This window comes from Streptomyces sp. NPDC058697 (assembly GCF_042715345.1).
Lineage (GTDB): Bacteria > Actinomycetota > Actinomycetes > Streptomycetales > Streptomycetaceae > Streptomyces > Streptomyces liliifuscus.
In genome coordinates this window covers 143,469-374,154 of sequence record NZ_JBHXSU010000006.1, presented here as the reverse complement: position 1 = coordinate 374,154, position 230,686 = coordinate 143,469, and the positions used below count along the sequence as shown (strand labels likewise).

The following is a 230,686-nucleotide window of genomic DNA, read 5'->3' as shown; positions in this document are numbered from 1 at the left end:
GAGTTCGGCGTCCGTGACACCGGTGGTGTGCCGCGCCACGGTCTCCAGGACGCGCAGGGCGTCCTGGGCCGAGTGGTACGGCACGGTCGGCTCGTGCTTCAGCGCCATGGACTGGGTCCCCCCTGCGCTTTTCGGCCCGGCTTGTATGTCGGCGCGTTCGCATCAACGCGTCGACATCAACACAGCCCGGACGGCCGGGCCCCCTCCACGATAACTGCCAAGAGGCTTACGAGGAGGGGGTGTTGGCGAGATTGGTGGCTCGTTCCAGTCCCCTCAACAGCGGGGCATCCTTCTGGCATATGCCAAAGTCATGCCCCATCGGCTCGGCCTCGGAACCCCGCCGTCTCCACTTCTTGAAGACCGGCCGGTGACGCTTCCGAAGGATTACAGCACCGCGCCGAGGAACTCCCGCGTCCGCTCGTGCTCCGGGTCGCCGAAGATTTTCTCCGGCGGACCGGACTCCAGGACGCGCCCCGAGTCGAACATCAGCACCTGGTCGGAGATGTCCCGGGCGAAGTTCATCTCGTGGGTCACGCAGAGCATCGTGATGTCCGTGGTGCGGGCGATGTCCCTGAGCACGTCGAGGACACCCGCGACCAGCTCGGGGTCGAGCGCGGAGGTCACCTCGTCCAGGAGCAGGACCTGCGGCCGCATCGCCAGGGCCCGCGCGATCGCGACCCGCTGCTGCTGGCCGCCGGAGAGCTGGCTCGGGTACTTGTCGACGTGCTCGGTCAGCCCGACCAGTTCGAGCAGCTCCCGGGCCCGCTCCTCGGCCGCGTCCTTGGACATGCCGAGCACGGTGACCGGCGCCTCCGTGATGTTGCGCAGCACCTTCATGTTGGGGAAGAGGTTGAACTGCTGGAAGACCATCCCGATGTTCTTGCGGACCTCGCGGATGTGCTTCTCGCCGGCCGGGACCAGCTTGCCGTTCTTCTCCTCGTGGGTCAGGTAGTCACCGTTGACCTTGATCGTGCCCTCGTCGGGCTTGGCCAGGGTCATCAGCAGCCGCAGGATCGTCGTCTTGCCGGAACCGGACGGGCCGATCAGCGTGACGTGCTTGCCGGAGGCGACCGAGAAGTCCAGCCCGTCGAGGACGACGTTGTCCCCGAAGCGCTTGGTGACGTTGTCGAAGCGGATCAGCTCGCTGCCGTCCGCCGCCGGGTTGGCGTCGGAGGTGGCGTCGGGCTCTTTCATCAAAGGGGTGTCAGCGGACAAGACGTCGCTCCAGGGCTCGCATGAGGAGGGAAGCGGGATAGGAAATGAGGATGAAGGCCACGCCGATGACCGTCAGAGGCTCGGTGAACTGGAAGTTCTGCTGCGCGAACAGCCGCGCCTCGCCGAGCATGTCGAGGACGGTGATCGCCATCAGCATCGGCGTGTCCTTGAGCATCGAGATGACGTAGTTGCCCAGCGCGGGCACCACCCGGCGGATCGCCTGCGGCAGGATCACCGCGGTCCACGTCCGGGTCATGGGCAGGTTCAGTGCCGTGGCCGCTTCCCACTGGCCGGCCGGCACGCCCTCGATACCGGCCCGGTAGACCTGCATCGTGTACGTCGAGTAGTGCAGCCCGATGGCGACGACACCGGTGGTCATCGCGGAGAACGTGATGTTCCACTCGGGCAGCACGTAGAAGAGGAAGAACAGCTGCACCAGCAGCGGGGTGTTCCGGATGAACTCCGTGACGACCCCGACCGGCCAGCGCACCCAGCGGCTCGGCGCGCGCATCAGCAGCGCCCACACCAGCCCGAGGGCGAAGGAGATCAGCGAGCCGAGCACCAGGGCCTGCAGGGTGATCAGCAGTCCGTCCCAGAAGTGCGGCATGAAGTCGCCGACGGCACTCCAGTCCCATTTCATCAGCGACCCCCTGCCGCTTCGGCACCGACGGCCGTGGTCTCCGGGCGGGGCGCGGGAACCTTCCCGCCGCCCTCGGGCACCCTGCCGAGCCCGGCCTTCAGCTTCTTCTCCAGACCGCGCATGACCCGCGTGAGCAGGAAGGCGATCACGAAGTAGATCAGCAGGATGTACGTGTAGATCTCCGCGCTCTCCTGCAGCGCGAGCCGCACCAGGTTGCCGCTGAACGCCAGGTCGCCCATGCCCATCACGGACACCAGGGCCGTGCCCTTGAGCAGCTCGATCAGCAGGTTGGAGAAGGGCGGGATCATCTCCGGCACCGCCTGCGGAAGCAGGATCAGCCGCAGCCGCTGCCAGGGCGTGAAGCTCAGCGCGATGCCGCCCTCACGCTGTGCCGGGTCGACGGAGTTCAGGGCGCCGCGCACGATCTCGGAGCCGTACGCCCCGTAGGTGAGACCCAGGGCGAGGGTGCCCGCCCACATGGGGACCAGCTGCCAGCCGAAGGCCGGCGGCAGCACGAAGAACACCCAGAAGATCATGATCAGCGCGGAGGTACCGCGGAACACCTCGGTGTAGAAGCCCGCGAGGAAGCGGACTATCCACAGCCGGTGGGTGCGCGCGATGCCCACCACGAAGGAGACGGCCGCGGCCAGCAGCGCGCTGAACACCAGCAGCTGGACCGTGACCCAGATCCCCTTCAGCACGAGTTCCCAGAGTCCCGATGTCATCCGCCGCACAACTCCTTCGCGGTCATATCGGTCATCTCGTTCTTGGTGAAACCGAAGGGCTGGAGGATCCGGAACAGCTCACCGCTCTCCTTCAGCTTCCTGAGCTCCACGTTGAAGGCGTCCCGCAGCCCGGTCTCCGTCGGGCGGAACGCGAAGCCACCGCCGTCTACGTGCGGCTTGCCGTCCACGAGTGGCGCGAACGGCTTGGTCGACTCCGTCTTTCGGGACTTCTTGACGACCTCGCGGGTGGTCAGAGCCGTCCCCGCGAAGACGTCGACACGGCCCGCCTCGACGGCGTTCAGACCCGCGACCTGGTCCGGGACGATCAGGATGTCGCTCTCCTTGTACCCGGCGTCGACCGCGTACTGGATCTCCGCGTAGCCGGTTCCGGTCGCGAACTTCGCCTTCGACTCCACGACGTCCTTGTAGTCGTGCAGGTTCTTCGGATTGCCCTTGCGCACGATGAAGGAGTCGAGCATCTGGTAGTCGGGGTCGGAGAAGATCACCTGCTCGCAGCGTTCGGCGTTGATGTACATGCCGGCGGCGACCACGTCGAACTGCTGGGAGTTCAGACCGGGGATGAGTGAGCCGAACTCCGTGGGCACGGGCTGGACACTGTCCACCCCCAGCCGTTTGAAGATGACCCGCGCGAGCTCCGGTGCCTCGCCGGTGAGCTTGCCGTTCTTGTCGATGTAGCCGAATGGGATCTCGCCGGCGATGCCGAGGCGTACGACGCCCTGGGCCTTCAGCCGGTCCAGGAGATCACCGCCGTCCTTGCCGGACGCCGTGGCCACACGGCTGCATCCGGCCGCGCCGAGCGCGCCGAACGCCGCGACGCCGGCCAGCAGTGACCGGCGGCTCGCGCCGCGTTTCTTCTCTTCCGCGGAAGCTTCTTTCGCGTCGTTCCCAAATGGTGGAGCCATGGGCGCGCGGCTACCCGGGACGATGCGAGTTATGCGGATCTGTTTGCGCCCCGTTTGCGGAGGGCCCTCTTGACCCGGGGTGGACCATGGAAATCATGACCGACCGCTACATCGACGTGTCCCTGTCCAAGCGCGGAGTCCACTGCACTGCGAAGCTCCTCGACGACCGTGCGCCGATCACCTGCGAGGCGGTGTGGAACGCGCTGCCGCTGAGCAGTGACGTGTATCACGCGAAGTACGCCCGCAACGAGATCTACGCCCTGTTCCCGGCGTTCGCCCCGGCCGAGCCGCCGCTGGAGAACCCGACCGTCACGCCCATTCCGGGCGACCTCTGCTATTTCTCCTTCTCCGGTACGCAGCTGGGTACGCAGGCGTACGGATACGGCTCGGGCGCCGGTGTCCAGGCCGGCGCTCCGGTGATCGACCTTGCCCTGTTCTACGAGCGCAACAATCTCCTGCTCAACGGGGATGTGGGGTGGGTGCCGGGGATTGTGTGGGGGCAGGTGGTGGAGGGCTTGGACGCGATGGCCGAGGCGTGCAACGACCTCTGGCGCGCGGGCGCGCTGGGGGAGACGCTGAGCTTCTCCCGGGTGTAGGGGCGGTGGGGCTGAGGGTGGTGCGTCGGCTGCGGGCCGGTGGGGGCTGATCGCGCAGTTCCCCGCGCCCCTGGGGGGTGGGTGGTTGACGTGTTTTGTTCACCGCGGGCCGGTGGGGGTTGATCGCGCAGTTCCCCGCGCCCCTAAAGACTGCGCCGTTCCCCGCGCCCCCAAAGGTAAAAGCCAGGGGCGCAGCCCCGCTTTTTAGGGGCGCGGGGAACTGCGCGACCAGCCACGACGGGCCCGCAGTCGAATCACCGGCCTTCCAACGGCACGCTCAGTTCAGGGGCGGCGGGGCAACCCCGCCCACCCCCGCCTCGTACAACGCATGAGCCGTCCGCAGGACCAGCGCGTCCTGATGGCGGGCGGCCACGATCTGGAGCCCCACCGGGAGACCGGAGCCGTCCACGCCCACCGGGACCGTCGCCGCCGGCTGCTGCGTCATGTTGAAGGGGTAGGTGAAGGGGGTCCACCCAGTCCACCGGCGGTGGCCCGAGCTGCGAGGAACCTCCATGCCCGCCTCGAACGCGGTGATCGGGATCGTCGGCGTGACCAGGACGTCGTAGGTCTCGTGGAAGAGGCCCATCCGGCGGCCGAGTTCCATGCGTACGTCCACCGCCGCGAGGTAATCGAGCGCGCTGGACCGGGCCCCCGCCTCACAGATCTCCCGCAGCCCCGGATCCAGCAGTTTCCGCTGGTCGGGGCCGAGCCGCTGGGTGACCCGGGCGGCCCCGCCGAACCACAGGGTGTGGAACGCCTCGACGGGATCCGTGAAGTCGGGGTCGGCCTCCTCGACGTACGCCCCGAGGGACGCGAGCCCCTCCACCCCGCGCCGCACCGCCGCCGCGACCCCGGGCTGGACAGCCACCTGCCCGCCGAGGGAGGGCGAGTACGCGACGCGCAACCCCCGCACCCCGCCGGCCAGCCCGTCCACGAAGGAGCCGTTCACCGGGCCGAGCTGCGACCAGTCGCGTGGGTCGGGGCCGCTGATGACGTCCATCATCAGGGCCGCGTCCGCCGCGTCCCGTGTCATCGGCCCGACGTGCGCCAGCGTCCCGAACGCGCTCGCGGGATACAGCGGCACCCTCCCGTACGTCGCCTTCAGCGCGAAGATCCCGCAGAAGGCGCCGGGGATACGGACGCTGCCGCCCCCGTCCGTACCGAGGGACAGCGGGCCCGCGCCCAGCGCCACGGCCGCCGCGCTGCCGCCGCTGGACCCGCCCGAGGTGCGCGAGAGGTCGTACGGGTTCCGGGTCACGCCCGCCTGGGGCGAGTCCGTGACGCCCTTCCAGCCGAACTCGGGTGTCGTCGTCCGGCCGACGAACACGGCCCCGTGCTCGCGCAGCCGGGCCACGGAGGGCGCGTCCTCGTCCCAACGGCCCTCGGGGGAGATCGTCTTGGAGCCCTTGAGCGTCGGCCCGCCGCGCATCAGCAGGATGTCCTTCACCGAGACCGGCACCCCGTCGACCAGCCCGGCCGGCTCGCCGCGGCGCCACCGCTCGGCCGACTCCCGGGCCTGCGCGAGGGCCGTGTCCGCCTCGACGCGTACGAACGCGTTCACCGCGGTCTGGACCTCCTCGGCCCTGCGCAGCGCGGCCCGCACCGCGTCCACGGGGCTGAATTCGCCCTTGCGGTATCCCTCGACGAGTCGTACAGCGGTCAGCTCGGTGAGCTCGGTCATCCGCCCCTCCAACGTGCCTCAGTGGACGTGCTTCAGTGGACGTGTCTCAGTGGCCAGGTACGTATCCACGCTGTTTGTCGACGACGTTCGGCAGCGGCTCTCCCGCCTCCCAGAGCTCGTACAACTCCACGAACTGCGCACCGAGTTCGTCCCGCCAGCCCACCGTGTCCCCGCTCATGTGCGGCGACACGATGAGGTCCGGGGCCGCCCACAACGGGCTGTCGGGGCCCAGCGGTTCGTGCTCGAAGACGTCGAGCGCCGCCCCCGCGATCCAGCGGCTCGCGAGAGCCTCGGCCAGCGCTTCCTCGATCACAAGCTGCCCGCGACCGACGTTCACGAAGCGTGCCGACGGCTGCATCAGTCCAAAACGCCGCGCGTCGAACATCCCGTACGTGTCCTCGGTGAGCGGCGCCGCGGACACCACCCAGTCGGCGCGGGCCATCAGCCGGTCGAGGTCCTCCGGGCCGTGCACCCCCGCGCGCGGGGTGCGCCCCACGAGCGCCGTCGTGATGCCGAGGGCCTTCAACGTCCCCTCGATCGCGCGCCCGATCGGTCCGGAACCGACCACGCACGCGCGCGTGCCGGCGATCCGCTGCGACTCGCGGTGCCGCCACTCCCGGGCCCGCTGCAGGTCCCAGGTGCGCGGCAGATCCTTGGCCATGGCGAGGACGAGCGCGGCCACGTACTCCGCGATCGGCTGGTCGAAGACACCGCGCGCGTTCGTCACCAGCGTGTCGGACGCGGCGAGTTCGGGGCACATCAGATGGTCCACGCCCGCGCTCGCCGTGTGCACCCAGCGCGGTCGCGGGCCCTCGCCCGGCCAGGCCCGGCGCACGGCGTGCGAGGCGAAGTCCCAGACCAGCAGGACGTCCGCGGTGGGCAGGAGCGCGGCCAGCGACGACTCGTCGGCGTGCTCGACCCGCACCCGGCCGGTGAGCCGGCCGAGCCGGGGAGGCGGATCGGCGTCGAGCACCAGAAGGGTTGTCTTTTCGGCCAGGTTCGGGGGCGTGGCAGAGGTCATCGGGGGGAAACCATTTCGCAACGAGGGTCCGCTTCTCTGGTATCTGGACGCTGGACGCCGGGCTCTGAGTGCTTGCCGGACATCGGCCGAGCCGTCTGGGACCGGCCGTCGGGCCGGGGGCGCACAGCCGTCTCAGATGCGCGGATTGACCACGCTCGCACCGGAACCTACCTTCGTCAACAAGGGCTAGTTTCCGTGGGAATCCCGGAGTCCCGTCCGTTCCCCTGTCCCGACGTCCCGGCATGCGCCGGCTTGTGTCCCCCCGGCCCTCCCGGCCGGTCACCACCGCTTGTTCGACCTGAGTTTGGGGCTGCTCATGGACGTCTCCTTCCTTGGTGGACCACACCCTCAAAGGGGTGTCGGCGTCGTCGCTCCCTTCGATTTCGCTCTCGACCGTGAACTGTGGCGCTGGGTCCCCGACGAGGTCTCACTCCACCTCACCCGTACGCCGTTCGTGCCCGTGGAGGTCAGCCTCGACCTGGCCCGGCTGGTCAGCGAGCACGAGACGCTCGGCGACGCGGTGCGCGCGCTGAACGCCGTCGGGCCGGAGATCGTCGCGTACGCCTGCACGTCCGGCAGCTTCGTCGGCGGCATCCCGGGCGAGCGCGCGATGTGCGAGGCCATGACCCGGGCCGGCGAGATCCCGTCCGTGACCACGTCCGGCGCCCTCCTGGCGGCACTGGAGGAGCTGGGCGCCCGGCGGATCGCGCTCGTCACGCCGTACACCGTCTCCGTGACCCAGTCCCTGGAGGAGTACCTCGCCGAGGCGGGCATCACGGTCACCGGCCGCGCCTACATGGGCCTGACCAGGCACATCTGGAAGGTCCCGTACCGCAATGTGGTCGATATGGCGCGTGACGCCGTACGCGGCCATGCGGACGCCCTCTTCATCAGCTGTACGAATCTCCCCACCTACGACGTCATCCCGCAGCTGGAGGCCGAGCTGCGCATCCCGGTGATCTCGGCCAACCAGGTGACGATGTGGGCTGCCCTGCGCCACCTGGGTACCCGGGCAGTAGGGCCGTATCAGGCGCTGATCGACGAGTCGGCGCGAGCGCGGCCCGTACCGCCCGCACTGCCGGAAGAACAGGAAGGTTGGGCATGACGGCTCTCGGATTCCTCTACCCGGGCCACTCGGCCGAGGACGACTACCCGCGCATCGAGCAGCTCCTTGGCAGCGACATCCGCCTCCAGCTCGTCCACACGGACATCGGTGAGGACGCCCATCGCGTGGACGCGCTGCTGGAGATGGGCTCGGCGGCACGCCTCGCCGCCGGGATCGAGGAGCTGCGCCTGTCCGGTGCCGAGGCGGTGGTCTGGGCCTGCACGAGCGGCAGTTTCGTCTACGGCTGGGAGGGCGCCCACGACCAGGTCCGCACGCTCGCCACGACGGCGGGGCTGCCGGCCTCCTCGACGTCCTTCGCGTTCGTCCATGCCGTACGGGAGCTGGGCGTGAAGCGGGTCGCGATCGCCGCGACGTACCCCGACGACGTGGCTGTTCTCTTCGGGAACTTCCTGGGGGACGCGGGTCTGGACGTCCTCGGTGTGCGCAGTTCCGGGATCATCACGGCGGCCGAGGTGGGTACGTGGGGTGAGGCCGAGGTGCTGGCCCTGGCCCGGGCGGGCGACCACCCTGAGGCGGAGGTCGTCCTCCTGCCCGACACCGCCCTCCACACGGCGTCCCACATCCCGGCCCTGGAAAAGGAACTCGGCAAGGCGGTCCTGACCGCCAACCAGGTCACGGTCTGGGAGGCCCTCCGCCTCACAGACCGCCGCGTGAACGCCCCCGAGCTCGGCACCCTCTTCACCAGGGAACCGATCGTCCAGGTGTGACGGGCCCGGCGGGGGCGGAGGCAGGGCTTTTCCGCCCCCGCCGCCCCTACCCGTCCCATCCTTCTGGGGCTCCGCCCCAGGCCCCGGTGGTGCGATTTCGGGTGCGGGTGCGCTGTGGCTGGTCGCGCAGTTCCCCGCGCCCCTGGAAAGCGGGGGCTGCGCCCCCTGCTTTCCAGCCCGCTCGGCGTTTGAGGACGATCCCCACCCACCTCGGTCAACCCACCCACCCACGTCCGCCCTCTACCTACGTCCGCCTCCCACCTACGTCCGCCACCCACCTCGATCAACCCACCCACCCACGTCCGCCCTCTACCTACGTCCGCCTCCCACCTACGTCCGCCACCCACCCCGGTCAACCCACCCACCGACGTCCGCCCCCCCCACCCACCTCCGCCACCCACCCCGGTCAACCCACCCACCCACGTCCGCCCCCCACCCACCTAGCCCCTCCGGCGTTTGAGGAGCGGGGGTTCGGGGGCTGGTCCCCGAAAAGGGACGGGAATGGGTAGGGGTGGCGGGGGCGAGGGAATAAAGCGGAGCCAACCTCCTGTTACGGCACGGCGGACAACGCGTCGTAGCAAACAGGAGGACCCCCGTGGCGGCACCGGACCACACCACCAGCGAACCCGACGAGATCAGGGCGGAGGCGAAGGGGACCGCGCAGGTACCCCTCTCCGTCCTCGACCTGGTCACGGTAGGCGCCGGCCGCACCGCGACGGACGCCCTGCGCACCAGCGTCAAGCTCTCCCGCCTGGCGGAGGACAGGGGCTTCCACCGCTACTGGGTGGCCGAACACCACTCCATGCCGGGCGTGGCCTCCACCTCCCCGGCCGTGATCCTCGCCCACCTGGCCGCCCACACGACCCGCATCCGCCTAGGCTCGGGCGGCGTCATGCTCCCGAACCACGCCCCGCTGGTCATCGCGGAGCAGTTCGGCACCCTGGAGGCGATGGCCCCGGGCCGCATCGACCTGGGCCTCGGCCGAGCCCCCGGCACGGACGGCGCCACAGCCGCGGCCCTCCGCCGCACGGACCGCCTCAACGAGGGCGCGGACGACTTCCCCGAGCAGCTCGCGGAGCTCACCCGCTTCCTGGACGACGACTTCCCGCCCGGCCACCCCTACGCCCGCATCCACGCGGTTCCGGGCCCCGTCCAGGCGACCTCCCCCGGCGGAGTCCAGTCCCCGCACCGCCCGCCGATCTGGCTGCTCGGCTCCTCCGGCTTCAGCGCCCGCCTCGCGGGCACCCTGGGTCTGCCCTTCGCCTTCGCGCACCACTTCTCGGCGCAGAACACGATCCCGGCGCTCGACCTCTACCGCGAGTCCTTCCGCCCGTCGGCCGTACTCGACTCGCCCTACGCCCTGATCGGCGTCTCCGCCCTCGCGACGGACGACGAGAAGGAGGCCAGCCGCCAGATCATGGCGGCCGCGCTGAACATGGTCCGCCTGCGCACCGGCCGCCCCGGCCTGGTCCCCACCCCGGAGGAGGCGGAGGCGTACGAGTTCAGCCCGATGGAACGGGAGTTCGTCGACTCCTGGAACGCGAACGTCATCCACGGCACCGCCGACGAGGTCCGCTCCGGCCTCGACGACCTCCAGAAGCGCACCGGCGCCGACGAGTTGATGCTCACCGCCGTCGCCCACAACGGCGACCTGCGCCTGCGCTCCTACGAACTGATCGCGGACGCCTACGGGTTGCCCACGGCCGGCAGGCCCGGGGCCGGGGAGCCTCAAGCCTGAGAACAGGCCGCCGCCGTCAACAGCGCGGAGATACGATCCGCCGCCACCGGCCGGGAGTAGAGCCACCCCTGGCCGGTGTCGCAGCCGATACGCCGCAGCCGTGACGCCTGCCCCGCGGTCTCCACGCACTCCGCGGTGACCGTCAGACCGAGCCGGTGCGCGAGCTGGATCATCGCCTCGACGACCACCTCGTCGGCCGGGTTGGGCGGGGCCGCCGAGCCGTCGCCGCTCTCGTACTGGAAGCCGCGCACGAACGACCCGTCGAGCTTCAGCACCGAGACCGGCAGCCGGCTGAGGTAGGCGAGGTTCGAGTAGCCCGTGCCGAAGTCGTCGATGGCGATGCGTACGCCCATGTTGCTCAGGGCCTGGAGGGCCTGGAGCGGGCGGCCCGCGGAGCCCATCACCGCGGACTCGGTCAGCTCCAGCTGGAGCAGATGCGGGGCGAGTCCGGTCTCCGCGAGCGTGGCCGCCACGTCCGCCACCAGGTCGGAGTCCCAGACCTGACGCACGGCCACGTTCACACTGACGAAGATCGGTTCCGCGTCCGGGTGATCCAGCTGCCAGCGGCGCGCCTGCCGGCAGGCGGTGGCCAGCACCCAGCGGCCCAGCTGCACGATCGAACCGTCCTCCTCGGCAAGTCCGATGAACCGATTCGGCGTCAGTGTGCCGAACTGAGGATGGTTCCATCGCACCAGCGCCTCGACCCCGCGCACCCCGCCGTCCTCCATGCATACGAGCGGCTGGTACTCCAGCGCGAACTCGCCCTTCTCGATGGCCGGGCGGAGCGTGGAGGAGAGGGCCTGGCGGGTCATCCGGTGGGCGTTGCGCTCCGGGTCGAACAGCGTCCAGCGGGACTTTCCGTCGGCCTTCGCCCAGTACAGCGTCGTGTCGGCGGCCTGCATCAGACCCGTCGCGGTGGTGCCGGCCGCGTGCCGCTCGACGACACCGATCGAGGCCGAGACCGAGAGCCGCTGCCCGGACAGGTCGAACGGCACCTGCAGGGACTTCAGTACGGAGTCGGCGAGGTCCGCGAGCTGCTCCGTACCCGTGGAGTCCTCGACCAGCAGCGCAAACTCGTCGCCGCCGAGCCGGGCGACCAGGGGAGTGGCCGGCCGCGCGTACCCCGCCTCGTTCGCGCAGCGCGTCAGGCGCTCGGCGACGGCCGCGAGCAGCCGGTCGCCGACGCGGTGGCCGAGTGTGTCGTTGACCGCCTTGAATCCGTCGAGGTCCAGATAGCAGAGCCCGATCCGGCCGGTGCCGGACTCCTCGTACGCCTCCGCCTCCAGGGCGGCCGCGAGCCGCTCGAAGAACAGGGTGCGGTTGGGCAGCCGGGTCACCGGGTCGTGCATCTGCAAGTGGCGCAGCCGGGCCTGGAGTTCGCGGCGGGCGCTGATGTCGGAGACCGAGAGCAGCACCGCGCGCTCCTCCTCGGGCAGCGGACTGACCGTCACCTGGGCCCAGAGGGAGTGGCCGTCGGGGTGTTTGAGACGTCGGGTGCAGCGGAGCCTGGCCTGCCGGCCGCGGAGCACCTCGCGGTACGCGTGCCACGTACGGGCGTCCGAGGCGAGGTCCACCAGGTCGGCGGCGATCCGGCCGGTGAGCCCTTCGGGGCCCGCGCCGAGGAGCGCGGCCAGGGTGTCGTTGGCCGTGACGACCAGGCCTTCCCGGTCCACGACGGCCATCGCGAGGGGCGCGGCGGCGAAAGTGGCGCGGAATGTACGTGTGGCGGCCTCGGTGTCGGTTCCGGGACGGGCTCCGTCGCCGGTACTGGGGTGGGGGTGGGGGTAGGCGTCGGCACGCGGATCGGTGCCGGTGTGGGGGTGGCCGTCGGCCTCGAAGTCGATCCCCGGGTGCGGCGGGAGGCCGGCGGGCGGACCGGCCGAGAGCCGCGCCGGAAGTCCCGCCGACAGACCCGACGGGAATCCGGCGAGGAAGTCGGCCGGAAGCCCGGCCGGTAGCTCGGCGGGGAGTCCCGCCGAGAGGTCCAGAGGGGGTGCGACCAGGGACTCGACGCGTGGGACCCGTTCCTCGTGAGGAGGGGTCCCGACGCGACGAGAGGCCGCGATGTGACTCTCTGTGACGGCCGGCCGGACGAGGTCTACCGCGGGCGCCGGCCCATCGGACGTTCCGCTCACCGTTCGCTCCCGCTGTGCACTCGTTCGTCGTACAGGTCTCGTCGGGGGGTCGGCCGGTGGTGGACGGCCGCTCTAGCCGTGTCCGCGCAGGAAAGTGTGCCGATCATAGAGGTTGGCCGTAGGGCCTTCCAGCTACTGTCCAGTGTCCCGGATGAACCCCTCTCTCTGACAGATCGTTTCTGCCCGCAGCTGGACGGGTTCCTTCACCGGCCGATCACTTGTGACGTTCCGTGAGTGCTCGGGGTGTCGGCGTGTCCTGGCGCCCCCCTGGTGCTCCCCGATGTTCTCGGTCGGATGTCGGCCCTCTCACTCCTTTGGTTCAGATAAACAGGGCGTAAACGATCAAACCGGCACAGGCTGGGTGCGGTATCCCGAATTCCGCATCCGGAGGTCGACGTGCCGCGTCTGCTCCCCCTCAAGGGGCTCACCCGTGGCGGGGTTCGGCCCCGTCGGCGAGGCCTCCGCCGGCCCTTTCCGCGCCGGCCCGGGCCGGTCCGGCGTGTACCGGCATGGTGGGGGCAGACCTGGCGCGAACGGTGGTGGCACGCGCCGGCGGCCGTGTTCACCTCCATGACGGCCCTCGCCGCCACCTCCCTGGTGACGGGCCCCTCGGTCGCCGTCCCGCTCTCCATGCCGTGCGCCCTCAAGCGCACCGAGGCGCACCACTCGGAGGGCCTGGACACCTGGAACGCCGCCTACCCGCGCCCCACCAGCCGCCTCGACGCCGTCATGGTCTTCCTCTCCTTCCCGGACGCCGACCCGCTGACCACGCCCGACGAACTGACGGCCGACTACTTCCCCGCCACCAGCCGCTTCTTCGAACGGGCCTCGTACGGCAGGTTCCAGCTCCGCCCGCACCCGCTCACCGAGTGGATCCGGATGCCGCGCGCCTCCACCTCGTACGCCATACAGCGCGACTGGAACGCGGCGGCGCGCTCGGCGTATCTGCGCGACGCCCTCGCCGCGGCGGACGACCGGGTCGACTTCTCCCGCTACGACATCGTCTACTTCGTCGCCGACCCGGACGCGCCCGGCGTGGACTCGGACGCGACGAAGGTGGTGAACATGGACACGCCGCTGCGGGCCGACGGGAAGGACATCCGCCGGGTCGTCACGGTCTTCGAGAAGCATCCGCCGGACCGGCTGGTCCTGGCCCACGAGACCGGACACGTCTTCGACCTCCCCGACCTCTACCACCGCCCCTCCGACGGCAAGGGCGACTGGGACACGTACGTCGGCGACTGGGACCTCATGGGCAGCCAGTTCGGCCTGGCGCCCGACCTGTTCGGCTGGCACAAGTGGAAACTCGGGTGGCTGGAAACACGCCAGGTGGCGTGTGTGCGGGGTGCGGGCGGCCGGGGTACGCGGCTGACGCTGGAGTCTCTGGGGGCGGGGCCCGGGGTGGCCGCGGCGGGTTCGGAGGCCTTCGTGAGGGCGGGTGTTCCCGGTGCCGGGCCGGAGTCGCACGGCATGGGATTCGGGTCCGGGAATGGGACGAAACTGGCGGTGGTGCGGACCGGGCCGGACACTGCGGTCGCCTTCGAGGCGCGCGGGCCGATCGGCAACGACGCGGCGGTCTGCTCACAGGGAGTGCTCGTCTACCGCGTGCGCGGCGGGACCCAGTCCGGCGGCGGCCCGATCGAGGTCGTCGACGCGCACCCCTCGTCCGCGGCCTGCTGGGACGACTCGGTCTATCCGCCGCTCGCCGACGCGCCGGTCGGCCTCGGGGAGACCTTCACGGTGCCGGGCGAGAACCTGCGCGTCGAGGTGGAGGGCCGGACGGCTTCGGGGGCGTGGACGGTGACGATCTCGACCGCCGGCTGACCTCCTGGGCGGGGTCCGCACCGTCGGCAGCCGGGGGTGTGGGTGGCGAAGCCCCCACAACGCGCGGCGAAGCCGCGCAGGAACGACGATGGCGAGGTGGTTCGCGCTTTCCGCGAACACGCCTCGCCATCACCATCGTGCGCCGCCAGGGACTCGAACCCCGGACCCGCTGATTAAGAGTCAGCTGCTCTAACCAACTGAGCTAGCGGCGCTTGCTGACGTCGTAGACCTTAGCATCCTGATCGGCGCGAGGAAAAATCGATATCGGGGCCTCGGGGGAGGGCTCGGGGACGCGTCGGCGGGCCGCTGACCGGGCAGCTCGTATCGCCGCCCAGAGCAGGATCGCCGGGGTCGGCAGCCACGGGTGGCGGGTGTCGGGGGCGACCAGCCAGCGGGATTCCGCGGCGGGACGGGAGCCGGTGCGGGGAGCCGCCCGGACGGCCGGGGCGGGGGGCGGGACCGTCACCGCGTCACCGGTGCCGTGGCAGAGGAGCGGCGGGACGGTCCGGGCGCGCTCCGAGGCGCCGCCCGAGCCCCACTCCTCCCACTCCAGGAGTGCGGGCAGCCGCTGTGCGGTGCCGGGCGCGGCGAACAGGAGCATCCGGCCCCGGTAGGTGGCGACAGGGCCCGAGCCCGGGCCCTCGTCCCACAGCCGGTCCAGCATGCGGCGGCCGAAGACCGCGGGCGCGTTGACGACGTCGAAGGCGGAGCCGCAGGACAGGACCACCGGGGCGGCGGGCCGGTCCTCCCAGAAGCCGAGCGTGCCGCGCGGGTACGTTCCTGTCGAGGCGAGCCAGGCGGCGCCCTCGGAGGTGACCCCCGAGACGTCGAACCGGTCGGGGAGCGGTTCGACGGTGCCGGTGCCGGTGCCGGTGCCGGTGCTGTGGCTCGTGCCGTGGCCGTGGCCCGGGCCGGGGCTGTCGGGGGCGATGCTTGCCGGGTTCCGATCGCTGCTCATGTCGTATAGAGCTACCGGGGGTGAACGGCTTGTCCCCGAGGGTTGCGGGAATGGGGGACGGCGGGGTGCGGGGTGGGGTATCTTGCCCACCTGGCATATGCCAGCGGTTGTTTTCGGCTGGGGTTGGCTTGGATACGCGGTTGACGCACGGTTGTCCGGGGGCCCGGTTGCCCGTACGACTTGCGGCCGGGGCGCTCGCTGTAGGTGTCGCTTCCGTCGGCGCTTCCGTCGTCGCCGGCTCCGGCTCCGGCGCTCAGACCGGGTCCGCGTAACCCTCGGCGTCCGCGCCGCGCAGGAGTTCGCGGCCGAACTCCACCATCTTCTTCGCGTAGTCCTCGGTCCACTCGGCCCGTTCGGCGATCGCCGCGGGCGTCAGCCGGTCGAACCGGCGGGGATCGGCGAGCTGCGCGGCGGCCATCGCCTGGAACTCGACCGCCCGGTCGGTGGCCGCGCGGAACGCGAGGGTCAGCTCCGTGGCCCGGTCCAGCAGCGCCTGGGGATCCTCTATCGATTCCAGGTCGAAAAAGTGCTCGGGATCGGCAGCAGCCTCCGCGGGCTCGAAGAGCAGCGGCGCGGGGCGAAGCCGCGGCTCGTTCCGACGCGGCGTGGGCTCCGCCATGACTTCTCCTCCTCGTACGGTGGTCGGCCCGTCCTTGTTGGTGGGCCACCGTCCATTGTCCCTTGACTGCGCAAGAGCGCCTCAGGGCGCGGCTGACCGGCCCTGATGCGCGCTCTCTCCTACCCTCCGCACTCCCTCACGACTCCCACGCGACCCGGTGCGCCGCTCACGGCTGCCAGGCCACCCGGTGTTCCGCCAGATGGGAGAGCACCGCGTGGTTCGCTTCCCAGCCGTCCGGGAACTTCACCGTGACGCCGAGCTGGACCGGTTCCGTGGACGGGTGGTCGTCGAGGAGGTCGGTGACGCCGGCTCGGCAGACGACGATGCAGGCGTGGCGGTGGCGGGAGGCCAGGACGCACAGGCGGCCCGTTTCGAGGTGGAAGGCCGTTGCGTCGGGGCGGCCCGACAGGGGGTGCAGGACGACCGTCACGTCGTACTCGCGGCCCTGGAGGCGGTTCGCCGTGTCGACGGTCACGTCCGTGACGCCCAGCTCCGCCAGGGCCGAGCGGACGGCCGCCGCCTGGTCGCGGTGTGCGGTGCCGACGGCGATGCGGTCGGCCGTCAGCGGGGCGGGGTCCGGGGAGCGCTCCGATGTCGCTGCGCCGCCGCGGTCCAGTAGGCGGCGTACGACCTGGGCGAGCGCCCGGATTGCCTCCGGGTCCGTGCGCGGGGTGTTCCGGGCGGGCAGTTCCAGCAGGCCCCAGCCCGCCTCCGCCGCCTCGTCGATGACCCGGTCGGGGCCCGAACCGTCCGACGGGACGGCGAAGGCGAGCCGGCGGTCGCCGTGGCCCGTACCGCTGCGGAACGGCGTGAAGGGGTAGAACGCGTCCGAGACCAGCGGCGCCGCCGACGCCGGAAGCCGCCAGGAGACGGGGAGGCGGTGCTGCGGCAGCTCCGGGTTGTGGGCGAGGAGCGTCGTGACGGCGGAGGCCGAGGGGTCGTACGACAGCCCCGCCCACTGCTCGCTGCCGACGATCGCGAACGGGTCCAGCTGGCCCGGGTCGCCCACGAAGAGCGCCCGCTCGAACAGCCCGGCCACGGCCAGCAGCGCATCCGACCGCATCTGGTACGCCTCGTCGACGATCGCGTGCCGCCACGGCTCGACGCCCTTGACGTGAGCCCACTTCGCGGCCGTCGAGATCACCACGTCGAGCCCGGCCAGGTCCCCGGCCTTCGCTGACTTGCGGACGTTCGGGAGGTCGTCGAGCGCCTTGTCGTACGGGTCCGCGTCGCTGCTGTGCAGCCGGCCGACGGGCAGCTCGGGGTTCTTCTCGGCGAGCCGCAGCACCAGGTCGTCGACCTGCGCGTTCGTCTGCGCGATGACCATCAACGGGCGCCCCGCGTCGGCCAGTTCGAGCGCGGCCCGGACCACGAGCGTGGACTTGCCGGCGCCGGGCGGGGAGTCGACCACGACACCGCGGTGCGTCCCGTGCAGGGTGTCGCGCAGGATCGCGTCGGTGGCGTGGGCGGCCTCGGCGCCCGGATCGAACACGGTGGTCACAGGACGTCCTCTTCGGTCACGGCGTCGGGCTGCACCTCGAGTTGCGGGGCGGCGGCATCGGTCTCGCCGGGCGGCCCGCCGTGCGTCCACGGCGTGTCCTCCGGGTCGGGAAGCTTCGCACCGCCCCGCTGTTCGTGCTCGAAGAGCGTGAAGCAGACGAGGTCGCCCTTCTCCGGTACGGATCCGGTCTCGGGCTCCTTGCCGCGGCCCATCTTGTCGACCACGCGCAGCACGACCAGGGAGCCGAGGGCGTCGGTGGGGTCGTCGCCCTCGGCCCCCTGGTCGTACCGGACGTACTCGACGAATTCGGCCGCCTGCGCCTTGCCGCCGAGCGAGCGGTAGACCTTGGCGCGTTCGCCGAAGTGCGGCCGGTCGTCCGTGCGGACGGTCACGAGGGGGCGCGGGCTGGGCCGCTTGCCCTCGCTGTACGTCATCACGACATCCGTGACCTCGCCCGCGAAGGCCTCGCCCGCGAGCCGCCGGCCGGCCATGACGAGCGGGTCGTCGAGGGCCTCCTGGGCGTCCAGACGGGCCTGTTCGCGCTCGCGCGTGGCGAGTTTGTTCGCCGCCGTCACCGCGTCGTCGCGGCGCGGCTGCGGGGGCTCGCCGGCCAGGACCCGGTCCCGGTGACCGGTGAACGACCAGCGGTCCCGGGTCCACCGGTCGGCCGCGTGGGCGCCCTCGGGCAGGGCGCGCAGCAGGTCGAGGCCGCGCCACACCGCGTCCCAGGTGGGGCGGGTGCGGCTCTCCACCAGGTCGCGGATATGCCGCTCGGCGGCGGTGAGGTCGCCGAGCCGGTCGTCCGCCTCGATGCCGTCCTCGGCGGCCGCGAGTGCCGTACGCGCGCGGTCGTAGCGCTCGATGGCGGGGGCGAGCAGTTTGTTGTCGAACGCCGGGTCGGTGGCGGGCCCGGCCGGCGGGCAGAGGAGCTGTCCCTTGCCGTCGCGCCGCAGCTCGGCCCGGAGCGCGGCATCGGCGCCGGACTCGCCCTGCGGCGGGTCGATCCAGGCGAGCAGCGCCCCCAGGTGCTGGTCCTCCAGGCTGGACTGTCCGGTCGCCCAGTGCCGGGACAGCACGTCGGTGAGCGCGAGGAGGAGCGAGGAGCCGGGTACGCGGGAACGCTCGCCGTAGTGCGTGAGCCACCGGCCTAGCAGGGGCACGCGCGGAGGCGCCGGGTGCGGTGTCTCCGGGTCCTGCTCGGCGGTGCGGCGGAAGCGCATGGAGCGGCCGAGCAGCCGTACGAAGTCGATGCCCGAGCGGCTCGGGACGATCAACTGCGGTGCGTCCGCGCACAGTTCGACCTCGACCTTGATCCGCTTGCCGGTCTCCGGGTCGGTCTCGTTGCGCTCGGCCGGCTCGACGTCGGCGGCGTACGCGTCGATGTACGGCAGGACGATGTCCGCCAGTTCGGCGAGGAACGCGAAGCGGAGGTCGCGGTCGCGGGGCTGGGGGACGACGAGGAGGCGGGGGGTTTCGCGGTCCGTGCCGACGAGTGCCCCCAGCGGGGCCCCGGCTTCTCCTGCGGTGGTGAGCGGTACGAGGACGAGGGGGCTCGGGGAGAGGTGGCGGTGGCGGGTGGTGGCCAGGGGCTGGGCTCGGCCGGTGTCCACGGCTTCCAGGCGGGCGAGGGTGGTGATCAGGGACATGGGGCTGCCTCCTGGGAGGGGCTCGCCGAGTGGTGCGGTTCGGTGTGCGGGGGTTGTGTTTTGGCTGCGGGGCGGTGGGGGTTGCTCGCGCAGTTCCCCGCGCCCCTTGCAGGGCCGGGGCGGACGGGGCTCAGCACGTCGTGTGTCCCCGTGCCTCGGACGGCAGTTTCTGCTCGCTGATCAGTACTCCCGTCCGCAACCCCTGTCCGTCGCCCAGTGCCTCGGCTCGGAGTTGGGCCGCTCTGCGCAGGGCCGCGACCGCCGGGTCGGTCGGGTCGCCGGATCTGCCGTGGGCCGCCGAGAGGACGTCGTCGACTGTCGTCAGGCCGCCCAGTTCGGCTCGGAGGGAGCGGCCGAGTGAGGTCACCGCACCCTCCGCTCGGGAGCGGTCGCGGCAGTGGAAGGCGAGTTCGCACGCGGAGAGGCACTCGGGGGCGTAGGTCGCCGGGACCGATTCCACCGCGGCCGTCAGGTCGGCGGCGGGGAGGTCGGGGGAGAAGCAGGTGCCCTCCGGGAGCAGGTCGGTGATGTCCTCGATACGCGTGAGGCGGTCCAGCTGACGGCGGGTGACCGAGCGCTGCTTGCGGACGTCGACGGCGGACGCGGTGGGCAGGTTGGAGAAGTCCTTCGGGCAGACCAGCAGCACCGTGTGCCGCACCTCGGGCGGGCGGGTGCGGACGCCGTCCTGAGCGCTTCGCGCCCCGGGTGTCTCTGCCGGCGTCGCGGCGGCGGCCGTGGGGAGGTCCGAAGGGGTGAGCTGGGTTGCCCTCGCGTCTCCCGTGTCCCCCGTCTCTCCCGTGGCTCCCGCCTGTTCTTCCGGTGCCGCGGGCAGCCGGGACGCGACCCGTTCCAGTGCCAGGACGTACACCGCGGCCTGGCGGGCGGCCGCGCCCACCTTTGCCGCGTCCGCCGAACCGTCCAGCATCGGGAAGGACTTGATCTCCACGACGGTCCAGCTGCCGTCGGGATGGACGACCACCGCGTCCGGCTCCAGGAAGGCGGGGGAGCCCGCGACGTCCAGGGCGAGCAGGGGGTGGTCGAGCAGTGTCCAGACGCCCGCGTCGGTGGCCTCGCGCAGCGCAAGGGCCGTACGCGCCGTGCGTCCCTCGGGGCCCACGGCGGACAGGTCGGGGACGGTGCCGGCGGTGGGCGCCGCGGCCTCCGGGTCCAGCTTCTCGTGCACGAGCCGCAGCAGCTCCGCGCCGCCGTCGGCCTTGACCCGCGCCTCGAAGGCGTTGCCCCGCATGAACGCGAACTGCGACTGACCGAAGGCGGACGGCGAGCCGAGCGCGCTCGCCAGTGCGGCCTTGTTCACCCCCGCCCCGTCGAGGATCGCGCGCCGATTGCACCCCGGGTTCGCGGCGAGTGCCGCGAGGGCGCGCGCGTCGAGCGGCTGCGGGGGGACCGCGGGGCCGCGCAGCTCAGCGAGCCGCTGCCGGAGCCCCGTCGCCCGCGCCGGGGGGACTCGCTCCCGGTTCGGCTCCTGCCGGGGCTCCCGGCTCGGCGGTACCCGGGACGGCTGGGGCCTTGCGCTGTCGGGGAATTCGCTCACCCGGCGAAGTCTGGCACCCCGCACTGACAATTGAGGAACCTGCGCTGTGCGGGGCGCCTGTGGAAACCCCGGCGACCGGTGCGAAGGGCCGGATCCCGAGCCGCGCCCGGAGCGTGTCCGCGAGCCGCAGCACCGGCCGGGTCAGCAGGAAGCCGATCCCCATCACGACGAAGCCCGCGACCGCGTCGAGGAAGTAGTGGTTGGCGGTGCCCATCACCACGATCGTGGTGATCAGTGGGTACAGGACCCCCGCGACCTTGGTGAGCCGCGTGCCACCGTACATCCAGAGCATCACACCGCACCACAGCGCCCAGCCGCAGTGCAGACTCGGCATCGCCGCGTACTGGTTCGTCATGCCGCCGAGCCCGCGCGGCGCGCTCGCCTCGCCGCCCCACCAGCCGTAGTCGCTGTACTGGGCCATCGTGTCGACGAACCCGTGGCTCGCGGACAGCAGCCGCGGCGGACAGGTCGGCAGCAGCGTGAAACCGATCAGACCGATGAACGTGGACGTCATCAGCCAGGTCCTGGCCGCTCTGTAGCGCACGGCACGGGACCGGAAGAGCCAGACCAGGATGGCCGGCGTGACCATGTAGTGCAGCGACGCGTACCAGAAGTCGGCCGGTATGCCGATCCAGGGCTCGCGCGTGAAGAGACGGTTCAGCGGGTGCTCGGCGTTCAGGAAGAAGAACTTCTCGACGCGCAGGATCGCCAGACCGTGGTCGACGGCGCTGGTCACGTCCCCGCGCGCGAGGAGCCGGCCCGCCGAGTACGCCCCGTACACCAGCAGGATCAGTGGCAGCTCGGTCCACCAGCGGAGGCGGGAACGTGGTGCCGCCTCGGTGCTCGGTGCATCGGTCCGCAACATCCGATCCCTCCCCCTCCTGCTTTCCCGGCCGCAATGACCTGGCCCAATTTACGTTCTGCGCGCGTCCCCCGTGGCCGCGCCCCCGGTGGTCTTAGACGCAGAGATCGCCCAGCGGGTTGCTCAAACTGTGAGTGAGCGATGATGGAGTGATCCACCCCTCGTTCGCCTGCGGTTCACCGCTCGATCTTCCCCGAAAGGCCCCTTCCATGGCACCGCGTTTCCTGCTGGCCCGGCACGGACAGACGGAATGGTCGCTGTCCGGCAAGCACACCGGCAGGACGGACATCCCCCTCCTGGAGGAGGGCAGGCGCGGCGCCAAGCTGCTCGGAGAGCGCCTGCACAGGGCCCCGCTGAAGGGCCTGCCCGGGGTGGAGATCCGTACGAGTCCGCTGGCACGCGCGAGTGAGACCTGCGAACTCGCCGGGTTCGGCGACCGGGCGACCCCCTGGGACACGCTCATGGAGTGGGACTACGGCGCGTACGAGGGCATGACCCCCGACGAGATCCGGGCCGGCCGTCCCGACTGGCTGATCTGGCGGGACGGGGTGCCCAGGGGCGAGACCCTCGCCGAGGTCTCCGCGCGCGCGGACGAGATCGTCGAGTGGGCCCGCTCCGCCGACCGTGACGTACTGGTCTTCGCCCACGGACACATCCTGCGCTCCATCGGCGCCCGCTGGCTCGGCCTGGACATCGATTTCGCGTCCCGTATCCGCCTCAACCCGACCTCCCTCTCGATCCTGGGCTGGGCCTACGGAGAGCCCGCGATCGAGACGTGGAACGACTGCGCCCATCTGACGGCGTAGTCCGGCTGAGGCACCCCGGGCTTTCAAGGGGCGCGGGGAACTGCGCGATCAACCCCCACCGGCCCGCAGGCAGATCACAACGCCCCCCGGCGCAGCGCAACGGCTCAGGCAGGCCGCGGCAGCGCCCCGTGTCGCTCCAGGAAGTCCGACACCCCCGACGCGCGGCGGTGCGGCAGCAGTACCCGGGCCGTCCCCGCCAGCATCGTCTGCACGCGGGACGACTGGACCTCGTCCAGCAGGTCCAGGACGCGCAGTCCGGCCGCCGCCGCCTCGTCGGGGTGCCCGGCGCGGGCCAGGTCGTCGGCCAGCTCGGCCGTGTAGAGCGCGAGGTTGCGGGTGAAGTGCGGGTCCTGGAGCCGCGTCGCGCGCCGTGCCTGATGGGCCGCGCGCGACCAGTCGCCCAGCGTGGACCAGCACTGGGCCTCAAGACCGGCCAACTCGGCGTCTCCGTAGAAGCTCATCCACTCCGGATCGGCGTCGCACGGGCCGCGCCCGTACAGCGCCTGCGCGCGGGTCAGCGCCTGCTCGCAGCCCCTGCGGTCGGCGAGCCCCGCCCAGCCGCCCGCCTCGCGCAGCGAGAGGAGCGACAGGAGCCGCGCCGAGCCCAGCGGGCGCGCCGCGAACTGGGCCGCCTGGGCAGCCCGTACCGCCTCGCGCGGCCGCCCCGCGTCCCGCGCGAGGAAGGACGTGTTGCAGAAGGCATGCGCTTCCAGGGCCGGGTCCACGGCCACACGGGCGGTCGCGAGCGCCTCCGCGTAGTGCGAACGCGCGTCCTCGAAACGCCCCGAGTCGTGTGCCAGCCACCCCACGGAGATGGCCAGTTCACCGGCCCCCGTGTGCAGCCGCTCGGCGGTCGCCTGCCGTGCGGCGCCCGCGTCCAGCAGGGCGTACGCGGCCCGCAGCGGAGCCGACGCTCTGCGGTACAGCCCGTCGGCGCCGTGCCGGTCGTCCAGCAGCCGGATCTTGCGTACGGCCTCTTCCAGCGCACCGGCCTCGGCCTCGCCTGCCCGGCGCACGGAACGGTCCGCGGCCGCGGCGGCGCCGCTGAACGCGAGTCCTATGGGGCCCAGTGAGGCGGCCGCCACCGTGGCGGTACCGCCGCTCATGAATGCGCGACGTTGCACGTCGCTCTCCTCGTGGTTCTGGTCGTCGATCTCGTGCGGGTCATACCGGTCGTTCGGTTCGTGCGTGCCGTACGTGGTGTCATACGGCTCGTACGCCCCTTCCGTCTCATGCGGGGCGTACATCGGGCTCGTGGTGCGAGGGTCGGGCGCCTCCTCGAAGGTGCGCGCCCCCCGGCCGCGTACCGCCGAACGGGGCACGAACCCCAGGTCCGTCAGCGTCCGGCCGGGGAACATGTGCAGGAACACCCGCTCGTACGCGTAGTTGGGACACCGGATCTCCCCCGCCTCGACCCGCCCGATGTAGCGCGCGTCGCAGCTGACCTGCTCGTCGATCTCCCGGGCGGCCCGTCGCACCGCCGCGGCGAACTCGCCGGGCGAGCGCTGACCGCGCAGCCGCCGGAAGACGAGATTCGGCCGCGCCGGCCGGGGTGACTGGGACGACGAGGTCATCGGTGACGACGCCATGGCCGGGCCCTCTCTCACGAACCGTCGAACCATGCCGGAAGCAGGGCGAGTTGATCATGTTGTCGACCTGGCCGCACCTGTGTTTCCAGCGGGCACGAACGTACCCGCTGTGACGAGTCCACCACGCGGGGTTTGGCTACAAAACGGATATCTCATCCCTGATCTGCCATGAACTGCCATCCTTTGCGGCCGAGTTTCGCCGTAGCCGTTGACGCCGCACGGCGTTGAACCATGCGGTGTGCCCGATCGAGGAGGGGTTCCGTGGTGGAGGCCAGGATGGAGAGCAGGCAGAGCGTCGATCCTTGTGATCTCGTGACCGTCCCCGCTCGGCAGGGGCTGGAGGCGGTCGACATCCTGCGGCGCGGTGCGTCGGCGGAGGCCGTGGGCCCCGTTCTGCATGACGACAGCTGCGACACGCTCGGATTTCTCGTGCCGCCGGGGACGGCTTCTGCCTGGGACGTCCCGGGCAGTACGTGTACGCGGACCGACGGGCGGGGGCTTCGGCTGGCGCCTGAGCCGCCGGTGGAGGGGTCGGACTGGCTGTTGCCTCCTGGGGAGGCGGACCTGGCGACGGATCCTGCGGTTCTGCGGGCCGCGTTGGGGGAGGCGGCCCGCTTGATCGAGGCGGCGGACAACTGCCGTTGATTTTGGGCGGGGGGTTCGTCTGGCTTGCGGTTCTTGTTGTCTGCGGGCTGTCCGTGGCTGGTCGCGCAGTTCCCCGCGCCCCTAAAAGCAGCAGTTCCCGCACCCCTAAAAGTGAGGGTCTGCTGTCGTTGAGCCGGACTGTCCGGGGCCGTCGATAATGGGTGGATGGCGCGGGCAAAGAACAAGCGGGTGGATGATCGGCGGGGCGGTGACAGACGTGTTGCTGCTTCTGCCGTCGTCGAGAGTGTGGACGGGGGGCTTGCGGAGCTGATGCCCGACCGGGACCGGGGGCGCGCCTGGACGCTGCTCATCGACGGGGCCCCGCAGTCGCATGTCGACCTCGACGACCCCTCGTACCTGAGCTTCGAGTACCAGCGCCGGCTCGGTCACGTCATCGATCTCGTCGCCCCGCCCGGCAAGCCCGTACAGGTCGTGCACCTCGGCGGGGGCGCCTTCACCCTCGCCCGGTACGTGGCCGCCACCCGGCCCCGCTCCACCCAGCAGGTCGTCGAGCGGGACGCGGCGCTCGTCCAACTGGTCCGCCGTGAACTGCCGTTGGACCCGAACGCCCGGATCCGCGTACGGTCCGTCGACGCGCGCGAAGGGCTCGCCAAGGTACCGGACGGCTGGGCGGACCTGGTCATCGCGGACGTGTTCAGCGGGGCACGGACGCCCGCGCATCTGACCTCGGGCGAGTTCCTCACCGACGTACGCCGGGTCGTCAACGCCGGTGGCCTGTACGCCGCCAACCTCGCCGACGGTCCGCCCCTCGCGCACCTGCGCGGCCAGATCGCCACCGCAGCCGGTGTCTTCCCCGAACTCGCCCTCATCGCCGACCCGACGGTCCTCCGCGGCAAACGCTTCGGCAACGCCGTCCTGATCGCCTCGGCCCTCCCCCTCCCCGTACTCGAACTGACCCGCCGAGCCGCCTCCGACCCCCACCCGGCAAGAGTCGAACACGGCAAGGCGCTACGGGACTTCACAGGAGGGGCGACCCCGGTGACGGACGCGGCAGCGGTAGCGTCCCCGGCACCCCCGCCGTCGGTGTTCCGGTAGGAATGGCCCGCTGACTGTTTTGGCTCGGGGCGGCGGAAGCGCCCGCCTTTGCCTTTGTCTTTTAGGGGCGCGGGGAACTGCGCGAGCAACCCAATCGGACCCGCAGACGAACAACGAGCTCCGCAGATCACTCAGTAATCGTTGATGGAAACCCGCGGCGCGGAGTCATGCCACGTACAGAACACCGAAACCCGATCCGCCCCCGCCGAGAACTCCACCCGAATCCACGTCTCCGTCTTCCACACCTGCATCGACCACCCGGACGCGGGCGTCGCCGACACCAGCGACGCATACGACTTGCCGAGGTCGAACACGACCCGGCCCCCCTCGGTGTCGTAACTCTTCACCTCACCCGAGGCACCCGCACCCGTACCAGCAGCGCCACCGGCCGACTTCGAGGGCGAGGAGGAGGGGGAGGGCGACGGCGAGGACGAAGCCGGGGCGGAGGGCGAACGCCCCGCACTCGGCGCGCGGCTCTTCGACGGCCCGGACTCGGTTCCAGGCCCGGACTCGGGCCGACTCGTCGAGGAGGCAAGCGGCTTCGCGCCCTGCGCGGTCGTCCCGTCCCCCGTGATCGGCAGCGCGCGCGGCGGATCGTACGCCGTCCCCGCCATCACCGTGTGGACACCCCACCACGACAGCGTGACCGCCGCGCCCGTGGCGAGCGACCAAGCCAAGCCGTGTACGAGTCCTCTGCGCATCGCGGGCCATACTGCCCCACGCGCCCCACACATGTCCCCTGCCGGTGCTGCCCGGACGGTTATCCACAGGCCCCGGACCGGCCCAACCCTTATGGCGTAGGTTGCGGGCCATGGCAAGTGTGCTCGTGGTCGAGGACGACCAGTTCGTACGCTCGGCCCTCATCCGGCATCTGACCGAGGCCGCGCACACCGTGCGCAGTGTCGGTACGGCACTTGAGGCGCTGCGCGAGGTCGCCCATTTCCGTTTCGACGTCGTGATCCTGGATCTCGGCCTGCCCGACCTGGACGGGTCGGAGGCGCTGAAGATGCTGCGCGGCATCACCGACGTGCCCGTGATCGTCGCGACCGCGCGGGACGACGAGACGGAGATCGTGCGGCTGTTGAACGACGGCGCGGACGACTACCTGACCAAACCGTTCTCGGTCGAGCACCTGGCGGCACGCATGGCGGCGGTGCTGCGCCGCGCCCGGTCCTCGGCCGGGGAGGCCCCGCCGTCGCCGGAGATCCGCGTCGGCGGTCTGGCCATCGACCCGCTGCGCCGCCAGGCCGAGCTGGACGGCGTACGACTCGATCTGACCCGGCGCGAGTTCGACCTGCTGGCCTTCCTCGCAGGACGGCCCGGGGTCGTCGTGGCCCGCAAGGAACTGCTCGCCGAGGTGTGGCAGCAGTCGTACGGGGACGACCAGACCATCGACGTCCATCTGTCCTGGCTGCGAAGGAAGCTGGGCGAGACGGCGGCCCGACCGCGCTATCTGCACACCCTGCGCGGAGTGGGTGTGAAGCTGGAGCCGCCCAGGCCGTCGGAAGCGGAGCCGCCGCGATGAGATGGGCACTGGTCAAGGTCTGTGTGGCGGTGACCACCATGGTCGTGGTGGCCTTCGCGGTGCCGCTCGGGCTCGTCATCAGGGAGATGGCAAGGGACCGCGCGTTCTCGAACGCCGAGCGGGAGGCCGCGGCCATCGCCCCCGCCCTCTCCATCACCACCGACCGGGACCAGCTGGAGAAGGTCGTCGCCTCGGCGGGCTCGGACGCGGGAATGGCCGTCCACATACCCGCGAGCGACGGCGTGGAGGCGGTCGACCTCGGCCGGCAGCGCGCCCTCGGCAAGGACATCGCCACCACCCGGAAGCTGGGCCGGGCCTCCACCACCGAGGTCCCCGGCGGCTCCACGCTGCTCCAGCCCGTCGCGCTGAGCTCGGGCGAGATCGCCGTCGTCGAGGTGTACGTGCCCGAGTCGGAGGTCACCAACGGCGTGGCCACGGCGTGGGCCGTGCTCGCCGGTGTCGGTATCGCTCTCATCGTCGGCTCGGTCGCGGTGGCGGACCGGCTCGGCGTACGGATGGTGCAGCCCGCGCAGCGACTGGTGGAGAGCGCGCACGAACTGGGGGAGGGGAAGCTGGGCGCCCGGGTGCCCGAGGAGGGGCCGACCGAACTGCGGCTCGCGGCAGTCGCGTTCAACTCCATGGCCGACCAGGTCGTCCAACTCCTGGCGAACGAGCGGGAGTTGGCGGCCGACCTCTCGCACCGGCTGCGTACACCGCTGACGGTGCTGCGGCTGAACGCGGCCTCGCTGGGGGACGGGCCCGCCGCCGAGCAGACCCGGGCCGCCGTCGCGCAGCTGGAGCGCGAGGTCGACACGATCATCAGGACCGCCCGGGACGCCAAGCCGCAGACCGCGGCGATAGGCGTGGGCGCCGGGTGCGACGCGGCCGAGGTCGTCCGGGAGCGGATGGACTTCTGGTCGGCGCTCGCGGAGGACGAGGGGCGCAAGGTGCGGGTGGCCGGGGTCGACCGGCCGGTACGGATACCCGTGGCCCGCGCCGACCTGGTGGCCGCGCTCGACGCGCTGCTCGGGAACGTGTTCCGGCACACCGCCGAGGGCACGGCCTTCGCGGTCGACGTGCACAACGGCGAGGACGCCGTCATCGTGCTCGTGTCGGACGCGGGCCCGGGCATCACCGACCCCGAGGCGGCGATGGCGCGGGGCGGCGGATCGGGCAGCGACGGCTCGACCGGGCTCGGGCTCGACATCGTGAGCCGGCTCGCGGAGTCGACGGGCGGGGACGTACGGATCGGGCGCTCCGTCCTGGGCGGGACCGAGGTACGGATCTGGATCCAGCTGGACGGCCGGGAGCCGGAGCGGCGAGGTCACCGGGGCTCGGTGCGCCGAGGCCGGTCGGCCAAATTGGTCTCGACCTTTAACCGGTCCCGATCCCTTCCTTAAGCGCACCCTAAGATCCCCGACCCCCGTCCGGATCAGGCCGTTTGCCCGTTTCCGGCTCGCTAGCGTGCTGCCGCACCCCACCCCCCTTGAAGGCAGGCACGCGATGAGCACGCACCGGCACACGGTCAGTGGCAGGAACAAGGCGATCGGAGGCGTGGTCGCGGCGGCCGTGGTCGGCGGTGGGGCCCTCGTGTTCTCCGGTACGGCGCAGGCGGCCGGCGTCGGTGCCGCCTACACCAGGACCAGCGACTGGTCGACCGGCTACACCGCGCAGTACGTCGTCACCAACGACAGCGGCGCGGCGAAGCCGGACTGGACGCTGGAGTTCGATCTGCCGTCCGGGGCCGAGTTGAGTTCCCTGTGGAACGGCGAGTCGAGTGTGAGCGGCCGGCACGTCACCGTGAAGCCGCCCGCCTGGGACAAGGACGGGCTGGCCAAGGGTGAGTCGGTGACGGTCGGCTTCGTGGTGAACGGCTCCGGCGCCCCCACCGGCTGTCTCATCGACGACGCCAAGTGCTCGGTGGACGACGGGGCGACACCGGAACCGACCGGCCGCCCGACGGAAACCGCGACACCCACCCCCACCCCCACCCCCACTTCCACGGCAACCCCTTCCGAGCGCCCCACCTCGACCCCCACCGCCTCGCCCTCCGTGCCCTCCGAGACCACCGAAGGCGGCACCGCGGCCACCGCCGGCTTCGCGCCCTACGTCGACACCTCCCTCTATCCCGCCTTCGACCTGGTCGCCTCCGCGACGGCCACCGGTGTGAAGGACTACAACCTCGCCTTCGTCACGGACGGCGGCGGCTGCACCCCCAAGTGGGGCGGCGTGACGGACCTCGGCACCGACGCGGTCGCCGCGCAGATCGGCGCCCTGCGCGCCAAGGGCGGCGACGTCCGCGTCTCCTTCGGTGGCGCGGCCGGCTCGGAACTGGCCCTGAACTGCTCCTCGGCGGACGCCCTCGCGGCTGCGTACGAGAAGGTGGTGGACGCGTACAAGCTGACGAAGGTCGACTTCGATGTCGAGGGCGGCGCGCTCCCCGACACGGCGGCGAACACCCGCCGGGCGAAGGCGATAGCCAAGCTCCAGGCCCAACACCCCGACCTGGACGTCTCGTTCACCCTCCCCGTCATGCCGGAGGGGCTCACCCAGGACGGCGTGAACCTGCTCGCCGACGCCAAGTCGAACGGCGTCGGCATCGACACGGTCAACATCATGGCGATGGACTACGGCCCGGCGTACAGCGGCGACATGGGCACCTACGCCGAACAGGCCGCGACGGCTACGCAGGCGCAGATCAAGGGAGTTCTGGGCCTGCCCGAGTCCGCGGCCTGGAAGGCCCTCGCCGTCACCCCGATGATCGGTGTCAACGACGTGGTGACGGAGATCTTCAAGGTCGACGACGCCACCCAGCTCGTGGACTTCGCCAGGTCGAAGGGGATCGGCTGGCTCTCCATGTGGTCCGCCACCCGCGACAAGCAGTGCCCCGGCGGTACCAAGCCCTCCGCCGACGCGACCTGCAGCTCGATCCTCCAGGACCCGCACGCCTTCTCGAAGGCCTTCGCCGCCTACAAGTAGCCCGACGAACAGCCCCGCAGGAAGCTCAACCAAAGCCCGAGCAGCCATCTCCGCACGGGGGTCATGCGCCCCGGCCGGCCTTCCCCCCACCCGGCCGGGGTTCACGGAGGGGCGCGGCACTCCCCTCACAGTGCCGCGCCCCGTTCCCCGTTCCGCCCGTGTCCCCCCTGGGGGAGGGGTTATTCGGTCGGGTTCACCGGAGGCAGCGCACCGGTCCGGGCCGCCTCGCCGTACCAGAGGGCGCTCGACTTCGGTGTGCGGGCCTGGGTCGCGTAGTCCACGTACACCGCGCCGAAGCGCTTGTCGTAGCCGTACGCCCACTCGAAGTTGTCCATGAGGGACCACAGGTAGTAGCCGCGGACGTCCGCGCCGTCGGTGATCGCCCGGCGTACGGCCGACAGATGGCCGTGGAGGTAGGCGATGCGCTCCGGATCGTGGACGCGGCCGTCGGGGTCCGGCTTGTCGTCGTACGCGGCGCCGTTCTCGGTGATGTAGAGGGGGAGCCCGGGGGCCTCCGTCGTGTAGCGCATGATCAGCTCGTGCAGGCCCGTCGGGTCGATGGTCCAGCCCATCTCCGTACGCTCGCCCGGGGTCTGATGGAACATCACGTCGTCCGCGCCCGGCCACGGCGAGTGGTCGCTCGCCCCGTGGCCGTCGGCGCGCGGGCCGTCCGGGGCGGTCTCGGCGGCGCCGACCAGCGTCGGCGTGTAGTAGTTGAGGCCGAGCGCGTCCAACGGCTGGTTGATCAGCGCGAGATCACCGTCCAGGACGTACGACCAGTCCGTGATCGACGACGTGTCGGCCAGCAGGGTCGCCGGGTACGCGCCGTGCAGCATCGGGCCGTGGAAGATGCCGTTGGCCAGGTCGTCGATGCGCCGGACCGCCACCAGGTCCGCCGGGTCCTGCGAACGCGGCCTGACCACCGAGGAGTTGAGACTCACCGCGATGCTGTTGCGGGCCGGCATCGCCGTGCGCAGCGCCGAAGTCCCGAGCCCGTGCGCCAGGTTGAGGTGGTGCGCGGCACGCAGGGACGCCTCCGGATCCGTACGGCCAGGAGCGTGCACCCCTGATCCGTAGCCCAGGAACGCGCTGCACCAGGGCTCGTTGAGCGTGATCCACTGCTCGACACGGTCGCCCAGCGCCTCGCCCACGATCTGCGCGTACTCGGCGAACCGCAGCGCAGTGTCGCGCTCGGGCCAGCCGCCCGCGTCCTCCAGCTCCTGGGGGAGGTCCCAGTGGTAGAGGGTGATCGCGGGCTTGATGTTGTGGGAGAGCAGCTCGTCGACCAGACGGCGGTAGAAGTCCAGGCCGCGCTGGACGGCGGGACCGCGGCCCGTCGGCTGCACCCGGGACCAGGACACCGAGAAGCGGTACGCGGTCAGGCCCAGCTCCGCCATGAGCGCCACGTCGTCGCGGTACAGGTGGTAGTGGTCGTTGGCGATGTCGCCGTTCTCGCCGCCGGCCGTCTTGCCGGGCGTGTGGCTGAAGGTGTCCCAGATCGAGGGCGTACGGCCGTCCTCCCGCACCGCCCCCTCGATCTGGTACGCGGAGGTGGCCGCGCCCCAGAGAAAGGCGGGCGGGAAGGTCACGGGCGTTGCGGGCTCAGACATGGAAGCGCTCCCATGGGAGGAATGGTCGTAGGAGACCAGGGATATGGGGTCGGAGGGGGGAGGAGCAGGGGCCGAGGCAGCGGCGGCTCGGCCCCTTCGTCCGGGGCGCGGCGGGTCAGCCCTTGATCGCGCCCTGCATGATCCCGCCCACGATCTGCCTGCCGAACAGCAGGAAGGCGATGAGCAGCGGCAGGGTGCCGAGGAGCGCGCCCGCCATGATCACCGCCTGGTCGGGTACGTAGCCGGTGCCGAGCGAGTTGAGGGCGACCTGCACGGTGGGGTTCTGCTGGTTGAGCGCGATGATCGGCCACAGGAAGTCGTTCCAGGCCATCACGAACGTCAGCAGCCCGAGCACGGCCATCGCCGGCCGCGCCGCCGGGAAGACCACGTGCCACACGACGCGCAGACTGCTCGCGCCGTCCACCCGCGCCGCCTCGATCAGCTCACTGGGCAGCGCCTGTACCAGGTACTGCCGCATGAAGAACGTACCGAACGCACTGACCAGGGTGGGCAGGACGACCGTCTGCAGCTGGTTGGACCAGCCCAGCTCGCTCATCCACAAGTACAGCGGTACGACCGCCAGTTGCGGCGGGATCATCATCGTGCCGATGGTCAGCAGCAGCAGGACGTTGGAGAACTTGAACCGCAGCTTGGCGAAGGCGAACCCGGCGAGCGTGGAGAACAGGACCGTACCGACGGTGATGGTCGAGGCGACGATCGTGCTGTTGAGCATCGCGGTGCCGAGGCCCGCCTCCTCCCACGCGGTCTCCAGGTTCTTGAACAGGTTCCCGCCGACCCACAGCGGCGGTGGAGTCTCGGAGAGCCGCTGGTTGGTGCGCGAGGCCGCGACCACCGTCCACAGCAGCGGCGCCAGCGAGACGAGGGCGAAGACGGCCAGGACGATGTATGTGAGGGGCCCCGCGTGCAGTTGCTTGCCCGCGCCGAGCAGCCGGCGGCGCCCGGTGCCGTCCGGGCCGCTCTTCCCCGCCGCGTCGACCTTTGCCTGAGGAGGCGTCAGTTCTGAAGTGGTCATTGGGACTTCCTCAGCCGTCGGGTGATCAGCAGGTTGATCGCGGCCACGATCAGCAGGATCAGGAACATCGTCCAGGCGATCGCGGACGCCTTGCCGAGGTTGCCGATGATCCAGCCCTGGTCGTACATGTACAGGCCGAGCGTCTGGTACTGGTGCTCGGAGCCGCCCTTGGAGCCGCTGGCCCCGCCGAACAGGAGCGGTTCACCGAACAGCTGCGTCGCGCCGATCGTGGAGACGACCACCGTGAACAGGATCGTCGGCCGCAGCATCGGGATCGTCACATGGCGGAACTGCTGCCAGCGGCCGGCGCCGTCCAGGGCCGCGGACTCGTACAGGTCGGAGGGGATCGCCTGCATCGCCGCGAGGTAGATCAGGGCGTTGTAGCCGGTCCACCGCCAGATCACGATCGAGGAGACGGCGAACTGCGAACCCCACGTCGACTCACGCCAGTTGACCGGGTCGACCCCGACGAAGCCCAGCAGCCAGTTGATCATGCCGCCGTCCCAGGAGTACAGCAGCACGAACACCAGGGTCGCCGCCGCCACCGAGGTGGCGTACGGGGTGAGCATCACGACCCGCCACACGGTGGAGCCGCGCAGCTTGTAGTTGAGCAGGTGCGCGATGCCGATCGCCATGATCAGCTGCGGCACGGTCGAGATGACACCGATGGTGAAGGTGTTCTTCAGTGCGGTCCAGAAGAAGTCCGAGGAGATCAGGTTCTGGTAGTTGTCCAGGCCCGCCCAGGTCTGCTGGTCCAGGTTGGACAGCTGCACGTTGTGCAGCGAGTACCAGGCCGTGTACAGCAGCGGGATGAGCCCGAAGGCGCCGAAGAAGATGAAGAAGGGGGCGATGAACGCGTACGGCGACGCCTTCATGTCCCAGCGGTACAGCCGGCTGCGCCAGGAGTCGGGCCCCGGGGGCGGTGTACCGCGACCGTGAGCACGGCGCGCCGCGCCCGGCTGGGAGCCGGGCGCGGCGTCGGCGCTCGACGCGGACTGCGCGAGAGCCTGCTTGGAGCTGGTCACTGGCCGAGCACGTCCTTGATCTCCTTGGTGGCCGCGTCCCAGCCCTGGTCAGGGGTCTTGCCCTTCTGCTCGACCTGCAGGATGCCGATGTCCGTGATGGCGGTGCCGATCGGCTGGTCCTTGACGCCGAAGACCTGCGTCGGGATGGTCTTCGCCGAGTCGGAGAAGATCTGCGTGATCGGCGCGTCCGAGAAGAACGCCGTCGTGGCGGCCTGCGGCTTCAGACTCGGGTACGCCGCCGGGATCGACGGGAAGCTCGCCTGCTTGGCGAAGACCTTCGCCTGCTGCTCGGGGGCGGTCAGCCACTTCGCCAGCGCGATGGCCTCCTTCTGGTGCTTGCCCGCCGTGGGCACACCGACGAACGCACCACCCCAGTTGGCCGCGGTGGGTGCCGCCGCGATGTCCCACTTGCCCTTGCCGGCCTCACCGGACTTCTCCTGGATGTAGCCGATCATCCAGGCGGGGCACGCCACCGTCGCGAACTTGGCGTTGGCGAAGGCCTGGTCCCACGGCTTGTCGAACTGCTTCAGCTTCGCCGACATGTCACTGGTCGCCACCTCCATCGAGGCTTCCCAGGCCTTCTTCACGCCCGTGGACTTGTCCCAGATGACGTTGCCGTCCTCGTCGTAGTAGCGCTGTTCCTCGCCACCGAGTGCCGCGTTGTAGACCGAGGAGGCGGAGTCCACGAACTTGGTGCCCTTCGGCGCCTTCTTCATGTACTCCTTCCCGACGTCGACGTACTTGGACCAGTCGCCCTTCCACTGCTCGGCGAGCTTGGTGCGGTCCGTCTCGAGACCCGCCGCCTCGAAGAGGTCCTTTCGGTAGCAGACCGCCATCGGGCCGATGTCGGTGCCGAGCCCGATGGTCTTGCCGTCCTTGGTGGTGGCCTGCGCCGTCTTCCAGTCCAGCCACTGGGACTTGTCGACGTCCTTGCCGAGGTCGACGAACTTGCCGGCCTGCGTCTGGACCGCCTCGGCGATGTTGCCGATCTCGATCGCCTGGATGTCGTCGGTACCGGAACCGGCCTGCAGCCGGGTGAGCGTCTTCGGCCAGTACACGTCGGTACGGGTCGTGACGTTCTCCTTGATGGTGATGTCCGGGTTCTTCTTCATGTACTCGTCGTAGAGACCGGCCTGCTTGTAGCCGAAGACACCGAAGGTGCCGATGGTCAGCGTGGTCTTGCCTCCGCCGCTACCGCCGTCCGAGTTCGACGAGCCGTCGTCCGAGTCCTCGGCGCAGCCGGCAAGCAGCCCCGTCGTCAGCGCGGCGACGGCCGCGAGGGCCATCAGCCTGCGGGACCCGCGGGTACTCGTGCGCATTGCGTCCTCCTGTTGCCTGACGTGCCGACCCCCCGGCCAACTGCATTGTTGGGCCCGTTAGTTCACGCTGCGGCTCGGGCGGGGAACGTGCGGGATGTGTATGTGTCAGGTACTGTGGGAGCGCTCCCACAGGTGATGTGTTGAAGGTTCGTCGCTCGGCGCGGGGGTGTCAAGGGAGAGGGCATAGAGATATGTCTTCAGTTATCGGGCTGTTAGCTAACGGCGGTTGGGGTCCGGAGAGTAGGTCTCCGACGGTTTCGGCACGGCCTCGGGAAGGCTCCGGATCGGCCTCGGAGTGGCTTTGTCGAGGGCGGGTCGCGGGCGGGGCGCGGGTGCGTTCCGGGCGTGGCGGGGAGGTGGCGGGGAGGTGGCGAGGCTTTGGGGCGGCTCCCGGGCGGCTCCGGGGAGGCCTCCGGTGGCCTCCCGGGTGGCCCCCTGGGGAGACGTTCCGGGCGCCGGGCGGGTGGCGCGGCCGAGTGCCGGGGAGGTGCGGTCGGGTGCTGAGCGAGTACGGATGGGGTGCCGGTCGGGGCACCGGGGAGTGCGACCGGGGTGTCGGCCGGGACGTTGGGGAAGTGCGGGGCGGGTGTCGGCCGGGGCGCCGGGGGAGTACGGGCCGGGTGTCGGCTGGGACACCGGGGGAGTACGACCGGGGTGTCGGCCGGGACGTCGGGGGGAGTACGGGCCGGGTGTCGGCCGGGGCACCGGGGAGTACGACCGGGGTGCCGGTCGGGGCGCCGGGGGAGTAAGAGCCGGGTGCCGGGCAGTGCGGCCGGAGGGCGGAGGCCCCGACTCCGGGAGCCCGGTTCCGATCACGACTGTTACATTCCAGGCCAAGCGCGGCGAGAGCCGTGCCGGACGGGAGGCGGACCATGGCAGTCCACGGAGCGCGTAGCCGGAGCGGCGGACGGCCGACCCTCGAAGAGGTCGCCGCACGCGCCGGTGTGGGCCGCGGCACGGTCTCCCGCGTGATCAACGGCTCCCCGCGAGTCAGCGACGCCACCCGCGCGGCCGTAGAGGCGGCGGTCGCCGAGCTGGGGTACGTGCCCAACACGGCGGCCCGTGCCCTCGCCGCCAACCGTACGGACGCGATCGCCCTGGTCGTCCCCGAGCCCGAGACCCGCTTCTTCGCCGAGCCGTACTTCTCCGACATGCTGCGCGGAGTGGGCGCCGCGCTCTCCGACACCGAGCTGCAGCTCCTGCTGATCTTCGCGGGCAGCGACCGGGAGCGGCGCCGGCTGGCCCAGTACCTGGCGGCGCACCGGGTGGACGGGGTCCTGCTGGTCTCGGTCCACGCGGACGACCCGCTGCCCGACCTGCTGGCCCAGCTGGAGATCCCGGCGGTGATCAGCGGCCGCCGCTCGGCCGACGAGACGCTGCCGTCGGTGGACTCGGACAACTTCGGCGGCGGCCGTTTCGCCGTGGAACACCTGATCGCCCAGGGCCGGCAGACCATAGCCCACCTGGCGGGACGCCTCGACGTGTTCGGTGCCCAGCGCCGCGTCGACGGCTACCGCGAGGCACTGCGCGAGGCGGGGCGCGAGGTCGACGACCGCCTCATCGTCCCCGGCGACTTCACGGAGGAGGGCGGCCGCAGGGCGATGAAGGAGCTGCTCTCCGTCTGCCCGACCCTGGACGCGGTCTTCGCCGGCTCCGACGTGATGGCGGCCGGCGCCCGCCAGGTCCTGCGCGAGGCGGGCCGCCGCATACCCGACGACGTGGCCCTCGTCGGCTACGACGACTCGGCCATCGCCCGCCACATGGACCCGCCCCTGACGAGCGTCCGTCAGCCGATCGAGGACATGGGCCGCGCGATGCTCGGCCTCCTGATCGACGAGATCGCGGACCGCCGCCCGGCGGTGTCCCGCGGCCTGGAGAGGCGACAACTGGTTCTGCCTACGGAACTGGTGGAGCGGGCTTCTTCGTAGGGGCGCAGTCTTCGGGTGGTGCCCTACCGGGTGAGGGACCACACCGCCCAGGCGATCAGGCCCGCGCCGACCAGCACCATCGCGGCGGACACCGACCGAGGCAGCGACTCCCGGGACCGACGGCGCAGCTGTGGCCGGGTCTGTGGCGTCAGCTGCGGTTGTCGCTGTGGCGGTTGCTGGGTCGCGCCCGCGCCCGGAGGGCCGGCAGGGGACGGACGTCCGTACGCTCCCGTCTGCGCCGGGGGTGGTTGATAGGGAGCCACTCGCGGGGGCCGGGTGTCCCAACTCCCGCTCCCGTAGCGCTGTTCCAGCATTCCCGTGGCGGACCGCCGCCACCGGACTCCCGCCGAGTCCGTGAACTCCACGACACCGAGGGCGGGTTGGGAGGGATGGGCGGGGCCGGGGCTCGTGTTGTCGCTCGTGGGCAGCAGGGCGCTGACGCTCTCGCCGGCGTGCAGCAGCCCGCCGGTGAGGCTCGTTGGGAGGGGCAGGCCGTCGTAGTGCAGAGCGACGTCCCTGACGGGCTGGTCGCTCCCGTTCGTCGCCTGAAGACTCCAGCCGACCCACTGCGCGGCCAGCGGCGACGGCCGGCTCCTCATCACCACCTGGACCAGGGAGGCCTGGACCACCTCAGCCCGCCGCTCGGCCTCCCTCGCGAGTTCCCGCTCCCGCTCCTCGACCTCCCGGGCCATGGCCGACACCCGCGCCGCCTCCCGCACGGAGTGCCGATGCCCGGCATAGCTCGTGACCACCCCCGCCACCCCGACAACGACCCCGACCACCCCGACGACTGCCTCCAGCATGCCCGTAACTCTGGCGGGGTGCGGGAGGGGCAGTCCAGTACCACCGGGGAATCCGATCAGTCCGGTGGCCGAGTCATGCCGGGTGGCGCCGAGCGGTGCCGAGTGGTGCGGGAAACGCCTGAGGGCCGGTCCGCTTTCGCGGACCGGCCCTCAGGACCTTCAGGGTGAGTGACGGGACTTGAACCCGCGGCATCCTGGACCACAACCAGGTGCTCTACCAGCTGAGCTACACCCACCATGACCGGGTTGGTTCTCCAAGTGGTTCACCGACCGGCCGAGAAAAAGTGTACAGGGTCCGAAGGGGTGCTCGCGCCCGTGTTTCGGTGGGGGCTAGCCCGCAGGCAGGACGTGTTTCGAGGCGATGCTGCGGGCCGTGTCCGAGTCGGGGCCGGGCTGCGGGACGAAGATCGCCTCGCGGTAGTAGCGGAGCTCCGCGATGGATTCGCGGATGTCGGCGAGCGCGCGGTGGTTGCCGTTCTTCTCCGGGCTGTTGAAGTACGCCCGGGGGTACCAGCGGCGGGCCAGCTCCTTGACGGAGGAGACGTCCACGATGCGGTAGTGGAGGTACTCCTCAAGGGTCGCCATGTCACGGAGGAGGAAGCCGCGGTCCGTGCCGACCGAGTTCCCGCACAGCGGGGCCTTGCCCGGTTCCTTGACGTGCTCGCGGATATAGGCGAGGACCTGCGCCTCCGCGTCCGCCAGGGTCGTGCCACCGGCCAGCTCGGAGAGGAGGCCGGAGGACGTGTGCATCTGGCGCACCACGTCCGGCATCGTCTCCAGCGAGGCGTCCGGCGGGCGGATCACGATGTCCACCCCCTCGCCGAGTACGTTCAGCTCAGAGTCGGTCACCAGCGCGGCCACCTCGATGAGCGCGTCGTCCGACAGCGAGAGACCGGTCATCTCGCAGTCGATCCACACCATGCGATCGTTCATGGCCTCACCCTACGGCCCGCTCCCGTGCCCCGGCAGGCCCGGGACCTCGGCAGTCGGCACCGATGTCGGCACCGACGACGGACAAAAACCGCGCCGGCCCCGGACCACAACGGTCCGGGGCCGGCGCGCAACGCTCCGACACGGTCGCGGCTAGGGCGCGCTCCGCTGGCCGGGCAGGCTCGCCCGGCCTCCCGCGTACATCTCGGCGCCGGCCCGTCCCTCGGTGGAGAGGGACGACGTCGCCGGGCCGACCGCGTGCGCGGCCGCCGTACGCCGGGTCTGCAGCGGCACGGGTGCCTCCTGCGGCACAGGTGGCGGTGGTGGCGCGCCGGAACCGTCCGAGTCCGACTGCCTCTCGCCCTGCGGACGACGGGCCCGGTAGGCGGCCCGGTACGCGGCGGGGGACGAGCCGAGCTGCCGGCGGAAATGGCCGCGCAGGGCCACCGGGGAGCGGAAGCCGCAACGGCCCGCCACCTCGTCCACCGAGTAGTCGGACGTCTCCAGGAGCCGCTGCGCCTGGAGCACCCGCTGTGTGATCAGCCACTGCAGGGGAGCGCTCCCGGTGAGCGAGCGGAACCGGCGGTCGAACGTACGCCTGCTCATGTACGCGCGTGCCGCCAGCGTCTCCACGTCGAACTGTTCGTGGAGGTGCTCCAGCGCCCAGGCGACGACCTCCGCGAGGGGGTCGGCGCCGATCTCCTCTGGTAAAGACCGATCGAGGTAGCGCTCCTGGCCGCCCGATCGGCGCGGGGGGACCACCAGACGGCGGGCCAGTGCTCCGGCCGCCTCGTTCCCGTGGTCCGTCCGCACTATGTGCAGGCAGAGATCGATCCCGGCCGCCGTGCCCGCCGACGTGAGTACGTCGCCGTCGTCCACGAACAGCTCGCGGGGATCGACGTGCACCGACGGATAGCGCTTGGCCAGCGTCGGCGCGTACATCCAGTGTGTCGTCGCCGGACGGCCGTCCAGCAGTCCGGCCGCCGCGAGTACGAAGGCGCCGGTGCACAGCCCGACTATGCGGGCACCCTCCTCATGGGCCCGGCGCAGTGCGTCGAGCGCCTCCTCCGGTGGTGGTGAGGTGATCGACCGCCAGGCCGGCACGACGACCGTGCCTGCCCGGGAGATCGCCTCCAGCCCATTGGGCGCGGTGAGTTCCAGGCCTCCTGTGGTCCGCAGTGGGCCTTCCTCGCCTGCGCACACCAGTAGTCGGTAGCGCGGCACGCCGGCGTCCTGGCGGTCAATCCCGAACACCGAAAGCGGTATGGAACTCTCGAAGATGGGGCCGCCGCTGAACAGCAGCACCGCGACGATCTCCTTGCGGCGTCGCCCGGAAAGTTTCCGGGCCGCGGCTTCCGGCGCGGCAGTGGAGTCGTGGCTCATACTGCTAAGCCCCCCTCGGTGGTCGCGGCTCCTCGGTTGTGTCGCTCCTGCACGTTTCCCCTCGGTCCTGCACGAGTCCCCCGCCGTAAGACGTCAAGATCGAATCTACTGTGTCCCGTGGTGCCGAGGTGGCCAGTTCAGCACTCGGCAGATTGTCGACATGGCAACTTGGCGTGAAGCATTCGATCACGAAGCGTTGCACTCGTGGGCCGTACAGGGAAGTGCGCCTGCCCCGCGTGGCCGGTCCCAGTAGGGTGCGGGCACCCTACTGGACCCTTTCAGTGCAGGTCGAACGGGGGTTGGGGGCCTGGTCGGCCAAGGGGTGGGCGGTGTCCAGAAGTTGGCTGAAAAGCAACGGGCTCGTGCGCGGAAACCGGTCAGTCAACCGGCGTATTTCCACCGGCATGCCGACCGCCCCGGTGTGCTCCCGCGCCTACCCTGCCGCGGGGCACATGATGCGGCGCCGGCTCCTCGCCGCGGGACACATGGTGCGCTGCCGGCTCCTCCGTGCGCAGCCGTGCCGCGCCCCGCTCGGACCGGCGCAGCAGCACCCGGCACGCCCCCGTCACCGCGGCCAGGCCGAGGGCCGTGCCGGCCGCGCCCGCCAGAGAGGTCCCGTACCCGACGAGGACGACCGGAACCAGGACGCAGCTGAAGGCCGCCCAGCGGACCACGTCGCTCGCCGTGTCCTGGGTGGTGGCTCGGGCGGCGGGTGTCCTGGAGGGGGGCTGGGGCGCGGTCGAGGGTTGTCCGGACACGGTGGGGCTCCCTGGGGCGGTGGCTTACGGGGGTTCAACGCGTGTTCGAGCCGCCGGTCACGGGGAGTTTCCCGGGGGTGCCGCTGGAAATTCTGGATGCGGTGTCGGGGCTGTGCGTTGTCCGCGGGTGGGTGGGGGCTGGTCGCGCAGTTCCCCGCGCCCCTTACGGGGCGCCACCGTTCCCGCGTGCCTGAAGGGGTGGCCCCGCTTCCCGCGTGCCTGAATGAAGGGCCTGAAGAAGCGGGCCCGGCCGACCTGGCGTCCCCTATACCTGCCCGGGGCCTCCTGCCTGGGTGAACGCTGTGCAAACCGCCTGTACGGGGCAGCAACCATTGCGTTACGGGCGTGCTCTCGTGCATGCTCCGGGGAACCCTCCCGCGGCGAGAGCGGGATCTGGGCAGAGGAGGCGTGCCGCCGTACCCTTGGGGGTATGGGGTTGGGAAGATGATTCCCGGACACAGCTCCGTAGCACCTGTCGTCCCACCCACGAGGATCCGAACGCCGAGACACTCATGGCCGGTCACGAATTCGAACCCGCGGACCGCAAGCGCCCCGTCGCCGATCCCACGGCGGCCGAGCCCTTGGCGGCGGAAGAACCACGTCAGTCCTGCGATCCCGCCTTCAAGCACGGCGTCGTCGTCGGCTTCGACGGATCGACATCGAGCGAGCGCGCCCTCGCGTACGCGATCGGGATGGCCTGCCGCTCCGGCTCGGGCCTGATCATCGTCCATGTCGCCAACCGGCTGCCCACCACGGTGTGGGCGGGCTGCGAGCCCCCGGTCTTCGTCGACGTCCCCGATCACCGCACCGAGGTGCTCGGCCTGGAACTCGCCTGTGCGGAGTATCTGGCCGAGGTCCCCTGGATCCTCGTCGAGCGCGGCGGAGACATCTGCCACGAACTCGAAGAGGTGGGGCGGGAGTACGAGGCGGACGCGATCGTCGTCGGATCGACCCACGGCATCGTCGGACGCATCTTCGGCTCCGTGGCCGGGCGGCTCGCGAAGCGTGCGCAGCGACCGGTGGTCGTCATTCCCTGAACGGCCCCTGGTCGTCTCCTGGTTGCCGTCCCCTGTTCGACCCTTGGCTGCCCCTGATCGAACGCCTTCGTCGTTGTCGTTTCGCAACTCGGCGTTGTCCCAGGTGAGATGAGCCGTGGGTGAGGTCAACTTCCTTTACGTGTCTGGTAAATCTACTCGCGCGTAGATGTGTTTGTGCGCTTGTGAAGGGCATATACCGGTCACCGCACAACAGCACATGCACGAAGGGAGCCCGCCGTGGACAATGACGTCTCCGCGGGAAGCACCACCTGGACCCTGGGCCACCTCGCACTCGGACTCACGCTGCTCGCTTTCGGCCTCGGTCATACCGAAGTGATCGATGGCGTCACGGCAGCCGACTCCGTCTCTCTCGCCACCTATGTCGGTGGCATCGCGCTCTTCGTCGCCGGTCTCATGGCCTTCCGCGACCGCGACGCGTTCACGGGTACGGCGTTCGCCGCGCTCGGGGCGTTCTGGTTCACCTGGGGCGTCGGCGCCGACACGCAGGTCTCCGACAACGCGGCGGGGCTGTTCCTGCTGCTCTTCGCGCTCGTCGCGCTGAGCCTGACGCTCGGGGCGTCCGCCTCGGCGCCGCTCACCAGGGGTGCGTACGGGTTGCTCTTCGTGGCGATGGTGTTGCTCGCCGTCGCGCAGTTCGGTGACTCTGCGGGGCTTGCCAAGGTGGGTGGGTGGTTCGCGGTCGTCGGCGGGCTGGCCGCCTGGTATGCCGCGACTGCGGCGCTGGCTCACTGGCCTACGGCCATGCCGCGTCGTGCTGCCGGCCGGGGCGTGACGGCTCCCGGCTGACTGGCAGCCAGCCGGGGCATTGGGCGACCCCGGCGTGTGGACGGACCCCCCGTGTTTTGGTGGCAACACGTGGGGTCCGTCCTCTTGTTCGGCCTCTGCGGGTGCGTGGGGGCTTGTCGCGCAGTTCCCCGCGCCCCTAAAGGGGCGCGGGGAGCCGCACATGTTGCCGCCCCGCGCCCCTGACGGGGCGCGGCCTTGTACGGGGAGGGCTACTCCACCGTGACCGACTTCGCCAGGTTCCTCGGCTTGTCGATGTCCCTGCCCAGGGCCAAGGCCGTGTGGTAGGCGAGGAGTTGGAGGGGGATGCCCATCAGGATGGGGTCCAGTTCGTTCTCGTTCTTCGGGACGAGGATCGTCTGGTCGGCCTTCTCCTGGTGCTCGTGGGCCACGGCGAGGATCCTGCCGCTGCGGGCCTTGATCTCCTCCAGGGCCGCGCGGTTCTTCTCCAGGAGGTCGTCGTTCGGGACGATCGCCACCGTCGGCAGCGCGGGCTCGATCAGCGCGAGCGGGCCGTGCTTCAACTCCGAGGCGGGGTAGGCCTCGGCGTGGATGTACGAGACCTCCTTCAGCTTCAGCGAGGCCTCGCGCGCCACCGGGTAGCCGCGGACCCGGCCGATGAAGAGCATCGAGCGCGCCTCGGCGTACTGCTCGGCGAGCTTCTTGATCTCGTCCTCCTGGTCGAGGATCTCCGTGATCTGGCCGGGCAGCTTCCGCAGGCCCTCGATGATCCGCTTGCCGTCGGAGACCGACAGGTCACGGGTGCGGCCCAGGTGCAGCGCGAGCAGCGCGAAGGCGACCGTGGTGTTCGTGAAGCACTTGGTGGAGACGACACAGACCTCGGGGCCCGCGTGCACGTACATGCCGCCGTCGGCCTCGCGGGCGATGGCCGAACCGACCACGTTCACGATGCCCAGGACCCGCGCGCCCTTGCGCTTCAGCTCCTGCACGGCGGCCAGGACGTCGTACGTCTCACCGGACTGGGACACCGCCACGTACAGCGTGTCGGGGTCGACGACCGCGTTGCGGTAGCGGAACTCCGAGGCGGGCTCGGCGTCCGCGGGGATACGGGCCAGCTCCTCTATCATCTGCGCGCCGATCATGCCCGCGTGGTACGAGGTGCCGCAGCCGAGGATCTTCACCCGGCGGATCTGGCGCGCCTCGCGGGCGTCCAGGTTCAGGCCGCCCAGGTGCACGGTCGAGAAACGGTCGTCGATCCGCCCGCGCAGCACGCGGTCCACGGCGTCGGCCTGCTCGTGGATCTCCTTGTGCATGTACGTGTCGTGGCCGCCCATGTCGTACGAGGCGGCCTCCCACTCCACGGTGGTCGGCTCGGCCGTCGTACGCGTGCCCTCGGTCGTGTACGTACGGAAGTCGTCGGCCTTCAGGGTCGCCATCTCGCCGTCGTCAAGGGTGACGATCTGACGGGTGTGCGTCACGAGCGCGGCGATGTCCGAGGCGACGAACATCTCCTTCTCGCCGATGCCGAGGACGACCGGGGAGCCGTTGCGGGCCACCACGATGCGGTCCGGGAAGTCGGCGTGCATGACGGCGATGCCGTACGTGCCCTCGACGACCCGGAGGGTCTCGCGGACCTTGTCCTCCAGCTTCTCGGCCTGGGAGCGGGCGATCAGGTGGGTGAGGACCTCGGTGTCGGTCTCGGAGAGGAACTTGACGCCATCGGCCTCCAGCTTCTTCCGCAGGTCGGAGGCGTTGTCGATGATGCCGTTGTGGACGACGGCGACCTTGTTGTCGGCCGACATGTGCGGGTGCGCGTTGTGGTCGGAGGGGGCGCCGTGCGTGGCCCAGCGGGTGTGGGCGATGCCCGTGGTGCCGGCGAAGCGCTTGGGGACGCGGGCCTCCAGGTCACGGACGCGGCCCTTGGCCTTGACCATCTTCAGGCCCGCCGTCTTCGGGGACGTCACGACGATGCCCGCCGAGTCGTAGCCGCGGTACTCGAGGCGCTGCAGGCCTTCGAGGAGGAGCGGTGCCACATCACGCCTGCCGATGTATCCCACGATTCCGCACATACGGTTTCTCTGTCCCCTCAGTCGTTCAGTCGTTCGGTCGTTCAGATCGGCTCTGTCGCTCTGGTTCGTCCGGCGGTCAGCCGTAGACGATGCGGCGCAGTTGTCTGAGTGTGAGTTCGGGCGGTGCGACCGCGCGGTACTTCAGGTCCGCCGCGATCCGTTCGAAGATCGTCGAGTTCACCAGTCCCTGAGCCTGGAGCTCGCGATGGCGGCGACGGACGTAGTCGTCGGTCGCCTCGTCGAAGTAGGCGAGGACGTCCTGGATCACCCGCAGTGCCTCGCCCCGGCTGAGGGGCGAGGAGCGCGTCAGATGATCAACAAGTTCGTCGTGCACCCGTCGATCCTGAGGTAAAGCGCTGGCAATCGCAAGAATCCTGCCCGATTTCGGGCAAGAGGCTGTTGAAACTCTTATGGGAGGCTGTTCGGGGCCTGTTCATCCTGTGGCCCGCGGTGCGATGGTTGCCAGGAGCACCTTTTCGGCCATGGACACTCCACGCATGGGCGTACCGGAGAAGCTCGCCGCGCGCATGAGCATGGCCGAGCAGCACGAATACCTTCGCGCCAGATTCTCGCGGCGCACGATGATCAGGAGCGGCGCCGTCACGCTGGGCGCCGTCGCGGGCGGGGCCTTCGTGCCCGGCGCCGTCGCACAGGCGGCGACGAAGACCTCCGCACCGACGCAGACCGCCGCGCGCACCGAGAGCGTCGACGGCGCGCTCGTCGCCCCCTTCGGCCGCCATCTCGCCTGGGGCAGCGACCCCCGTACGGAGATCACCGTCTCCTGGCAGGTCCCGGTCGCGGTGAAGAAACCTTTCGTCCGCATCGGCGCCCACCCCTGGGACCTCTCCCACAAGATCGACGCCGAGGTCCGCACGCTCTTCACCCCGGCCGGCGTCGGCGCGAGCGGCAACCACACCCAGTACTACGTGCACGCCAAGCTCACCCACCTGCGGCCCGGCCGGACGTACTACTACGGCGTCGGCCACGCGGGCTTCGACCCGGCCGAGGTGCACCTGCTCGGCACGCTCGGCACCTTCACCACCGCCCCCGCGCACAAGGAGCCGTTCACCTTCACGGCCTTCGGCGACGAGGGCGTCAGCTACCACGGCCTCGCCAACAACAGCCTGCTGCTCGGCCAGAACCCGGCCTTCCACCTGCACGCCGGGGACATCGCGTACGCCGACCCTGCCGGTGCGGGCCAGACCGCCGATGCCGGATTCGACTCGCGTGTCTGGGACCAGTTCCTCGCGCAGACCGAGTCGGTCGCCAAGTCCGTCCCGTGGATGCCGGCCTACGGCAACCACGACATGGAGGCCTGGTACTCGCCCAACGGCTACGGCGGCGAGGACGCCCGCTGGAACCTCCCGGACAACGGCCCCGACAAGAAGAACCTGCCGGGCGTCTACTCCTTCGTCTACGGCAACACGGCGGTCATCTCGCTCGACGCCAACGACATCTCCTTCGAGATCCCGGCCAACCTGGGGATCTCCGGCGGTACGCAGACCAAGTGGCTGGAGGCGCAGCTGAAGAAGTACCGCGCCTCCAAGGACGTCGACTTCGTCGTCGTCTTCTTCCACCACTGCGCCTACTGCACCTCCACCGCGCACGCCTCGGAGGGGGGTGTACGCCAGGAGTGGGTGCCGCTGTTCGAGAAGTACACGGTGGATCTCGTCATCAACGGCCACAACCACCAGTACGAGCGTACGGACGTCATCAAGGCGGGCAAGGTCGCCAAGAAGCTGCCGATCGGTGGTACGGCGTATCCCGAGACGGACGGTGTGGTGTACGTGACTGCGGGTGCGGCCGGGCGCAGTCTGTACGCGTTCACCGCGCCGGTGTCGTACGAGGGGCATGAGAACGAGGTGGAGTCCGTTGCCTCCTTCGTCAACACGAAGGGTGGCAAGGTCAATGAGACCGTTGCCTGGTCTCGGGTGCGGTATCTCGACTACTCGTTCTTGCGGGTGGATGTGACGCCGGCGTCTCGGGGGCGGCTTGCCACGTTGAGGGTGCGGGGGATTGCTGAGACGGGGGAGGAGGTTGACCACTTCACTGTGGCGCGGCGGGGTCGGTGAGCTGGTCGTGTGGCGGCGGGTGTGATTGCGGGTAGCTCCGCTGGTCGGGTCGGTTTGGCGGGTGCGGGTGGGTGGGGGCTGGTCGCGCAGTTCCTCGCGCCCCTAAAAGATTGCGCAGTTCCCCGCGCCCCTAAATCGCCCCCCGCGCCCCTGAAAGGTTGCGCAGTTCCCCGCGCCCCTAAAATCGCCCCCGCGCCCCTGAAAGGTTGCGCAGTTCCCCGCGCCCCTTAATGGCCCCCCGCGCGCCCAAAGGAAGGCGCCCGCGCAGCCCCTCGGGGGCGCGGGCGCCTTCCCCTGTAGGGCTCGCTACATGCCCCTCAGTACCGCCTGTTTGGCCAGAGTGAATTCCTCGTCTGTGAGGATGCCGGACTTGTGTAGGTCGCCGAGTTCTCGGAGGCGGCGTAGGAGGGCGTCGTGGTCGGGTTGTGGGGGTGGGTCCGGGGTGGTGGTGAGTTGGCTGGGTGGGGTGTCCGAGGGGGACGGGGCCGACGGGTGGGGGAGGCGGGCCTGTACCGCCGCCGCTACCAGGGCCATCAGGGGGTCCTTCTTGAAGCCCCACAGGTCCACTGAGTTGGGGTCGTACTTCGGCGGGGCCTTCGTGGGCGCGCCCCGGACTGTGAAGCGGAGGAAGCCGTTCTCCAGGCCGACCGCGGGATGCCACTCCACGGACTGGATGTCGGCCAGGGCGAGTGTGCGGGCGCCGGCCGCCGACTTGGCCTCCTCCGTCTTCCAGTTCCACTCCAGGCGGATGTTCTCCCCGTCGAAGCTCGCGGTGCCGTCGCCCGCGGAGACCGACAGGGGCACCGCGGGACCCGGCAGCAGATAGCGGTCGACGGCGGTGGTGGGCACCTCGTCCAGGAGCAGCGCGTTGCGGATCTCGTCCACGAAGTACTCGGCGACGCCGTAGCGGTCCGAGTCGACGGTCATCTGGTAGGGGTCGTGGGGGTCCGTGAGTCTGCCGCCGGTCGCGTGCAGCAGCGGGTCGGCGCCGTCGCGCAGCCGGAGCCTGAGCCGCCCGGACTTCTTGCCCTGTTCGAACGAGATCCCCGCCAACGCGCCCAGTGGGACCGCGAGTTCGCCCAACGTCTTGCGCAGCAGCCCCACGTTCTTGTCACGGCCTGGCACGAGCCGCAGGGCGTCGCCGTCGAAGGTCCACGTGCCGTCCCGTTGGATGATTTCCGCCATGAGGGGGATTGTTTCACCGGCAGTGCGGGAGAGTGGTCTATACCCATTCGAAGGGAGCGCATGTGAGACAGCACAGAACGCCCCGACTCCTCGGTACGCTGCTGCTCGTGGTGGCTGCAGGTATCTCCGTCGCCGGCGCGGCACCGTCCGCCGCCGGCCGAACCGCTACCCCGCTCGGCCAGGTGATCCCGGCCCCCGCCTCTGTCGACGCGGGCGGATCCCCGTACCGGATCACCAGTAGTACGCGCATTCGTGTGGACGACTCGCGGGAGGGGCGCCGCATCGGCTCGTATCTCGCGGACGTCCTGCGGCCCTCGACCGGCTATCGGCTGCCGGTCACGGACGACGGCGGCCGTGACGGCATCCGGCTTCAGCTCAGCCGCAAGGACTCCGCGCTCGGCGCGGAGGGCTACCGGCTGAAGAGCGGCAAGGGCGCTGTCACCATCACGGCCCGGGAGCCCGCCGGGCTGTTCCACGGTGTGCAGACCCTGCGCCAGCTCCTGCCGGCCGCGGTCGAGAAGGACTCCGTACAGCCCGGACCCTGGGCGGTCGCCGGCGGCACCATCACCGACACGCCCCGCTACGGCTACCGCGGCGCGATGCTGGACGTCTCCCGGCACTTCTTCGGCGTCGACCAGGTCAAGCGCTACATCGACCAGTTGGCGCTCTACAAGGTCAACACGCTGCACCTCCACCTCAGCGACGACCAGGGCTGGCGGATCGCGATCGACTCCTGGCCGCGGCTCGCCTCGTACGGCGGGTCCACGCAGGTCGGCGGCGGGCCCGGCGGCTTCTACACGAAGGCCCAGTACAAGGAGATCGTCCGGTACGCCTCCTCGCGCTTCCTCGAAGTCGTGCCCGAGATCGACATGCCCGGCCACACCAACGCAGCGCTCGCCTCGTACGCCGAGCTGAACTGCGACGGGGTCGCGCCGCCGCTCTACACCGGCACCGCGGTCGGCTTCAGCTCGCTGTGCGTCGGCAAGCCGGTGACGTACGACTTCGTGGACGACGTGATCCGTGAGCTGGCCGCGATCACGCCCGGCAGGTACATCCACATCGGCGGTGACGAGGCGCACTCGACGCCCCACGAGGACTTCGTGGAGTTCATGACCAAGGTCCAGCCCGTCGTCGCCAAGTACGGGAAGAAGGTCATGGGCTGGCACCAGTTGACCGGGGCGAGTCCCGCCAAGGGCGCGCTGGCCCAGTACTGGGGTCTGGACGACACGAACGCCGCCGAGAAGGAGCAGGTCGCGGCGGCCGCGCGCAACGGGACCGGGCTGGTCCTGTCGCCCGCCGACCGGGTGTACCTCGACATGAAGTACAACGCGGACACCCCGCTCGGCCTCGACTGGGCCGGCCTGGTGGAGGTCAAGCGGTCCTACGACTGGGATCCCGGCAACTACCTTGCGGGCGTGCCCGGTTCGGCGGTCCGGGGTGTCGAGGCACCGCTGTGGACGGAGACCCTCTCGACCTCGGCGAACCTCGACTACATGGCGTTCCCGCGGCTGCCCGGGGTGGCCGAGCTCGGCTGGTCGCCAGCGGCCACGCACGACTGGGACACGTACAAGGTGCGGCTCGCGGCACAGGCGCCGCGGTGGGACGCGATGGGGACCGGCTACTACCGGTCGTCGCAAGTCCCCTGGCCCGCCGGGTAGTTGAAGCTCGATCGCTGAACACGGCGGCGGGCGCCCCCTGGGACCGTTCTGGGGGACGCCCGCCTGCTTTGTGGGAGCTGTAAGTCGGTGACGATGTCGGTGCTTACAGCCCGGCGATGGGGTTCTTCAGGTTCCCGACGAGCTGGAGGGCTCCGGCGGGATCGGCGAGATCCACCATCTGCTCGTTGTCGCGCAGCTGGAGACGGTTGAGGCAGGACAGCGAGAACTCGGGCGCGAACATGTCGTACTGCTTGAACTTGTCCGCGAGTTCGGGCGTGGCCGCCTGGTAGTCGCGTACGCAGTCGGCGACCGTCCGCCAGAAGTCGTCCTCCTCCAGGACGCCCTCGCTCGCCAGGTTCGCGGCGAGGAAGCGGAAGAAGCAGTCGAAGACGTCCGTGAAGATCGACAGGAGTTTTTTGTCCTCGGGGACGTCGACGCGCAGCCGCTCGACCGTCGGCGGCAGCACCGCGTCCGGGTCCATGACGGCGATCTCCTCGGCGATGTCCTTGTAGATCGCCCGCTCCACGACACCGTCCTTGAGCACGAGGATGACGTTCTCGCCGTGCGGCATGAACACCAGGTCGTACGCGTAGAAGCTGTGCAGCAGCGGGGTGAAGTAGGCCCGGAGGTAGCGGCGGAGCCACTCCACCGGCGTCAGCCCCGAGCGCTCGATCAGCGTGGCCGCGATCGACGCGCCCTCGTGGTCGACGTGCACGAGCGAGGCCATGGTAGCGAGCGACTCGCCGTCCCGGAGGGAGGAGACCGGGCTCTCGCGCCACAGGGCGGCGAGCATTTTCCGGTACGGGGAGTAGCGGTCGGTGGCGGCCTCGTACTCCAGGTGCCGGTAGCCGACGGCCGCCCGCTCGCGGATGATCGACAGGCCCGTCGACCTCAACACCGGGTCGTTGTCGATGAGTTGGGCCAGCCAGTCGTTGATGGCCGGGGTCGCCTCCATGTAGGCGGCGGACAGGCCGCGCATGAAGCCCATGTTGATGACCGACAGGGCGGTCTTCACATAGTGCTTCTCGGGCGCGCTCTTGTTGAAGAACGTCCGGATCGACTGCTGGGCCAGGTACTCGTCGTCGCCCTCGCCCAGGCACACCAGGTGCTTCTGGGCGACCTCGGCGGCGAACGTGACGGTGAGCTTGTTCCACCACTGCCAGGGGTGGACCGGGATGAACAGGAAGTCCGCCGGGTCCAACTCCTGGGCGCGCAGGGTGTCGTTGAACCGCGCGACCGTCTCCTCGCCCAGCTCGTCGCGCAGGAACGACTCGTACTCGATGCCCACGCCGGCCGTGAAGGCGGCCCGCGAGCGGTGCGCGGCCAGCCAGACCAGCCGTACGGGACTGGCGGTCTCCGGCGCGTACGAGAGGTACTCGTGGACGCCGAAGCCCAGCCGCCCGTTGTTGGCGACGAAGCAGGGGTGGCCCTCGGTCATGCCCGTCTCGATCTCCTGGAAGCCGCTTTTCGCGAGCTCGGCGGAGGTTAGCTGGGGCTTGGTGAGCTTGTAGCAGGTGCCGGCGAGGGTGGAGGAGATCTCCTCCAGGTAGACCGGGAGAACCTCGTCGCTCAGGCCGAGCGCGGTCTTCAGCTCGATGAAGAAGTCCAGGGCGTGCAGGGGGAGTTCGCCCCCGTCCCGGTGCCTGGTGATCGACTCGGCGTCGACCTGCCAGTGGTCCAGGGCGCGGCGGGTGGCGGTGAACCGGTAGCGGGTCAGCCCGTCGTCACTGCGGATGGCGTACTCGGCGGGCTTGCCTTCGTTGCCCGCGTTGCCGCCCTCGTCGCCGCCTCCGCCTTCGGTCGGCTCCGGGGTGATCAGCCGTTCGTGGGCGAACTCGGCGAGGGCCTTGCGGATGAGGAGGCGGTTGGCCCGCGCCCAGCGGTGGGGGGACAGATGTGCCACGGCGTCGGACAGGGTCACAGGGAAACTCCTCGGGTGGCCAGGCTGCGCTTGCTCAGGAACTGCTCGCGTGTGCAGAAGGAGAGCAGCGCGCGCTTCTCCGGCTTGTCGATCTCGCGCGCCGGGACGAAGCCGACGGCCTCGTTCAGCGCGTGCACTGCCTTGTTGGTGACATCCGGCTCGACGACGACCCGCCGGGTGCGCGGGTCGGCGAACAGCTCGTCCATCACCGCGGTGATGACGGCCCGCGTGAAGCCGTGCACGGGCCGGTCGGTGGGGGCGACCAGGAAGTGCATACCGACGTCACCGGGCTCGGGCTCGTACAGCCCGACCAGTTCGATGTACCGGGGGTCGTACTTCTCCATCAGGAACGCGGGCCGCCCGTCGTGGAACCCGAGATACGCGTGATGGTGCTCATTGGCCGTGATGGCCATGTACTCCCGCTCCACGTCCTGGAGTTTCGCCTCCTGCATCATCCAGAAGGCGGCCTTGGGATGCGTCACCCAGGAGTGCAGCAGCTCGGCGTCTTTCAGGGGGTCGAGGGGGCGGATGGTGAAGGTGCCGACTTGGAAGGCGGCGCTCATGGGGAACTCCTTGTGCAGATCTCCCCGTCGTGGGGACGGGACAGGAAAACGCGTTGATCGATCGAAAGGGTGGAGTCTCGCGAAAACCACACCCGCTTACGGGAGGGCGGCTAGCTTTTGAGGAATGACGGATCAGCACGTGAAGCGGGCATTCAAGTACCGTTTTTACCCGACGACGGAACAGGCGGAGGAGTTGTTCCGGACGTTCGGGTGTGTGCGTAAGGTCTACAACATGGCGTTGGATGCTCGCAGTCGGGCATGGACGGACGAAAGCCGTCGAATCTCCTACGCGGAAACCTCTGCGATGCTGACAGAGTGGAAGAAGGCCGAAGCGCTGGCCTACCTGACCGAGGTGTCCTCGGTGCCCCTCCAGCAAACCTTGCGTCACTTGCAGGCGGCATTCACGAACTTCTTCTCCAGGCGCGCACAGTACCCGCGTTTCAAGTCGAAGAAGAAAAGCCGGGCGGCCGCCGAGTACACGAAATCGGCGTTCAAGTGGCGCGATGGGCAGCTGACGCTGGCCAAGATGAGAACACCGCTTGACGTTCGCTGGTCGCGTCCCCTGCCCGAGGGTGCGGAGCCGAGTACGGTCACTGTCTCCTGCGACGCGGCGGGACGCTGGTTCCTGTCCCTTTTGGTGGAGGACACCACAGTGCGGCCTCTGCCGGCCGACAACAACGCGGTCGGCATCGACGTGGGAATCAGCAGCCTCGTGACCCTTTCCACGGGGGAGAAGGTCGCCAACCCGAAGTGTGAACGGAGGGACAGCGCTCAGCTGGCGGCCGCCCAGAGGGGCCTTGCCCGTAAGAAGAAGGGATCCAAGAACCAGGCCAAGGCTCGCGTTAAAGTAGCGAAGATCCACGCGAGGATCGCCGATCGGCGCCGAGACTTCCTGCACAAACTGTCCACTCGGCTCGTCCAGGAGAACCAACTGGTCGTGATCGAGGATCTCAGTGTCCATAACCTGATGGGCAATCACGCCCTGGCGCGATCGATCTCCGACGCTTCGTGGGCGGAGTTGCGTTCCATGCTGGAGTACAAGTGCGCCTGGTACGGGCGGGAACTTGTTGCGATCGACCGCTTCTTCCCGTCGAGCAAGACATGCTCGACGTGTGGCTTGATTCGCGACGTACTGCTCCTCGGCGTCCGGGAGTGGACGTGTGAAGGCTGCGGTACCTGGCACGACCGGGACCACAATGCCGCCAAGAATATTCTGGCCGCCGGGCAGGCGGTGTCGGCCTGTGGAGCCGGTGTAAGACCTCAACGGAGTTCCTCCGGGCGGGCAGTCGGCGACGAAGCAGGAAGGTCATGGCGCGAGCCGTGGGAGTCCCCGCCCCGAGGGGCGGGGAGATGTCAAACGGCGAACTCCTGGAACGCGATGGACTTTTCGACCGGGTAGTACTCGGTGCCGAGCAGTTCCCTGATGATGTAGGCGTTGCGGTAGGCGCCCATGCCGAGGTCCGGTGAGGTGATCGAGTGGGTGTGGACGCCGGCGTTCTGCAGGAAGATGCCGCGGCCGGTCGTGTCGATGGCGTAGTTGCGGGCCACGTCGTGGTTGCCCTGCTCGTCGTAGCGGATGCGGTCGCGGACGGGCCTGAGGAACTCGGGCTCCACGTACTTGTAGCCGGTCGCCAGGACCAGGCCCTCGGAGTGCAGCTCGTAGTCCTTGCCCTGCTCCTCCTGGCGCAGGCCCAGGGTGTACGTGCCGTTCTCGTAATTCGCCGTGCTGAGGGCGGAGTTGGTGAGCAGGCGGGTGGGGACCGGGCCGCCGAGGTTCTTCTGGTAGAGCAGGTCGAAGATCGAGTCGATCAGCTCGCCGTCGATGCCCTTGAACAGGCCCTTCTGCTCCGTCTGGAGGCGGTAGCGGGTCCGCTCGGGAAGCGCGTGGAAGTAGTCGATGTACTCCGGGGAGGTCATCTCCAGCGTCAGCTTGGTGTATTCGAGCGGGAAGAAGCGCGGCGAGCGGGTGACCCAGTTCAGCCGGTAGCCGTGGACGTCGATCTCGCTCAGCAGGTCGTAGTAGATCTCGGCCGCGGACTGCCCGCTGCCGACCAGCGTGATCGACTTCTTGGCCTGCAGCTCCCGCTTGTGCTGTTGGTAGCGGGAGTTGTGGATGAAGTCCCCGCCGAGGTTCTGACATGCCTCCGGTATGTACGGGGGAGTTCCGGTGCCCAGGACGAGGTGTCGGGCGCGGAACTCAACGTCGGCGGTCGTCCGTACGACGTACACGTCATCGGCGTACGTCACCTCCGCGACCGTCGTGCTGAAGCGGACGCTGGTGAGTTTCGAGGCGGCCCAGCGGCAGTAGTCGTCGTACTCGACGCGCAGCGGGTAGAAGTTCTCACGGATGTAGAACGAGTACAGACGGCCCGATTCCTTCAGGTAGTTGAGGAAGGAGTACGGGGACGTCGGGTCGGCCAGGGTGACCAGGTCCGACATGAACGGGGTCTGGAGGTGTGCGCCCTCCAGGAACATCCCGGAGTGCCACTCGAAGTCCGGCTTGGACTCCAGGAAGACACCGTCGAGTTCGTCGATCGGCTCGGTGAGACAGGCGAGGCCGAGGTTGAAGGGGCCGAGCCCGATGCCGATGAAGTCGTGCGTCCGCACGGCGGATTCAGCGGATCCAGGAAGCGCGGATTCAGGAAGCGCGGTCAAGGGACTCTCCCAGGTACTGCTCGGCGTGGCCGGCGATCAGGTCGAGCACGGCGGAGATGTCGTCCGTCGTGGTCTCGGGGTTGAGCAGGGTGAACTTGAGGAAGTGGCGGCCGCCGACCTTCGTACCCGCGACCACCGCGTCGCCGGAGGCGAACAGGGCCTTGCGGGCGTACAGGTTGGCGCGGTCGATCTCGGCCGGGTCGGTGACGGCCGCCGGGATGTAGCGGAAGACGAGGGTGGAGAGGGAAGGCGCGACGACGACGTCGTAGCGCGGGTCGGCGGCGAGCAACCGCCAGCCCTCCTCGGCCAGTTCGCAGACCTCGTCGAAGAGCTGGCCGATGCCGTCGGCGCCCATCACGCGCAGCGTCATCCACAGCTTGAGGGCGTCGAAGCGGCGGGTGGTCTGCAGGGACTTGTCGACCTGGTTGGGGATGCGCTCCTGCACCATGCGGCGCGGGTTGAGGTACTCCGCGTGGTAGGTCGCGTGGCCCAGGGTGGCCGCGTCGCGGACCAGCACGGCGGACGAACTCACCGGCTGGAAGAAGGACTTGTGGTAGTCCACGGTCACCGAGTCGGCCCGCTCGATGCCGTCGATGCGGTGCCGGTTCTTCAGGGACGCGAGCAGTCCGCAGCCGTACGCGGCGTCGACGTGCATCCACGCACCGAACTGCTCGCACAGCTCGGCGATCTCGGGCAGCGGGTCGATGGAGCCGAAATCGGTGGTGCCGGCGGTCGCGACGACGGCCATCGGGACCAGGCCGTCGCGCTTGCAGCGCTCCAGCTCACGGGCGAGCGCGACCGTCTGCATGCGCTTGTCGTTGCCCACGGGGATCGAGACCACGGAGTCCTGGCTGAGGCCGAGCAGTTTGGCCGACTTCTTGACGCTGAAGTGGCTCACCTCGGAGGCGAAGATCCGCAGTTTGGCGTGCGAGTCGCTTTTGGCCTCCTCGCGGGCCAGCAGCAGCGCCTGGAGGTTGGACTGCGAGCCGCCGGAGGTGAACACGCCGTCTGCGGCGGGCCCGAACCCGATGCGTTCGTTGGTCCAGTCGACGAGCTTGCGCTCGATGAGGGTGCCGCCGACCGACTGGTCCCAGGTGTCGAGGGAGGAGTTGACGGCGGAGAGGACCGCCTCGCCGAGCACGGCGGGTATGACCACCGGGCAGTTGAGGTGCGCGAGGTAGCGGGGGTGGTGGAAGTAGATCGCGTCCCGGAGGTAGACGTCCTCCAGCTCGTCGAGCACCGCGGTCGTGTCGTGCAGCGGCTTGTCGAGGTCGATCTGCTCGATCCGGGGCGCGAGGGCGTCGACCGTGACGCCTGTGAACGGACGGTCGGTGGTGGCGAGTTTGGCCGCCACCCGCTCTATTCCTTCGGTCACGGAACGGCGGTACCGCTCCGCGGTCGTGTCATTGAGCAGGTGCGAGCGCATGGGGGAGTCCTCCGGGGACAGGAGAGAAACGGGCGCGGGAGTGAGGTGGGGGGCGGCGCTTAACTTAGGTAAGCCTAACCTAACTTCCTGTGGGTGTCCGCCCCACCCGTCACGCTGTGACCTATGCCTCGCTCCCGTCACTCGCCTCGCTCGCGCAGTTGCTCCTCGCTCAGTCCGCGCCGCCAGTAGCCGACGAAGGTGACCCGCCTGCGGTCGATCTCCCGCTCCCGCACGAGGTGGCGCCGCAGCGCCTTCACGCAGCCGGACTCGCCCGCGATCCAGGCGTACGGGGCCTGGGCGGAGGGGAGTTGGGTGGTGCGGATGGCTTCCAGGGCGAGGGGGGAGGTTTCGGCGGGTGTGGCTTCGGGGGTGCGGGCGGGGTCGTTGTCCTGTGCGCCGCCGCGGATGTCGTTGGGTGCGTCGGCGTGCGCTTCGTCGCGTACCAGCCAGGTGATTTCCGCGTCCGCGGAAGTGGTGGGCTCGACGCGATCGCCGGTGTGCGGGACCTCCAGCCAGACGCGGGCCTTCGTGCCTGCGGGCAGGGTCTCCAGGATGGCCGAGGCGGCGGGCAGTGCCGTCTCGTCGGCCCAGATGAGGATCAGGTCGGCGTCGGCGGGCGGGCGGAACCGGATCGCCGTGTTGTCGGCGACGGACGGGCCGAGCAGGACGGCCCGGTCGCCGGCCTCGGTGTCCGCGGCCCAGCGGGAGGCCGGGCCCGCGGGAGTCGCGGCGCCGGGTTCCGTGCCGTGCAGCACGAAGTCGATGTCGATCTCGGTGGTGGCGCCGTTCGCGTCCTGGCGCAGGGCGCGCAGGGTGTACGAGCGCATGACCGCGCGGACGTCTTCGGGGGTGTCGATCCAGGCCTGGCGCCAGCCGTCGCCGTACTCCATCGGCATGACGGGGGTCTGCTGGCCCGGGAGGGGGAGGAAGAGCGAGAGGCTCTGGTCCTGGCCGTCCGAGGCGAAGGCGTGGAGGTCCGGGCCGGTGAAGGTGACGCGGACGAGGGACGGGCTGAGCCGCCTCGTCCGTGTGACCTGAAGGGTGAAGAAACGGAACGGGGCGGCTACTGCCGTTGGCATGGCTTTTGCTCCTGAGTTTGCGTCAGGGGGCGGGGTCGCTCCGCTGGGTGAGGCGGGGCGAGGCGGGGCGTTGCGTGCGGGTCGGTGGGGGCTGGTCGCGCAGTTCCTCGCGCCCCTAAAAGACTGCGCAGTTCCCCGCGCCCCTGACGGGGCGCCCAGGTGTCGGCCCGCCTTCAAGTGGGGGCCGGTCAGGCGACCTTCTTGGCCTTTTCTATTGCTTCGGCGAGGGTGTTGAGCATGGGGGTGCACTTGTCGTAGGAGAGGATCGGCTCCGGGGTGCGGGGGATGACCTGGTCGGCCTTGACCGCGGGGAGCTTCTTCCAGGTGGCCTCGGTGATGTCCGCGGGCTGGATGGTCGCGGTGCGGTCGTCCATCATGATGATGTCCGCCGGGTACTTGTCGACGTTCTCCCAGCTCAGGTTCTCGAACCAGCCGCCGCTGGCCTTCAGGGTGTCGGCCGGGGGCTCGACGATGTTCACGCCGAGGGCCTTGAAGTACTCCAGGTCGATGGAGAGGTTCGAGCCGGAGACGTAGAAGATGTCCTGGCTCGCGGAGCCGATGAGGACCTTGATCTCCGGGCGGGCCTTGGCGGCCTTGCGCAGCCGCTCGGCCGCCGTCTCGAAGTTCTTCTTCGCCTCTACGGTCCTGGCGGCCTTCACATCGGCGCCCAGCGACTCGGCGAGCGCGAGCATGCGCTCCAGCGGCTTGGGCAACTGACGGTCGTAGACGGAGATGCCGACGGTCGGGGCGAGCTTGAGGATCTTGTCCTTGGACTCCTCGGGGACGTACCAGAGGGTGCCGGCGTCGTCGAACATCGTGGAGAGCAGCACGTCGGGAGCGAGCCCCGCGTACTTCTCGATGTTGAACTCGCCCCACGTGTTGCCGAGGACCGTCACCTTGCTGACGTCCATGTCGCCGGCCTGGACATCGGCCTTGCCGTCCTTGGTCTTCGTCGGACCGAAGACACCCTTGACCTCGATGCCGTAGTCGTAGAGGGCGGCGGCGACACCGGTGAAGGCGACGATGTTGGCCGGGATCTTGTCCAGCTTCACCGTCGTACCGCGGTCGTCCTCGAAGCTCCACGGGCCTGACGCGGCGGCGCTTTTCGTCGCGTCCGCCGAGCCACCGCTCTTCGAGTCTTCGTCACCGCAGGCGGCGAGCGCGGCACCGAGGCCGAGGGCGCCGCCGGCGGCGAGGATGCCGCGGCGGGTGAGGTGAGTGGCACGGGCGTTGGACATGGGATGGCTGCTTTCGAACAGGGCGGATGACCCACCGGACAGTGCGGAAGGTAGGTTAGCCTAACCTCATCACTTGTCCAGGAGGCGGGTCTCACCTGCGGGAATGCCGGAGGCGGCCCGCATATGCCCTTGTGAGCGGCCTGTGCGACCCCTGAGCCCGAAGGCTCGGGGGCGCGCTTTTCGGCCATCGGATCGGCCATCGGATCGGCCATCGGATCGGCCATCGGATTGGCCATCGGATCGGCCATCGGATCGGCCACCCGGTTCGGCCGGTGACTCAGTCAGTGGCTCTCAGCCGGTGAGCCGAGTGGGGAGCCGGGCGGTGAGTCAGCCCGCGAGCCCCAACTCCCGTGCGATCAGCATCCGCTGGACCTCGCTCGTGCCCTCGCCGATTTCCAGGATCTTGGAGTCGCGCCACATGCGGGCGACCGGGTACTCGTTCATGAAGCCGTAGCCGCCGTGGATCTGGGTGGCGTCGCGGGCGTTGTCGACGGCGATGGTGGAGGAGTGGAGCTTGGCCAGGGCCGCCTCCTTCTTGAAGGGTTCGCCCGCGACTAGGCGGGAGGCCGCGTCGCGCCAGGCGAGGCGGGCCGTGTGGGCCTTCATCTCCATGTCCGCGATCTTGAACTGGATCGCCTGGTTCGCGCCGATCGGGCGGCCGAAGGCGTGGCGCTCCTTCGCGTACTTCACCGACTCGTCCACACAGCCCTGGGCCAGGCCCGTTGCGAGGGCCGCGATGGCGATGCGGCCCTCGTCCAGGATGCGGAGGAACTGCGCGTAGCCGCGGCCCTCGGAGCCGAGCAGGTTCGCTGCCGGGACGCGGACGTCCGCGAAGGACAGCTCCCGGGTGTCGGAGGCGTTCCAGCCGACCTTCGAGTACGGGGCGGCGACCGTGAAGCCGGGCGTCCCCGACGGCACGATGATCGAGGAGATCAGCGGCTTGCCGTCCGCCGTGCGGCCGGTCACCGCCGTCACCGTGACCAGGCCCGTGATGTCCGTCCCCGAGTTGGTGATGAAGCACTTGGTGCCGTTGATCACCCACTCGTCGGTCGCCTCGTCCAGGCGGGCCGTCGTACGGGTCGCGCCCGCGTCCGAGCCGCCGTCCGGCTCGGTGAGACCGAACGCGCCGAGGATCTCGCCCGAGCAGAGACGCGGCAGCCACTCCGCCTTCTGCTCGTCGGTCCCGAAGAGGTGGATCGGCATCGCGCCGAGCGAGACGCCCGCCTCCAGGGTGATGGCCACCGACGAGTCCACGCGGGCCAGTTCCTCCAGCACGATGCCGAGGGCCAGGTAGTCGCCGCCCATGCCCCCGTACTCCTCCGGGAACGGCAGCCCGAACAGGCCCATGCGGCCCATCTCGCGGACGATCTCGTACGGGAACTCGTGGCGTTCGTAGAAGTCGCCGATCTTCGGTGCCACGACGTCGTGCGCGAAGTCGGCCACCGTACGGCGGAGTTCGTCGAGTTCGGGGGAGAGGCGGTGGTCGAGAGGCATGGGGATCACTCCTGGTGGGAGAGGGCACGGACGGTGCGGGACGGGCTGGGTCGGCCCAGTTGTTCGGCCATCCACACGCTGGTGGCGGTGAGACGGTCGAGGTCGACCCCGGTCTCGATGCCGAGGCCCGTCAGCATCCACACGAGGTCTTCGGTGGCGAGGTTGCCGGTGGCGCTCTTCGCGTACGGGCAGCCGCCGAGGCCGCCCGCGGACGCGTCCACCGTCGTGACGCCGTGCTGGAGCGCGGCCAGCGTGTTGGAGAGCGCCTGGCCGTACGTGTCGTGGAAGTGCACGCCGAGGGAGGGGGTGGGGATGTCCTGTTCGTCGAGCGCCGTGAGGAGCCGGCCCACGTGTCCCGGAGTCGCCACGCCGATCGTGTCGCCCAGGCTCAGCTCGTCGCAGCCCATGTCGAGGAGGGCCCCGCAGACTCGTACGACCTGGGGGACGGGCACCGGCCCCTCCCACGGATCGCCGAAGCACATCGACAGATAGCCGCGGACGTGGGCGTCCTGGTCCTTCGCCCGCCTGACCACCGGCTCGAACATCGCCAGCGTCTCGTCCAGGGTCCGGTTGAGATTGGCCTTGGCGAAGGACTCCGTGGCACTGGCGAAGACCGCGATACGGGTCGCGCCGAGCGCCAGCGCCCGGTCCAGGCCCCGTTCGTTCGGTACGAGGACGGGCAGGGCCGTGCCCGAGAGGTCGCCCAGGTCGCGGACGAGGGGGAACAGCTGCTCCGCGTCGGCCAGTTGGGGCACCCACTCGGGGTGGACGAAGCTCGTGGCCTCGATGGTGGTGAGACCCGCGTCGGCCAGCCGGCGTACGAACTCCGCCTTGGTCTCCGTAGGGACGGTCGCCTTCTCGTTCTGCAGTCCGTCGCGGGGGCCGACCTCGTGGATACGGACGTGGGTCGGGAGTCCCTCGGCGGGTACGGGCATGGGCAGCCCGAGTTCTGGGGTGGTCATGCCTTCTCCTCCTTCTCCCCCTGCGCTTCCTCGCCCGGCGCCACCACGGCCAGGATCTGGTCCATGGCGACCGTCGTGCCCGGGGTGACGTCCAGCTCGGTGACCGTGCCGGCGTGCGGGGCGGAGATGACGTGCTCCATCTTCATCGCCTCCACCACCAACAGGCTCTGCCCGGCGGTCACTTCGTCCCCGACGGCGACCTTCACGACGGTCACCGTGCCGGGCATGGGGGCGGTGAGGGAGTCCGCGCCCGCGTGTGCCGCGCCGGTGAGGGAGGCGGCGACGGGGTCGTGGTCCAGCAGATTCCAGACGTCGCCGTCGCGGCCGAGCCAGGTGCCGGTGTGGTGGAAGGTGTGGGTCCGGCCGGCGAGGTGGAGGGTGACGGTGGGGTGCTGTGACAGGCGGTTCTCTTCCCCGGACCCACCCCTTCCCGAAACTGGGGGCAAGCCCCCAGACCCCCAAGAGATGGCGGCTGCGCCACCAGGCTCGGGGACGGGTTCGGCTGCGCCGTCAACGCCGTCGAGCCGGAACTCCGCTCCCTCCGCGCCCTCCGCCGTGCCCCGCACGCGGACGGTCACGGGATCGTGGCCGGGCATGCGGAGATGGTGCACGGTCCAGGCGTGCTCACCACCGAGTCGCCACCCACTGGGCACGGAGAACGGATCGACCCAGCCCGACTCATTCAGCCCGTCCGGCGTTTGAGGACGAGGCCGTTCAGGCCGGTGAGCGGGGGTCTGGGGGCGCAGCCCCCAGCTTCGGGAAGGGGTGGGGCTGGGGAAGAGCGCCGCCTGTCGCAGCAACCCACCCACCACATACACCTCCGGCGGAACCCCGGTCGAGACCAGCCCCTCGACCTCCCGCTCCACCAACCCTGTGTCCAACTCACCCGCCACAACCGCAGGATGGCCCAGCAACCTCCGGAGGAACCCCGCGTTCGTCTGCACCCCGAGCGTCACCGTCCCCGCCAACGCCCCGCGAAGCCGCCGCAGCGCGGTCGCCCGGTCCGGCCCGTACGCGATCACCTTGGACAGCATCGGGTCGTACAACGACCCGACCTCCGTGCCCTCGGACAGCCCCGAGTCCGTACGGATGCCGTCACCCTGGGGCTCGTGCAGCCGCAGGACCGTACCGCCGGACGGCAGGAACCCCCGAGCCGGATCCTCCGCACAGATCCGGGCCTCGACGGCGTGCCCGGTGAGCGTGATGTCGTCCTGGGCGAACGCGAGCCGCTCGCCCGCCGCCACCCGCAGCTGCCACTCCACGAGATCGATCCCGGTGATCATCTCGGTCACCGGATGCTCGACCTGGAGACGGGTGTTCATCTCCATGAAGAAGTACGAGGAGGGGTCGACGCCCGGCACGATGAACTCGACCGTGCCCGCGCCGGAGTAGCCGCAGGAGCGGGCCGCCTGGACCGCCGCCTCGCCCATCGCGGCGCGGGTCCTCTCGTCGAGGAGCACACTCGGCGCCTCCTCGATGATCTTCTGGTGCCGGCGCTGGAGGGAGCACTCGCGCTCGCCGAGATGTACGACGTTCCCGTGGCCGTCCGCCAGGACCTGGATCTCGATGTGCCGGGGCCGGTCGACCCACCGCTCGACGAGGAGCGTGTCGTCACCGAAGGAGGCCCGGGCCTCGCGCCGGGCGGCGGCGATCTCTTCCCCCAGCACGGAGGCGTCCCGCACGAGCCGCATCCCCTTGCCGCCACCGCCCGCCGACGGCTTCAACAGCACGGGCATCCCGATCTCCCGGGCGGCAGCGGCCAGTTCGGCATCGGACAGCCCACTGCCCGAAGACCCCGGCACCACCGGAACCCCCGCCGCCTTCACCGTCTCCTTGGCGCGGATCTTGTCGCCCATGAGGGAGATCGCGTCGGCGGGAGGCCCGATGAAGACGAGCCCCGCGTCGGCGCACGCCCGCGCGAAGTCGGCGTTCTCCGCGAGGAATCCATATCCGGGGTGCACAGCCTGAGCGCCCGTCCTTGCCGCCGCCTCCAGCAGCCGTTCCGCCGACAGATAGCTCTCGGCGGCCGGTGCCGGACCGATCCGGACCGCCGTGTCCGCCTCGCGCACGTGCCGGGCGTCGGTGTCCGCGTCCGAGAAGACGGCCACCGAGCGGACGCCCAGCGACCGGAGCGTACGGATGACGCGTACGGCGATCTCGCCCCGGTTGGCCACAAGTACCGTGTCGAACATTCCCACCCTCACATCCGGAAGACGCCGAACTGGGGGTCACCCAGCGGGGCGTTGGCGCACGCGGTCAAGGCCAGTCCCAGCACCTGCCGGGTCTCCATCGGGTCGATCACACCGTCGTCCCAGAGCCGGGCGGTGGCGTAGTAGGCGTTGCCCTGGTGCTCGTACTGAGCGCGGATCGGGTCCTTGAAGGCCTCTTCCTCGTCCGCGGGCCAGGACTCGCCACGGCCCTCCAACTGGTCGCGCTTGACGGTCGCGAGGACCGACGCGGCCTGTTCGCCGCCCATGACCGAGATCTTGGCGTTCGGCCACATCCACAGGAAGCGCGGGGAGTACGCCCGGCCGCACATCGAGTAGTTGCCGGCGCCGTACGACCCGCCGACCACCACGGTGAGCTTCGGGACGCGTGTGCAGGCGACGGCCGTGACCATCTTGGCGCCGTGCTTGGCGATGCCCCCGGCCTCGTACTGACGGCCCACCATGAAGCCCGAGATGTTCTGCAGGAAGACCAGCGGGATGCCTCGCTGGTCGCACAGCTCGATGAAGTGGGCGCCCTTCTGGGCGGACTCGGAGAACAGGATGCCGTTGTTGGCGACGATGCCGACGGGGTGGCCGTGGATCCGGGCGAAGCCGGTGACGAGGGTCTGCCCGAACTCCGCCTTGAACTCGGCGAAACGCGAGCCGTCGACCACGCGCGCGATGACCTCGCGCACGTCGTAGGGCGTACGGGAGTCCACCGGCACCGCGCCGTACAGCCCGGCCGGGTCCACCTTCGGCTCGATGCCCTGGGTGACCGACCAGGGGAGGGGGCCGCGGTCGGGGAGCGTGGAGACGATGGTCCGGACGATCCGCAGCGCGTGCGCGTCGTCCTCCGCGAGGTGGTCCGTGACGCCGGAGACCCGGGAGTGGACCTCGCCGCCGCCGAGCTCCTCCGCGGTGACGACCTCGCCGGTCGCGGCCTTCACCAGGGGCGGGCCGCCGAGGAAGATCGTGCCCTGGTTCCGCACGATCACGGCCTCGTCGCTCATCGCCGGGACGTACGCCCCGCCGGCCGTGCAGGAGCCGAGGACGGCCGCGATCTGCGGGATGCCGGCGCCCGACATCCGGGCCTGGTTGTAGAAGATCCGCCCGAAGTGCTCGCGGTCGGGGAAGACCTCGTCCTGCATGGGGAGGAAGGCGCCGCCAGAGTCCACGAGATACACGCACGGCAGCCGGTTCTCCAGGGCCACCTCCTGGGCGCGCAGGTGCTTCTTCACCGTCATCGGGTAGTACGTGCCGCCCTTGACCGTGGCGTCGTTGGCGATCACCACGCACTCGCGGCCGCTCACCCGGCCGATCCCGGCGATGACGCCCGCGGCCGGGGCCTGCCCCTCGTACAGCCCGTCGGCCGCCAGCGGGGCCAGCTCCAGGAAGGGCGAGCCGGGATCGAGGAGCGTGTCCACGCGGTCGCGCGGCAGCAGCTTGCCGCGGGCGGTGTGCCGGGCGCGGGCCCGCTCACCGCCGCCGAGACGGGCCGCGGCCAGCTTGCGCCGCAGCTCGTCGACGAGCGTGCGGTGCGCCTCCTCGTTGGCCCGCCAGGCCTCCGCCGCGGGGTCCCCCGCGGTCGTCAGCTCCGGTGCCTCGTGCATTCTGCGGTCCCCTCACCCGGTGGTAACCGGTCCATGAACCAAGCCGTCGCCGCCCATGAGCCGAGTCGCCGTCGGTCCACGAACCAAGTTAATGAGCGTTAACGCGTTTCCTCCAGGTTAACGAGCGCTAACCTCCCTGTCTAGAATTACCTCCATGGCCACCAGAACCGACGCCCCCACTCGCCGCGAGCAGATCCTCAAGGAGGCCGCGCGGCTCTTCGCCGAGCGCGGCTTCCACGGTGTCGGGGTCGACGAGATAGGGGCGGCGGTCGGCATCAGCGGCCCCGGCCTGTACCGGCACTTCCCCGGCAAGGACGCGATGCTCGCCGAACTGCTGGTGGGGATCAGCGGGCAGCTGCTGACCGGCGGCAAGCGCCGTCTGGCGGAGTCCGACGGGAACCCCGGGGCGCTCCTCGACTCGCTCATCGAGGGGCACATCGACTTCGCGCTCGACGACCGCCCCTTGATCACCCTGCACGACCGCGAGCTGGACCGCCTCCGGGACAGCGACCGCAAGCTGGTGCGGCAGCTGCAGCGGCAGTACGTCGAGCTGTGGGTGGAGGTCGTCCGGGAGGTCTATCCGGAGCTGGCGGAACCGGCGGCCCGCTCGGCGGTGCACTCGGTGTTCGGACTGCTGAACTCCACCCCCCACCTGGGCCGCCCCGGCGCCCTCCCGGGCCGCACGGGCACGGCGGAACTGCTGCACCGGATGGCTCGGGGGGCGTTCGCGGCGGCCGCGGCGGCGTGACGAGCGTTACGGGGGCGGCTCTGGACGGCTCTCCCTACCCGCCGGTACCTTTGGCCTGAGCAAGCGCTTAGATGCAGGATCCAGAGCCAGGTGGAGGTAGGGCTGTGCGCCGTACGGTGTTCAACGAGGATCACGAGGCGTTCCGGGAGACCCTCCGGGCCTTCATCGAGGCCGAGGTCGTTCCGGTCTACGACGAGTGGTTCGCGGCCGGTCAGGCGCCGCGCGACTTCTACTACAAGCTCGCCGAGCTGGGCGTCTTCGGCATCCGCGTGGACGAGGAGTTCGGCGGCGCCGGCATCGACTCGTACAAGTTCGAGGCCGTGATGTACGAGGAGACCGCCCGCGCGGGTGTCTCCTTCGGCGGCTCCGGTGTGCACGTGCTGCTCGGCCTGCCCTACATCAAGGCGCTCGCCACCGACGAGCAGAAGAAGCGCTTCCTGCCGAAGTTCGTCTCCGGCGAGGAGATGTGGGCGCTGGCGATGACCGAGCCGGGTACCGGCTCCGACCTCGCGGGCATGAAGACCACCGCGAAGCTCTCCGAGGACGGCTCGCACTACGTCCTCAACGGTGCCAAGACGTTCATCACCGGTGGCGTGCACGCCGACCGTGTGATCGTCTGCGCCCGTACGTCCGCCCCGACGGCCGAGGACCGCCGCTTCGGCATCTCCCTCTTCGCCGTGGACACCAAGGCCGAGGGCTACTCGGTGGGCCGCAAGCTCGACAAGCTCGGCCTGAAGACCTCCGACACCGCCGAGCTGGCGTTCGTCGACGTGAAGGTGCCCGTCGAGGACCTCCTCGGCGAGGAGAACAAGGGCTTCTACTACCTCGGCGGCAACCTGCCCTCCGAGCGCTGGGGCATCGCCTTCGGCGCGTACGCGCAGGCCGCGGCGGCCGTCCGGTTCGCCAAGGAGTACGTCCTTGAGCGCACCGTCTTCGGCAAGCCGGTCTCGCACTTCCAGAACACCAAGTTCGAACTGGCCGCCTGCCAGGCCGAGGTGGACGCCGCTCAGGCGGTCGCCGACCGCTCTCTGGAGGCCCTGGACGCGGGCGAACTCAGCCCCGCCGAGGCCGCGTCCGCGAAGCTGTTCTGCACCGAGGTCGCGCACCGCGTCATCGACCGCTGCCTCCAGCTGCACGGCGGCTACGGCTTCATGAACGAGTACCCGATCGCCCGCCTGTACGCGGACAACCGCGTCAACCGCATCTACGGCGGGACCAGCGAGATCATGAAGTCGATCATCGCCAAGGACATGGGCCTGTAGGGCCCGGAAACCATCCCAGAAAACACCCGCGAAATCACTGCACGGTACAACTGACACATGAGTCAGGCACTTGAGGTCCTGCTCGATCTGCTCGACCTGGAGCAGATCGAGCAGGACATTTTCCGCGGCCAGTCCCGGTTCGCCGTCGTCCCCCGCGTCTTCGGAGGGCAGGTCGCCGCGCAGGCACTGGTCGCCGCGGGGCGTACGGTCCCCGACGACCGGTTCGCCCACTCCCTGCACGCGTACTTCCTGCGCGCCGGGGACGCGGGCGCGCCGATCGTCTACACCGTCGACCGGATCCGCGACGGCCGGTCCTTCACGACCCGCCGGGTGGTCGCCGTCCAGCACGGACAGCCGATCTTCCACCTCTCCGCGTCCTTCCAGACGTACGAGGAGGGCATGGAGCACCAGGCCGAGATGCCGGCTGCGCCCGACCCGGAGACCCTGCCGACGGCGGCCGAGCTGCTGCCGCGGTACGCCGACCTGTACCGCGAACAGGGTGTCGTGGAGCGGCTGTTGGAGGCGCGCGAGGCCGTCGACCTCCGCTATGCCGACGCGCCGCCGTTCGCCAGCGTCGGGGAGGCCCGCGAGCCCCGCTCCCAGGTGTGGTTCCGCGCCAACGGCAAACTCGCCGACGACCCGCTCCTGCATGTCTGCCTCGCCACGTACGTCTCCGACATGACGCTCCTCGACTCCGTACTCCTCGCCCACGGCCGCGGCGGCTGGGTCACCGGGGACGTCGTCGGCGCCTCCCTGGACCACGCGATGTGGTTCCACCGCCCGTTCCGCGCCGACGAATGGCTCCTGTACGACCAGGAGTCCCCCTCAGCCTCCGGCGGCCGGGGCCTCGGCCAGGCCCGCATCTACACACAGGACGGGCGACTGGCTGTCACGGTGATCCAGGAGGGGGTTGTACGGGTTCCTCGGTGACGGGTCCGGCGAGGCCCTGCCGGGCGCCGGCGGAGGGGGCTCAGTCGGAGTCGGAGTCGGAGTCGGAGTTGGTGTCGGAGTCGGTGTCCGTCAGGCCCGCCGCGTCCAGCAAGTATGCCGTCATCGGGTCGTAGTGGCGGGGGCTGGTGACGTGGTCGTCCATGGGGATGGTCACCTGGACCGTGCCCTCGGACTCCGCGAGGAACAGGGCCGGGTCGTTGCAGTCCGCGTAGCCCATGGAGTCGATGCCCAGCTGGCCCGCGCAGCCCGCCCAGCCGTGGTCGGCGACGACCAGGTCAGGCAGCGGGCGGCCCTCGCCCTCCAAGCCCTTCAGGATCGCGCGCATCGGCTCGCCCGAGTGGGTGTGCCACAGGGTCGCGCCGTGCTCCAGGACCGCGACGTCCGCGAACTGGAAGACGTAACCCTCGTCCGTGGTCAGGCCGTCCGGGATCACGACGATCTCGCAGCCGGCCGAGCGCAGGGCGGCGGCGGTGGCGCGGTGCACGTCGAGCAGGCCACCCGGGTGGCCCGTCGCGAACAGCACCCGCTGCTTGCCCGCGGCCGCCTTGCGCAGCCGGCCCGCCATCCGCTCAAGGGCGTCGACCGTCAGGTCCGGGTCGATGGTGTCCTGGCCATAGCGGTACTCCGGGTCGTCGTTCACGCCGCACCGCTCGGCCATGACCGCCAGAACATCCTGCTCGTCGGTCCAGCGGTCGCCGAGCTCCAGGCCGAGCCAGTAGTTGCGGTCGCCGTTCGCCAGCTTGCGGTAATGGGAGAGGTTGTTCTCGCGGGGGGTGGCTACGTCGCCCGCGATACGCGTCCGTACGAGGTGGTCGACAAGGTCGGCACGGCTGGGGGTCCCGGGTATCGGCATGCCCCCTATTCTGCCGGTGCGCTCCGCCGGGTGGCGCCGGTGTATCGAACCGTGGGACATGGGTCACTCGGGGTTTGGGGCGGGGTGGCGTGGGGTTGTCTGTCGGGTGCGGGTGGGTGGGGGCTTGTCGCGCAGTTCCCCGCGCCCCTGAAAAGCGGGGCTGTGCCCCTGCGTTTCAGCCCGAAGAGCCGCTTACGCCTGCCGCAGCGCGAACCACAGCTCCATGCGTACGTCCGGGTCGTCCAGGTCCGCCGACAGCAGGGTCGCACAGCGGGCGATGCGTTGGCGGACCGTGTTGCGGTGGACGGAGAGGGCTACCGCCGTGCGGTCCCAGCTGCCGTGCAGGGAGAGCCAGGTGCGGAGGGTCTCCGTCAGGGCGGGGTTCGCGGCGATGGGGGCGAGGGCTGTACGGGCGTGGGCTGCGGCCTCGTCCGGCGGGACCAGGTCGGCCAGGCCCGGGTGTTCGCCGTGGCGGACCAGGCGGGCTCGGGTCGCCCTCGCGCGGGACAGGGCACGCGCCGCCTGCGTGTCCGCGGACGCCCACTCCTGCGGGCCCACCGGGGCGCTCACCCCGCACGTCCAGCCCGGCTGGACAGTCGGTTCACGGTGGCCCGCGGGCACGAGGACCCGTACGACGTCACCGTCCACATCCACCAGCGCCGAACCGAGCGCCGCCCCCAGCGCGGACGCGGTCACGGCGTCCGGCGCCGGACCGTCCGGCCGCGCGTGCACCACCACCCAGCGCTCGTCCCCGCCCAGCAGCGGCGCGACCTCCTCCGGAGCGGCGCCGAGGAGCAGGCGTACCAGGGCCGAGGAGCGGGCTGCACCCGTGCTGCTCTGGTGCTCGCCGGTGAGGAGGGAGAGGAGCACCGCGCCCACCGACGCGATCGTGTGGTCGCCGGGATCGCGGCGCGGGGCGGCCACACCCAGCACGAAGCCCTGCCCGGTGCCGAGGGCGTACGCGGCGAGGTGGACGCCGGCGGCCATGTCACTGGCGGAGGAGGGGGAGGGGGAGGAAGAGGGGCTGGTGCCGGCCGTCGGGCTGCCGCCGGAGCCGGGTCTGCCGCCCGAACCGGGTCTGCCTCCGGAACCTGATCCGCCCCCTGCCCCCGAACCGGATCTGCCGCCCGAACCTGATCCGCCCCCCGCCCCCGAACCGCCCTCCGTCGTCGGCCGCACCACCGCCACCAGCCCCGCCAGCGCCCCGCTCACTTCCGCGCCCGCGCCCGCACCCGAGTTCGCGCCCGCGCCCGCTCCCGGGCGCAAGCCCCCACTCCCACCCGCGCCCGACGCCCCCGGCATCCGCCCCGCCGCAGCAACCTCCCCGCCGTCGGGGGCGTACAGGGCGGCCCGGCCTCCCACCCTCTGGGCGAGCTGGCGCAGGACCGACGGGACGGGGTCCGGGCGGGCCGCGGCGGCGGCCAGGCTCTGCTGGGCCTCCGTGACGCGGCGCAGTTCGGTGTGGCGGGCCTGGGCCATGAGCTGCCAGACCGCCCGGGCCACGCCGGAGAAGGTCGTGCGGGGCGGGACCTCCACCAACGGCAGCCCGTAGTCGTCGCAGGCCACGACCAGGGCACGCGGGACCGTGTCGTGCACCGGGGCCACGCCGAAGCCGAGGGCGGCGCCGCCCGCCTCGACGATCCGGGAGACGTAGTCGTCGAAGTACGTGCCCGAGCCCGCCGCCTCCGGCACGTGAACCCCCGCCGTGAGCAGCAGCTCGCCGCCCAGCAGATACGGGTACGGGTCCGCCATCTCCGAGGTGTGCGCCCAGTGGATCACCGTGGCCGAATCCCGCGGCCCCGCGATCTGCCGCAGGCCGAGGTCCTCCCGGGCCAGCAGTGCGGCGAGCGGGACGGGAGGTGTGGGCGGGACGGCAGGGACGGGGCCTGGAACGGCAGAGTCCGGCATGGTGGACGTTTCCTCCATCCGATCCGGGGACTGTGGATGAAACGTACACTTCTTCGTTGCTTTCCGGCCACCTAGGGTCGTCCCCACCGGAGGCCGCGGGTACGGGCGGATGTCCCCGCGCACCGGCCACGCGAACACGCCGTACGGAGTCGCCACGCGAAGCCGCCACGCGCCGACGCGAGCGGTCAGTCACCGGCGAACCCCGTCACGCACGCACCCACCCGCACGACACGCCACCGAACGCGCGAAGAGGAGCCCCCCAATGGCCGTCGACTACACAGTGATCGTCGTCTATCTGGTCGGCATGCTGGCCGTGGGCTGGTGGGGCATGCGCCGCGCCAAGTCCAAGAGCGAGTTCCTGGTCGCCGGGCGGCGGCTCGGCCCGACGATGTACTCCGGCACCATGGCCGCGATCGTCCTCGGCGGCGCGTCCACCATCGGCGGCGTCGGACTCGGCTACCAGTACGGGCTCTCCGGTGCCTGGATGGTCTTCACCATCGGCCTCGGGCTGCTGGCCCTGTCGGTCTTCTTCTCGGCCCGGATCGCCCGCCTGAAGGTCTACACCGTCTCCGAGATGCTCGATCTCCGGTACGGCGGCAGAGCCGGTGTCATCTCCGGCGTCGTCATGTGGGCGTACACCCTCATGCTCGCGGTCACGTCGACCATCGCGTACGCCACGATCTTCGACGTCCTCTTCGACATGAACCGCACGGTCGCGATCATCCTGGGCGGCTCGATCGTCGTCGCGTACTCGACGCTCGGCGGCATGTGGTCGATCACCCTCACCGACATGGTGCAGTTCGTCGTCAAGACCATCGGTGTGCTGCTGCTCCTGCTGCCCATCGCGGTCGTCAAGGCCGGCGGGTTCAGCGAGATGAAGGCGCAGCTGCCCACCGAGTACTTCGACCCGCTGGGCATCGGCGGCGAGACGATCTTCACGTACGTACTGATCTACACGTTCGGCATGCTGATCGGGCAGGACATCTGGCAGCGGGTGTTCACGGCGGGCAGCGACAGGACCGCCAAGTGGGGCGGCACGGTCGCGGGCACGTACTGCCTGGTCTACGCGCTCGCCGGGGCCGTCATCGGCACGGCGGCCAAGGTGCTCTACCCGAAGCTGGGCAGCGCGGACGACGCCTTCGCGACCATCGTGAAGGACGAACTGCCCATGGGTGTACGGGGGTTGGTCCTCGCCGCCGCCCTCGCCGCCGTGATGTCCACGTCCTCCGGAGCCCTCATCGCCTGCGCGACCGTCGCCAACAACGACATCTGGTCGCGACTGCGCGGAGCCGTCACGACCGACTCCGGCGAGGAGCGCGACGAGGTCAGGGGCAACCGCGCCTTCATCCTCATCATGGGTGTCGCGGTGATCTGTACGGCGATCGCGCTCAACAACGTCGTCGAGGCCCTGACCGTCGCCTACAACCTGCTCGTCGGCGGACTCCTCGTGCCCATCCTCGGCGGTCTGCTCTGGAAGCGCGGTACCGCCCAGGGCGCCCTCGCCGCCGTCGCGGTCGGCGGGCTCGCGGTGATCGGCCTGATGGCGTCCTACGGCATCCTCGCCAACGAACCCATCTACTACGGGCTCCTCTCCTCCCTGGCCGTCTACGTGATCGTCTCGCTGGCCACCCCCGCCACCGACCCGGCGGTCCTCGCCGCCTGGCGCGAGCGGCTCGCCGGCCGCGGCTCCGAACCCGTGTCCGAATCGGTTCCGGCTCACCAGTAAAGTCGGAGAAGCAGCGCATACGCGATGAAGCGTGTGAACCGTAGGAAAGAAGGCATTACCTCCATGAGCAGTTACGAGACGCCCCGCGGCCCCGTCGACTCGTCCCGCGTGCCGCGGTTCGCGGGCCCCGCGACCTTCGCCAGGCTGCCCCGGCTCGACGAGGTCGGCACCACCGACGTCGCCGTGGTCGGCGTGCCGTTCGACGCGGGCGTCTCGTACCGGCCGGGGGCCCGCTTCGGCGGCAACGCGATCCGCGAGGCGAGCCGGCTCCTGCGCCCGTACAACCCGGCCCAGGACGCCTCGCCCTTCGCCCTCGCCCAGGTCGCGGACGCCGGTGACATCGCCGCGAACCCGTTCAACATCAACGAGGCCGTCGAGACCATCGAGGGCGCCGCCGACGAACTCCTCGGCACCGGCGCCCGGTTGATGACCCTCGGCGGCGACCACACCATCGCGCTGCCGCTGCTGCGCTCGGTCGCCAAGAAGCACGGTCCGGTCGCGCTGCTCCACTTCGACGCGCACCTCGACACCTGGGACACGTACTTCGGCGCGGAGTACACCCACGGCACGCCGTTCCGCCGGGCCGTCGAGGAGGGGATCCTGGACACGGAGGCCCTCTCCCACGTCGGCACGCGCGGCCCGCTCTACGGCCGGCAGGACCTCACCGACGACGAGAAGCTGGGCTTCGGCATCGTCACCTCCGCCGACATCTACCGGCGCGGCGCCGACGAGGTCGCCGACCAGCTGCGGCAGCGCATCGGCGACCGTCCGCTGTACATCTCCATCGACATCGACTGCCTCGACCCGGCCCACGCGCCCGGCACGGGGACGCCGGAGGCGGGCGGCATGACCTCCCGCGAGCTGCTTGAGATCCTGCGCGGCCTCGCCTCCTGCCACCTGGTCTCCGCCGACGTCGTCGAGGTCGCCCCCGCGTACGATCACGCCGAGATCACCTCCGTCGCCGCGTCCCACACGGCGTACGAACTCACCACCATCATGTCCCGCCAGATCGCGCAGGCCCGCGAGAAGAACGCGCAGGCGCCCGAGGAGACCGACGCCAAGTGACCCACGACCACGACCTGGTGCTCCGCCCGACCGCCGCGCAGACGGAGGCCGCACTCGACCCGCCGCCCGGACGCAACGGCGGAGACCTCGTCGTGGAGACCCTCACCGGTCTCGGCGCGACCACCGTCTTCGGCCTGCCCGGCCAGCACGCGCTCGGCATGTTCGACGCGCTGCGCCGCTCGGACCTCGCCTACATCGGCCTGCGGGTCGAGAACAACGCCGGGTTCGCGGCGGACGCGTACGGCCGCATCACCGGCGAGGCCGCCCCGCTGCTCCTGTCGACCGGACCCGGCGCGCTGACCTCGCTGGCCGCGCTCCAGGAGGCGGCCGCCGCGAGCGCCCCCGTCCTCGCCATCAGCAGCCAGATCCCGAGCGCGGGACTCGGCGGCGGACGGCACGGCTATCTGCACGAACTCCCCGACCAGCAGGCCTCGTTCAGGGGCGTCGTGAAGTCCGTCCACACGGTCCGTACGCAGTCGCAGATCCCGTCCGCGATCGCCGAGGCCTGGGAATCGGCGCTGACCGCCCCGCACGGCCCGGTGTGGGTGGAGATCCCGCAGGACGTGCTCCTCGCCGAGACGTCACTGCCCGTCGTCACGGCCGCGGACGCCGCACCCCACGACCTCCCGCCCCGCCCCGAACTGACCGCCGTGGCAGCCCACTTGCTCTCGACGGCGGCCCGCCCCGCGATCATCGCGGGCGGCGGAGTCGTACGGTCCGACGCGTCCGGCAAGCTGCGTCAGCTCGCCGAGCGCCTCAACGCGCCCGTCGTCACCACCTTCGGCGGCAAGGGCGCCTTCCCCTGGAACCACCCGCTCTCCCTCCAGTCCTGGCTGGAGGACCGGCACACCACGGACTTCCTGGAGGATGCCGACGTCCTGCTCGTCGTCGGCTCGGGGCTCGGCGAACTCTCCTCGAACTACTACACGTTCAAGCCCTGCGGCCGGGTCATCCAGATCGAGGCCGACCTCGGCAAACTGGAGTCCAACCACCCGGCCCTCGGCATCCACGCGGACGCCCGCCTCGCCCTGTCGGCGCTTCTCGAAACCCTGCCCGAACGGACTGTGTCCGAGGGGTCCGAGGGGTCCGAGAGGTCCGAGGGAGAGGACGCGACCGCCGCCGACCGCGTACGGACCGTGCTCGACCTCGTCCGCGAGCGCATCGACTCCCAGGAACTCACCCTGGAACAGCGGGTGTTGGCCGCCGTCCGCGAGGCCCTGCCCGACCGGTCGGCCAGCTTCTGGGACATGACGATCCTCGCCTACTGGGCCTGGTCCGCCTTCGACCCCCGCAGGCCCAACACCATGCACTCCGCCCAGGGCGCGGGCGGCCTCGGCTACGCCTTTCCGGCGGCCATCGGCGGCGCGGTGGCCGACCCGACCCACCCGGTCCTCGCGGTCTCCGGCGACGGCGGCGCGCTGTACTCCATCGCCGAACTGGCCACCGCCAGGCAGCACAACCTCGACGTGACCTGGCTCATCGTCGACGACGGCGGCTACGGCATCCTGCGCGAGTACATGACCGACGCCTTCGGCCAGTCCACGGCGACGGAACTCTCCCGCCCCGACTACGTGGCGCTCGCGGAGTCCTTCGGCGTCCCAGGCGTACGGACCACCCCGGACACCCTCGCCGACGACCTCGCCAAGTCCCTTGCCACGCCCGGCCCTTCGGTGGTCGTACTGCCGGCGCTGCTGCGGATGTTCGCGCCGACGCACCTGGACTGAACCGCTCCTGACCCGGACATCCGGCCCGGACATCCGGCCCGGACATCCGGCCCGGACATCCGGCCCGGACATGACGGTGGGGCGGCACGCGGCCGCCCCACCGTCATGTCCGTGGACAGCTCGCTCAGCGCAGGTACTCGCCGAAGTGCGCCGCCGTGGCGGGCGCGCCGAGATCACCGGCGCCGAACGCGAACGACGAGGTGGCGGTGAGGCCGCTCGCTGTGCCCTTCAGCACCCAGACCGCGCCGTTCTGGGCGTTCTCGGCCGTGGAACCGGCCGCGAGGTCGGAGTGACCGTCGCCGTTGAGGTCCAGGAGAGCTGTGCTCACACCGAACTCGTCGCTGTTCTCGGCGACTCCGGGGATACCGGCGGTGTCCTGATGGAAGGTCTTCGTTCCGGCGCCCGTGGCGCCGGAGGCGCTGCCGGGGACCAGGGCGATCGAGCCGGCGTCGTAGATGTCGCCGATGTCCTCGCCCGGGATGCCGAGCGCGATGTCGGCGTAGCCGTCACCCGTGACGTCCGCGACCGAGACCGACGCGCCGATCTCGTCCTCCTCTTCCTCGACTCCGGGGAACCCGGGGCTGTCCTGGTTGAAGGTCTGGACGCGGTCCGAGGACAGGCCGGTGGCCGAACCGAGAGCGACCTTGACGGTGCCGCTGCCCCAGTCGTTGCCGACCACGACGTCGTCGAAGCCGTCGTTGTTGACGTCCCCGACGCCGGTTCCCGTCTTGTTGCCGGCGGCCTCACCGGGGACCCAGCCGCTCTTGAAGCCCGTGCTGCCGCCACCGAGGAGCAGGCGGTTGCCGTAGACGCCGTCGCCCTTGTACTCCCAGACAACGATGTCGTCCTTGCCGTCACCGTTGACGTCACCGGTCTCGGTGGAGGTGTAGGGGCCGCTGATGGAGTCGGCGTCCTCCTCGCAGCCGCCGTTGGTGGCACAGGAGGCGTCGTCGGCGTCGTAGCCCCACCACAGGGACTTGTCCAGGACGGGCAGGACGGCGGTGGGCGTGCCGGTTCGCGAGATCGGGCCCTTCCACACGGCGGCGGCGCTGCTGGGGGCTTCGTCGCCGAAGGAGGACACCTGCTCGAACAGCGCGAGGTCCGTCTTGCCGTCGCCGTCGAAGTCACCGGCGGTGGGAGACTGCCCGTACCCGGCTATCGCCGTGCCGCCGGTGAGGCCGGAGGCGGAGCCCCACATGATGACGGAGCCGGCCTTGCCGCCCGAGATCACCAGGTCGCTGAAGCCGTCGCCGTCGAGGTCGCCCTTCGTGAAGTTGGTCCCGAAGTACTCGTTGGCGACGGCGGAGCCGGGGACGCCGCTGGTGGAGCGGCTGATGAGTTTCTTGTTGGCGGCGGAGACGCCGTTGGCGGAGCCGTATGTGACGGCCACGTAGCCCGCCTTGGTCTTGCTGGAAATCGTGGCGTCCGGGGCCGACACGACCAGGTCGGCGTATCCGTCGCCGTTGAAGTCGTCCTGCGCGTCCGCGGACCCGGTGGCCGCGTGCGCCGAGGCCCCGGTGAGGGCCATGGCGCCGAATCCTCCGGCGAGCAGCACCGCGGCTGCCAGGGGTGCGGTGAGCGCGGTACGAGTTCGGCGGTGTGCTCGGGACATACGTAAGCCTTTCGAGTCGGTCTGTTCTGCACGCGGAAGGCCGCGTTCAGGGAGTTCGACTCGATCGGAGCGCCCCCAGTTGTACGCCCCAATGTCATGGGTTCGTAACCAAGGGGACAGGTGTGGCGCTGAACTCCCTTTCTGTCACAGGGAGTTCAGCGCGGGTCACCGTCGGTCTACCAGATCGCCTCGACCCACTCGGGGTGGTCGATGAACGGGTTCCGGTTGCCCTGGTAGTTCGAGTAGATGAGCTCGTTGCGGCGCTCCTCGAAGGCGCTGGGCGGGTCCTGTACGTTCCACTGCTTCAGGACCGAGAGGCGGCCGTGGTAGGGCACGCTGCCGTTGGAGACCGAGTCGTTGGGCTCCAGGTCGTCCCAGGCGTCGTCGCCCTCGTAACGGACGGCCATGTAGAGGATCATGCGGGCCACATCGCCCTTGACGGCGCTGCGGGGCTCGAAGGAGTTCGAGTCGGTGAGGCTGCCGCCGCTGTTGGTGAAGCTGCTGCCGCCGTTGTCGAAGTCCTTGTTGCCGCGGATGCTGTTGACCTGGACGTCCTCGGGGCGCAGGTGGTGCAGGTCGGTGCCGGGGCCGGCGGAGGTGCCGAAGTCGCCGTGCGACTGGGCCCACGTGTGCTCGCGGTTCCAGTTGCCGGTCGCGCCGCCGTTGAGCGTCTTGCTCCGCGAGATGCCGGAGTACAGCAGGACCACGTTGCTGCTGTTGTTCGGGTCCTGGTCGGTGACCTTGAGCGCGTTCCAGACCGCGGAGTACGAGATCGCGGTCTGGTCGCTGATGATCGAGTGCAGCGAGCTCTTGAGGGCCGTGCCGGTCTTGCCGATCGCGCCCGCGTAGTACGTGTCGTCGTACGCGGTGGTGGTTGCCGCGGCGGGGGTCGCGGCGACCGTCGGGAGCGTGAGGCCGACGAGGACGGCGGAAACGCCTACCGCCAGCGCCTTCCAACTGCCTTTGTGCGCAACGGACATGGGGGTGCCCTTTCCCGGGAACGGCACGCGCCGGGACGCGGGATCCAGCTCAACGGGCCCGCGTTCTACGCGTGTTGACACTTCGGTCAATCGGGAGCGTGACATGGACATGGGGTCGCTCGTGTAACCGGGAGGAGGCGTTTGTGTGACGTTCTCGCATACGACGCAACCCCTGGCCGTTCCCGGTCCAGGGGCTGCGAAGAGCGAGGGTTCTCCCCAATTGGGGGAGGGATTGCCCTAGTTGACGTCCGAGGCGTCCAGGCGGTAGAGCGCCTGGGTGTTCTGGGACGTCTGGGAGCCCGACTCGGTCTCGGAGTTGGACGAGGTGCCGGAGCCGGAGTCCGCGTCGGAGGAATCGGTGCCGCCGTACTCGCTCGCCTTCACCGCCGTCGCGTGCTCCTGCACCCACGCGGTCACCTCGGAGCCGGCGCTGTCGCCGCCGCCCATGCCACCGCCGCCTCCGCCCATGCCGCCGCCGAGCACGATGTAGTGCAGCTCGCCCTTCTTCACGAGCTCCTTCAGCTTGGCGAGGGTCATCGCCTTGTCGCTGCCGGACCAGCCCCACATGGAGATGACGGGCTGCTTCGTGCTGACGATCAGCTGGGCCGCGCTCTGCGAACTGGACACCGCCACCAGCCACTTGGCGCCGTCGCGGTGCTTCTCCAGATACGTGACCATCGCGCTGTCGGCGCCGCCGCCGGGCCCGCCACCCATGCCACCGCCGCCTCCGCCCATGCCGCCGGGCCGTGAGGTGGCGTTGCCGCCCTGCTCGCCCGTGCCGGAGGTGCCGTTCGGCGGGGTGCCGGTCTGGCCGCCGCCCTGTTCCTGGCCGTTCTGCTGCTGACCGTCCTGTTGCTGGCCGCCGCCGGGCTGCTGGCCGCTGGGGGCGCCACTGGGCGGCGTACCCGTCTGGCCGCCGGCCGGTGCCTCGCCACCGGCCTGCTGGTTGCCCTGCTGGTTGCCTTGCTGCTGGCCGCCCGGTGCCTGGCCGCCACCGCCGCCGGGGAAGCCGCCACGGCCGCCACCGCCACCGCCGCCGGGTCCGCCGCCCATGCCGCCACCCGTGCTGGGGCCGGCCGTCGGGTTCGTACCGCTCATGCCGCCGCCCGAACTCGCGGTCACCGAGGCCGCGTACGCGGTCGGTCCGGCGAGGGAGGCGGCGACGGCTGCGGTCAGGGCGACGGCGAGCAGCCGTACGCGCCGGCCCGACCGGAAGAGGAAGAGCCCGACGATCGCCAGGACCATCACCGCGGCGATCGTCGGCCACAGCCAGGAGTTCCAGCCGGAGGCCCGGCGCAGCAGCACCACGGCCCAGATGCCGGTCGCGGCGAACGCGACGGGCAGGACCCACAGCCACTTCTTGTCGGTCCGGAAGGCGTGCAGGAGCATCAGCCCGCCGCCTCCGCACAGCGCCGCGATACCGGGGGCCAGGGCGGTCGTGTAGTAGGGGTGCATCGTGCCTTCGGCGAGGCTGAAGGTGACGTAGTGCAGGGCGGTCCAGCCGCCCCACATCACCAGCGCGGCCCGCGTCAGGTCCGTACGGGGAGCGCGGCCGCGCAGGACGAGACCGCCGACGAGTGCGATGGCGGAGAAGGGGAGCAGCCAGGAAATCTGGCCGCCGAGCACCTCGTTGAACATCCGGCCGATCCCGGCGGTCCCGGAGAAGCCTCCTCCGCCACCGCCTCCGCCGTTGCCCTCGCCGCCGAAGACGCGGCCCAAGCCGTTGTAGCCCATGATCAGGTTCCAGGCGGTGCCGTCCGTCGAGCCGCCGATGTACGGCCGGTCGGAGGCGGGCACCAGTGACACGGCCGCCGCCCACCAGAAGCTGGAGACGGCGAGGGCGACCGCGGCGATCGCGAGGTTGCGCACCCGGCGCAGCAGGCCGCCCTGAGCGGCGTACAGGTAGACCGCGAAGACGGCGGGCAGGGCGATGTAGCCCTGGAGCATCTTGGTGTTGAAGGTGAGGCCGAAGCAGACGGCCGAGCCGACGAGCGGCAGCAGCCTGCCGTTGTGGACGGCGCGCAGGGCCAGCGCGGCGCCCGCGACCATGAGGAAGACGAGCAGGGTGTCCGGGTTGTTGTCGCGGTTGATGGCGACGGTGATCGGGGTGAGGGCGAGGACGAGCGCGGCGACGGCCGCGGCGCCGTGGCCCCAGACCCGCTTGACCGACGCGTGCAGGATCCAGATCGTGCCGAGGGCGGAGGCGACCAGCGGCAGCATCATCTGCCAGGTGCCGTACCCGAAGATCCGGCAGGACAGCCCCATCACCATCAGGACGAAGGGGGGCTTGTCGACGGTCATGAAGTTCCCGGCGTCCAAGGACCCGAAGAACCACGCCTTCCAGCTCTGCGTACCGCTGAACACGGCGGCGCTGTAGAAGCTGTTCAGGCTGGACGAGGAGAAGTTCCAGGAGTACAGCACCCCGGCCAGAACCATGATCGCGACCAGCGCGGGAAGCGACCAGCGGGGTGGCTTCCCGGGCCGCGCGCCGGTCTCGGCGGGAGGCGGGGAGGAGGCGGCCCGGTCTGCCGCGGGGGCGGCCTGGGCGGCCTCGGGGGCGTGGGGGTACGGATCGGTGGCAGATGTCACGCGTGCATCGTGCGAAAGCGGTGTGGGCGAGGGCTGTGGTGAACCTGGGACTCGGCTGTGAGTGGGGGAAGGGAGGTCCCATGGAAGCGTATGAACACGTAAAGGGCCGGATGGTGACAGCAGGCGCTGATCGGCAACAGGGCCGGACGGTCACAGAGGGCGCCGCCCTGTAACAGTTACCGGCGGTTCATACCGGGTGTGCAACAGGAGTGGCTGCCGATGAACGGGCTTGCCGCGTATGGCGTTTGACGTGTTGAGATCAACAAGTGATGACGCCGAAAGGGCACCCCGACATGTCGCTCAGCCGCACCCGCTCCCGCACGCTCGCCGCCGTCGGTTTCCTGGCCGCCACGGGTCTGTTCCTCACCGCGTGCGGCCCCGAGGACTCCGCCGGCGCGGATTCCCCCTCGCCTGCCGGTGCCTCGGCCTCTCCCGATTCCTCGGCTCCCGCCGCTTCCGGTACTCCCGCGGCTTCCGGTGGCGCCGACGCCTCCGAGCCGCCGGCCGGTTCGGACGGTACGTTCTCCGGCACGTTGACGTTCCTGGCGCCGGGCAAGCTGCTCGTCGGGGAGCGTGCCTTCTGGGTTGCGGAGGACACGGTCATCCAGGGCGCCGGGATCTGCGGTGACCCCGAGACGGCGGGCGCGGAGAACTGCACCGCCGACCAGCTGGACGACACGGCGAAGGCCGGGAACACCAAGGCCGAGGTGTCGATCGAGAAGGGCATAGCGACCAAGGTCTTCGCCGCGGAGGGCGGGGGCGGCGACTCCTCGGAGAAGCCGGCCGGTGCGGACGGTACATTCACCGGCAAGCTGACCTTCCTGGCGCCGGGCAAGCTGCTCGTCGGCGAGCGTGCCTTCTGGGTCGCCGAGGACACGGAGATCACGGGCGGCGACATCTGCGGTGACCCCGAGACCGCAGGGGCGGAGAAGTGCACCGCCGATGACCTGGACGCCGCCGCCGAGGCCGGCAACCTGACGGTGGAGGTGACGATCACGAAGGGGATCGCCGAGCAGGTCACCCAGAAGTAGCCGCGGCTGTCGCACGAACATCGAGGGGAACCGGCAGCCCTTCGCCAGGGCCGCCGGCGCCGACTCGCGTCAGATGCAGGGGTCGAGGTAGTAGATCGGGTCCCAGGGAATGGACACTGAACGGTTGTTCGGCTCGATGAGTGTGTAGGGCGAATGATCCTGGTACATCACGCTGGCCACCGAACCGTATTGGTTGTTGGTGACCGCACCCCTGTCATGGAAGTAGTAGAGGGAGCGTGAGGTGCAGTAGTAGAGGATGAAGACGGTGTGCTGACCGTCGCCCTCACCGGCGGCGACGCACAGGTACCCGCGCGGGCAGTGGTTGAGGTGGTAGTTCCGCGTGTCCGTGCTCACGTCGTGGAACGCGTACTCCCTGGGCCCACCGTTCCTGCCGTCCGGCCAGTACTGACTCAGCTCGGGCCAGCGCCGGCTCTCGGCCGCTCCCGCCGGCGGAGCGCTTATCGAGAGCGCCGAAAGCAGGACCATGAACGCGGCGACGGCGGCCAGAAGTCCCTTTCGTGACACACGTGGTGCGCTTGTCATCTGGGCATTTACCTTCCTGTCTCGTGTACTTGACCGTGCGGACGGCTGGATCAGTGCCTTGGGATTCGGACGTCCCGCACCGGTTCGAGCAGGCATGGTGTGCATGCGTACACCCCCGTACTCCGCCCGTGTTGCCCGTATGGAAGGAGGATGCGCTCCGCACCAGGGTCTGTCGTTACGGAGGCGTGCACAGCTCTTCAGTCAGCGCGCACTGCTGTGCTGTGACGGCGGAACTCGCGTGGCGCGAGGCCGTAGGCGTTACGGAACGTCTGGCTGAAGTGGGCGGGGCTGGTGAAACCCCAGTGGGCGGCGATCGCGTGGATCGGGCGGTCGGCCAGCCGGGGGTCGGCGAGGTCGCGCCGGCACTGCTCCAGGCGTCGTGCGCGGATGTGGCCGGCGACCGCGTCCCCCTCCCGCTGGAACAGTTCGTGCAGGTAGCGCAGGGAGATGTGGTGGGCCGCGGCGATCGCAGCCGGGGTCAGATCCGGGTTGCCGAGGTTGTCCCGGATGAAGGCGTGGATCCGCGCCATGAGCGCACGCTGCCGGGTGGGAGGCGGCACCACCTTCTCGACGTCCAGAGCGTGGGCGAACGCGGCGGTGAGCACGTCGAGGGTGAGGGTGGCCAGCCGCGCGGTGTCGGACGGGCTGAACTCGTGCATCTGCCGGGCCAGTTGCAGCAGGAAGGCCGAGGACAGCGCACCGATGCCCCGGGCGCCCGGGATGCGGACCGCGCACAGATGCCGCAGTTCCCGGGCGGGCAACGGCAGCGACGAACGCGGGAACCGCAGGACCAGCACCTGCCCCGTCGGGCCGCTCGGTACCAGCCGGGTCAGATAGGGATGTGAGCTGTCACGCAGGACCAGATCGCCGGCACGCAGAACCGCACGCCGGTCGTCCTGCTCCCCGACCACACGACCGCGCACGGCGCAGGTCACGAGGAACGATTCCGGATCGGCCTGGCGGACCAGCCTGGGTGTGCGATGGATCGAATGCGGCGTCGCGGTGAGCAGAGTCGCCTGCACGGGACCGATCCCGTTGAAACCGGCCTGCGCGCGGAACGCGCCCTCCCCTTGAGGTTCGCAGCGTATGTCGAGAGGCACCCACATCTTCGAGCTCATCTCGCGCCAGAAGGCGAATCGCTCTGCCACCGGCACCTCGGCCGTGCTGACCACCTCCATGACCTCAGTGTTGCCGTGGCGGGCCCGGAGCAGCACCTCCGAACAAGCCGAACACCACTTGTCACCCCAACTCCCTTCCGGAAACACCCGTACAACCCCCGGCCACTCCGATGAGTCGAGAGAGGCGAGTGCGCCGAGGCGTGCTCGTTCGTACCCAACGGGATGGAAGTACTCGATGACTCACCGGATATCCCGGCGTACCCGTGTGTTCTGTGCGGGCCTCGGTGCCGGGGTCCTAGTGCCGCTCACCGTGGCCGTGACACCCGCGACCGCTGCCGCGACACCGCAGGCGACCTGTACGTCGAACCAGTCGGCCCTGGCGACCAAGCTGCAGAAGGACATCAACACGGCCCTCGCGAACCGCAGCGGCACCGTGGCCGTCGGCCTCCACGACCGGAGCACCAACACCACCTGCACGCTGAGACCGACGCAGGCCTACGACTCGGCCAGCGTCGTCAAGGTGACCGTCCTCGCCGCGCTTCTCTGGGACGCCAAGAAGACCAACCGCTACCTCACCCAGCGGGAGTCCGATCTGGCCACCGCCATGATCACCAAGTCGGACAACGCGGCCACCACCAAGCTCTGGAACCAGCTGGGCATCACGAAGGTAAAGGGCTTCCTCACGGCGGCCGGCATGACCCGGACCAAGCCGGGGGCGAACGGCTACTGGGGCCTCACCCAGATCACGGTCCAGGACGAGCAGAAGCTCCTCGCGCTGCTCACCGCCAGGAACGCGGTGCTGAGCGACAACTCCCGGGCCTACGTACTCAAACTCATGGGCAAGGTCATTTCCTCGCAGCGCTGGGGCACACCGGCGGGAGCCCCCTCCTCCGTCGCCGTGCATGTGAAGAACGGCTGGCTGTCCCGCTCCACGCACGGCTGGCGGGTCCACAGCGTGGGCACCTTCAAGGGCTCAGGACACGACTACACGATCTCGGTCCTGACCCACGGCAACAGCACCATGAACTACGGCGTGACGACGATCCAGGCCGTGGCCAGAGCCATCCACAAGGACCTCGTGCCGACCAGAGCGCAGCGGTACACGCCCACGACCGACCCGCAGGAGGCCTTCCCGGCGGTGCCCGCTTCATGATCATCTGGCTCAACGGCGCCTTCGGCGTCGGCAAGACCACGACCGCCCGGCAACTCACCACCCTCCTCCCGGACTCCAGGCTCCTGGACACCGAGCAGGTGGGCTACATGCTCCGGCACGTCCTGGGGAGGCCGGCCCGCGACTTCCAGGAATTCCCGCCGTGGCGCGGGCTGGTTGTGGAGACCGCGCGTCAGGTGCTCGACCATGTGGGCGGCACGCTGGTCGTCCCGCAGACCGTGCTGGAGAAGCCGTACTGGCGTGAGATCCGAACCGGACTGGTCCAAGCGGGCATCCCCTTACGCCACTTCGTCCTCCACGCCGACCACAACACGCTCGTCGAACGCATCCAGAACGACACGGACCCGGAGAGCATCGGTGCCCGCGGGTGGCGCCTGGACCATCTCCACGACTACGACGAGGCACTGCTCTGGCTGCGCGGGGAGGCCGAGTTGATCGACACCACCGGCATCCCGCCGGCCGCGGTCGCGAAACTCGTCATGACGACGGTCCGGCGTCAGGGTGCCTCCACGATGAGGGAGAACGTTCACCCGGGCTTTCGCGGAAGCTCACCAAGGAGTGCTAGCAACCCCCGCTGACCTGCGGAGTTCGGAGAAAAAGAAGCGATTTCCGGGGGCAACCCTCGCCCCCGGTCCGCTGTCTGAATGGGTGATCGGAAAACAACACCCGCCACACCCGTCACAGACCGCACGGACAGTACGGACCACACAGGCCGCACCGGCCGTCCGATCGCCGATCGCGGCGAGGGCGCCCACGACTTCACCGGCGCCTCGTCGTCGACAACGACTCCGACTCCGACTCCGTTCAGCACACACTCCACGAAGGGTCTCTTTCGCATGCGCGTTTTACGAAGCATCGCAGCCACCTCCACCGCCGTCCTGGCCCTGGGAGGAGCCGTACTCGCCGCGCCCGCCGCCCAGGCGGACACCACGGCCGCGGCGGCCGCGACGACCACGGCAACCGTCGAGCGCTATGACGGCGCGATCTGGTACCGGGCCGCCGCCGGACAGGTGAACGACCTGCGGATCTCCACCAAGGTGATCGACGTCGACCCGAACGAGTTCGGTGGCGACTACCTCGTCACCTTCCGGGACAAGTTCGAGATCACCATCACCACGGACGCGTGCACGTACCCCTCGGCGACCGACCACACCGTCGTCGAGTGCGTGGAGCCCGAGCCCCTGGGGTCCGACGACTCGGACATCTACGACGTCGAGCTCGGTGACGGCAACGACACCGTGACGGTCGGCGACGACGTCTACACGCAGGGCACCCTCTACGGCGGCCCGGGCAACGATGTCATCCTGGGCAAGGGGGCGAACAACCTCAATGGCGGTGACGGCGACGACCGCCTCGAAGGCGTCGACGGTGTCTGGGTCAGGGGTTCCTCCGGTGAAGCCGGCAACGACACCATCCTCACCGGCTGCGCGTACCACTGCAGCGGCGGCGCCGGGAACGACATCCTCACGGTGACCGGCGAGGACGACCTCGGCTACACCACCCTGTACGGCGACGACGGCAACGACATCGTGCGCGGCACCTCCGGCAACGACTACCTCTACGGCGGCAGGGGCAACGACACGCTGTACGGCCTGGCGGGCAACGACACGATCTTCGGCAACACCGGCGACGACATCATCTACGGCGGCCAGGGCAACGACACGCTCTCCGGCGGCGCGGGCAACAACAAGGTCTACCAGGACTGAGTCCCGGTGCCTGGTCGGAGTCGCGTGAGCACCGACACCCACGCGACTCCGACCCTCGCTCCCGAGCCCTCTCCCTTGGCCCCCGGCTCCCGGCCCTGGCCCCCGGTCCCCGGCCTCGGTCCCCGGTCCCCGGCCCTCGGCCCCCACCCTCGGTCCCCGGTCCCCGGCGCTGGCCCTGGCTCCCGGCCCCGGCCTCCGTCACCGGTTCCCGGTTCCCGGGCCCCGGCCCCGGCCCCGATCCCCGGCCTCGGCCTCGGTTCCCGGTTCCCGGTCCCGACCCCCGGCCCTCGACCCTGGCCCCCGGGCCTCGGTCCCGGCTCCCGACCCCCGGCTCCCGATTCCAACCCCCCTCGACCCCGCCCCCTGGAAAGCTCCGACTCCCTGGAATTAACGGCCAGTACCCTCCCCCTCAACCCGCCTCCGCCTACCGTGACGCCATGCGCCTGAGACCACTTCTTGCCACTGTCACGGCTGCCATGGCGGCAGCCGCCTGCCTTACTGCGGCAGCGCCTGCCAATGCCCAGCGCGGCAATGCCTGTTCGCCCTCCGTCTCCATTGAGAGCTTCTCCGACGGGCTCGACAAGACGACGTACGAGGGCACGTTCGTCGGGAACTTCTCCGCGCTCGCGGTGGACCGCGACGGAAGGATCGCCGCGGTCTCCGACCGGTCCGCGCTCTTCACGCTGGACCGCAAGACGCTGCGGCCCGCCTCCGTCGTGCCGCTCGCCGACGAGAGTGGTGCCGCGCTCGACTCCGAGGGCCTGGCCGTGGACCGCGACGGCACCCGGCTGATCTCCTCCGAGACCGAGCCCTCCATACGCCGGTACGCCCGCGACGGCCGCATCCTCGACCGCCTCCCCGTACCGGACGCCCTCAAGGTCGCCCCCGCGGGCCGCGCGACCACGAACCAGACCTTCGAAGGGCTCACCTTCCTCCCCGGCCGCCGCACCCTGCTGGCAGGGATGGAGGGCTCCCTCGCGGGGGACACCACGGGCATCGTCCGGTTCCAGACCTGGGAGCGTCAGCGGGGCCACTTCGCCCTCGACGCCCAGTACGGCTACCGCACCGACACCGGTCTGAACGTCTCCGAGACCACGGCCACCCCCGACGGCCGCCTCCTCGTCCTGGAACGCGGCTTCACCGCGGGCGTCGGCAACACGATCCGGCTCTACCTCGCCGACCTGCGCCGCGCCACGGACACGTCCGGCATCGACACCCTGACCGGCCAGAGCGGCGTACGCCTCGCCCGTAAGACCCTGCTCGCCGACCTCGTGAACTGTCCTTCACTCGGCGCCCAGGCCAAGCAGCCGCAGCCCAACCCGCTCCTCGACAACATCGAGGGCCTCGCCGTCACGGGCGGCGGCCACGGCCGTCTGAACCTGCTCCTGGTCAGCGACGACAACCAGAACCCGGTCCAGATCACCCGCTTCTACTCCCTCCGGGTCCGCCTCTGACCGCTGCCCGAACATGGGCCCGATTGTTGCGGAGGGATGAAATCCCCTTCCGTCCGCGTTGGTGCCTTCCGGACGAACGGATCGACCGGACGGATGGAAGGCACTCGTGGCAACGCAGCGGGGATGGGCACGACGGCTGGCCGGGTACGCCTGGCGGTACCCGAAGGACGTCGTGCTCGCGCTGGGCGCCTCGCTCGTCGGCATGGCCGTCATGGCCCTGGTCCCGCTGGTCACCAAGGTGATCATCGACGACGTCGTCGGGGACCACACCCGGGGCATGGCCCCCTGGGCCGCCATGCTCATCGGCGCCGGAGTCGTCGTCTACGTCCTCACCTACATCCGCCGCTACTACGGCGGCCGCCTCGCGCTCGACGTCCAGCACGACCTGCGCACGGACATGTACGGGACGATCACCCACCTCGACGGCCGGCGCCAGGACGAGCTGTCCACCGGCCAGGTCGTGGGCCGCGCGACCAGCGACCTCCAGCTCATCCAGGGCCTGCTCTTCATGCTCCCGATGACCGTCGGGAACGTACTGCTCTTCCTGATCTCCCTCGTGATCATGGCCTGGCTGTCGCTGCCGCTCACCCTGGTCGCCCTCGCCGTCGCCCCGGCCCTGTGGGTCATCGCCAAGCGCAGCCGCTCCAGGCTCCACCCCGCCACCTGGTACGCCCAGGCACAAGCCGCCGCCGTGGCCGGTGTCGTGGACGGCGCGGTCAGTGGCGTACGCGTGGTCAAGGGCTTCGGCCAGGAGGACCAGGAGACCGGCAAGCTCCGCGAGATCGGCCGCAAGCTCTTCGCGGGCCGGCTGCGCACGATCCGGCTGAACTCCAAGTACACCCCGGCCCTCCAGGCGGTCCCGGCCCTCGGCCAGGTGGCCATGCTGGCCCTGGGCGGCTGGCTGGCGGTCAAGGGCCAGATCACCCTCGGCACCTTCGTGGCGTTCTCCGCCTACCTGGCCCAGCTCGTCGGACCCGTCCGCATGCTCGCGATGGTCCTCACGGTCGGCCAGCAGGCCCGCGCCGGCGCCGAACGCGTCCTGGAGCTGATCGACACCCAGCCGTCGATCAAGGACGGCACGAAACCGCTGCCCGCCTCCGCCCCCGCGACCGTCGAGTTCGACGACGTGTCGTTCGCCTACGAGGACAGCCGCCCGGTCCTGGACGGCCTCTCGTTCGAGATCCACGCGGGCGAGACCCTCGCGGTCGTCGGCTCCTCGGGCTCCGGCAAGTCCACGGTCTCCCTCCTGCTGCCCCGCTTCTACGACGTGACCAGGGGCGCGGTCCTCATCGGCGGCCACGACGTGCGCGAGCTGACCGTCGACTCGCTGCGGGCCGCGATCGGCCTCGTCCCCGAGGACTCCTTCCTCTTCTCCGACACCGTCCGCGCCAACATCGCGTACGGCCGCCCCGAGGCCACCCAGGAGGAGATCGAGCAGGCGGCCCGGGCCGCCCAGGCGGACCGCTTCATCGCCGCCCTGCCCGAGGGCTACGACACCAAGGTCGGCGAGCACGGCCTCACTCTCTCCGGCGGCCAGCGCCAGCGCGTCGCCCTGGCCCGGGCGATCCTCACCGACCCCCGCCTGCTGGTCCTGGACGACGCCACCTCGGCCGTGGACGCCCGCGTGGAGCACGAGATCCACGAGGCCCTCAAACAGGTCATGGAAGGCCGCACCACACTCCTGATCGCCCACCGCCGCTCCACCCTGAACCTCGCCGACCGCATCGCGGTCCTCGACGGCGGCCGCCTCGCCGACATCGGCACCCACAAGGAACTGACCGAGCGCTCACCGCTCTACCGGCGCCTGCTCACCGACCCGGACGAGCTGGGCGGCGTCTCACCGGGTCACGCCCGGCCGGCCTGTCCGCAGGAGGACACCTCCGTACGGGACGAGCTGGACGCCGAGTTCGACGCCGAGCGGGGCGTCACCCCACACCTGTGGACGGGCGACCGCGAGCCCAAGGACACCGCCCTCGACGGATCGCCCGCGACCCCCGAACTCCTCGCCCAGGTCGACGCGTTGCCCCCGGCCACCGACATTCCGGAGATCGACGAGGCACGCGCGGTCACACCGGAGGAGTCGTACGGCCTGAGGCGGCTGCTGCGGGGCTTCGGGCTTCCGCTGCTCGTCAGCCTCGGCCTGGTCGCCGTGGACGCGGGCATGGGCCTGCTCCTGCCGGTCCTGATCCGGCACGGCATCGACCAGGGCGTCTCCGAGGTCGCCCTCGGTGCCGTCTGGGCCGCGTCCGCGCTCGCCCTGGTGTCCGTCGTCGTCCAGTGGGTGGCGCAGACCGGCGAGATCCGCATGACCGGGCGCACCGGCGAACGCGTCCTGTACTCACTGCGCCTGAAGATCTTCGCCCAGCTCCAGCGCCTCGGACTCGACTACTACGAACGCGAGTTGACCGGCCGGATCATGACCCGGATGACGACTGACGTGGACGCGCTGTCCACGTTCCTGCAGACGGGCCTGGTCACCGCGTTCGTCTCGGTCGTCACCTTCTTCGGCATCATGGTCGCCCTGCTGGTGATCGACGTCGGCCTCGCGGTGGTCGTCTTCCTGACCCTGCCGCCGCTGATCATCGGCACGTTCTTCTTCCGCCGCTCCAGCGTGAAGGCGTACGAACTCGCCCGTGAGCGCGTCTCCGTGGTGAACGCGGACCTCCAGGAGTCGGTGTCCGGGCTGCGGATCCTCCAGGCGTTCCGCCGCGAGGGAGTGGGCGGCAAGAGGTTCGCGGAGCGCAGCGACAGCTACCGCCAGGCCCGTATCCGCGGCCAGTGGCTCATCTCGATCTACTTCCCGTTCGTGCAGCTGCTGTCGTCGGTGGCGGCGGCAGCGGTACTGATCGTGGGCGCGGGCCGGGTCGACGCGGGCACCCTCACCACGGGTGCGCTGGTGGCGTACCTCCTCTACATCGACCTGTTCTTCGCCCCCGTGCAGCAGCTCTCGCAGGTCTTCGACGGCTACCAGCAGGCGACCGTCTCGCTCGGCCGGATCCAGGAGCTGCTCCAGGAACCGACATCGACGAAGGCCGCCGACGAGCCGCTCGAAGTCCTGTCCCTGCGGGGCGAGATCGCCTTCGAGGACGTGGACTTCGCGTACGGCGACGACGAGGAGGCCCTGAGCGGGGTCAAGCTCAGCATCCCCGCCGGCCAGACCGTGGCCTTCGTCGGCGAGACCGGCGCGGGCAAGTCGACCCTCGTCAAGCTCGTGGCCCGCTTCTACGACCCGACCGGCGGCCGGGTCACCGTCGACGGCACCGATCTGCGCTCCCTCGACATCACCTCGTACCGCCACCGTCTGGGCGTCGTCCCGCAGGAGGCGTACCTCTTCCTGGGCACGGTCCGGGACGCCATCGCCTACGGGCGTCCGGACGCGACCGATGCCGAGGTGGAGGCGGCGGCCCGTACGGTCGGCGCGCACGACATGATCGCCACGCTGGACGGCGGCTACCTCCACGAGGTCGCCGAGCGCGGCCGCAACCTCTCCGCCGGGCAGCGGCAGCTGATCGCGCTGGCCCGCGCGGAACTCGTCGACCCGGACATCCTGCTCCTCGACGAGGCCACCGCCGCCCTCGACCTGGCCACCGAGGCCCAGGTCAACCAGGCCACCGACCGCATCGCGGGCCGCCGCACCACACTGGTGGTCGCCCACCGGCTGACCACCGCCGCCCGCGCGGACCGGGTCGTGGTGATGGCCGACGGCCGGGTCGCGGAGGACGGCACGCACGACGAACTGCTCGCCCGCGGCGGCCGGTACGCGGAGCTGTGGCGGACGTTCGTGGGGGAGCCCGACCAGGACACGGCCGCGACCGTCGGTACGCCGACCTGACCCGGTAGCCCCTTCCGCGCAACCATTCGCCGTACGTCATGCGTCCGTACATCAGTACGCCGATTGCTGCGGGCCGTGGAAGGGACACCAGTGGACATGGGCGTGATACGCCGCCGTCTGGCGCTGGGCACCGCCCTGGTGACCGCCTCGGGGCTGCTGGCGCTCGCGGGCCCCGGGGTGGGTGAGGCGTCGGCGGCGAGCCCGTGCTCGGGGCGGAAGGTGCGCACGGTGCCCTTCTCCACCGGGTACGTGCAGGTCTACAAGAAGCGCGGCTACGTCTGCGCGGTGACCCGTCCCAACAAGGTGGGCGCCCGCAAGTACATGATGGTGAGCGTGCGGGCGCGGGGGAACCAGGCGGTCCCCAACGAAGGAATGTTCAAGAAGTACGCGGGCCCGGTGAAGGTGCACGCCGGCAACCGCTGCGTGTGGATCAAGGGCGCCGTCGGCTCGGGCTCGGTGAGCACGGGCTGGATCCTCTGCTGACTGGATTCTCTGCTGAACGGACACTCCCGGCCGAGTTGTGCGATCTTCGTGCCATCCTGTCCGTAATGCACCCAACATCCCCTGGTGCGACAGCAGTTGCTCCGCTAGGTTCCGGCGGACATCTGCGTATTCAGGGGAGAACGCATGCGCAAAACGCTCAGATGGCTGTTGTCTCTCGTGGTGCTGATAGGCACCGTGAGCACGGCCGGGGCGGCCACCGCCGCCCAGCCGGACGCCACCGGCACGAATGTCGTCACGGACGACGCGGCGGACATCAAGGACCGGCTCCTCGCGATACCGGGCATGAGCCTGATCGAGGAGAAGCCCTACACCGGCTACCGCTACTTCGTCCTCAACTACACCCAGCCCGTCGACCACCGGAAGCCGTCCAAGGGCACCTTCCAGCAGCGGATCACCGTGCTGCACAAGGACACGGCCCGCCCGACGGTCTTCTTCACCGGCGGCTACAACGTCTCCACGACCCCGCGCCGCAGCGAGCCGGCCCAGATCGTGGACGGCAACCAGATCTCGATGGAGTACCGCTTCTTCACTCCGTCCCGGCCCGCGCCGGCCGACTGGAGCAAGCTGGACATCTGGCAGGCCGCCAGCGACCAGCACCGCATCTTCAAGGCCCTCAAGCCGGTCTACGACAAGAAGTGGATCTCCACCGGCGGCTCGAAGGGCGGCATGACCGCCACCTACTTCGAGCGCTTCTACCCGCGTGACATGGACGGCGTCGTCGCGTACGTCGCCCCCAACGACGTGGTGAACAAGGAGGACTCGGCCTACGACCGGTTCTTCGCGAAGGTCGGCACCAAGGAGTGCCGCACCCGGCTGAACGCGGTGCAGCGCGAGGCACTCGTCCGCCGCACGTCGCTGGAGAAGAAGTACAAGGAGGTGGCCGCCGCCGAGGGCTACACCTTCAACACCATCGGCAGCCTGGACAAGGCGTTCGAGGCCGTCGTCCTCGACTACGTCTGGGGCTTCTGGCAGTACGCGCAGGCGGCCGACTGCACCGAGGACGAGCTGATCCCGCCGAACGCCAAGACCGCGACCGACGACCAGATCTGGAACTCGATCGACACGATCTCCGGCTTCTCGTTCTACACGGACCAGGGCCTGGACCCGTACACGCCGTACTTCTACCAGGCGGGTACGCAGCTCGGCGCGCCGACCATCGTCTTCCCGCACATCGAGAAGAAGTACATCCGCTACGGCTACCTGCCGCCGCGGAACTTCGTGCCGCGCGACATCTCCATGAAGTTCCAGCCCGGCGCCATGCACGACGTCGACGCGTGGGTGAAGCGCAACGCGAACCAGATGCTGTTCGTGTACGGCCAGAACGACCCGTGGGGTGCCGAGCCGTTCCGCGTCGGCAAGGGCGCGCGTGACTCGTACGTCTTCACGGCCCCCGGCATGAACCACGGCGCCAACGTCGCGGGCCTCGTCCCCGACCAGAAGGCGCTCGCCACGGCCCGGATCCTTCAGTGGGCGGGCGTCGCCCCCGCCGCCGTCCAGGCGGACCCGGACAAGGCGAAGCCGCTGGCCAAGTACGACTCGAAGCTCGACAAGCGCACGGTGGAGCGCCAGCTCAGGCCGTAACCGGCCGAAGCGGCAATAGCCTTGCCGCGCCCGTCCGGTGGAGTCCTCGGGGAAATCCCGGGGCTGCACCGGACGGGCCCGGGGCTACACCGGGCGGGCGCAGCCCACCGGCTTCGGCCCGCCCAGCTGGACGTACAACGCCGTCGAGGCAGGGCAGCCGGTGCGCTTCTCCACCGCCGCGGTCACCTTGAACTCCGGCGCCTTCTTGCCCGTGCTGTCGCACGACGTCTCACGGACCTCGCCCGCACCCGCGCTGTAGACACAGTCGCCCACGATGGTGCGGGGACCTCCGCCGCCGCCCGGGTCGCCCGGATGCGGGGCCTCCAGATTGCGCATACAGGCGTAGCCCTGCGGAACCGCGCCGTCGCCGTCCTCGTCGGCCGAGGGCTTCTGCTCGCTGATGTGCAGCACGAAGTCCGTGGTGGCGGGGCAGGACGGCCCCTCGCCGACCTTCCCGTCGTGCCGCGCGACCACCCGTGCCGCCGCCTTCTCACTGGTGCACGGCACCTCGGTGAACGACTCGCGCCCGAACGAACTGCACTCGTCGATCGCGAGGAACACCACCCCGTACCCCGAGGCCCGCGTCGGAGCCGGAGTCGCCTCGTCCAGCCTGCGCTCCTCGGTCCCGGACGACTGCTGGCACCCCGTGAGCACCGCCGCCACCAGCATCAGCAGCGCGCACACCATCCCCGTACGACGTGCTCCCACGCCCCGTCCATCGCGCATGGCACTCCCCCCGATCCCCCCGCCCAGCGTGACCCGTCGTGGCGGGCCCCGCCAGGCGTACGGGGTGCTTTGCGTCAGTTGGGGTCGGTGCGCCGGGTGTGCGGCGTAGGTCCAGTACGTCAGGCCCAGTAGGCAGGCCCTAGTACCTCAGACCGTGCCCGACGGGGTAAAGCACCTCCGTCGGCTTGTCCGCCTTCTGCACCGGCACCGGCAGGTCGCCCACCGGTTCGGCACGCCCCGCGAGCACGCGCACGGCGGCGCGCAGCTCGACGTCCGTCCAGGAGTACGCCGCCAAGTAGGCCTTGACATCGGGCAGTTGGGCTACGTCGTACGGATTGCGGATGGCGAGCGCGACCACCGGACGGCCGGTGGCGAGGAGCTGGTTCACGAGCGTCCGCTGACTGGAGGCGGCGGTGACGTTGTACGTCCCCACGAGCACCGCGTCCACGCCCTGAGCCGCCGCGACGGCTTTCGCAATGGTCGCGTCTGTCGGGGCCGTGCCCGTGGAGAGAACGATCGCCGTGAAGCCCAGCTCGGTCAGCGCGGCGCCGAGCACGGTCGTGGGCGGCCCGGTGGTGCCGGACGGTGAGGCGGGATCGGCCCCGACGACAAGAACGTTCCGATGCGTACGACGCGAAAGCGGCAGCAGCCCCCCGGAGTTGACGAGAAGAGTCGTGGTCCGCTCGGCGATGCGATCGGCGGCCTTGAGATGCGACGAGATCCCCACGACCCGGTCCACGCCGCGCCGAGTGACGTACGGATCCTTGATCAGCCCCAGCTTGGCCTTCAGCCGCAGCACCCGCAGGATCGATTCGTCGAGGCGCGCCTCCGTCAGCTCACCACCACGGACGGCCTGGAGGACGGCGTTCCAGGCGACATCCAGCTTCGGCGGATTGAGAAGCTGATCGACACCGGCCTTGAGCGCGAGCACGGGCACCCGATCGTCCCCGTACTTGGTCCGTACGCCCTGCATGCCCAGCGAGTCCGTCACCACGACCCCGTCGTAGCCGAGCCGATCGCGCAGGATGCCGGTGAGGATGGGCCGGGAGAGGGTCGCCGGGTCGCCGGACGGATCGAGCGCCGGAACCATGATGTGCGCGGTCATGATCGAGTCGATCCCGGCCGCGATGGCGGAGCGGAACGGCGGAGCGTCGAGCTCGGTCCACTGCGCCTCGGTGTGCTCGATGACGGGGAAGCCGTAATGACTGTCGGTCTCGGTGTCCCCGTGCCCCGGGAAGTGCTTGGACGTGGCGGCGACCCCGGCGCTCTGATACCCCTTCACCTGCGCGGCGACCATCCCCGCCACCGCCTGGGGATCGGCGCCGAAGGACCGTACGCCGATGACGGGGTTGGCCGGATTGACGTTCACGTCGGCGACAGGCGCGTAGTCCTGCCGAATACCCATAGCGCGCAGCTCGGCACCACCGATCCGCCCCGCCGTACGGGCGTCCGTGCGCGAGCCGCCGGCCCCGAGGGCCATCGCACCCGGGAAGAGCGTGGCGGGCTTGCCCACCCGGGCGACGATCCCGTGCTCCTGATCGGTGGAGATGAGCACGGGCAGCCCGCGCGGCTGTTCCAGCGCGGCCTTCTGGATGCCGTTGCTCAGGTCCGCGATCTGGTGCGGGTCACGGGTGTTGTGCGCCCACCCGAAGTAGATGATCCCGCCGACCCGGTACTTCGCGATCAGCTCGACGGCGTTGCGTACGCCGATCTCCTTGAGGTTGGCATCGATGTCGGCCTGGTCGGGCGCGGTCGCCGAGTGCCCGTACACCCGCATCACGAAGAGCTGCCCGACCTTCTCTTCGAGCGTCATACGGGAGATCAGGGCCCGGAGCCGCTTGTCGTCGTGCCTGCCGGTGCCGTCGTCCTCGGCCAGCGCCGGACCGCCGACGGCGACAACCGCCGCCGCGCCCGCGGTCGCCGCGAGCAGCGTACGTCTGGAGGTGTGCACGTGCGCTCCTTCCGGAGAGGGCCCGAAGGACCCGTGGAGGGGCGAGTATGAAGGAAACTTCCAAGGAGTCACGGATATCCGGGAAATTTCTGCCAGTCAATAGCACGGACAGCCGACACGGCGGACAGACCCCGTCCGACCCTTTCCGGCGAGGGTGCCCAGGGGCGGTCGCCGTACGCTTGAACGAGCGGCAGACGAAGGGCAGACGAGCGGCAGACGAGGGGGCGGATGCCATGTCCGAAGTGCCACGCACGGAATGCGCCGAGCCGATGAACGCGCTTCGCGAGGAGCTGCAACGGGCGGCGGAGGAGCGGTCGACGGAGGGGTTACCCACGCGCCGGGCGGACGGGGACGGGCCGGTGGGCGACCGTCGGGTGGAGGAACCACCCTCCGCCGACGACGAGGTGTCGGACTTCGAGCGAATCCTGGCCGACCACGAACGCAAGCTGGGCCCGGACCACCCCGACACCCTGCGAGCCCGTAGCAACCTCGGCGGCGCCTGCCAGCAGGCGGGACACCTGGCCCGCGCAGTGCGGCTGTTCGAAGAGACCCTGGCCGACGGGGAACGAGTCCTGGGGCCCGACCACCCCGACACCCTCACCTTCCGGAACAACCTCGCGGGCGGCCACGAGGCGGCGGGCGACCCGGCCCACGCCATCCCGCTCTACGAACAGGCCCTGGCCGGCCGTGAGCGTGTCCTCGGCCCGGACAACCTGCTCACCCTGCAATGCCGGGACAACCTCGCCCGGGCCCACGAACTGACGAATGCCCCGGCCCGTGCCGTCCCCCTCCACGAGCGGACCCTGTCCGACCGCGAACGCACGCTGGGCCCCGGCCACCCGTACACGCTCCTCTCCCGTGGCAACCTCGCCTACACCCACCACAAGGTGGGCAACGGGCAGTTGAGCGCGGAGGGCTTCACGCACACCCTGACCGACAGCGAACGCCACCTCGGGCCCGGCCACCCCGCAACCCAGCACATCCGGCAGCTGCTGACCCACGTACGGCGTGCCTGACACAAGAGGGGCCGCCATCGGCGCTGTTGGAGGGGGGCGCGCCGATGACGGCGTGCTGCCGGCCGCAGGCGGCGGAGAGGGTAAGTCAGCGATCGCAGCCAGCAGCGAGGCCGACACCGCACTGCGGAGACTCATCCGACAGCATGCGAATTGGACGGCGGGTGGCGGGGATGGGTTCCCCGGATTCCGCCGATTCCCGGAAATTGGTACGGGTGAGCATGGGAGTGCACAACGGGGTTGGTGTGGTGCTGTTTTGGGCCGCGTCACCGCACCCGCGGTGGCGCCGACGCCGGTGTCACGCCACGGGGGCGGCGACTCGGCTGTCCCGCGCGCTGAGGTCCCGGTACAGCACGGCGACCACTGAGCACACGAACGGCAGAACCACCAACGGGAGCAGGAGCAGGGCCACCGCCGTCGGGGTGATCAGGACCAGCACTCCCGTGATGTACGCGTTGTCGTCACTCACCCACAACATCCCGAGGCCCAGCACGTGCGCGACGGGAGCCGCCGCGTACCGCAGGACGACGAACGCGAGCACGACCGCGGCCGCGAGCAACAGCCCGATGCCGTACGTCTTCCAGGGTGCCCTTTTCGTCAGCGCCCAGGCACGTCGTACCGCCGCCTTGGACGAGGAGTTCTCGGTCACCAGCGCGGCGGTGGCCACGCAGTGGCGGAAGTACACGAGCAGGGCGAGCACCGCGACGGTGATCGGGAGCACCCCGCCCACCAGCCGGTACTGCCAGGTCGCGGTCTCACCCACCAGCGTCCGCTCGACACCGGGCACTTCCCCCGAGTCCGCGAGGACGGAGATCATGAGCGCCAGAATCCCCACCGCTCCGACGCGCAGCCAGATCCGCCACTGCACCCAGTAGGCGACCCCGACGTGCGGACGCATCCGCCCCCACAACTCCCTGACAGTCAGCGTCCGTTGACCCTCCTCCGACCCGTGCTCGAAGGCCACGGTGTACGCGGTCTGCAACACGGCGACGACGGCCGCCGCGAGGGCCAGCAGCAACACCGTGACACCCGCGCCGACCTGTTGCAGGTTCTCCATCGTCCCGTCGATGTACGCCGCGATGGGGTCCTCGTAGGCGACATCCTGGTCCGCACTCCTCCGCACCTCCTCGAACGTCCCCCACGACAGGAGGAACCCGGCCCCCACGACCGCGCTCCCCACGAGGGTGGCGAGGCCGGTGACGAGCAGCGTGAGCCGGCAGAGGGGCCGCCACGTGAGACGGAGATTGCGGAGGGCTTCGCGGATCAGCATGGGGGGTGGGAGGCGGTCCTTACGTCAGCTATGAAGGTGCCCCAGGCGGCGGGGGAGACGCGGAGGGAGGGGCGTGCGATGTCTTTGGAGTCACGGATGTGGATGGCGGAGGTGGTGGCCACCTCGACGCATTCGCCGCCGCCCGAGTCGCTGTAGCTGCTCTTGCGCCATGTGAAGGCGGTTTCGACGCACTCGCCGCCGGTGTTGTCGCTGTAACTGCTCTTGAACCAGGTCAAGTTGCTCACAGTTCACCCGCCAGCTGCTCGATCAGAATCACGGACTCCTCGGGGTTGAGGGCCTGTGTTCGGATCATCGCATAACGCCGCGCGAGTACTCCCACTTCGTCGGGCTTGGAGACCAAGTGGCTGTTTCCTTGCCCTTCCAAGTACACCAGGGTGACCTCCTCCGGGGTCTCGATGACCGTCATCGGACCGGCCAGGCAGGCATGTCCGGCCCGTCCCATGGGCATCACCTGGAGCGCCAGGTTGGGGCGCGTGGCGCATTCGACGAGGTACTCGTACTGTCGCTGCATCACGCTCGCACCGCCGATGTGCCGCCGCAATGCGGCCTCTTCCAGCACCATGCTGATCATCGCCACAGGCTTGCGGTCGAACAGCGCTTTGCGCTCCATGCGGGCCGCAATGTGATGCTCAATCTCCTCGGGGTCCACCGGCGGAACGGCGTGGTCGTACAGAGCGCAGGCGTATGCCTCGGTTTGCAGCAATCCGTGGATCAGCTGGACGCAGTACGAGGAGACGGTCAGCGCATCCTGCTCCAGCTGGACCATGCCCTGGAAGTGAGCCGGATAGCGCTCCAGGCGCAAATACTTGGCGGCGGCCGCAATCACCCCACCCGCCTCCAGCGCCTTCTCCGCAGCCTCGATGAACTCGTCCGTCGCCGGTTTCGCGCACGTCTCGACCGCGCTCACCGCGGCCCCCGTATAAGCCATCCGCTCGCCCAACTCGGTCTGCGACAACCCCGCCTTCGTGCGAAGCATCCGCAGCACCTCCGCGAAGTACTGCGCAGCAGGCGACGACGAGTTCTTCTTGGGCTGCGCCATCGCAACCTTCCCCTCTACGGCTCTACGGCACTCAACGCCAATCAACGCCCGAACAGGAACAGTTGCCCGCCACAGGCGTCGACGCTCGGTCACTGGTGACGGTAGCCACCAGGGCCGACAGTGTTCCTGTGAACACAGAAAGTGACGGAGTAAACCTCCGAGACTTGCGAGACGTCCGCGACCTCGGGGTCCGGACCTGGCGGCGCAGGCTCACGCCGGTGACCCGCTCCGTGCCGGAGGCCCGCCGAGGGGCCAGATCCGTACTCACGGAATGGCGGATCCCGACCGACGCCGCGGAGGCGATCGAACTGATCGTCTCGGAGCTGGCGACGAACGCGGTACGGCACGCCCGCGTCCCCGACCGCTTCTTCGAGGTTGCCCTCACCTATGACGGCGAGAAGGCGGTGGAGATCGAGGTCTCCGACGCGTCGCCCCGCCTCCCGGAACCCCAAGTACCGCCCCTGGACGCGGAGTCGGGCCGGGGCCTGCCCCTCGTGGCGGTCCTGGCGGACAGCTGGGAACTCAGAGCCAGAGTGATCGGCAAGACGGTATGGGCGAGGGTGCGCACACAGTAGGCACGCCGTTTAGGGGGCCCGACGCGCCGCCGCCGCCCTACGCCGACTCGTTCAGCAACCGCGCCAGGTGCTCCCGGCCCGCCCCCAGCAACCCTTCGAGCGGCGCGGCCGACGCGTACCACCGCTTCTCGTACTCCCAGCACAGCCAGCCGTCCCAGCCCTCGCGGGAGAGGAGCTCGACGCACTCGGTGAGGGGGAGGACACCCGTGCCGAGCGGCAGCGGGGTCGTGTCGTCGGCGGAGGCGATGTCCTTGACCTGGATGTAGCCGAGGTGCGGGGAGAGCGCGGCGAAGGTGGCCGGGGGCTGTTCGCCGCCGAGCCAGGTGTGCATGACGTCCCACAGGGCGCCGGCCTGGCGGTGGCCGACGAGGCCCAGGACGCGGATCGCGTCGGCGCCCGTGCGGTGCGAGTCGTGGGTCTCCAGGAGGATGCGTACGCCCAGGTCGGCGGCGTACTCGGCGGCCGTGCCCAGGCGCCGGGCGGCCGTGGCGTCGGCCTCCTCGGGGCTCTGGTCGGGCCCGCCGCCGGGGAAGACGCGGATGTAGGGGGCGCCGAGGTCCCGGGCCAGTTCGAGGAGTCCGCGGATCTCGGCGATCACGGGGCCGTCGTCGCCCGGTGCCGCGACGCGCGCGTACCCGGCGAGGCCCAGGATCTCGATGCCCGCGGCCTTGAACTCGGCCGCCACGTCGACCCGTTCGGTGAGGTCCATGCCGGGGTGGACCGGCTCTTCGGGATGCGCGCGCAACTCGACGCCGTGATAGCCGTGCGTGGCGGCGAGGCGCACCACGTCACTGATCGGGAGTCCGGGAACGCCGAGGGTGGAGAAGGCCAGCTTCATGAGTCGGACAGTACCCGCCACTCGTCCTCTGTCACTCCCGCGTGCGGCACGGGTCCGGAGATCGACTCCCGTCGACGCCGCACGGGTCCGAAGACCGAATCTAGACGGCGCCGCACGGGTCCGGAGACCGACTCCAGATGGCGCCTCGCGGGTCCGGAGGTCGACTCCCGGCAGTGCTGCCCGACCCCTGACCCCCGACCCCCGACCCCCGACCCATGGACGGCCCATCCGTCTGCCAAGTCCCGGCAACGGCCCGGCAATGCCCCGACCTGGCATGTCATGGCTTGGCCAACCCCTTTCCACCCGTTTCTCACTTGTTCACCGGACGCCCCTGATGTGCCATGCCGAACCGGGCGGAGAGTGATCGGCGGCCCGGTGCTCTCCGTCACGGGCCCACGCCACTCCGCAGAGCCCATTGGCTCAAGAAGGGGCAACCATGCCCGAGTTGAGTCGTCGTAGACTCCTCGGTTCCGCCGCCGGCGCGGTGGGCGGCGCCGCGGCTCTCACTCTCCTCCCGCCCAGCGTGCAGAAGGCCGTCGCGGCCGGACCGCCGCGGGGCGGCTCGCTCCGGGACATCGAGCACGTCGTGATGCTGATGCAGGAGAACCGTTCCTTCGATCACTACTTCGGCACGCTGTCCGGGGTACGCGGCTTCGCCGACCCGCACGCGCTGAAACTCGACAACGGCCGGCCGGTCTTCTACCAGCCGGACGCCGAGAACCCGAAGGGCTATCTGCTGCCCTTCCATCTCGACACCCGCAAGTCGAGCGCGCAGGCGATACCGTCCACCAGCCACGCCTGGTCGGTCCAGCACGAGGCCTGGAACAACGGCAAAATGGACCGCTGGCTCCCTGCGCACCGCAAGGCGGACGGCGTCAACGGCCCGTACGTCATGGGCTATTACACCCGCGAGGACATCCCCTTCCAGTTTGCCCTCGCCGAGACCTTCACCATCTGCGACAACTACTACTGCTCGGTGTTCGGCCCGACCTGGCCGAACCGCCTGATGTGGATGACGGGCACGATCGACCCCGGCGGACAGCAGGGCGGCCCGATCCTCAGCAACGTGGCTCCGACGCCGTACCGCTGGACGACGTACGCCGAGCGGCTCCAGGCGGCCGGGATCAGCTGGAAGGTGTACCAGCAGGACGACGACTACGGCTGCAACATGCTGGAGCAGTTCGCGTCCTTCAGGAACGCGCAGCCCGGCTCGGACCTCTACGAGCGCGGCGTACGCCCCCAGCCCGAGGGCACCTTCGAGGACGACGCCCGCAACGACCGCCTGCCGACGGTCAGTTGGATCATGCCGACGAGCTTCCAGTCGGAACACCCGGACTACCTGCCGGCTGCGGGCGCGGACTTCGTGGCATCCAAGATCGAGGCCATCGCCGCCAACCCCAAGGTGTGGCGGAAGACGGCCTTCATCCTCAACTACGACGAGAACGACGGCCTGTTCGACCACGTGGCCCCGCCGACTCCCCACGCGGGCACGGCGAACGAGTTCGTCCAGGGCCTGCCGATCGGCGGCGGCTTCCGCGTCCCGGCGATCGTCATCTCGCCCTGGACGGTGGGCGGTTGGGTGGCGTCGGAGGCCTTCGACCACACCTCGGCCCTCCAGTTCCTGGAGAGCTTCACGGGCGTGGAGGAGCCGAACATCAGCGACTGGCGTCGCGAGACCTTCGGCGACTTCACGTCGGCGTTCCGCTTCTCCCACGGCCGCCCGCGCGCGCCGCGCCTCCCGGACGACACGGCGGAGCAGCTGGAACGGGCGAAGGAGGAGGTGGCGACCCTACCGAAGCCGACGCTTCCTGGCGCCCGCCAGTCGTTCCCTCGCCAGGAGAAGGGGCGGCGCCCGCACGTGTGACTCCGTCGGTGGCCGTAAGTGGGTCGGCTGCGGGGCGCTGGGGGCTGGTCGCGCAGTTCCCCGCGCCCCTAAAAGCCAAAAGATTGCGCAGTTCCCCGCGCCCCTAAAAGCCAAAAGATTGCGCAGTTCCCCGCGCCCCTGGGGGGTGGGGGCTTGCGGTCGTTTGTCGGCTGTCGGTCGTCGTGGGTTGCTCGCGCCGTTCCTCGCGCCCCTAAAGGCCAAAAGATTGCGCCGTTCCCCGCGCCCCTGGGTGGATGGGGCCCCTGACGGGGCGCGCTCGGCCGACTCCACCGGCTGTGGCTCAGCCTGCGCCGCCATGCAGGTCCAGGCGCCAGTCCTGGCCGTTCAGGTCGGTGCCGAAGGAGCGGTGGGGCTTTTCGTCGACGAGGACGAAGCCGTGGCGCTGATAGATACGGCGGGCGGACGTGAGGACGTCGTTCGTCCACAGGACCATCTCCCGGTAGCCGACACCGCGGGCGAACTCGACGCAAGCGCCGACCAGTTGGTCGCCGATGCCGAGGCCGCGCGCGTCCGGTTCGACGAGCAGGAGGCGCAGCCGGGCGGCGCCGGGTGCCTCGTCCCGTACGCACATCACGCAGCCCACCGGACGACCGTCGAGCTCCGCGATCCACACCCGCTCCAGGTGCGGATCGTGGTCCTCGGCGAAGTCGGCGACGATCCGGGCGACCAGGCCCTCGTAGTCCGTGTTGAAGCCGTACTCGGAGGCATAGAGCGCGGCATTGCGCTGCACGACCCAGCCGAGGTCGCCGGGCCCCGGCTCGCGCAGCAGCACGTCCTCCCGACGCGGCGGCCGCCGGCTCGCGTCCGAGAGGATCTCGCGGATGTCCCGCATGGCCTCGGCGAGCCGGGGCCGGGCGTCCGGCGGCACGGTGGAGAGCAGCGAGCCGACGGCCTCCCGCGAGCGCTCGTTCAGCAGGTCGGCGGTCTCCCGCCCGCGGGCCGTGAGCGTGATCCGGCGCCGCCGGGTGTCCTTCTCCGACGGTGCCCGCTCGATCAGCCCGTCCTTCTCGAACTTCGCGAGCAGACGGCTCAAGTAGCCGGAATCCAGACAGAGTTCACCGCGGAGGTCGGCCGCATCCGTACGGGGCGAGTGGGCGAGTTCGTACAGCACACGGGACTCCGTGAGCGTGTACGGGGCGTGGAGCTGGCGGCTGTAGTCGAGCGCGCCGATGAGGTTCGTGTAGAAGCGGTTGAAAGCACGGATCTCTTGAATGGTCATGACGTCCGGCACCTGCCTTTGACACCTGCCTTGGGGTTCACGCATCGGGCTGGATAGCTGACTCAGTCAGAGATTATGCCCGCTGTGGCCGGTTCCCGCACGGGTTTTGCTGGTCCGGGGGCGCTGTTAGCGTGGCCGTTCGATCGAGGGGGAGACTCGTAGATGACGACGACCACATCGAGCACGTTCCGTATCGGCGGGGACCTGGAGGTGGGGCGGCTCGGTTTCGGGGCGATGCACCTGTCCACGGAGCCGGCGGACGCACGCGAGGCGGCAATCGCGGTGGCCCGCCGGGCCGTCAAACTCGGAGTGACACTGATCGACACGGCTTACATGTACGGCGGCGGCGCCAACGAGGAACTCCTGGCCGAGGCGCTGTACCCGTACGCGGACGGTCTCCTGATCACCACCAAGATCGGCCTCGAACGGTCGGAGGCGTCGGGCGAGTGGGAGCTGGACGGCCGCCCGGAGGCCCTGCGGGACCAGGTGGACCGGGCCCTGCGCAGACTCCGCGTCGACCGGATCGAGCTGCTCCAGCTGCACCGCATCGACCCGGCGACGCCGCTCGCCGACCAAGTCGGCGCGCTGCGGGACCTCCGGGACGAGGGCAAGGTGGGCCGGATCGGCCTGTCCGAGGTGACGGTCGACGAACTCGACCAGGCCCGAAAGGTCGTGGACATCGCAAGCGTTCAGAACCGGTACAACTTGCTCGACCGCGAGCATGAGCCGGTGCTGGATGCCTGCGCGGCGGCGGGGATCGCCTTCCTGCCGTGGCGGACCGTGGCGTGGGGCACGTCGGGGGACAGGGCCGAGATCGCGGCGATCGCAGCCGAACTCGACGCCACGCCCACGCAGGTGGCCCTCGCCTGGCTCCTCGGCCACTCCCAGGCCATCCTGCCGATCCCGGGCACGGCCAGCCTTGCTCACCTGGAGGAGAACGTCGCCGCGGGCGGGCTCCGCCTTGGCCCGGGGCAACGGGCTCGCTTGGACGCGCTCTAGCACCCTGCGGGCCGTCGGGTTTCTGGCTTGGCTGCGGCCCGGTGGGGGTTGCTCGCGCAGTTCCCCGCGCCCCTAAAAGCCAAAAGATTGCGCAGTTCCCCGCGCCCCTGGGGGGTGGGGGCTTGCGGTCGTTTGTCGGCTGTCGGTCGTCGTGGGCTGGTCGCGCCGTTCCTCGCGCCCCTAAAAGCCAAAAGATTGCGCTGTTCCCCGCGCCCCTGATGAGCGTGCCTGAGGCTGGGTGCGTACGTGCGGGTGCATCGTGGCTTAGCGCGCAGTTCCCCGCGCCCCTGAAGGGGCCCGCCCCCACCCAGCGGCAGTCGCCCCTCTGCCGAAGGGGTCGTGTCGGGGTTTCCGATCGCAGCACGACCTCTTGAGGGCATCTTGATGGTTCTGGATGACACAGCTGCGATCGGATGCCCCGGCGCGGGCCCGACTTGGCGACGGGCGGCTGGCGTGGCTTTTGGGGGCGCGGGGAACTGCGCGATCAGCCACAACGAACCCGCAGCGACACCCAACCTCAGGAGTTCTTGGGCGCGCCCGTAGACCCCCGCACCATCAACTCCCCCCGAATCGTCGCAATCCCCCCAGGCGGAGCCTCCTCCCGCCCCATGGCGATCCGCCCGGCACGCGTCCCCGCCTCCGCCAACGGCAACCGCACAGTCGTCAGCGCAGGCACCGCATCAATGCTGAAGGGAAGGTCATCGAACCCCACAACGGACACGTCGTCCGGAATCCGCAGTCCAGAGTCCCGCAGAGCAGCGCACGCCCCAAGAGCAACCGTGTCATTCGCAGCAACAACAGCCGTCAACTCCGGATCACGCCGCAACAGTTCAAGCGTCGCCTCGTACCCGGCCCGCCGGTCGTACCGCCCATGCACAGTCCGAGCAGGCTCGTCCGGAATACCGTGCGCCGCAAGCGCATCCCGATGCCCCTCCAACCGATGCCGCGTAGTCGTACGCTCCTCCGGCCCCGCGATGTACCCCATCCGCCGATGCCCGAGCTCGATCAGATGCTCGGTAAGCCACCGCCCCCCACCCCGGTTGTCGAAGGTGAGCGCCACCGCGTCGGTGTCGGCCGGCGCGGGCGGCCGCCCGCACAGCACGACCCGCGTCCCCGCAGCCGCAAGCTTGCGCAGCTTCGTCGCCACGGCCTCCGCGTGCGCCGTGTTCTCCACGGCCCCACCGGTCAGCACGACCGCCGCAGCCCGCTGACGCTGAAGCAGCGTGAGATACGTGAGCTCCCGCTCGGCGGACCCCCCGGTGTTGCACACAACAGCGAGCCGCTCCCCACCGGCCCGGCCCCCCGGCCCCCCGATCTCACCCTGGATCGCCCCCGCCATGATCCCGAAGAACGGGTCGGCGATGTCGTTGACCAGAATCCCGACCAGGTCGGAAGTCGCAGCGGCAAGCGCGCTCGCCGGGCCGTTCAGTACGTAGTCCAGCTCGTCCACGGCCCGCAGCACCCGCTCACGGGTGGAGGCGGCCACGGGATAGTTCCCGTTCAGCACGCGCGACACCGTCGCGGGCGAGACCTGCGCGCGGGCCGCCACGTCCGCCAGGGTCACCGTCATCTTCGTCGTCCTCCGGTCACGCATCTCGTAGTACGTCCTCGTACACGGCTCCGAGCCCCCTATGCACACGGGCGATCCAAGCCCCCGCACGCACAAGCGCTCCGAGCCCCCACACGCACAGGCGCACAACGCGGGCACTCAGCGCACGGCTCCGTGCAGACCCTAAGGCCGAAACCCCCAGTTGTTCGCCCCCTCGAACAACTCATCCCCGTCACGGTCTTGTCCAGACCGCTCCTCAGAGGCTAGCTTCTCTACACATAGAAAGCGCTTGCTGTGACGCTCACCAGTTCACCAGGGTGCACCGGACGTACCGGGGTCCACCTGTGGGGCGTACGCGGCGCGGGACGCGTACGAAGGGAATCACGTGACACGCAAGACGGTGCGCATCGCGATGAACGGTGTGACGGGACGCATGGGCTACCGCCAGCACCTCGTCCGCTCGATCCTCGCCCTGCGCGAACAGGGCGGTCTCGACCTCGGCGACGGCACCGTGCTGTGGCCCGAGCCGGTCCTCGTCGGCCGCCGCGAGCACGCCCTGAAGGCGCTCGCGGAGCAGCACGGCCTGGACCCCGCGAACATCTCCACGGACGTCGACGCGGTCCTCGCCGACCCGACCGTCGAGATCTACTTCGACGCCCAGGTCACCTCGGCCCGCGAGGAGGCGATCACGAAGGCGATCGCCGCGGGCAAGCACATCTACACGGAGAAGCCCACCGCCACCGGCCTCGACGGCGCCCTGGAACTGGCCCGCCTGGCCACCGCCGCCGGCATCAAGCACGGCGTCGTCCAGGACAAACTCTTCCTCCCGGGCCTGCTCAAGCTGAAGCGCCTCATCGACGGCGGCTTCTTCGGCCGCATCCTCTCCATCCGAGGAGAGTTCGGCTACTGGGTCTTCGAGGGCGACTGGCAGTCGGCCCAGCGCCCGTCCTGGAATTACCGCTCCGAGGACGGCGGTGGCATCGTTGTCGACATGTTCCCGCACTGGGAGTACGTCCTCCACGAGCTGTTCGGCCGCGTGAAGTCCGTACAGGCCCTGACCGCCACGCACATCCCGCAGCGCTGGGACGAGCAGGACAAGCCGTACGACGCCACCGCCGACGACGCGGCCTACGGCGTCTTCGAGCTCGAAGGCGGAGCGATCGCCCAGATCAACTCCTCCTGGGCCGTCCGCGTCAACCGCGACGAACTCGTGGAGTTCCAGGTCGACGGCACCGAAGGATCCGCCGTCGCCGGCCTGCGCAACTGCCGTGTCCAGCACCGCAGTTCGACACCCAAGCCGGTCTGGAACCCCGACATCCCGGCCACCTACTCCTTCCGCGACCAGTGGCAGGAGATCCCCGACAACGCCGAGTTCGACAACGGCTTCAAGGCCCAGTGGGAGCTCTTCCTCAAGCACGTCTACGCCGACGCGCCCTACCACTGGGACCTGCTGGCCGGCGCCCGCGGCGTCCAGCTGGCCGAACTGGGCCTGAAGTCCTCGTCCGAGGGCCGCCGCTTCGACGTACCGGAGATCGCGCTGTGACGAAGCCTGATCTGACGCCGAAGCCGAAGACGAAGCCGGACCTGACGCCGAAGCCGAAGCCGGATCCAACGCCGAAGCCGACGGCGACCGGGCGTATCCAACTACCGAACGCAGACGGCGTGTTGCGCACCTACACCCCCCGCACCGACCCCCTCGCCCTCACCACCGGCGCCCCCTTCACCTCCCGTACGGTCTACTCGGCGGCCCACGTGGTCGCCGACCCGTACGCCGACACCACCCCCGACTCACCGGCAGCCGTCGACTGGGACGCCACCCTCGCCTTCCGCCGCCATCTGTGGTCCCACGGACTCGGTGTCGCGGAGGTGATGGACACGGCCCAGCGGGGGATGGGGCTCGACTGGGCGGGAGCGGCCGAGCTGATCCGCCGCTCGTCGGCCGAGGCCAAGGCGGTCGGCGGGCTGATCGCCTGCGGCGTCGGCACCGACCAGCTGCCGGTCACCGAGGTCGGCCACCCGTACAGCCTGGACGAGGTGCGGACCGCGTACGAGGAGCAGCTGGCCCTCGTCGAGGAATCCGGCTCGCGGTCCATCCTCATGGCCTCGCGGGCGCTGGCCGCCATCGCCAAGGGACCCGAGGACTACCTGGAGGTCTACGGCCACCTGCTCCGCCAGGCCGCCGAGCCGGTGATCCTGCACTGGCTGGGCCCCATGTTCGACCCGGCGCTCGAAGGCTACTGGGGCAGCACCGACCTCGACGCCGCCACCAACACCTTCCTGGAGGTCATCGCCGCCCACCCCGACAAGGTCGACGGCATCAAGGTCTCCCTCCTCGACGCCCAGCGCGAGATCGACCTGCGTCGCAAGCTCCCGGACGGCGTGCGCTGCTACACGGGCGACGACTTCAACTACCCCGAGCTGATCGCGGGCGACGACCAGGGCTTCAGCCACGCCCTGCTCGGCATCTTCGACCCGCTGGGGCCCCTGGCCGCCGAGGCCGTACGCGTCCTCGACACCGGGAACACGGGCGGCTTCCGTGAACTCCTCGACCCCACCGTCGAGTTGTCCCGCCACCTCTTCCAGACCCCGACCCGCTTCTACAAGACGGGCGTGGTCTTCCTGGCCTGGCTCGCGGGCCACCAGGAGCACTTCACGATGGTCGGCGGCCTCCAGTCGTCCCGCTCGCTCCCGCACTTCGCCCGCGCGTACGAACTCGCCGACGGCCTGGGCCTGTTCCCGGACCCGGCCCTCGCCGAGGCCCGTATGAAGAACCTGCTCTCCCTGTACGGAGTGAACCAGTGAGCACGAGCAGTACGAGCCCTGTCGGCGACCTCTCCCGCTTCAGCATCAACCAGATGACGGTCAAGCAGCTGTCGATGCCCGAACTGGTCGACACCTGCCTGGAGTTGGGCGTCCCGGGCGTCGGCCTGTGGCGTGCACCGGTCGAGACGTACGGCCTGGAGGAGACTGCCAAGCTGGTCCGCGACACCGGTCTGGCCGTCACCACCCTCTGTCGCGGCGGCTTCTTCACGGCCATCGACCCGGCCGAGCGAGCCGAGGCCCTGGCCGACAACCGCCGCGCCATCGACGAGGCCGCCACCCTGGGCACGGACACGCTCGTGCTGGTGTCCGGCGGCCTCCCGGCGGGCTCCAGGGACCTGCACGGCGCCCGGGAGCGCATCGCGGACGCGCTGGGGGAGTTGGGCCCGTACGCGGCCGCCAACGGAGTCCGGCTGGCCATCGAGCCGCTCCACCCGATGTACGCCTCCGACCGCTGTGTGGTCTCCACCCTCACCCAGGCTCTCGACCTCGCGGAACGCTTCCCCGCGAACCAGGTCGGCGTCGCGGTCGACACGTACCACATCTGGTGGGACGACCAGGCGCCCGCACAGATCGCCCGCGCGGGTGCGGGCGACCGCATCCACACCTTCCAACTCGCCGACTGGACAACCCCGTTGCCCGAGGGCGTCCTGAACGGCCGGGGTCAGATCGGCGACGGCGTGATCGACATGCGCGAGTGGAAGGGCTACGTCGAGGCCGCCGGCTACACCGGCCCCATCGAAGTCGAGCTGTTCAACGACGGCCTGTGGGCCAGGGACGGCCGCGAGGTCCTCACCGAAACGGCGTCCCGGTTCGTGGAACACGCGGCCTGACGTCCGTCTACCCCCTGCCCCCTGCCCCCTGACGGATCATCACCCACGCCGGTCCGCCTGTGACGGATCACAGGCGGACCGACGTCCGCGTCTCGTGCACCTCTTCGTCGTCGGTGAAGACACCGGACGCCGACGCCCCGCCGAGCAGCGCGGTGACGAGCGCCGCCGCAACGACGAGCGTCCACCGCGTCCGCCGGGGCCCGGTGCGCGCCGGTGGGGTGGTCAATGGCGCGACGACCGCCGGTACGGAGGCAGGCGTGGCGCCTTCAAGCAGGGGCCCGCACGCGATGTCCGTGCGCGCGTCCAGCCACGCCTCCGCCTCGGCGCCCCGAACCCCGCACGCGGCGACGAACGCGGCGACCAGTTCCTCGCGGGGCAGCCGTTCCCGGCCGAGCATGCTCGCCGCCGTGGAGTACGGCAGACAGTGGCCCTCCTCCGCCGCCCGGCGCTCCAGCCGGCGATAGCTGAGGCCCGACCACGCCTTGAGGCGCCGAAGCCCCGCCACGAAGGCGGCGGCGTCGGTGTCCGGCGGGGTGGGCGGTGCGGTGGTCATGACGGTGGTCCCCCCTGGTGAGCTGGACGTACACGGGTTCGCACAAGCTCGAACACCCTGACAGCTTGAGGAACGGCGACAGCGGCGGTCAACCTCGGTGCGGATTCCCGATGTTGGAGGTCATAGGTCATATGGGTCAGCCCCGCCGCCGCCGTACTGCCGCCGCCGTCACCGCCCTCGCGACCCTGCTGACGCTGGGCGCGTGCGCCGAAGAGCGCGCCGCCGGGCCCGCCAAAGGGCCTGCCAAGGAGCCCGCCAAAGAGCCTGCCAAGGAACGGTCGGCCGCCGGGTCCGCCGCGAAGGCCCGCGACGGGGAGTCGGTAGCCGACTTCCTCCGCCGGACCCTCCCTGCCGGTTCCGCCGGTTCCGCCGGTCCGGGCGGAACCGTGATCGCCGCACGGGGCGACGAACTCGTGTACTGCGGAGGCTTCGGGACGGCGGACCGCGCCGCCGGCACCCCCGCGAGCTGCCGCACGGTCTACGACGTCATGTCGATCACCAAGCAGTTCACCGCCGCCGCGATCCTGAAGCTGGAGGTGCTGGGACGGCTGCGGGTGAGCGACCCGATCAGCCGGTTCCTCGGCCCGGTTCCCGAGGACAAACGGGACATCACGATCGAGCAGTTGCTCACGCACACATCGGGCCTGGTCGAGGGGCTCGGCGACGACTACGACCCGGTCTCCCGCGACGAGCTGGTGCGCCGGGCCCTGGCGTCGAAGCCGGAGTCGGCCCCGGGGAAGGAGTTCCACTACTCCAACACCGGGTACAGCCTGCTCGCCGCCATCGTCGAGAAGGCGTCCGGGGAGGGCTACGAGCCGTTCCTCGCCCGGCACCTCTTCGGTCCGGCCGGGATGGAACGGACCGGATACGTACTGCCCCGGTGGCCGCGGCACCTGGTCGCGGTGGAGTACGACAGCAAGGGGCGCAGCCAGGGCAGGCCCCTCGACCATCCCTGGGCCGCCGACGGGCCGTACTGGAACCTGCGCGGCAACGGCGGAATGCTCTCCACCGCCGAGGACATGTTCCGCTGGCACCGGGCCCTCTCGGGCGACGAGATCCTGCCGGAACGGGCCAGGCAGAAGCTGTTCGCGCCCCGCGTGCGGGTGCCCGACTCGGACGACGGCTGGTACGGATACGGCTGGGCTGTCCGCGAGAGCCCCGAGGGCCGGGTCGTCTGGCACGACGGTGGCAACGACTGGTCGCTGGGGGTCCTCACGAGGTCGCTGCGCGACGGCGTCCTCGTGTACTGGGTGAGCAACCACGCCTACCAGGACGGCAAGTGGAACCTGGAGGACCAGGCGGAGAAGCTGACCCTGGGCATCGCCGACCGCGTCCGCGCCGAGGGCGACTGAGACCTCGACCGGCCCAGTCCGGCAAGGTGCCGACGGACCTCGAATCGGACGTCGAATCGAACCTCAAAAAAATCTCAAGAGACCGTGCAACCCTCCCCGCACTCCGTGGGTCGTACTTGGCATCAGGACTTCTGGAGGGGGATCCGGGGGGATCGCGGGGGTTCTGGTTGGGGGAGGGGAAACCGAGGGGGCCCGGTCGACGGACCGGGCCCCCTCGAAGCTTGTCCGGGTCCCCCAGGGGCCCGACGACCTGGTTGGAACGGCCTCAGAAGAAGACCCCGCAGTGCAGCAGCACATTCGCGTACGGGCGGGCCTCGCCGGTCCGCACGATCAGGCGGGCGCCGGCCGAGAGGATCTTCAGGTCCTCGTGGGAGACATGGGTCAGCGCATAGGGGAAGCGGTCGGCCAGCAGCGCGGACGCCTCCGGGTTCGCCTCCCGCACCTCCTTCGCCGCCGTGGCACTCTCCACGACGAGCTCGTCCAGCAGGCCTTCCAGGACCTCCTCGAAGGAGGGCACCCCGGCACGGAAAGCCAGGTCCACGACCCGCGGCCCGGCCGGGATCGGCATGCCCGCGTCGCAGACCAGCACGCCGTCGCCGTGCCCCAGCTCGGCTATCGCCCCCGCGAGATGACGGTTCAGGATTCCGGCCTTCTTCACAGTGCGGCTACCTCTTCGGCGGTGGGGAAGGACGCCTGTGCGCCCTCGCGGGTGACGGCGGCGGCGCCCACGCGGGCCGCGTACGCCGCCGAGTCCGCGAGGGACTCCCCGGCGCCGAGGCGCCAGGCCAGCGCCGCGGTGAAGGAGTCGCCCGCGCCGGTCGTGTCCACGGCGTTCACCTTCACGGACGGCACCCGGGCCGTGCCGGAGGCGTCGGCGACCAGCGCGCCCTCCTCGCCCAGGGTGACGACCACCGAACGCGGACCGAGCGCGAGCAGCGCCTCGGCCCACTGCTCGGGCGTGTCGCCCGCCTCGGCGCCGAGCACCACCCGCGCCTCGTGCTCGTTCACGATCAGCGGGTCGCAGGCCGCGAGCACCTCCTCGGGCAACTCCCGGGGCGGAGACGGGTTCAGTACGAAACGGGTGCCGGACGGCAGACCGCGTACGACCTCCACGACCGTCTCCAGCGGGATCTCCAGCTGGGCCGAGACCACCCGGGAGGCCGCGAGCAGGGCCGAGGCCGCGTGGACGTCGGCCGGGGTGAGGCGGCCGTTCGCGCCGGGCGACACGACGATGCTGTTGTCGCCGGACGGGTCCACCGTGATCAGCGCGACCCCGGTGGGCGCCCCGCCGACGAGGACCCCGGCCGTGTCGACCCCGGCAGCCCGCTGCGAGTCGAGCAGCAGCCGGCCGTGCGCGTCGTCGCCGACCCGGGCCAGCAACCCCGTACGCGCCCCGAGCCGGGCGGCGGCGACCGCCTGGTTGGCGCCCTTGCCGCCCGGGTGGAGGGCCAGGTCGGAACCGAGGACGGTCTCCCCGGCGCCCGGCCGCCGCTCGACTCCGATGACGAGGTCGGCGTTGGCCGATCCCACGACCAGCAGGTCGTAGTCGTACATGAACAGTCTCCCTGTGGGGGTGAGTTGAGGGCGGGTGGACGGCAGTTGCCGTGCACCCGCCCCTCGACATCGGTCGGGTCAGCCGGTGAACTCGTCCACGTTCTTCGCCGTGACCACCTTCACCGGAACCTTCACCGTCTTCTCGACCTCCTTGTCGTCGGCCGCCCGCAGCGCGTTCTCCACCGCGATCCTGCCGAGTTCCTTCGGCTGCTGTGCCACGGAGGCGTACATCGTGCCCTCCTGGACAGCCTTCAGACCGTCGGGCGTGCCGTCGAAGCCGATGACCTGGACGGACTTCCCGGCCTTTGAGCCGAGCGCTTTGACCGCGCCGAGCGCCATCTCGTCGTTCTCGGCGAAGACGCCCTGGACGTCCGGGTGGGCCTGGAGCAGGTTCGTCATCACGTCGAGGCCCTTGGTGCGGTCGAAGTCAGCCGGCTGCTTGGCGACCACGTCGATGCCCGGGTAGGCCTTGAGGCCCTCGGCGAAGCCCGCGCCGCGCTCACGGCTCGCGGACGTACCGGCCAGACCCTGCAGAATCACGATCTTGCCCTTGCCGCCCAGCTTCTCGGCGAGCGCCTTGGCGCCCAGCTTGCCGCCCTCGACGTTGTCGGAGGCCACGAGCGCGGCCGTCTCCGCCTTGTTGACGCCACGGTCGACGCCCACGACGGGGATGTCGGCCTTGTTCGCGGAGCGCACCGACGGGCCCGCCGCGTCCGAGTCCACCGGGTTGACGATGATCGAGTCGAGACCCTCGCTGGTGAAGTTCTGCAGCTGGTTGGCCTGCTGCGAGGCGTCGTTCTGCGCGTCCGTGACGGTCAGATCGGCACCGAGCTTCTCCGCCTCCGCCTGCGCACCCTCCTTGATCTGTACGAAGAAGGGGTTGTTCAGCGTGGAGAGGGACAGGCCGACCTTCGGGTTCGACGAGGACGAGCCGTTGTTGAACAGGGACAGCCCGCCCACGATCGCCGCCACGAGGACCACGGCAAGCCCGTACTTGATGGCCTGCGGCCCCTTGAGACCCGACGAGCCCCCGGCACCGGCGGTGACCGGAGTCGCGCCCGCCTTGCGCCGCACGGTGTCGAGGAGCACCGCCAGCGCGATGACCACACCGATGACGACCTGCTGCCAGAACGCCGACACGGAAAGGAGGTTGAGGCCGTTGCGCAGCACCGCCAGGATCAGCGCGCCGATCAGCGTCCCGGACGCCTTGCCCGTACCGCCCGCGAGCGAGGCACCGCCGATGACGACCGCGGCGATCGCGTCCAGCTCGTAGCCCTGCGCGGCCTGCGGCTGCGCGGAGGAGAGCCGCGAGGCGAGCACGATGCCCGCGGCGGCCGCGAACAGCCCGGACAGCGCGTAGATGACGAGCTTCTGCCGCTTCACCCGCAGCCCGGAGAGACGGGCCGCCTCCTCGTTGCCGCCGATCGCGTACATGGAACGCCCGATGTACGTACGCCCCAGGATCAGCGCGGTGATGAGGCCCATGACGATCATCACGAGGACCGGCACCGGCAGCCAGCCGCCCAGCGTGTCACCGAGATGCGAGACCGACTCCGGGAAGGCGATCGGGCTGCCCTGCGAGATCACCAGGGAGAGACCTCGGCCCACCGACAGCATGGCGAGCGTCGCGATGAACGGCGGCAGCTTCCCGTACGAGATCAGCACACCGTTGACCAGGCCGCAGGCTATGCCGGTGGCGATCGCGAGGATCACCGCGATCCAGACCGGTACGCCCTCCGAAGTCGCCGTCCAGGCAAGGACGGTGGCGGACAGGGCGGCGACCGAACCGACCGACAGGTCGATGCCCGCCGAGACGATCACGAAGGTCACACCGAAGGCGAGGATGGCGGTCACGGCCGCCTGGACGCCGATGTTCAGCAGGTTGTCCGTCGTCAGGAAGTCGCCCGACAGGGCCGACATCGCGATGACGAGAATGATCAGCGCGGTGAGCGCGCCGTTGTCGAGCAGGAGCCGGCGCAGGCCGCCCGAGGCGCCACTCGCGCCCGGTGTGCTCTTGAGCGTGTCAGTGGCCATCGGGGCCCTCCACAGCGGTAACGGAGTCGGTGGTGACGGTCGTAAGGGGTGTCGTGGGTGAGCTGACGGCGAGTGCCATCACGGAGTCCTGGGTCGCCTCGTCGGCGGTGAGTTCGCCGGCGATCCGGCCCTGGGCCATCACCAGCACCCGGTCGCTCATGCCGAGCACCTCGGGCAGATCGCTGGAGATCATCAGGACGGCATGACCGGCGGCGGTGAGTTCGTTGATCAGCTGGTAGATCTCGACCTTGGCGCCGACGTCGATACCGCGCGTCGGCTCGTCGAGGATCAGCACCTTGGTGTCGGCGAGCAGCCACTTGCCGATGACGACCTTCTGCTGGTTGCCACCGGAGAGCGTCCGCACATGCTGGCCGAGCCCGGCCATCCGTACGCCCAGCTGCTCGGCGATCCTCGCGGCGGCCGTCCGCTGCCCCTTGAGGTCGACGAGCCCGCCGCGGGTCGCCGCCCGCAGCGTGACGAGCCCGAGGTTCTCCTCGACGGAGGCGTCGAGCAGGAGGCCCTGACCCTTGCGGTCCTCGGGGACGAGCCCGATCCCGGCGGTCATGGCCGCGTTGACGTCGTGGCGGGGCAGGCGGGCCCCCGCGACGGCCACGGACCCCTTGTCGTACGGGTCGGCCCCGAAGACGGCCCGTACGACCTCCGTACGCCCCGCTCCGACGAGCCCCGCGATGCCGACGACCTCACCGGCCCGCACCTCGAAACTCACGTCGTGGAACACCCCGTCCCGGGTGAGCCCCTCCACGGTGAGCAACGCGGTCCCGGTGTCGGCCCGTTCGCGCGGGTACTGGAGCTCGATGGAGCGGCCCACCATGAGGCGTACGAGCTCGTCCTCGGGTGTGGACGCGGGCACCTGGCCGATGCTCCGGCCGTCCCGGAGGACCGTGACGCGGTCCCCCAGGGCGGCGATCTCCTCCAGGTGGTGCGTGATGAAGACGACGCCGACGCCGTCCTCGCGCAGCTGCCGCACGATCCGGAAGAGTTTCTCGACCTCTCCGGAGGTGAGCACCGCGGTCGGCTCGTCCATGATCAGGACGCGCGCGTCGAGGCTCAGCGCCTTGGCGATCTCGACCATCTGGAGGCGGGCGATGCCGAGTTCACGGACCCGCGCGCGTGGGGACACGTTTACGCCCACCCGCTCCAGGAGTACGGCCGCGTCGGCCTCCATCGTCTTACGGTCGATCATCCCGAAACGGCGGGGCTGGCGGCCCAGGAAGATGTTCTCGGCGACCGTCAGATCGGGGACCAGGTTGAACTCCTGGTAGATGGTCGCGATCCCGAGGCGCTCGGCGTCCTGCGCACCATGGATACGGACCTTCTTGCCGTCGACCACGATCTTCCCGGCGTCGGGCCGGTAGGCGCCGGACAGCATCTTGATCAGCGTGCTCTTGCCGGCGCCGTTCTCACCGAGCAGCACGTGCACCTCGCCGCGGCGCAGATCGAAGTCGACGCTGTCGAGCGCGACCACACCGGGGAAGGTCTTGCGTATGCCTTCGATACGCAGCAACTCGTCGGGACTGCTCACGTGTTGCTCCTTTGCGGGGACGAGTGCGGGGGCGGGGGCGGGGACGGTTGTGGGGGTACGGGCTCGCCGCACGATTGGCGGACGACGAGACGGGCGGGGAGGGTGACGGACTGCGGGGGCCGGCCCTCGATGCGGTCCACGAGGGCGCGTACGGCGGCGCGGCCCAGCTCGGGGGTGGGCTGGGCGATCGCCGTGATCGGCGGATCGGTGTGCACGAACCAGGCGATGTCGTCGAACGCCGCGAGCGCGATGTCGTCGGGAACCCGCATCCCGCGCGCGCGGATGGCGTCCAGGGCGCCCAGGGCCATCAGGTTGTCGGCCGCGAAGACGACCTCCGGCGGTTCGGGGAGGTCGAGGAACTCCTCGGTGACCCGGCGGCCGCTGGCCGCCTGGAAGTCGCCCTGCCCTATGTAGGCGTCGGGCAGCGGGAGCCCGTACTCCTGGAGTGCCTCCCGGAAGGCCGCCACGCGCTCGCTGCCGGTCGTGGTGGCCGCCGGGCCCGCGATGATGGCGAGCCTGCGGTGGCCGAGGGTGTGCAGGTGGGTGACCAGGTCGTGGATCGCGGTGCGTCCGTCCGCGCGGACCACGGGTACGTCCATGCCCGGGATCCAGCGGTCGACGAAGACCATCGGGGTGCCGGCGCGGGCGGTGTCCAGCATCAGGGGGGAGCTGCCGTCCGTGGGGGAGACCAGGAGGCCGTCGATACGGCGGTCCAGGAGCGTGCGGACGTGGTGGTCCTGCAGCTCGGGGCGCTCGTCGGCGTTTCCGATGATCACGCTGTAGCCGAGGGCGCGGGCCTCCTCCTCGACGGAGCGGGCCAGTTCGGTGAAGTACGGGTTGAGTACGTCGCTGATGACCAGGCCGAGGGTGTGGGTCTGGTCCGTGCGGAGGGAGCGGGCGACGGCGTTCGGGCGGTAGCCCAGGGTCTCGACTGCGGCCAGCACGGTGGCGCGTGCCGCTGGGCTGACGGAGGGGTGGTCGTTCAGGACGCGCGAGACCGTGGCGACGGATACGCCTGCCTCGGCGGCGACGTCCTTGATGCTCGCCATCGACGCTCCACCTCCTTGTGGAATCGATTACATGCGCCTACAGGGAGGATTGGAATCGATTACACGGAAGTTAACAAGTGCCTGAGATCGGATTGTGATGGTGGGGGGTGGGGGTTGTGTGTTGTCTGCGGGTGGGTGGGGGCTGGGTGCGCAGTTCCCCGCGCCCCTAAAAGATGCGCCAGCCGTTTGTCGTCGGGTCGGGGCCGCGACGGGGCATCCGATCGCAGCTGTGTCATCCCGCACCGATTGGTTGCCCACCAGAGGTCGTGCTGCGATCGGAAACCCCGACACGACCCCTGCGGCCGGAGGGCGACTGCCGCTGAGTGGGGGCGGGCCCCTTCAGGGGCGCGGGGAACTGCGCGCTCGGCCCCCACCGGGCAGGAAGGTGCGCACGGTCCTCAGCCTGGCTCTTTGGGGGCGCGGGGAACTGCGCGACAAGCCCACGACGGCCGGCAGCCGACAAACGACCGCAAGCCCCCACCCCCTAGGGGCGCGGGGAACGGCGCAATCTTTTGGCTTTTAGGGGCGCGAGGAACTGCGCGACCAGCCCCCGCCGGGCCGCAGATGCACAGGGGACCCGGAGATGCCACGGAGTTCGGGCCGCTGTCAGACGTGGGAGGTAGCGTCGGATCATGTCCAAGCAAGGGGCGGGGAACGGGGAGCGGAACCTGGCGGTTCTGGAGGGCGTGCTGGAGCGGATCACGTACGCCAATGAGGAGAACGGCTACACAGTGGCCCGGGTCGATACCGGCCGAGGCGGCGGTGATCTCCTCACGGTCGTGGGGGCGTTGCTCGGCGCCCAGGTGGGGGAGTCGCTGCGGATGGAGGGGCGTTGGGGCTCCCACTCGCAGTACGGCAAGCAGTTCACGGTGGAGAACTACACGACGGTGCTCCCCGCCACGGTCCAGGGCATCCGCCGCTATCTGGGGTCCGGCCTCGTCAAGGGCATCGGGCCGATCTTCGCCGACCGCATCACGCAGCACTTCGGGCTGGACACCCTGCAGATCATCGAGGAGGAGCCGAAGCGGCTCATCGAGGTGCCCGGGTTGGGGCCCAAGCGGACCAAGAAGATCGCCGAGGCCTGGGAGGAGCAGAAGGCGATCAAGGAGGTCATGCTCTTCCTCCAGACCGTCGAGGTATCGACGTCGATCGCGGTCCGCATCTACAAGAAGTACGGCGACGCGTCGATCTCGGTGGTCAAGAACCAGCCCTACCGCCTCGCGTCCGACGTCTGGGGCATCGGCTTCCTCACCGCTGACAAGATCGCCCAGTCCGTCGGGATCCCGCACGACAGCCCGGAGCGGGTCAAGGCCGGTCTCCAGTACGCCCTTTCGCAGTCCACCGACCAGGGCCACTGCTTCCTCCCGGAGGAGCAGCTGATCGCGGACGCGGTGAAACTGCTCCAGGTGGACACGGGCCTGGTCATCGAGTGCCTCGCCGAGCTGGCGGCTCCGACCGAGGAGGGCGAGGACCCGGGCGTCGTACGGGAGCGCGTGCCCGGCCTGGACGGCGGCGATCCGGTCACCGCCATCTACCTGGTCCCCTTTCACCGGGCCGAACTGTCCCTCTCCGCCCAGCTGTTGCGCCTTCTGCGTACGGACGAGGACCGCATGCCGGGCTTCCGGAACGTGGCCTGGGACAAGGCACTGGCCTGGCTCAAGGACCGTACGGGGGTGGACCTGGCCCCCGAGCAGGAGGCGGCGGTCCGGCTCGCCCTCACCGAGAAGGTCGCGGTGCTCACGGGCGGCCCCGGCTGCGGCAAGTCCTTCACGGTCCGCTCGATCGTGGAGCTGGCCAAGGCGAAGCGGGCCAAGGTCGTGCTCGCCGCGCCGACCGGCCGCGCCGCCAAGCGACTTGCCGAACTGACCGGCGCCGACGCCTCCACCGTGCACCGACTCCTGGAGCTCAAGCCGGGCGGCGACGCAGCGTACGACAAGGACCGCCCACTGGACGCGGACCTGGTGGTCGTGGACGAGGCGTCCATGCTGGACCTCCTCCTCGCCAACAAGCTCGTGAAGGCGGTCCCGCCAGGGGCACATCTCTTGTTCGTCGGGGACGTCGACCAGCTTCCGAGCGTGGGGGCGGGCGAGGTGCTCCGGGACCTGCTCGCGGAGGGAGGCCCGGTGCCCGCGGTCCGTCTCACCCGGGTGTTCCGGCAGGCCCAGCAATCAGGTGTGGTGACAAACGCTCACCGGATCAATGCGGGGCAACAGCCGGTCACGGATGGGCTCAAGGACTTCTTCCTCTTCGTCGAGGACGACACGGAGGAGGCGGGGCGTCTGACGGTGGATGTGGCTGCGCGGCGTATTCCGGCCAAGTTTGGCCTTGACCCCCGCCGTGACGTCCAGGTCCTGGCCCCCATGCACCGCGGCCCGGCAGGCGCCGGCACACTCAACGGCCTGCTCCAGCAGGCCATCACGCCGGCCCGCCCCGACCTGCCCGAGAAGCGGTTCGGCGGCCGCGTCTTCCGTGTCGGCGACAAGGTCACCCAGATCCGCAACAACTACGACAAGGGCGAGAACGGCGTCTTCAACGGCACGGTGGGGGTGGTGACTTCCCTCAACCTCGACGACCAGCGCCTCACGGTCCTGACGGACGAGGACGAGGAGGTCCCGTATGAGTTCGACGAACTCGACGAGCTGGCCCACGCGTACGCGGTGACCATCCACCGCTCCCAGGGCAGTGAGTACCCCGCCGTCGTCATCCCCGTCACCACGGGCGCCTGGATGATGCTTCAGCGGAACCTTCTGTATACGGCCGTCACCCGTGCGAAGCAGATCGTGGTCCTTGTCGGTTCCCGCAAGGCCCTCGGCCAGGCAGTCCGCACGGTTTCCGCCGGCCGGCGCTGCACGGCCCTGGACCACCGCCTCTCCGGAGCCCGCCTCCCGGACTGAGCCCGTCCCCGGCCCCGGGGGTGGGTGGGGGTGCGTCGTGGCTGGCCGCGCAGTTCCCCGCGCCCCTAAAAGCCAAAAGATTGCGCCGTTCCCCGCGCCCCTGGGGGATGGGGGCTTGCGGCCGTTTGTCGGCTGCCGGCCGTCGTGGGCTTGTCGCGCAGTTCCCCGCGCCCCTGACGGGCGAGGGGCGTGAGCCCCTCCCTCCTGTTGCCCCACTCAGCGGCAGTCGCCCCCCGGCGCAAGGGGTCGTGTCGGGGTTTCCGATCGCAGCACGACCTCTGATGGGCAACGTGTAGGCGCGGGATGACACAGCTGCGATCGGATGCCCCGGCGCGGCCCCGACCCGACGACGAACGGCTGGCGCGTCTTCAGGGGCGCGGGGAACTGCGCACCCAGCCCCACCCAACCCGCACCCGAAAAAAATGATCGATCAAACGAGTCGGAAACGTCACACGGCACTTTCGGAAGGAGGAGGAACCGGGCAGGATGAACAGGTTGGCGGCACTGAGTGCCGCCAATAGGCCCAATGGTCGACCCCGAGTGCACTCTCCTGCGCCAAATGGGGGATGGTAGAGACAGTCAGGGCACCTCGAAGAAGAGGCACAACGTCGGTGAGGGATGACGTGAGCGACAACTCTGTAGTACTGCGGTACGGCGACGGCGAGTACACCTACCCGGTGATCGACAGCACCGTCGGCGACAAGGGCTTCGACATCGGGAAGCTCCGCGCCCAGACCGGTCTGGTGACGCTGGACAGCGGATATGGAAACACCGCCGCCTATAAATCCGCCATCACCTACCTCGACGGTGAGCAGGGCATCCTCCGCTACCGCGGGTACCCGATCGAGCAGCTGGCCGAGCGCTCCACCTTCCTGGAGGTGGCCTCCCTGCTGATCAACGGCGAGCTGCCCACGGTCGACGAGCTCTCCGTCTTCAAGAACGAGATCACGCAGCACACCCTGCTCCACGAGGACGTCAAGCGCTTCTACCAGGGCTTCCCGCGCGACGCCCACCCGATGGCGATGCTGTCGTCGGTGGTCAGCGCCCTGTCGACGTTCTACCAGGACAGCCACAACCCGTTCGACGAGAAGCAGCGTCACCTCTCGACGATCCGCCTTCTCGCCAAGCTTCCGACGATCGCGGCGTACGCGTACAAGAAGTCCATCGGTCACCCCTTCGTCTACCCGCGCAACGACCTCGGGTACGTCGAGAACTTCCTGCGCATGACCTTCTCGGTCCCCGCCCAGGAGTACGAGCTGGACCCGGTCGTCGTCTCGGCGCTCGACAAGCTGCTCATCCTGCACGCGGACCACGAGCAGAACTGTTCGACCTCAACGGTGCGTCTGGTCGGCTCGTCGCAGGCGAACATGTTCGCCTCGATCTCGGCCGGCATCAGCGCCCTCTGGGGCCCGCTGCACGGCGGCGCCAACCAGTCGGTCCTGGAGATGCTGGAAGGCATCAAGGCCAACGGCGGCGACGTCGACTCCTTCATCCGCAAGGTGAAGAACAAGGAGGACGGCGTCCGCCTGATGGGCTTCGGCCACCGGGTGTACAAGTCCTTCGACCCGCGCGCCAAGATCATCAAGGCGGCGGCGCACGACGTCCTCTCGGCCCTCGGCAAGTCCGACGAGCTGCTGGACATCGCGCTCAAGCTGGAGGAGCACGCGCTCTCCGACGACTACTTCGTCTCGCGCAACCTCTACCCGAACGTGGACTTCTACACCGGCCTGATCTACCGGGCCATGGGCTTCCCGACCGAGATGTTCACGGTCCTGTTCGCCCTCGGCCGCCTCCCGGGCTGGATCGCCCAGTGGCACGAGATGATCAAGGAGCCGGGTTCGCGTATCGGCCGCCCGCGGCAGATCTACACGGGTGTGGTCGAGCGCGACTTCGTCCCTGTCGAAGAGCGCTAGGCAGTTCGTTCGCAGGTCCACGGGGGCTGTTCGCGCAGTTCCCCGCACCCTTGAAGGAAGAGGGGGCGTCCCTGACCAGGGACGCCCCCTCCTCAGTTGCGCAATGTGCACAAGTCGTACGGGATAACAGAAGGCGCCCCGCTACGGTCCCCCCACGGGCCGTAGATCGGGGCGCCTTCCCATGTCCCGGTGCGGATTCCCCCCACGGGATCCGGCCGGGCGTCTGAAGGCAGCGCCTGAGTCGCTGCGAGCAAAACGAGCAAAACTGGTTGGACTGGTGTGCTGCGGTCTGCCGGGACCCGTACGTACGGGAGGGCCGCTCAAAGCTCCCCGCTGCACGTGTCCCGGCAACGCAATTCCGAGAACGTCCCCCAAGACGTCCCCAGATGTCAGATACGCCCCCCAAGACGTCTCTGACATCGTCAATCTAGACTCACGAACCCCTTCGATGGTTACGTTCACATCACTGTGATCTGCGTCTCTTGCGTATGTCCTGAAGATGCGCAAGAGCTCCGATATCGCTACCGGAACCCAAGCGTAAGGATGATGCGCGAGCCTTGTGAAGAGCTTATGTGAAGGCGTGTGCCGGACTCTAGGGGGACTCTTACCTCTTCGTCATGAAAATGCCCTGAGCCGCAGGCTGTTCGTCACCACGAACACCGAGGAGAAGGCCATGGCCGCGCCCGCGATCATCGGGTTCAGCAGTCCGGCCGCGGCGAGCGGCAGTGCCGCCACGTTGTAGCCGAAGGCCCAGACGAGGTTTCCCCTGATCGTGGAGAGGGTCTTCCGCGACAGCCGGATGGCGTCCGCGGCCACCCGCAGATCCCCCCGTACGAGTGTCAGGTCGCTCGCCTCGATCGCCGCGTCCGTCCCGGTGCCCATGGCCAGGCCCAGGTCGGCGGTGGCGAGGGCGGCCGCGTCGTTGACACCGTCGCCGACCATCGCGACCGTCCGCCCCTCGCCGCGCAGCCGCTCGATCACGTCGACCTTGTCCCGCGGCAGCACCTCGGCGATGACGTCGGCGATGTCGATGCCGACCGCGCGGGCCACGGACTCGGCGACGGTCCGGTTGTCCCCGGTCAGCAGCACCGGCCGCAGGCCCAGGGCGCGCAGGGCGCGTACCGCCTCCGCGCTGGTCTCCTTGACGGCGTCGGCGACGGTGACGACACCGCGTGCCGCGCCGTCCCAGGCGACGGCCACGGCGGTACGCCCGTCCTCCTCGGCCCGCGCCTTGAACGCGACGAGTTCGTCCGGCAGCGCGATCCCGGCCTCTTCGAGGAGGCGGGCCCGCCCGACGAGCACCTCGTGGCCCTCGACCGTGCCGCGCACACCGAGCCCGGCCACGTTCTCGAAGCCGTCCACGGCCGCCAGGGGGCCTGTACGGGCCTGAGCGCCCTCGGCGACCGCCCGGGCCACCGGATGCTCCGAGGCGTGCTCCAGGGCCCCCGCGAGCCGCAGTACGCGCTCCTCGTCGGTGCTGTCGGCCGCGTACACCTCCTGAAGGGTCATGCGGCCGGTGGTGACCGTGCCGGTCTTGTCCAGGACGACCGTGTCGACGCGGCGGGTGGACTCCAGGACCTCGGGGCCCTTGATGAGGATGCCGAGCTGGGCGCCGCGGCCCGTGCCGACCATGAGCGCGGTCGGGGTGGCCAGGCCCAGCGCGCACGGGCAGGCGATGATCAGCACGGCGACGGCCGCGGTGAACGCGGCGGCCGTGTCACCGGTGACGCCGAGCCAGCCGCCGAACGTGCCGACCGCGATCAGCAGCACGACGGGTACGAAGATGCCGGAGACCCGGTCGGCGAGGCGCTGCACCTGGGCCTTGCCGTTCTGCGCGTCCTCCACGAGCCGCGCCATCCGCGCCGACCCGGGTCGCCTCGACGACGAGCCGCCCGCCCGCGTTCACGGTCGCGCCCGTGACGGCCGAACCCACCGTCACGTCCACCGGCACCGACTCGCCGGTCAGCATGGACGCGTCGACCGCCGAGGAACCCTCGACGACCGTGCCGTCCGTGGCGACCTTCTCCCCGGGCCGTACGACGAAACGGTCGCCCACGGCCAGAGCGGCCACCGGGACACGGACCTCACGGCCGTCCCGTACGACCGTGACGTCCTTCGAGCCCAGCTCCATGAGGGCCCGCAGGGCGGCACCCGCGCGGCGCTTGGAGCGGGCCTCCAGATAGCGGCCGAGGAGGATGAGGGCGACGACTCCGGCGGCGACCTCGAGATAGATGGCCGACGAGCCTTCCATGCGGGAGACGGTGAGCGAGAAGCCCTCGTCCCGCATGCCCTCCATTCCCGCGTCGCCGAAGAACAGTGCCCACAGGGACCAGCCGAACGCTGCCAGCGTGCCGATCGAGATGAGGGTGTCCATGGTGGCCGCGCCGTGCCGGGCGTTCGTGAACGCCGCCCGGTGGAACGGCAGTCCGCCCCACACGACGACGGGCGCGGCGAGGGTGAGCGCCAGCCACTGCCAGTTGTCGAACTGCAGCGCCGGGACCATCGACAACAGGACGACGGGGATCGAGAGGAGCACGGAGACGGTGAGACGCTCGCGCAGAGCGGCCAGTTCGGGATCCCGGGCGGCTTCCCCGGTGCCGTCAGTGGCGACGGGCGGCTCGATCCTCGGCGGGGGAGGCTCCTCGGCCGTGTACCCCGTCTTCACCACCGTGGCGATCAGGTCGGTGACCAGCACCCCCTGCGCGTACGAGACCTTCGCCTTCTCCGTCGCGTAGTTGACCGTGGCGGTGACCCCGTCCATGCGGTTGAGCTTCTTCTCGACGCGGGCCGCGCAGGAGGCGCAGGTCATTCCGCCGATCGTCAGCTCGATCTCCGCGGTCCCGGCTATCGGGGTCGCTGCGGTGGTGCTGGTCATCTCCGTGCTCCGGTTCTCGCCGGTGTCAGGCCTTGGCGACGAGCTCGAAGCCGGCCTCGTCGACGGCGGCGCGTACGGCCTCCTCGTCGAGCGGGGCGGCGGAGACCACGGTCACCTCGCCGGTGGAGGCGACGGCCTTCACCGAGGTGACACCGGCGATCTCGGAGATCTCGCTCGACACCGAGCCTTCGCAGTGTCCGCAGCTCATCCCGCTCACCTGGTAGACGGTGGTGAGGGAGCCCGGGGTGTCGGTCTGGGCGGTCATGTCGTTGCTCCTCGTCGAGACGTGTGGGGCGTGCGTGGCCCACGAGGGCCTCACACTAACCACACTGTACCCCTAGGGGGTATTTCGCCAAGAGGGGTCCCGGCGTGCCAGCGCACGCACCCAGGCGATGCCCATCAACGACACGGCGACCATGCCACCGACCGAGAACAGCGTGAAGAGATGTTTCTGCTGGTCCGTCACGGCCGGCAGGTAACCCGGCCCGAAGAGTGCGGGGTTGAGCGGCGCACTGGTCAGCCGCGCCACCAGCCAGAGCGCGATGCCATGTGTCGAGTCCCACAGGGCGTGCAGCAGCGCGACACCGACGTACGTGCCGACGACCGGGACGGTGAACGCGAAGTGCCCGTTCGGGCGCCGGTGCGCCAGCAGGACCGCGCCCGTGATCGCCGTCCACAGCCCGTGCCCGAAGGGGGCGAGCACGCCCCGCAGGATCTCGGTCTCCAGCAGCGCCCGCAGATCGATGCCCTCGGTCGAGACGGCCGCGTTGAACGCGTACCCCGCGCTCTCCAGCGCCGCGAACCCGAAACCGACCGACGCCCCGAGCACGAGTCCGGCGCGCAGTCCGCGGATACGGGTCTGCCGGCGCAGCACGAACATCAGCGCGGCCGCCTTCACCGCCTCCTCGATGAGCCCGACCCCGACGAACATCCACAGTGACGGTCGGAGCAGGTAGTACTCCATCACCGAGGCGCCGAGGACGCCCAGTACGCCACCGGTCAGGAAGCAGCCGAGGATCACGTTCACGCCCAGGTCGCGGCCGTGGTGCTCGTACGCCCACAGCACGAAGACGACCGGGGCCAGGAAGCTGCCGAGCAGGATCAGCGTCGGCAGCAGGGTGGTGTTCCCGGTCGCGTACGTGACGAGCACGCTGAGCCCCCAGAGCACGAGCCCGCCCCACAGACACCGCCGCCACAGTCCGGTGCGCGTCCGGGGATAGGACGGAGGGGGCTGCTGAGGGCCGGGGATGCGCGCTCGGGGTGCGCCGGGCGGCGGGGGCTGGGTCACGACAGATCCCTCGAATCCCTCGAACTCGAAACTGCGACGCGGAAGATTTGTCCGCACTTTATGGCAAGTGGTTGTTATGTGCCGTTCTGGCATATGCGGGCCGGGCCCCGACAGGGGCGCGGGGAACTGCGCAATCTTTCGGCTTTCGGCTTTTGGCCTTTAGGGGCGCGGGGAACTGCGCGACAAGCCCCCACCGGGCCCGCAGACGAAAACCGTGCACCCCGCGGGGCGTCTAGCGTTCGGTCGGAAACGGTGATTCACGTCGGAGGGGCAACACATGCGCGCAGTGATGTTCGAGCAATACGGAAAGCCGCCCGAACTGCGAACCGTCCCGGACCCGACCCCCGCGCCCCACGGCGTAGTGGTCCGCGTCGCAGCCACCGGCCTCTGCCGAAGCGACTGGCACGGCTGGCAGGGCCACGACCCGGACATCACCCTGCCGCACGTGCCAGGCCACGAACTGGCCGGAACGGTCGAGGCGGTGGGCGGCCTGGTAACCGGCTGGCGCCCCGGCGACCGCGTCACCGCACCGTTCGTCTGCGCCTGCGGCAGCTGCCCCTCCTGCGCGGCGGGCGACCAGCAGGTGTGCGAGCGGCAGACCCAGCCGGGGTTCACGCACTGGGGATCGTTCGCCGAGTTCGTGGCCCTGGACCACGCCGACGTGAACCTCGTGGCCGTCGCGGAGGAACTGTCCTTCGGGACGGCGGCCTCGCTGGGCTGCCGGTTCGCCACGGCGTTCCGCGCGGTCGTCGCACAGGGACGGGCGGCGCCCGGGGAGTGGGTGGCCGTGTACGGCTGCGGCGGTGTGGGACTCTCCGCCGTGATGATCGCGGCGGCGGCCGGCGCACGGGTCGTCGCGGTCGACCTCTCGCCCCGGGCGCTGGAGCTGGCACGGCAGTTCGGGGCGGCGGAGTGCGTGGAGGCGTCCCGGGACGCCGGGCCCGAGGAGACGGCGGAGGCCGTCCGTGAGCTGACGGGCGGCGGCGCCCATCTGTCCCTCGACGCCCTCGGCTCACCGGCCACCTGCGCGGCGTCGGTCGGCAGCCTGCGCCGCCGGGGCCGGCACGTCCAGGTCGGCCTGCTGCCCCGGGACCCGACGCTGCCGATGTCCCGGGTGATCGGCCTGGAACTCGAACTCCTCGGCAGCCACGGCATGCCCGCCCACGCCTACCCGCCGATGCTGGAGTCCGTACGGGCCGGGGTGCTGCGCCCCGACCTCCTGGTGACGTCCACCATCCCCCTGGACGAGGCTCCCGCCGCGCTGGCGGCGATGGGGACGGCGCCGGGGGCGGGAGTGACGATCATCGAGCCGTGGGTGTGAGCCGGTCGCTCCCGGGCCGACATGGGCATGAGAGGACCCCCGCGCGCCTGCCGCGCGGGGGCCCTGTAGTCGTGGTTGTCGTGCCGGGAGGTGATCAGCCGTCTCTGCGGCCTCTGTTGCCGGGCCGCGAGGCGACCCAGGCACGGACCGTGTCGGCGTACCAGTAGGGCTTGCCGCTCTCCACGTGGTCGGGCGGGGGCAGCAGCCCGTGCTTGCGGTAGGACCGCACGGTGTCCGGCTGCACCTTGATGTGCGCCGCGATCTCCTTGTACGACCAGAGCCTTCGGTCGGTCATGAGCTGCACCTCCCTGCGCGCGCCACAGCGGCGGCCGAGGGGCGGCCGTCGGGGGAGCCGGGCACTGCGCTGGCGATCACAAAGCCTGTGCCCGCTCAACGACACAGCGTGACCAGCCGATAGCGCCTGTCGCCCGGGTGTGACACAAGACCCGCGTACACGGGACATGTGTGACAGGAAGGGGTCTTTTGTGACACGAGTGACGCACTACGCACCAGAGGGGGCGCCCCGATAGGGGCGCGGGGAACTGCGCGACAAGCCCCCACCGGGCCCGCAGCCGAAAACGCACCCCCTGCGGAGCGCCTACGCTCCGCAGGACCTGAGGAACGCCCGCGTGCGCTGAGCAATGGGCAACGGCTTGTCGGGAGGACACGGATACATGTCCTGCTCGACAATGGCGAACAACTCCACGTCCAGCTTCTGCGCAGCAGCAAGCACCGGCTCCAGCGCCGGCACCCCGGACGGCGGTTCGCACATCACGCCACGCGCCACGGCCGGCCCGAACGGAACCTCGTTCGCCCGCACGTCGGCGAGGATCTCGGGATCCACCTGCTTGAGGTGGAGGTACCCGATCCGCTCCCCGTACGTCTCGATGAGCTTGACGCTGTCGCCGCCGCAGTAGGCGTAGTGCCCGGTGTCCAGGCACAGCGAGACCAGCGAAGAGTCCGTGCCGTCGAGGAAACGCGCCACGTTCTCCTCGCTGTCGATGTGCGTGTCCGCGTGCGGGTGGACGACGATTTTCAGCCCGTACCGCTCGCGCACCTCGTGCCCCAGCCGCTCGGTCTGGGTGGTGAGGTGGCGCCACTGCTCGGCGGTGAGCGTGTCGGGCTCCAGGACCTCGCCGGTCTTGTCGTCGCGCCAGAAGGACGGGATGACGACCAGGTGCTCGGCGCCCATCGCCTGGGTGAGCGCGGCGATGTCGGAGACGTGGGCCCACGTGGCGTCCCACACGGCCGGGCCGCGGTGCAGCCCGGTGAAGACCGTGCCGGCGGACACCCGCAGGTTGCGGCGCGCGGTCTCGTCCGCGAGGACGGCCGGCTCGCTCGGCAGATAGCCGTACGGGCCCAGCTCGATCCACTCGTACCCGGACTCGGCGACCTCGTCGAGGAACCGCTGCCAGGGGACCTGTTGGGGGTCGTCGGGGAACCACACGCCCCACGAGTCGGGGGCCGAGCCGATGCGGATGCGCGACAGTGAGGACTGAGGCGATGACTGGGGTGACAACGACGTCATGGGCGTCAGCTTCAGGTCCGTCGGGGAGAGGTGTCAAGGCCTGGTCCGAATGTCCGGACAACCAATTGACAGGGCTCTGTGAGCGCCGCTAGACCTTGGGTCAACCGATGCGAAGGGAACTCGATGGCCGAGTCCGCGGAGTCCAGTGCGTACGACCTCATCACCATGGGGCGGATCGGCGTGGACCTCTATCCGCTGCAGACCGGGGTGCCGCTCCCGCAGGTGACCTCCTTCGGGAAGTTCCTCGGCGGTTCGGCGACCAACGTGGCGGTCGCGGCGGCGCGGCTCGGGCGGCGTACGGCCGTGGTGACGCGGACCGGTGACGATCCGTTCGGGGCGTATCTGCACGAGGCGCTGCGGGACTTCGGGGTCGACGACCGCTGGGTGACGCCGGTGCCCGGGCTGCCGACGCCGGTCACCTTCTGCGAGGTGTTCCCGCCGGACGACTTCCCGCTGTACTTCTACCGGCTCCCCAAGGCGCCCGACCTGGAGATCGACGCCCACGAACTGGACCTGGACGCCATCCGCGACACCCGGATCTTCTGGGTCACGGGTACGGGCCTGAGCGAGGAGCCCAGCCGCACGGCGACGCTCGCCGCCCTCGCCCACCGCGCCAAGTCCGCCACCACGGTCTTCGACCTGGACTGGCGGCCGATGTTCTGGAGCGACCCTGAGGCCGCGCGGCCCTTCTACGCCGAGGCCCTGCGCCACACCACGGTCGCCGTCGGCAATCTCGACGAGGTGGAGGTCGCGACCGGCGTGCGCGAGCCCCACGCGGCCGCCCGGGCCCTGCTGGACGCCGGTGTGGAACTGGCCGTGGTCAAGCAGGGCCCCAAGGGTGTGCTGGCCGTGAACCGGCAGGGCGAGTCGGCGGAGGTGCCGCCCCTCCCGGTGACGGTCCTCAACGGCCTCGGCGCGGGCGATGCGTTCGGCGGTTCCCTCTGCCACGGTCTTCTCGCCGGCTGGGACCTGGAGCGGATCATGCGGCACGCCAACGCGGCCGGTGCCATCGTCGCGTCCCGTCTGGAGTGCTCCTCCGCCATGCCGACCCCGGCGGAAGTCGAGCAGGCCCTGAAGGCGGGGGCGGTGCTGTGAGGGCGGGATACGCGGGGGCCGGCCGGCGCGAAGGGGATGCCGAAGCCGAAGGGGCGTACGCCTCCGCGGGGGGCTCCCCGACGGGCAGCCCCGCTACCGGTATCGACATCTCGGAGCTCGTCCGGATCCGGGCCCAGCGCCCCGAGGCGGTCGAGGAGGCCGCCGTGCGGCGGCCCCGGCGGCCGCTTCTCGGCGAGTCCGGGCGGCTGATGATCGTCGCCGCCGACCACCCCGCCCGCGGGGCCCTCTCCGTGGGCGACCGCAGGCTCGCCATGGCCAACCGGATCGACCTGCTCGAACGGCTCTGCCTTGCCCTCTCCCGTCCGGGGGTCGACGGTGTGCTCGCGACCGCCGACATACTCGACGACCTGCTGCTGCTCGGCGCGCTGGACCACAAGGTGGTCATGGGCTCGATGAACCGGGGCGGACTCGCGGGCGCGGCCTGGGAGTTGGACGACCGGTTCACCGGACACCGCCCGCGTGACATCGAGCGGCTCCGCTTCGATGCTGGCAAGTTGCTGCTGCGGATCGACTACGACGACCCGGGTTCGCTCACCACCCTGGAGTCGACGGCCCGTGCCGTGGACGACATGGCCGAGCGTCGGCTGCCCGTGTTCGTCGAGCCGTTCCTCAGCCGCCGCGACCCCACCACCGGCACCCTCCGCAACGACCTGGGCGCCGACGCCGTCACCCGGTCCATCGCCATCGCGAGCGGCCTGGGCGGCAGTTCGGCGTACACCTGGCTGAAGCTCCCCGTCACGGAGAACCCGGACGACATGGCCCGTGTCATGGAGACCTCCACGCTCCCGGCCGTCCTGCTCGGCGGAGAGGTCGGCGCCGACCAGGAGGGCGCGTACGAGAAGTGGCGCGGGGCTCTTCAACTGCCCACCGTCCAGGGGCTGGTGGTGGGCCGCTCGCTGCTCTACCCGGCCGACGGCGATGTCGGGGCCGCGGTCGACACCGCCGTCGGACTGCTGTGAGGGGAAACCGACATGACCGACGAGCCGTACCTCTCCGACGGCGGTTGTACTGTGCGCACAGAGGGGAATAAAGAGGACAAAGTGTTTGAACTCCCGGGCAGGGAGGGCGTGTTCGCCGGAGTCGCCGACTTCGCACATGCCCTCCGTGACACCCGGGTCCTGATCGCCTCCGGCGCGGGAAGCCGCTTCGCCCTGGCAGGAGCGAAGTGCGAGCGACGACTCCCCGCCCGCTACGGCCCCGCGCCGGAGGTCCCCGTCATCGGGTGTGCACGGCCGCACATTGGCGGACGGGCCATAGAGACGTAAGGCCCGTTCAGACGTATGACGTGGCGGATCTGCTTCCACCCGGGACACGAAGAAAGCGCAGAGGGCTACCGATGACAGAGCCGACGTCAACGACGACAAGGCTGACGGTCGCGCAGGCACTGGTGCGGTTCCTCGCCGCCCAGTACACGGAACGCGACGGCGTGCGACGCCGCCTGGTCGACTCCACCTGGGGCATCTTCGGGCACGGCAACGTCGCCGGACTCGGGCAGGCGCTCCTGGAGTACGGCAACGACATGCCGTACCACCAGGGCCGCAACGAACAGGCCATGGTCCACGCGGCCGTCGGCTACGCGCGTCAGTCCAACCGCCTCTCCGTCCAGGCGGTCACGACGTCCATCGGTCCCGGCGCCACCAACCTCGTCACCGGCGCCGCCCTCGCCACGATCAACCACCTGCCGGTGCTCCTGCTGCCCGGGGACGTCTTCGCGACACGCCCCGCCGACCCGGTCCTCCAGCAGCTCGAAGTCCCGTACGCGGGCGATGTGTCGGTCAACGACTGTCTGCGTCCGGTGTCGAAGTACTTCGACCGGATCACCCGCCCCGAGGCGCTGATCCCGGCCGCCCTTCAGGCGATGCGGGTGCTCACCGACCCGGTCGACACGGGTGCCGTCACGCTCGCGCTGCCGCAGGACGTGCAGGCGGAAGCCTTCGACTGGCCCGAGGAGTTCTTCGCCGAGCGGGTCTGGACGGTCCGCCGCCCGGTCGCCGCCCCGGAGGAACTGGCCGCCGCCGTCAGGGCGATTCGGGACGCCAGGCGCCCCCTGCTCGTCGCGGGCGGCGGGGTCCACCACAGCGAGGCCGAGGACGCGCTCAAGGAGTTCGCCGACCTCACCCGCATCCCGGTCGCCTCCACCCAGGCCGGCAAGGGCTCGCTGAACTGGGACCACCCGGCGGACGTCGGCGGCGTCGGCCACACCGGCACCGCGACCGCCTGCGAACTCGCCCGCACCGCCGACCTGGTGATCGGCGTCGGCACCCGCTACACCGACTTCACCACCGCCTCCGGCACCCTCTTCGCCGCCCAGGGCGTGCGCTTCCTGAACGTCAACATCGCGTCCTTCGACGGCCACAAACTCTCCGGACAGCCGCTGATCGCGGACGCCCGCACGGCCCTGGAGTCCCTCACGGAGGCACTCGCGCTGCACGGCCACCGCGCCGAACCCGCGTACGTCACCGAGTACACGGACGACAAGGAGCGCTGGGAGTACCGCGTCGACGCCGCCTACGAGGTGGAGGACCCGGACATCCGGCCCACCCAGCCGCAGGTCCTCGGTCTGCTCGACGAGATCGTCACCGGCGACGACATCCTCATCAACGCGGCCGGCTCCCTCCCCGGCGACCTGCACAAACTCTGGCGCGCCCGCTCCCGAGACCAGTACCACGTCGAGTACGGCTATTCCTGCATGGGCTACGAGATCCCGGCCGCCATCGGCGTACGGCTCGCCGCGCCCGACCGTCCCGTCTGGGCGCTGGTCGGCGACGGCACGTATCTGATGATGCCGACGGAGATCGTCACCGCCGTCCAGGAGGGCATCGCGATCAAGGTCGTGATCCTGCAGAACCACGGGTACGCGTCCATCGGCGGCCTCTCCGAGACGGTCGGCGGCGAGCGGTTCGCGACCGCCTACCGCCACCGGTCCGAGGACGGCACGTACACGGGGCGTCCGCTGCCCGTCGACCTGGCCGCCAACGCGGCCAGCCTGGGCATGCGGGTCCTGCGCGCGAAGACCGTGCGCGACCTGCGGGCCGCCCTCGCCGAGGCCCGGGCCGACGACACTCCCACTTGTGTCTACGTGGAGACCCAAACGGCAGACACAGTGTCGGGCGCGCCCCCGGCGCAGGCCTGGTGGGATGTTCCTGTGGCCGAGACCGCGACCCGACCGTCGGCGGTCAAGGCCCGTGAGCTGTACGAACGGCACGTCTCCACCCGGCGCCGCCATCTGTGAAGGAGCACTCGGTCATGACGAAGATCGTCAACCACTGGATCGGCGGCAAGTCCGTCGAGGGCGCGTCGGGCACGTACGGGCCGGTGACCGACCCGGCGACCGGCGCCGTGACCACCAAGGTCGCCTTCGCGACCGTCGACGAGGTGGATGCGGCGATCGCCGCGGCGAAGGACGCCTACGCGACCTGGGGCACCGCCTCGCTCGCCAAGCGGTCCACGATCCTCTTCACGTTCCGCGCGCTGCTGGACGCCCACCGTGACGAGATCGCCGCTCTGATCACCGCCGAGCACGGCAAGGTCCACTCCGACGCCCTCGGCGAGGTCGCCCGCGGCCTGGAGATCGTCGACCTGGCCTGCGGGATCACCGTCCAGCTCAAGGGCGAGCTGTCGACCGAGGTGGCCTCCCGGGTCGACGTCGCCTCCATCCGCCAGCCGCTTGGTGTCGTGGCGGGCATCACGCCGTTCAACTTCCCGGCCATGGTGCCGATGTGGATGTTCCCGCTGGCCATCGCCTGCGGCAACACCTTCGTGCTCAAGCCCAGCGAGAAGGACCCCTCCGCCTCCGTCAGGCTCGCGGAACTGTTCGCGGAGGCCGGCCTGCCGGACGGCGTGCTGAACGTGGTGCACGGCGACAAGGTGGCCGTCGACCGCCTCCTGGAGCACCCGGACGTCAAGGCGGTCTCCTTCGTCGGTTCCACCCCGATCGCCCGCTACATCCACACCACCGCCTCCGCCAACGGCAAGCGCGTCCAGGCCCTCGGCGGCGCCAAGAACCACATGCTGGTCCTCCCCGACGCCGACCTGGACGCGGCGGCGGACGCGGCCGTCTCGGCGGCTTACGGCTCGGCGGGCGAGCGCTGCATGGCCATCTCGGCCGTCGTGGCCGTAGGTGCGGTCGGCGACGAGCTGGTGGAGAAGATCCGCGAACGCGCCGAGAAGATCAAGATCGGCCCCGGCAACGACCCCACCTCGGAGATGGGCCCGCTGATCACCGCCGCCCACCGCGACAAGGTCGCCTCCTACGTCACCGGCGCGGCCGCCCAGGGCTCGGAGGTCGTCCTGGACGGCACCGGCCACACCGTCCAGGGCCACGAGGACGGCCACTGGATCGGCCTCTCGCTCCTCGACAAGGTGCCGACGACCTCGGACGCCTACCGGGACGAGATCTTCGGCCCGGTGCTGTGCGTGCTGCGCGTCGACACGTACGAGGAGGGTGTGGCCCTGATCAACGCCTCGCCGTTCGGCAACGGCACCGCGATCTTCACCCGGGACGGCGGCGCCGCCCGCCGCTTCCAGCTGGAGATCGAGGCGGGCATGGTCGGCGTCAACGTGCCGATCCCCGTCCCCGTCGGCTACCACTCCTTCGGCGGCTGGAAGGACTCCCTCTTCGGAGACCACCACATCTACGGCAACGACGGCACCCACTTCTACACCCGAGGCAAGGTCGTCACCACCCGCTGGCCCGACCCGTCGGAGGCCCCGACGGGCGTTGACCTCGGCTTCCCACGCAACCACTGACCCGCGTCCTCTGAGCGCCCCGCCAGGGGCGCTTCAGGGGCGCGGGGAACTGCGCGACAAGCCCCCACCGGCCCGCAGCCGACCAAAAACAGAACCCCCCGAGCCCTCCCCGCGTACAGCGGACGCGGTACCCGGCAGGGGCCCCGTACTCCCGTGGGAGGGGTGGGGGTTCAACCTGAAAGCTGTCTGGGGCCGACAGCTACGGCCCGTACTGTTGACGCATGGATCTTCGACTGCCCGCACTGCGGCGGCCCCGACGGTGGATCGCCGCCGCGGCCGCCGTCGTGCTCGCCGGCGCCGGCACGTGGACCGCCGTCGCCTCCGACGGGGCACCCGCCGTACACCGCACCGACCAGCTCATCAGTACGGGCGACGGGGTGAGAATCGACACGTCGTACTTCACCGGCGACGCCTCCGGACGCCGGCCCGCCGTCCTCCTCGCGCACGGCTTCGGCGGCAGCAAGAAGGACGTACGCACCCAGGCGGAGGACCTCGCCCGCGACGGGTACGCGGTCCTGACGTGGTCGGCCCGCGGCTTCGGCGGATCCAACGGGAAGATCGGGCTGAACGACCCCAAGGGCGAGGTCGCCGACGCCTCCAAGCTGATCGACTGGCTGGCCAAGCGCCCCGAGGTCCAGCTCGACAAGACCGGTGACCCGCGCGTCGGCATGGCCGGCGCGTCCTACGGCGGCGCGGTCTCCCTGCTCACAGCGGGGACCGACGACCGGGTGGACGCCATCGCCCCGGCGATCACGTACTGGAACCTCGCGGACGCGCTGTTCCCGAACGGCGTCTTCAAGAAGCTCTGGGCCGGCATCTTCATCAACACCGGCGGCGGCTGCGACAAGTTCGAGAAGCAGCTGTGCGAGATGTACAACCGGGTCGCGGAGTCCGGCACGCCCGACGCGGCGGCGACGAAGCTCCTTCAGGAGCGCAGCCCCGTCGCCGTCGGCGACCGCATCAAGGTGCCCACGCTCCTCATGCAGGGCCAGACCGACTCGCTCTTCCCGCTCGACCAGGCCGACACCGCGGCAAAGGCGATCAAGGCCAACGGCGCACCGGTGGACGTCGACTGGATCTCCGGCGGCCACGACGGCGGCGACATGGAGGTGGGCCGGGTCCAGGGGCGTGTGCAGTCCTGGTTCGACCGCTACCTGAAGGACGAGAAGGGCGTCGACACCGGCCCCGCCTTCCGCGTCACCCGGAACCTCGGCCTGGGCTCCGGCGACGGAGAGCCCCGGCTGGGCAGCGCGACCGAGGACACCTACCCCGGCTTGACGAGCGGTGGGCGCTCGATCGCCCTGACCGGTCGCGAGCAGCGCTTCGACAACCCGGCGGGCTCCAGCCCGCCCGCCATCTCGGCCCTGCCCGGCCTCGGCGGCGGTGGCCTGTCCCAGCTGTCCTCCCTCGGGGTCGGGGTGTCCCTCGACTTCCCCGGCCAGTTCGCCTCGTTCGAGTCGGCGCCCCTGACGGAGGATCTGCAGATCACCGGCTCGCCGACGGCCACGGTCCACGTGAAGTCGACGAGCGAGGACGCGGTGCTCTTCGCCAAGCTGTACGACGTCGGGCCGGGCGGCGCCCAGCCGGTGCTGCCCTCACAGCTGGTCGAGCCCATCCGGGTGGAGGGCGCCAAGGCCGGCAAGGACGTACGGATCACCCTGCCGGCGATCGACCACGAGGTGGACGACGGCCACCGGCTGCGCCTGGTCCTCGCCTCGACGGACCTCGGCTACGCCTCACCGACGGCCCCGGCGACGTACACCGTCTCCCAGCAGAGCGGCCTCACCGTGCCCGCGCCGCTCGGCGGGGACACCGCCGCGGCGGCGCTGCCCGCGTGGGTGTGGTGGCTTCCGCTCGCCGGTGCCGGGCTCGCGCTGGCCCTGCTGCTCAGCGGACGGCGCCGCACGGCGACACCCGCCCCGGACCCGGCACAGTCCGAAGTCCCGCTCCAGATCACCGACTTGAGCAAGCGGTACGCCAAGTCGGCGGACCGCTACGCCGTGCGGGACCTCACCTTCCGCGTGGAGAAGGGCCAGGTCCTGGGCCTGCTCGGGCCGAACGGCGCGGGCAAGACCACGACACTGCGCATGCTGATGGGTCTGATCAAGCCGGACGCCGGAGAGATCCGCGTCTTCGGCCATGTGATCCGGCCGGGCGCGCCGGTCCTGTCGCGCGTCGGTGCCTTCGTCGAGGGAGCGGGCTTCCTGCCGCACCTCTCCGGCCGCGAGAACCTCGAACTGTACTGGCGGGCGACGGGCCGTCCGCCCGAGGACGCGCACCTGGACGAGGCGCTGAAGATCGCGGGCCTCGGCGACGCACTGTCCCGAGCGGTACGGACCTACTCGCAAGGCATGCGCCAGCGGTTGGCCATCGCCCAGGCCATGCTCGGCCTGCCGGACCTGCTCATCCTCGACGAACCGACCAACGGCCTCGACCCGCCGCAGATCCGTGAGATGCGCGAGGTCATGATCCGCTACGCGGCGGCCGGCCGTACGGTGATCGTCTCCAGCCACCTCCTCGCCGAGGTCGAGCAGTCCTGCACCCACCTGGTGGTCATGGACCACGGGAAACTGGTCCAGGCGGGCCCGGTGAAGGAGATCATCGGCTCGGGCGACACGCTGCTGGTGGGCACGGCCACGCCGACCGACGAGCCCGTCGTCGAGAAGGTCGCCGCGCTGCCGGGTGTGGTCTCGGCCGTCCGCACCGACGACGGACTCCTGGTCCGGCTCGACGCGGACGGAAGCGCGCGGCGCCTGGTCGCCGAGCTCGTGCGGATGGACGTACCCGTGGAGTCCGTGGGTCCCCACCGCCGTCTCGAAGACGCCTTCCTCACCCTGATCGGAGAGTCCGCATGAGCACGCTGGCCGACCGCGCGGAGGAGCGCGGGGAGAGCGCCGAGCGCGCCGAGGAGCGTGCGGGGGCTGCTTCCGCCCGGCCCGTCGAGGTGGCCGACGGCTACCGCGCGGGGCGCACGCTGCCCCTGAGGGTCGAACTGGTCCGGCAGCTGAAGCGGCGCCGCACGATGGTCATGGGCGGGCTGCTGTTCGCCCTGCCCTTCATCCTGCTGATCGCCTTCCAGGTCGGCGATCCGGGCGGCGGCGGCAACGGCTCCCAGCGGATCAACCTGATGGACACCGCGACCTCGTCCGGGGCGAACTTCGCCGCCGTGAACCTCTTCGCCTCCGCGGGCTTCCTGCTCGTCATCCCGGTGGCGCTGTTCTTCGGGGACACCGTCGCCTCGGAGGCGAGCTGGTCGTCGCTGCGCTATCTGCTCGCGGCGCCGGTGCCCCGGGCCCGACTGCTGTGGTCCAAGCTGGCCGTCGCCTTCGGGCTCAGCCTGGCCGCGCTGGTGCTGCTGCCGGTCGTCGCACTCGCCGTCGGTACGGCGGCCTACGGCTGGGGGCCACTGCAGCTCCCCGTCGGCGGCACGCTGCCCGTCGGGACCGCCGCCCAGCGCCTGCTGATCATCGTGGCGTACATCCTCGTGTCCCAACTGATCACCGCGGCCCTGGCGTTCTGGCTGTCCACCAAGACGGACGCCCCGCTCGGAGCGGTCGGCGGAGCGGTCGGGCTGACCATCATCGGCAACGTCCTCGACGAGGTGACGGCGCTCGGCGACTGGCGCCACTTCGTGCCCGCGCACTGGCAGTACGCCTGGCTCGACGCCGTCCAGCCGCAGCTCGACTGGAGCGACATGATCCAGGGGACGTCTCTGTCGCTCACCTATGCGATGGTGCTGTTCGCCCTGGCCTTCCGCGGGTTCGCCCGCAAGGACGTGGTGTCGTAGACGGCCGGTGACCTCGTCATAGGGGCCCTTCGGACACCCTCTGGTCTCCGGAGGGTGTCCGGAGGGTCTCCCACCGGTCTCAACTGCCGTCCGCCGTGGCCGCATTGAGATTCATCCGCAACGCCTTGGCCCGCTCCTTCCGGCCGCCTCCGCCGTCACAGTCACAGACGTCGACTCAAAGAGGTCACCCGAGGGGGCACGCATGAGGCGCAGCGGACGGCATCAGGCACGGTGGGGCGAGCGGGGAGTTCAACGGGGACTCCAACAGGGACTCCAACGGGGAGTCCAACCCGGACAGGGGCGAGGGGTAGGGCAGGGGCGGCGGCGTCGTCGTGTGCGTGGGGCTCTTGTCGCCGGGGGCGTGGTCTTCGGGCTTCTGCTCACGGCCTGCGGTGGCGGGGGCAGCGACGGGAGTTCGTACGACCGGGGTGGCAGCAAGGCCAAGGACGACAACGGCTTCCCCGCCCCCGGACCCGTTCAGCCGACCGGCCCCTCGGGCACCGACGACGGCAGCGCCGAGGGTGACCGGAAGGGCGAGCTCCGCGAGAGTTCGCCGCCCGCCGACTACCTCTCCACGTTTGCCCTGGACGTCGACACCGCCTCGTACGGCTATGCGCGCCGCACCCTTGAGGAGGGGCGCAGGCCCGACCCGTCGACCGTCCGGCCCGAGGAGTTCATCAACAGCTTCGGCCAGGACTACGAGCGCCCGGACGGCAACGGGTTCACGGTGACCGTGGACGGTGCCCGTACGGCGGCACCGGACGGTTCGATCGGCGAGGGCGCCGACTCCGACTCCGACTCCGGCTCCGGCACGTTCGGTGAGGAGAACCGGGGCTGGCGGTTCCTCAGGGTCGGGCTTGCCACCCGCGAGGCCGAGGACGCCGGTGAACGCCCGCCCGCCGCCCTCACGTTCGTCATCGACGTCTCCGGCTCCATGGCCGAACCCGGCCGACTCGACCTGGTCAAGCAGTCCCTGGGCGTGATGACGGAACAGCTGCGCGACGACGACGCGGTCGCGCTCGTCTCCTTCAGCGACGAGGCCAGGACCGTGCTTCCGATGACCCGGCTGGGCGACCGTCGTGGCCTCGTCCACGAGGCGATCGACACGCTTGAGCCCACGGACTCGACCAACCTCGGCGCGGGCGTCACCACGGGGTACCGGACTGCCGTGGACGGCCTGCGCGCGGGTGCCACCAACCGGGTCGTGCTGCTCTCCGACGCCCTCGCCAACACCGGCGAGACCGACGCCGACGCCATCCTCGACCGGATCGCCGATGCCCGCCGCGAGCACGGCATCACGCTCTTCGGGGTGGGCGTGGGCAGCGACTACGGTGACGCGCTGATGGAACGCCTCGCCGACAAGGGCGACGGTCACACCACGTACGTGTCCAATGCCGCGGACGCTCGTACGGTCTTCTGCGACCAGCTTCCGCGGAACATCGAGCTCACGGCTCGTGACGCCAAGGCGCAGGTTTCGTTCGATCCGGAGACCGTCGACCGGTTCCGGCTGATCGGCTACGACAACCGGCAGGTCGCCGACGAGGACTTCCGCGACGACCGGGTGGACGGTGGGGAGGTCGGGCCGGGCCATACGGTCACGGCGCTGTACGCCGTGCGGGTCAAGCCGGGGGCGGCGGGGCACGTCGCTACGGCGACTGTGCGGTGGCTCGACCCCGACTCCCGTACGCCGCACGAGGAGACGGGGCAGATCGAGACGGACTCCCTCGACCCGAACCTGTGGTCGTCGGAGACTGCGCGCAGTGGGCTCCAGGTCGCGGCGATCGCGGCGTACTTCGCGGACGCGCTCCGCTTCGGCGGCGGGGGCGGCGCGCCGGTACCGCCGTCCCTACGGGAACTCGCCTCACGCGCCGACGCGTTGGCCTCCGCCACGGAACGCAAACCGATACGCCAACTGGCCGAGACGATAGACCGGGCGGCAGATCTGGGGTAGTTGACCGCGTGCGGGCGGGTGGGGGCTGATCGCGCAGTTCCCCGCGCCCCCAAAAGCCCCGCCAGCCGCCCGTCGCCGAGTCGGGCCCGCGCCGGGGCATCCGATCGCAGCTGTGTCATCCAGAACCAACGAGATGCCCTCAAGAGGTCGTGCTGCGATCGGAAACCCCGACACGCCCCCTTCGGCAGAGGGGCGACTGCCGCTGGGTGGGGGCGGGCCCCTTCAGGGGCGCGGGGAACTGCGCGCTAAGCCCCCACCGGCCCGGCAGCCGACAAACGACCGCAAGCCCCCTCCCCCAGGGGCGCGGGGAACGGCGCAATCTTTTGGCTTTTAGGGGCGCGGGGAACTGCGCGACAAGCCACGACGCACCCGCACGTACGCACCGGCCTCAAGCAAGTCTTCAAGGGGCGCGGGGAACGGCGCAATCTTTTAGGGGCGCGAGGAACGGCGCGACCAGCCCCCACTCACCCGCACAGTTCCTTCTCCGCCCGCACGGGGTCGTTGGGGAAGCGGAACGACGTCCGCTCCCACGCCCCAACCACGTTGCGCAGAAAGCGCCCCGGGCTCAGCGCCCCCCGAGTCGCAGAGTTCAACTCGGCAAGCGCACCGCAGTGCAAGGCACGCCGAGCGGCGGCAACCCGGGCGGGATCGGCCCAGCCGGGCAGAGCCCCAGGCACACCCCGGTCGGCCGCAAGCCACGCATCCGGCAGCCTCTTGTCGTGGCCGACCCGCCCACCCCCCACCCGCTCGGAATGCGCGGCCAGCGGATAGGCCAGCCCGATCGGATCGAGCGCGGCCCCGTCGAGCGGTACGACAGACCCGTTGAGCCCCAGGACCACATAACTGGCCGTCATGGAAGGAGCCCCCGCACCCCCAGGCGCCGCCACCCGCCCCTCCTTGCCGAACAGCAGGGCCGGCGCTCCGGAGTACCGCGCCGCCCACACCTTCCGCGCGTACTCCATGTGATGCGGAGCCCCCACGAAGGTGTGCCGCACGGGATGCGGATCGGCGTTGTGGCGGACGTACACCCCGCGCTCGTCCGCGATCCCCGCCGGACCGATCTGCCCGCCGTACGGAATCCGCAGCCACCCCGCGCACACCACCGCCCACAGGCCGACTCCGACCGCCGCCAGCGCGCCCACGCGTGTCACCGGCACCACGAAGACGGGCAACAGCATCAGCAGGAGGCCAGGCAGCAGCATCCGCCCGTGCATGAAGTCACCGCCGACCTTGATGACGTACAGCCAGCACAGCAGCCCGGCGACGACGGGTGCGAGCACGGGAACGAGCCGGGCGACACCGCCGCGCGCGGACAGCACCGCGGCCGCCACGAACAGTGCGGGCACCCATAGGAGGTAGGGATGCGCGAAGTCCCCGAGATAGCCGAAGCCCCGCCCCCACAGACTCCCCGAGGCCTCCTTCGTCACGGCGGGCAGCGGCACCAGATGCCCGTAGTACCCGGCCCGGAACACCTCGTACGCGGCCGGCAGCGCGCCCGCCGCCCCCGCACCCGCGAGCGTGCCCCGCCACGACGGCCGCACGAGCAGCCACTGCGCGCCCAGGAAGACGACCGACACGAGCCCCAGGTCGGGCCGGACGAGTGGCCCGAGTCCGATGAGTGCCGAGGTGAGGAGTGAGGCGGGTCGTGTGATCAGCGTCAGCCACGCTCCCGCGATCCAGCATGTTGCGAGTCCCGTCTCCAGACCCGAGGTGGCGAAGTCCCATACGGGCGGCAGCCCGAGCAGTACGAGGGAGCCCAGCGGCAGGGCTGTTCGGACGCCGTACGTCCGCAGCGCCCCGAGGCCCGCGAGCGCGAAGCCGGCCGCGGTCAGCAGCAGTCCCCCGAGGACCGCCGCCGACACCGGGTCCACCCCCGCCGTTCCGGCCGCCACGAGCAGCCACTGCCAGAGCGTTCCGGTCGACGACTCGACGCGCTCACCCGCGTTGAACACGGGGCCGTTGCCCGCCAGCACCTGCCGCACGGTCCGTACGTAGATGTAGGCGTCGTCGGACATCCACCGCCGTTGGAATCCGGCGTACGCCACCACGAGCGCGGGTCCGAGCCACACCGCCGTCCGGGCCCGGTCCGCCCACACCGCCCGCCGCCCCGGCCCGGGCAGCAGTGACACGGAGGAGGGAGCGGAGGGGGAGGAGGGCGGGCGGGGCTTCGGGTATGGGGGGTGCGCTGGGGAGTGCGTCGACGTCATGTCCCGTTCATCGGCCCGCGTCAAGCCGAGCTTGACGCCAGGGGCGGGCAGGTGTGGGCCGAACGGGGGACAGGGCAGAGGGAACTGACGTCGAGTCAGGATGCTGCTGGTTGGTGGCGGTCAGGTGGCGTTGGAGCGGCGGCCCGCGCCGTGCAGCAGCGTGTTCACGACGAGCGTGGCCAGTGCGTCCGGGTCCTGTTGGGCCTCGGGGCCGTGCAGGGCCTCGCCGATGAGCGCGTAGTAGACGCGCCGCGTCCACTCCAGGTCCACGGAGGCGTCGAGGAGGCCCTCGTCCCGCGCGCGGCCGAGGAGTTCGAGGCAGCGGGCGCCGACCTGCTCCCAGCCCGCCGCCGCGGTCCCGCCCTCGTCGTCGGGGCGGCTCAGCGCATAGCTCCAAGCCCCCTTGATCCGCAGGACGTTGGCGGTGATGCGATGCAGGGAGACCAGCGGCGGCGAGGTGTCCGGGCGGCCGTCCTCGACGGCCTCGGCGAGCTGGCGTACGGCCGACTCGGCGAGCGCCTCGATCAGCGCCTTCCGGCTGGCGAACCGCCGGTGCACCGTCGTCCGCGCCACCCCCGCGGCCTCTGCGATCTGTTCCATGGACGCGCCGGGATCGGCGGCGAGCACCCGCTCGGCCGCCTCCAGGATCACGCGCACACTGCGCTCCGCGTCGGCGCGCAGCCGTCGGACGGGCCGGACGGCGGGTTCGGCCATGGGGACCTCCTGAGGGGGCGTGGGGCGGACGACCGGGTCAAACGATACGCGGGAGCGGCAGCTGCTCTTTTATGTGTGTCAGTACTGTTGCAGATATTGAGAAATGGGCTACTCTCTTGTAGTAGATAGTGCACCCAGAAGCGAAGGGAAACATCATGACTCTCGCTCTCGTTACCGGCGCCTCCTCCGGGCTCGGCGCTGAGTTCGTTGACCAGCTCGCCGCTCGTGGCCATGACGTGGTTCTCGTGGCCCGGTCCGAAGGTCGTCTCGAAGAGGTGGCCGACCGGGTCCGCGTACGCCACGGTGTGCGGGCGTATGTTCTGCCCCAGGACCTTGCCGAACCGGACGCGGCTCGGCGTGTTGCGGATGTTCTCGCCGCCCGGGGGCTTTCCGTCGATCTGCTGGTCAACAACGCCGGGTTCGGTACCTGCGGCCGCTTCGAGGGCATCGATCCGTCGCGTGACCACGACGAGATGATGGTCAACGTCGTCGCCCTGGTCGATCTCACCCACGCCCTGATCCCCGGCATGCTGGAGCGCGGCTCGGGCGCGGTCCTGAACGTCGGCTCCACGGCGGGCTACCAGCCGAGCCCGTACTTCGCGGTCTACAGCGCCACCAAGGCGTTCGTCCTGAACTTCTCGCTGGCCCTGCGGCAGGAGTACCGCGGCCGTGGCGTCAGGGTCACGGCCCTGTGCCCGGGCCCGGTGGAGACCGGCTTCTTCGACGCCATCGGCACCCGCAAGGCCGCCGTCTCGGGCTCCTTCACCACCTCGGAACCCGTCGTACGAGCCGCCCTGCGCGCCCTCGACCGCGATCGCGCCTATGTCACGCCGGGGTTTGGCAACGCCCTGGGCGCCCATCTCACCCCGCGCCGTCCGCGCGCCCTGGTCGCCGCCATGGCGGAGCGCGTCACCCGCAAGGTTCTGGAGCCGGAGGGCGGGCGGGAACGGGTCGCCGCCTGAGGGGCGTTCGTGTGCTCCGCCCGACGGGGGAAATCTCCAAGCGGGTTGAAAATCCCCTACGCGTGAGTAAGTTGACCCGGAAGTAAGTACGCGCCACCGCGTAACGCGAGCCGCGACCGGGAGCTGTCATGGGCGTACGCAAGGACCTGAAACGGGCGAAGAAGCGCACCGATCTGGCGGACCGTGCCAAGGTCGAGATCACGAGAGACCACCATGGAGCCGTCCGTGAGGCGCGCATGCCTGCCCTCGCCCCGAAGGCCGTCACCGGCAGCATCGCCGATCTGCCCTTCACCAACGCGGCCGAGGCTCCCGACGCCGTGGTCCTCCGCCGCAGGGAGCACGGCACCTGGCAGCCGGTGACCGCGGCCGCCTTCGCCCGCGAAGTCACCGCCGTCGCCAAGGGGTTGGTCGCGGCGGGCCTCGAACCGGGCGGCCGCGTCGCGGTCATGTCCCGTACGCGCTACGAGTGGACGCTTCTCGACTTCGCGATCTGGGCGGCGGGCGGCCGGAGCGTGCCCGTGTACGCCACGTCCTCGCCCGAGCAGATCGAATGGATCGTCCGTGATTCGGACGCCCGGTTTGTTGTGGTCGAGACCGCCGAGAACGCTGCGGCGGTCGCGGCCGGTACGGCCGAGCACCCGGATCCGCCGCATGTGTGGCAGATCGACGGGGGAGCGATCTCCGATCTGACCGTGCTGGGTGGCGGTGTGGCCGAGGAAGAGGTCACCAGGCGCCGGGCGGCTCTTGCTCCTGACACCGTCGCGACCATCTGTTACACCTCCGGCACCACCGGGCGGCCCAAGGGCTGTGTCCTCACCCATGCCAACCTGCACGCCGAGGCCGCGAACACGGTCGAGTTGCTGCACCCCGTCTTCAAGGCGGTCACCGGCCAGGTCGCCTCGACGCTCCTCTTTCTTCCGCTCGCCCACATCCTGGGGCGCACCCTCCAGATCGCCTGTCTGATGGCCCGTATCGAACTGGGCCACTGCCCGAGCATCAAGCCCGACGAACTCCGCCCGGCGCTACGGGAGTTCCGGCCCACCTTTCTGGTAGGTGTGCCCTATCTCTTCGAGAAGATCCACGGCACCGGCCGCGCCACCGCCGAACGGATCGGCCGCGCCGCCTCCTTCGACCGCGCGCACCGGATCGCCGTCCGCTTCGGCGAGGCGCACCTCGACCGGTTCCTCGGCCGCGGCAAGGGCCCGGGTCCCGGCCTGTACGCCGCCTGGGCCCTGTACGACCTGCTGGTCTACCGCCGCGTCCGCAAGGAGATCGGCGGCCGTACGCGCTACGCCATCAGCGGCGGCTCCCCGCTCGACCGCGACCTCAACCTCTTCTTCTACGCCGCCGGCATCATCGTCTACGAGGGCTACGGTCTGACCGAGACCACCGCCGCGGCGACGATCGTCCCGCCCCTGAGCCCTCGGCCCGGCACGGTCGGGCTCCCCGTGCCCGGCACCTCGATCCGTATCGCCGACGACGGTGAGGTGCTCATCAAGGGTGGGATCGTCTTCGGTGCCTACTGGAACAATCCGGCCGCCACCGACGCGGCTCTGACCGGGGAGTGGTTCGCGACCGGCGATCTTGGTGACCTTGACGAGGACGGCTATCTGACCATCACCGGGCGTAAGAAGGACATCCTCGTCACCTCCGGCGGCAAGAACGTTTCCCCGGCCGTTCTGGAGGACCGTCTTCGCAGCCGTCCCCCGGTCGGCCAGTGCGTCGTCGTCGGCGACAACCGTCCCTATGTCGCCGCTCTGATCACCCTGGACCGGGAGGACCTCACCCACTGGCTCTACGTCCGCGGGATGCCGGCGGACACCCCCGTCTCCGAGCTCGTTCACGACCCCCGGATACGCGCCGACGTCCAGAAGGTCGTCGACCACGCGAACCAGGCCGTCTCCCGTGCCGAGTCGATCCGTGAATTCGCCCTGGTGGAAGGCGAGTTCACCGAGGAGAACGGTCTCCTCACCCCGTCCCTGAAGATCAAGCGCCACGCGGTGACAGCCGCGTACGCGAAGGAGATCGAGGCGCTGTACGGCGGCTGAGGGGGCGGCTCGGAGGCTGGGACCGGACGCCGGGGCCGGGCATGGGAACAGCGGGCCACCCGCGAGGGGTGACCCGCTGTTCGCGCCGCTGCGGAGATCAGCTGCGGTCGGCGCCGTTGCCCGAGAGCACCGGGATGTTGTCCAGGATGTGCGACAGGGGCTCGTCGCCCTTGGCCTGGGTCGAGTTCTCGGTGCACTGCTGGTTCTGCGGGGCCGACAGGATCGGCACGTCCTGCAGGACGGTGATCGGCACGGCGCCGATGAGCGAGGCCAGGTTGGCCTTGACCGGCAGACCGACACAGGGCTTGTTCAGGGAGCCCTGCACGAGCGAGAGCTGGGGGCTCATCTTGCCGTGCGTCGCCTGGTTGCCGTACTTCTGGACGGAACCGTTGCCGTTGGCGGTGGTGACGCCGTCGTCGTTGCCGATGGCCAGCGCCTGGGGCGCGCCGGCGGCCGACAGACCGGCGACAGAGGCGGCAATGGCCGCGGTCGCCATCAGCTTCTTCATGTTCGTTCCCTTTCGGAGAATGGCCCCGTGACGGAGCCGCATAACGATCAACAGTGCGGTGGACGGTGCGGTTGCGGGGTTTGCCCCGATTGGCCCACAGGGTTCCTCGGGACCGAAGTTGCGCGCGCCGCCGTAAGACATGAGGACGTGAGAGGGGCAGCGGGCCACCGTGAGACGGGCGGCCCGCTGCGAGGTGCGGCAGGTCAGCTGCGGTCGGCGCCGTTGCCGGAGAGCACCGGGATGTTGGAGAGGATGTGCGACAGCGGCTCGTCGCCCTTGGCCTGGGTCGAGTTCTCGGTGCACTGCTGGTTCTGCGGGGCCGACAGGATCGGCACGTCCTGCGCGACGGTGATCGGCACCAGACCGGCGAGCGAGGCCAGGTTCGCCTTGGCCGGCAGGCCGATGCAGGGCTTGTTCAGCGAGCCCTGGATGAGCGCCATCTGCGGGCTCATGTCCCCGTACGTCGCCTGGTTGCCGTAGACCTGCGCGGCGTGGTTGCCATTGGCGGTGGTGACGCCACCGTCGTTGCCGATCGCCATCGCCTGGGGCGCGGCGGCAGCCGAAACACCGGCGACGGAAGCGGCGACCGCCGCTGCAGCCATAACCTTCTTGATCACTTGCTGGTCCCTTCTGGAGTAACCCCGTCCACCGGAGCGACCTGGACAACTGCCCCCGGCCCGCATAGTTGCTCCGATTCACTCCGATGGCCCATTTGGGAAGCCCGTTTGTACGGTGCACGCGCGCGAGGGATTCCGTTAATTCCGGAGTGCCGAACGGGCCAATCGGGTGACGGTACGAAACCAATGGAGCCGCTTCCGGTTGATGCGAAAGCAGGAACATGTGTCTCTGCCAGGAAAGGACCGGAGAAATGCTCAAGAAGGCAATGGCCGCGGCGGCGGTCGCCGCTTCTGTCGTCGGCGTCTCGGCGGCGGCAGCCCCCCAGGCGCTTGCCATCGGGAACGACGACGGCGTCACCACGGCCAACGGCAACCACGCCGAGCAGGCGTACGGCAACGCCAAGACCGGCGGCGACCTGAGCCCGCAGGCCTCGCTGGTCCAGGGCTCGCTGAACAAGCTCTGTGTCGGCCTGCCGGTCAAGGCCAACGCGGCCTCGCTCATCGGTGTCTTCGTGCCGGTCACCGTCCTGCAGGACGTGCCGGTCCTCTCGGCCCCGCAGAACCAGCAGTGCGCCGAGAACTCCACCCAGGCCAAGGGTGACGAGCCGCTGTCGCACCTCGTGGACAACATCCCGGTGCTCTCCGGCAACGGTGCCGACCGCAGCTGATTCGCCGTCGCCAAGGATGCCCGGGCGTCCCCTCGGCTCTTCGCGCAGGGGGTGTCCGGGCTCTTTGGCACTATTTTCTGTTTTTGTTTTCTGTCGGTTCTTCCGCTGGTCCTTCCTTATGGCAGTGACGTTTCCCCTGCTGAATCCACGCGGAGCGTTCGGGTGAATTACCGGGGAGCCGCACTTTCTGTAGTTTCTTCGGCCCCCTTCCTCTCGTTCTACAGCCCGCAGGTCATGGTGCGAGCCGTTCAGGCTGGGCTCGTCCGGTTTCGGCCGTCATAGGGGCATGACCGCAGAGAAAGGGAAGTACGTGAAGCACAAGAAGAGTGCCGTCGTCGTAGCCGGCGCGATCATGGCCATGGGAATGGCCGCCCCGGCCTTTGCCGACTCCGAGGCGTACGGTGCTGCCGTGGGCTCGCCGGGTGTCCTGTCGGGCAACGTGGTCCAGGTTCCCGTCCACATCCCCGTCAACGTGTGCGGCAACTCGATCAACGTGATCGGTCTGCTGAACCCGGCGTTCGGCAACGAGTGCGTCAACGACTGACGTCGTAACGCATCAGCCGACCGGCTGTGTCACGCCGGCCTTGGACTGCCTTTCGGCGCCAAGGCCGGCTTTCCCACTTCTACCAGCAGAGAAGACAACGAGATTGCGACAGACCCTGAGCAGGGGAATGGTCGTGGCCGCCGCCGCGACGAGCTTCATGTCCCTGTACACCCCCCAGGCGTTCGCCGACACGAACGCGAACGGGGTCGCAGCGGACTCGCCCGGCCTGCTGTCCGGCAACAGCGTGCAGGCGCCCGTGAACGTCCCGGTCAACGCGTGCGGCAACTCCGTCGACGTGGCGGCAGGCCTCAACCCGACGTTCGGCAACTCCTGCGCCAGCACCCCGGGCACGGGCAAGCACAGGAAGCCGGACACGCCCAGGCATGCCGCTGAGTCCGGCCATGGCTCGGACGACCGTTACGGCTCCGACTACGGCTATGGCTCAGACCACGGCTACGGCTCAGACGATGGTTATGGCTCGTACTACGGCTACGGCTACGGCTACGGCTACGGCTACGGCTCGGACGATGGCTACGGCTCCGGTCGCCACGGTTCCGGTCGCCACGGCGGTCCCGGGCACGGTGGTGGTGGTTCCGGCCACCACGGCGGCGGCTCCTCCGCGCACGGCGGGACGCACAACTCGCCCGGCGTCGGATCGGGCAACAACGCCGAGGTGCCGGTGGACGTGCCGGTGAACGCGTGCGGCAACACCGTGGACGTGGTCGCCCTGCTGAACCCGACGTTCGGCAACAAGTGCGGGAACCATAGCGGCCCGAAGGGCCATGGCCCGCGCGACAACGGTCCGCAGGGCCACGGTCCGCAGCACAACGGCCCGCAGAGCCATGGCCCGCGCGACAACGGCCCGCAGCACAACGGGCCGCAGGGCCACGGCCCGCGCGACAACGGCCCGCAGAGCCATGGCCCGGGGGGCTACGGCGACGACACCCCGCCGACCAGGCCCCCGAGCGCGCCGCCGACCGCACCACCGGCCGAGCCGCCGACCACACCACCGGTCAAGCCTCCCACTACGCCGCCCACGAAGCCGCCGAGCACGCCTCCCATCACCACGCCTCCCGCTTCCACGCCGCCGGCGGCCAACCCGCCGACGACGGCGCCTCCCACCACCGCACCACCGACCAGGACCCCTCCGGTCACGACTCCTCCGGTCGCGGGTCCACCGACCACGACTCCTCCGGTCACGATCCCTCCGGTCACGGGTCCCCCGACCACAACCCCTCCGACCACGACCCCTCCGGTCGTGACTCCTCCGGTCACGGGTCCGCCGACCACGACTCCTCCGGTCGTGACTCCTCCGGTCACGGGTCCGCCGACCACGACTCCTCCGGTCGTGACTCCTCCGGTCACGGGTCCCCCGACCACAACCCCTCCGGTCAAGACCCCTCCGGTCAAGACCCCTCCGGTCAAGACCCCGCCGGTCACAAGCCCCCCGGCCACGACCACAACCCCTCCGGTCGCAAGCCCCCCGACCACCATGCCGCCTGCCACCACCCCTCAGGGGCCGGAGGCCAGGGTGCCGCAGTTGGCGCATACCGGCAGTGATGGGCTGCTCGCGGCCTCGGCTCTGAGTGCGGGGATGCTGGTCGGTGGAGCGGTGCTGTACCGGCGAAGCCGGGTGGCGTCCCGTCAGTGGTGACGCGTCGGGTGCCGGACGCGTCGCGCCCGGCACCCGCACCGTCAGTGCCCGGCCGCCCCGAGCACCCCGCGCCGCTCCCGGGCGCCGGGCACGGGCACCCGGGCCGGCCCCGTACGCAGCCGGCGCCGCACCCCTCGTACGAGGGTCCGGGCCGTGAACGAGGCGCCGTGCACGAAACGCATGGCGGGGCCGAAGGCGGAGGCCGTGACCAGGCCCGCGAGGAAGAGGCCGGGAGAGGACGTCTCGAACTCCCGGCCCACGCGAGGGGATCCGTCGGGTGACGCGGCCAGGGCTCCGCGTAGGTCCTCGGGCAGCAGGTCCAGGCGGTCGCGTGTCGCCCTGAACCCCGTGGCCGCGATGACGTGTTCGGTGTCCAGGGACGTCAACTCGCCGGCGCGGCCCAGTGTTTCGAGGCGTACGACGCCCTGGGCCGGATAGGCCGCCGCGACCTCCTGGCCCAGGAGGAGTTCGACGGCCGGTTCGACCCGGTCGCGGACCCACCAGGCGCCCGCAGGGCCCAGTGCCGTGGCGGCGACCCGGGTGCGCGTGGACTCGGGGAGGGCGCGGAAGGCGTCGGGGCGTTCGGCGTAGAACCAGTTGCGCCAGCCGCAGCCCAGGCCGCTGTGCGGGGCGCGGGCCGACTGCCACCAGGGGCGCTCCCAGGGCGGCGGCACGTCGTTCCACCGGAGTCCGTCGGCGCGGGCGATCACCCGGACGTGGGTGCCCTGTTCGGCGAGCAGGGCCGCGGTCTCCAGGGCCGCCTGGCCGCCGCCGATGACGGTGACGTCCTTGCCGCGGAAGCGGTCGAGGTCGCCGTGGTCGCAGCTGTGCGAGACGTGCTCGGGGCCCAACTCACCGTAGACCACGGGTACTTCGGTGAATGGAAGGACTCCGACCGCCAGGACCACCGTTCGCGCGCGGACGCTCCTGCCGTCCTCCAGGACCGCCTCGAAGCCGCCCAGGCAGGGGTGGACACCGGTCACCATGCGCTCGTCGACCTCGGGGACCGCGTGCCGCGCGAACCACAGTCCGTACGAGGCGAACACCTCGACGGGGACGGGCTCCCCGTGCCGGGCCCGTACCCCCTGTTCCGCGCAGTAGGTGTCCAGGCGCAGACGGCCCTCGGGGTCCGAGAGGCTGGACGCCCACGGCTCCGACTTGAGGAACATGCCGCGGGGCATGTGGTCGCGCCAGGACGCCATCGGCCGGCCGAACACACGCAGGCTCAGGCCGGCCGCCGCGGCGTGGGAGGCGATGGACAGACCGTAGGGACCGGCCCCCACCACCAGCAGGTCGTACATCAGCAGCTGCTCGCTTTCTCGTCGTCGGACAGGGGGTTGGCGTCGCGGCGGGCCGTCTGCCGGACGACCCGGGCGTCGGCTGCCGGTGCGGCCGGGGACCGGCGGGCGCGGTGCAGCACGCGGCGGACCGCGTGGCGGGACCACAGCGCCCACAGAGCGGTGCCGGGCGCGAGGTCGTCCCGGGCGTGCCAGGCCCGCTCGGTGCCGGAGCCGAGCGCGGCGAGCGGCGCGTAGTTCTCCGCCACGAAGGTGCGGCCGGGCAGCGGGGCGGGCGGCGGCAGCGGACGGTGGGTCAGATCCAGGTGCAGCGCACGCACCACATCGAGCCCCGCCCCGTCCGCGAAGAGCCGGAACTGCGCGCCGGGCCGCGGATTGAAGTCGAGCAGGTGGTACGCGCCCGTCGCGTGGTCGCGGCGGAAGTCCAGGTCGAAGATGCCGCGGTAGCCGAGTGCCGACACCAGCCGTTCCGCCAGCGCCTGCACGGTGGGGTTCGGTGTCCAGCGGCCGACCGCGGTCAGCCCCGCCCCGCGCGGCCAGGAGAGCAGTTTGCGGCCGGGGCCGCCGCCGCACACAGCGCCGGACCGGTCCGCGTACCCGTGGAAGAACCAGTCCTGGTCGGGTGCCGGCGGCAGGAACGCCTGGAGGAGCAGTCTGCTGCCCGCCTCCTCGGCGCGGCGGCACAGCGTGTGGGCCTCCTGCGCCGAGCGCAGGACCGCCGTGCTGCGCAGGTCCGTACCCGTGGGCAGCAGCCAGGGGCGGCTCCACTTCGCGACCACGGGGAGCCCGAGCCGCCGGACCGCCGCGATCGCCTGTGCCGGGGTGTCGGGCATCAGCGTCGGCGGGTGCGGGATGCCCGCGGCCTCGCACAGGGCGGCCAGTTCCGCCTTGTCCGCGACGCGTTCGGCGAGACCGGCGGGGGAGAGGGGGAGCAGATAGCGGGGTGCGAGAACGTCCCGCATCCGGTCCACCGCGACCGCGCAGGCGTCATCCATTGGGATCAGTACGGCGGGACGGGACACCCGGGCCGCCACTCGGCGCAACGTCAGCGCGATGTCGGCGGGTGAGGCGCCGGGTGCGGGCGGCGGATGCATGCGGTGGACAAAGCGCGATCTGCGCACCGGACTTCCGGTGGAATCGGCGACCACGTGCACGTCGATTCCGGCCCGGCCGAGGGAGCGTACGGCTCCCAGCGTTCCGTGGTGAAAGGGATTCCGGTCGATGCGCAGAAGTACGGCGGGAACACGGGTGTCGAAGGGCGGCATGGGCATATTTCCTTGAGGTCTCTTCTGTTGTCTCTTCGGATGTCTCACTCGTGCGGGTGATCCGGGATTTTTCCGATTGCCCGGCCCGGTTGGCGCATTGCACATTTATGTGACTGGGTGTCAGTGGACGGTGGAAAAGGAACGCGAGGAGCGGACATGGCCCCACTGCAACGGACCCGAACCAGGCGGCTGGCGTACGCCACCGCCGCACTCACCGCCGGACTCGTCGCGTCGGCCGCCCTCGCCTCGGGGCCGGGGTACGCCGTGGGCGCGGGGGTGGGGGATCCGCCGGCTCCGACGCCGACCGCTCCCTCCGCCGTCGTCGCGCCCGTGGCACCGGCGGGGCCCGTCGCCCCGGCGGCGACCGCGACGGTCGAACCGGCCACCCCGACCGCCCCGGCCGCGACGCCCTCGAAGGGTCCCGGGGGGCCTGCCTTCGGCGCCTACCTGGACTACGGCCCCCGTGGCGTGGCGCGGATCGCCGAGCTCAGCCGCTGGCTGGGCGGCGCCGACCTGCGCGTGGCGCACACGTATCTGCCCGGCGACCGCTGGAGCAACATCGAGGGCCTGCCCGGCTTCCTCGACACCTGGGCGGACTGGCGGGCGGACGAGGACGACCGGCTCTTCGTCCTCAACGTCCCCATGCTGGAGCGCAACGAGGAGGACGTCTCCGACGCGGAGGTCCGCTTCCAGCTGCGCCGCGGCGCGGCCGGAGCCTTCGACCAGCACTTCCGCAGGCTGGCCGAGCGGCTGGTCGACCTGGAGGCGCCCGACACCGTCATCGTGCTCGGCTGGGAAATGAACGGCATGACGTACACCCATCGCTGCGGCCCGGACCCGGAGGCCTGGAAGAAGTACTGGAAGAGAATCGTCACCACCATGCGGGCGGTGCCGGGGCAGAAATTCCGGTTCGACTTCGCGCCGAACCGCGGCCGGGACGCCATTCCCTGGACCCAGTGCTATCCGGGCGACGACACGGTCGACATCATCGGCATGGATTCGTACGACCAGCCGCGGGGCCAGTCATTCGACGAGGCCGTGTCGGAGCCCTACGGACTTCAGGCGCACGTCGACTTCGCGAAGGCCCACGGAAAGCCGATTTCCTATCCGGAATGGGGGCTCTTCCGTAACGGCGACAACCCGACGTACATGAAGCGCATGCTCGCGTGGATGGACGAGCACAGGCCGCTGTACAACACGCTCACCGACTACTGCCCGCACGGCGTGTGGCAGTGCGGGGACAACCCCAAGGCGTCCGCGATCTACCGGGCGGCGCTCTTCGGCCGCACCGACACGACCCCGCTGCCCAAGCCGACCGACCCGGCGCCGAAGCCGACCGCACCCACCCCGGTGCCCAAGCCGACACCGGTGCACCCGCCGAACTGCTCGCCGATCGAGCTGGGCGACTGGGTCGAGTACTGGCTCGGCGGGAAGCTCTGCCTGCGCTTCGACTGGTGGTCGCGCCACCGCTGAGCGGGCATCCGCCGACGGGGCGGTGGCGGCGGGTCGGTCACGGCCTGCCGCCACCGCGTTCCCTCCAGCCGTGGAAGCGGTCGAGCAGTTTCTTGCCCCGGCTGCGCGCGGCCACGTCGCACACGGCCGCCGACATCAGCGCGGCCGTCCGCCGCCGGGCGAGCAGGAAGCGCTGGTTGACGACGGGCTGGGGCCGCCAGTGGTGCTTGTAGGGCTCGTTGCCGCGCAGCAGGCTCAGCACCCGGCGGCCGCCCGCCTCGGTGTGCTGGGCGCAGGCGTGCAGCAGCATCGTCGCCACGTCCGCCTTCCGCTCGCGCAGCTGCGGATGGGCGCCGTACAGATAGCCGCCCGCCAACTGCCGTGACAGCAGCGTCAGATCGACCGCCATCACGGTGTCGCCCAGGCGGAACTCGGTCACCACCGCGTCACCGGCGTCGACCATCGGCCCCACCGACCGGACCAGATGCTCGGCGAACCGCTCCTGCAGATGCTCGGTGGTCACCTTGCGGCCCTGCCACTGGAGGCGGTGCAGTTCGAGGAGCCGGCGCAGGGCCGCGCCCACCTCGTCGGGGCGTACGGCACGCCGTTCGACGCCCAGCGAGGTGAGTTTGCGCAGCTTGGCGCGGACCCGCTGCTGGGCCTTGGCCGTCGCGAGCCGTCCGATCAGATCGTCCATCGACGCGCCGGGCAGCTCCAGGCACAGCGAGTCCAGCACCCGCCGACGCGGCCCGCGCCAGCTCGCGTAGACCCGCTCCACCGCGCCGCCGGGCCGTACCTCGCGGAAGTCGATCAGCGCGGTGCGGGCGGCCGTGGCGAGCCCCTCGGCGAGGGCGGCGGCCGCCCGGTCGGCGCGTTCGCCGTCCTCGATGAGGACATCTCCGAAGTCGGAGATCGACCCGCCGAGCGGCACCAGGGCCGGCCACGGCTGCCGTACGAGCATCAGCGGGGCGGCGGCGACCAGCTCACCGCCCTCGCGGACGAGGACGAGCCGCAGCCGCCCGGGTCTGCCGTACGAGAGCCACCAGGAGTGCAGCCAGGCGTGGCTCTGGAACGGGGTCGCCGCGCCGCACCGCCGGTACAGCCGCCCCCACTCCTCGGCGAGGCGGCCGAACTCCCGCTCGTCCGTGCACAGTTCGGTCCGTGCCGCGCCGGTCGCGGCACCGGTCACCGTGCCGTTCACAGCTGCCCGTGGACATCGGCGGCGGTGGCGGGCCCCGGTACCGACGGGGTGGGCGGGACGTCCGAGGACCGGCGCGGCCTGACCAGCAGCACCAGCCCGCCGAGCAGCCCGCCGGCGCTCGCGCCGACCAGCCCGGTCACCGTCGAGGACGCCGACGACGCCTCGGTGGGCTTCATCGCGCGGGAGAACTGCAGCAGCTCCACATGGGTGCTGTCCTCGGCGGAGTTCGCGTGCCGGGTCAGCGAGCGCGACACGGCGTTGGCCATGTCCGCGGCGAGGTCGGGGCGCGCGGAGGTGGCGGTCACGGCGACCATCGGGGCGTCCGGCGAGGTCGCCGTCCGCACGCTCTCGCGCAGGGTCGACACCGGTACGCCCGCCCACACCTGGGCGTCCCCCAGCACCGCGAGCTGGGTGGCGACCCGGCCGTACGCCTGGGCGAAGCCGAGCGCCGCCGTCGGGTCCGACTGCTCGGTCGGGACGGCGATGACGTAGCTCGTGGCGGAGTACTGCGGTGTCTTCAGCTCGCCGTACGCGCCGCCGAGCAGACCGCCGAGGACGGCGCCCGCGGCCAGCAGGGACCAGGGCGGCAGCTCCTTGGCGCGGACGAGTGCCGTCACCGGCCGGCCGGTTGTACGAGTGGGGTTTTCGGTCATGCGGAACTCACTCCCAGAGTTGCGGCCGTGTAGATGTCCATGAGCCGGTCGGCACTGCGGGCGATGCTGTAGTGGTGGGCCGCCTCGGGCGCGGAGCGCGGCCCCGGACCCTGGGCGCGGACCTGCCGCAGGGCCCGTACGAACGAGTCCGCGCCGCCCTGGACGCGCCGGGCGAACGGGGCGGCGCCCGGCGGCAGGTCGTCGACGGCCGGGCAGGAGACGTAGAGGACGGGCAGGCCCGCCGCGAGGGCCTCCACCACGGCGAGCCCGAAGGCCTCCTCCGCGCAGGGCGAGGCGAGGGCGTCCATGGCTCCTATCAGGGAGGGCAGATCGAGACCCGAACCGCCTTGTGAGGCCTCGGTGTTGGGGCGCTCACCGGTGAACAGCACCCGGTCGGCGACACCCGCGGCCTGTGCCGTGCGCCGCAGGACGTTCTCCTCCGGACCGCCGCCGACCAGCAACAACCAGACGTCGTCGGGGAGTTCGGCCAGCGCCCGGACGAGCACCTCGAACCGCTTGCCGGCCGTCAGCCGTCCGACACCTCCGACGACGTACGTGCCCTGCGGCAGCCCGAGCCGCCGCCGGGTGCTCTCGCGCCGGGCCGCGTCGAAGCGGAAGCGCGCCACGTCGATGCCGTTCGGTACGACCTCGATGCGCGGCCCCGGCACGCCCCAGCGGCGCAGGCGCTCGGCGACCGTGGGCGAGACGGCGACCGTCGCACGCCCCAGGCGCTCGCTGGCCAGATAGAGCCCGCGGACGCCCGCGGTGAGCCTGCGGCCCTCCATCTGCGAGTCGCCCAGCGAGTGCTCGGTGGCCACGACGGCCCGCACACCCGCGAGGCGCGCGGCGATCCTGCCGTACACGCAGGCCCGGTAGAGATGCGTGTGGACCACGTCGTACCGGCCGCCGCGGATCTCGCGGACGAGACGCGGCAGCGCCGACAGGTCCCGGTTGCCGTGCATGCCGAGGTGCGTGACGCGTACGCCGTCCGCGGTGAGGTCCTCGGCGACCGCGCCCGGGTTGGTGAGGGTCACCACGTCGCAGTCGACCGGCAGGTGGCGGACCAGGAGGCGCAGTTGCTGCTCGGCCCCGCCCACTCCGAGACCGGTGATGACGTGCAGGGCCTTCACGGGGTCTCCTTCACCGGGGACTCCGGTGACGCGGGGGACGGCAGGGACACGGAGGCGGGGAGGGGCTCCGGAGGAGTGAGGGGCACCGGGCGTCGGCGGAGCCGGTTGAGGCGGTACTTCAGGAGCAGCCGCCAGGAGGTGTCGTTCTCGCCGATGTGGACCCGGGGGAGGGCGAACGGGCCGGTCAGCGGGCCGGGGTCGATCGCGCACGCGTACTCGTAGCCGGCCGCGCGCACCACGTCGGCGACCCGCTGGTCGACGGTCCCGTACGGGTAGCAGAAGCCGAGGACCTCGCGGCCCGTCAGCTCGGAGAGCAGGGCCCGGCTGCCACCGGTCTCGGCACCCAGCAGGGCGTCGTCCGCCTCGGTGAGGTCGACGTGGGTGAGGCCGTGCGAGGCGATCTCCAGGCCCTCGGTGTCGGCGAGCCGGCGGATGCCGTCGGCGGTGAGGAGCGGCTTGCGCGGGCCGAGCGGGTCCCATTCGTTCGTGCCGCCCAGCCTGCCGGGGAGCACGAAGACGGTGGCGCCGCAGTCCCAGCGCCGCAGCACCGGAAGGGCGTTGTCGGTGAAGTCCGCGTACCCGTCGTCGAAGGTCAGTCCGACCAGGTCCCGCCCCTCGCCCCGGGCGCGGGCCGCGAGCAGGTCGGCCATGCTCACCCCGCGCAGGCCCCGGCGGCGCAGCCAGCCGAGCTGCCGGTCGAGCCGGTCGGGCGAGACCGTGATGCGGTACGGGTCGTCCGAGCAGTCGCCCACCGAGTGGTACATCGCCACCCAGAGGTGCGCGGCCGGGCGCGGGTCGGTACGGGTCAGGTCGGGGGTGTCAGCGGAAACGGACATGCGGCAGCCTTCGTGTGACGGAGCGGAGGGCGGTACGGAAGGCGGGCGCGACGGCCTTGACGCCGAGCACCCGGAGCAGCAGGACGTAGACGACGGTCACGGTCAGACCGCCGGCGGCCAGGGCGAGTTCGGGGGAGTCCACGCGGCTCGCGCAGAAGGCCCCCGCGACGGCCGCGCACACGGCGGCCCGGACCGGCTTGGACAGTTCGTGCAGGACCCGGCGGGTGCGGATCGGTACGCTGCGCCGCTCGCCCATGCCGGACAGCAGCAGGCCCGCGGTGACGGTGATGCCGATCGCGTTGGCGGCGGCGATCCCGCGCACGCCCCAGGTCTCGACGGTCCCCGCGCCGATCCAGGAGGTGGCGACGATGCCCGCCGCCATCGCGGCCAGCGGGTACCAGGTGGGCCGGCCGGCCGAGAAGTACGTACGCACCAGCGCGCCCACCAGGGTGTGCCCGAGCAGGCCGACGGAGTAGACCCGCATGACGGTGGCCGTCGCCGCCGTGTCCTGGGCGGTGAACGCGCCCCGCTGGAACAGGAGGTTGATGATCTGCGGTGCGCACGCGAACACCGCGGCGGCGCCCAGCAGCACCATGCACGAGGCGACCGCCACATCGCGCTCCACCCGGGAGCGGGCCCGCTCGGTGTCCCCCTCGGCGAGCGCCTGCGCCAGCACCGGGAAGGTGACGGTGCACAGCATCAGCGACAGCGTCATTGGGATCTGGGCCACCTTCTGCGCGTAGTTCAGATGCGAGATGGCTCCGGAGGGGAGGGTCGAGGCGAGGAAGCGCTCGATGAGGACCTGGGACTGACGGCACAGGGCGAACATCAGCACGGGCGCGATGAGGGCGAGTTCGACCGAGTGCTTCACGGAGGGGGCGGGGCCGTCGGGGACCTCGGTGGCCTCGGTGCCTTGAGGGGTCTTGGTGGCCTTGCCGACCTCGGGGCCGTCGAGGGGTGCCGGGCCGTCCTGTGCGGCGGCTGCTTCGGTCTCCGGGGCGGACCGGTGGCGGCCGAAGAGCTGCCGGGCGAGGGAGGGCGCCTGCGCCGCCACCATCAGACAGCCGCCCAGCGCGACTCCGACGGCCGCCGACCGTACGCCCCAGCGGCCGCCGAGGACGAACATCGCCGTGATGATGCCGGTGTTGTAGGCGACGTAGATGGCCGCGGGCGCCAGGAAGCGGCGGTGCGCGCGCAGGGCAGCGCTGCAGTACCCGGCGAGCCCGAAGCTCAGGACGCAGGTCGCGGTCAGCCGCGTGCAGTCGACGGCGAGCCCGGGGTCGGGCAGTCCGGGCGCGAGGGCCGCGACGAGGTAGGGCGCCCCGGCCATCAGCAGCGCCGCGACCGCCACGAAGGCCAGTGCGAGGCGCGGCAGTGTCGAGGCGACGAGCGCGCGGACGGGGTCGGTGCCGGTGCCGGCCCCGCGCGCCCGCCGGGCCACCGCCAGGCTGAACGCCGGGACCAGCACGAACGCCATCCCGTCCTCGATCAGCAGCGTCGCCGCGACCTCCGGCACCGTCCACGCCACCAGAAAGGCGTCCGTCTCGGTCCCGGCCCCGAAGAGATGCGCCAGCGCCTGGTCCCGGCCGAGACCGAGCAGGGCACCGGCGATGGAGAGAACGGCGGTGACGAGCGTGGCCTTGGCGAGGAACCCACGGGTGGGCGGGGCTTCACCTGCGGCCGACGCGGTGTCGGCGGAGGGCTCGGTGTCGGTGGCGGGCGCGACCCGGGCCGCGGGCAACGCGACCGGGCTCACGGCGACCTCCGTGCCGTGCCCGGCCGCGCCGTGCCCGGCCGCGTCGGCGGTGTGCGGACCGGCCGTGTCCGTGTCCGTGTCGTGCCGTCCGGCCGCGAGCCCCGTGCCACGGCGGCCCTCGACTCCGGCCGCGGACGCAGGGCCGCGCCCCTTGACCGTGGTCGACGGGCGGTGCCTCTCGGCCGCACTCGCCGAGCCGTGCCTCTCGGTCGCAGACCTCTCGCCGGGATGCGGGGCGGGCGTGGGCGTGGGCGTGGGCTTGGGCTTGGACGTAGACGTAGACGTAGACGTAGACGTAGACGTGGGTGTGGGTGTGGGCGTGGGCGTGGGCGTGGATGTGGGTGCCGACCCGGGTGCAGGGTTCGCACCGCGCCCCTCGACCCCAGAATCTGCCCCCGGCCCGGAACCACGGCGATCATCGCTCTCCGGCCCGGAACCACGGGGACCCTCCGCCCCCGCCCCGGAACCACGGCGACCCTCCGCCCTCGACCCCGAGCCAAGACGATCCCTGGCCCCCGACTCCGAACCAAGACGATCCCCGGCCCCCGGCCCGTCACCAAGACGACCCCCGGCCCCCGGCCCCGAACCACCACGACCCCCGGCCCGGACCGTCGCGTCCTCCCCCTCCGCCCGGGAGGGCGTCACCGTCATCGGTCTTCGGCCTCCTCGGAGGCCAGCGCCCACCAGGCGGCGAGGCCGAAGAGGACCGCGGTCAGCGCGGTCGAGGGGCCGCCGATGTCGGCGTACGCGAAGTCGACGAGCTGCCAGGTGAGCAGTCCGCACGCGACCAGCGCGCAGTCGAGGTCGCGCGCCGCCCGGCGCCGGGCGGCGAAGAGTCTGCGCAGCCCGCACACCAGCAGGGCAAACCAGCTCCCGGCCAGCGCGAGCAGCCCCAGCAGCCCCTGTTCGCTGAGGATCAGCAGGTACATGTTGTGCGGCGACAGGAGCGGCTGGCGCTTGAAGCCGGCGCCCGCGCCCTCCGTGTCGCTGCCCGACGACAGCGCGAGCGAGGCGTTCCCGTCGCGATGGTCGGGGAAGCCTTTCAGCCCGACCCCGGTGAGCGGCTGGTCGCGCCACATGTCGACCGCGGCCGCCCACATCGTGTAACGGTCCGTCACGGACTGGTCCGGCGCGTCCGCGACCTGCGTGATGCTGCTGATCCGCTCCTGGAGCATCGCGGTGCCCACGCCGAGCCCGCCCACGAGGATCACCGACGCGGCAGCCACCACCGCGAACACCTTCACCGCCCGCCGCATCCCGGCGAGCGCCAGCTGGACCCCGCAGGTCACGGCAGTCGCGATCCACGCGCCCCGGCTGAACGACAGCGCGAGCGGCAGCAGCAGGGCCAGCGAGCACAGCGCCGCCGCGGTCCGCTGCCGGCCCGGCCCGGCGCCGAGTGCCAGACCGAGCGAGCACACCACGCCGAAGGACACCACGGTCGCCATCCCCATGACGTCCGCCGCCCCGAACGTGCCGACCGCCCGGATCTCCTCGCCCATGTACGAGGCCCCGGTGCCGGTCGCGTACTGATGGACCCCGATCGCCCCCTGCCACAGCGCGAGCCCGATGAGCGACCAGGCGACCAGTCGCGCGTCCCGGCGGTCCCGGATCAGCAGCATGACCGCCACGGGGACGAGCACGAAGATCTGCAGATAGCGCACGAGTCCGGTGATCCCCGCCCCCGGCGAGGCCGCCCCCGCCGCGGCGAGCGCGATCCCGACGACGGGCAGGGCGAGCACGACGGCGGCGGTACGGGACAGGGGGCGCCGGCGGTCGCGTACGAGACGGATCGCGCAGTGCAGCACGAGCAGCCCCGACACGGCGTCGGCGACGGTGCCGCCTCCTGAGTCGCCGCCCCCGGAGACCGGCAGCGCCATCATGGCGACGAGGGCCACCACGGGCAGTACGGGTAGGAAGCGGCGCGGGGCCGAGACGGCGGTCGTGAAAGGTGGAGCGGCCAGCAGCTGGGTCACGCGGTCAGCTCCCCGTCGGGCGCACGAGCGCGGCGGCGGTGCGCAGCAGGATGCACACGTCCTGCCAGAGCGACCAGTTGTCGATGTAGGCGTTGTCGAACCGGCAGCGGTCCTCGATCGAGGTGTCACCGCGCAGCCCGTGGATCTGCGCGAGCCCGGTGATCCCGGTCCGCATCCGGTGGCGGGCCGCGTAGCCGGGGTACGTCTGGCTGAACTGGCCCACGAAGAACGGTCGTTCGGGGCGTGGACCGACCAGGCTCATGTCGCCCCAGAAGACGTTCCACAGCTGGAGCAGCTCGTCCAGCGAGGACCGGCGCAGGAAGCGGCAGAACCAGCTCATCTCATGCTCGTTCGCCACGCTCCACCGCGTGGCCGCCTCGTGCGCGTCGACCGGCCGGTGCGTACGGAACTTCAGCAGCGTGAACGGCCGCCCGTCCTTGCCGATCCGCTCCTGCCGGAACACCACCCCGGGCCCGTCGCCGATCCGCAGCACGACCGCGCACACCAGCAGCACCGGACTGACCATCAGCAGCAGCACCCCGGACACCAGCACATCGAGCAGCCGCTTTCCGGCGCTCCCGTACCGCCGCCCCACCGGCAGCCGCCGGCAGGCGAACCCCGCGAGCCGGTCCGTCCTCTCGTACGCAGGTGAGTCCGCGTCCACCTCCCACACCGCGCAGCCCGACTCGCCCAGCGCCCGCAGCAGCGGCCCCTGTTCGGTGCGCGCGGCGGGGCCCACGACGAGCACGTCCTGCACGCCGTTCTGGATGAGCGCCCGCTGGACCTCCTCGCCCGTGGTCAGGACCGGCAGGCCCTCGCCGCCGGAGCTCTCGTCGGAGACGACACCCACCGGCCGTACCCCGCACGACTGGTGGCGCAGGAAGGCGGCCGCCACGCGCTGTGCGGTCGCGGCCCGGCCGACCACCAGGGCCGCGCGCGGCCGCCGCAGCAGCGCCCGGCGCCGCCGCCCGTGCACGACACCGCGGCCCAGACAGCTCACCGCCGACTGCACCGCGCAGCCGAGGAGCAGGGTGCGGGCGGACAGCGCGTGGTCCGGGGAGTACGCCGCGAGCAGGGCCGCGAGCGCGCACCAGCCTACCGCGATCCGGCCGCAGACGGCGGGCAGTTCGTCCAGCACGGCGGGGACGGGCGCGGCGCGGTACAGCGACCCGTGCGCGTTCAGCCACAGCACCGCGAGCACCAGTGAGGCGAGCGGAAGCGGATGCGTCCAGGGCAGCACGAGGCCCCCGCCGAGCAGCGCCGCGCAGACGTCCACGGTGGGCAGCGGCAGCCGCGAGGCCCGCCGGACGAACGGCCGTCCGCCGCTGGGGAATCTGAATCCGCCGGCGGCCTCGCGCGGCGGGATGACCGAGACGGGCGAGAATCCGTGGTCCGTCGCCCGCGGCCGGCCACCGGGGGAGGGAACGGTACTTTCCGCAGTCACGTGTGGATGGACTCCCTGCACTCGGTGGCTTCCACGCCCGTGTTCCGTCCTCTGGGCCGCGTCGACCGCGTCGGCCGGGTGCCGATCAGCTCGCGGTAGACCTGGGCGACGGCCTCGGCCGCGCGCCCGATGTCGTGTGTGGTCGTTACGTACCGGCGCCCCTGGTGGCCGAGCGACTCGCGCAGCAGCGGGTCGAGCAGCAGCTCGGCGACGGCCGCGGCCAGTTCGGCCGGCCGCTCCGGCGGCACCAGGCAGCGCGGTCCCTGGCCGGGCGGCAGGCTCTCGCGCGCCCCGTCCACGTCGGTGATCACGACGGGCCGCCCGCACGCCATGGCCTCCAGCGGCGCCAGCGCCATGCCCTCCCAACGGGACGGCAGGACCACCAGATCGGCGGCCTGGTACCAGGGCACGGCATCCGTGACGGCCCCGGCGAACAGCACCGACTCGGGAGCGGCGGCCCGCAGTGCCCGTGCGTCGGGCCCGTCGCCCACCAGTACGAGCCGCGCCTCGGGCACCCGCCGGGTCACCTCGCGCCAGGCGTCGAGCAGGACGTCCTGCCCCTTCTGCCGGCACAGCCGCCCGACGCAGACCACGAGCGGCGCCGCCGGATCGATCCCGTCGAGCAGCTCGATCCCGGCCCGTACGGTCCCGACCGACGCCGGGTGGAAACGCTCCGCGTCGACCCCGTTGGGGATCACGGTGAACCGTCCCGCGATCCCCGACCGCCGCCCGGTCCGCCGCTCGGCCTCGCTGACGCACACCATCCGGGAGGCCCAACGCGCGCCCAGCCGCTCCCAGTTGAGGGCGAGCAGCCCGGTGACCCCGCCGGCCGCCTCGAACGACCAGGCGTGCGGCTGGAACACGGTCGGCACCCGCCCGCGCACGGCGAGCCGCGCCGCGAGTCCCGCCTTGGCGCTGTGCGCGTGCACCAGATCGGGGTCCACCTCCCGCACGACCTGGCGCAGACTCCGTACCTCCTGCGCGAGCCAGGGCCCGGGCGAACGGGTCGCGTGCCAGGTCCGTACGTCGCAGCCCAGTGCCTCGGCCGCCGCGGCGAGCGAACCGCCCGCCGGACAGGCGACGGTGACCTCGGTCCCGGCGGCCACTTGGGCCCGTACGAGATCCGTGATCACGCGGGCCACCCCGCCGTCGGCGGGCTGGGAGACGTGCAGGACCCGCGGCCGAGGGCCGGGCGGTGACAGTTGCATGCGTGCGTTCCTCGCTCACGGGTGGCGCTCGGAGGGGCTCAGGGGGAGGTCACGGGGAACTCACGGGAGAGTTCGTGGAGAGGGAAGAGTTCATGGAGAGAGGAGGGAGGGCGGCGTCAGCGCTTCGCGTCGACGGCGACGAACAGCGCCCCGGCCCAGGCCGTTTCGCGCGGCGACACCAGGCGGAAGTCCAGCCGGTCACCGCCGTGCCGCAGTCCCTTGCCGAGCTCGAAGACGTCGGAGTCGTACCCGAGCGTGTTCGGATACGCGGGTGTGCGTCCCGGGGCCGTCCGGCCGGGCTCGCTGATGGTCGAGTTCAGTACGTCGTCGCGGGGGTTCACGCCGTTGGCCAGACGGGTCGTCAGGCCGCCCGCCGTAAGGGTGAGCGAGCCGCCGGTCCGCCCGCGGTCACCGTTGTAGGCGACGAGCCCCGCACGCCCTTCGGCCCCCTTGGGGAACTTCATGCCGGTCAGCCGGACCGTCTGCTCCCGGCCCGCGCCCAGCGGGTCGAAGCCGTCCCACATCGCCAGGTGCCGCAGCGGCTCCGACTCCTTCTCGTACGCCACCATCAGCGTCCAGCCGCCCCAGGCCCCGGCCGCCGAGTGGCCCATCGCCACATTGACCTGCGCCACGGTGTAGGCGCCCGCGCCGCTGGAACGCACCAGAGAGGTGACGTCCGCCGACGCCTGGAACGCGTCCGCGCCGTGCGCGACCCGGTGCCCGACGACGGTGTCCGCGAGCACCTCCTTGTACTGGCCGCCCGGCTCGGCGATCAGCACCCGCCCGTTGTCCTTGGGCGGCTTCTGCTCACCGACGCGGAGGTTGCCGCCCCAGTACAGCCGCGCGTACGAGACCCGGGCGCCGGCCGGCGGACGGACCTCGGCGCGGCTGGAGTTGTAGGTGTTCGGGTCGTTGTCGACGTCGATGTAGAACATCTCGAAGTCGTCGTTGTCGTCGTTCGCGGCCGCCCGGCCCTCGCGTGCGGCGGGACAGGACACCGCCGACCGCTCGACGGGCCGCCGGCAGGTGATGGAGGAGTTGGCGGCCCGGACGATCCCGCCGTGCTGGAGCGCGCGGTACCGCTGGGTGAAGGCGAGACTCTCGGCCTCGGCCGCCGGCGCTGTTGACGTCGTCGACGTGGTTGACGTGGTTGACGTCGTGGGCATGGCAGGCGCGGCCGCCGCCGGTCCGCCCGGTGCCCACAGCGAGGCGAGGGAAAAGGCACCCACCATCCCACGGCGCAGCAGAGGACCCAGGGAATTGCGCATGACCGGCGTTGCCCTTTCGGGGGAATTCGGAAAGAGGTTCTGACCCTGCGGACGGACAGCTGTGGACATCACATGAGTGCCGCCCTGACTCCCCGTCTGTTTCAAGCGGCCTGAGGAGGAACGCAACTGTAGCCGCTATCCGTATTTATCGGTGAAACCCGTCAAGTGTGTCGTAATCATGCTGCATACACTGGTTGACGCCGCGGCGGGCGGAGGCTCTGTCACGGGGCCCTCCTCCGCCCGCTACCCGGTCCGGGACTTCACCCGTTTGGTGGCACAACCCGCGCCAGTGCCGCGCGTTGATCCAGAGCCGGGCACCCCGCCCGGGTTGTTGTGTCAAACCCCAAGGAGCACCTCTCCATGTCGCGTATCGCGAAGGGCCTGGTCCTTACCTCCGTTGCCGCCGCCGCCATGGCGGGCACCGGTGGCGTCGCCGCCGCCGACAGTGACGCGCACGGCTTCGCCGCCCACTCCCCGGGCGTCCTGTCGGGCAACCTGATCCAGGTCCCCGTCCACGTGCCGGTCAACGTCTGCGGCAACACCGTGAACGTCATCGCGCTGCTGAACCCGGCGTTCGGCAACGAGTGCGCCAACGACTGACGTCGCCGCGCAGCCCTCGACCGGCCGTCCTCCCAAAGGGAGGGCGGCCGGTCCGCGTTGCCCCGAATGGACGGAGGGGCGCCAAACGCCGGGAGAACGCCCGGGCAGGGCGCCTCACCAGGGACAACGGACGTGACGGCGGGCCCGGGCCGCTACGGAGTGCGGTCGTTCGGTTGCAGGAGGTGCTCACCGATTCCACGGTGAGCACAAGATCCGTACGCACCACCGAAAGGACCCCTCCATGCCTGCTCTGCCCGCACGGCGTATCGCGGCTCCCGCACTCTGCGCCACGCTTCTGCTCGGGATCGCCGGACCGGCCGCCGTGGCCGCCGACCACGACTCGACCCGCGACGCCCGTTCCATAGCGGCCCAGGCGCCGGTGCCCGGAGCGGACGCTCTGCTGGCGCAGGTCAAGAGCCTCGGCGACGTCGGTGGAGTGCTCAAGCCGGTCACTGACCTGCTCGACGCCGTGCTCAAGGCCGACAACGGCCAGCTCCCCGCCGCCGACGCGGCCAAGCTCGCCGACGCGGTGAAGGCCGCCATCGCCAAGGCCTCCGCGGCCGCCCCGGCCGCCGGCGCGTTGACCCCGCCCGTCAAGGCCGAGCGGGAGCAGGCGGTACCGACCGCACCGCCCGCCCCGGCCACGCCCGCCGTTCCGACGGCACCGGCCAAGCCCGCGACGCCCGACGCCGTGACGTCGCCGGTCGAGCCGGTCGCTCCGTCCGCCCCGGCCACCCCCACGACCCCCGCCAAGCCCGCCGCTCCGGCCACGCCGGTCACCCCCGTCACGCCGGTCGCCCCGCCGGCCGCGCTGCCGGAGGTGCCGAAGCTTCCGGCGGCCCCCGCGCTGCCGCAGCCGAAGAACGCCGAGCGTGCGGCCGCCGAGGTCCCGCTCGACCTCAAGGCCGACGCGCTCAAGGCTCTGCAGGCCGCGGTCGACTCCCTGGTCAAGGCCGCCACCAGCGGTGACGTCGCCGGTGTCGCGGCGGCCGCGCTGGCCGTCGTGACCGGCCTCGTCAACGTCGTCGTCGCCACGGTCCTTGGCGGCGGCCTGCCCGCGGCGAACCTGCCGGGTCTGCCCAAGCTGCCCCTGCCCACGGGCGCGCTGCCGCTGCCCGTCGGCGGCCTGCTGCCGTCCTGAACGACCCGTCGGGCCGGCCCGTCACCCGGGCCGGCCCGACGGCTGTTTTCATATGAGGGATCCCATTTGACGATTTGACACACCCTTCAATTGGGTGGCTTCCGGAAATTTTCGGCGAACGGAGTTTCCGCCCGGAACGGGGATCGTTGGGCAGGGCGCAGTTCAGCGAAATTTCCCTCCGGCGACGCGAGTTGCCGACGAAAGGAACACGATGAAGTCCCTGAAGGCCGCCGCTGTCGTCGCCGGGTCCCTGGTCATCGCTGCTGCCGCAGCGCCCGCCCTTGCCGCGGACCTCACGCCCTCCAGTCTCAACGGCGGCCTCGACTCGGCGCTCGGCGCGCTCACCACCGAGCCGGTGGACGCCGCGGACGTCATGCCCCTGCAGTCGCAGTCGAACGCCCTCGACACCGGGAACAAGGACTCCGTCCTGAACACCGTCGACGGCGCGACGAAGGCCCTCAACTCGGCGGAGGGTCCCACGGGGCTCCTGGGCGGACTTCCCCTCCAGAAGTGACTCCGGATGAAACTCCGGACGCGGTATCGGACGCAACTCCCGGAAGTGACGAAGGGCCGGTTCCGCACAACGCGGAACCGGCCCTTCGTCTTGTTCTCCGATTATCCGTGCCGTTCCGATTGTTCTTTCCGGCCGTTCGACACCGTCCCCCGTTCGTGTGGAGACCCGGCCGGAAATCCCCCGGGCGAGTGAGAAACGGAGCGGACGTATTCCGGCGCGTCGGTACGGTTCCGCGGTGACCTCAACATCAAGCGAAACGCGTCCTTTCCGTGCCGCCGACCTCGGCACGCTCGTCGTCATGGCGTGGAGCGGCGAACACCCCGACGGCGACATGCCGTTCCTGCTGGCCTACTCGCTCGGTGACGGCGAGGGCGGCCCCGAGGGCTCCACGGCCGCCGTCGAGCAACTGCTGCACCGCAGCGGCCTGCCCATCGGCGACGAGATCGTCGACGGCACCCGGCAGCCCAGCTTCCCCGTCGGTCTCCTCGTCGAGGCCGGCCAGGCCGTCGTCACCATGGCCCACCTCAACGCCCAGTGCACCGTGCCGCCGGAGTGGCTCGCCGCGGTCGGCGAACGCGGCTACGCCTACTTCCTGTTCACCACCCGCCCCTGGCCCGAGGCCGAGCCGGGCAAGCCCGTCGCACCGGAGGCGCTGGCCGCCTTCGCCGGCGACGAGAAGACCCTGAACAGCGCGGCGCACGCCCTCCTCCCGGCCCGCAGCCTGCGCGGCTGACGATGCGCACAGCGGGCGCCGGCCGCGCGTTCGCCCTGCTGCTGGTGATCACGGGCGCGGCCGGACTGCTGGCCTCCTGGGTCATCACCATCGACAAGTTCAAGCTGCTGGAGGACCCGGACTTCACCCCGGGCTGCAGCCTGAACCCGGTCGTCTCCTGCGGCAACATCATGAAGAGCGACCAGGCCTCCGCCTTCGGGTTCCCCAATCCGATGCTCGGTCTGGTCGCGTACGGCATCGTGATCTGCGTCGGCGCGAGCCTGCTGGCCGGAGCGGTGTTCCCGCGCTGGTACTGGCTGACGCTCGACGCGGGCACGCTGTTCGGCGTCGGCTTCGTGACGTGGCTCCAGTACGAGTCGCTGTACAGCATCAACGCGCTGTGCCTGTGGTGCTGCCTCGCCTGGATCGCCACGATCATCATGTTCTGGTACGTCACGTCGTTCAACGTACGAAATGAATTCCTGCCCGCACCCGGCTGGGCGAAGGAATTCCTCGCCGAATTCACGTGGGTGCTGCCGGTTCTGCAGCTGGGGATCATCGGAATACTCGTGTTGACGCGTTGGTGGGACTTCTGGACGAGCTGACAATTGCATCCACCGGGGGAATTTTGATCTGATGTCGTTCGCCGTGTCGTTACGCGTTTCGGACGCAGCCCCCCCCGAATCCCGAAAGGCCCGTGCCTGAGATGAAGTCGACCACCCGAGGAACTCTTGCCGCCGTCGTCACCTGTGTGGCGGCCGCCGTCGCGACGCCCGCCGTCGCGGCCGACGGGCTCCCGGTCGCCGTGCCGCTGGACGGTGTGGAGAACTCGCTGAACATGGAGATGCCCAGGATCGGCGGCACGCTGCCGCTGCCCACGCCGGGCAACCCCGACGGGCCGCGGTACGTCGAGGGCCGGCTGCTGCCGGACCGGGCCGTCCCGCAGCTGCCGGTCACCAGTGACCTGCCGTCCCTCGACCTGCGTACGCCGGTGCCGCGCGTTCTCGGGGACACCTTCGACCATGTCGCCGCCAGCACGCCCACGTCCGACCTGCGTGCCCTGACGCCGGGTGCCTCGTTGGACGCTCCGTTGACCGCGCCTCAGGCGGACAAGCTCGGCCTTCCGGGCCCGAAGCTGCCCGAGGTCGGGCTTCTCGCCCCGGTGCTGCAGGCGGCGCCGGGGGCGACCCTGGGCCTCGCGCCCGGGCTGTAGACACCACGGGCCGACCCGGCCAACAGGCTGCTCGGGCCGAACAGTTCATGGAGGAGTGCGGGTGGGAGCGGTGAACGGTACGCGGCGGGATGTCCTGAGAGGGCTGCTCGTCGCGGCCGTCGCCGCCGCCCTGGCCCCGCTCGTCGCGGCCTCGCGACCGTCGCGCCCGCCGGGCGCCGAGCCGCCCGCGTCCGGCGAACCGGCCGAGTCCGAGGCCGAGGCCGAGTTCGAAGCAGAGCCAGAGCCAGAGTCAGAGTTCGAGTCCGGTCTCGCGTCCGGGTTCGACGAGATGTACCGCGGACGGCGGATCCGCGGGGTCAAGGACGCCACAGGCGCTGCGGATACCGCTACCGCGAACACCGATGGCTCGGCGAGCGGGGTCCGGCGGGCCGGTGCCGCGGGCCCGGGCCCCGACGGGCAGTGGCAGGTCACCGTGGACGGCCGGCCACTGCACCTCATGCGGCGGGCCGACGGCGGCTATCTGACCATGATCGACCACTACCAGTCGTATCCGACGCCGCTCGCCGCCGCCCGCGGGGCCGTCGACGAACTGGGCGGCACACTGCGGCTGCGCGCGGCCGCCGCGGGGGCGCGGCCGGGGGAGGGGCACGGGCATGGCCTACACGCGTAAGAACGTGAGCGCGCTGACACGGGCCGAGCGGCGCCGGCTCGTCGGCGCGTTCCTGGAGATCAAACGCACCGGCGAGTACGACGAGTTCGTCCGCTTGCACATCGAGCACTATGTGTCGGACGGCGACGGCGGGCTGCGTGCGGCCCATATGGCGCCCTCCTTCCTGCCCTGGCACCGGCGGTTCCTGCTGGAGCTGGAGCGGGCGCTGCGGCGGGTCGACTCCGGGGTGTCCGTGCCGTACTGGGACTGGACGAAGGACCGGACGCCCGCCGCCTCGCTGTGGGGGGAGGACCTGCTCGGGGGCAACGGGCGGCGCTCCGACCGGCAGGTGACGACCGGGCCGTTCGCCTACCGGCACAAGAAGTGGGTCGTCAAGGAGTCGATGACCGACGGCGAGTACCTCATGCGCGACCTCGGCCGGCCCCACGATCCGCTCGCCCTGCCGACCGCGGACGAGCTCGCGCGAGCCCTCAAGGACCCCGTGTACGACACGGCGCCCTGGGACTCCACCTCCGCCCGCGGCTTCCGGAACAAGCTCGAAGGGTGGGGGACCGGGCAGGGCAACGACGCCTGGCGCAACCACAATCGCGTGCACCGCTGGGTCGGCGGGCACATGCTCGGCGGGGCCTCGGTCAACGACCCCGTCTTCTGGCTGCACCACTCCTTCGTGGACCTGCTCTGGACCCGCTGGCAGAAGCGGCACAAGGGGGCCCGGTATCTGCCCGAGTCGCCGCCGGAGCTCGGGGACCGGCAGCGGGGGCGCGTGGTGGCGCGGCACGAGGAGATGCCGCCGTGGGGCGTGACACCGGACGAGCTGGAGGACTACAGCCGGATCTACCGGTACGTCTGATGCGCTGATGCGCTGATGCGCTGGTCACGGGTGCCGGGTGACTGGTGGCGTATGGCAGGTGAGCAGGGGAAAGCCCCCGGTGGTGTGTACCGCCGGGGGCCTTCGCGTGGGTGCTGTGGCTCAGTGGCCGTAGCCCTTGGGGCCGTGTCCCTTGGGGCCGGGGTGACCCTTCTTGCCCTCGTCGACGTTCGCGCACTCGTTGCCGAACGTCGGGTTCAGCAGGGCGATGACGTTCACGGTGTTGCCGCAGAGGTTGACCGGCACGTTGACCGGGACCTGGATGACGTTGCCCGACAGGACGCCGGGCGAGCCGACGGCCTTGCCCTCGGCGCCCGCGTCCGCCATGGCCAGACCGGCACCACTGATAACAACGGCACCCGTGCCGAGAGCCACACCGGCTGCCTTCGCGATGCGAGACATCACGTTCACTCCTTCGATTTCGGTGAGCGCGGCTGCTCCGTCGCGACCGCACTGTCCGTTCAACGCGAGGGCTCACAGGGGGTAACGGTGCTCAACGGGGCATCATCCACCAAGCTCCTTCATATGGGGTGATAAAGCATATGAATGTCCTCCTTGAGGACGGTGTCCAGGAGGACGCGCCGATGCCGACGATGACTGCCGTACGTGCGGTGGTTCAGCCGTGCGGTGGCAGGGGCCGTTGCCCCCCGCTAATCGATCGCGCGCATCATCTTCTCCATCGAGTTGACGGAGAGCCGGGTCTGCGTCAGCTCGTCGAGGGTCTGTCGCTGCTCCTCGACCGTGCGGCGCTGCAACTCCACGGTGTCCTCAAGGAGTTGGGCGTACTTCGAGGCCAACTCCTTGTACTGCTGTTCGCGGGCGGCCAGCATCCGGGCGCGCCAGGTGGCGGCGACCTGCCAGACGATCACGATCAGCAGGGAGAAGAGCCCGGCCGCGCCGACGGCGCCGACCAGAACCCCCAGGTCGTCGGCGCTCGCGGCGGTCGTCACCAGTTGCTCCTTCACTTGGCTTCCTCTTTCGCGGTCTTCACGGTCTTCGTGGTCCTCGCGGGTTTCGCGGGCTGATCCGCCTTGTCCGCCTCATTCGTTTTGTCCGGCATCGGCTCGGTGATCGTCGTGGCCGCCCGCGCGACGACGTGCGGCGTCAGGCGGTAGCAGAACGGGGCGACTTCGAAGTACTTCATCGCCTTGCCGTCCTCCGAGAGTTCGAGCGTGCCGACGATCAGTCCGGCTGCCTCCAGCCGCTGCAGGTGCATGTGCAGCAGCGGGCGGCCCATGCCGATCTCGCGAGCCAGCGCGCTGACGTAGTTCCGGCGCCCCAGGAGGGCCGCGACGATCCGCAGGCGATGGGGATTGCCCAGAGCGGAGAACACCTTCAGCAGCTCGTCGCCGGTTGGTTCCGGAGGCGGGACCTCGGGCATCGCGCCCCTTCCTTCGTACCTGTCAGAAAAGGCTGACAGCTGTCTCCCGGACCTGTCAAAGACTTCTGACACATCTCGGGGATGACATGGGGGATGGCATCGGGGGCGTCTCAGGGTCGCGTCAGGGTTGCCCCTGGGGCAGGGCCGGCTCACTGGCGCGTCGGGACGCGGCTCACTGGCGTGTGCAGCGGCCCTTCGGGCTGGCGGCCGGGGGGCTGCACTGGAGGCTGTAGTCCGCCGACGCCGTGCTCAGGTAGCGGCCGACGCAGGTGGTCGACGAGGTCCTGCCGCGCTCCGCGCAGAAGCTCAGGGCGGCGCGGCCGTCGGTGAACGGGCCCGGGGCGTAGATGACCCAGAAACCCGGGCGGAGCGAGGCGTAGTCGTCGCTGCGGACGTAGACCGCCTCGGGGACGGTCTTGCGGACGGTCGCGAGCCGTTGGTCCCGCGTGGCGGTGCCGGAGCCGACCGGTTCGGAGAACAGCTGGGCGATCCAGCGGCCTTCGGAGGCGGGTGGGGTGGTCGCCTCGTCGGACGGGGTCGCGGTCGGCTGCGAGGCCGTGTTCGACGGCGTGGGTGTCGATGCGGGCGTGGGCGTCTGCTTCGCGGACGGGGAGGTCGCGGTGCCGGACGCCGAAACGCCGGCGCCCTTGGCCTTGCCGTCGTCGCCGTCCGACTCGCGCAGGTTCAGGACGAGCGCGGTCGCGGCCGTCGCGAGGGCGGCGACCACGACGGCGACGGTGGCGATGAGAGCCGGGCGCCACCCGCGCCCCCGCGGAGGCGCGTTCTGCGTGTTCTGGACGCGCGTCGGGTGTTCGCCGACCGGCCCGGCGGGCACGGGACCACCGGAAACCGTGCTGCCGGGTCCGGAGCCACCGGGTCCGGGTCCGCCAGGCCCGGGACCGCCGGGAACCGTGTCGCCGGACGCGGGCGGTGCGGGCAGGACGTGCGTCGGCGCCGTCGTGGGGCCGGGCGGCAGCGGGGCCGTGGCCGTCGGGAGCGCCCAGTCCGGAGTCGTACCCGACTCGACCTGCGCCAGCATCGCGTCCAGCCGCGCCGCGTCGGGGCGGGCCGCCGGATCCCGTACGAGCAGGGCCTGGAGTACGGGCGAGAGCGGGCCGGAGCGCACCGGTGGCGGCACGGCCTCGTCGAGGACGGCGGCGAGGGTGCCCAGGGTGGTGCCGCGGCGCAACGGGCTGATGCCCTCCACGCAGACGTACAGGACGAGGCCCAGGGACCAGAGGTCGGACGCCGGGTCGTCGTCGTTGCCGCGGATCCGCTCGGGGGCGATGTACTCGGGGGAGCCGATGAGTTCGCCGGTGGCCGTCAGCGCGGTCGACCCCTGGAGGGCCGCGATGCCGAAGTCGGTGAGCACGGCGGAACCGTCGGCGCGCAGCAGGATGTTGGCGGGCTTGACGTCCCGGTGCTGGATGCCCGCCGCGACCGCCGCGCGCAGGGCGGCGAGCACCTGACGGCCGATACGGGCGGCCTCCGAGGGGGTCAACGGGCCGTCGGCCAGCCGCTCCTGGAGCGAGACGCCGTCCACCAGTTCCATGACGAGCCAGGGGTGCGGGTCGTCGTCGATGATGTGGTGGATCATCACCACGTTCGGGTGGCTGATCCGGGCGAGCGCCCGCGCCTCGCGCAGCACCCGCTCACGGACCGAGGAGGAGGCCGCCGCGTCGTGCCGTACGGCCTTGAGGGCGACCTCCCGGTGCAGCACGCTGTCGCGGGCCCGCCACACCGTCCCCATACCGCCGCTGCCGAGCCGCCCGAGCAGCTCGAACCGCCCGTCGACCATGTCCCCCGCTGCGTTCATGGCGGACAGGTTAGTGCGACTCGCCCGGCCCTCAGGACGTCGGGTCCGTACGTCCGAAGCAGCGCTCCAGTTCGTTGAGGTTGTAGAACGTGCTGCCCTTGGAGACGGGGCGGCAGCCCTGCTTGAAGGCGGTCTCCTTCTCGTTGTAGAGCATGCGTACGAGATAGGTGTGGCCCTTGCGGAACACGTCCCACTGGATGTTCGCGGCCATCGGCGCCACGGACGCGCCGCGCCAGGGGTTGTCGGCGTAGGTGTACGGGCGCTTGGCGGTCACCGGCTTCGTACTGCCCGGCAGGCCCATCAGCGCGGCCAGCGGGATGATCTCCTCGGCGTGGGTGAAGCGCAGTTCCGCGCCGAGGTCGCTGGTGCCGTCCCGCCTGGCCTCGGCCTTCTTGAAGAAGTCGTCGAGCAGGACACCGGCCATCTTGTAGGTGATGTCGCTGTCGGCGAAGCCGGGGCCCTTCTCGTAGAAGTCCTCGGCGTCGCTCAGGTAGCCGAACCAGGCGGCGTCGCGCGGCGCGATGTACCGCTCCATGTGCCAGCCCGCGCCGCCCGGGCTCTCGGCGCGCATCGCAGGGGCGATGCCGTAGAGGTTGTAGACCGCCTCGGCCGCGTCGACGTCGCTGCCGATGTCCGAGAACTCACCCGCGGAGATCCGTGCGACGAACACCGGCTTGAAGATCTTCTTCAGTACGTTCACGGCGGCGCGGTGCGTGGCCGGCCGGCCGGTGATGCTCTTGAGGGTGTCCGCGAGCCGCTTGTCGTTGTCGATGTAGTCGCGGTAGGCGGCGCCCCCGGCGGCCTTGTGGAAGTACAGCAGGTCCTCGTCCGCGCGGGCGGGCCCGATCAGCGGCTTCAGTGCCGGGTCGGCCTTCGTGAGGGCGGTTGCGAACTCGCCGGCGCTGTCCACTGCGCGCCCCTGCCCGGAGCTGACGACGTCGATCGGTTCGCCGTTCCTGGCGATGCGCGAGAAGAGTCCTGGCAGCCGCTTCTCCATGCGTACGGCGGTGTCCTGGATCTCCTGCCTGCCGCGCCCGCTCAGGTTCCCGTACCCGACCTTGGCCATGGCGTCGAGCAGCGCCCGCGCCTGGGGCCCGAACTCCTTGCCCGCTCCGGTCAGCTGACCCTCGCTCGCCGCCCGGTCCCACAGCTTGAGGATGAGGTCCCCGTCCTCGCTGTCGGTCGCGGCACGGGACCCGTGCCGCGAGACGTTCTCCGTGAACACCGGCTCGAATCCCCGGGGCGCGGCTTGGTAGGTCCGCGGGTTCTGTCCGGGCTCGTACGAGGCCTTTGTTCCGTAGCTGTCGGTGTGCCCGTCGGCCGAGTTGCCGGTCGAGTGGCTTGCGGCGTGGGCGGGCAGCGCGCCGGAGAGGAGGGCGCACAGGGCGAGGGCGAGCGCGGGAGTGATGCCGGGGGCAAGGCAGGGGGCGAGGCCGGGGGCGAGGCGTCTCATGGGTCGTCGCTTCATGGGTGGGCCGTCGTTTCGTCGGGCGGGGGAGGCCGTGTCCGTGGTTGTGGCCTCTGGGCGGGGATCGAACGATCCGTCGTGGATCGAACGATCTGCCGCATCGTTTCCGCCGTGGGCCAACACCCGGTGACCGAGGTGTGGCTCGTTTCCGACCGGTGGTCCATGGGGGGACCATGGGCTGGTCAAGGGTGGGTGTGCCGGTTGTCGACCACGTTGTGACCGGCCGGGCAGTGCCGAGCGGTGGCGTGACACAGGGGCCATTTTCGGACAGTTTTCGGATCCCGAACGGTGAATGAGGCCCGGTTCGGGCGTCCCTGAGGTGCTCAAAGCACTCAAAGCGGGCCGGGAGGAGTCGGGGAATGCCGCGCGTGTCCGCTGCGGCTGACCGTGGAGAGATGCTCCGACCAGCAAAAAAGCCCTCCCGAAGGGGAGGGCGGGGAGAGGCGCCCCCGGCAGGACTCGAACCTGCGGCCAAGCGCTTAGAAGGCGCCTGCTCTATCCACTGAGCTACGGGGGCCGGGTGTGGTGGCCTGTGGTGCTGGTGCCCGGGTGTGGGCGGGTCCGTGACCTTGCCGGGGACAAGGATAGAGCGCCCGGGTCCCTGTCCTTGGTGCTTCGCCTCCGTGGCTCGATGTGGAGGTTCGGTGAAGCGGTCCTGATAATCGCAGGCAGGTGCGAATCGTGCATCGCTTTTGGCGTCTCACGCCCCGGGTGTTGTGCACTCGTTATGCCTGCGCCCCATGCGTCCCTTCCGCCTCGTATGTCTGATCGGCGCGCAGACATGCTCATATGCTTCAGAAAGCCTCCAAAATTGGGCATTCTTCGCATGTGGTGACCTTGGACGTACGGCCTCAGCTGCTCGACGCACTTTCCGCCCTGCGCGACCGTGTCGCCGCCGCACGCTTCCCGCTGCCCCTGGCTGGGGCTCCACGCGCGCGTGCCAACCGCGACGAACTGCTCGCGCAACTCGACGACTATCTCGTGCCCCGGTTGAGAGAACCCGAAGCACCCTTGCTCGCCGTGATCGGAGGATCGACCGGGGCGGGCAAGTCCACACTGGTCAACTCCCTTGTGGGACGGCGGGTCAGCGAAGCCGGGGTACTGCGGCCCACGACCCGCACTCCGGTGCTCGTGTGCCACCCGGAGGACCATCACTGGTTCAGCGGTATGCGCGTACTGCCCGACCTCACGCGCGTGTGGGTGCCCCAACAGGACGCCCTGGACGATCCGCTGCTGCCGGGCGAGGACGACGGGCGGGTGCTGCGCATCGAGACCGCCGACACCCTCCCGCGCGGGCTCGCCCTCCTCGACGCGCCCGACATCGACTCCCTAGTGGCCGACAACAGGGTGCTTGCCGCCGAACTGATCTGCGCGGCCGACATCTGGGTGATGGTCACCACGGCCGCCCGGTACGCGGATGCGGTGCCGTGGCATCTGCTGCGTACCGCGAAGGAACACGACGCGACGCTCGTCACGGTCCTCGACCGGGTGCCCCACCAGGTCGTGTCGGAGGTGTCGCGTCAGTACGGCGCGCTCCTCGCCAAGGCGGGACTCGGCGACGTACCCCGCTTCACCGTGCCCGAGTTGCCCGAGTCGGCATGGGGTGGGGGGCTGCTTCCGGCCACCGCGGTGGCGCCCCTGCTCGCCTGGCTCACGGAACAGGTGGAGGATCCGGGAGCCCGGCAGCAGGCGATGGCCCGCACGGCGTACGGGGTGCTCGACTCGCTGAAGACGCGGATGCCCGAGCTGGCCGGTGCGGCGGCCGCGCAGTACGCCGCCGCCCTGCGGCTCACCGCGGCCGTCGACGGGGCGTACGACAGCGAGCACGCGCGCGTACGGGGCCGTTTGCAGGCCGGGGCCGTACTCGCCGGTGACGCGCTCAAGCGGTGGCGCAGCTATCCGCTGGACTGCACCGCCGGCGAACTGCTCGACGCGCTCGCCGAGAGCCTGGCCGCGCTGCTGCTGTGCGCCGTCACCGCCGCCGACGAGCGCATCGACGAGGCCTGGCGCCGCGAACCCGGCGCGGCCGCGCCGGGGCTGACGGACCGTGACCCGACGCTGGAGAGCGCCGAGCACCGCATCGGGATGGCCGTACGGCGCTGGCGGCGGATCCTCGAGGAGTACGCCGAGGAGGAGGTGCGCGCCCTCGACAAGAGCGTCGCGCCGGATCCCGAGGTGGTGGCGGCGCTGGTCGCCACCGCGCTCCTGGGCGGCCGGCGCGCCCGGTCCGCGGGCGAGGGACTCGCCGAGCGGATCGGGGCACACGGTGCCCTGCGGCTGCGCGACAAGGGCGGGCGGCTGCTCAGCGACTACCTCGACAAGACCCTGCACACCGAACGGGAGCGGCGGCTCGCGCCGCTCGACGCACTCGACGTACACCCCGAACCCCAGGCCGAACTCATCGCCGCGCTGTCCGTACTGCAGAAGGAGAGGTGATCGTGGTGACCGCCGTCACGGACCACACGGATCACGCCGATCACCCCGGAGACGACGAGGGGCGTGAGGGCATTGGGCACGCGCGCGTGGAGGACGATTTCGTGACCGACCACAAAGACGCCCGCAAGAAGGACCCCGGCAAGAAGGGCTTCGACAAGACGGACTTCGGCAAGAGGGATCCCGGCAAGGACGCAGGCAAGAGGGGCGCCGGCAAGGGAGGCGGCGTCCGTTCGGAGAGTCGCATGTTCGGGCTCGTGCGCGTGGAGATCGCCGACTACCCCGAGAAGCCCGCTTCCGGGGACGGCACGGACGGCACGGACGGCACCGACGGCACCGGCGACAAGGGCCGCCCGGACGGCATCGAGGGCGTGGACGCCGCCGACGCCGCGGAATCCGGCGTCTCCTGGGACGACGGGCTGATCGCGCGGCGTGTGTCCGCCACGGCGGAGGGACACGTCAGGCCCGTGAAGGAGGCAGTCGTGGACAGCAGGCCGCCCGTGGTGACCCCTCTCGCGTACGACGGGTCGCTACGGTCCCGTCTCGACGCGCTGCGTGAACTGGTGGGGCTCTCCCGTACCCGGCTCGACAGCAGGACGCTCGCCGAGGCGGGACAGGTCCTGGACGAGGCCACGGCGCGGCGCAGGCTCTCCGGACAGCACACCGTCGTAGCCATCGCGGGCGCCACCGGAAGCGGCAAGTCGCAGCTCTTCAACGCGCTCGCCGGAGTGGCCATTTCGGAGACCGGGGTACGCAGGCCGACCACCGCCGCTCCCATCGCGTGCAGCTGGAGCGACGGCGCGGCGAGTCTCATCGACCGGCTGGGCATCCCCGGGCGGCTGCGACGGCGACCGCTGCAGAGCGCGGAGGCCGAGGCGCAGTTGCGCGGGCTCGTCCTGGTGGACCTGCCCGACCACGACTCCGCGGCCGTCCAGCACCGCGAACAGGTGGACCGCATCCTGGCGCTCGTCGACGCCGTCATCTGGGTCGTCGACCCGGAGAAGTACGCCGACGCCGTGCTGCACGAGCGCTATCTGCGCCCCATGGCGGGACACGCGGAGGTCACCTTCGTCGTCCTCAACCAGATCGACCGGCTGCCCGGGGAGGCCGCCGACCAGGTCCTCGACGACCTGCGGCGGCTGCTCGACGAGGACGGGATCGCGCTCGGCGAGTACGGCGAGCCGGGCGCGACCGTTCTCTCGCTGTCCGCGCTCAGCGGGGACGGCGTCCCGGAACTGCGCGAGGTACTCGGTCACTTCGTGGCCGAGCGGGGAGCCGCGGTGCGCCGGATCTCCGCCGATGTGGACGCGGCAGCGGCCCGTCTGTGGCCCGTCTACGCGAACCGGCGGCAGGCCGGGCTCACCGAGGAGGCACGCGACGAGTTCGCCGACCGGCTGGCCGACGCGGTCGGCGCCACGGCGGCCGGCGAGGCGGCCGAGCGCGCGTGGCGCCGCAACGCCAACCGCGCGTGCGGCACCCCCTGGCTGCGGCTGTGGCGCTGGTACCAGGACCGGCGCGAACCACCGACCGGGCGCCTGGCCGTACGGACCCACGCCGACGAGGAGGCCACGGCACGGCAGCGCGTCGAGCAGGCGGTCCGTACGGTCGCCGAGCAGGCTGCCGGCGGACTGCCCACGCCCTGGGCGCAGGCGGTGCGCGAGGCGGCCGTACGAGGGTCGCAGGGGTTGTGCGAGGCGCTCGACGAGCTGACCCTGCGAGCCGGTGCGCCGGTCGGACGGCCGCCGCGGCCCGGCTGGTGGCCGGTCGCGGTACTGGCCCAGGCGGCCATGACGATCCTTCAGGCCATCGGCGGGCTCTGGCTGCTGGGGCAGGTCGTCGGTGTCATGTCGTCGAATCTCGGGGTGCCGGTGCTGCTGATGGTGATCGGCATCGTGGGCGGTCCGGGCGTCGAGTGGGCCTGCCGGCTGGCGGCGCGCGGGCCGGCCCGGCGGTACGGGCTGGAGGCCGAACGGCGGCTGCGGGAGGCGGCGTCCGGGTGCGGCCGGGCCCGGGTCCTCGATCCGCTGGCTGCGGAGCTGCTGCGGTACCGGGAGGTGCGGGAGCAGTACCTGCGGGTCACGGGGGTCGGCGTCTAGGGCTGTCGGACAGGGCTGTCGGACGTGTCCCGGACGGGGTGAAGTTCTCGTTCGGGTGGCGGAGTTGTCCACAACGGGGCGTTGGCCCACAGCGCTCAGCGGGCCCGGGCCGGCGGAGGCAGTCTGGAACCGCGGCGATCACGACGCGATCACATCGCGTTCGCCGCACCGGACGCAGCCGTACGGGACGGGCCCGTAGGCGTGGACAGGGAGGGATTCCGCGATGAACGAGACGACGGTGTGTGTGGTGGGGAACGTGGCGACGCAGCCGGTCTTCCGGGAGACGGCGACGGGCGCGTCGGCGAGGTTCCGGCTGGCGGTGACGCAGCGGTACTGGGACCGGGAGAAGAACGCCTGGACGGACGGGCACACCAACTTCTTCACGGTGTGGGCCAATCGGGCGCTCGCCACGAATGTGCAGGCGTCCGTCTCGGTGGGCGAGCCGCTCGTGGTGCGCGGGAGGCTGAAGATCCGCACCGAGCAGCGCGACGGGCAGTCGCGGACGGGCGCGGACATCGAGGCCACGGCGATCGGCCACGATCTGGCGCGCGGCACTGCGGCGTTCCGGCGGGCCCACAAGGGCGAGACACCGTCGGAGACGCCGGCCAGGCCGGAGCCCAACTGGGAGACGGAGCCGACGGCTCAGGCGGCCGGGACCGCTCACCAGCACCAGCACCAGCACCAACAACAGCAGCAGGAGCAGCAGCGGGAACCGGAACCGGCTCTGGTGACGTGACATCAGGAACACGCCAGGTACTCCAGGTACTGGATTCACCGTCTGGCCGAAGTGCGGCTTATCGGCGAATGTGTTCCGAACGGTCCCCATGGATTTGTCGATAAGCCCAGCTCGCGCCTCATCTCGGCGATAACGATTCCGAGTCGGATCGCTTGTCCGATGTGATGACCGGGGAGAGAGGTGCGCCCCGTCCTTAGGATGCCGGGCATAGCTCTCGGGGCTTCTGATTCTGCTGGTGGGACCGTAACCCCCCACGTCAACGGGTCCTGCTCGAAGGGAATTCTGTGCTTTCTTCGTTCTCTGCGTCGTCCGTGCGCGGGCGGGGCGCCGCCCGGCTCGCCGCGGCGGTGCTGGTGTCCGGACTCGCTGCCGTGAGCGTTCTGACGGTCGCGGGCACGGCCGCCGCCGACGAACTCCCCCTGAGCCGGGGCGGCGCGACCGCCACCATAGGTGAGCTGAAGACGTCCGGAACCGCCGTCATCCACGAGAACGGCGAGGACAAGCAGGTGCCCGCGGGGCTGTTCGAGATGTCCGTCGACAACGGCGGCACCCTGCAGACCTACTGCGTCGACCTCCACAACCCGACGCAGATGGACGCCAAGTACCAGGAGACCTCCTGGAGCGGCACGTCACTGAACGGCAACCCGGACGCGGGCCGGATCCGCTGGATCCTGCAGAACTCCTACCCGCAGGTGAACGACCTCGCCGCGCTGGCCGCCAAGGCGGGCGCGAGCGGTCTCACCGAGCAGGACGCGGCGGCCGGCACGCAGGTCGCGATCTGGCGGTACTCGGACGGTGCCGACGTGGACGCCGTCGACCCGCAGGCGGAGAAGCTCGCCGACTATCTGCAGCGCAACGCGCGCAACGTCGCCGAGCCCGAGGCCTCGCTGACCCTGGACCCGCCTGCGGTCTCCGGTCACGCCGGTGAGTTGCTCGGCCCGGTCACCGTGCACACCAACGCGGACAGCGTGACGGTGACGCCGCCCGCCGACGCGACCAGCGGAGTGCTGGTCGTCGACAAGGACGGCCAGGAGATCACGTCCGCGGCCGACGGCGGAGAGTTGTACTTCGACGTCCCCGAGGACACCGCGGACGGTTCGGCCGCGCTGACGGTGCAGGCCTCGACCACCGTGCCGGTCGGCCGGGCCTTCGCCTCCGAGACCAGGAGCCAGACCCAGATCCTGGCCGGCTCCAGCGAGTCGACGGTCTCCGCGACGGCCACCGCGAACTGGGCGAAGACCGGCGCGATACCCGCGCTGTCGGCCGAGGAGAACTGCGCCAAGGGCGGCGTGGACATCACGGCGGCCAACGAGGGCGACGAGGCGTTCACCTTCGAGCTGATGGGCGTCGAGCACACCATCGCGGCAGGCGCGTCACAGACCGTGACGATCCCGCTGCAGGAGGACCAGGCGTACGACTTCACGATCAAGGGGCCGAACGGCTACGAGAAGCGGTTCAAGGGCGTACTCGACTGCCGGACGCAGAGCAGTACCGCCGGCGAGACGACCCAGACGCTGAACGACCCCAGCCCGGCCACGGTGGGCGGCACCACCGCCACCACGGTCGACCTCGCCGAGACCGGCGCCTCCAGCTCCACCCCGGTGATAGCGGGGGTCGCGATCGGCCTGGTCCTGGCCGGCGGCGCGGCGGTGCTCTTCGTCCGCAAGAAGAAGACCCCCGAGCAGGACTGAAGGAACGAAGAAGACGGCACCTTGACAACTGGACAGTGGGTAACCGCTCGCTGACGCGGTGAGCGCCCCGTCCCCGTCCCGTCCGTGCCTCGTCCCCGTGCGCACGCGGCCCCGTCCCGCCCTCCGGCGGCCGGGGCCGTGCGGCGATCACTGGGCCACACCGGCCAGCAGCCAGCGCCGAACGGAAACCTCGAGCAGCACGCGCTCTCCGTCCGGTGTGCGCGGGGCGGAGACGTCCCATCCGTACTTCGCGGCGAAGGCCTCCGTGATCTCCTCCGGGAACAGCCCGCGGCGCAGCACCGCCTCCCCCTCGGCGACGACGGGAGACACTCCGTCCTCCAACGCCAGCGAGACCCGCGAGGACCTCGCGACATTGCGGACCTTGACCGAGGTCCCGTCCACACCGATCCACCAGCGGTCCCGCAGGAAGACGAACCAGACGGGCGTCACATGGGGAGACCCGTCCGGACGCACGGTGCACAGCCACACGTTCCTCTCCCGGGCCAGACGATCGCGAACAGCGGCCCCGGGCGGCACAACAAGATCACTCATGCGCCCATCCCACCCGCATCCCGGCCGCAGCACCTCGGCCGCACGACCCGAAAGCCTCGGACGTAAGCCCTACGCCCATGGGACCAGGGCGGTTTCGCGGCGCCGCGTGGCAACGGTAGGTGACGGCCCGGTTACGGGAGTGGCGGGGTGGCGTCCAGTCACTGGCCCCCGGCCGGAACGCGTTTCCTTCGAGGGGTGGCGGTACGGCAAGATGGGGTGTATCTGCCCACTGCCGATTTCAAGCGTCCGGACGGTTTCTCTTGGCTGAGTTCATTTACACCATGCGCAAGACGCGCAAGGCGCACGGCGACAAGGTGATTCTTGATGACGTCACCCTGAACTTCCTGCCAGGCGCGAAGATCGGCGTGGTCGGGCCGAACGGTGCCGGTAAGTCCACCGTTCTCAAGATCATGGCGGGCCTTGAGCAGCCGTCCAACGGCGACGCGTTCCTGTCGCCCGGTTTCAGCGTCGGCATCCTCATGCAGGAGCCGGAGCTGGACGAGTCCAAGACGGTCCTGGAGAACGTCCAGGACGGTGCCGCCGAGCTCATGGGCAAGCTCAAGCGCTTCAACGAGGTCGCCGAGCTGATGGCGACCGACTACTCGGACGCGCTGATGGACGAGATGGGCAAGCTCCAGGAGGACCTGGACCACGCCAACGCCTGGGATCTCGACGCGCAGTTGGAGCAGGCCATGGACGCGCTGGGCTGCCCGCCCGGCGACTGGCCGGTCACCAACCTCTCCGGTGGTGAGAAGCGCCGCGTCGCGCTCTGCAAGCTCCTGATCGAGGCTCCGGACCTGCTCCTCCTCGACGAGCCCACCAACCATCTCGACGCCGAGTCGGTGAACTGGCTGGAGCAGCACCTCTCGAAGTACGCGGGCGCCGTCGTCGCCGTCACTCACGACCGGTACTTCCTGAACAACGTCGCCGAGTGGATCCTCGAGCTGGACCGCGGCCGCGCGATTCCCTACGAGGGCAACTACTCCACGTACCTCGACAAGAAGTCCACCCGACTCAAGGTCGAGGGCCGCAAGGACGAGAAGCGGCAGAAGCGGCTCAAGGAAGAGCTGGAGTGGGTCCGGTCCAACGCCAAGGGCCGTCAGACCAAGTCCAAGGCGCGCCTCGCCCGTTACGAGGAGATGGCCGCCGAGGCCGACAAGATGCGGAAGCTGGACTTCGAGGAGATCCAGATCCCGCCGGGCCCGCGTCTGGGCTCCATCGTCGTCGAGGTCAACAACCTCTCGAAGGCCTTCGGCGACAAGGTTCTCATCGACGACCTGAGCTTCACGCTGCCGCGTAACGGCATCGTCGGGGTCATCGGTCCCAACGGCGCCGGCAAGACCACCCTCTTCAAGATGATCCAGGGCCTTGAGACCCCGGACTCCGGGGCGATCAAGGTCGGCGACACCGTCAAGATCAGTTACGTCGACCAGAGCCGCGCCAACATCGACCCCAAGAAGTCGCTGTGGGCCGTCGTCTCCGACGAGCTCGACTACATCAACGTCGGTCAGGTCGAGATGCCGTCGCGGGCCTATGTGTCCGCCTTCGGCTTCAAGGGCCCGGACCAGCAGAAGCCCGCCGGTGTCCTCTCCGGTGGTGAGCGCAACCGCCTGAACCTGGCGCTCACCCTCAAGGAGGGCGGCAACCTGCTGCTCCTCGACGAGCCCACGAACGACCTCGACGTCGAAACCCTGTCGTCGCTCGAGAACGCGCTCCTCGAGTTCCCGGGCGCGGCCGTGGTCATCTCCCACGACCGCTGGTTCCTGGACCGGGTCGCGACGCACATCCTCGCGTACGAGGGCGAGTCGAAGTGGTACTGGTTCGAGGGCAACTTCGAGTCCTACGAGAAGAACAAGGTCGAGCGGCTCGGACCGGACGCCGCGCGTCCGCACCGCGCCACCTACAAGAAGCTGACCCGGGGCTGATCTCTTGCGGCACATCTACCGCTGCCCGCTGCGCTGGGCGGACATGGACGCGTACGGCCACATCAACAACGTGGTCTTCCTCCGCTATCTGGAGGAGGCGCGCATCGACTTCCTGTTCCGCCCGGACAAGGATTTCCAGCAGGGGTCCGTGGTGGCGCGCCATGAGATCGACTACAAGCAGCAGTTGGTCCACCGGCACCAGCCGGTGGACATCGAGTTGTGGGTCACGCGGATAAGGGCGGCGTCGTTCACCATCGCCTACGAGGTCAAGGACCCGGACCAGGTGTACGTCCGGGCCCAGACGGTCATCGTGCCGTTCGACTTCGAGGCGCAGCGGCCACGCCGTCTCACCGCGGAGGAGCGGGAGTTCCTCGCGGAGTACGCGGACGACGAGGACGACCCTGCGGGGGCCGTCGCCGCATGACGGCCCTGCACCTCGCCGACGAGGGGGAGGCGGCGGATCTCGCCGCCTTCCTGGCCAGGCTGATCCACTACGACCGCGCGGCGGCGGTGCGGCTGCAGGCGTCGGGGACGACGCTCGCGGTGTTCGGCCGGCCACCGTCGTTCGAGGTGCTCGCGATCCGCACGGCACGCCTCGACAAGCCGTACGAGAACGGTCTCGACCTCTCGCTCGACGTGACCGTCTCGGCCGGTGAACTCCTGGAGTCCCTGGACGAGTCGGCGGCCACCGCGGCCGTGCCCGCCGCCGTCACCGGCCCGCCGTGGGCCGGAGTGCTGCCGCCCCGCGGGGGCTGGCGGTCCGAGCCGGGGCTGCCCGGGCCCGACGCGGTGCGGACCATGGTGGCCGGGGCGGTCGCCGAATTCCGTTCACGCATCGACGAGTTGGCACCCGAGGGGCGTACGCGGAGCGCGCTCGACCGGATCGGGCGGGAGATCTGGTCCCGGCCGGTCGGCGACACCGAACTCCCCGTGCGAGCCGCGCACGCCGCCCAGTCGCTGGGATTCCTGCGGCCCGCGCGCCCGGCCGCGACCACGAACTCACCCTCACCCGTGCCCGACCAGGCCGTTCTGCGGCTGCTCTCGGCGGGGGCGTGGCTCAGGCTGCGTACGCCGTACGGGTCGATCGCCGTACGCAGGGCGGGACTTGGGGCGCTGGACGTCAGCGTTCGCTGAGCGTCCCTTGGTTTCCGGGACCCGCGGCATCCATTCGCAGACCGAGTGCCCCGTCAGGCGTGCTCGCTGTCGTCCGGCCAGACGCCGATGTGATCCGGTTCCAGTTCCAGGGCGACGCGGTCGCGCATGCCGAGGGCCTCGGTGTACTCGGCGGGGAGTTGCAGCCGGCCCGCGCGGTCGAGCATCGCGTACTCGCGGGCCACCACCGTCTCGTGGCCGGTCGTGGCGTCGACCTCGGTGCGGCGCAGGACCTCCGTGGAGGTGCGGCCGTCGCGGATGGCGACCGTGCGGCGGACCTCGCCGGCGACCGCCTGGTCGTGCGTGACGATGACGACGGTGGTGCCGAGGTGTTCGTTCGCGGTGCGGAAGGCGGCGAAGATCTGCTCGGCGGTGTGCGAGTCGAGTTCACCGGTGGGCTCGTCGGCGAGGAGCACGGCGGGGGCGTTGGCCAGGGCCACGGCGATGGCCACGCGCTGCTGCTGACCGCCGGACATCTGGAACGGGCGGCGGGCCCGGCAGTCGGCGACGCCCAGCAACTCCAGGAGTTCCAGGGCGCGTTCGGACTGGGCGCGACGGCTCCTGCGGGAGCCGGTGAGCTGTATCGGCAGGGTGACGTTCTGGGCGGCCGTCAGATAGGGCAGGAGGTTGCGGGCGGTCTGCTGCCAGACGAAGCCGACGGTGTCGCGGCGGTAGCGGAGCCGGTCCTTCGCGTTCATGGTCAGCAGGTCGTGGCCCGAGACCCGGGCGGCGCCCGCGGTGGGGGTGTCCAGGCCGGCCAGGATGTTCATCAGGGTCGACTTGCCGCTGCCCGACGCACCCACCAGCGCCATCAACTCGCCCTCCCGGACGAGGAGATCGAGACCCTGGAGCGCCTGCACCTCGACGCCGTCCGCGGAGAAGATCCGCACCAGCCGGTCGCAGGTGATCAGGGCGTCGTGACCGTAGGCGGGCCGGTCGCGCCGGGCGGCGGCACGCTCGGCGAGGTCGGCGAAGCTGGGGCCGGTGGGCTCGGTGGTGGTCATCGGGCGACTCCCGTGGTGATCGTCGTGGGCGACACGTGTCCGACCCTGCCGGCCGTCCTGATGGGTATGTCTCCGCCACCGTCGGCCGTCCTGATCGGGACATGTTCGCCGTTGCCGTAGGTCATCGGCTGTCCCCCGCCCTCAGCTCCCGTACCGAGCCCCGTCGGCCCGTCCACCATGCCTGGCCCGCCGCGATTCCGGTGGCCAGGAGGAGGACGGTCAGGGCGGGCAGGAACAGGGACGCCGGGTCCGTGTGCAGTGCGGCGGTGCCGGTCGGGGGTGCGCCGCCGGGGGTGGCGAGGGCGATGGAGGTGAGGTCGATGCCCGGGGCCAGGAGACGGACCGCCGCCCAGCCGGTCAGGACGCCGCCCGCCGCGGCGAGGAGGGCTTGGGGCAGTGCCTCCAGTACGAGCAGCCGGCGCCCCTGGCTCCGGGTGAGGCCCATCGTGCGCAGCCGGGCCAGCAGGGCGGCACGCTCGGGCGCGGCGCGCACCAGGGCGAGCAGCAGCGCGAGTACGGCGTATCCGGAGCCCGCCGCGACCGCTGCCGCGTATACGCGTTCCGCGCCGGACTGGAGAGGGGAGTCGACGTACTGCGCGCGCTCCTCCGAACGCAGACGTACGTCGGCACGGGCGGCGGCGCCCGCACCGGCACCCTCACCCGCATCGGCGGCGACGGCCTTGCGGAGGGCGGTCCCGCTCACCTGGTCGCCCGTCACCAGGAGTGTGGTCGGGCGTGCGGCGACGGTACCGAGGCCCGCCCGGTCCACGATGAGGAAGTCCGTGCCCGGCAGGGCGGGGGTCAGGTCGCGTACGAGGGTGATGCGGACGGTGACGTCGCTGCCGTCCGACAGCCGCAGCGAGAAGGGATGGGCGCCGTAGCGGTCGGCGACGGCGGAGGAGGCGAGCGCGGGAAGCGGCGCCTTCGCCGAACCGCTGTCGCCGCCACTGCCGCCGCCGGGCCTCGCCGAGCCGTCCGTACCGGGCTTCGCCGAGCCGTCAGCGCCGGACTTTGCCGAGCCGCCGTCCGGTGAAGCCTTCAACTCGCCCGCCGGGAACGCCCCGAGACCCGTCCGTTCCGCGAGCCGTGCGTACCCCTCGGGGTCCACCCCGGCCAGGGGTACCGACTCCACGCCGGCGCCCGGCTTGGCCTCGTACGCGATGCTCAGGGGGGTGACCTCCTGTACGCCGGGTGTCGAGCGGACCCGGTCCTGCAGGGTGGCGGGCAGGGCGGCCTCCGCCTCGACGCGGGCGTCCGCGCCGAGGTTGAGCACCGCCGCCCGGTCCCGCGCGTCCGCGACGCCCGCGAGGACCGAACCCCCGAACGCGGCGGTGGTGAGCGCCGTCAGCAGGGCGAGCAGCGGGAGAACCGTGGAGACGGAGGTACGGCCCGCGCGGGCCAGCGACAGATGGCCGATCGCGCCGCGCAGCCGGCCGGCGGGACGGGCCAGCCAGCGCAGCGGCAGCGGATAGAGCCGGACCAGGACGAGCGCGGCGATGACACCGATCAGCACCGGGGCCATCGCGACGAGTTGGTCGCCGGAGCTGCCCAGGTCGCCGGAGGCGCCGGAGTCGAGCGACTCGTCGGAGGTGCCCGACGTCCCCCGGCTGCGCAGCGCGAGCACCGCCGCCGACGCCAGCACGAGCAGGGTGAGTTCGGCGATGGTGCGGCGCCGCGAGGGGCGTACGGACGCGAGGTCCTCGCGGGCGCCGTGCACTCCTACGACCCGGTGGGCGGCCAGGGCGCGCAGGGGCAGCGCGGCGCAGGCGAGGAGGGTGACCGCGAGGGCCGCCCCGACTGCGTACGACGCGCGGCCGTACGGGACGAGGAGCAGCGCGCCCGCGAGGCCGAGCGCGCCCGCGGGCAGCGCGACCACCGCCGTCTCGGTGAGCAGGCGCCTCGTGAGCCCCCGCAGCGAGGCGCCACGGGCACGCAGGAGGGCGAGTTCGGTACGACGGCGGTCGGCGGTGAGGCGGCCCGCCATCAGAAGGACGACGACCGCGACCGCACCGGTGCCGAAGGCGGCGACGGAGACGAGGGGGCGTACGCCGGAACGGAGGTCGGCGTACGAGGTGAGCACCTCGTCGAGGTCGGTGCTCACACCGGTGTCCGCGTCCGTGGACGCGCGGACCTTCACCAGACCCGGGCCAGACTCCAGCGAGGCGACCGCGCTGCCCAGCCGGGACAGGTCGTGCGCGGTGAGCGCGGCGGGGTCCGGGGTGAGCAGCCAGTAGCGCGCGGGTTCGCCCGGGGTGCCGAGGAGCACCGGGGCCGCGGCCGGTGGCAGCAGCAGGGCGCCGAGCCAGTAGGTCTCCGGCTCGCCGCCCTGCGTGGGCGGCCGGATCAGGGAGGGAGTGCGCAGGAGGGGCTGAGTGGTCCAGTACGCGCCCTCGGGCTCGCGCGGGACGACGATGCCGGTGATGCGCACGGCGAGCGGGTCGCGCTGCACGCCGGGCACGTGGATCACCGAACCCACCTCGATGTTGAGGCGCTCGGCCGTCTCCGTGGTGACCGCGGCCTCCACCTCCCGGGTCCCGGCGGTCACCGTGTCCTCGGCGCGCGGGAGGCGGCCCGCGCTCGGCCTGGAGTGCTCGGCGAGTCCGCTCTGCGCGGCGAGCGACATCTGTGCGGGCAGCCCGCTCGGCATCGGCAGCCAGGTCTCCGCCGCTTCGAGGTTGTTGACGTTGCGGACGCCGTACATGGACTGCGCGGAGTCGACGGCGAGCGGCCGCTCGACCGTGTTCAGCACCCGCTCGTACGCCTTGCGCATGCTCTCCGGGCGCAGGGCCGTCTCGCGTTCCGACTGCGGGATGTAGGTGCCGGGCTGCGGGGCGGACACCTGCAGGGAGGTCCTGGGCGCCGTCGCGTCCACGACGGCTCGGCGCAGGCCCGCGTCCTCGTAGCGTTCGACGGCACGGGGGAAGGCCGCGGCCAGACAGGCGGTCGCCATCACCAGGAGCGCGAGGGCGACCGCGGCACCGGGGGCCGTGCGCAGCCGGGTACGGATCCAGGGGGCGACGGAGTGGTCCCGCCGCCGGAAGCCCGGACGTCCGTCGAAGCCGGGCCGCCGGAAGCCCGGACGTCCGTCGGAGTCGGGCCGCCCGATGTCCGGACGCTCGTCGGAGCCGGAATCGCGCCCCATCTCACTCACCGTCCTGACCGTTGAGCGACTTCATCGACCGCAGTGAAGGAGCGGTGTCCTCCCGCCGCAGCGCCAGTACCGCGGTGACGGCCAGCGGCGCGACCACCACGGCGGCCAGCAGGAACACGACCTGACCGAGCGGGAGTTCCACCAGCACCTCAGGGACCGGTCGGCTCGCCCCCGACGTCAGCACGATCAACGGAATCACCGCCCGCGTCAGAACCGCCCCCAGCGCCACCCCCACCACCAACGCCAGCGCCATCAGCACGCCCTGCTCGGCGGCGACCAGCCGCGCGAGCTGACGCCGTGGCGCCCCCAGCGCACGCAACAGCGCGAACTCACCGCTGCGCGCCTGCAACGACCCCGCCGTGCTCACGGCGAAGCCGACCGCGGCCAGCGCCGCCGCGACCACGGACGCCGCCGCGAACGCCGCCTCTGGCCCCGCCCCGAAGGGGTCGTCCCGCAGCTCCTCGGCGACCTCGTCGCGCACGACCACCTGCGACGGTTCGACATCGGGCCGCTCGCGCAGCTCCGCGGCCACCCGCGCCGCCGCCCCCGGCTCGGTACGCAGCCACCACTCGCTGGGCGCGACACTCTCCCCGTACCGCTGCTCCAACACCCGGTTCACGGACCGGAGATCGACCAGCAGCGCCCCGCCCGAGGGATCCCCGCCACCGGAGTCCTGCGTGGTCGGCAGCGACCGTACGTGCCCCACGATCCGCACCGGTACGGCCGAGCCGTCGAAGGTCACATCCACCCGTTGCCCCGTACGCGCGCCCGCGGCCTTGAGATAGCCGTCCGTCGCGACCGCCGCGACCTCGGGCACGTCGGGCCGGTCCACCCGCAGCCGGATCGTCAACGACGAGACCTCCCAGGCGTAGTCGCTGGGTACGTACCCGGTGCCGTAGCCGACCGTCAGCGGCTTCTCGGACTTCACGGTCGCCGCCGACGGGCTGGAGTCCGCCTCGGGATCCGCCGTGCTGCTGTTGTTGCGGGACTTCGCCAGCCAGGACGCGGGCTGCGGAAGCCTCTGCTTCGCCCCGTCGGCCGTCGTGGCCGTCAACTCCTCGACGGAGAGCAGGTGGCGCTCGGCACGGCCCGTCGGCTGGAGCATGTCCAACTGCAGCCCGGTCAGCGCCAGAGGTTCGGCGGCCCGGCCGGCGGGGGCCTCGGCCGCCTTCGCCAGATCCAGGGTGAGTTGGTGGGCCCGCCCGTCGGCGGGCAGTTCACCGACGGGAACGCGGTACGGAGTGCCGTACCGGTCCTCCAGCGTCACCGCCACGTCCGCCGACATCTCGGAGCGGAACGCCGCCGGGTCCGAACCCGACCCCTCAGCGGCCGACCCCTTCACCGGTGCGGCCTCCGCCCGGATCCGCAGTACCAGCCCCAGACGCGTACTGCCCTTCGGCAGCACCGCGCCGGGCGACGCGGCCCCCTTCGGCCCGAGCCCGGCCAGCAGCCGCCCCACCGGCTCCTGGGCCAGATCCCCGCGCATCAGCAGACCGTCCTCGCCCCCGGAGTCCGCCGTGTCCAGCGCAAGCACCGTCGCCGTCCGGTTCCCGGACAGCGGCAGCGTCGTACGCACCGCGGGAGCCGTCCCGCTCACGCCGTCGACCGCCGAGTAGATCCCGGCCTGCCCCAGTCCGCTCTCGCCGGCCCCCGTCACACGTACGGACGTGCCGGCCCTGAAGTCCGCCTGGTCGTCCTGCGAGCCGTCCCAGGACGCGCCCTGGCCGATCGCGAGCATGCCCATGGCGATGGCGAGGACGAGCAGCAGGACGGGCCCGGCGCCGCGCATCGGGCGGCGGCTGAACTGCCAGCCCGCGAGCGCCGTCGGCAGCCCCCGGCCGCTCGCCGCGCGCCGCTCCGCGAGGCGGGCGACGGGTGGCAGCAGCCGCAGGGTGAGCACGGTTCCGGCGAGCAGGGCGAGGGCGGGCGCGGAGACGAGGAGCGGGTCGATGCCGAGGGTGCCCGAACGGTCGTCCGTGACGGCACCGGAGTTCTGGCGGCTCAACTGCCAGTACGCGACGGCCGCGATCACCAGCAGCCCCACATCGGCGCCGGCCCGTACCGGCGCGGGCAGCGCCCTGGCCCGGCCGCCGCCTCCCGAACCCCCGGTCAGGGCGGGCACGGTCACCGCCAGCGCGCACCCCAGGGCCACCGCGGCCGCCACCACCCACACACCGCCGGCCGTCACCGAGGTGTCCAGCCGCAGCCCGATCCGCGCCAGCGCCCCCTGCCCGGCCAGCAGCCGGGTCAACGGGCCGGCGAGCAGCGGCGCGCACACGGCGGCCGGGATCGCCAGCAGCAGCGCCTCCAGCGCGGCGAGCTGTGCCACCCGCCCGCGCGTGGCGCCACGTGCCCGCAACAGCCGTGTCTCACCGGCCCGTTCGACACTCAGCAGCCGGGCCACGAGCAGCAGCGCGTACCCGGCGAGCAGCGAGAGCTGGAGCGCCACGATCAGCAGTGTCGAACGGGAGACCAGCAACGACCGTTCGACCCGGTCCAGTTCCTCCGGCAACGATGTCGTGACGGCCGTGGTGCCGTGCAGCGAGGGGGACTTGAGCAGCGAACGGGGCCCGGAGCGCGCCGCGTCCCGCAGGGCGTCGATCCGCCCGGTCGTCACCGTGGAGAAGTCGGCGGACGCGAGCCAGCCGGTCTGCCCGGCGCTCACCGTCACGCCCGTCCGGTCAGTCCGGTCCGCCCGGTCCGTCCCGCCCGTCTGTCCGCTGTCCGTCGCCGTCGCCGCGAGCACTGTCGGATCGGCGAGCAGCGGCCCGTACGTCGTGAAGTCCAGCCTGCTGACCCCGCGTCCGCGCAGGTCCTCCAACTGCCAGTAGGGGGAGGTGACGCGGGCCGGCCGGTACACCCCGGTCACCTGGATCCGCACCTTGGGCCCGCCGAACCGGTCGACGAGCGTCAGCCGTGCGCCCGCCTTCAGCGCGAGTTCCCGCGCGGCCGCCTCGGGAAGGGCCACCTCGATCTCGCGGCCGTCTCCCGGGGCACCGGGCAGGCGGCCCGCGACCATCCGTACCTGGGTCCGGTCGAGCGCCGCGAAGTGCGTGAGGTCCGGATCGCCCGAGCGCTCGGCGGCGGGCTGCAGCGACCTCGGCAGGGCGTACGGCCCCGACCGCGTCAGCGTCCGCAGCGTCACCGGCAGCCCGTCGAAGGTGCGCCGCGCGCCCTCCCGTACGGCCTTGTCGGCGGCCGCGCGTTCCCGCGGGGGCACGTCGGCCTTGACGATCAGCGTCGTGGCGGCCGCGCTCTCCTCGCGCCCCGCACCCCGTGAGGTGTCGAGGAGCGAGTGGCGCAGGGCGGCGTCACCGATCGCGCCGGAGTACGCGGTGAGGGTCGCGAGGACCGCCGTGGTGAGCACGACGGTCAGCAGCGCGGCGGCCAGCAGCAGTCGGTGTGCCCGCACGCGCGAAAATACGAACCCCGTCACCCGGCCCCCCGCCGTATCCCGGAATCCCCGTCACTCCGGATCTTCGGCGATGCTGTCAGAGGTGACGGGCCCGGGGTAAGCGCTTGAGAACCGACTTTGACCGGATCGTGACCGGAATCCGGCGACCCGCGACCGGAATGCGCGCGTCACCGGGGTGCGGCGCTCAGCCCTCCGTGTTCACCATCGACGCCGCCGCGTACGTCAGGTAGTTCCACAGCGTGTGCTCGTGCTCCTCGGAGAGGCCGAGCTCGTCGACGGCGACCCGCATGTGCTTCAGCCAGGCGTCGTGCGCCGCGCGGTCGACGGCGAACGGGGCGTGCCGCATCCGCAGCCGGGGGTGACCGCGGTTCTCGCTGTACGTGGTCGGGCCGCCCCAGTACTGGATCAGGAACAGCGTGAAGCGCTCCTCGGCCGGGCCCAGGTCCTCCTCGGGATACATGGGCCGCAGCAGCGGGTCCTCGGCGACGCCCTCGTAGAACCGGTGCACCAGTCGCCGGAAGGTCTCCTCGCCGCCGACCTGCTCGTAGAAGGTCTGCTCCTGAAGCGTGCCGCGCGGAATCTCTTTCACCCGTCCATGGTCTCAGACCGGGTGACCGAGGACTCAAGGCTTAGGACCACCCGAATCGAAGGGCCGGTTCCGGATCATCGACGGGCCGGTTCCGGGTCGTTGAAGGGCGGATTCCGGATCGGTCGGCCCCGGCGCTCGCCTCCCGGGCCGTCCGGCAGCACAGTGGAGGTATGGGCGCGCACGCCATCGACCCCGGTCTCGACGATCTCGCCGCCACGGCGCGGGCGGCGCTGGTGCGCGAGATCGAGGCGAGCGGGGCCTGGGCCGCCGACCCCGTCTGGCGCGAGGCCTTCGAGAGCGTCCCGCGCCACCTCTTCGTGCCGTACTACTTCGTCGGCGCGCTCGGTGGCGGCTACGAGCGCCGGTGGGGCGAGGATCCCAGCCCGCGCAGGCGCGAGAACTGGGTGCGCGGCGCGTACGCGGACGCCCCGCTGGCCACCCGGGTGCGCGACGGCGAGCTGCTGTCGTCCAGCAGCCAGCCGTCCCTGATGGCGAAGATGCTGGCCGAGCTGGTGGTACGGGACGGTGACGCGGTCCTGGAGATCGGCGCGGGCACCGGCTACAACGCGGCCCTGCTCTCGCACCGGCTGGGCGACGGGCAGGTCACCACGGTCGATCTGGACCCGGAGATCACCGACTCCGCCCGACGGCACCTGGCCCTCGCCGGCCACCACCCCACCGTCGTCACCGGCGACGGGGCGCGCGGCTGCCCGGAGCGCGCCCCCTTCGACCGGATCATCGCGACCTGCACGCTCAGCACGATCCCGCGCGCCTGGCTGGCCCAGTGCGCCCCGGGCGCCCGGATCCTCGCGCCGTTCGCCACCGGCCTCATCGCGCTGCGGGTGCGCGACTCCGGGTACGCCGAGGGCCGCTTCCTGCACACGCCCGCCTATTTCGTGCCCTTGCGCGGCGCCGGTCTGCCCGGTCCCGAACTTCCGGACCTGGACCTGGCAGGGCTGCCGCGCCGGACCAGGAGCCACGAGCTGTTCCGCTTCCTGCTGACCCTGACGGCGAACAGCCTCGACCCGCACGAGGCGTACGGGATCTGGGAGCGGGAGGGGCAGCCGCCCCGGCAGCGGTACGGGATCACTGTCGAGGGCGGCCGTGCGTGGGCGTGGCTGGACGACCCCGCGGGGCCGTACGGCTGGCCGCTGCCGTGAGCTCCGCGGGTTGTTGGTTGTGCGGTTCGTCGGCTGCCGGCCGGTGGGGGCTGGTCGCGCAGTTCCCCGCGCCCCTTAAGGGGCGCGGTTGCGCCTAGCCCCTTCGGATCGTGATCGTCGTCCACGCGCCCACGTGCACCCGGTCGCCGTCCTGCAGCGGTACGGGGACGAAGGGCTGGATGGGCTCCTCGGCGCCGTTGACCGTGGTGCCGTTCGTGGAGTTCTGGTCGACGACCGCCCAGCTGCCGTCGGGCTGCTGGACGAGCACCGCGTGCTGGTGCGAGACGCCCGGGTCCTCCGGCGGCACCGCCAGGTCGATGTCCGGGGACTCGCCCGTGGAGTGACGGCGGCGGCCGATGGTGATCTGGTTGCCGGTGAGCGGACGCTGCTGCTCGGGCGAGTACGCGGGCAGGTTGAGTCCCGCGGCCTCCGGTCCCGAGCGCTGCATCATCGCCATGAAGTACTCACGGTCGGGTCCGATCGTGATGCTCCACGACAGCGGCTGCTGCTGGTAGCCGGGGGGCGCCTGTGTCGCGCCGGGCTGTGGGTAGCCGTAGCCACCGCCCGGGCCGCCACCGGGGCCGGGCGGACCGCCGGGGCCACCAGGACCGCCGGGCGTGCCGGTCGACGGGGGCGGGAGCACCCAGTCGTCCTCGCCGCCGCCGAAGGACTGCCCGCCGGGACCGCCGGGACCACCAGGACCGCCGGGTCCCTGAGGGTGCCTGGTCTCCTGCGGGTACGCGGGCGGAGCGGGCGGGCCGGACTGCTGGTACCCCTGCGGAGCACCGGGACCGCCGGGACCGCCATGGCCACCCGGACCGCCGGGCCCGTTCGGCCCGCCAGGACCACCGGGTCCGCCGAGACCGTTCGGGCCACCGGGACCGCCAGGCCCACCCTGTCCACCGGGGCCACCGGGGCCGCCAGGACCGTTGGGTCCGCCGGGAGGGCCGCCAGGTCCACCGGGACCGCCGTAGCCACCAGGCATCCCGGGCCCCGTGCCGCCAGGGCCGGGCGGCGGCGGAACCGGGCGGGACGGATCACCGGGGAAGCCCGAGGGGTTCTCGCCGTACGGCGGGATCGGCTCGGCGGGCCGGTTCATCTGCGAGGGCCGGGAGCCCTGGTAGTCGTACCCGCCGGGGCCGCCGGTGGGCTGTCCGCCGGGCGGCTGCTGCTGGAAGCGCAGCGCCGGGTTCTGGCCGCCGGGACCAGGACCGGGACCGGCGCCGGGCCCCGGAGGGCGCGGCGCGGCCGGGGTGTACGAGGTCGCGGTGTTCGTCAGGAAGTTCCACCGGCACTCCTCGCAGAACGGCGCCCCGCCCTCACGCGGGGTACGGCACTGCGGGCACAGCTCGGCCGAGGGCGCGTCGGGCACCGCGGAGAGGTGCGGGCGGCCGCCCTGGCCGGGCGGCGGGGGCGAACCGGGCGGCGGATAGCCGTAGCCGGCCGCCGGGGGCGGCGGTGGAGGTGGCGGGGGCACGGCTCCGGCCATGCGGTGACCGCAGACCTCGCACCAGTCGTCGGAACCCGACTGGTGTCCGTTCGGGCAGGTCGGCATGTCGGCGCTTCCCCCTCTCCTGTTCCGGCCCGAGAGGGCCGCAAATCGTGCAAACCGCTTGCGTACTGCTGGTTACCGCGTGCTTGTTGCCGCGCTCGCTGCCGAGTGCGTACCGCTCTACTTCTTTACACGAACAGTCTTTGTGGACCGTGTCTCGAGAGTCATCTCGTCGGCCTCCGCGACCTTCGCCTTCAATCGCACAGTACCTGCCGCGGCGTCGACCACGTCCACCACCTTCGAAAGCAGTTTCGCCGTATCCGCGTTTCCGGAGGCGCTGGCGAGCTGAACGGCACGTCCCAGCTTGGCCGTTGCTCCGTCGACATCTCCCGCTTTGCGGGCATCCAGGCCCTGTTGGATGACTTGCGCCAGTTCCGCCTGACCTGTGTAGTGCGCGACCTGCGGGTTGATCGACGTGGACGCCGCCATGTCGTCGGTCCACACGGCCCGCACGAGACCCTGGGCGCCCAGGGCCTGGGCGGTTCCGTCGCCCTGCGGGATCACCAGGGAGACACGGGCGGCCAGCATCTCCTGGCCGAGGTCGGCCTCGGGGACCTCGACGCACACGTGGTAGTCGCGGGACTCGTCCCCCCAGGAGCCGGTGGGGTAGTCCCCGGCGCGCGGCCCCGCCTCCGTGCGGCGGTCGGTCAGCTCCTCGACCGTGGGCGCGACCTGCTTGACGAACCTGATCGACGTGCCGACCGGGGTCCACAGCCGCAGCGCCACGTCCGCGACCTCCTTGCCCATGGCCGTCTCCATCATCTGCGTGAAGTCGGCGGACAGGCCCGCCGGGTCGGCGACGATGTCGGAGGTGCCGAGCAGCGCGGACGCGATCCCGGTGACCTCCTTGACCTCCCAGTCCGTGCCGACGCCCCGCGCGTCCGCGGTGAACCGGCCCGCGCAGGCCTCCAGCGCCGCCTTGAGGTCCTCGGGCGACTCGTGTTCGTTGCGGCCGTCGGTGAGCACGATGCCGTGCCGGATGGCGACGTCCGCCGAGGACAGCAGCCGGTCGGCCAGCCGCAGCCAGGTGCCGATCGCCGTGCCGCCGCCCGCGCTCAGCCTGCGCAGCGCCTGCTTGGCCTGGTCGCGGGTCCCCGCGTCGGCGACGGCGAGCCGGCCGCCGCCCGGGTAGACCTCCTTGGCCACATGCGTCCCGCCGATGACCGCGAAGTGCACCCCGTCGCGCACCGCGTCGATCGCGGCGGCCGTCGCGTCCCGGGCGCCCCGCATCTTCGTCGGCGGGTAGTCCATGGACCCCGAACAGTCGACCATGATCGCCACGGCCGCGTCCGGGCCCTCACCCGGCGTGTAGAGGTGGGGTGCCGCCACGGCACTGCCCACGGTGCCGCCGCCGGTCGAGGTCACCGTGACGATCGCGTTGACCTCGCGGCCGCCCTCCGGCAGGTACTCGTTCTGGTAGACGTCCACCGAGAACTGCGGCACGTTCGACTTCGAGAAATTGGCCATGCCTTCTCTGCTCCCCCTCAGGACTCCCACGAGGTGTGGGTGATGTCGGTGGGCGGACCGGTCCCCTCCGGTCCTGGCCCCTCCGAGGCCGACGCCGTTTCGTACCGCTTCGGCCTCAGGCCGATCCTGCCCCCTGCGGCGGGGCCGGGAACGGCACGACGGCCACTGTTACGTTGTCGTGGCCCCCGCCGTCCAGGGCGTGACCCACCAGGACCTGGGCGCTGTGCAGCGGCCGGTCCGCGGCGTCGGGCGGGATGACCTCGGCCATTTCCTCCGCCGCCTCCGCGTAGTTCCACAGTCCGTCGGTGCACACCACCACTACACCCGGCCGGTCCGGCTTGAAGGAAGCGGTGTGCGGCTCCAGTTCGTACGCGTCCGCCCCGAGCCAGCCCGTGATGGCGTGGGCGCGCTCGTCCGCGTACGCCTCGGCCTCGCTCATCAGGCCCGCGGCGACCATCTGGGCGGCCCAGGAGTCGTCCTCGGTGAGCCGGGCCGGGGGTGAGGACCTGTCCACGGGCACCCAGTAGGCGCGGCTGTCGCCGACCCAGCCGACGATCAGCAGGCTGGGGGTGACGACGGAGCCGACGATGGTGCAGGCGGGCGCGTTCACATGCGGCTGGTGCTCGTGGGCCGGAGTGCTGCGGTCCGCAAGGGAGTTGACGGCCTCCGAGGCCGCGAGGATCGCGTCGTGCATCGCCTGCTGCGGGTGCGTGCCGCGCGGCAGGGCCGCCAGGAGGGACTCGTTGGCCGCGCGGGAGGCGGCCAGGGAGGCCTCGTCGGGACGGGTCGCCGAGGAGACGCCGTCGCACACGATCGCGACGACCGCGGGCGAACCGTCGGACAGCGCGGTCGAGGACACCGTGAACGCGTCCTCGTTGCGGTGGTGGCGCAGCCCCCGGTCGCTGACCGCGGCCACCGAGCCCAGCTCCTGCTCCATGTGGTCGCGCTCGCGCGGCTGCGCGTGCCCGCAGTTCTCGCAGTAGCCGTCCCGGTCGACCTGGCCCGCGCGGCAGGCCACACAGACCTTCAGGCCCGCGGGGGGCGTCGGAAGGTCGGCCGTACGCGGATCGGCGGGCGGCACCTCGGGAGGCAGCGGCGCGGCGAGCGGGTACTCGTCCGGTTCCGCGGACGCCTGCGCGGATGTCTGCGCGGACGTCTGCGCAGGCGTCGGTGCCGCCGCCTGTGCGGCGGGCCGGGCGCCGGGCCCGGTGGCGGACTGCGGCGGCTGCGCGGAGGACGGCAGCGGTGGTGCCGCGGGGGACGGCGGTGGCGGAGGTGCGGCGGCGGACGGCAACGGTGGCTGCGCGGCCGACGGTGCCTGCGCGGGCCGGTCGAACCGTACGCCCGGGCTGTCGGAGCCCGCCGACTCGCGGCCGTCGATGTCCGTCGGCAGGACCACGGGCGCCGGTGTGTCCGAGGTGTCCACCTCCGGGGCGACCGGCCAGTCCACGGACGCCGCGGCCGCGGGGGGCCGGGGCGTCGCGCCGTTCATGGCGACCGTGGGGTTGTCGTCCGGTGGCGCGGGTACGGCGGTGAGGTCGTACCCGCACGCACCGCAGAAACGGTCCCCCGACTCCAGCGGCTCCTCGCAGCTGGGGCAGGCGGCCAGTTGAGGCATCTGCGACATCAATTACACCCACGTCCGGGGGCGGTAGCGGTTGGCGCGCTCCACCAGATCGATCCTCTCCTCGCCACGTTGGGCGAGCCGGGCCAGTGTCCGGTACGAGCGCTCCAGACCGAAGCGCAGGCCCCGCTCGTCCAGGTCGCTGCCGAGCAGTACGGTCCGCGACCCAGTGCTCGGCGGGGCGGAACCCTGGCTACCGGAGAGTACCCAGTCCAGGGCGCAACCAAGGACCTCTGTGGACAACTGCTCGCGGCGCACCGCGTCCAGACCGTACCCGTCCAGGGCCTCGACCTGGGCCGCGGCCGAGGTCAGGTCGTCCAGGAACGGGGCGTCGGGAACTCCCGCACCGGGCAGCCCGGGACCGGGAACTCCCGTACCGGGTACGCCCGCGGCGGGCACCGCCGTGCCGGACGTGCCCAGGGCCGGCGGGCCCGGTGGAGGCGGCGCCGTCTCGGCCGGCCGCTGGCGCAGCCGGGCCCGGACGGCGGCGACCCGGGCCGCCGTGTAGTGGATCGAGGCCTCCGGCACCGACTCCAGCGTCCGTACGGAGCCACGGCGGTCGCCCGCCGCGAGCTGGACGCGGGCCAGGCCGAACGCGGTGCTCACATAGCTGGGGTCGGTGGTCCACACCAGGCGGTAGTACTCGGCGGCGTTGTCCAGCTGACCGAGGACCTCCGCGCACACGCCGAGGGCCAGCTTGGGCGCGGGCTCGCCGGGGAACGCGTCGTAGATCGCGTCGAAGGACACCGCCGCGACCTCGTGGTCACCGGTCGCGAGCGCCGCCACGCCTCGGTACCAGACCACCCGCCAGTCGTCGGGATGGTCCGACTCCAGGGCTTCGAGCGTCCTGGTCGCCTGGTCGAGCTCGCCCATCTCCAGGCGCGCCCGCAGCTCGCGCAGCCGCAGCTCCAGGGATTCGGTGGGCGCCGCCTGCAGCGCGGTGATCAGCTCGGCCGGCGCGGACGTCATCAGCCCGGCCAGGAACCCGGCGTTCGGGTCGCCCGGGTCCACCCGCGGCACCGGCAGCGCCAGGGCCGCAGCAGCAGTGTTCAGTGGCTTGACGAGGGAGGCCTGAGCGGCCGCGGAGGCCGGCGGGCGGAACGGCGTGCCGTTCGCCCCGGCGATCCCGCTCGCCCCGCGCGCCGCCCCCGCCCCGTTCGTACCGTTCGCGCTGTTCGTTCCGTTCGCCCCGGCCGTCAGCGCGGGCGCGCCCTTCTTTCCCCGTACGGGATCGATCCGCATGCCCAGCCGCGACACATGGCCGGCCAGCGAGCTGAACAACTCCGTGTCCGTGACCTTCAGTTCGGGTCCGAACAGGGTGGACAGCGAGGGCCGGGCCCGTCCCGTCTGCACGGAGACGACCTCGCGCAGCACACCCGTGAGCTGCTCGGCCATCTCCTGCGCGGAGGCGAACCGGCGGGCCGGGTCCGGGTCGGTGGCGCGCACGAGGAGCCGGTAGAAGGACTCGTACGTGCGGAAGACCTCGATGTTGTCGGGGTCGGGCAGGGAGTCCACGAAGACGTTCGTGTAGCCCTGGAAGTCGAAGGACAGGACCGCCAGCGTGCGGGCGACGGTGTAGAGGTCCGAGGCGACCGACGGGCCGACATCGGCGACCTCGGGCGCCTGGTAGCCGACCGTGCCGTAGATGGCCGACTCGTCGTCGTCCATCCTGCGCACCGCGCCCATGTCGATCAGCTTGAGCTGGTCCTCGGTCTGTATCGCGTTGTCGACCTTGAAGTCGCAGTACAGAAGGTTGCGGCTGTGCAGATGGCCGAGGGCCTCAAGGGCCTCGATGCCGTACGCGCAGGCCTGCTCCACCGGCAGCGGATCGCGCTTGCCGGTCGCCGTGCGGCGGCCGTTGGCGATCTCCTTGAGGGACTTGCCGCCCACGTACTCCATGACGATGTACCCGTCCAGCGAACCCGTCCGCTGGTCGAGGTGCTCCACGAAGTTGTAGATCCGCACGATGTTGGAGTGCTCGATCTCGGCGAGGAAGCGGCGCTCGGAGATCGCGGCCTCCATCGCGTCCTGGTCGCCCGTGTCGAGGAGGCCCTTGAGGACCACCCAGCGGTCGGACACCGCACGGTCGACGGCGAGATAGACCCAGCCGAGCCCGCCGTGCGCGAGGCAGCCCACGACCTCGTACTGGCCGTGCACGATGTCGCCGGTCTGCAGCTTCGGCACGAACGAGTACGGGTGGCCGCACTTGGTGCAGAAACCCTCCGTACGGCCGGACCGCTCGCCGCGCGAACGCCCCACCGGAGCCCCGCAGTCCGAGCGCGAGCAGAACCGCTTGCGCTCGGGGACCTCGGGGTTCTCCTGGATCATCACGCGCGGGTCGGGCCGCGGCACGTCCGGCACCTGCACCAGACCGACGCCGAGCCGGCCGCGCCCCGAGGACCCGGCGGTCGAGCCGGAGCTGCGCACCGACACCGAACGGCCCGTGGTGCGGCCCGACACGGAGCGCGAGAGACGGCCCGACACCGAGCGCCGCGACTGGGACGACCGCGACGAGGCGCGTGAGGAGGCGCGGGAGCTGGAGCGCGAACTGCCGCTGCCCGAGCTCCGCGAGCCGCTCCTGCCGCCCCCGGTGATCCCGGTCGGCGGGGAGCCCACCATGCCGGTCGACGAGACGACCGGGGCCAGACCGCAGGTGTCGCAGTACAGCTCGCCGCCGCCCATGTCCTCGTACGACCCCGAGCAGCCGGGCCGCTGACACGGTTGCTGCGGACTCTGCCCACTTGCTTCGGTGTTGACGTTCTGCTGACTCACGATTCCCCCCTCCGGTCCTGTGGTCCACCGTGCCCGGGGACCCTGGGCACCAGCACTTCGGCGGCCGCGTGCTGGTAGCGCAGCACCGCCTGTTCCGCCACACGCAGGTCGCAGGGCGCGCTCCACAGCATGCGGCGCGCCGCGTCGTACCGCTCCACCAGCAGCGGGTCCTCGGCGAAGCCGTGCCGGGCGACCTTCGCCTTGTACGCGTCGAGACGGCCGCGCAGCTCCGCGCGGACCGCGAGCGGCGCGGTGACCGCGGTCAACGACTCGCGGGCGCGCAGCAGTTCGTCGTCGGCCTTCGCCTCCAGGGCCTCCAGGAGCGGCGAGAGGCGGTGCCACTGGGCGTGCCTGCGGTACTCGGCGGCCGTCGCCAGCTGTTCCTGCAGCGCGGTCGGCGGGCCGCTCACCGCGGGCACCTCGGACGCGGCGATCTTCGCGAGGACCTCGCCGCGGGCACTTCGCGCCTCGGCGAGCGTGCGGTCCGCGCGGCTCAGCACGTCCCGCAGCCGCACCAGCCGTGCCTCCGCGTCCTGCCGCACGGTGAGCACGGCGTCGATCTCGCGGCGCACCTCCTCAAGGGCGCGCGCCTCGCGGTCGTAGCGCGTGGTGTCGGGGCGGCCGCCGCCCGGCGCCGAACTGCCCTGCGCGGGCAGCCAGAAGTCCAGCGGATCGGAGACCACCCGCTCGCGCAGCGCGGTCAGGGTGCGGGTGATCCGCTCCAGGTCGTCGCCCGAGGGGTGCTCACCGGGCCGTACGCCCACGGAGTGCGCGAGCCGGCGGGTGCGCTGCAACTCCGCGGCCAGTAAATCGATCCGGGCGGGCAGCGCCGACCACACGGCGTCCGCCGTCACGACCATGTCCAGCGAGGTCGCGTACAACTCGTTCATGCGCTCCACGAGTTCGGCGAGCGAGAAGCTCTCGCTGAGCCTGCCCGTGCCCGCCATCGTGGGCGCCGCGGCCGTGGCGGACGCGCTGCCGGCGACCGTGACGCTCTCGCCGCGCAGCAGCTCCGTCAGCTCCACGAGGTCCTCGCGGTTGGACCAGCGTCTGCGCGAACGGATCTCCCGCGCGGAGCGCAACGCGTCGGCGTACGCGTCGAAGTACGCCCACAGCAGGGAGATCGACGCCTCGGCGGCCCCCCAGCGCTCCTTGGTCGTACCAGTGAGCTCGGCGCCTTCGAGGAGTCTGCGGCCCGCGTGGTCCTGCAGGGCGAGGAGCGAGGTCTCGATGGCCTCGTGCTCCGCGCCGAGCCGCGCCAGCGCACGGTCCACCTCGTCCCGGTCCATCACCGGCCCGGAGGGTCCCGTGACGCCCATCGATCACCCCTCGCTTCGTGAAGAACTGCGTGAAGAACTGTTCGTGAGGAACTGCTGGAGCATTCCCGCTACTTGTACTGGACCGCGGGCGGCCCGTCGCCCTTGCCGAGCGTCCCGGCGAGCCAGGTGTCGTACGACTTCTGCCAGTCGGCCTTGCGGTAGTCCACCAGGATCTGGTTGACCCGGCGTATCAGATCGGTTGCGTCCTTCTTCATTGCCACGCCGTAGTACTCGTCCGTGAACGGCTCGCCCTTGAGCTCGACGGTCGGGTCCTGTGCGGCCTGGCTGGCGGCGAGCGCGCCGTCGGTGACCACGGCGTCGACCTCACCGAGCTGCAGCCGCACCAGGCAGTCGAGTTGGTTCGGCACGACGGTGTCGATGTCGGCGGACTTGGGGATGACGCTCCCCAGGTCCGCTTTCAGTTTGTCGAGGGCGATCGAGCCCGACGCCGAGCAGATCCGCTTGTCCGCGAGCGTGTCGTCGTATCCCTTGATGTCCGACTTCTTCGGGGCGAGCACCTGCTGGCCGGTCTCGAAGTAGGGGGACGAGAAGGCGACTTGTTCCAGCCGCGTGCAGTTGATCGTCATGGTGCGCACCACCATGTCGACCTTCCCGCCCTGGATCGCCGGGATGCGCTCGATGGTCGGGATGGCCTTGAAGCGGACGTTGTTCTCCTTCTTGCCGACGATCGCGTCCGCGATCGCCTGCGCCAGGTCGATGTCGAAGCCCTCCAACTTGGCGGACGCCGACGTGCTGTTCGGGTCGCGGTAGCCGAAGCGGTAGCTGTTCTGGTCGACGCCGACCGTCAGATAGCCGTTCTCCTTGATCCGCTGGATCGTCTTGCCGTCCTGAGGGCCGGAGTCCGGCGACAGGCTCTGGTCCTCGGGGTTCTCGCAGTCCTCGGCCCTTGCCTGGGAGCCCTGCGCCACACCTTGGCCGTCGGCATCCGTGCCGCCGTCCTCGCGGCTCTGGGAGACCGGCAGGAGCAGCGCGAACACGGCAGCCAGGGCGCAGACGACCGCCATCGCACCCACCCCGCCCCAGCCCCTCAGACTGGTCCGCAAACGCCGTGCGTTCATCGTCATGCCCCCTCTCACCGGTACTCCGACAGCCTGCGCCCGATGCCGAGCACCGCGCCGGCCGCGGCCAGCACCGCGAGCACCGCGGCGCCCACCACCAGGCCGTTCATCGCGCCCCGGCCGTCTCCGGCGGCCTGCTTGAACTCGGTCTCCTCGTGGTCGATCGCCGCCTTCAGGGCCGTGTCGACGTTCCTGAAGCACTCGCCCGTCGGCTTCTTGTCGTCGGAGCCGATCACCCGGTCCAGCGCGCCCTGGTAGTTGCCCAGGTTGTCCTCCGCGCGGGCTTCAAGGTGCCGTTCCTTCCAGACCTTCATGTTCGCCGTCGCGGCCTGGACCGGCTTCTCGCCCGCGCTGTTGTCGGCGAGGCCCTCGGCGGCGGCCAGGTTCGCGGTGAGGTCCTTCATCTGTTTCTTGTAGTTTTCGTCGAAGACGTCCAGCGTCTTCGCGTTCGCGCCCGTGCCCACCGTCTTGGTCTCCGCGCCGCGCGCGACCAGCGTGAGGTTCTCGTTGCCCCGGGCCTTGAGCGAGGCGATCCGGGCGTCGTTCAGCGTGTTCAGCGAGCGGACCGCGTTGTCGTACGAGTCGTTCAGGCCGGCGCGGGCGACGCTGTGGCCGACGACCAGCCACAGCAGGACGACCGTGGAGGCGGCCGTGGCGGCGACCAGGCCGTGGTTCAGCACACGGTTCGTACGGCGGTAGTTGCGGTGCTGGGCCCAGGCGAGGCCGCCGATGGCGAGGACGCCGGCGCCGATCGCGATCCACGGGTAGGGCGTCGCGTCGTCGTAGTCGGAGCGCAGGCGCTGGTTCTCCACCGTGTAGAGACGCTCGGCGTCGTCGAGCATCACCTGCATCTTGGAGTTCGCGTACCGGAGGTAGGCGCCGCCGAGGGGGAAGCCCTGGCGGTTGTTGGCCCGGGCGCGCTCCACCAGGCCCTTGTACTCGGGCAGCATCCTGTTCAGCTTGGTGATGGTCTTCTCGGAGGTGGAGCCGGGTTCCGAGTTGGCCGCCGCGGTGACCAGCTTCTCCGCCGCGCTGTTGATGTCCTTCTCGTAGAGGTCGCGGGACGCCTGCGTCTCCTGGCCGCCCGCGAGGAAGCCGCTGGACGCGGCCGTGTTGGCGTCGGCGAGGGAGCGGTAGATCTCCGCCGCGTCGGCGCTCAGCGGCTGGCTGCTGTTCAGCACGTCGTCCGCGGCGGCCGAACGGTCCGTCATCTCCAAGGCGGTGACCGCCCCGAACGCGACGACGAGGAGGGCGAGCACCGCGCCGATGATGCGCAGCCGCCCGGGCTCGGTGGTCGCCGCGGCACGCAGCTGGTCGACGCCCTCGGCCCACGCCGTACGGCGGGGAGGCCCGGTGTCGGGCATGGCGGAGCGGACCTGCGGTCCGGGCGGCGGGGCCTGTGGCGGCACCGCGGGCATCGTGGGTGCGGGCGCCCCCGGTGGCGCCGCACCGCCCTTCTGCTGATATGTCACTCGACCTCCCCCATGGTCATAGGCCGGTCACCCCCGCCCGGGCGCCAGGAAGCGCGGGCAGAGGTGCACGGCCGCAAGTATCGCCGCCGGGACTGACATCCGCACAGGCCTTGATGCGATCTTGTTCGGATTGCAGCAAGGCCTTGCCCGGATCGCAGCACGGCGAAGATCCCGTACCACCCCTGCCCATGAATACGCCAACCCGAACTGTTCGGTTCCCGGCGCGCTCAGACCTTCTCGTAGAACTCCCGCACGCGGGCGTGCGCCAGGGCCGGGGCCCCCTCGTGGTCGAGTCCGAGGAGGGCGGAGCCGAGGACCGGCCGGGCGGTGACGACGCTGGGTACGGCCTTGGGGGCGCGCTCGGCCAGCAGTTCCCTTATCCGGTCGTCGAGTTGGGGGTGGCGGGCGGCCAGGACGCCCCCGCCGAGCAGGACCGGGGTCTCCTCGTCGAGCAGGTCGAGACGGGTCAGGGCGACGACTGACATGGCCGTGACCTCGTCCGCGAGCCGGTCGACGAGCGCGCGGGCGACCGGGTCGCCGTCCGCCGCCGTGGCGAAGAGGACCGGCGTCAGCTCGTGGCGCCGCGCGTGCTCGATGTGTTCCAGGTGCAGGGCCTCGATCAGCGCGTACATGGAGTCGAGGCCGAAGTGGGCGGGCAGGGTGCGGGCCAGCGCGGTCGGACCGCCCCGCCCGTCCTCGGCCCGCGCCCCGTGCCACAGGGCCTCCTCGGAGAGACCCCAGCCCCCGCCCCAGTCACCGGAGATACGGCCCAGGGCGGGGAACCGGGCGACCCTGCCGTCGGGCCGCATGCCCACGCAGTTGATGCCCGCGCCGCACACCACGGCCACCCCGCGCGGCTCCTCCACACCGGCCCGCAGGATCGCGAAGGTGTCGTTGCGGACCTGAACGGTCGTGCCCCACGCGCGCGCGTGCAGCGCGGCCGCCAACTGCTCCTCCTCCACCGGCAGATCGGCGTTGGCCAGACACGCGGAGACATGGTCCACGGAGTCCACGCCCGCCGCGGCGAAGGCGCGGCCGACGGCGTCCGCGACCGTGTCGACCGCCTCCCGGATGCCGACGACGGGTGGCCGGAACCCGCCGGCGCGCGCCGTGGCCAGCACGCTCCCGTCGGCTGCCACGACCGCCACGTCGGTCTTGCTGTTGCCCGCGTCGACGGCGAGGACAGTTGCGGTCACGCCCACGCGAGGTGCTCCCGGTTGTGCGCGATCAGCCGGTCGGTGAGGCCCTCGGCGTACGCGTACTGGCCCACCAGGGGATGGGCGAGCAGCGCCCGGAACACCCGCTCGCGTCCCCCGCGCAGCGCGGCCTCCAGGGCCAGGTCCTCGTACGCGGTGACGTTCGCCATCAGCCCCGCGTACAGCGGGTCCACCGGGGCCACCGGCAGCGGGGCCGCCCCCGCGTGCCCGACCGCCGCCTGTACCTCGATCACGGCGTCGTCGGGCAGGAACGGCAGCGTCCCCTTGTTGTAGGTGTTCACCACTTGGTACCTGCTCCCGCCCCCGCCGAGCAGCGACGCGGCGAGGTCCACGGCCGCCTCGGAGTAGTACGCCCCGCCCCTCTTGGCGAGCAGCGCAGGCTTCTCGTCGAGTTCCGGGTCGCCGTACATCTTCAGCAACTCCCGCTCCATCTCGGCCACTTCGGCGGCCCGCGACGGCTTCGTACCCAGTTCTCGTACGACCTCGTCGTGCGCGTAGAAGTAGCGCAGGTAGTAGGACGGGACGACGCCCAGCCGGTCGAGGATGTCGCGCGGCAGGCGCAGGGTGTCGGCGAGGGAGTCGCCGTGCTCGGCGAGCAGTTTGGGCAGCACGTTCTCGCCCTCGGGGCCGCCGAGGCGCACACCGGTCTCCCAGGTGAGGTGGTTGAGGCCCACATGGTCCAGGTGCACATCGGCGGGGGTGACGCCCAGCATTCCGGCGAACCTCCGCTGGAATCCGATCGCCACGTTGCACAGTCCGACCGCCTTGTGACCGGCCTGGAGCAGGGCGCGGGTCACGATGCCGACGGGGTTGGTGAAGTCGATGATCCAGGCGTCCGGGTTGGCACGACGTACGCGCTCGGCGATGTCGAGCACCACCGGGACCGTACGCAGCGCCTTGGCGAGGCCGCCGGCGCCGGTCGTCTCCTGGCCGACGCAGCCGCACTCCAGCGGCCAGGTCTCGTCCTCGCCCCGCGCGGCCTGTCCGCCGACGCGGAGCTGGAGCAGCACCGCGTCGGCGCCCTCGACACCCGCGTCGAGATCGTCGGTCGTGATGATGCGCCCCGGGTGCCCCTGCTTGGCGAAGATGCGCCGCGCCAGAGAGCCGACCAGTTCGAGACGGTCGAGGGCGGGGTCGACCAGGACCAGTTCCTCTATGGGCAGGGTGTCCCTCAGCCTCGCGAACCCGTCGATGAGTTCAGGGGTGTAGGTGGAGCCCCCGCCCACTACTGCGAGTTTCATGTCAGCCCTTCACTCCGGTGAGCGTGACGCCTTCGACGAACGCCTTCTGCGCGAAGAAGAACACGAGGATCACGGGGGCCATGACCAGGACGGTCGCGGCCATCGTCAGATTCCAGTCGGTGTGGTGCGCGCCCTTGAAGGACTCCAGGCCGTAGCTCAGGGTCCAGGCGCCGGGGTTCTCGGACGCGTAGATCTGCGGTCCGAAGTAGTCGTTCCAGGCGTAGAAGAACTGGAAGAGCGCGACGGCGGCGATGCCGGGTCTGGCCATCGGCAGGACGACCCTCAGCAGGGTTTTGAAGTCCCCGCAGCCGTCGACCTTCGCCGCGTCGATGTACTCGTTCGGGATCGTCATCAGGAACTGCCGCAGCAGGAAGATCGAGAACGCGTCCCCGAACGCCATCGGGATGATCAGCGGCCACAGGGTGCCCGACAGATCCAGCTGCTTCGCCCAGAACAGGTACATCGGGATGATGATGACCTGCGGCGGCAGCATCATCATCGAGATGACCAGCATCAACGACAGGTTCCGGCCACGGAAGCGGAACTTGGCGAGCGCGTACGCCACCGGAATGCTGGACACGACGGTCAGGACGGTGCCGGCACCCGCGTACAGAAGGGTGTTCTTCCACCAGGTGAGGAAGCCGGGCGTGTCGAAGACCTTCGCGTAGTTGCCCCACTCCCAGGTGTGCGGGACCAGGTCCCTGGTGAGGGTCTGGTTGTCGCTCATCAGGGAGGTGAGGACGACGAACACGAAGGGCAGCACGAAGAACAGCGCGGCCGCGACGCCGAGCGCATGCACGGCGATCCATTCGAGGAGCGCCTTGCGGCGGGCCGTCCGTTCGGCGGGTGTCACCGGCGGCGACCCCAGCTCCACGGGCTTGTCGAGTACTTGGGTCATGGGTCAGTCACCTGCCTGGATGAGACCGCCCCGGCGCCGCATCAGGAACGCGGTGAACACCATGGACAGGGCGAACAGCACCAGCGCGACCACGCACGCGGAGCCGTAGTCGAAGCGCTGGAAGCCGAGGTTGTAGACGAGCTGCGGCAGGGTGAGCGTCGACTTGTCGGGGTATCCCGGTTCGAACTGCTGGCCCGAGCCGCCGATGATCCCGGAGGCGACCTTCCCCGCGACGAGTGGCTGCGTGTAGTACTGCATCGTCTGGATCACACCGGTGACCACCGCGAACATGACGATCGGTGAGATGTTCGGCAGCGTCACGAACCGGAACCGGTGCCAGGCGGACGCACCGTCCAGCTCGGCGGCCTCGTACTGCTCCTTCGGTACGTCGAGCAGCGCGGCCATGAAGATGACCATCAGGTCGCCGACGCCCCAGAGGGCCAGCATGGTGAGGGCGGGCTTGGACCACGCGGCGTCCGTAAACCAGCCGGGCGTCGGCAGTCCGAGGTCGCCGAGGACCGAGTTGACCGGCCCGGTGCCCGGGTTGAGCAGGAAGACGAAGGCCAGCGTCGCCGCGACGGGCGGCGCCAGATAGGGCAGGTAGAAGAGCGTGCGGAACACACCCGTGCCCGTCTTGATCTTCGTGATCAACAGGCCGATGCCCAGGCCGAAGGCGACCCGGAGCGTGACCATGACGACCACCAGCCACAGGGTGTTGCGCAGCGCGGGCCAGAACATGGGGTAGTCGCTGAAGACGTAGTTCCAGTTCTCCAGACCCCTGAACTCGGGGACACCGAAGCCGTCGTACTTCATGAACGAGAAGTACACGGTCGAGATCAGCGGATACGCGAAGAAGACGCTGAAACCGATCAGCCACGGCGACATGAACGCGGCCGTACGAAGCGCCGACCGGCGGCGCTTCGCACGCAAGGTGAGCGTGGACATCGGTGCTACTTCGCCTGCTCGATGTCACGGTCGATCTGGTCGGCCGTCTTCTTCAGACCGGCCTTCAGATCCTTCGCCTTGCCGGACTCGTACTGGTAGCCGAAGTCCTGCAGTGTCGTCTGGTATGTCGAGCCGTTGACGGAGGCCGGCGGGGTGTTGGAGTGCGGGTTCTGCGCGATGTCCAGGAAGGTCTTGAAGCCCGGGTCGACCGTCAGGTCGGGCGACTTCAGCGCGGCGAACGTGGACGGCACGTTGTGGATGGCGTTGGCGAAGGCGACGACGGCCGCGGTGTCGGTCGTCATGTACTTCACCAGCTCCCAGGCCGCGTTCTGCTTCTTGCTCTGCGGCGCGATCCCCATGATCGTGCCGGAGAGGAAGCCCTTGCCGTACTCGTCGACCTCGTCGTCGGCGACGGGCATGGGAGCCGTGCCGATGTCGAACTTCACGCCCGCGTCCTTCGCCATCCCGAGCCGCCACTCGCCGTCGAGCTGCATGGCCACCTGGCCGGTCTGGAAGGGGTGCTTGGCGCCCCATTCGTCGCCGAACGTGTTGCGGTACTTCTCCAGCTTCTGGAAGCCGCCGAGGCTGTCGACGAGCTTCTTCTGGTACGTGAACATCTCGGCGAAGGCCGGGTCCTCGGCGATGCTGGACTTGCCGTCCTTGTCGAAGTAGGCGTGGTCCCACTGCGACATGTAGTGGTCCACGACCGTCTCGTAGCCGTGGTAGTTCGGCATGAAGCCGAGCTGCTCGTACGAGTCGCCCTTGGACTTCGTCAGCTTCTTGGCCACCTCGGTGAACTCGGACCACGTCTTCGGCGGCGCCTTGATGCCCGCCTTCTCGAACGCGTCCTTGTTGTAGTAGAGGCCGTACGCGTCTCCCAGGAGCGGCATCGCGCAGCGCGTGCCCTCGAACTGGGTGTACTCCAGCATCGGCTTGGGGATGATCTTGTCGAGGTCGAGCTTCGACTTCTCGATGAACGGCTTGAGGTCGGCGAAGGCGCCGGACGAACAGAACTTGCCGATGTTGGACGTGGTGAACGACGACACCACGTCCGGGCCCTTGGAACCACCCGCGCGCAGCGCCTGGTTGAGCTTGTCGTCGTTGATGTTGCCGACGACCTTCACCTTGATGTTGGGGTGTTCCTTCTCGAAGCGGTCGATGTTCGCCTGGATGGCCTTGACCTCGGCGGGGGCGCTCCAGCCGTGCCAGAACGTGATCGTGGTCGACGCGTTCGGGTCGTCCGTGGCGCCGGTGTCCGACTGGCCGGTACAGGCGGTGGTGAGAAGGGCTATCGAGGCGGCGGCGAGCACGCTTTTCCTGGGAATTGCGGGCATTTTGATGATTCCGGGCATGGCGAAGTCTCCCTGGGGCGGGACGGGGTGGTGTGGGACGGGATGCGTACGGAGATGTGCGGGGGAGGCGTGCGGGGTCGGGCTCAGCGCGAGGTGTCGAAGGCCTCGTCGCGGGTGGCCACGAGCGCGCTCTCCAACGCGCCGCGCAGCACGGGGTGTTCGTCGACGTCGCCGACCACGAGGCGCGGCCGGGGTGCGGCCAGCTCCTCCAGCTCGGCCTGCACCAGGGCGCGCAGCGGTTCGCCGCCCCTGGTGAGCGAGGCCCCGCTGAGGACGACGAGTTCGGGGTCGAGGACGGAGACGAGCGAGGCGAGACCGGTGGCCAGCCCCGTCGCGTACGTCTCCAGGAGCTGCCGGTGGGCCCCCGCGTTGATGTCCGCCGCCTGCTCGACGAGCGCGGCGGCGGCTTCGGCGTACGGCCCGGTTGGCAGGGGCTGGATGCCGAGTTCGCGGGCGAGTTTCGGGATGGCCTGGGAGCCGGCCAGCTCCTGGTAGCCGCCGCTGTTGGCCTTGGTGACGTGCCGGACGAGCGGCGCGCCGGGTACGGGGAGGAAGCCGACCTCGCCCGCGCCGCCGGTCCAGCCGCGGTGCAGGCGTCCGCCGAGGACGAGCGCGGCACCGAGGCCGCCCTCGTTCCACAGCAGGACGAAGTCCTCGTGGCCCCGGGCCGCACCGAGCCGCTGCTCGGCTATGGCGACGAGGTTGACGTCGTTCTCGTACTCGACGGGCATCGGCAGTGCGGCCGCGAGCTCGTCGAGCAGGGCGGGGGAGTGCCACCCGGGGAGGTGGGAGGCGTAGCGCAGCCGTCCCGTGTTGGGGTCGAACGCGCCGGGGGTGCCGATGACGAGCCGCTGGATGTCGGCCCGGACCAGCCCCGCCGCCTTCACGGCGCCGTCGAGGGCGTCGGTGACCTGCCGCACGACGGTCTGGCCGGCGCGGCGGCCGGGGGTGGGCAGTTCGTACTCTCCCACCGTCCGCCCCGTCACATCGGCGACGGCGGCGAGGATCCGCTCGGGTGTCACGTCGAGACCTGCGGCGTAGGCGGCGGCCGGGTTCACCGCGTACAGCTGTGCGTTGGGCCCCGGCCGGCCCTCGCTGGTGCCGGTGACGAGGACGAGCCCCGCCGCCTCAAGGCGGGCCAGCAGTTGCGAAGCGGTCGGCTTCGACAGGCCGGTCAGCTTGCCGATCCGGGTCCGGGACAACGGCCCGTGCTCCAGCAGGAGATCGAGTGCGGCACGGTCGTTCATGGTCCGCAGAACGCGAGGGGTGCCCGGCGTACCGGCGGTTCCTGCCATGAGTGTCGACACCTGCCTTTCGGCTGCCCAGCTTCCCAGTGGTGCCACCGGGAAGTCCACCGAGGAATCATTGTTAGGAAACTTTCCTATCGGTGGGAGGAAGGTAGGCCCGGGGTGGGGGACGCGTCAATACCGGCCACTGTCGGGCAACGAAGTCGTTACCCGGCGGACGGCGGGGGGACACGCGACCCGGCGGACAGTGCGGGAACACGTGTGTGGGGCGGCACCCGGAGTGACCCGGACACCGCCCCACGGAGGCTGCGCGCGTATGAGAAAGCTCTCGCCCCTACTTCGTCACATTCGTCGGCACCGCCGCCGGCGCTATGGGTGACGCCGTCTGCGACTGGGGGGACGCGGAGTTGGAGTAGGCCGACGGGGCCGCCATCCCCGCCGTCGGATCGGGGGCCGTGCCCTCGTCCGCCAGGACCGGGAGGCCGCCGACGATACGGATGCCGGCCGCGTCCAGGGCGTGCTTGATGCGCCAGCGGAGTTCGCGCTCCACGCTGAGCGCCTTGCCCGGCATCGTCTTCGCGGAGACGTGGACGACCATCGAGTCGAGCAGGACGCTGTCGAGGCCCAGGACCTCGATGGGGCCCCAGAGGCGCTCGTTCCAGGGCTCGGCCTTGCTCATGTCCTCGCCGACCTGGTTGAGGAGGGTCTTCACCCGGTCCAGGTCCTCCGAGGGGTGGACCGTGACGTCGACACCGGCCGTGGCCCAGCCCTGGGAGAGGTTGCCGATGCGCTTGACCTCGCCGTTGCGGACGTACCAGATCTCGCCGTTGTCGCCGCGGAGCTTGGTGACGCGCAGGCCCACCTCGATGACCTCGCCGGAGGCCACGCCCGCGTCGACCGTGTCGCCCACGCCGTACTGGTCCTCCAGGATCATGAAGACGCCGGAGAGGAAGTCCGTGACCAGGTTGCGGGCGCCGAAACCGATGGCCACGCCCGCCACACCCGCGGAGGCCAGCAGGGGGGCCAGGTTGATCTCGAACGTGCCGAGGATCATCAGCGCGGCCGTGCTCATGATCGCGAAGGACGCGACCGAGCGGAGCACCGAACCGATGGCCTGGGAGCGCTGACGGCGGCGCTCGACGTTGACCAGGAGGCCGCCGAGAGCCGTGCCGTCGACCGCCTGGGCCGTACGGTTCATGCGGTCTATGAACTTCGTGATGGTCCGACGTATGACCACTCTCAGCACGGCCGCTATCACCAGGATCAGCAGCACGCGCAGGCCGATGCTGAGCCATGTGGACCAGTTCTGCTCGACCCAGCTCGCGGCGTTCGTCGCGCCTTCCTGGGCGTCCTGGAGCGTTGGCGACGTCGGTTCCTCGGTGGGATCGGCGGCCGACAGGACGGACAAGAACACGGCAGGTACCTCCAGGCGTAGCGGTCCGCCCGTGGCAGGGACATCGGGATAGGGGCACCGACGGGCAGAACCACCACACTAACGGGGCACCATGTGCGGATCGTTGCAATGTTCGAGGGAGACACTGTGCTCACCTGGGGATGAAGAGGGTGTGGTCGAAAACACTCCCAGCCCGTTACCGGGACATGGTGGCGCTTCCACCAGGCATGAGGGGAGACTGACTACAGATCGTCCCGGCGCGAGCCACGCGCCGCCGGCGTACAAGGAGGCCATCCGTGCCGCATGTCCTGGTCCTCAACGCGTCGTACGAGCCCCTCGGTGTCGTACCGCTCCGCCGCGCGCTCGTCCTCGTCCTCGAGAACAAGGCTGTCTGCCTCGAGGAATCCGGCGCCTTTATGCATAGTGCAACCGTTACTGTCCCCGCACCCAGCGTGGTCCGGCTGAAGAGGTTCGTACGGGTCCCTTACCGGGGGCCCGTTCCGCTGACCCGTCGGGCGCTCTTCGCCCGGGACGGCGGCCGGTGCATGTATTGCGGTGGCGTCGCAACCAGCGTCGACCACGTCATCCCGCGCAGCCGCGGGGGTCAGCACGTCTGGGACAACGTGGTGGCGTCCTGCCGCCGCTGCAACCACGTCAAGGCCGACCGTCACCTGGTCGAGATCGGCTGGCGCCTGCGCCATAAACCGGCCCCGCCGACGGGGCTCGCTTGGCGCATCATCGGAACCGGGCATAGGGACCCGCGCTGGCTGCCATACCTGCAGCCGTACGGCGCGGAGGACGCGATGGCCCGGATCGACGGCATTTCCGCCTGACGATCCGGGCCTTCGTCTTGCCTTGCGCGGGCCGGTCCGTCTGGCGTTGCGCGGGCCGGTTCGCTTCTTTCGTGCGGGCCGGTCCGTCCTGCGTTGTGCGGCCGGTCGTCCTGCGTTGTGCGGGCCGGTCCGCTTCTTTCGTGCGGGCCGGTTCGCTGTTTTCCGGCGCTCCGGGAAGTCCCCTCGTGCCTCCCGGGGCGCCGGAGTCCTGTTGTGCGCAGGGCGGCCCGGCGCGCCCGGCGCGGCTACGCGAAGCGCAGCTCCGCAGGGTGCACCGAACGGCGCAGCAGGGGCAGGGAAGTGGCGGCGGCGAGGAGGCAGCACAGGTAGACGGCCGGGGGGACGAGTAGCGGCGACAGCGGGACCCCCGGTCCGCCGCCCGCCGAGAGCACCGCGTACCAGCCGCCGACGGTGATGCCTCCCACGCCCGCGAGCAGGACCGCCGGCGCGAGCGGCAGCGCGGTCTCAAGGAGCAGCGCCCGGCCGAGCACCCCGCGCGGCACCCCGGCGGCGACCTGCGCGGCCAGGCCCCGGCGGCGGGTTGCCAGCGACTCGGCGGTGCCCACGGCCAGGGCGGAGAGCGTGATCGCGAGGGCGACCAGGACGGCCGCTCCTGCCAGGTTGGCCCCGGTGGTGTAGAAGGACATGTCCACGGCCGGCGTGCCGGCCTCGCGGGTCGACAGCGCGTCGAGCATCATCTGCCGGATCCCCACGAAACCGGTCCCCACGACGGTCACGAGCAGCACCGCCGCATGGGTCCGGGCGGTTGCCCAGGGGTCGTCGCGCAGCCGCTCCGCCGCGAGCAGCACCGCCGGGTTCCCGGTGCGGGTCGCGAGCAGCCCGCCGATGAGGCGGGCCGTCGCGGCGGTCAGCCACACGGCTCCCGCGCAGTGCCGCGGAAAAACCTCGGCCGCGCTCCGGGAGGGGCTCTCAAAGGAGCTCTCGGGGGAGGGGGTCTCGCGGGAGAGGGCGGGCCTGATCGCGGGCGGTGGTCGTCCAGGCGCTCTTGGTAACCCGGCGCATCCGGGACAAGATGTGAACAAGGGCACGTTGTCCGGGCTGTCACGTCTGCGCGCCCGCCCACTGGGTAGGGCTGCCCTGACCCGCCGTACGACTACCCGCGACGACCAAGGAGGCCCCCATGGCCGCATCGGCACAGCTTCTGCTCTCGGCCCTCTCCAAACGCCCGGCGGACCAGCCCGCCGACCCCGACCCGTACATCTGCGTGTTCACCGCCGAAGGGCCCTGCGCGGAGACGCCGCTCACCAGCGAGCCGCCGCTGCCCGACGCCGCCCCCCTCACCAGCGAACCGCCTCTCGCCGACGCCGCGCACCTGACGAGCGAGCCCACCTCCACGGGCGCCGCCGCGGGCCTGGACCCATCGGGGGTCTGATGCCGCTCTCCCGGCTCGCCGCGCTGCACGGTGTCGCCACCTCCTTCAGCCCGTCCCCCGGGCGCACGGTCGCGGCCTCGGACGCCGCGGTCGTCGCCGTCCTCGCCGCACTGGGCGTCGCCGCCGGCACACCGGACGCGATCCGCACGGCGCTCACGGCGCGCGAGACGGAGCTCCGGGAGCAACTGCTCCCACCGACACTGGTGTGCTGGAGCGGGGCCGCGACGGCCGCCGGGAACGACCACGGCCCCGGGGCGCGCGACTCCGCCCCGGGGGCGGACGGCAGCGAGCGAGCGCGGGGCGAGGACCGGCCGACGCCGGATGAGCACCGGCCTGGGGCGGGCGAGAACCCTCCCGGGGCAAGCGAAAACCTCCCCGGGGCAAGCGACGACCGGCCCGGGCCGGACGCGGATGCGCTCGCGCCGGGCGGACCGCCATCCGTGGCCGATGCGTCCGTGGCCGATGCGTCCGCGGCCGGTGCATCCGCGGCCGGTGGTTCCCGCGGTGCCGCTGGTTCCGCGTCCGCGCCGGGCGGCCAGGAGCCGATCACCCCGCCCGGGTTTCCCGGAGACTCCTCGCTTGCCTCCGCCCTTGCCGCTCTGCCCGCCGGGACCCGGCTGCGGATCCGTACCGAGCAGGGGGAGACGCGCGCCTCCGCCGAGCAACTGCCCCTGGGTGTCCATGAGTTGGAGGCGACCGCTCCTGACGGGCGGACCGCCCGCGCCCATCTCGTCGTCGCGCCGATGCGGCTGCCCGCGGCACCGGGGCGTACGTACGGCCTGCTCGTGCAGGTCTACTCGCTGCTGTCGCGGCGCTCCTGGGGCATGGGTGACCTCGGGGACCTCGCCGAGCTGACGGCCTGGGCGGGGCGGGCGCTCGGCGCCGGGTTCGTGCAGGTCAACCCGATGCACGCGGCCGTGCCCGGCGCACCCACCGACCCCTCCCCGTATCGGCCCTCCTCCCGCCGCTACCCCGACCCCGTGTACCTGCGCGTCGAGGACATCCCCGAGTTCGCGTACGCCGACGAACGTGACCGCGACCGCGTCCGTACGCTCCTGGAGCGGGCGGGGCGGCTGCGCGAATCCGTGCTGGACAAAGGCGCGTTGATCGACCGCGACGCCGTGTGGGAGCTGAAGCGCGAGGCCCTGGAGCTGGTACGGGACGTGCCGCTCGGGCCCGGACGCCGTGCCGCCTACTGCGACTTCCTCGCCGAGGAGGGCGAGGCGCTGGAGGATCACGCCACCTGGTGCGCGCTCGCCGAGGTGTACGGCTCCGACTGGCAGAAGTGGCCGGCCGCCCTGCGCGACCCCCGCTCCGCCGAAACCGCCCGCGCCCGGGGCGAGTTGATGGACCGCGTCGACTTCCACAGCCGCCTCGCCTGGCTGACGGACGCCCAGCTCGCCACCGCCCAGCGCAGCGCGCGCGACGCGGGCATGGGGGTCGGGCTCGTGCACGACCTCGCGGTGGGCGTCCACCCCGGCGGCGCCGACGCCTGGGCGCAACAGGAGTACTTCGCGGCGGGCATGTCCGTCGGCGCGCCCCCGGACGCGTTCAGCGTGCAGGGCCAGGACTGGGGGCTGCCGCCGTGGCGCCCGGACCGCCTCGCCGCGTCCGGCTACGCCCCGTACCGCCGTCTCCTGCGCGCCCTCTTCAGGTACGCCGGCGCCCTCCGGATCGACCACGTCATGGGCCTCTTCCGCCTCTGGTGGATCCCACAGGGCCGCCCGGCCACCGAGGGAACGTATGTCCGATACGACGCCGAGGCCATGCTCGCGATCCTCGCGCTGGAGGCCTACCGCGCCGGGGCACTGGTGATCGGCGAGGACCTCGGCACCGTCGAGCCGGGCGTCCGGGAGAAGCTCCACCAGCACGGCGTGCTCGGCACCTCGGTGCTGTGGTTCGAACGCGACTGGGACGGTACGGGGCTGCCGTTGCCTCCCGAAAGCTGGCGCGCCGACTGCCTCGCCACCGCCACCACCCACGACCTGCCGCCCACCGCGTCCCGGCTCACCGGCGACCACGTCGAACTCCGCGACCGGCTGGGTCTGTTGACCCGCCCCGTGGAGGAGGAACGGGCCGAGGCGGCCGCCGACGTGGGGGAGTGGCTGGCGCTGCTCGCCCGGCTCGGACTGCTCCAGGGCGCGGCCGGCGGGCTGTCGGAGGACTCGGAGGAGGCGCAGATCCAGGCCCTGCACCGGTTCCTGCTGCGCACCCCCGCCCGCATGATCGGCGTCTGGCTCCCGGACACCGTCGGCGACCGCCGCCCGCAGAACCTGCCCGGCACCTGGGACCAGTACCCGAACTGGCGCCTGCCCGTCGCCGACGCCGAGGGCCGCCCCGTCACCCTGGAGGAACTCGCCGCCTCACCCCGGCTGCACGCCCTCATCGACGTGGTGCGCGCGGGCCGGGCGGTGGGCGGACACGGGCCGGACACGGGAGACTCCGGGCCGGACCAGGCAGCATCAGGGCCGGACTCGGGCCGCACTTCGCCTCGTACGGCACCCCCGGGCGCGCGGCCGGATTAGGTGTTCGCTACGTTTGCACCGTGGACAAGAAGAACGCCCTGCGCGCCGGCGCCCTGGCTGCCGGTACGACGCTGATGATGCTGCTGATGTCGTCCCCCGCGCTCGCGCTGACGCCCGACGACGGCGACGATCCCGGTCCGGGCCTGAGCGTCATCGAGACGCTGGGGCTTTTTGTCGTGGCGCCGATCGGACTGTTCCTGCTGATCGCCGGTCTGGTCTGGGTCCTCGACGGATCGACCGACCGTCACCCGAAGGCAAAGGGCAAGGCCAAGACGAAGGCGGCCGTGAAGGCCTCCTGACCTCGGCCGGCTCCGGCCACTGAGGCTTTCTGTTTCGAGGGCACCGTCCTCGTGTACGTACGGCAGTTGTCGTACGTGCCCGAGGACGGTGCCCTCGACGTGTTTCCGCCCGGTACGGGCACCGCGTCCATCGGCTGCGGCTGCGGCGGTGGCGGTGGCTTCAGCGGGAGGGGCCCGGGTGCGGGGCCGTCAGATAGCGCTGGACCGTCGGTGCCAGCCAGGCCACGATCTCCTCGCGGGACAGAGCCACGGCGGGCGGCAGGCGCAGGACGTACCGGGTCAGCGCCATGCCCAGCATCTGTGACGCCACGAGCGCGGCGCGGGCCGGGACCTGCTCGGGGTCGGGGCAGACGCGCAGGGCCACCGGCACCAACTGCTCCTTGAAGATGCCCTGCATGCGCTCGGCCCCGGCGGCGTTGGTGACCCCGACCCGCAGCAACGCCGTGAGTACCTCGTCGTTCTCCCAGAGCGCCACGAAGTGCTCGACGAAGATCCGGCCGACCTCCTCCTTCGGCACCTTCTCCGGCACCGGCAGCCGCAGATCGATGTCGACGGCCGCCGCGAACAGGCCCTCCTTGTTGCCGTAGTAGCGCATCACCATCGACGGGTCGATCTTCGCGTCGCGGGCGATGGCGCGGATGGTCGCGCGCTCGTACCCGTCGGCGGCGAAGCGTTCGCGCGCCGCGGTGAGGATGGTGGCGCGGGTGGCGTCGGAGCGGCGGGTGGGCCCTGCCGGTGGGGAGGGCTGCGCGTGCTGGGCGGGGGAGCCGGTGTCGGTCATGCCAACAAGCGTAGGCCAACAACTGTTGACGGGCCAGGGGTGTCGCCCTATGGTGGCAAACGGGCGTTGGCCTACAAGCGTTGGCCTACGAGTGTTGGCACCCGGACCGCCCGGTGTTCGCCAACAGCCCTTGACCAACAACCGTTGGCACCAGGAGGCCGCCATGACAGGTACGACCGGCACGACAGGCGCGACCGACGAGAACGGCACCCCCCGTACCGACGTCACCCCCTCCCGCGACGTCATCGTCGTGGGCGCGGGCCCCACCGGTCTGCTGCTGGCCGGCGACCTCGCCACCGCCGGCATTCCCGTCACCCTCGTCGAGAAGCGCCCGCACAGGACCAGCAACCTCTCCCGCGCGTTCGCCCTGCACGCCCGCACGCTGGAGCAGCTAGACGCTCGAGGTCTCGCCGACGAGCTGGAGAGCAAGGGCCAGACGCTCGACCGGCTCCGGCTCTTCTCCCGCCTGACCATCGACCTCACCACCCTCCCCTCCCGCTTCAACCACCTGCTCGTGCTGCCGCAGTACGAGGTGGAGCGCGCGTTGGAGCGGCGGGCGGTGGAGGCCGGGGTGCGGTTCGCGTACGAGACCGAGGTGACCGGGCTGGTCCAGGACGCGGACGGGGTGACCCTCCGGGTGCGCGCGGCAGCCGGGGCCGAGCCGGCCGCCGGGGGAGCGCCGGAACTGGGGCAACTGCGGGAGCTGCGGGCGGCGTACGTCGTCGGGACGGACGGGATGCGCAGTGCCGTGCGGGAGGCCGTGGGGCTGCCCTTCCCGGGGCGTTCGGCGATCCGTTCCGTCGTACTCGCCGATGTCCGGCTCGCCGAGGAGCCGGAGACGCTGCTGACCGTGAACGCGGTCGGGGACGCGTTCGCGTTCCTGGCGCCCTTCGGGGACGGCTACTACCGGGTGATCGGCTGGGACCGCCGACGCGACGTCCCCGATGACACGCCCCTCGGCCTCGAAGAGGTCAAGGAGATCACCCGCCTCGCCCTCGGCCGCGACTTCGGGATGCACGACGCCCGCTGGATGTCCCGCTTCCACAGCGACGAGCGACAGGCTCCCGCGTACCGGGTCGGCCGGGTCTTCCTGGCCGGGGACGCCGCGCACGTGCACACCCCGGCCGGCGGCCAGGGCATGAACACCGGCCTCCAGGACGCCGCCAACCTCGGCTGGAAGCTGGCGGCGACACTCAACGGCCACGCCCACGCAGACCTGTTGGACACCTACCAGTCCGAACGCCACCCCGTCGGAAAGTCCGTCCTCCGCAGCAGCGGCGGACTCGTACGGCTCGCGATGGCCAAGCGGCCCTGGACGCTCGCGGCCCGCACCCTGCTCACCACGTTCGTGAACCACGCCCGCCCGGCCCGCACCCGCATGCTCGGCCAGATCACCGGCATCGGCTACGCCTACCCGGCCCCACGCGGCGCCCACCCCCTCACCGGCAAACGCGTCCCGGACGTGCCCCTTCGGGACGGCCGCCTGTACGAGGCCCTGCGCGGCGGCAGGTTCGTACTCATCACCCCGCCCGACGCACCCACGCCCCCCGACTCAGGCACCCGCAAGGACCGCCTGACCGTGGCAAGTTGGGCGAGCGACCGCCGCACAACCCTCCTGATCCGCCCGGACGGCTACGCAGCCTGGGCAGCGGAGAACCCAACCACAGAGGAACTAGAAACGGCACTGACAACATCAATGGGACAGGCCTAACGGGCCCCGTAAGGGGCGCGGGGAACTGCGCGACAAGCCACATCGAACCCGCAGCAGACAACGCACAGGACCCCCCTCCCCGGCGAGTCGCCTAGCGACTCGTCCGGCCCGCCCCGGCAAGCAACTGACGCAACAGATCAGCCAGTTGATCGGCCTGCCCCTCGTCGAGGGACGACAACGCCTCCGTCTGGACGGCAAGACCGGCCCCGACCGCCTCGTCGACAAGCACCAACCCCTTGTCCGTGAGCGTCACTTGGAGGGCGCGACGGTCGTGGGGGTCGGGGGACCTGCGGAGCAGACCGGCCCGTTCCAGCTTGTCGAGGCGGCCGGTCATGCCTCCCGTGGTCAGCATCAGCGTCGCCGAGAGCTGCCGGGGCGAGAGGGCGTACGGGTCGCCGGACCGCCGCAGCGTGGCGAGCACGTCGAACTCGCCGCGCGAGATGCCGAGCCCCGCGTACGTCTTCTCCATCCGGTCGCCCATCGCGCGCGAGAGCCGGAAGACGCGGCCGAAGACCTCCATCGCGGCCGTGTCCAGGTCGGGCCGGACGACGGCCCACTGGTCGATGATCGCGTCGACGGGGTCGGCGGGGGTCCTGGCGGCCCTGGAAGTGCTCATGGGGCGAGTATCCGCACCGCGTCACCGGGCTGCAAGAAGGTGGCTTGACGATAAGTAGCTTAGCGCTAAGCTAATTACTGCCAAGCCAACTCCCGGAACCGTCTTCCGGAGTCATCACGCGAGCCACCTCCCTCATGGAGCCGGTCATGAACCGCAGTACCGTCATCGCGCTCACCGCCCTGGCCCCCGTGTCCTGGGGCAGTACCTACGCCGTCACCACGGAGTTCCTGCCGGCCGACCGTCCCCTGTTCACCGGCCTGATGCGCGCCCTGCCCGCCGGGCTCGTCCTGCTGGCCCTCGCCCGCACGCTGCCCCGCGGGGTCTGGTGGTGGAAGGCGGCGGCCCTGGGCGCGCTGAACATCGGCGCCTTCTTCCCGCTGCTCTTCCTCTCCGCCTACCGGCTGCCGGGCGGTATGGCGGCGGTCGTCGGTTCCGTCGGCCCGCTCTTCGTCGTGGGTCTCGCGGCGGCCCTGCTCGGTGAACGCCCGACCCTCCGTACGCTCCTCACGGGCCTCGCGGCGGCCTTCGGCGTGAGCCTGGTCGTACTGAAGGCGGCCGGTGCGCTGGACGCCGTGGGTGTGCTCGCCGCCCTCGCCGCGACCGCGTCGATGTCCGCGGGCACCGTGCTGACGAAGAGGTGGGGGCGTCCCGAGGGGGTGGGCCCGCTGGCCCTCACCGGCTGGCAGCTGACCGCGGGCGGGCTGCTGATGGCCCCGGTCGCGCTGCTCGTGGAGGGCGCGCCGCCCGCGCTCGACGGCCGGGCGGTCGGCGGCTACCTTTATCTGGCGCTGGCCAACACGGCGGTCGCGTACTGGCTCTGGTTCCGCGGCATCGGCCGGCTCACCGCCACCCAGGTCACCTTCCTCGGCCCGCTCTCCCCGCTCACGGCGGCCGTAATCGGCTGGGCTGCGCTCGGCCAGGCGCTGGGTCCCGTGCAGCTGGCGGGCATGGCCCTGGCTTTCGGGGCGACGGTGTTCGGCCAGCTCGGGGCGCGTCCGGTGCGTCCGGTGCGTAAAGCCGAAACGTTCAGCTCAGCTGAAAGGAATGCTCGAAAAGATTCGATGGACGTGACAGTTCCGGCGCTGCGACGGTAGATCCACATCGACCGGGTTCCCGGTGACGGGAAGAAAGGCGTGGATACACCGTGGGAGTCCCGGACCAGACCACCCGTACGCACCACAGCCCGCCGGACGCGGCTGGAGCGAACCGAAAGGGCGCCGACCCCGGCCCCAGCCCCGGCCCCCGCCCCCGCCTCGGCCTGGGGCTCGGCATCGCACTCGCCGCCGTCGCCACCGTCGTCTGGTCCGGCAGTTTCGTCACCTCCCGGGCGCTGCACGACAGCGTCCCGCCCGTCCAACAGGCCTTCTGGCGCTGGATCGTGGCGCTCGCGGCCCTCGCCCCGTTCGCGGCGAGAGCGGCCTGGCGGCAACGGCACGTACTCCGCCGACACCTCGGTTTCCTCCTCCTCGCCTCCCTCCTCGGCATCGCCGCGTACAACACCCTCGTCAACCAGGCGGCCCTCTCCACCTCCGCGGGCACCATGGGCATGATCATGGCCGCGTCGCCGGTCCTGATGGCGGTGCACGAACGCGTCGGCGGCGTACGACTCGGGGTACGCCGGATAGCGGGCATGCTGATCGCCTGCGCCGGGGTCCTGCTGCTCATGGGCGGCGGGAGGCCCTCGCTCGACTTCGGTGCCGGGGACCTCTGGATGGCGGGGGCGGCCGTGTGCTTCGCCTCGTACAGCGCGCTGCTGCGTCACAGGCCGCGCGAGCTCGACGGACTCGCCTTCCTCTTCGCGGCGTTCGTGCTCGGGACGGCGATGCTGCTCCCGGCGTACGCGGTGAGTCTGGCCGTCCAGGGACCTTTCGACCCGACGCCGTCGACCGTCGGACCCATCCTCTACATCGGCGTCTTCTCCTCCGCGCTCGCCTTCTTCGCCTGGAGCAGGGCGATCGCGCTGATCGGCGCGGCCAGGGCCGGGGCGGTCTACTACCTCCAGCCGGTGTGTGTGGCGGCGCTGTCGTACGCGGTCCTGGGCGAGGCGACGAGTCCCGCGCAACTGCTCTGCATGCTGCTGATCCTCGGCGGAGTCGTCCTCAGTGCCGGATAGGTTGCCGTCCATGGCCGAGCACGACAGGTGGGACATCAAGAAGCTGATCATTCTGCGTACGTTGCGTGAGCGGGGCACCGTCACGGCGGCTGCGGAGGCCCTCCTGCTGACCCCCTCGGCCGTCTCCCAGCAGCTGACCAACCTCGCCAAGCAGCTCGGTGTGCCGCTGCTGGAGGCGCAGGGGCGGCGGGTACGGCTCACCGGCGCGGCCCATCTGGTCCTGCGGCACGCGGAGGCGGTGTTCGAGCAACTTGAGCGGGCGGACGCGGAGTTGGCGGCGTACGCGCACGGGGAGGTCGGGGAGGTACGGGTGGCGGCCTTCTCCACGGCCGTGCCCGCGCTCGTCGTACCCGTCGTGCGGGCCCTGCGTGTGGCGCGCCCGGGGGTCCGGGTGCAGGTGCGGGAGGCCGAGGCGGGGGAGGCCTACGAGTTGCTGGGGGCCGGTGAGGTCGATCTCGCACTGTCACTCGCGGCGCGGGCCGTGCCGGACGCGGGGGACGGGCGGTTCACCCGCGTGCCGTTGCTCGCCGACCCGCTCGATGTCGCGCTGCCCGCCCATCACGCGCTGGTGGGAGCGGCGGAGGTACGGCTCGCCGATCTGGCGGGGGAGGCGTGGATCTTCGGCGGGAGCGGGCCGTGGTCCGACATCACGCGGGGGGCGTGCGAGGCGGCCGGGTTCGCCCCTCGGCAGGGGCATTCGGCGGCCGGGTGGGCCGCCATCCTCGCCATGGTGGGAGCCGGGATGGGAGTCGCGCTGGTGCCCCGGATGGCTGTGGCCGGGACAGTGGCGGGGCGGGGGGACGGCGTGGCGATGCGGGCCCTCGACGCCGACCGGCCTCGGCGGCATGTGGTGGCCGCGGTGCGGCGTGGGGGTGAGGGGGCGCCGGCGGTGGCGTGCGTTCTCGACGCCCTGCGGGCCGAGGCGGGCGCGTTGACGGCCCGCCGTCCGGGGTGAAGTTTTCTCGCCCCGTCACTCTGCCCGTCTCCCCGAGGCACCCGGGGCCCCGCCCGGTGCACTCGCACCGCAGGGCGGCCACTCAGGATGTGAGCTTCAGCTGCTTGATCTGGGCGGAGGTCAGGGCCCGGTCGTAGACACGTACGTTCTTGACGGCGCCGGGCAGGAAGTCGGCGGGGCCGCCGTTGTACTTGGCCCGTCCGATCACCAGGGAGCCGCCCGCCTCGGTGGTGTCGGCCACGGTCCCCTCCTGGACGCCGTCGACGTAGACGCTGAGCCGGCGCCCGGTGCCGTCGCACACGCCGACGAGGTGGGTCCAGACACCCGCCACGGGGGCGGTGCGGGCCACCGCGCGCTGGGTGGCCCCGGCGAAGACCCACTGCCGCTCATCGGTGGAGTACTGGAGGTAGAAGCAACTGTGGTCCTCGCCGTCCTCGCTGACGGCGGTGGCGAAGCTGTCGGGTATCACGCTCAGCCGCACCCACGCCGACACGGTGAAGCTGCGCCCCTCGCTCGTGTCGATCACCGGCCCGGTGGTGACGATCTGGCTGCTCGTGCCGTCGAACACCGCGGCCCCGTCCTGCCACCGCACACCGGTCGCGGTGCCGTCGTTGCCGCCGAGGGCGTCGCGGGCGACGTCGCCCGGGGCCGCGTCGAGGGGCCAGTGGCCGGCGGGTCGGGGGAGCCGGTCGGCGGGGGCGGGGGCGGGGGCGGAGGCGGACGGGGATGCGCCGGCCGCGGCGCCCTCCTTCTCGTCGTCCCCGGAGCGGGTGAGCCACAGGCCCGTACCGCCGCCGAGCACGGCGACGGCGGCCCCTGCGCCGGCGAGGAGGAAGCCGCGGCGCGCGGGCCGGGGCGGGGCGGTGCCGAGGGGGGTGGCGGGGTGTGCGAGCGGGGCCGCCTCCGCAACCTGCGTGGGTGAGTACTCCCGTAACCCGCCGCGTGTCCCGGCCGTCCCTGCCGTGTGCGCGGGGCCGGCCGGCACAGGTGTCTGCGCGGCGGCCGAGGGCCCGACATGGGCGAGTATCTGCCGGGGGGTGGGCCGGCCGGCCGGGTCCTTGGCCAGGCAGGCGCTGATGAGCGAACGCAGGCCGGGGTCCGCGATGGAACCGACGTCGGGCTCGCCGTGCACGACCCGGTAGAGCAGGGCGGGAGTGGGCCCGCCGCCGAACGGGTTGACGCCGGTCGCGGCGAAGGCCAGCACCGCGCCGAGGCAGAACACATCGCTCGCCGGAGTGATCCCGGCCCCGGCCACCTGCTCGGGAGACATGAATCCCGGCGAGCCGGCCACGAGTCCGGTCCCGGTGAGCGAGTCGCCCTCGACGCTCCGCACGATCCCGAAGTCGATGACTCTCGGTCCGTCCTCGGCGAGCAGCACATTGGAGGGCTTGAGATCGCGGTGGATCAGATGCACGGCATGGATCGACACGAGGGCCTCGGCCAGCCCGGCGGCCAGCGCGAACACCGCCTGCGACGTGAAGGGCCCCTGCTCCGCCACGGCCTGCTCCAGCGAGGGCCCGGCGATGTAACTGGTCACCAGCCAGGGCAGCGGCGCATCCGGATCGGCGTCGATCACCGGCGCGGTGAAGGCTCCGCTCACGGACCGGGCGGCCGCCACCTCGCGCCGGAACCGCGAGCGGAACTCGGGCCGCCGCAACAGCTCGGAGTGCACCACCTTCACCGCGACGAGCCGCCCACCGGGCGAACGCCCCAGGTAGACCCGCCCCATCCCACCCGAACCGAGTCGGCTGATCAGCTGGTACGCCCCGACGGATCCCGGGTCGTCCGACTCCAGCGCTGCCACAACTGCCTCCCGGCTCACCTGCTTTGCTGCATGGGCGCGGCCCAGCTTAGGCCGCAACGAACGACCGTTTGACCGAAACTCCGTACGACACACGGGAGTTCGAACAAGGGGCAGGCGTTTCAGCCTCTCCGGCGTTTGGGGGGCGGGGGTTCGGGGGCGGAGCCCCTGAGCAAGTGATGGGAACGGGCAGGGGCGGCGGGGGCGAAAACGCACCCGGCATATTCGCATAAGTGGATCTCCGTCGCGGCCGTCACAAGGGCCCCTTGACACCCTGACCCGGCACATCGAGCCTTGACGGGGCGCGCTCCCCGGACCTCTGGAACCGCCTGTTCGGGACGCTCAACGGCCGTACCGAGGTGAGGAGTTGGCGTGAGGGCAGAGGGCGCCCGGAGCCGGGGAAACCCGTATCCCACCGTCGACGAGCTGGCGTGGCGCGCGCGGGCGATGGTCGCGGAGCGGCCCAGGACATTGCGTCTGCGCACCGTCGGAACGTCCCGCGCCGGCCGGCCCCTGTGGCTGCTCTCCGCAGGCCACGGCGAGCACCAGATACTCACCGTGGCCGGTGCCCACGCCAACGAACCGGTCGGCGGTGCCTCCTCCCTCACCCTCGCCGAGGACTTCGTACGCGACCCGCGTGTCCTGGACGAACTCGGCTGCACCTGGCACTTCCTGCTCTGTCTGGACCCGGACGGCACGGCCCTCGGCGAGCGCCGGTTCGCCGGACACCCGGCCTCCGCGCCGACCCTGGACCGCTACTACCGCGGCTTCTACCGGCCCGCGTTCATCAGTCAGCCCGAGTTCCCGCCCGTGGACACGGACCCGCACACCGCGATGCCCGAATCGCGCGCGCTGACCCGGCTCCTCGACGAGCTGCGGCCCCTGATCCAGTTCTCCCTGCACGGAGTCGAAGTAGGAGGATCGTTCCTGCAGCTGACCCGGCCCGTGCCCGGAGCGCCGCGCGCCTTCCGGTCCGTGGCGGCGGAGCTCGGTATCCCGCTGGAGTACCGGCCGTTCGACGGCAT

183 protein-coding genes, 3 tRNA genes and 4 pseudogenes (2 of these 190 only partly in view) are annotated in these 230,686 nt (G+C 71.0%); 81 read left to right on the top strand and 109 right to left on the bottom strand.

The window, feature by feature from the left end; genetic code table 11:
• From ACFWXQ_RS17585 to ehuB, 5 genes are all read right to left on the bottom strand, one after another.
• On the bottom strand, positions 1–108 hold the 5' portion of the coding sequence (locus ACFWXQ_RS17585) for an IclR family transcriptional regulator (RefSeq protein WP_383937399.1). The gene continues 651 nt to the left of window position 1, outside the view; only the first 108 of its 759 coding nucleotides appear in the window; the start codon lies at positions 106–108; its stop codon lies beyond the left edge, outside the window.
• A gap of 276 nt (positions 109–384) precedes the next feature.
• Positions 385–1,194 (bottom strand): ectoine/hydroxyectoine ABC transporter ATP-binding protein EhuA, encoded by an 810-nt coding sequence (gene ehuA / locus ACFWXQ_RS17580; RefSeq protein ID WP_383937401.1) that lies wholly within the window; start codon positions 1,192–1,194, stop codon positions 385–387.
• Positions 1,195–1,204: 10 nt separating this feature from the next.
• Positions 1,205–1,855, bottom strand: coding sequence for an ectoine/hydroxyectoine ABC transporter permease subunit EhuD (ehuD, locus tag ACFWXQ_RS17575; protein WP_383937403.1), 651 nt, complete (start codon positions 1,853–1,855; stop codon positions 1,205–1,207).
• A complete protein-coding gene (gene ehuC / locus ACFWXQ_RS17570) occupies positions 1,855–2,580 on the bottom strand; it encodes an ectoine/hydroxyectoine ABC transporter permease subunit EhuC (protein ID WP_383937405.1) in 726 nt (241 codons plus the stop codon). The genes ehuD and ehuC overlap by 1 nt, the downstream gene beginning before the upstream one ends.
• A complete protein-coding gene (ehuB, locus tag ACFWXQ_RS17565) occupies positions 2,577–3,503 on the bottom strand; it encodes an ectoine/hydroxyectoine ABC transporter substrate-binding protein EhuB (RefSeq protein ID WP_383937407.1) in 927 nt (308 codons plus the stop codon). The genes ehuC and ehuB overlap by 4 nt, the downstream gene beginning before the upstream one ends.
• Before the next feature lie 95 nt (positions 3,504–3,598).
• Between ehuB and ACFWXQ_RS17560 the strand changes: the two genes are divergently transcribed.
• A complete protein-coding gene (locus ACFWXQ_RS17560) occupies positions 3,599–4,099 on the top strand; it encodes a DUF3830 family protein (RefSeq protein ID WP_307524021.1) in 501 nt (166 codons plus the stop codon).
• 277 nt (positions 4,100–4,376) lie between these two features.
• Here ACFWXQ_RS17560 and ACFWXQ_RS17555 read toward each other — a convergent pair whose 3' ends face one another.
• Both ACFWXQ_RS17555 and ACFWXQ_RS17550 read right to left on the bottom strand, forming a co-directional pair.
• Positions 4,377–5,780 (bottom strand): amidase, encoded by a 1,404-nt coding sequence (locus tag ACFWXQ_RS17555; RefSeq protein WP_383937409.1) that lies wholly within the window; start codon positions 5,778–5,780, stop codon positions 4,377–4,379.
• Positions 5,781–5,826: 46 nt separating this feature from the next.
• Positions 5,827–6,801 carry a D-2-hydroxyacid dehydrogenase gene (locus tag ACFWXQ_RS17550; protein ID WP_383937411.1) on the bottom strand — a complete coding sequence of 325 codons (975 nt, stop codon included), beginning with the start codon at positions 6,799–6,801 and terminating at the stop codon, positions 5,827–5,829.
• A 316-nt stretch (positions 6,802–7,117) separates the two neighbouring features.
• Between ACFWXQ_RS17550 and ACFWXQ_RS17545 the strand changes: the two genes are divergently transcribed.
• The 3 genes from ACFWXQ_RS17545 (at position 7,118) to ACFWXQ_RS17535 (ending at position 10,372) form a co-directional block, all read left to right on the top strand.
• Positions 7,118–7,906, top strand: a complete 789-nt coding sequence (locus ACFWXQ_RS17545; RefSeq protein WP_383937413.1) for an aspartate/glutamate racemase family protein — start codon at positions 7,118–7,120, stop codon at positions 7,904–7,906.
• On the top strand, positions 7,903–8,634 hold the full coding sequence (locus ACFWXQ_RS17540) for a decarboxylase (protein ID WP_383937415.1): 732 nt from the start codon (positions 7,903–7,905) through the stop codon (positions 8,632–8,634). Before ACFWXQ_RS17545 ends, ACFWXQ_RS17540 begins: the two co-directional genes overlap by 4 nt.
• Positions 8,635–9,229: 595 nt before the next feature.
• Complete coding sequence (locus ACFWXQ_RS17535) at positions 9,230–10,372, top strand: LLM class flavin-dependent oxidoreductase (RefSeq protein WP_383943267.1); 1,143 nt, start codon at positions 9,230–9,232, stop codon at positions 10,370–10,372.
• Here ACFWXQ_RS17535 and ACFWXQ_RS17530 read toward each other — a convergent pair.
• Positions 10,363–12,507, bottom strand: a complete 2,145-nt coding sequence (locus tag ACFWXQ_RS17530) for a putative bifunctional diguanylate cyclase/phosphodiesterase (protein WP_383943264.1) — start codon at positions 12,505–12,507, stop codon at positions 10,363–10,365. The two genes, ACFWXQ_RS17535 and ACFWXQ_RS17530, sit on opposite strands and share 10 nt — an antisense overlap.
• 570 nt (positions 12,508–13,077) lie before the next feature.
• On the opposite strand from ACFWXQ_RS17530, the gene ACFWXQ_RS17525 reads away from it, so the two are divergent.
• Positions 13,078–14,331 carry a M6 family metalloprotease domain-containing protein gene (locus ACFWXQ_RS17525; protein ID WP_383943261.1) on the top strand — a complete coding sequence of 418 codons (1,254 nt, stop codon included), beginning with the start codon at positions 13,078–13,080 and terminating at the stop codon, positions 14,329–14,331.
• A 138-nt stretch (positions 14,332–14,469) separates the two neighbouring features.
• Here ACFWXQ_RS17525 and ACFWXQ_RS17520 read toward each other — a convergent pair.
• The 7 genes from ACFWXQ_RS17520 to ACFWXQ_RS17490 form a co-directional block, all read right to left on the bottom strand.
• Positions 14,470–14,543, bottom strand: a tRNA-Lys gene (locus ACFWXQ_RS17520).
• Entirely contained in the window at positions 14,534–15,289 is a 756-nt protein-coding gene (locus ACFWXQ_RS17515; protein ID WP_383943258.1) for a hypothetical protein, read from the bottom strand. The genes ACFWXQ_RS17520 and ACFWXQ_RS17515 overlap by 10 nt, the downstream gene beginning before the upstream one ends.
• A 253-nt stretch (positions 15,290–15,542) precedes the next feature.
• On the bottom strand, positions 15,543–15,908 hold the full coding sequence (locus ACFWXQ_RS17510) for a hypothetical protein (RefSeq protein ID WP_143632492.1): 366 nt from the start codon (positions 15,906–15,908) through the stop codon (positions 15,543–15,545).
• Between the two features lie 166 nt (positions 15,909–16,074).
• Positions 16,075–17,409, bottom strand: coding sequence for an AAA domain-containing protein (locus ACFWXQ_RS17505; protein ID WP_383943254.1), 1,335 nt, complete (start codon positions 17,407–17,409; stop codon positions 16,075–16,077).
• Positions 17,406–19,055 (bottom strand): hypothetical protein, encoded by a 1,650-nt coding sequence (locus tag ACFWXQ_RS17500; RefSeq protein WP_383943251.1) that lies wholly within the window; start codon positions 19,053–19,055, stop codon positions 17,406–17,408. Before ACFWXQ_RS17500 ends, ACFWXQ_RS17505 begins: the two co-directional genes overlap by 4 nt.
• Before the next feature lie 130 nt (positions 19,056–19,185).
• On the bottom strand, positions 19,186–20,475 hold the full coding sequence (locus tag ACFWXQ_RS17495; RefSeq protein WP_383943275.1) for a hypothetical protein: 1,290 nt from the start codon (positions 20,473–20,475) through the stop codon (positions 19,186–19,188).
• 1 nt (position 20,476) lies between these two features.
• A complete protein-coding gene (locus tag ACFWXQ_RS17490; RefSeq protein WP_383943247.1) occupies positions 20,477–21,472 on the bottom strand; it encodes a phosphatase PAP2 family protein in 996 nt (331 codons plus the stop codon).
• Positions 21,473–21,678: 206 nt separating this feature from the next.
• Between ACFWXQ_RS17490 and ACFWXQ_RS17485 the strand changes: the two genes are divergently transcribed.
• Positions 21,679–22,275, top strand: coding sequence for a histidine phosphatase family protein (locus ACFWXQ_RS17485; RefSeq protein WP_383943244.1), 597 nt, complete (start codon positions 21,679–21,681; stop codon positions 22,273–22,275).
• Positions 22,276–22,379: 104 nt separating this feature from the next.
• Here the strand turns inward: ACFWXQ_RS17485 and ACFWXQ_RS17480 are convergent, their stop codons facing one another.
• Entirely contained in the window at positions 22,380–23,864 is a 1,485-nt protein-coding gene (locus ACFWXQ_RS17480; RefSeq protein ID WP_383943241.1) for a hypothetical protein, read from the bottom strand.
• Between the two features lie 276 nt (positions 23,865–24,140).
• Between ACFWXQ_RS17480 and ACFWXQ_RS17475 the strand changes: the two genes are divergently transcribed.
• The gene (locus ACFWXQ_RS17475; protein WP_362077547.1) at positions 24,141–24,509 is read left to right on the top strand and encodes a hypothetical protein; all 369 of its coding nucleotides are present in this window, start codon (positions 24,141–24,143) and stop codon (positions 24,507–24,509) included.
• Between the two features lie 165 nt (positions 24,510–24,674).
• Entirely contained in the window at positions 24,675–25,565 is an 891-nt protein-coding gene (locus ACFWXQ_RS17470; RefSeq protein ID WP_383943238.1) for a spermidine synthase, read from the top strand.
• A gap of 131 nt (positions 25,566–25,696) precedes the next feature.
• Here the strand turns inward: ACFWXQ_RS17470 and ACFWXQ_RS17465 are convergent, their stop codons facing one another.
• The gene (locus ACFWXQ_RS17465) at positions 25,697–26,266 is read right to left on the bottom strand and encodes a hypothetical protein (protein WP_383943235.1); all 570 of its coding nucleotides are present in this window, start codon (positions 26,264–26,266) and stop codon (positions 25,697–25,699) included.
• Positions 26,267–26,376: 110 nt separating this feature from the next.
• On the opposite strand from ACFWXQ_RS17465, the gene ACFWXQ_RS17460 reads away from it, so the two are divergent.
• The 3 genes from ACFWXQ_RS17460 (at position 26,377) to ACFWXQ_RS17450 (ending at position 30,069) form a co-directional block, all read left to right on the top strand.
• Positions 26,377–27,090, top strand: a complete 714-nt coding sequence (locus tag ACFWXQ_RS17460; RefSeq protein ID WP_383943232.1) for a response regulator transcription factor — start codon at positions 26,377–26,379, stop codon at positions 27,088–27,090.
• Complete coding sequence (locus ACFWXQ_RS17455; RefSeq protein ID WP_383943229.1) at positions 27,087–28,490, top strand: sensor histidine kinase; 1,404 nt, start codon at positions 27,087–27,089, stop codon at positions 28,488–28,490. The genes ACFWXQ_RS17460 and ACFWXQ_RS17455 overlap by 4 nt, the downstream gene beginning before the upstream one ends.
• Positions 28,491–28,593: 103 nt before the next feature.
• A complete protein-coding gene (locus tag ACFWXQ_RS17450) occupies positions 28,594–30,069 on the top strand; it encodes a cellulose binding domain-containing protein (protein WP_383943226.1) in 1,476 nt (491 codons plus the stop codon).
• Positions 30,070–30,248: 179 nt separating this feature from the next.
• Here the strand turns inward: ACFWXQ_RS17450 and ACFWXQ_RS17445 are convergent, their stop codons facing one another.
• From ACFWXQ_RS17445 to ACFWXQ_RS17430, 4 genes are all read right to left on the bottom strand, one after another.
• Complete coding sequence (locus ACFWXQ_RS17445; protein ID WP_383943223.1) at positions 30,249–31,679, bottom strand: GH1 family beta-glucosidase; 1,431 nt, start codon at positions 31,677–31,679, stop codon at positions 30,249–30,251.
• Positions 31,680–31,794: 115 nt separating this feature from the next.
• Complete coding sequence (locus tag ACFWXQ_RS17440) at positions 31,795–32,712, bottom strand: carbohydrate ABC transporter permease (protein WP_383943220.1); 918 nt, start codon at positions 32,710–32,712, stop codon at positions 31,795–31,797.
• Positions 32,709–33,737: a carbohydrate ABC transporter permease gene (locus ACFWXQ_RS17435; protein ID WP_383943218.1), complete on the bottom strand. Its 1,029-nt coding sequence runs from the start codon at positions 33,735–33,737 to the stop codon at positions 32,709–32,711. Before ACFWXQ_RS17435 ends, ACFWXQ_RS17440 begins: the two co-directional genes overlap by 4 nt.
• On the bottom strand, positions 33,734–35,056 hold the full coding sequence (locus tag ACFWXQ_RS17430; protein WP_383943216.1) for an ABC transporter substrate-binding protein: 1,323 nt from the start codon (positions 35,054–35,056) through the stop codon (positions 33,734–33,736). The genes ACFWXQ_RS17435 and ACFWXQ_RS17430 overlap by 4 nt, the downstream gene beginning before the upstream one ends.
• An 872-nt stretch (positions 35,057–35,928) precedes the next feature.
• Between ACFWXQ_RS17430 and ACFWXQ_RS17425 the strand changes: the two genes are divergently transcribed.
• Positions 35,929–36,984: a LacI family DNA-binding transcriptional regulator gene (locus tag ACFWXQ_RS17425; protein ID WP_383943213.1), complete on the top strand. Its 1,056-nt coding sequence runs from the start codon at positions 35,929–35,931 to the stop codon at positions 36,982–36,984.
• A gap of 23 nt (positions 36,985–37,007) precedes the next feature.
• On the opposite strand, the gene ACFWXQ_RS17420 is transcribed toward ACFWXQ_RS17425, so the two are convergent.
• From ACFWXQ_RS17420 to ACFWXQ_RS17400, 5 genes are all read right to left on the bottom strand, one after another.
• Positions 37,008–37,787: a hypothetical protein gene (locus ACFWXQ_RS17420; protein ID WP_383943210.1), complete on the bottom strand. Its 780-nt coding sequence runs from the start codon at positions 37,785–37,787 to the stop codon at positions 37,008–37,010.
• 163 nt (positions 37,788–37,950) lie between these two features.
• A tRNA-His gene (locus ACFWXQ_RS17415) sits at positions 37,951–38,023 on the bottom strand.
• Between the two features lie 94 nt (positions 38,024–38,117).
• Complete coding sequence (gene orn / locus ACFWXQ_RS17410; protein ID WP_383943207.1) at positions 38,118–38,720, bottom strand: oligoribonuclease; 603 nt, start codon at positions 38,718–38,720, stop codon at positions 38,118–38,120.
• 150 nt (positions 38,721–38,870) lie between these two features.
• A complete protein-coding gene (locus ACFWXQ_RS17405; protein ID WP_383943204.1) occupies positions 38,871–40,100 on the bottom strand; it encodes a helix-turn-helix domain-containing protein in 1,230 nt (409 codons plus the stop codon).
• A 377-nt stretch (positions 40,101–40,477) separates the two neighbouring features.
• Entirely contained in the window at positions 40,478–40,858 is a 381-nt protein-coding gene (locus ACFWXQ_RS17400) for a hypothetical protein (protein WP_383943201.1), read from the bottom strand.
• 512 nt (positions 40,859–41,370) lie between these two features.
• Here ACFWXQ_RS17400 and ACFWXQ_RS17395 point away from each other — a divergent pair.
• Both ACFWXQ_RS17395 and ACFWXQ_RS17390 read left to right on the top strand, forming a co-directional pair.
• Entirely contained in the window at positions 41,371–41,895 is a 525-nt protein-coding gene (locus ACFWXQ_RS17395; RefSeq protein ID WP_055616056.1) for a universal stress protein, read from the top strand.
• 237 nt (positions 41,896–42,132) lie between these two features.
• A complete protein-coding gene (locus ACFWXQ_RS17390) occupies positions 42,133–42,702 on the top strand; it encodes an acetate uptake transporter (RefSeq protein WP_383943198.1) in 570 nt (189 codons plus the stop codon).
• 209 nt (positions 42,703–42,911) lie between these two features.
• On the opposite strand, the gene glmS is transcribed toward ACFWXQ_RS17390, so the two are convergent.
• Positions 42,912–44,729, bottom strand: a complete 1,818-nt coding sequence (glmS, locus tag ACFWXQ_RS17385; RefSeq protein ID WP_383943196.1) for a glutamine--fructose-6-phosphate transaminase (isomerizing) — start codon at positions 44,727–44,729, stop codon at positions 42,912–42,914.
• Positions 44,730–44,805: 76 nt separating this feature from the next.
• A complete protein-coding gene (locus tag ACFWXQ_RS17380) occupies positions 44,806–45,063 on the bottom strand; it encodes a hypothetical protein (RefSeq protein ID WP_055616059.1) in 258 nt (85 codons plus the stop codon).
• A gap of 163 nt (positions 45,064–45,226) precedes the next feature.
• On the opposite strand from ACFWXQ_RS17380, the gene ACFWXQ_RS17375 reads away from it, so the two are divergent.
• Positions 45,227–46,801, top strand: a complete 1,575-nt coding sequence (locus ACFWXQ_RS17375) for a purple acid phosphatase family protein (RefSeq protein WP_383943270.1) — start codon at positions 45,227–45,229, stop codon at positions 46,799–46,801.
• A gap of 306 nt (positions 46,802–47,107) precedes the next feature.
• Here ACFWXQ_RS17375 and ACFWXQ_RS17370 read toward each other — a convergent pair whose 3' ends face one another.
• Complete coding sequence (locus tag ACFWXQ_RS17370) at positions 47,108–47,986, bottom strand: DUF4429 domain-containing protein (protein ID WP_383947055.1); 879 nt, start codon at positions 47,984–47,986, stop codon at positions 47,108–47,110.
• 62 nt (positions 47,987–48,048) lie between these two features.
• On the opposite strand from ACFWXQ_RS17370, the gene ACFWXQ_RS17365 reads away from it, so the two are divergent.
• Positions 48,049–49,644, top strand: a complete 1,596-nt coding sequence (locus tag ACFWXQ_RS17365; protein ID WP_383947057.1) for a beta-N-acetylhexosaminidase — start codon at positions 48,049–48,051, stop codon at positions 49,642–49,644.
• 103 nt (positions 49,645–49,747) lie between these two features.
• On the opposite strand, the gene ACFWXQ_RS17360 is transcribed toward ACFWXQ_RS17365, so the two are convergent.
• The gene (locus ACFWXQ_RS17360) at positions 49,748–51,565 is read right to left on the bottom strand and encodes an IucA/IucC family protein (protein WP_383947060.1); all 1,818 of its coding nucleotides are present in this window, start codon (positions 51,563–51,565) and stop codon (positions 49,748–49,750) included.
• A complete protein-coding gene (locus ACFWXQ_RS17355; RefSeq protein WP_383947063.1) occupies positions 51,562–52,128 on the bottom strand; it encodes a GNAT family N-acetyltransferase in 567 nt (188 codons plus the stop codon). Before ACFWXQ_RS17355 ends, ACFWXQ_RS17360 begins: the two co-directional genes overlap by 4 nt.
• A 124-nt stretch (positions 52,129–52,252) precedes the next feature.
• On the opposite strand from ACFWXQ_RS17355, the pseudogene ACFWXQ_RS17350 reads away from it, so the two are divergent.
• Positions 52,253–53,552, top strand: a pseudogene (locus tag ACFWXQ_RS17350) (RNA-guided endonuclease InsQ/TnpB family protein).
• On the opposite strand, the gene ACFWXQ_RS17345 reads toward ACFWXQ_RS17350, so the two are convergent.
• The 8 genes from ACFWXQ_RS17345 to ACFWXQ_RS17310 all read right to left on the bottom strand — a co-directional run bounded on the left by ACFWXQ_RS17345 (position 53,482) and on the right by ACFWXQ_RS17310 (position 64,799).
• Positions 53,482–54,735: a lysine N(6)-hydroxylase/L-ornithine N(5)-oxygenase family protein gene (locus ACFWXQ_RS17345; RefSeq protein WP_383947066.1), complete on the bottom strand. Its 1,254-nt coding sequence runs from the start codon at positions 54,733–54,735 to the stop codon at positions 53,482–53,484. The pseudogene ACFWXQ_RS17350 and the gene ACFWXQ_RS17345 sit on opposite strands and share 71 nt — an antisense overlap.
• A 31-nt stretch (positions 54,736–54,766) precedes the next feature.
• Complete coding sequence (gene desA / locus ACFWXQ_RS17340; RefSeq protein ID WP_383947070.1) at positions 54,767–56,209, bottom strand: lysine decarboxylase DesA; 1,443 nt, start codon at positions 56,207–56,209, stop codon at positions 54,767–54,769.
• 137 nt (positions 56,210–56,346) lie between these two features.
• The gene (locus ACFWXQ_RS17335; protein ID WP_383947073.1) at positions 56,347–57,288 is read right to left on the bottom strand and encodes a siderophore-interacting protein; all 942 of its coding nucleotides are present in this window, start codon (positions 57,286–57,288) and stop codon (positions 56,347–56,349) included.
• Between the two features lie 188 nt (positions 57,289–57,476).
• Positions 57,477–58,526, bottom strand: a complete 1,050-nt coding sequence (locus ACFWXQ_RS17330; RefSeq protein ID WP_383947075.1) for an ABC transporter substrate-binding protein — start codon at positions 58,524–58,526, stop codon at positions 57,477–57,479.
• A gap of 327 nt (positions 58,527–58,853) precedes the next feature.
• Positions 58,854–60,020, bottom strand: a complete 1,167-nt coding sequence (locus ACFWXQ_RS17325; RefSeq protein ID WP_383947078.1) for an acyl-CoA dehydrogenase family protein — start codon at positions 60,018–60,020, stop codon at positions 58,854–58,856.
• 5 nt (positions 60,021–60,025) lie between these two features.
• Complete coding sequence (locus ACFWXQ_RS17320; protein ID WP_383947081.1) at positions 60,026–60,982, bottom strand: hydroxymethylglutaryl-CoA lyase; 957 nt, start codon at positions 60,980–60,982, stop codon at positions 60,026–60,028.
• Positions 60,979–63,174 carry an acetyl/propionyl/methylcrotonyl-CoA carboxylase subunit alpha gene (locus ACFWXQ_RS17315; RefSeq protein ID WP_386268474.1) on the bottom strand — a complete coding sequence of 732 codons (2,196 nt, stop codon included), beginning with the start codon at positions 63,172–63,174 and terminating at the stop codon, positions 60,979–60,981. Before ACFWXQ_RS17315 ends, ACFWXQ_RS17320 begins: the two co-directional genes overlap by 4 nt.
• An 8-nt stretch (positions 63,175–63,182) precedes the next feature.
• Complete coding sequence (locus tag ACFWXQ_RS17310; RefSeq protein ID WP_383947086.1) at positions 63,183–64,799, bottom strand: carboxyl transferase domain-containing protein; 1,617 nt, start codon at positions 64,797–64,799, stop codon at positions 63,183–63,185.
• A gap of 154 nt (positions 64,800–64,953) precedes the next feature.
• Between ACFWXQ_RS17310 and ACFWXQ_RS17305 the strand changes: the two genes are divergently transcribed.
• The 3 genes from ACFWXQ_RS17305 to tesB all read left to right on the top strand — a co-directional run bounded on the left by ACFWXQ_RS17305 (position 64,954) and on the right by tesB (position 67,739).
• Positions 64,954–65,547: a TetR/AcrR family transcriptional regulator gene (locus ACFWXQ_RS17305; protein ID WP_383947089.1), complete on the top strand. Its 594-nt coding sequence runs from the start codon at positions 64,954–64,956 to the stop codon at positions 65,545–65,547.
• A gap of 104 nt (positions 65,548–65,651) precedes the next feature.
• Entirely contained in the window at positions 65,652–66,809 is a 1,158-nt protein-coding gene (locus tag ACFWXQ_RS17300) for an acyl-CoA dehydrogenase family protein (protein WP_189843518.1), read from the top strand.
• 57 nt (positions 66,810–66,866) lie between these two features.
• A complete protein-coding gene (gene tesB / locus ACFWXQ_RS17295) occupies positions 66,867–67,739 on the top strand; it encodes an acyl-CoA thioesterase II (protein ID WP_383947093.1) in 873 nt (290 codons plus the stop codon).
• A 40-nt stretch (positions 67,740–67,779) separates the two neighbouring features.
• Here tesB and ACFWXQ_RS17290 read toward each other — a convergent pair whose 3' ends face one another.
• Together ACFWXQ_RS17290 and ACFWXQ_RS17285 are read right to left on the bottom strand one after the other, a co-directional pair.
• Positions 67,780–68,613 carry a phosphatase gene (locus ACFWXQ_RS17290; protein WP_383947095.1) on the bottom strand — a complete coding sequence of 278 codons (834 nt, stop codon included), beginning with the start codon at positions 68,611–68,613 and terminating at the stop codon, positions 67,780–67,782.
• 192 nt (positions 68,614–68,805) lie between these two features.
• Complete coding sequence (locus tag ACFWXQ_RS17285; RefSeq protein WP_383947098.1) at positions 68,806–70,521, bottom strand: PucR family transcriptional regulator; 1,716 nt, start codon at positions 70,519–70,521, stop codon at positions 68,806–68,808.
• A gap of 262 nt (positions 70,522–70,783) precedes the next feature.
• On the opposite strand from ACFWXQ_RS17285, the gene ACFWXQ_RS17280 reads away from it, so the two are divergent.
• From ACFWXQ_RS17280 to ACFWXQ_RS17270, 3 genes are all read left to right on the top strand, one after another.
• Positions 70,784–72,247, top strand: coding sequence for a sodium:solute symporter (locus ACFWXQ_RS17280; RefSeq protein WP_383947100.1), 1,464 nt, complete (start codon positions 70,784–70,786; stop codon positions 72,245–72,247).
• A gap of 63 nt (positions 72,248–72,310) precedes the next feature.
• Positions 72,311–73,312 (top strand): agmatinase, encoded by a 1,002-nt coding sequence (speB, locus tag ACFWXQ_RS17275; protein WP_189837687.1) that lies wholly within the window; start codon positions 72,311–72,313, stop codon positions 73,310–73,312.
• Positions 73,309–75,036: a thiamine pyrophosphate-binding protein gene (locus ACFWXQ_RS17270; RefSeq protein ID WP_383947104.1), complete on the top strand. Its 1,728-nt coding sequence runs from the start codon at positions 73,309–73,311 to the stop codon at positions 75,034–75,036. Before speB ends, ACFWXQ_RS17270 begins: the two co-directional genes overlap by 4 nt.
• Positions 75,037–75,160: 124 nt before the next feature.
• Here ACFWXQ_RS17270 and ACFWXQ_RS17265 read toward each other — a convergent pair whose 3' ends face one another.
• The 3 genes from ACFWXQ_RS17265 to ACFWXQ_RS17255 form a co-directional block, all read right to left on the bottom strand.
• Positions 75,161–76,648, bottom strand: coding sequence for an FG-GAP and VCBS repeat-containing protein (locus ACFWXQ_RS17265; protein WP_383954224.1), 1,488 nt, complete (start codon positions 76,646–76,648; stop codon positions 75,161–75,163).
• 176 nt (positions 76,649–76,824) lie between these two features.
• The gene (locus ACFWXQ_RS17260) at positions 76,825–77,628 is read right to left on the bottom strand and encodes an endonuclease I family protein (RefSeq protein WP_383954222.1); all 804 of its coding nucleotides are present in this window, start codon (positions 77,626–77,628) and stop codon (positions 76,825–76,827) included.
• A gap of 237 nt (positions 77,629–77,865) precedes the next feature.
• The gene (locus ACFWXQ_RS17255; protein ID WP_383954220.1) at positions 77,866–80,217 is read right to left on the bottom strand and encodes an ArnT family glycosyltransferase; all 2,352 of its coding nucleotides are present in this window, start codon (positions 80,215–80,217) and stop codon (positions 77,866–77,868) included.
• 269 nt (positions 80,218–80,486) lie between these two features.
• On the opposite strand from ACFWXQ_RS17255, the gene ACFWXQ_RS17250 reads away from it, so the two are divergent.
• Positions 80,487–81,248: a hypothetical protein gene (locus ACFWXQ_RS17250; protein ID WP_383954218.1), complete on the top strand. Its 762-nt coding sequence runs from the start codon at positions 80,487–80,489 to the stop codon at positions 81,246–81,248.
• A 69-nt stretch (positions 81,249–81,317) separates the two neighbouring features.
• Here ACFWXQ_RS17250 and ACFWXQ_RS17245 read toward each other — a convergent pair whose 3' ends face one another.
• Both ACFWXQ_RS17245 and ACFWXQ_RS17240 read right to left on the bottom strand, forming a co-directional pair.
• Positions 81,318–81,791 carry a hypothetical protein gene (locus ACFWXQ_RS17245; RefSeq protein WP_383954216.1) on the bottom strand — a complete coding sequence of 158 codons (474 nt, stop codon included), beginning with the start codon at positions 81,789–81,791 and terminating at the stop codon, positions 81,318–81,320.
• A 197-nt stretch (positions 81,792–81,988) separates the two neighbouring features.
• Positions 81,989–82,969 carry a helix-turn-helix domain-containing protein gene (locus ACFWXQ_RS17240; protein ID WP_383954214.1) on the bottom strand — a complete coding sequence of 327 codons (981 nt, stop codon included), beginning with the start codon at positions 82,967–82,969 and terminating at the stop codon, positions 81,989–81,991.
• Between the two features lie 175 nt (positions 82,970–83,144).
• Between ACFWXQ_RS17240 and ACFWXQ_RS17235 the strand changes: the two genes are divergently transcribed.
• The 7 genes from ACFWXQ_RS17235 (at position 83,145) to ACFWXQ_RS17205 (ending at position 93,157) form a co-directional block, all read left to right on the top strand.
• Positions 83,145–84,062, top strand: a complete 918-nt coding sequence (locus ACFWXQ_RS17235) for a serine hydrolase (protein ID WP_383954212.1) — start codon at positions 83,145–83,147, stop codon at positions 84,060–84,062.
• Entirely contained in the window at positions 84,059–84,658 is a 600-nt protein-coding gene (locus ACFWXQ_RS17230) for an AAA family ATPase (protein WP_383954210.1), read from the top strand. The genes ACFWXQ_RS17235 and ACFWXQ_RS17230 overlap by 4 nt, the downstream gene beginning before the upstream one ends.
• 258 nt (positions 84,659–84,916) lie before the next feature.
• Positions 84,917–85,786, top strand: coding sequence for a calcium-binding protein (locus ACFWXQ_RS17225; RefSeq protein ID WP_383954208.1), 870 nt, complete (start codon positions 84,917–84,919; stop codon positions 85,784–85,786).
• Positions 85,787–86,223: 437 nt separating this feature from the next.
• Positions 86,224–87,240, top strand: coding sequence for an esterase-like activity of phytase family protein (locus tag ACFWXQ_RS17220; protein WP_383940500.1), 1,017 nt, complete (start codon positions 86,224–86,226; stop codon positions 87,238–87,240).
• Positions 87,241–87,346: 106 nt separating this feature from the next.
• The gene (locus ACFWXQ_RS17215) at positions 87,347–91,072 is read left to right on the top strand and encodes an ABC transporter ATP-binding protein (protein WP_383940497.1); all 3,726 of its coding nucleotides are present in this window, start codon (positions 87,347–87,349) and stop codon (positions 91,070–91,072) included.
• Positions 91,073–91,162: 90 nt separating this feature from the next.
• A complete protein-coding gene (locus ACFWXQ_RS17210) occupies positions 91,163–91,555 on the top strand; it encodes a hypothetical protein (protein WP_383940512.1) in 393 nt (130 codons plus the stop codon).
• A gap of 144 nt (positions 91,556–91,699) precedes the next feature.
• Positions 91,700–93,157, top strand: coding sequence for a S28 family serine protease (locus tag ACFWXQ_RS17205; RefSeq protein ID WP_383940494.1), 1,458 nt, complete (start codon positions 91,700–91,702; stop codon positions 93,155–93,157).
• Positions 93,158–93,241: 84 nt separating this feature from the next.
• Here the strand turns inward: ACFWXQ_RS17205 and ACFWXQ_RS17200 are convergent, their stop codons facing one another.
• Both ACFWXQ_RS17200 and ACFWXQ_RS17195 read right to left on the bottom strand, forming a co-directional pair.
• Positions 93,242–93,883 carry a hypothetical protein gene (locus ACFWXQ_RS17200; RefSeq protein ID WP_383940491.1) on the bottom strand — a complete coding sequence of 214 codons (642 nt, stop codon included), beginning with the start codon at positions 93,881–93,883 and terminating at the stop codon, positions 93,242–93,244.
• Between the two features lie 139 nt (positions 93,884–94,022).
• The gene (locus ACFWXQ_RS17195) at positions 94,023–95,834 is read right to left on the bottom strand and encodes a glycoside hydrolase family 3 protein (RefSeq protein WP_383940488.1); all 1,812 of its coding nucleotides are present in this window, start codon (positions 95,832–95,834) and stop codon (positions 94,023–94,025) included.
• 233 nt (positions 95,835–96,067) lie between these two features.
• Between ACFWXQ_RS17195 and ACFWXQ_RS17190 the strand changes: the two genes are divergently transcribed.
• The gene (locus ACFWXQ_RS17190) at positions 96,068–96,850 is read left to right on the top strand and encodes a tetratricopeptide repeat protein (RefSeq protein WP_383940485.1); all 783 of its coding nucleotides are present in this window, start codon (positions 96,068–96,070) and stop codon (positions 96,848–96,850) included.
• A 295-nt stretch (positions 96,851–97,145) separates the two neighbouring features.
• Here the strand turns inward: ACFWXQ_RS17190 and ACFWXQ_RS17185 are convergent, their stop codons facing one another.
• Genes ACFWXQ_RS17185 through ACFWXQ_RS17175 form a run of 3 tightly spaced genes read right to left on the bottom strand, consistent with a single transcriptional unit; the run spans position 97,146 to position 99,177 of the window.
• The gene (locus ACFWXQ_RS17185; RefSeq protein WP_383940482.1) at positions 97,146–98,117 is read right to left on the bottom strand and encodes a hypothetical protein; all 972 of its coding nucleotides are present in this window, start codon (positions 98,115–98,117) and stop codon (positions 97,146–97,148) included.
• A complete protein-coding gene (locus ACFWXQ_RS17180) occupies positions 98,111–98,362 on the bottom strand; it encodes a DUF397 domain-containing protein (protein ID WP_383940479.1) in 252 nt (83 codons plus the stop codon). Before ACFWXQ_RS17180 ends, ACFWXQ_RS17185 begins: the two co-directional genes overlap by 7 nt.
• A complete protein-coding gene (locus ACFWXQ_RS17175; protein ID WP_383940476.1) occupies positions 98,359–99,177 on the bottom strand; it encodes a Scr1 family TA system antitoxin-like transcriptional regulator in 819 nt (272 codons plus the stop codon). The genes ACFWXQ_RS17180 and ACFWXQ_RS17175 overlap by 4 nt, the downstream gene beginning before the upstream one ends.
• Positions 99,178–99,341: 164 nt before the next feature.
• Between ACFWXQ_RS17175 and ACFWXQ_RS17170 the strand changes: the two genes are divergently transcribed.
• The gene (locus ACFWXQ_RS17170) at positions 99,342–99,752 is read left to right on the top strand and encodes an ATP-binding protein (RefSeq protein WP_383940473.1); all 411 of its coding nucleotides are present in this window, start codon (positions 99,342–99,344) and stop codon (positions 99,750–99,752) included.
• A gap of 37 nt (positions 99,753–99,789) precedes the next feature.
• On the opposite strand, the gene ACFWXQ_RS17165 is transcribed toward ACFWXQ_RS17170, so the two are convergent.
• A complete protein-coding gene (locus ACFWXQ_RS17165) occupies positions 99,790–100,590 on the bottom strand; it encodes a sugar phosphate isomerase/epimerase family protein (protein WP_383940470.1) in 801 nt (266 codons plus the stop codon).
• A 436-nt stretch (positions 100,591–101,026) separates the two neighbouring features.
• Here ACFWXQ_RS17165 and ACFWXQ_RS17160 point away from each other — a divergent pair, with 436 nt between their 5' ends.
• Entirely contained in the window at positions 101,027–102,454 is a 1,428-nt protein-coding gene (locus tag ACFWXQ_RS17160) for an alkaline phosphatase family protein (RefSeq protein WP_383940467.1), read from the top strand.
• A 301-nt stretch (positions 102,455–102,755) separates the two neighbouring features.
• On the opposite strand, the gene ACFWXQ_RS17155 is transcribed toward ACFWXQ_RS17160, so the two are convergent.
• On the bottom strand, positions 102,756–103,694 hold the full coding sequence (locus ACFWXQ_RS17155) for a GNAT family N-acetyltransferase (RefSeq protein WP_383940464.1): 939 nt from the start codon (positions 103,692–103,694) through the stop codon (positions 102,756–102,758).
• Positions 103,695–103,856: 162 nt separating this feature from the next.
• Here ACFWXQ_RS17155 and ACFWXQ_RS17150 point away from each other — a divergent pair, with 162 nt between their 5' ends.
• Positions 103,857–104,693, top strand: coding sequence for an aldo/keto reductase (locus ACFWXQ_RS17150; protein WP_383940461.1), 837 nt, complete (start codon positions 103,857–103,859; stop codon positions 104,691–104,693).
• 517 nt (positions 104,694–105,210) lie between these two features.
• On the opposite strand, the gene ACFWXQ_RS17145 is transcribed toward ACFWXQ_RS17150, so the two are convergent.
• The gene (locus tag ACFWXQ_RS17145) at positions 105,211–106,263 is read right to left on the bottom strand and encodes a LacI family DNA-binding transcriptional regulator (RefSeq protein WP_383940457.1); all 1,053 of its coding nucleotides are present in this window, start codon (positions 106,261–106,263) and stop codon (positions 105,211–105,213) included.
• 364 nt (positions 106,264–106,627) lie between these two features.
• On the opposite strand from ACFWXQ_RS17145, the gene ACFWXQ_RS17140 reads away from it, so the two are divergent.
• The 3 genes from ACFWXQ_RS17140 (at position 106,628) to ACFWXQ_RS17130 (ending at position 109,895) form a co-directional block, all read left to right on the top strand.
• Entirely contained in the window at positions 106,628–107,785 is a 1,158-nt protein-coding gene (locus ACFWXQ_RS17140; RefSeq protein ID WP_383940454.1) for a Gfo/Idh/MocA family protein, read from the top strand.
• 95 nt (positions 107,786–107,880) lie between these two features.
• Positions 107,881–109,044, top strand: a complete 1,164-nt coding sequence (locus ACFWXQ_RS17135) for a dihydrodipicolinate synthase family protein (protein ID WP_383940508.1) — start codon at positions 107,881–107,883, stop codon at positions 109,042–109,044.
• A 53-nt stretch (positions 109,045–109,097) separates the two neighbouring features.
• The gene (locus tag ACFWXQ_RS17130) at positions 109,098–109,895 is read left to right on the top strand and encodes a sugar phosphate isomerase/epimerase family protein (protein WP_383940506.1); all 798 of its coding nucleotides are present in this window, start codon (positions 109,098–109,100) and stop codon (positions 109,893–109,895) included.
• A 67-nt stretch (positions 109,896–109,962) separates the two neighbouring features.
• Here the strand turns inward: ACFWXQ_RS17130 and ACFWXQ_RS17125 are convergent, their stop codons facing one another.
• Positions 109,963–110,448, bottom strand: coding sequence for a hypothetical protein (locus ACFWXQ_RS17125; RefSeq protein WP_383940451.1), 486 nt, complete (start codon positions 110,446–110,448; stop codon positions 109,963–109,965).
• 131 nt (positions 110,449–110,579) lie between these two features.
• On the opposite strand from ACFWXQ_RS17125, the gene ACFWXQ_RS17120 reads away from it, so the two are divergent.
• Positions 110,580–111,800: a serine hydrolase domain-containing protein gene (locus ACFWXQ_RS17120; protein ID WP_383940448.1), complete on the top strand. Its 1,221-nt coding sequence runs from the start codon at positions 110,580–110,582 to the stop codon at positions 111,798–111,800.
• Positions 111,801–112,065: 265 nt separating this feature from the next.
• Here the strand turns inward: ACFWXQ_RS17120 and rbsD are convergent, their stop codons facing one another.
• The 5 genes from rbsD to ACFWXQ_RS17095 form a co-directional block, all read right to left on the bottom strand.
• On the bottom strand, positions 112,066–112,458 hold the full coding sequence (gene rbsD / locus ACFWXQ_RS17115) for a D-ribose pyranase (protein ID WP_383940445.1): 393 nt from the start codon (positions 112,456–112,458) through the stop codon (positions 112,066–112,068).
• Positions 112,455–113,354 (bottom strand): ribokinase, encoded by a 900-nt coding sequence (locus ACFWXQ_RS17110; RefSeq protein WP_383940442.1) that lies wholly within the window; start codon positions 113,352–113,354, stop codon positions 112,455–112,457. The genes rbsD and ACFWXQ_RS17110 overlap by 4 nt, the downstream gene beginning before the upstream one ends.
• 78 nt (positions 113,355–113,432) lie before the next feature.
• Positions 113,433–115,388 carry a substrate-binding domain-containing protein gene (locus tag ACFWXQ_RS17105; RefSeq protein ID WP_383940439.1) on the bottom strand — a complete coding sequence of 652 codons (1,956 nt, stop codon included), beginning with the start codon at positions 115,386–115,388 and terminating at the stop codon, positions 113,433–113,435.
• Positions 115,378–116,931 (bottom strand): sugar ABC transporter ATP-binding protein, encoded by a 1,554-nt coding sequence (locus ACFWXQ_RS17100; RefSeq protein ID WP_383940436.1) that lies wholly within the window; start codon positions 116,929–116,931, stop codon positions 115,378–115,380. Before ACFWXQ_RS17100 ends, ACFWXQ_RS17105 begins: the two co-directional genes overlap by 11 nt.
• Positions 116,928–117,980 carry a LacI family DNA-binding transcriptional regulator gene (locus ACFWXQ_RS17095; protein ID WP_383940434.1) on the bottom strand — a complete coding sequence of 351 codons (1,053 nt, stop codon included), beginning with the start codon at positions 117,978–117,980 and terminating at the stop codon, positions 116,928–116,930. Before ACFWXQ_RS17095 ends, ACFWXQ_RS17100 begins: the two co-directional genes overlap by 4 nt.
• Positions 117,981–118,612: 632 nt before the next feature.
• Here ACFWXQ_RS17095 and ACFWXQ_RS17090 point away from each other — a divergent pair.
• Positions 118,613–120,874: an ATP-dependent RecD-like DNA helicase gene (locus ACFWXQ_RS17090; protein ID WP_383940431.1), complete on the top strand. Its 2,262-nt coding sequence runs from the start codon at positions 118,613–118,615 to the stop codon at positions 120,872–120,874.
• A 623-nt stretch (positions 120,875–121,497) separates the two neighbouring features.
• A complete protein-coding gene (locus tag ACFWXQ_RS17085; protein ID WP_383389757.1) occupies positions 121,498–122,787 on the top strand; it encodes a citrate synthase in 1,290 nt (429 codons plus the stop codon).
• 615 nt (positions 122,788–123,402) lie between these two features.
• Here ACFWXQ_RS17085 and ACFWXQ_RS17080 read toward each other — a convergent pair.
• The 3 genes and pseudogenes from ACFWXQ_RS17080 to ACFWXQ_RS17070 all read right to left on the bottom strand — a co-directional run bounded on the left by ACFWXQ_RS17080 (position 123,403) and on the right by ACFWXQ_RS17070 (position 126,950).
• Positions 123,403–125,662: pseudogene (locus tag ACFWXQ_RS17080) on the bottom strand (heavy metal translocating P-type ATPase).
• Positions 125,663–125,687: 25 nt separating this feature from the next.
• Positions 125,688–125,927 (bottom strand): heavy-metal-associated domain-containing protein, encoded by a 240-nt coding sequence (locus ACFWXQ_RS17075; RefSeq protein ID WP_200398061.1) that lies wholly within the window; start codon positions 125,925–125,927, stop codon positions 125,688–125,690.
• A 72-nt stretch (positions 125,928–125,999) separates the two neighbouring features.
• On the bottom strand, positions 126,000–126,950 hold the full coding sequence (locus tag ACFWXQ_RS17070; RefSeq protein ID WP_383940427.1) for a PrsW family intramembrane metalloprotease: 951 nt from the start codon (positions 126,948–126,950) through the stop codon (positions 126,000–126,002).
• A 277-nt stretch (positions 126,951–127,227) separates the two neighbouring features.
• On the opposite strand from ACFWXQ_RS17070, the gene ACFWXQ_RS17065 reads away from it, so the two are divergent.
• Positions 127,228–128,271, top strand: coding sequence for a zinc-dependent alcohol dehydrogenase family protein (locus ACFWXQ_RS17065; RefSeq protein WP_383940425.1), 1,044 nt, complete (start codon positions 127,228–127,230; stop codon positions 128,269–128,271).
• A 94-nt stretch (positions 128,272–128,365) separates the two neighbouring features.
• Here the strand turns inward: ACFWXQ_RS17065 and ACFWXQ_RS17060 are convergent, their stop codons facing one another.
• Positions 128,366–128,566, bottom strand: coding sequence for an AlpA family transcriptional regulator (locus ACFWXQ_RS17060; protein WP_055615575.1), 201 nt, complete (start codon positions 128,564–128,566; stop codon positions 128,366–128,368).
• A gap of 303 nt (positions 128,567–128,869) precedes the next feature.
• Positions 128,870–129,799 carry a sugar phosphate isomerase/epimerase family protein gene (locus tag ACFWXQ_RS17055; protein ID WP_383940422.1) on the bottom strand — a complete coding sequence of 310 codons (930 nt, stop codon included), beginning with the start codon at positions 129,797–129,799 and terminating at the stop codon, positions 128,870–128,872.
• Positions 129,800–129,922: 123 nt separating this feature from the next.
• On the opposite strand from ACFWXQ_RS17055, the gene iolC reads away from it, so the two are divergent.
• The 8 genes and pseudogenes from iolC (at position 129,923) to ACFWXQ_RS17015 (ending at position 141,402) form a co-directional block, all read left to right on the top strand.
• A complete protein-coding gene (gene iolC / locus ACFWXQ_RS17050; RefSeq protein ID WP_383940419.1) occupies positions 129,923–130,894 on the top strand; it encodes a 5-dehydro-2-deoxygluconokinase in 972 nt (323 codons plus the stop codon).
• A 101-nt stretch (positions 130,895–130,995) separates the two neighbouring features.
• On the top strand, positions 130,996–131,874 hold the full coding sequence (locus ACFWXQ_RS17045; protein WP_383940503.1) for a deoxyribose-phosphate aldolase: 879 nt from the start codon (positions 130,996–130,998) through the stop codon (positions 131,872–131,874).
• Positions 131,875–131,913: 39 nt separating this feature from the next.
• A pseudogene (locus ACFWXQ_RS17040) lies at positions 131,914–132,132 on the top strand (5-deoxy-glucuronate isomerase); the annotation flags it as partial.
• A gap of 119 nt (positions 132,133–132,251) precedes the next feature.
• Positions 132,252–134,147 carry a 3D-(3,5/4)-trihydroxycyclohexane-1,2-dione acylhydrolase (decyclizing) gene (iolD, locus tag ACFWXQ_RS17035; protein WP_383940416.1) on the top strand — a complete coding sequence of 632 codons (1,896 nt, stop codon included), beginning with the start codon at positions 132,252–132,254 and terminating at the stop codon, positions 134,145–134,147.
• A gap of 14 nt (positions 134,148–134,161) precedes the next feature.
• Entirely contained in the window at positions 134,162–135,664 is a 1,503-nt protein-coding gene (gene mmsA / locus ACFWXQ_RS17030; protein WP_386268457.1) for a CoA-acylating methylmalonate-semialdehyde dehydrogenase, read from the top strand.
• A gap of 221 nt (positions 135,665–135,885) precedes the next feature.
• Positions 135,886–138,519, top strand: a complete 2,634-nt coding sequence (locus ACFWXQ_RS17025; protein WP_383955699.1) for a CocE/NonD family hydrolase — start codon at positions 135,886–135,888, stop codon at positions 138,517–138,519.
• Complete coding sequence (locus ACFWXQ_RS17020; RefSeq protein ID WP_383955702.1) at positions 138,516–139,451, top strand: ABC transporter permease; 936 nt, start codon at positions 138,516–138,518, stop codon at positions 139,449–139,451. Before ACFWXQ_RS17025 ends, ACFWXQ_RS17020 begins: the two co-directional genes overlap by 4 nt.
• Positions 139,452–139,653: 202 nt before the next feature.
• A complete protein-coding gene (locus tag ACFWXQ_RS17015; protein ID WP_383955703.1) occupies positions 139,654–141,402 on the top strand; it encodes a VWA domain-containing protein in 1,749 nt (582 codons plus the stop codon).
• Positions 141,403–141,866: 464 nt separating this feature from the next.
• Here the strand turns inward: ACFWXQ_RS17015 and ACFWXQ_RS17010 are convergent, their stop codons facing one another.
• Both ACFWXQ_RS17010 and ACFWXQ_RS17005 read right to left on the bottom strand, forming a co-directional pair.
• Positions 141,867–143,531 (bottom strand): hypothetical protein, encoded by a 1,665-nt coding sequence (locus ACFWXQ_RS17010; protein WP_383954799.1) that lies wholly within the window; start codon positions 143,529–143,531, stop codon positions 141,867–141,869.
• A gap of 198 nt (positions 143,532–143,729) precedes the next feature.
• On the bottom strand, positions 143,730–144,323 hold the full coding sequence (locus ACFWXQ_RS17005; protein ID WP_383954801.1) for a TetR/AcrR family transcriptional regulator: 594 nt from the start codon (positions 144,321–144,323) through the stop codon (positions 143,730–143,732).
• A gap of 155 nt (positions 144,324–144,478) precedes the next feature.
• Here ACFWXQ_RS17005 and ACFWXQ_RS17000 point away from each other — a divergent pair, with 155 nt between their 5' ends.
• Both ACFWXQ_RS17000 and ACFWXQ_RS16995 read left to right on the top strand, forming a co-directional pair.
• Positions 144,479–145,285, top strand: coding sequence for an SDR family NAD(P)-dependent oxidoreductase (locus ACFWXQ_RS17000; protein WP_383954803.1), 807 nt, complete (start codon positions 144,479–144,481; stop codon positions 145,283–145,285).
• A gap of 128 nt (positions 145,286–145,413) precedes the next feature.
• On the top strand, positions 145,414–147,333 hold the full coding sequence (locus ACFWXQ_RS16995; protein WP_383954805.1) for an AMP-dependent synthetase/ligase: 1,920 nt from the start codon (positions 145,414–145,416) through the stop codon (positions 147,331–147,333).
• Positions 147,334–147,430: 97 nt separating this feature from the next.
• Here the strand turns inward: ACFWXQ_RS16995 and ACFWXQ_RS16990 are convergent, their stop codons facing one another.
• Positions 147,431–147,841: a rodlin gene (locus tag ACFWXQ_RS16990; protein ID WP_055614979.1), complete on the bottom strand. Its 411-nt coding sequence runs from the start codon at positions 147,839–147,841 to the stop codon at positions 147,431–147,433.
• Positions 147,842–148,044: 203 nt separating this feature from the next.
• Positions 148,045–148,458, bottom strand: a complete 414-nt coding sequence (locus tag ACFWXQ_RS16985) for a rodlin (protein WP_200398075.1) — start codon at positions 148,456–148,458, stop codon at positions 148,045–148,047.
• Between the two features lie 251 nt (positions 148,459–148,709).
• On the opposite strand from ACFWXQ_RS16985, the gene ACFWXQ_RS16980 reads away from it, so the two are divergent.
• From ACFWXQ_RS16980 to ACFWXQ_RS16970, 3 genes are all read left to right on the top strand, one after another.
• Positions 148,710–149,126, top strand: a complete 417-nt coding sequence (locus ACFWXQ_RS16980) for a rodlin (protein ID WP_383954807.1) — start codon at positions 148,710–148,712, stop codon at positions 149,124–149,126.
• 286 nt (positions 149,127–149,412) lie between these two features.
• Positions 149,413–149,670: a chaplin gene (locus ACFWXQ_RS16975; protein WP_383954809.1), complete on the top strand. Its 258-nt coding sequence runs from the start codon at positions 149,413–149,415 to the stop codon at positions 149,668–149,670.
• A gap of 103 nt (positions 149,671–149,773) precedes the next feature.
• The gene (locus ACFWXQ_RS16970; protein WP_386268449.1) at positions 149,774–151,324 is read left to right on the top strand and encodes a chaplin family protein; all 1,551 of its coding nucleotides are present in this window, start codon (positions 149,774–149,776) and stop codon (positions 151,322–151,324) included.
• A 41-nt stretch (positions 151,325–151,365) separates the two neighbouring features.
• On the opposite strand, the gene ACFWXQ_RS16965 is transcribed toward ACFWXQ_RS16970, so the two are convergent.
• A complete protein-coding gene (locus ACFWXQ_RS16965) occupies positions 151,366–152,625 on the bottom strand; it encodes an FAD-dependent oxidoreductase (RefSeq protein WP_383954240.1) in 1,260 nt (419 codons plus the stop codon).
• Positions 152,625–153,887, bottom strand: a complete 1,263-nt coding sequence (locus tag ACFWXQ_RS16960) for an ATP-grasp domain-containing protein (RefSeq protein ID WP_383954238.1) — start codon at positions 153,885–153,887, stop codon at positions 152,625–152,627. The genes ACFWXQ_RS16965 and ACFWXQ_RS16960 overlap by 1 nt, the downstream gene beginning before the upstream one ends.
• A 156-nt stretch (positions 153,888–154,043) precedes the next feature.
• On the opposite strand from ACFWXQ_RS16960, the gene ACFWXQ_RS16955 reads away from it, so the two are divergent.
• Entirely contained in the window at positions 154,044–155,360 is a 1,317-nt protein-coding gene (locus ACFWXQ_RS16955) for a glycoside hydrolase family 26 protein (RefSeq protein WP_386268446.1), read from the top strand.
• Positions 155,361–155,397: 37 nt separating this feature from the next.
• Here ACFWXQ_RS16955 and ACFWXQ_RS16950 read toward each other — a convergent pair whose 3' ends face one another.
• From ACFWXQ_RS16950 to ACFWXQ_RS16910, 9 genes are all read right to left on the bottom strand, one after another.
• On the bottom strand, positions 155,398–156,540 hold the full coding sequence (locus tag ACFWXQ_RS16950) for a GNAT family N-acetyltransferase (RefSeq protein WP_383954233.1): 1,143 nt from the start codon (positions 156,538–156,540) through the stop codon (positions 155,398–155,400).
• The gene (locus tag ACFWXQ_RS16945) at positions 156,537–157,193 is read right to left on the bottom strand and encodes a lipopolysaccharide biosynthesis protein (protein ID WP_383954231.1); all 657 of its coding nucleotides are present in this window, start codon (positions 157,191–157,193) and stop codon (positions 156,537–156,539) included. The genes ACFWXQ_RS16950 and ACFWXQ_RS16945 overlap by 4 nt, the downstream gene beginning before the upstream one ends.
• Positions 157,190–158,323, bottom strand: coding sequence for a glycosyltransferase (locus ACFWXQ_RS16940; RefSeq protein ID WP_383954230.1), 1,134 nt, complete (start codon positions 158,321–158,323; stop codon positions 157,190–157,192). The genes ACFWXQ_RS16945 and ACFWXQ_RS16940 overlap by 4 nt, the downstream gene beginning before the upstream one ends.
• The gene (locus ACFWXQ_RS16935) at positions 158,320–159,159 is read right to left on the bottom strand and encodes a polysaccharide deacetylase family protein (protein WP_383954228.1); all 840 of its coding nucleotides are present in this window, start codon (positions 159,157–159,159) and stop codon (positions 158,320–158,322) included. The genes ACFWXQ_RS16940 and ACFWXQ_RS16935 overlap by 4 nt, the downstream gene beginning before the upstream one ends.
• A complete protein-coding gene (locus ACFWXQ_RS16930) occupies positions 159,143–160,915 on the bottom strand; it encodes a lipid II flippase MurJ (protein ID WP_383954226.1) in 1,773 nt (590 codons plus the stop codon). Before ACFWXQ_RS16930 ends, ACFWXQ_RS16935 begins: the two co-directional genes overlap by 17 nt.
• 647 nt (positions 160,916–161,562) lie before the next feature.
• On the bottom strand, positions 161,563–162,795 hold the full coding sequence (locus ACFWXQ_RS16925) for an O-antigen ligase family protein (protein WP_386268558.1): 1,233 nt from the start codon (positions 162,793–162,795) through the stop codon (positions 161,563–161,565).
• A 97-nt stretch (positions 162,796–162,892) separates the two neighbouring features.
• Positions 162,893–164,332, bottom strand: coding sequence for an exopolysaccharide biosynthesis polyprenyl glycosylphosphotransferase (locus ACFWXQ_RS16920; protein WP_383955796.1), 1,440 nt, complete (start codon positions 164,330–164,332; stop codon positions 162,893–162,895).
• Entirely contained in the window at positions 164,329–165,540 is a 1,212-nt protein-coding gene (locus ACFWXQ_RS16915; RefSeq protein WP_383955799.1) for a glycosyltransferase, read from the bottom strand. The genes ACFWXQ_RS16920 and ACFWXQ_RS16915 overlap by 4 nt, the downstream gene beginning before the upstream one ends.
• Before the next feature lie 116 nt (positions 165,541–165,656).
• Positions 165,657–166,808: a DUF3344 domain-containing protein gene (locus tag ACFWXQ_RS16910; protein WP_383955802.1), complete on the bottom strand. Its 1,152-nt coding sequence runs from the start codon at positions 166,806–166,808 to the stop codon at positions 165,657–165,659.
• Between the two features lie 360 nt (positions 166,809–167,168).
• Between ACFWXQ_RS16910 and ACFWXQ_RS16905 the strand changes: the two genes are divergently transcribed.
• The 8 genes from ACFWXQ_RS16905 to ACFWXQ_RS16870 all read left to right on the top strand — a co-directional run bounded on the left by ACFWXQ_RS16905 (position 167,169) and on the right by ACFWXQ_RS16870 (position 172,469).
• Complete coding sequence (locus ACFWXQ_RS16905) at positions 167,169–167,408, top strand: chaplin (protein ID WP_200398086.1); 240 nt, start codon at positions 167,169–167,171, stop codon at positions 167,406–167,408.
• A 241-nt stretch (positions 167,409–167,649) separates the two neighbouring features.
• The gene (locus tag ACFWXQ_RS16900; RefSeq protein WP_383955805.1) at positions 167,650–168,549 is read left to right on the top strand and encodes a hypothetical protein; all 900 of its coding nucleotides are present in this window, start codon (positions 167,650–167,652) and stop codon (positions 168,547–168,549) included.
• Between the two features lie 211 nt (positions 168,550–168,760).
• Positions 168,761–169,063 (top strand): hypothetical protein, encoded by a 303-nt coding sequence (locus ACFWXQ_RS16895; protein WP_383942793.1) that lies wholly within the window; start codon positions 168,761–168,763, stop codon positions 169,061–169,063.
• Between the two features lie 235 nt (positions 169,064–169,298).
• Positions 169,299–169,796 carry a DUF5949 family protein gene (locus ACFWXQ_RS16890; RefSeq protein WP_362079698.1) on the top strand — a complete coding sequence of 166 codons (498 nt, stop codon included), beginning with the start codon at positions 169,299–169,301 and terminating at the stop codon, positions 169,794–169,796.
• Positions 169,797–169,798: 2 nt separating this feature from the next.
• The gene (locus tag ACFWXQ_RS16885) at positions 169,799–170,380 is read left to right on the top strand and encodes a vitamin K epoxide reductase family protein (protein ID WP_383942796.1); all 582 of its coding nucleotides are present in this window, start codon (positions 169,799–169,801) and stop codon (positions 170,378–170,380) included.
• 101 nt (positions 170,381–170,481) lie between these two features.
• Positions 170,482–170,988 (top strand): hypothetical protein, encoded by a 507-nt coding sequence (locus ACFWXQ_RS16880; protein ID WP_383942799.1) that lies wholly within the window; start codon positions 170,482–170,484, stop codon positions 170,986–170,988.
• Between the two features lie 55 nt (positions 170,989–171,043).
• Complete coding sequence (locus ACFWXQ_RS16875) at positions 171,044–171,619, top strand: tyrosinase family oxidase copper chaperone (protein WP_383942802.1); 576 nt, start codon at positions 171,044–171,046, stop codon at positions 171,617–171,619.
• Positions 171,603–172,469 carry a tyrosinase family protein gene (locus ACFWXQ_RS16870; protein ID WP_383942805.1) on the top strand — a complete coding sequence of 289 codons (867 nt, stop codon included), beginning with the start codon at positions 171,603–171,605 and terminating at the stop codon, positions 172,467–172,469. Before ACFWXQ_RS16875 ends, ACFWXQ_RS16870 begins: the two co-directional genes overlap by 17 nt.
• A 120-nt stretch (positions 172,470–172,589) precedes the next feature.
• Here the strand turns inward: ACFWXQ_RS16870 and ACFWXQ_RS16865 are convergent, their stop codons facing one another.
• From ACFWXQ_RS16865 to ACFWXQ_RS16840, 6 genes are all read right to left on the bottom strand, one after another.
• Entirely contained in the window at positions 172,590–172,889 is a 300-nt protein-coding gene (locus ACFWXQ_RS16865; RefSeq protein ID WP_383942808.1) for a chaplin, read from the bottom strand.
• 248 nt (positions 172,890–173,137) lie between these two features.
• A complete protein-coding gene (locus ACFWXQ_RS16860; RefSeq protein WP_383942810.1) occupies positions 173,138–173,452 on the bottom strand; it encodes a hypothetical protein in 315 nt (104 codons plus the stop codon).
• Positions 173,449–173,868, bottom strand: a complete 420-nt coding sequence (locus tag ACFWXQ_RS16855; RefSeq protein WP_383942813.1) for an ArsR/SmtB family transcription factor — start codon at positions 173,866–173,868, stop codon at positions 173,449–173,451. The genes ACFWXQ_RS16860 and ACFWXQ_RS16855 overlap by 4 nt, the downstream gene beginning before the upstream one ends.
• 172 nt (positions 173,869–174,040) lie before the next feature.
• Positions 174,041–175,684, bottom strand: coding sequence for a serine/threonine-protein kinase (locus ACFWXQ_RS16850; protein WP_383942817.1), 1,644 nt, complete (start codon positions 175,682–175,684; stop codon positions 174,041–174,043).
• A 31-nt stretch (positions 175,685–175,715) separates the two neighbouring features.
• A complete protein-coding gene (locus ACFWXQ_RS16845; protein ID WP_386268431.1) occupies positions 175,716–177,137 on the bottom strand; it encodes a histidine-type phosphatase in 1,422 nt (473 codons plus the stop codon).
• A gap of 459 nt (positions 177,138–177,596) precedes the next feature.
• Positions 177,597–177,669 (bottom strand) — tRNA-Arg (locus ACFWXQ_RS16840).
• Positions 177,670–177,980: 311 nt separating this feature from the next.
• Between ACFWXQ_RS16840 and ACFWXQ_RS16835 the strand changes: the two genes are divergently transcribed.
• The 4 genes from ACFWXQ_RS16835 (at position 177,981) to ACFWXQ_RS16820 (ending at position 184,108) form a co-directional block, all read left to right on the top strand.
• On the top strand, positions 177,981–179,588 hold the full coding sequence (locus tag ACFWXQ_RS16835; protein WP_383942822.1) for a dynamin family protein: 1,608 nt from the start codon (positions 177,981–177,983) through the stop codon (positions 179,586–179,588).
• A 5-nt stretch (positions 179,589–179,593) separates the two neighbouring features.
• Positions 179,594–181,681, top strand: a complete 2,088-nt coding sequence (locus tag ACFWXQ_RS16830; RefSeq protein ID WP_383942867.1) for a GTPase — start codon at positions 179,594–179,596, stop codon at positions 181,679–181,681.
• A gap of 223 nt (positions 181,682–181,904) precedes the next feature.
• Positions 181,905–182,417, top strand: a complete 513-nt coding sequence (locus tag ACFWXQ_RS16825; protein ID WP_383942824.1) for a single-stranded DNA-binding protein — start codon at positions 181,905–181,907, stop codon at positions 182,415–182,417.
• A 284-nt stretch (positions 182,418–182,701) separates the two neighbouring features.
• Positions 182,702–184,108, top strand: coding sequence for a TQXA domain-containing protein (locus ACFWXQ_RS16820; RefSeq protein ID WP_383942827.1), 1,407 nt, complete (start codon positions 182,702–182,704; stop codon positions 184,106–184,108).
• A gap of 147 nt (positions 184,109–184,255) precedes the next feature.
• Here the strand turns inward: ACFWXQ_RS16820 and ACFWXQ_RS16815 are convergent, their stop codons facing one another.
• Complete coding sequence (locus ACFWXQ_RS16815; protein WP_383942830.1) at positions 184,256–184,660, bottom strand: pyridoxamine 5'-phosphate oxidase family protein; 405 nt, start codon at positions 184,658–184,660, stop codon at positions 184,256–184,258.
• Between the two features lie 260 nt (positions 184,661–184,920).
• On the opposite strand from ACFWXQ_RS16815, the gene ettA reads away from it, so the two are divergent.
• The 3 genes from ettA to ACFWXQ_RS16800 are packed head-to-tail and all read left to right on the top strand — an operon-like array spanning position 184,921 to position 187,719.
• Complete coding sequence (gene ettA, locus ACFWXQ_RS16810) at positions 184,921–186,585, top strand: energy-dependent translational throttle protein EttA (RefSeq protein ID WP_383942833.1); 1,665 nt, start codon at positions 184,921–184,923, stop codon at positions 186,583–186,585.
• 4 nt (positions 186,586–186,589) lie between these two features.
• Entirely contained in the window at positions 186,590–187,009 is a 420-nt protein-coding gene (locus ACFWXQ_RS16805; protein ID WP_383942836.1) for an acyl-CoA thioesterase, read from the top strand.
• The gene (locus tag ACFWXQ_RS16800; protein WP_383942839.1) at positions 187,006–187,719 is read left to right on the top strand and encodes a hypothetical protein; all 714 of its coding nucleotides are present in this window, start codon (positions 187,006–187,008) and stop codon (positions 187,717–187,719) included. The genes ACFWXQ_RS16805 and ACFWXQ_RS16800 overlap by 4 nt, the downstream gene beginning before the upstream one ends.
• 53 nt (positions 187,720–187,772) lie before the next feature.
• Here the strand turns inward: ACFWXQ_RS16800 and ACFWXQ_RS16795 are convergent, their stop codons facing one another.
• From ACFWXQ_RS16795 to ACFWXQ_RS16780, 4 genes are all read right to left on the bottom strand, one after another.
• Complete coding sequence (locus ACFWXQ_RS16795) at positions 187,773–188,741, bottom strand: ABC transporter ATP-binding protein (RefSeq protein WP_383942842.1); 969 nt, start codon at positions 188,739–188,741, stop codon at positions 187,773–187,775.
• Between the two features lie 121 nt (positions 188,742–188,862).
• A complete protein-coding gene (locus ACFWXQ_RS16790) occupies positions 188,863–191,883 on the bottom strand; it encodes an FtsX-like permease family protein (RefSeq protein ID WP_383942870.1) in 3,021 nt (1,006 codons plus the stop codon).
• 1 nt (position 191,884) lies between these two features.
• The gene (locus tag ACFWXQ_RS16785; RefSeq protein ID WP_383942845.1) at positions 191,885–195,304 is read right to left on the bottom strand and encodes an FtsX-like permease family protein; all 3,420 of its coding nucleotides are present in this window, start codon (positions 195,302–195,304) and stop codon (positions 191,885–191,887) included.
• Positions 195,305–195,491: 187 nt separating this feature from the next.
• Entirely contained in the window at positions 195,492–195,896 is a 405-nt protein-coding gene (locus ACFWXQ_RS16780; protein ID WP_055611684.1) for a globin, read from the bottom strand.
• A 170-nt stretch (positions 195,897–196,066) separates the two neighbouring features.
• Here ACFWXQ_RS16780 and ACFWXQ_RS16775 point away from each other — a divergent pair, with 170 nt between their 5' ends.
• The gene (locus tag ACFWXQ_RS16775; protein ID WP_383942848.1) at positions 196,067–197,056 is read left to right on the top strand and encodes a methyltransferase domain-containing protein; all 990 of its coding nucleotides are present in this window, start codon (positions 196,067–196,069) and stop codon (positions 197,054–197,056) included.
• Positions 197,057–197,150: 94 nt separating this feature from the next.
• Here ACFWXQ_RS16775 and ACFWXQ_RS16770 read toward each other — a convergent pair whose 3' ends face one another.
• From ACFWXQ_RS16770 to ACFWXQ_RS16705, 14 genes are all read right to left on the bottom strand, one after another.
• Positions 197,151–198,611, bottom strand: a complete 1,461-nt coding sequence (locus ACFWXQ_RS16770) for an FHA domain-containing protein (protein WP_383942850.1) — start codon at positions 198,609–198,611, stop codon at positions 197,151–197,153.
• A gap of 117 nt (positions 198,612–198,728) precedes the next feature.
• On the bottom strand, positions 198,729–200,075 hold the full coding sequence (locus ACFWXQ_RS16765; protein WP_383942853.1) for a VWA domain-containing protein: 1,347 nt from the start codon (positions 200,073–200,075) through the stop codon (positions 198,729–198,731).
• Between the two features lie 115 nt (positions 200,076–200,190).
• Positions 200,191–201,702, bottom strand: coding sequence for a PP2C family serine/threonine-protein phosphatase (locus tag ACFWXQ_RS16760; protein WP_383942855.1), 1,512 nt, complete (start codon positions 201,700–201,702; stop codon positions 200,191–200,193).
• Between the two features lie 3 nt (positions 201,703–201,705).
• Entirely contained in the window at positions 201,706–204,381 is a 2,676-nt protein-coding gene (locus ACFWXQ_RS16755) for a tetratricopeptide repeat protein (RefSeq protein ID WP_383942873.1), read from the bottom strand.
• Between the two features lie 86 nt (positions 204,382–204,467).
• Complete coding sequence (locus ACFWXQ_RS16750; RefSeq protein WP_383942858.1) at positions 204,468–205,790, bottom strand: hypothetical protein; 1,323 nt, start codon at positions 205,788–205,790, stop codon at positions 204,468–204,470.
• A 68-nt stretch (positions 205,791–205,858) separates the two neighbouring features.
• On the bottom strand, positions 205,859–206,869 hold the full coding sequence (locus ACFWXQ_RS16745) for a glutamate ABC transporter substrate-binding protein (RefSeq protein WP_383942861.1): 1,011 nt from the start codon (positions 206,867–206,869) through the stop codon (positions 205,859–205,861).
• A gap of 14 nt (positions 206,870–206,883) precedes the next feature.
• Complete coding sequence (locus ACFWXQ_RS16740; protein ID WP_386268421.1) at positions 206,884–208,341, bottom strand: hypothetical protein; 1,458 nt, start codon at positions 208,339–208,341, stop codon at positions 206,884–206,886.
• Positions 208,342–208,568: 227 nt separating this feature from the next.
• On the bottom strand, positions 208,569–209,543 hold the full coding sequence (locus ACFWXQ_RS16735) for an N-acetylglucosamine kinase (protein ID WP_383947720.1): 975 nt from the start codon (positions 209,541–209,543) through the stop codon (positions 208,569–208,571).
• Positions 209,534–210,799 (bottom strand): 6-phospho-beta-glucosidase, encoded by a 1,266-nt coding sequence (locus ACFWXQ_RS16730; protein ID WP_383947723.1) that lies wholly within the window; start codon positions 210,797–210,799, stop codon positions 209,534–209,536. The genes ACFWXQ_RS16735 and ACFWXQ_RS16730 overlap by 10 nt, the downstream gene beginning before the upstream one ends.
• A 1-nt stretch (position 210,800) precedes the next feature.
• The gene (locus ACFWXQ_RS16725; protein WP_383947726.1) at positions 210,801–211,697 is read right to left on the bottom strand and encodes a carbohydrate ABC transporter permease; all 897 of its coding nucleotides are present in this window, start codon (positions 211,695–211,697) and stop codon (positions 210,801–210,803) included.
• Positions 211,698–211,700: 3 nt separating this feature from the next.
• Positions 211,701–212,642, bottom strand: coding sequence for a carbohydrate ABC transporter permease (locus ACFWXQ_RS16720; protein ID WP_383947729.1), 942 nt, complete (start codon positions 212,640–212,642; stop codon positions 211,701–211,703).
• A 5-nt stretch (positions 212,643–212,647) separates the two neighbouring features.
• A complete protein-coding gene (locus tag ACFWXQ_RS16715) occupies positions 212,648–213,976 on the bottom strand; it encodes an ABC transporter substrate-binding protein (protein ID WP_383947771.1) in 1,329 nt (442 codons plus the stop codon).
• A gap of 101 nt (positions 213,977–214,077) precedes the next feature.
• Complete coding sequence (locus tag ACFWXQ_RS16710) at positions 214,078–215,289, bottom strand: ROK family protein (protein ID WP_383947732.1); 1,212 nt, start codon at positions 215,287–215,289, stop codon at positions 214,078–214,080.
• A gap of 286 nt (positions 215,290–215,575) precedes the next feature.
• Complete coding sequence (locus ACFWXQ_RS16705; RefSeq protein WP_383947735.1) at positions 215,576–216,655, bottom strand: mechanosensitive ion channel family protein; 1,080 nt, start codon at positions 216,653–216,655, stop codon at positions 215,576–215,578.
• Between the two features lie 275 nt (positions 216,656–216,930).
• Here ACFWXQ_RS16705 and ACFWXQ_RS16700 point away from each other — a divergent pair, with 275 nt between their 5' ends.
• Positions 216,931–217,467, top strand: coding sequence for an HNH endonuclease (locus tag ACFWXQ_RS16700; RefSeq protein WP_055611422.1), 537 nt, complete (start codon positions 216,931–216,933; stop codon positions 217,465–217,467).
• Between the two features lie 245 nt (positions 217,468–217,712).
• On the opposite strand, the pseudogene ACFWXQ_RS16695 reads toward ACFWXQ_RS16700, so the two are convergent.
• Positions 217,713–218,354 (bottom strand): annotated as a pseudogene (locus ACFWXQ_RS16695) (ABC transporter permease); the annotation flags it as partial.
• A 254-nt stretch (positions 218,355–218,608) separates the two neighbouring features.
• On the opposite strand from ACFWXQ_RS16695, the gene ACFWXQ_RS16690 reads away from it, so the two are divergent.
• From ACFWXQ_RS16690 to ACFWXQ_RS16680, 3 genes are read left to right on the top strand one after another with little or no spacing between them, the layout of a single operon-like run.
• Positions 218,609–218,860 carry a hypothetical protein gene (locus ACFWXQ_RS16690; RefSeq protein WP_383947738.1) on the top strand — a complete coding sequence of 84 codons (252 nt, stop codon included), beginning with the start codon at positions 218,609–218,611 and terminating at the stop codon, positions 218,858–218,860.
• Positions 218,860–221,385 carry a 4-alpha-glucanotransferase gene (malQ, locus tag ACFWXQ_RS16685; protein WP_383947741.1) on the top strand — a complete coding sequence of 842 codons (2,526 nt, stop codon included), beginning with the start codon at positions 218,860–218,862 and terminating at the stop codon, positions 221,383–221,385. The genes ACFWXQ_RS16690 and malQ overlap by 1 nt, the downstream gene beginning before the upstream one ends.
• Positions 221,386–221,405: 20 nt before the next feature.
• Positions 221,406–221,684: a hypothetical protein gene (locus ACFWXQ_RS16680; protein WP_200398128.1), complete on the top strand. Its 279-nt coding sequence runs from the start codon at positions 221,406–221,408 to the stop codon at positions 221,682–221,684.
• Positions 221,685–221,844: 160 nt separating this feature from the next.
• Here ACFWXQ_RS16680 and ACFWXQ_RS16675 read toward each other — a convergent pair whose 3' ends face one another.
• Positions 221,845–222,465, bottom strand: a complete 621-nt coding sequence (locus ACFWXQ_RS16675; RefSeq protein ID WP_383947743.1) for a TetR family transcriptional regulator — start codon at positions 222,463–222,465, stop codon at positions 221,845–221,847.
• Between the two features lie 163 nt (positions 222,466–222,628).
• Between ACFWXQ_RS16675 and ACFWXQ_RS16670 the strand changes: the two genes are divergently transcribed.
• Positions 222,629–224,176 carry an FAD-dependent monooxygenase gene (locus tag ACFWXQ_RS16670; RefSeq protein ID WP_383947746.1) on the top strand — a complete coding sequence of 516 codons (1,548 nt, stop codon included), beginning with the start codon at positions 222,629–222,631 and terminating at the stop codon, positions 224,174–224,176.
• A 91-nt stretch (positions 224,177–224,267) separates the two neighbouring features.
• On the opposite strand, the gene ACFWXQ_RS16665 is transcribed toward ACFWXQ_RS16670, so the two are convergent.
• Positions 224,268–224,792: a MarR family winged helix-turn-helix transcriptional regulator gene (locus tag ACFWXQ_RS16665; protein WP_383947749.1), complete on the bottom strand. Its 525-nt coding sequence runs from the start codon at positions 224,790–224,792 to the stop codon at positions 224,268–224,270.
• A gap of 146 nt (positions 224,793–224,938) precedes the next feature.
• On the opposite strand from ACFWXQ_RS16665, the gene ACFWXQ_RS16660 reads away from it, so the two are divergent.
• Genes ACFWXQ_RS16660 through ACFWXQ_RS16650 form a run of 3 tightly spaced genes read left to right on the top strand, consistent with a single transcriptional unit; the run spans position 224,939 to position 227,860 of the window.
• The gene (locus ACFWXQ_RS16660; RefSeq protein WP_383947752.1) at positions 224,939–225,886 is read left to right on the top strand and encodes an EamA family transporter; all 948 of its coding nucleotides are present in this window, start codon (positions 224,939–224,941) and stop codon (positions 225,884–225,886) included.
• A gap of 50 nt (positions 225,887–225,936) precedes the next feature.
• Complete coding sequence (locus ACFWXQ_RS16655; protein ID WP_383947755.1) at positions 225,937–226,905, top strand: DMT family transporter; 969 nt, start codon at positions 225,937–225,939, stop codon at positions 226,903–226,905.
• Between the two features lie 10 nt (positions 226,906–226,915).
• Positions 226,916–227,860: a LysR substrate-binding domain-containing protein gene (locus tag ACFWXQ_RS16650; protein ID WP_383947757.1), complete on the top strand. Its 945-nt coding sequence runs from the start codon at positions 226,916–226,918 to the stop codon at positions 227,858–227,860.
• An 82-nt stretch (positions 227,861–227,942) separates the two neighbouring features.
• On the opposite strand, the gene ACFWXQ_RS16645 is transcribed toward ACFWXQ_RS16650, so the two are convergent.
• Complete coding sequence (locus ACFWXQ_RS16645) at positions 227,943–229,664, bottom strand: LamG-like jellyroll fold domain-containing protein (RefSeq protein WP_383947760.1); 1,722 nt, start codon at positions 229,662–229,664, stop codon at positions 227,943–227,945.
• Between the two features lie 369 nt (positions 229,665–230,033).
• Here ACFWXQ_RS16645 and ACFWXQ_RS16640 point away from each other — a divergent pair, with 369 nt between their 5' ends.
• Positions 230,034–230,686, top strand: the 5' portion of a protein-coding gene (locus ACFWXQ_RS16640) for a M14 family zinc carboxypeptidase (protein WP_383947763.1). Its footprint extends 640 nt past the window's final position; 653 of the gene's 1,293 nt are visible here — the first part of the coding sequence; it begins with the start codon at positions 230,034–230,036; its stop codon lies off the right edge, out of view.

Excerpts from the sequence above, each read along its gene's own strand:
- ehuA (WP_383937401.1), bottom strand. The coding sequence starts at position 1,194 with ATGAAAGAGCCCGACGCCACCTCCGACGCCAACCCGGCGGCGGACGGC.
- ehuD (WP_383937403.1), bottom strand. The coding sequence starts at position 1,855 with ATGAAATGGGACTGGAGTGCCGTCGGCGACTTCATGCCGCACTTCTGG.
- ehuC (WP_383937405.1), bottom strand. The coding sequence starts at position 2,580 with ATGACATCGGGACTCTGGGAACTCGTGCTGAAGGGGATCTGGGTCACG.
- ehuB (WP_383937407.1), bottom strand. The coding sequence starts at position 3,503 with ATGGCTCCACCATTTGGGAACGACGCGAAAGAAGCTTCCGCGGAAGAG.
- ACFWXQ_RS17560 (WP_307524021.1), top strand. The coding sequence starts at position 3,599 with ATGACCGACCGCTACATCGACGTGTCCCTGTCCAAGCGCGGAGTCCAC.
- ACFWXQ_RS17555 (WP_383937409.1), bottom strand. The coding sequence starts at position 5,780 with ATGACCGAGCTCACCGAGCTGACCGCTGTACGACTCGTCGAGGGATAC.
- ACFWXQ_RS17550 (WP_383937411.1), bottom strand. The coding sequence starts at position 6,801 with ATGACCTCTGCCACGCCCCCGAACCTGGCCGAAAAGACAACCCTTCTG.
- ACFWXQ_RS17545 (WP_383937413.1), top strand. The coding sequence starts at position 7,118 with ATGGACGTCTCCTTCCTTGGTGGACCACACCCTCAAAGGGGTGTCGGC.
- ACFWXQ_RS17540 (WP_383937415.1), top strand. The coding sequence starts at position 7,903 with ATGACGGCTCTCGGATTCCTCTACCCGGGCCACTCGGCCGAGGACGAC.
- ACFWXQ_RS17525 (WP_383943261.1), top strand. The coding sequence starts at position 13,078 with ATGACGGCCCTCGCCGCCACCTCCCTGGTGACGGGCCCCTCGGTCGCC.
- ACFWXQ_RS17515 (WP_383943258.1), bottom strand. The coding sequence starts at position 15,289 with ATGAGCAGCGATCGGAACCCGGCAAGCATCGCCCCCGACAGCCCCGGC.
- ACFWXQ_RS17510 (WP_143632492.1), bottom strand. The coding sequence starts at position 15,908 with ATGGCGGAGCCCACGCCGCGTCGGAACGAGCCGCGGCTTCGCCCCGCG.
- ACFWXQ_RS17500 (WP_383943251.1), bottom strand. The coding sequence starts at position 19,055 with ATGTCCCTGATCACCACCCTCGCCCGCCTGGAAGCCGTGGACACCGGC.
- ACFWXQ_RS17490 (WP_383943247.1), bottom strand. The coding sequence starts at position 21,472 with ATGTTGCGGACCGATGCACCGAGCACCGAGGCGGCACCACGTTCCCGC.
- ACFWXQ_RS17485 (WP_383943244.1), top strand. The coding sequence starts at position 21,679 with ATGGCACCGCGTTTCCTGCTGGCCCGGCACGGACAGACGGAATGGTCG.
- ACFWXQ_RS17480 (WP_383943241.1), bottom strand. The coding sequence starts at position 23,864 with ATGGCGTCGTCACCGATGACCTCGTCGTCCCAGTCACCCCGGCCGGCG.
- ACFWXQ_RS17475 (WP_362077547.1), top strand. The coding sequence starts at position 24,141 with ATGGAGAGCAGGCAGAGCGTCGATCCTTGTGATCTCGTGACCGTCCCC.
- ACFWXQ_RS17470 (WP_383943238.1), top strand. The coding sequence starts at position 24,675 with ATGGCGCGGGCAAAGAACAAGCGGGTGGATGATCGGCGGGGCGGTGAC.
- ACFWXQ_RS17465 (WP_383943235.1), bottom strand. The coding sequence starts at position 26,266 with ATGCGCAGAGGACTCGTACACGGCTTGGCTTGGTCGCTCGCCACGGGC.
- ACFWXQ_RS17460 (WP_383943232.1), top strand. The coding sequence starts at position 26,377 with ATGGCAAGTGTGCTCGTGGTCGAGGACGACCAGTTCGTACGCTCGGCC.
- ACFWXQ_RS17455 (WP_383943229.1), top strand. The coding sequence starts at position 27,087 with ATGAGATGGGCACTGGTCAAGGTCTGTGTGGCGGTGACCACCATGGTC.
- ACFWXQ_RS17450 (WP_383943226.1), top strand. The coding sequence starts at position 28,594 with ATGAGCACGCACCGGCACACGGTCAGTGGCAGGAACAAGGCGATCGGA.
- ACFWXQ_RS17445 (WP_383943223.1), bottom strand. The coding sequence starts at position 31,679 with ATGTCTGAGCCCGCAACGCCCGTGACCTTCCCGCCCGCCTTTCTCTGG.
- ACFWXQ_RS17440 (WP_383943220.1), bottom strand. The coding sequence starts at position 32,712 with ATGACCACTTCAGAACTGACGCCTCCTCAGGCAAAGGTCGACGCGGCG.
- ACFWXQ_RS17430 (WP_383943216.1), bottom strand. The coding sequence starts at position 35,056 with ATGCGCACGAGTACCCGCGGGTCCCGCAGGCTGATGGCCCTCGCGGCC.
- ACFWXQ_RS17425 (WP_383943213.1), top strand. The coding sequence starts at position 35,929 with ATGGCAGTCCACGGAGCGCGTAGCCGGAGCGGCGGACGGCCGACCCTC.
- ACFWXQ_RS17420 (WP_383943210.1), bottom strand. The coding sequence starts at position 37,787 with ATGCTGGAGGCAGTCGTCGGGGTGGTCGGGGTCGTTGTCGGGGTGGCG.
- orn (WP_383943207.1), bottom strand. The coding sequence starts at position 38,720 with ATGAACGATCGCATGGTGTGGATCGACTGCGAGATGACCGGTCTCTCG.
- ACFWXQ_RS17405 (WP_383943204.1), bottom strand. The coding sequence starts at position 40,100 with ATGAGCCACGACTCCACTGCCGCGCCGGAAGCCGCGGCCCGGAAACTT.
- ACFWXQ_RS17395 (WP_055616056.1), top strand. The coding sequence starts at position 41,371 with ATGGCCGGTCACGAATTCGAACCCGCGGACCGCAAGCGCCCCGTCGCC.
- glmS (WP_383943196.1), bottom strand. The coding sequence starts at position 44,729 with ATGTGCGGAATCGTGGGATACATCGGCAGGCGTGATGTGGCACCGCTC.
- ACFWXQ_RS17375 (WP_383943270.1), top strand. The coding sequence starts at position 45,227 with ATGGGCGTACCGGAGAAGCTCGCCGCGCGCATGAGCATGGCCGAGCAG.
- ACFWXQ_RS17370 (WP_383947055.1), bottom strand. The coding sequence starts at position 47,986 with ATGGCGGAAATCATCCAACGGGACGGCACGTGGACCTTCGACGGCGAC.
- ACFWXQ_RS17355 (WP_383947063.1), bottom strand. The coding sequence starts at position 52,128 with ATGAGCGCCGCCTTCCAAGTCGGCACCTTCACCATCCGCCCCCTCGAC.
- desA (WP_383947070.1), bottom strand. The coding sequence starts at position 56,209 with ATGCGCTCGCACCTGCTCAATGACACGACCGCGGAGCGGTACCGCCGT.
- ACFWXQ_RS17335 (WP_383947073.1), bottom strand. The coding sequence starts at position 57,288 with ATGCCAACGGCAGTAGCCGCCCCGTTCCGTTTCTTCACCCTTCAGGTC.
- ACFWXQ_RS17330 (WP_383947075.1), bottom strand. The coding sequence starts at position 58,526 with ATGTCCAACGCCCGTGCCACTCACCTCACCCGCCGCGGCATCCTCGCC.
- ACFWXQ_RS17325 (WP_383947078.1), bottom strand. The coding sequence starts at position 60,020 with ATGCCTCTCGACCACCGCCTCTCCCCCGAACTCGACGAACTCCGCCGT.
- ACFWXQ_RS17320 (WP_383947081.1), bottom strand. The coding sequence starts at position 60,982 with ATGACCACCCCAGAACTCGGGCTGCCCATGCCCGTACCCGCCGAGGGA.
- ACFWXQ_RS17315 (WP_386268474.1), bottom strand. The coding sequence starts at position 63,174 with ATGTTCGACACGGTACTTGTGGCCAACCGGGGCGAGATCGCCGTACGC.
- ACFWXQ_RS17310 (WP_383947086.1), bottom strand. The coding sequence starts at position 64,799 with ATGCACGAGGCACCGGAGCTGACGACCGCGGGGGACCCCGCGGCGGAG.
- ACFWXQ_RS17305 (WP_383947089.1), top strand. The coding sequence starts at position 64,954 with ATGGCCACCAGAACCGACGCCCCCACTCGCCGCGAGCAGATCCTCAAG.
- tesB (WP_383947093.1), top strand. The coding sequence starts at position 66,867 with ATGAGTCAGGCACTTGAGGTCCTGCTCGATCTGCTCGACCTGGAGCAG.
- ACFWXQ_RS17290 (WP_383947095.1), bottom strand. The coding sequence starts at position 68,613 with ATGCCGATACCCGGGACCCCCAGCCGTGCCGACCTTGTCGACCACCTC.
- ACFWXQ_RS17285 (WP_383947098.1), bottom strand. The coding sequence starts at position 70,521 with ATGCCGGACTCTGCCGTTCCAGGCCCCGTCCCTGCCGTCCCGCCCACA.
- ACFWXQ_RS17280 (WP_383947100.1), top strand. The coding sequence starts at position 70,784 with ATGGCCGTCGACTACACAGTGATCGTCGTCTATCTGGTCGGCATGCTG.
- speB (WP_189837687.1), top strand. The coding sequence starts at position 72,311 with ATGAGCAGTTACGAGACGCCCCGCGGCCCCGTCGACTCGTCCCGCGTG.
- ACFWXQ_RS17265 (WP_383954224.1), bottom strand. The coding sequence starts at position 76,648 with ATGTCCCGAGCACACCGCCGAACTCGTACCGCGCTCACCGCACCCCTG.
- ACFWXQ_RS17260 (WP_383954222.1), bottom strand. The coding sequence starts at position 77,628 with ATGTCCGTTGCGCACAAAGGCAGTTGGAAGGCGCTGGCGGTAGGCGTT.
- ACFWXQ_RS17250 (WP_383954218.1), top strand. The coding sequence starts at position 80,487 with ATGACGCCGAAAGGGCACCCCGACATGTCGCTCAGCCGCACCCGCTCC.
- ACFWXQ_RS17245 (WP_383954216.1), bottom strand. The coding sequence starts at position 81,791 with ATGACAAGCGCACCACGTGTGTCACGAAAGGGACTTCTGGCCGCCGTC.
- ACFWXQ_RS17240 (WP_383954214.1), bottom strand. The coding sequence starts at position 82,969 with ATGGAGGTGGTCAGCACGGCCGAGGTGCCGGTGGCAGAGCGATTCGCC.
- ACFWXQ_RS17235 (WP_383954212.1), top strand. The coding sequence starts at position 83,145 with ATGACTCACCGGATATCCCGGCGTACCCGTGTGTTCTGTGCGGGCCTC.
- ACFWXQ_RS17230 (WP_383954210.1), top strand. The coding sequence starts at position 84,059 with ATGATCATCTGGCTCAACGGCGCCTTCGGCGTCGGCAAGACCACGACC.
- ACFWXQ_RS17225 (WP_383954208.1), top strand. The coding sequence starts at position 84,917 with ATGCGCGTTTTACGAAGCATCGCAGCCACCTCCACCGCCGTCCTGGCC.
- ACFWXQ_RS17220 (WP_383940500.1), top strand. The coding sequence starts at position 86,224 with ATGCGCCTGAGACCACTTCTTGCCACTGTCACGGCTGCCATGGCGGCA.
- ACFWXQ_RS17205 (WP_383940494.1), top strand. The coding sequence starts at position 91,700 with ATGCGCAAAACGCTCAGATGGCTGTTGTCTCTCGTGGTGCTGATAGGC.
- ACFWXQ_RS17200 (WP_383940491.1), bottom strand. The coding sequence starts at position 93,883 with ATGCGCGATGGACGGGGCGTGGGAGCACGTCGTACGGGGATGGTGTGC.
- ACFWXQ_RS17190 (WP_383940485.1), top strand. The coding sequence starts at position 96,068 with ATGTCCGAAGTGCCACGCACGGAATGCGCCGAGCCGATGAACGCGCTT.
- ACFWXQ_RS17185 (WP_383940482.1), bottom strand. The coding sequence starts at position 98,117 with ATGCTGATCCGCGAAGCCCTCCGCAATCTCCGTCTCACGTGGCGGCCC.
- ACFWXQ_RS17175 (WP_383940476.1), bottom strand. The coding sequence starts at position 99,177 with ATGGCGCAGCCCAAGAAGAACTCGTCGTCGCCTGCTGCGCAGTACTTC.
- ACFWXQ_RS17165 (WP_383940470.1), bottom strand. The coding sequence starts at position 100,590 with ATGAAGCTGGCCTTCTCCACCCTCGGCGTTCCCGGACTCCCGATCAGT.
- ACFWXQ_RS17160 (WP_383940467.1), top strand. The coding sequence starts at position 101,027 with ATGCCCGAGTTGAGTCGTCGTAGACTCCTCGGTTCCGCCGCCGGCGCG.
- ACFWXQ_RS17155 (WP_383940464.1), bottom strand. The coding sequence starts at position 103,694 with ATGACCATTCAAGAGATCCGTGCTTTCAACCGCTTCTACACGAACCTC.
- ACFWXQ_RS17150 (WP_383940461.1), top strand. The coding sequence starts at position 103,857 with ATGACGACGACCACATCGAGCACGTTCCGTATCGGCGGGGACCTGGAG.
- ACFWXQ_RS17145 (WP_383940457.1), bottom strand. The coding sequence starts at position 106,263 with ATGACGGTGACCCTGGCGGACGTGGCGGCCCGCGCGCAGGTCTCGCCC.
- ACFWXQ_RS17130 (WP_383940506.1), top strand. The coding sequence starts at position 109,098 with ATGACGGTCAAGCAGCTGTCGATGCCCGAACTGGTCGACACCTGCCTG.
- ACFWXQ_RS17125 (WP_383940451.1), bottom strand. The coding sequence starts at position 110,448 with ATGACCACCGCACCGCCCACCCCGCCGGACACCGACGCCGCCGCCTTC.
- ACFWXQ_RS17120 (WP_383940448.1), top strand. The coding sequence starts at position 110,580 with ATGGGTCAGCCCCGCCGCCGCCGTACTGCCGCCGCCGTCACCGCCCTC.
- ACFWXQ_RS17110 (WP_383940442.1), bottom strand. The coding sequence starts at position 113,354 with ATGTACGACTACGACCTGCTGGTCGTGGGATCGGCCAACGCCGACCTC.
- ACFWXQ_RS17105 (WP_383940439.1), bottom strand. The coding sequence starts at position 115,388 with ATGGCCACTGACACGCTCAAGAGCACACCGGGCGCGAGTGGCGCCTCG.
- ACFWXQ_RS17095 (WP_383940434.1), bottom strand. The coding sequence starts at position 117,980 with ATGGCGAGCATCAAGGACGTCGCCGCCGAGGCAGGCGTATCCGTCGCC.
- ACFWXQ_RS17090 (WP_383940431.1), top strand. The coding sequence starts at position 118,613 with ATGTCCAAGCAAGGGGCGGGGAACGGGGAGCGGAACCTGGCGGTTCTG.
- ACFWXQ_RS17075 (WP_200398061.1), bottom strand. The coding sequence starts at position 125,927 with ATGACCGCCCAGACCGACACCCCGGGCTCCCTCACCACCGTCTACCAG.
- ACFWXQ_RS17065 (WP_383940425.1), top strand. The coding sequence starts at position 127,228 with ATGCGCGCAGTGATGTTCGAGCAATACGGAAAGCCGCCCGAACTGCGA.
- ACFWXQ_RS17060 (WP_055615575.1), bottom strand. The coding sequence starts at position 128,566 with ATGACCGACCGAAGGCTCTGGTCGTACAAGGAGATCGCGGCGCACATC.
- ACFWXQ_RS17055 (WP_383940422.1), bottom strand. The coding sequence starts at position 129,799 with ATGACGTCGTTGTCACCCCAGTCATCGCCTCAGTCCTCACTGTCGCGC.
- iolC (WP_383940419.1), top strand. The coding sequence starts at position 129,923 with ATGGCCGAGTCCGCGGAGTCCAGTGCGTACGACCTCATCACCATGGGG.
- iolD (WP_383940416.1), top strand. The coding sequence starts at position 132,252 with ATGACAGAGCCGACGTCAACGACGACAAGGCTGACGGTCGCGCAGGCA.
- mmsA (WP_386268457.1), top strand. The coding sequence starts at position 134,162 with ATGACGAAGATCGTCAACCACTGGATCGGCGGCAAGTCCGTCGAGGGC.
- ACFWXQ_RS17025 (WP_383955699.1), top strand. The coding sequence starts at position 135,886 with ATGGATCTTCGACTGCCCGCACTGCGGCGGCCCCGACGGTGGATCGCC.
- ACFWXQ_RS17020 (WP_383955702.1), top strand. The coding sequence starts at position 138,516 with ATGAGCACGCTGGCCGACCGCGCGGAGGAGCGCGGGGAGAGCGCCGAG.
- ACFWXQ_RS17015 (WP_383955703.1), top strand. The coding sequence starts at position 139,654 with ATGAGGCGCAGCGGACGGCATCAGGCACGGTGGGGCGAGCGGGGAGTT.
- ACFWXQ_RS17005 (WP_383954801.1), bottom strand. The coding sequence starts at position 144,323 with ATGGCCGAACCCGCCGTCCGGCCCGTCCGACGGCTGCGCGCCGACGCG.
- ACFWXQ_RS17000 (WP_383954803.1), top strand. The coding sequence starts at position 144,479 with ATGACTCTCGCTCTCGTTACCGGCGCCTCCTCCGGGCTCGGCGCTGAG.
- ACFWXQ_RS16995 (WP_383954805.1), top strand. The coding sequence starts at position 145,414 with ATGGGCGTACGCAAGGACCTGAAACGGGCGAAGAAGCGCACCGATCTG.
- ACFWXQ_RS16990 (WP_055614979.1), bottom strand. The coding sequence starts at position 147,841 with ATGAAGAAGCTGATGGCGACCGCGGCCATTGCCGCCTCTGTCGCCGGT.
- ACFWXQ_RS16980 (WP_383954807.1), top strand. The coding sequence starts at position 148,710 with ATGCTCAAGAAGGCAATGGCCGCGGCGGCGGTCGCCGCTTCTGTCGTC.
- ACFWXQ_RS16975 (WP_383954809.1), top strand. The coding sequence starts at position 149,413 with ATGACCGCAGAGAAAGGGAAGTACGTGAAGCACAAGAAGAGTGCCGTC.
- ACFWXQ_RS16965 (WP_383954240.1), bottom strand. The coding sequence starts at position 152,625 with ATGTACGACCTGCTGGTGGTGGGGGCCGGTCCCTACGGTCTGTCCATC.
- ACFWXQ_RS16960 (WP_383954238.1), bottom strand. The coding sequence starts at position 153,887 with ATGCCGCCCTTCGACACCCGTGTTCCCGCCGTACTTCTGCGCATCGAC.
- ACFWXQ_RS16955 (WP_386268446.1), top strand. The coding sequence starts at position 154,044 with ATGGCCCCACTGCAACGGACCCGAACCAGGCGGCTGGCGTACGCCACC.
- ACFWXQ_RS16945 (WP_383954231.1), bottom strand. The coding sequence starts at position 157,193 with ATGACCGAAAACCCCACTCGTACAACCGGCCGGCCGGTGACGGCACTC.
- ACFWXQ_RS16935 (WP_383954228.1), bottom strand. The coding sequence starts at position 159,159 with ATGTCCGTTTCCGCTGACACCCCCGACCTGACCCGTACCGACCCGCGC.
- ACFWXQ_RS16925 (WP_386268558.1), bottom strand. The coding sequence starts at position 162,795 with ATGATGGCGCTGCCGGTCTCCGGGGGCGGCGACTCAGGAGGCGGCACC.
- ACFWXQ_RS16915 (WP_383955799.1), bottom strand. The coding sequence starts at position 165,540 with ATGCAACTGTCACCGCCCGGCCCTCGGCCGCGGGTCCTGCACGTCTCC.
- ACFWXQ_RS16910 (WP_383955802.1), bottom strand. The coding sequence starts at position 166,808 with ATGCGCAATTCCCTGGGTCCTCTGCTGCGCCGTGGGATGGTGGGTGCC.
- ACFWXQ_RS16905 (WP_200398086.1), top strand. The coding sequence starts at position 167,169 with ATGTCGCGTATCGCGAAGGGCCTGGTCCTTACCTCCGTTGCCGCCGCC.
- ACFWXQ_RS16900 (WP_383955805.1), top strand. The coding sequence starts at position 167,650 with ATGCCTGCTCTGCCCGCACGGCGTATCGCGGCTCCCGCACTCTGCGCC.
- ACFWXQ_RS16895 (WP_383942793.1), top strand. The coding sequence starts at position 168,761 with ATGAAGTCCCTGAAGGCCGCCGCTGTCGTCGCCGGGTCCCTGGTCATC.
- ACFWXQ_RS16885 (WP_383942796.1), top strand. The coding sequence starts at position 169,799 with ATGCGCACAGCGGGCGCCGGCCGCGCGTTCGCCCTGCTGCTGGTGATC.
- ACFWXQ_RS16880 (WP_383942799.1), top strand. The coding sequence starts at position 170,482 with ATGAAGTCGACCACCCGAGGAACTCTTGCCGCCGTCGTCACCTGTGTG.
- ACFWXQ_RS16870 (WP_383942805.1), top strand. The coding sequence starts at position 171,603 with ATGGCCTACACGCGTAAGAACGTGAGCGCGCTGACACGGGCCGAGCGG.
- ACFWXQ_RS16865 (WP_383942808.1), bottom strand. The coding sequence starts at position 172,889 with ATGTCTCGCATCGCGAAGGCAGCCGGTGTGGCTCTCGGCACGGGTGCC.
- ACFWXQ_RS16855 (WP_383942813.1), bottom strand. The coding sequence starts at position 173,868 with ATGCCCGAGGTCCCGCCTCCGGAACCAACCGGCGACGAGCTGCTGAAG.
- ACFWXQ_RS16850 (WP_383942817.1), bottom strand. The coding sequence starts at position 175,684 with ATGAACGCAGCGGGGGACATGGTCGACGGGCGGTTCGAGCTGCTCGGG.
- ACFWXQ_RS16845 (WP_386268431.1), bottom strand. The coding sequence starts at position 177,137 with ATGAGACGCCTCGCCCCCGGCCTCGCCCCCTGCCTTGCCCCCGGCATC.
- ACFWXQ_RS16825 (WP_383942824.1), top strand. The coding sequence starts at position 181,905 with ATGAACGAGACGACGGTGTGTGTGGTGGGGAACGTGGCGACGCAGCCG.
- ACFWXQ_RS16815 (WP_383942830.1), bottom strand. The coding sequence starts at position 184,660 with ATGAGTGATCTTGTTGTGCCGCCCGGGGCCGCTGTTCGCGATCGTCTG.
- ACFWXQ_RS16800 (WP_383942839.1), top strand. The coding sequence starts at position 187,006 with ATGACGGCCCTGCACCTCGCCGACGAGGGGGAGGCGGCGGATCTCGCC.
- ACFWXQ_RS16795 (WP_383942842.1), bottom strand. The coding sequence starts at position 188,741 with ATGACCACCACCGAGCCCACCGGCCCCAGCTTCGCCGACCTCGCCGAG.
- ACFWXQ_RS16790 (WP_383942870.1), bottom strand. The coding sequence starts at position 191,883 with ATGGGGCGCGATTCCGGCTCCGACGAGCGTCCGGACATCGGGCGGCCC.
- ACFWXQ_RS16775 (WP_383942848.1), top strand. The coding sequence starts at position 196,067 with ATGGGCGCGCACGCCATCGACCCCGGTCTCGACGATCTCGCCGCCACG.
- ACFWXQ_RS16770 (WP_383942850.1), bottom strand. The coding sequence starts at position 198,611 with ATGCCGACCTGCCCGAACGGACACCAGTCGGGTTCCGACGACTGGTGC.
- ACFWXQ_RS16765 (WP_383942853.1), bottom strand. The coding sequence starts at position 200,075 with ATGGCCAATTTCTCGAAGTCGAACGTGCCGCAGTTCTCGGTGGACGTC.
- ACFWXQ_RS16760 (WP_383942855.1), bottom strand. The coding sequence starts at position 201,702 with ATGTCGCAGATGCCTCAACTGGCCGCCTGCCCCAGCTGCGAGGAGCCG.
- ACFWXQ_RS16755 (WP_383942873.1), bottom strand. The coding sequence starts at position 204,381 with ATGGGCGGCGGCGAGCTGTACTGCGACACCTGCGGTCTGGCCCCGGTC.
- ACFWXQ_RS16750 (WP_383942858.1), bottom strand. The coding sequence starts at position 205,790 with ATGGGCGTCACGGGACCCTCCGGGCCGGTGATGGACCGGGACGAGGTG.
- ACFWXQ_RS16745 (WP_383942861.1), bottom strand. The coding sequence starts at position 206,869 with ATGAACGCACGGCGTTTGCGGACCAGTCTGAGGGGCTGGGGCGGGGTG.
- ACFWXQ_RS16730 (WP_383947723.1), bottom strand. The coding sequence starts at position 210,799 with ATGAAACTCGCAGTAGTGGGCGGGGGCTCCACCTACACCCCTGAACTC.
- ACFWXQ_RS16725 (WP_383947726.1), bottom strand. The coding sequence starts at position 211,697 with ATGACCCAAGTACTCGACAAGCCCGTGGAGCTGGGGTCGCCGCCGGTG.
- ACFWXQ_RS16720 (WP_383947729.1), bottom strand. The coding sequence starts at position 212,642 with ATGTCCACGCTCACCTTGCGTGCGAAGCGCCGCCGGTCGGCGCTTCGT.
- ACFWXQ_RS16715 (WP_383947771.1), bottom strand. The coding sequence starts at position 213,976 with ATGCCCGCAATTCCCAGGAAAAGCGTGCTCGCCGCCGCCTCGATAGCC.
- ACFWXQ_RS16710 (WP_383947732.1), bottom strand. The coding sequence starts at position 215,289 with ATGGCAGGAACCGCCGGTACGCCGGGCACCCCTCGCGTTCTGCGGACC.
- ACFWXQ_RS16690 (WP_383947738.1), top strand. The coding sequence starts at position 218,609 with ATGGCCGCATCGGCACAGCTTCTGCTCTCGGCCCTCTCCAAACGCCCG.
- malQ (WP_383947741.1), top strand. The coding sequence starts at position 218,860 with ATGCCGCTCTCCCGGCTCGCCGCGCTGCACGGTGTCGCCACCTCCTTC.
- ACFWXQ_RS16675 (WP_383947743.1), bottom strand. The coding sequence starts at position 222,465 with ATGACCGACACCGGCTCCCCCGCCCAGCACGCGCAGCCCTCCCCACCG.
- ACFWXQ_RS16670 (WP_383947746.1), top strand. The coding sequence starts at position 222,629 with ATGACAGGTACGACCGGCACGACAGGCGCGACCGACGAGAACGGCACC.
- ACFWXQ_RS16665 (WP_383947749.1), bottom strand. The coding sequence starts at position 224,792 with ATGAGCACTTCCAGGGCCGCCAGGACCCCCGCCGACCCCGTCGACGCG.
- ACFWXQ_RS16660 (WP_383947752.1), top strand. The coding sequence starts at position 224,939 with ATGAACCGCAGTACCGTCATCGCGCTCACCGCCCTGGCCCCCGTGTCC.
- ACFWXQ_RS16650 (WP_383947757.1), top strand. The coding sequence starts at position 226,916 with ATGGCCGAGCACGACAGGTGGGACATCAAGAAGCTGATCATTCTGCGT.